Raw genomic sequence first — 166,248 nt, forward strand, 5'->3', positions numbered from 1 at the left:
CTGCTAGGCGATCCGGAGCGACTGGTTCACATTGGCGATCGAGAGAACGACATTTACGAGTTCTTCTGCGAAACACAGGCGCTCGGCACGCATTTCTTGGTCCGCACCTGTGTCGATCGTCTGGCTGGCGACGGTGGCCATACGATCGCCGACGAAATGAGCGAAACCACCGTGCAAGGCACGCATCGGATCACCATTGGCAAAGACGATCATGCCGACATCGAACTGCGCTATAGGCGCATCCAAGTTTTGCCGCCGATCGGAAAGCAAAAGCGCTATCCTTCACTCAGCCTGACCATCTTGCATGCCCGTGAGAGTGGAACGCCTGAAGGGCGCCCCCCAATCGACTGGCGGCTCATCACCGATCTGCCGGTAACGACGCCTGACGAAGCCATCGAAAAGCTCGACTGGTATGCTCAGCGTTGGAAGATCGAACTCTTCCACAAGATACTCAAATCTGGCTGCCGAGCCGAAGATGCGCGGCTGCGGACCGCCGAACGCCTCGCCAATCTGATCGCCATATTCTGCATTCTGTCATGGCGCCTGTTTTGGATGACCATGATCAATCGCGCTGCTCCTGACGCATCGCCTCGGCTGATCCTGACCGATGTCGAAATTACCCTGATCGACCACCTCGCAGCTTCCCGAAGGAATGAACCGCCAGGCAGAACCCTTTCCGACTATCTAACCCAAATCGCCCGGCTCGGAGGCTATCTTGCGCGAGCCCATGATCCGCCGCCTGGCAACATCGTCATCTGGAGAGGATGGTCTCGCCTGATGGACATCAAAATCGGTGCTAACGTCAGCCGCAACATTTGTGGGTAATTGAAAGGATTGCTGCACGCATAACGATCTCCTGTGCGGTTAGGCCGTCGGTCGTCCTGCCTTTGCCGGCGGCTCTGAAGCCTTGTCTGCGAAGCGGCACCAGAGTGCAATCGGGCAGCGCCAACATTCCGGCGCGCGGGCCTTGCACAGGTAGCGGCCGTGCAGGATCAGCAGGTGGTGCGCGTCTTTTGCCCAGCGCTGTGGCACCTGTGCCAGCAGGTCGCGCTCCACGGCATCGGGCGTCTTGCCGCTGGACAGGCCGATTCGGTGGCTTACGCGGAACACATGGGTGTCGACAGCCAGCGTCGCCTCGCCGAAAATCTCGTTCAGCACGACGTTCGCCGTCTTGCGGCCCACGCCTGCCAGCGCGACCAGTTCCTTTTCGGTGCGGGGAACCTGCCCGCCGTGCAGGCCGATCAGCTGTTCGGACAGGCGGATGACATTGGCCGCCTTGCTGTTGAACAGGCCGATGGTGCGGATATGGGATTTCAACCCGTCCAGCCCCAGATCGAGCATCTGCTGCGGGGTCTGCACCTGTTCGAACAGTTTCGCGGTGGCGCGGTTCACACCGACATCGGTGGCCTGCGCGGAGAGCACGACGGCAACGAGCAGCGTGTAGGGGTTGGAGTAGTTCAGTTCGGTTTTCGGCGAGGGGTTGGCGGTGCCCAGCGCGTCGAAGATCGCTTCCACGTCCGCCTTGGGCAGCTTGCGCCGGGTTTGCGGCCGGGGGCGTGGGGGTTTTGGCATGGTTGTGGCTACAGCAAAGGCTGTTGGTTGGTGCAAGTGGGGTTTGGTTGTGGGGGTTGTGATGGGAGTTGGTCAGGCCGACCGTTGACACCCCCTCTCCAACTCTCCCCCTTGCAGGGGGAGAGAGCTGCGTCGCGCCGCAGGCAATGGAATTCGATCACGTCCACGACGCTGGAGTTGGGCCACTCCGCCAATTTTGAGGGTGCAGGGCAAAGCCCTGCCCGCCGGAGGCAAAAAAAACCGCCCTTCAGTCCTTAAACACCGCCGCCCGCTTCTGCAGGTTCGCCATCACCGCTTCGATCTGATTGGGCGAGCCGATGAGGGCGGTTTGCTCCACCGATTCGGCCATCAGCACGTCGGCCACGGTGGCAGAGGCGGGGAGGTTCAGCAGCCGTTTTGCGCCGCGGATTGCGTCCGGGCTTTTGGCGGCGATGTCGGCGGCATAGGCGAGGGCTTCGGCGTGTGGGTCTGCGCTAAGGCGGGTGGCGATTCCCAGCGCCAGCGCCTCGGTTCCGTCGAAGATGCGGCCGGTGTAGGTGAGGTCGCGGAACACGTCGTCGCGCACCAGCGGGCGCAGCAGCACGATCCCGGCCATGTCGGGCACCAGCCCCCATTTGATCTCCATCACCGCCATGCGCGCGTCTGGGGTAGCGAAGCGGAGGTCTGCCGCCAGCGCCAGCTGGAAGCCGCCGCCGAAGGCGACGCCTTGCACGGCGGCGATTACGGGCACCGGCACTTCGCGCCACACCATCACCGCCTGCTGCGCCCGGTTCGCGCCGCCCGGCGTGCGTGGGGTATCCACCAGCGAATCGGCGCGGTTGCCGCCTGCCATGCCGGCGAAATTGGAGGTATCCAGCCCGGCGCAGAAGGCGCGACCTTCGCCGGAGAGCACCACGGCGCGCACCCCGGATTCGCGCTTCAGCTGCTCGCCGGTTTCGATGAGGGCGGAGAACATGGCGTCGTCCAGCGCGTTCATTTTGTCTGTGCGGATCATCCGCACATCGGCGACGCCGCCCTGAATGTTGACCCGGATGCGTTCCGTCATCTTGCCAGTTCCTTGCTTGTGCCGATCCCGCGCGGGCGGGGTTATGACAGACGTTAGGGCGGCGCGGCGGCGCTGCCCATCGGCCAATTCAACAGGGCGTCATCGGGCCTTACGGGCAGCCACTACGATGATTTCCACGCGATAATCGGGCGTGGCGAGCTTGCCTTCGCTGGTGGCACGCGCGGGCGGCGCGGTGGGCGAGACCCAGCCGTCCCACACGGCGTTCATCTCGGCAAAGTCGGCAATATCGGCCAGCCAGATGGTCGCCATCAGGATATGGTGCTTGTCGCTGCCGGTGCGGGCCAGCAGTTCGTCAATCTCGGCAAGCACGGCTTTTGTCTGCGCGGTGACGTTTTCGCCCGGCGCGCCGATCTGCCCGGCCAGATAGATGGTGTCGCCATGGATGACCGCCTCACTCATGCGGGGGCCGGGATCGATGCGGGTGATGCTCATTGGAAGCTCCTGTGCTGTCGGCGCTGCCGTGCACGAGAAGTTGGTTCCTGCGCAAGGCGGTGCGCATCGGAATTCGCGACGGGGGGTGAAATGGTGGGCGCGGCAAGGATTGAACTTGCGACCACTGCGATGTCAACACAGTGCTCTACCACTGAGCTACGCGCCCACTCGGGAAGCGGGCCAATACCGATACAAGGCGCAAAGGGCAAGCCCGCTTGCTGTTCCGTCAACGGCGGGCCAGAGCGGCCTTCAGCTGCGGTGGCGGAGTCATGCCCATGGTGAGATAGAGGCGGGCAATGTCGTCGAACTTCATGTCCGGCAGCACATGCACTTTCGTGGCCGCCACCAGCAGCAGCGCGCCGCCAATGGGGACGGGCGCGGTGGGGATCAGCACCAGCAGCGAGGGCACGCCCTCCACGTCGATCGGGTCCGGCGAGGCGAGGAAGGCGATTGTGTCCACCCCGCCGCCGAATTCCACCCGGCACACCGCCATCGCCGACATTTCCTCTGCCTTCTGCCCGGACACGCTGCGCACCAGTTGCGCGACGGGGCGATAGACATTGCCCAGCAGCGGGATGCTGCCGATGCTGCGGTCCACCCAATCTTCCAGCACCTTTTTCGCGCGATCCCGCACCAGCAGGCCCAGCGCGGTGATGAAGCCGAGCACCAGCGCCCAGCCGATGGCGAAGCTGATGAGGCCGCCTTCGGGATCGTCCACGAACAGGCGGCCGCCCGCGCTCAGGATATGGCCCACGAAACTGTCCGGCCCGACGAACGCCACAATCTGCGCGGCCACCCAGCTGAGCACGATCGCCGTGAGCAGCAGCGGCGCAAGGAAGGCGAGGCCGGTGAGGAACGCGCCGACCAGCCGCATCGGGCTTAGTCGGCTGCGCGCCGGCTGTTCGTTCATGCGCCCAGTTTCGCGAGGATGGCGTCGCCCATGCCGCGCGTGCTCAGCGTGCCGCCCAGATCGCGGGTGCGCGCCCCTGCGTTCAGCGCGGCTTCCACGGCGGCTTCCACCCGGTCTGCCGCTTCGGGCGCGCCCAGTGAATAGCGCAGCGCCATCGCGAGGCTGAGGATAGAGGCGCAGGGGTTCGCCAGCCCCTGCCCTGCGATATCCGGCGCGGAGCCATGGATCGGCTCATACAGGCCCGGCTTGCCCGCCTCCCCCAGCGCGGCCGAGGGCAGCATCCCCAGCGAGCCGGTGGACATGGCGGCAAGGTCCGACAGCAGATCGCCGAACAGATTGTCCGTCAGGATCACGTCGAACTGGCGCGGGGCCTTCACCAGCTGCATGGCGCAATTGTCCGCATACATGTGGCTGAGTTCGACCTCGGCATAGCGTTCGGCGTGCAGGCGGGTGACTTCCTCGCGCCAGAGCACGCCGGATTCCATCACATTGGCCTTCTCCACCGAGCAGACCCTGCCCGCGCGCAGCTTCGCCAGTTCGAAGGCGGTGACGCCCACGCGGCGGATTTCGCTGCTGGTGTAGCTTTGCGTGTTGAAGCCGCGCCGTTCGCCGTTCGGCAGGGTTTCGATGCCCCGCGGGGTGCCGAAATAGACGCCGCCCACCAGTTCGCGCACGAACAGCAGGTCCAGCCCTTCGATCACCTCGGGCTTCAGCGTGGAGGCGGAGGCGAGCGCCGCGAAGCAGCGCGCCGGGCGCAAATTGGCGAACACGTTCATCGCCGTGCGCAGCCGCAATAGCCCGGCTTCGGGGCGAATGTCATAGCTGACACCGGCCCATTTCGGCCCGCCCACCGCGCCCATCAGCACGGCGGTGCTGGCGAGCGCAGCCGCCTCTGCTTCGGCCGTGAGCGGAACGCCATGCGCGTCGATGGAGGCGCCGCCGAAGGGGGCTTCGGAAATGGCGAGGCCCGGCAGCGCCAGCGCATCCAGAATGCGGCGGCTTTCCGCCGTCACTTCGGGGCCGATCCCGTCGCCGGGGAGGAGGAGAAGGCTATTCATCGTTGCGCGGCTCCGGCGATCCAGGGCCGCTCGATCAGCAGCCGGTCTTCATAAGAGGCGACTTCGTGCGCCACCTGTTCCGTCAGGCCGATTTCGTCCAGCCCGTTCAGCAGGCAATGCTTGCGGAACGGGTCGATCGGGAATTCGAACCGGTCCTGATAGGGGGTCGTCACCGTCTGGCTGTCCAGATCGACGGTGATGGGCAGCCCTTCCGCCGCCACCTGCATCAGCCGGTCCACCGCGGCCTGCGGCAGCTGCACCAGCAGCAGGCCGTTCTTGAAGCTGTTGCCGGAAAAGATGTCGGCGAAGGTGGGGCCGATCACCACGCGGAAGCCCATGTCCATCAGCGCCCATGGCGCATGTTCGCGGCTGGAGCCGCAGCCGAAATTGTCGCCCGCGATCAGGATCGGCGCGCCCTTATTCTCAGGCTGATCGAAGATGTTATCCGGATTCTCCCGGATGGCGGCGAACGCACCCTTGCCAAGGCCGTGCCGCGTGATCGCCTTCAGGAAGCGTGCGGGGATGATCACATCGGTGTCGACATTGGCGGCGCCGAACGGCACGGCGCGGCCGGCGATTGTGGTGACTGGCTGCATGGGCATGTGCCCTAGGCCATGGCGATGACCGTTGAAAGGGGGTTGCGAGCATCGCAACTGAGGGGAGCCGAATTCCTGTGGACTCGGCGAGGGCTGAGCGGCAGGTTTGCCATTCTGTTGGGGGGCATCATGAAGGACAGTGTCGAACTCACCGTCAACCTGCTGACACTGCTTTCCATATTGGGCGGCGCGTTGCTGTTCCTGAAGCGTTCGGCGGGTCTCGCGATCGGGCAGTGGGAAGAAAACTTCATCGACGATATATTCGAAACAGCAAGTCGCAATCTCGTCGAGCTGCGGGCGCTCTCCGCACTTGATCCCGTAAGCCAGAACCCCGGTAAGGGGCAAATCTCCGCCAACGAGCTGCTGCTGCGCACCTGGCACGTGGAGCAGTCGATCGAGAATCTCCACTATCGGTCATTGGCCTATGGCAGCAATCCGAAGTTCCCGATCCTGCTCGAAAAAATCGTCGTCGAGATGAAGGACGCCTATCGGCAACTCGCGAATCGCGACGCCACCGGGCTCAACCGCATGAAATTCCAGATGGAGCATATGCGTCTGGATTTTCTGGAAGCTGTCGACCGGGGGGACGCCTATCTGCGGAACCGCCGCACGGATTTCGTTGCCCGCGAGCGTGAGCGCATCGCGAAGTCTTACACAGGCTATCTCGACTGATCAGACGAAAGCGGCGGGCGGCGCTCAGGCCGCCGCCTTAAGCTGCCGCGTCAGCCTCTTGCGCTTCGGCTTCAGCTGCCAGTTCTTCCTTGTGCGCCTGATAACGGGCCAGCGCGGCGAGAACCAGCGCTTCCGCCCCGGCCACGTCCACGAAGCGGCTGAACTTCGCCCATTTGCCCTTTTCGAGATCCTTGTAGTGCTCGAAGAAGTGGCCGATCTGCTCGATCAGCACGGTGGGCAGGTCCGTGTAATTCTTCACATTGGAATAGAAGGGGTGGAGCTTGTCCACCGGCACGGCGAGGATCTTCTCATCTCCGCCGGCTTCGTCTTCCATCAAAAGCGCGCCCACCGGGCGCACGCGGATCACCGCGCCGGGCACCACGGCGTGCGGGCCAACCACGATCACGTCGATCGGATCGCCATCTTCCGAAAGGGTATGCGGCACAAAGCCATAATTGCCGGGATAATACATCGCCGTGTGCAGGAACCTGTCCACGAACATCGCGCCCGACTTTTTGTCGAGCTCATACTTCACGGGCACGCCGCCCATCGGAATCTCGATGATGGCGTAAAGGTCCTTGGGCGGATTTTCCCCGACGGGAATCTGGCTGATGTCCATGGCGATGCGCCATGCTGCCCTCAGCACCGTGCGTCAAGCCGAACTAAGGTCATGGATGATGCCCGCAGGTTGCATGGCTGCCCCCTGCGGGCATAACATCAGAAGCGGAAGCGCCCCGTTACGCCGAAGGTGCGCGGCTCTCCGGGGAAGGTGAGGAACAGCTGGTTGGCCGTTGTGCTGATCCCCTGCGCCACCCCGCGGAAGGTGCCGGAGCCTTGCAGCGGCGCATCGGCGCTGATCTGGAAATATTGCTTGTTGAAGATGTTCTGGCCCCACAGTTCCAGCGACCATTTGCGGTCCGCGCTGGAAATGCCGACCCGACCGTTGAAGACGATGAACGCCTCCTGCACCTTTTCGATGTCGAGGTCCGAACCAGTGTTGTAACTGTCTGTGAAGCGGTAATCGAGATAGGCGAGGCCGCGCAGATTGTCGCCGATGGGCGGATTCCACGAGATTGAGCCGGACATCACATAGGCCGGCGCGTTGGAGAGCAGCCGCCCCGGAAGCTGGAACAGCACCGGGGACAGCGGCCGCCCACCCGTGCCCACCAGATCCCTGGCATAGCGGGTGTCGGTGTAAGTCAGGCCCGCCGTCACGTTGAAATAGGGCGCGGGCTGGGCGTTCAGTTCCAGCTCGATCCCCTTGGAGACCAGCCCCGGCTTCAGCCTGTCCGGCGAGCAGGCACCGGTGATGGCGGAACCGTCGCTGTCCGTGTTGCCCAGATCATCGCGGCAGCCCTGAATGTTGGTGACTTCGAAATTCACCCCGTTGAAGGTGTTCAGCTGGAAGTTGGAGAATTTCTGCTGGAACAGCGCGAGGTTGGCGCTGAAGCCGGGCCGCGAGAATTTCGCCCCCAGTTCCCAGGAATCCACCGTTTCCGCGCCGAACTGCAGGTCAACTGCTTCCGGGCGGGCGTTGCCGACCGTGTTGGCGGGCAGCGCCAGCTGGCCCGCGCAGGCCGCGCGCTGCGCCACCGTGCCCGCGTTCGGGTTGCAGACGATATCCAGCGCGGAGGTGTCGAGGTTGAAGCCGCCCGCCTTGTAACCGCGCGCCCAGCTTCCATAGACCATCAGATCGTCAACCGGCTTCCAGCTGAGCACCACGGTGCCAGTCCATCGGCTTTCGCTGACGCGCGCGCCTTCCGAGCCGGAGGGGATGCCCGCGCCCGCGGTGCCGTTGATGGCGCAGGGCACGGACGCCGCGGCCGACGCGATGTTGCGCAGCGCGGCGCACAATGTGTTGTTGTTGGCGAACACGCCGTCGATGGTCTTGCGCTCGTTGGTGTAGCGCGCGCCGACCGTCAGGATCAGCTTATCCGGGATGATGTCGAAGCTGTTGTGGGTGAAGAAAGCGTAGTTGCGGCTTTCATGGTTGAAATAGCCGCCCGCGCCGGTGCCGGGCATCCGCGCGGAGCCGGTGGCCGCCGCAAGCCCCGCATAGCCGGGCCATGACGTGGCCGGAAGCGTGGTGCAGCGCGGCAGCGACGGGTTGAGCGTGGTGGGCGCGAGCGAGGCGACGATCAGGCAATCCCCATAGCGTTCGGAATCCGCCCCGAAGGCGATATTGTCGCTGGTGAACAGTTTTTCGTCCGCGAAGTAAGCGCCGACGAGCCAATCGAGTCGGTCTTCAAACAGGGTGCCTTGCAGCCGCAATTCCTGGCTGAACGTCTTGAAGTGGCGGAACTGGTTGGATCGGCCCCAGAAATCGATATCGGTGAAATCCGAATCCTGCCCGGTGCGCACGCGGTAATCGCGCCATGCGGTGATGGAGGTGAGGCTGGCGGCGCCAAGATCCCAGTTCACTTCGCCCGACACGCCCCAGTCGTCGCTGTCCGAGCGGTAATCGCGGTTGGGCGAGATCGCCACCTTGAACAATTCGCCGCGCGGCGAGGTGACACCCAGCCCGCGCAGGATCGGCTCCAGCGTGTTGGGCAGGATGATCACATTGCCCTGCGCATCCCGCGCCAGCGAGCGCGATTCCAGGAACGAGGCGACGCAGCATTGTTCGCGGCGGCGGGAGTAATCGCCGATCAGGCGGATTTCCAGATTGTCGTTCGGGGTCAGCAGAAACTGGCCGCGCAGCATCCAGCGATCCCGATCGTTGAAGTCGCGATCCGAGCGGATGTCTTCCACGAAGCCGTCGCGCTTGAACCACAGCCCTTCCACCTTGGCGGCGGCGACATTGTCGGCCAGCACATAATTCACCCCGCCTTCAAGGCGGATGCTGTTGTAATTTCCGTAGCTTGCGGCCGCATAGCCGCCATTGTCGAAGCTGGGTTTCTTGGTGACGACATTGATAAGGCCGGCCGACGCATTGCGGCCGAACAGCGTGCCCTGCGGCCCGCGCAGCACTTCGATCCGCTCCACCTCGCCCAGTTCAGACAGGCCGGTGCCGGTGCGGCTGCGATAGACGCCATCGATGAACAGCGCGACCGAGCTTTCGATGCCGGGATTTTCCCCCACAGTGCCGACACCGCGAATCCGCGCGGAGAAGTTGGTTTCCGATGTCGCGCCAGAGACCAGCAACGACGGGGCCAACTGGTTCAGCGCGCGGATATCGCCGACGCCGCTTGCCTCCAGCTGTTGCGCGGAAATGGCGCTGACGGCAATTGGCACGTCTGACAGCGCTTGTGCGCGTCGCGTGGCTGTCACGATGATGTCGCCGGCGTTGTAGGGATCATCCCCCGCGCCTGATTGGGCCATCGCCCAGGTTGTCGGAATCATCGCCGATACAAACAGTGCACCGAGTGCACAGGACGCACGCAGTCCGTTCATCGATTTTCCTCCCCAATTGGGCTTTTGCCCTTTGGAGGAATATTGCGCACAATTTGCGCAGCATGCAACGCAACTGCGCGCTGACTATCCGGTTAGGGAGGGGTTGTTGCCCTCAGGGCACAGCAGGGGTTTCGCTCAGCGCCAGCCGAGCGCCTTGTATTCCACCAGTTCGTCCACGCTTTCGGCCCGGCCTTCCCGCCGGGCGCGGGCCGCGAACTCGGGCGAGATGCCCATGGCGCGCAGTTCTGACAGATCGTCCACGGAGATGTCGCCAAGGCCCGCCTGCCGCATCCCGGCGACATAGTCCGCCTTGATGCGCAGCACGGCCAGCTGCGTGGCATCGTCCACGCTGAGGCGGCGCAGACCCGCAGCGCGCCAGTCGCGCACCTGTTCCGGCGTGACACCCAGCGCTTTCAGCGACACGACCTCATCCTCGTCGATGCGGATGCCGAAGGCGGTGGCCATGGCTGTCACATAGGCCTCCGTCACGCCCATGGACTGCAGAAGCGATTCCCGCGTGATCTTCGGCATTTTCACCACACGCACATGCACGGGCGGAACGGGCGAAACCGGCGCGATGGGCGCTGCGGCGGCGACCGGCGACGCCGGGCCGGGCGGGGTGGGCGGGCTGAGCGGGGCGACAGGCGCAGGCGGAGGAGCCGGGGGCGCAGGCGGGTTGGCGACAGCCTCAGCAACCACAGCCCCCAGCGGATCCGGCATGGCGGCGCGTTCGGGCGCGGGGGCCGGTGCCGGGGCGGGCCATGCGGCAGCGTCAGCTGTGGAGACGGCCGCAACCTCAGTGGGCGTGCTGACGGCGGAGGCAGGCTCGACGGACGTGGGCAGTGAAACCGGCGACGGCACGATCGCGGCGACGCGCGGGCGCACTTCCACTGCAGCAATCGCCGCAGCAGAGGCCAGCACCGCCGCGCAGGCCAGCGCCGTGGCGATGGAAGCGGGGCGGCTTCGCGCCGCCCGATCCCGCGCGCCTTCATCCAGCACCGCCATGATGCGGCGGCTGATGTCGCTGTTGGCGACCATCGGGTTGGCGGGCAGCGCCAATGCGCCCGGCGCGGCGCAGTTCAGCAGCGTCTGCGCATAGGCGGCCGGATCGATGCGGCGGATGGCGTGCATGTCAGCCGCTTCCTCGGCCTGTTCCGACAATCTGCGATCCAGCAGCCAGACCAACGGGTTGAACCAGAACAGCGCCAGCGCCAAGCGAGAGGCAATCAGCGCCGGCCAGTCGCCACGCGCCACATGCGCCATTTCATGCGCCAGCACGGCTTCGGCCTGCTCGTCGCGCGCGGCCGTGGCCGGATCGATCAGGATCGCAGGGCGGCGCAGCCCCCAGCCCAGCGGCGACGGCGTCTGGCGGGAGAGCAGCAGCGCCACCTTCCGGCGGCGGACCCCGGCGCGCAGCAGCGCCCGATCATAGGCCGCGCCCCACAGCGGATGCACAAGCGGCCGCGCGGCCCGTGTCCAGCGGCGCAGGATCAGCACGCCCGCCACGAGGCGCGACAGCACGATGCCGACACCAAGGCCATAGGCGGCGATCAGAAGCGCCTGCCATGGCAGAGCCGGAGAGGTAGGGGCAATGGGCAGGACGGTGGCGGGTTCAGCGGCGGCGGGCCGGGGCATCGGTGCGGGCGCAGCTGCGGGTGCCAGATCGGCCATGATGCCCGGCTGCTCCACCGCGAGGCGCGGGCCGAACAGCGCCGCCACCGGCAGCAGCAACAGCAGCAGCACCGTCAGCCGCAGCACCAGCGAGCGCTCCGACGCCGGGCGGTGCCGCATCAGCAGCACCAGCGCCAGCCCGGTGAGGACCAGAAGCGCGGATTTCCACGCCATCTCCAGCAGGAAATCGGGGCTCATTTCTGCGTCTCCCGCGCGGAATCGATGGCGGATTGCAGCCTGTCCAGCTCGGCCGGGCTGAGATCGCGGCTGAGGCCCAGCAGCGCGGTGGCGGCGGACACGGCCGATCCGTCGAACAGGGTCCGCACCATCTGCCGCAGCGCCGATTCGCGCACATCGGCCCCCTGCGGCACCAGTTCATAGACATAGGCCCCATCGACTTCGCGGTGGCGCACCAGCCCGCGCCCCTCCAGCCGGGAGAGCAGCGTGCGCACGGCGGAATAGCCGGGCGCGTCTGACAAGCGCTCCCGCACGTCGGCCACGGTCGCCCCGTCTGCCCCGCATAGAATCTCGAAAATCTCGCGCTCCCGGCGCGGAAGGGCGGGAATCATCGGCCTGCTCCGTCTGCTACAGATGTAGCATGCCACATTTGTAGCAGCAGTGAAAGCCCCACCCTGTTCAGGCTTGAGGCGCGGGCTTCACAACCGCTTCCTGCGCGGCCGCTACCGCCCATGCCACGCCATGGAACACCAATGTCAGCGCGCCTTGCGCCGCCATCAATGCCGCCACCTCGATCGCCGCGTCTCCGGCAAGGCTCACGGCGATGGCGGCGAACAATATGTCCTTGTTGGGCACCGGCATGCGGCCGATCACCATGCGCAGTGCGCCCAGCAGGAACCATGTTTCCGCGTCGATCGCCGGCAGGGCAGCGGCCCAGCTGCCCACCAGCAGCGCCTGCGTCGCCAGCACGCGGAACATGTGCCAGCGGAAGGCGAACATATTCTCTTTCACCGGCAGGCTCATCACCTTGCCCCGGAACAGCACGATGCCGATATTCAGCAGGATCATCGCGCCGAAGCTCCACAACAGGATCTTGCGGGTTCGCAGGTCCAGCGCCTCGCCCAGCACCGAAGCCCCATCCAGAGACAGCGCCAGCAGCAGCATCACCAACGTGGCAAGATTGCCCGCAAGGCCCGAGGTGATGGCCATATCCTTCACGGCCGCAACCGGGCTGGTGGACGGATCCACCCCCGGCCCGTCGCCCCGGCCCAATATGCGCGGCGGCGGGGCGTTCGGATCATATTCGATCCCCAGCCGGTTCGCGGCCCACACCAGCAAATAGGTGTGGCCGGAATAGCTGAACAGCGCCTCGTTCATCACCCGCATCTTCAGGAACACGCCGATGGATTCCCAGCCGAAGTGCCACCAGCGACGATAGATCACCCATTCCACCAGCGGCGGCAGCAGGTAGGAGCCGATGAACAGCGCCCAGAACAGCCATGAAGGCGGCAGCACCGCCACCACCTGATCCCAGCCCACCTGCGCGATGGCGCGCACCAGCAGGCCGATAATGAGGATGGAGAGCGCCGCGTTGAACCATTTGCGCGCGGTTTTCCCGGCGGGAGAATCGCCCCAGATCTTTGCCGTGTCGGCAAGCTCTGCGAGACGGGCGGTGAGGGAGGATTGGGCCACGAATCGCGCCTAGCGGTTGCAGCGGGCCACGGCAACGCGCCATGTGGGTGCGGCGCTGCGAAAATGCGGGCGAAAATGCGGGCACCGTGCCTCGACAGAGACGGCCCCGCTGCGTAACGCTGCGCCGCACAATGCAAAGCAAGGACAGTCGGGCGCAGATGACGGGGTGGCGATTCTGGATCGACCGGGGCGGCACCTTCACCGACATCGTCGCCCGCGCGCCGGATGGCGGCTTGCAGACGCTGAAGCTGCTGTCTGAAAATCCCGAGCAATATGCCGATGCGGCGGTGGAGGGCGTTCGTCGCCTGCTGGGGGTTCCGAAAGGGCCGTTGGCCGCCGGATCGGCGGACGAAGTGCGCATGGGCACCACCGTTGCCACCAATGCCTTGCTGGAGCGCAAGGGCGAGCCGACCCTGCTGGCGATCACGCGCGGCTTTGGCGACGCGCTGCGGATCGGCTGGCAGGCCCGGCCCGAATTGTTCGTGCGGCATATCGTGCTGAACGGACAGCTGTATGCCGACGTGCTGGAGATCGGCGAGCGGGTGACGGCGGATGGCGAAATCGTGCAGCCGCTGGACGAAGCCGCCGCGCGCGCCGGGCTGGCGGCGGCCTATGCCAAAGGCTTGCGCGCCATCGCCATCGTGCTGGTGCACGGCTGGCGCTTTCCCGCGCACGAATTGCGGCTGGCCGAACTGGCGCGGGAGGCGGGCTTCACGCAGGTGTCCGTCAGCCATGAAGTCGGCGCGCTGATCAAGTTGGTGGGACGCGGCGACACCACGGTGGCAGACGCCTATCTGTCGCCGATCCTGAAGGCCTATGTGGATCGGGTGGCGGGCGAACTGGGGGCGGCGACTCGGCTGCAGTTCATGCAATCCTCCGGCGGGCTGACGGCGGCGGGGGCGTTCCGGGGCAAGGACGCGATCCTCTCCGGCCCGGCGGGCGGGGTGGTGGCGATGGCGGAAACCGCGAAAGCCGCCGGGTTCGACCGCGCCATCGGCTTCGACATGGGCGGAACCTCCACCGATGTGTCCCACTATGCGGGCGCGTATGAGCGTACGTCGGATTCGGTGGTGGCCGGCGTGCGGCTGCGCGCGCCGATGCTGTCCATCCACACCGTGGCGGCGGGCGGTGGCTCCGTCTGCCGCTTCGATGGCGGGCGGCTGCGCGTGGGGCCGGAATCCGCGGGCGCGGTGCCGGGGCCTGCCGCCTATCGGCGCGGCGGGCCGCTGACAGTGACGGACTCCAATGTGATGCTGGGCAAGCTAAGCCCGGCTTTCTTCCCGGCGCTGTTCGGCCCGGAGGCGAACCAGCCGCTGGATGCCGACACGGTGCGCGCGAAGTTCGAGGCGATGGCCGCCGATGTTGAGGCCGCGACCGGCCTTGCCATGACGCCCGGCGCACTGGCCGAGGGGTTCGTCACCATCGCCGTGCAGCATATGGCGGCTGCCATCCGCTCCATCTCCATCCAGCGCGGCTATGATGTGACGCGCTATGTGCTGAACTGCTTCGGCGGTGCGGGCGGGCAGCACGCCTGCCTTGTGGCGGACGCGCTGGGGATGACGCGGGTTTTGCTGCACCCCTTTGCGGGCGTACTCAGTGCCTATGGCATGGGGCTGGCCGATGTGCGCAGCATCCGGCAGGCGACCGTGGCGCGGCCGTTGGAGCCGGGCGCGGACGCGGCGCTGACCACGCAGGTGGCGGCGCTGGATGCCGCAGCGCGGGCCGATCTGGCGGCGCAGGGCTTTGCCGATGCCGCCATCGCCACGCTGGCGCGGGCGGACATCAAATTCGCCGGGTCTGACACGGTGCTGCCGGTGCCGTTCGGGCCAGCAGCCGAGATGGCGCGCGCGTTCGAGGCGCTGCACCGCCAGCGCTTCGGCTTCTTCGCGCATGGCAAGGCGCTGACGGTGGAAGCGCTGGAGGTGGAAGCCGTCGGGGCATCCGCGCAGGCCGCGACCGTGGCGGCGGCGGCGAGCGGCCCGCTGGAGCCCGTCGCCCGGTTGCAGGTGCGGATGGCGGGCGAGCTGCGCGACACCCCGTTGTTCCGCCGCGAGGCGCTGGGGCCGGAGGCCGCCATCGACGGCCCGGCGATCCTGCTGGAAGCCACCGGCACCACGGTGGTGGAACCGGGCTGGCAGGCCCGGGCCGATGCGGCAGGCAATCTGCTGCTGGAACGGGTGACGGCGCTGCCCGCCCGCGCGGCCATCGGCACCGCTGTCGATCCGATCCTGCTGGAGCTGTTCAACAGCCGCTTCATGGCCTGTGCGGAGCAGATGGGCGAAGCGCTGTGCGCGACGGCCTATTCCGTCAACATCAAGGAGCGGCTGGATTTTTCCTGCGCGCTGTTCGATGGCGCGGGGGCGCTGATCGCCAATGCGCCGCACATCCCGGTGCATCTGGGATCGATGGGGGAAAGCATCCGCACCGTGCTCGCCTCCCGCGCGGGGACGATGGCGGCGGGCGATGTTTACATGCTGAACGCGCCCTACAATGGCGGCACACATCTGCCCGATATCACCGTGATCATGCCGGTGTTCCTGCCGGGCGATGCGGTGCCGACCTTCTTCGTCGCCGCGCGCGGACATCATGCTGATGTGGGCGGGATCACCCCCGGCTCCATGCCCGCCTCCTCCCGCACGGTGGACGAGGAAGGGGTGCTGATCGACGATTTCCTGCTGGTGGAAGCGGGGCAATTGCGCGAGGCGGAGACGCGGGCGCTGTTCGGCTCCGGCCGCTGGCCCGCGCGCAACGTGGAGCAGAATCTCGCCGATCTGAAGGCGCAGGTGGCGGCTTGCGCGCGCGGCGCGGACGAACTGGCGCGCATGGTGGGCGAGTTCGGGCGCGACGTGGTGTCCGCCTATATGCGCCATGTGCAGGACAATGCCGAGGAGGCCGTGCGCCGCGCCATCGCCGCGCTGAAACCCGGCAGCTTCGCCTATGAGATGGACGATGGCGCGACCATCCGCGTGCGAATCGACGTGGACAGCAAAGCCCGTAGCGCCGTGGTCGATTTCAGCGGCACCAGCGCGCAGCGGCCCAACAATTTCAACGCCCCGCTCTCCATCACTCGCGCCGCGACGCTCTATGTGTTCCGCACGCTGGTGGACGATGCCATCCCACTGAACGAAGGCTGTTTGAAGCCCATTGAGCTGATCGTGCCGGAGGGGTCGATGCTGAACCCGCGCTATCCGGCCGCCGTGGTGGCGGGCAATGTGGAAACCAGCCAGGCCGTGGTGGACACGCTCTATGGCGCGCTGGAGGTGCTGGCGGCTGCACAGGGGACGATGAACAACTTCACCTTCGGCGACGAGACGCGGCAATATTATGAAACCATCGCCGGTGGATCGGGCGCGGGGCCAGGGTTTGACGGTGCCAGCGCGGTGCAGACGCACATGACCAACAGCCGCCTGACCGACCCGGAGGTGCTGGAAAGCCGCTTCCCGGTGCTGCTGGAGGAATTTTCCATCCGCCGCGGCTCGGGCGGGGCCGGGCGCTGGCATGGCGGTGACGGCACGGTGCGGCGGGTGCGTTTTCTGGAACCGATGGAAGCGGCGATCCTGTCCAACCATCGCCGGGTGCCACCATTCGGGCTGGCGGGTGGCGCGCCGGGTGCCGTTGGGGTGAATGCCGTGCAGCGCGCGGACGGGCAGCTTGAGCCGCTGGGGGCCACAGCCGAAGCGGCGATGCAGCCCGGCGACATCTTCATTATCGAGACGCCCGGCGGCGGCGGCTATGGCACAGGGGGCGACTGATAGGATGCTGGTGCTGCTGGGCGTTGTCGTGGTGGTGGTGGGCTTTGTCGCCCGCATCAACCCGTTGCTGGTGATCCTGCTGGCGGCGATCACCACCGGCGTGATGGCCGCCATCGGCCCCGGCGTTGGCCCTGCGGAGCTGGCAGCGGCGGGGGTGGACACCATCGCCCGCTTTGGCAAGGCCTTCAACGACAACCGTTATTTCCACATCACATGGCTGGTGCTGCCGGTGATCGGCCTGCTGGAACGCACCGGCCTGCAAGAGCGCGCGCGTATCCTGATCACGCAGGTAAAGGCGGCGACCACGGGGCGGCTGCTGCTGGTCTATCTGATGGTGCGGCAGGCGACATCCGCGCTCGGGCTGATTTCGCTGGGCGGGCATCCGCAGATGGTGCGGCCGCTGATCGCGCCGATGGCGGAAAGCGCGGCCGAAACCGAACATGGTCCGCTGACGGACAAGGCGCGTTTCCGCATCCGTTCCATGGCGGCGGCGACGGACAATATCGGCATGTTCTTCGGCGAGGATATCTTCATCGCCATCGGCTCCATCGTGCTGATCGTCGGCTTTCTGGAGCAGGCGGGAATCCGGGTGGAGGCGCTGCACGTCTCGCTTTGGGCGATCCCCACCGCCATCGCCGCGCTGCTGGTTCACGGCACGCGGCTGGCGCTGTTCGACAGGCAGGTGAAGCGGGACATGGCCGCCAAGGACGCGGCGGGTCAATGATCACGCTGGACCATGCCTATCTGGTGACCGGCCTGATGTTCGCGGCCTTCGCCATCCTCAGCCTTGGCGACATGCAGAACCCGGCACGCGCCCGCAACGCGCTGTTCTGGGGGCTGGTGGCGTGTTCGCTGCTGTTCGGCTCCTATCTGGGCGATTTCGGCAACGGGCTACTGGTGATCGCGCTGGTGGGGATCGGCGCGTTCGGGCGGCTTGGCGTGGGCAAGCCCGCCACCACCAGCACAGAGGAACGGCGGGCGGGTGCGCTGCACTTCGGCAACCGGCTGTTCGTGCCGGCTTTGATGGTGCCGCTGTTCGCGGTGGGCGGCACGCTGCTGGCGAAGCATACGGCGGCGGGCCGCTGGCTGATTTCCGATTTGCAGACGACGCTGATCGCGCTGGGCATCGGCTGCCTTGCGGCGCTGACGGCGGCGATGCTGTGGTTTCGCCCGCCCGCGCTCGCGCCGTTACAGGAAGGGCGGCGGCTGATGGATTCCATCGGCTGGGCGGCGCTGCTGCCGCAGATGCTCGCCTCGCTGGGCGCGGTGTTTCTGGCGGCCGACGTGGGGCAGGTGGTGGGCGATCTGATCGCCCGCGCGATCCCGATGACGTCCGCCTTCCTCGCGGTGTTCGCTTATTGCCTTGGCATGGCCTTGTTCACCATCGTGATGGGCAATGCCTTTGCCGCCTTCCCGGTGATGACAGCCGCCATCGGCCTGCCCTTTCTGGTGCACAAGTTCGGCGGAGACCCGGCCATCGTCTGCGCCATCGGCATGCTGGCGGGCTTCTGCGGCACGCTGATGACGCCGATGGCCGCCAACTTCAACGTGGTGCCCGCGAACCTGCTGGAATTGCCGGATCGCGACGCACCGCTGAACGGCGTCATCCGCGCACAAATTCCCACCGCCCTCATCATGCTGGTTGCCAACATGGTGCTGATGTACGTGCTGGCCTTCCGATGACGACCGCCCTCACCCCCGAACTCGCCGCCCGTTTTGCTGAGACAGCCCTTGGCCATGTGACGCGCGAATATCCCAACCATATCATGCACGCGCTGGGCGGACCGGACGACGCCCGCACCCCGCGCGAACTGCATCCCCTGTTCTTCGGCAGCTATGACTGGCACAGCTGCGTGCACAGCTGGTGGACTTTGTTCACGCTGGCACGGCTATTCCCCGGCACCTTGGAAGCCACACGCACCTATGCGCTGGCCACGGAGCTGTTCACGCCGGAAGCAATCGCAGGCGAGATCGCCTATTTCGAGCGGCCCGCCGCGCGCCTCTATCAGCGGCCCTATGGCTGGAGCTGGCTGCTGATGCAGGCCGCCGAACTGGCCCGGCATGAAACGCCGGAAGGCCGCCATCTGCACGCGATGGTGCAACCGCTGGCGGAATTTCTGGCCGCGCGCTTCAAAGCCTTCCTGCCGCTGGCGGATTATCCCGTGCGCGTGGGCACCCATTTCAACACCGCCTTCGCGCTGCGGCAGACTCTGGACTATGCCGACGCGCATGATGCCGATCTGGCGCGGGCCTGCCGCGACGCCGCGCTGCGCTGGCATGCGTCTGATCGGGATTGTCAGGCGTGGGAGCCTTGCCAGGATGATTTCCTCTCGCCCGCGCTGATGGTCGCCGAACTGATGCGCCGCGCCCTGCCCGTTTCGGAATTCCCCGGCTGGTTCGACGCCTTCCTGCCGCGCATCGGCGTGGGCGAGCCCGCCACGTTGCTCACGCCCGCGCGCATCAGCGACCGCAGCGACGGCAAGATCGCCCATCTGGATGGGCTGAACCTGAGCCGGGGCTGGTGCTGGCGCAGCATCGCCGCGGCCTTGCCCGCGAACCACCCCGCCCGCGCCATCGCCATGGACGCCGCCGAACGCCATCTGCAATCCGCGCTGGCGCATGTGACGGGCGATTATATGGGCGAGCATTGGCTGCAGACCTATGCCCTGCTGGCAGTGCGGGCGGGGCAGGATTAGGGCGGTTGCTGCACCGCACAACGCATGGTAACAGGCGTTGCGAAGGGGGGCATGGACAGGCAGCCGGCAACATGACGAACCCCGAACCCGATCCGCTCGACAGCTTCGCCGAAGCGGCTGACAGATCCGCCCATGCACTGATCGCACAGGCTTTCTTCGGCCTTTCGCCCCTCACCATCGCGCAATCCTTCACCGATTGGGGGCTGCACCTCGCCAGTTCGCCGGGCACGCAGGCGAAGCTGGCAGCCAAGGGCGCGCGCAAAACGGCGCGGCTGGTGCGTTATGCCGCCGAGCGCAGCACAGACCCGGCGGCCGGCCCGGCCATCGAGCCGCTGCCGCAGGATCATCGCTTCGACGATCCGGCGTGGAAACAGCATCCCTATGACCTGATCTCTCAGGCGTTCCTGCTGCAGCAACAATGGTGGCATGTGGCGACGACGGGCATGGCGGGGGTGAGCCGCCATCATGAGATGGTGGCGGAATTCGCCACCCGGCAATTGCTGGACATGGCGGCCCCCACCAATTTCATCGCCAGCAACCCGGTGCTGCAGCAGCGCATCGTCGAAACCGGCGGGCGCTGCCTGCTGGATGGCACAGCCCACTGGCTGGAGGATGTGGGGCGGCTGGTCTCCGGCGCGCCTCCCGCCGGAGTGGACGCCTATCAAGTGGGCAAGGACGTCGCCGTGACGCCCGGCGAAGTGGTGTTCCGCAACGAGCTGATCGAACTGATCCAATATGCGCCTGCCAGCGGGAACGTTCACCCAGAGCCGGTGCTGATCGTCCCGGCATGGATCATGAAATACTATATCCTTGATCTGTCACCGGAAAATTCGCTGGTGCGCTGGCTGGTGGGGCAGGGCTTCACCGTGTTCATGATCTCGTGGCGGAACCCGGATGCGGCCTTCCGCGACTTTGACATGGAGGATTATCGCAAGCTGGGGCCACAGGCCGCGCTGGACGCGGTGACGGCGATCACGGGTGCAGCAAAAATCCATGCTGCGGGCTATTGTCTCGGCGGAACCCTGCTTGCAATCGCCGCCGCCAGCCTCGCGCGCGACGGCGACGAACGGCTCGCTTCGCTCACCCTGTTCGCCGCGCAGACGGATTTCACCGAGCCGGGAGAACTGGGCCTGTTCATCGACGAGGCGCAGCTGAACCTGCTGGACAGCATGATGTGGAAAAAGGGCTATCTGGACAGCAGCAACATGGGCGGGGCCTTCCAGTTGCTGCGCTCCAATGATCTCGTCTGGTCGCACATCCTCTCCACCTACCTGATGGGTGAGCGGGAGCCGATGAACGACCTGATGGCGTGGAACGCGGACGGCACGCGAATGCCCTATGCCATGCACAGCCAATATCTGCGCCAGCTGTTCCTGAACAATGATCTGGCCGATGGCCGCTATTGCACCGATGGCCACCCGATCAGCCTGTCTGCGCTGCGGATGCCGATCTTCATGGTGGGGACGGAGCGGGACCATGTCGCGCCATGGCGCTCGGTTCACAAGCTGCACATGCTGACCGGCGCGGACATCCGCTTCCTGCTGGCGAGCGGCGGGCACAATGCGGGGATCGTATCGGAACCCGGCCATCCGCACCGCCATTACAGCGTTGCCACCCGCGCCGCCGATGCGCCCGCCCCCACGCCGGACGAGTGGCTGGCGGCGGCGGACCGGCAGGAGGGCAGCTGGTGGCCGGAATGGGGGCGCTGGCTTGCCGCGCATTCCTCCGCGCCCGCCGCGCCGCCGCCGATGGGCACGCCATCGCTGGGGGCTGCACCCGGCGAATATGTGCTACAGCGCTGAGCCATGACAAACCCGGACATGATCGAAAACCGCACGTTCGACGAGATCAGCGTCGGCGACAGCGCCAGCCTCACCCGCCCGTTGACGGCGGATGATATCCAGCTGTTCGCCGCGCTTTCGGGCGATGTGAACCCGGCGCATATGGACCCGGCCTTTGCCGAAAGCGGCATGTTCCACCGGGTGATCGCGCATGGCATGTGGGGCGCGGGGCTGATTTCCGCCGTGCTGGGCACGGAATTGCCGGGGCCCGGCGCGATCTATCTGGGGCAATCGCTGAAGTTCACCCGGCCGGTGGGCATCGGCGACCAGATCACCGCCACCGTCACCGTCGTCAGCAAGGATGCGGTGCACAAGCGGCTGCTGCTGGATTGCCTGTGCGCCAACCAGCATGGCGAAGCGGTGATTTCCGGGCAAGCCGAAGTGAAGGCGCCTGTGCAGAAAATCTGCCGCCCGCGCGTGGAAGCGCCCGAAGTGCTGATCCACCGCCGTGATCGCTATGGCCAGCTGATCGAGGCGGCCGCGAAGGGCACGCCGGTTGCCACCGCCGTGGTGCATCCGTGCAGCGCCGATGCGCTCTCCGCCGCGCTGGAAGCGGCGGCCGAGGGGCTGATCCGGCCGATTCTTGTCGGCCCCGCCGCGAAGATCGCGTCGGTGGCGGCGGAGGCCGGGCTTGATCTGGACGGGTTCGAGATTGTCGATGCGGCGCACAGCCATGCCGCTGCTTCGGCAGCGGTGGAGATGATCCGCAGCGGCAAGGCGGTGCTGCTGATGAAAGGCTCTCTGCACACCGACGAGCTGATGGGTGCCGTGGTGAAAGCCGACACCGGGCTGCGCACCGAACGCCGGATCAGCCATTGTTATGTGATGGACGTGCCCAGCTATCCGCGCCCGCTGGTGATCACCGATGGCGCGATCAACATCGCCCCCACGCTGGACGACAAGGCGGATATCCTGCGCAACGCCATCGATCTGGCGCATGTGATCGGCGTGGCGGAGCCGCGCGTGGCGATCCTTGCTGCGGTGGAGACGGTGAACTCGAAGATGCAGACGACGCTGGATGCGGCCGCGCTGTGCAAGATGGCGGATCGCGGGCAGATCACAGGCGCGCTGCTGGATGGCCCGCTGGCGTTCGACAATGCCATCAGCGAGGCAGCGGCGACGGAAAAGGGCATCAACTCCCCCGTGGCGGGCAAGGCTGATATCCTGCTGGTGCCGGACCTTGAGGCGGGCAATATGGTGGCGAAGCAGCTGACTTTCCTGGCGGGGGCGGATGCAGCAGCCGTGGTGCTGGGCGCGCGGGTGCCGATTATCCTGACGAGCCGGGCCGACAGCAAGCGGACGCGCGTCGCCTCCGCCGCGCTGGCGGTGCTGCTGGCGCGCGCGGCGACCAAGGCCGCGCCGGGGCTGCCGCACTGATGGCGGACACCTTGCTCTGCCTGAACTCCGGTTCCTCCAGCCTGAAATTCGGCTTGTATGAACGCGACGACGGGCTGGCACTGCGGGCGCGCGGCAAGATCGAGAAGATCGGCATTGAGCCTTATCTGCTGGCGAAAAGCGCGGATGGCGAGGTGATCGCCGAGCGGCGCTGGGCCAAGGCGGAGGATATGAGCCATGAAAGCCTGCTGGCGGAATTGCTGGCGGGGATCGAGGCGCGCATCGGCCATGATCTGGTGGGCGTGGGGCATCGCGTGGTGCATGGCGGCGCGAACCATGCCGAGCCGGTGCGGGTGACGCAGGCGCTGCTGACGGAACTGGCGCGCTACAATCCGCTGGCACCACTGCACCAGCCGCACAATCTTTCCGCCATTCACGCGGTGGCCGCGCTGCGACCCGGCATCGCGCAGGTGGCGGTGTTCGACACCGCCTTCCACCAGACGCAGCCGCCGGTTGCGACCCGCATCGCCCTGCCCCGCCACATCATAGACGAAGGCGTGCGCCGCTATGGCTTCCACGGCATTTCCTATGAATATGTTGCGCAGCAATTGGGCGGCCTTGACCCTGCCCTGCTGGGCGGGCGGGTGATCGCCGCGCATCTGGGCAATGGGGCCAGCCTGTGCGCAATGCAGGCCGGGCGCAGCATCGACACCACCATGGGCTTCACCGCGCTGGACGGGCTGGTGATGGGCAGCCGCTGTGGCAATATCGATCCGGGCGTGCTGCTCTACCTGTTCCAGCAGGACGGCATGGACGCGGCGCGCGTCGAAAATCTGCTCTATCGCGAATCCGGGCTGCTTGGCGTTTCCGGCCTCTCCAGCGACATGCGCACCCTGTTCGACAGCGATGCGCCCGCCGCGAAAGAGGCGATTGAATTGTTCGTCTATCGCGTGGCGCGGGAAAGCGGCGCGCTGATCGCCTCGCTCGGCGGGCTGGACGGCATCGTCTTTACCGCGGGCATCGGCGAGAACAGCCCGGAGATCCGCAGCCTGATCTGCGCCCGGCTGTCCTTCCTTGGCATCGAACTGGACGAGGCTGCGAACCGCGCCAACGCTGCGGTCATCAGCACCCCCGCCAGCCGCATCGCCGTGCGGGTAATCCCCACCGACGAGGAGCGGATGATCGCCCTGCACACCGACGCATTGCTCACAAGGGAGGCGGCATGACCCGCAAGACCGGCCTGCTGATCCTGCTGCTGTTGGCCGTGCTGGCCGTGGGCGCGGCCGTCTGGTGGCGCTATGGCCGCGATCCCGGCCTGCCGCAGGGCTTCGCGCAGGGCAATGGCCGGATGGAGATGACGCGCACCGATATCGCGGTGAAATATCCCGGCCGCCTGCTGGAGATCCGCGTGCGCGAAGGCGATTCCGTGCGCGCGGGTGACATCATCGCCGTGCAGGATGAAACCGATGTGCGGGCGCAGTTGCAAGGCGCGAACGCCGCGCGGGAGCGCGCCTCTGCCGCCGTGGGCCGGGTGCAGGGCGAGGCACTGGCGCGCAGCGCGCAGGAAAAGGCCGCCGCCATCGACCTGCGCGAGACGGTGAAACTGTATGACCAGAAAATGGTGTCGCCGGTGGAGGTCGAGCAGCGGCGGGTGGCGCTGGAAGGCGCGCGCGGTGGAGTGGCCGCCGCGACCGGCGGGCTGGCGGAGGCGCGAACCACCATCGCGCAGGCCAATGCGCAGATCGCGCAACTGAACGCCGCGCTGAACGACCTGATCATCCGCGCGCCGACGCCGGGCCGGATCGAATATCGCATCGTCGAGCCGGGCACCGTGCTGCCCGCCGGTGGGCGCATCGTTTCGCTGATCAACCCGGAGGATGTGTTCCTGAATATCTTCCTGCCCGGCCCCGTCGCCAGCAAGCTGAAGATCGGCGACGAGGCGCGCATCCTGCCGCAAGGCTTTGCCGAGCCGGTTCCGGCGCGAATCAGCTTCGTCTCCCCCGAAGCGCAGTTCACGCCGCGCTTCGTCGAAACCCAGTCAGAGCGGGAGACGCTGTCATTCCGGGTGCGGCTGACGGTTCAGCCCGAGGTCGCGCGGCGTTTCGCGGGGCAGCTGAAGGCGGGGATGACGGCGGACGGCTATGTCCGCACCGATCCGTCGCTGGGCTGGCCGAAGCTTCCCGCCGGGCGCTGAGATGCCGGATTTCGCTGTCCGGCTGGCAGGCATTTCCCACCATTATGGCGCGGTGGCGGCCCTGCGCGATGTCAGCCTGACGCTGCCAGCCGGCGGCGCGGTGGCGCTGGTGGGGCCGGATGGCGTGGGCAAATCCAGCCTGCTGGGGCTGATTTCCGGCGTGAAGAAATTGCAGACGGGCCAGTTGCAGGTTCTGGGCCATGATCTGGCCGGAAAGCAGGGGCGCAACGAATTTCTCGCCCGCGTCGCCTATATGCCGCAGGGCTTGGGGCGGAACCTTTATCCAACCCTTAGCGTGACCGAGAATATCGACTTTTTCGGCCGCCTGTTCGGCCTCTCCGCCGCCGAGCGCGCCGCCCGCATCCATCGCCTGCTGGAGGCAACCGGCCTTGCCCCCTTCCCGGATCGCCCGGCCGGTAAGCTGTCCGGCGGGATGAAGCAGAAGCTCAGCCTCTGCTGCTCGCTCGTGCATGAGCCGGACCTGCTGATTCTGGACGAGCCGACCACCGGGGTCGATCCGCTGTCGCGGCGGCAATTCTGGGATCTGGTGGACAGCATGCGCGCCGAGCGGCCTTCGATGACGGTGCTGGTCTCCACCGCTTATATGGAGGAGGCGGAGCGCTTCGAGCATCTGGTGGCGATGGACGATGGCCGCATCATCGCCGACGGCACCACCGCCGACATTCTGGCCAGCGCCGGGGCCGATACGCTGGAAGATGCCTATATCCGCCTGCTGCCGCCGGAACGCCGTCCGCCGCCGGAGCGGCTGAAAATCGCGCCATGGGTGGATGATGGCGGCGAACCGGCGATGGAGGCGCATGATCTGGTGCGCCGCTTCGGCGAGTTCGTGGCGGTGGATCATGTGAGCTTCCGCATCGGCCGGGGGGAGATTTTCGGCTTCCTCGGCTCCAACGGCTGCGGCAAGACCACGACGATGAAGATGCTGACGGGGCTGCTGGATATCAGCAGCGGCACCGCCCTGCTGTTCGGCAAGCAGGTGACGCCCGGCGACATGAAAACGCGGATGCGCGTGGGTTATATGTCGCAGGCCTTCTCGCTCTATTCCGAACTCAGCGTGCGCGACAATCTGATGCTGCACGCCCGGCTGTATCGCGTGCCCGCGCGCGATGCGCCCGCGCTGGTGGAGCAGGCGCTGACCGAATTCAGCCTGACGCCGCAGGCCGATTCCATGCCGGATGATCTGCCGCTGGGTATTCGCCAGCGGCTGCAACTGGCCGCCGCCTGCCTGCACAAGCCGGAAATCCTGATTCTGGACGAGCCGACCTCCGGCGTGGACCCGGCCGCGCGCGACATGTTCTGGCGGCACCTCGTCCGCCTCTCGCGCGAGGAGAAGGTGACGATTTTCGTTTCCACCCACTTCATGAACGAGGCGGAGCGCTGCGACCGTATTTCGCTGATGCACCGGGGGCGGGTGTTGGCGATGGACGCGCCCGCGGCCATCGTGAAAGCGCAGGGCGCGGCCTCGCTGGAGGATGCGTTCATCAAGGTTCTGGAAGCCGAAACCGACAGCGACACCGCCCCGCCCGCCGCTGCGCCCGCCATGGCGGACTCCGCCGCCCGCCCTCTCTCAGGCGGTATCGGCAACTGGCTTGGCCACACATGGGCCTTCGCCCGGCGCGAGGCGACCGAGCTGATGCGCGACCGCACCCGCATCGCCTTTGCCCTGCTGGGGCCGGTGCTGCTGCTCAGCGTCTGCGCGCTCGCCATTTCATTCGACGTGCAGCATCTGCGCACCGGCATCCTCGACCATGACGGCACGGCGGCCAGCCGCGACCTTGTCCGCGCCTTCGAAGGCACCGCCACCTTCGATATCCGCCCGCCGCTGGATACGGCGGACGCCGGGTTCGAAGGGCTGCGCGACGGCAGCCTGCAATTGCTGATCGACATCCCGCCCGGCTTCGGCCGCGACCTCTCCGCAGGCCGCCACCCCGAAGTGGGGCTGTTCATCGACGGCAGCAGCCCCTTCCCCGCCTCCAGCGCGCGGGCCTATGCGCAGGGCATCTTGCAGGCGCATGCGCTGGCGATCGCCGCCAATGCCAATACCGGGGCCGGGGCCGCCACCGCCATGCCCGTCAATGCGGACCCGCGCTTCATCTACAATCAGGAATTCCGCAGCATCTACGCCATCGTGCCGGGGCTGCTGATGCTGATCCTGATCCTGATCCCCTCCATGCTGACGGCGCTGGGCATCGTGCGCGAAAAGGAGATCGGCTCCATCACCAATCTCTATGCCTCGCCCGCGGCGGTGGGGGCGTTCCTGCTGGGCAAGCAGGCGCCTTATGTGGCGGTGGCGATGCTGAGCTTCCTCATCCTGTTGCTGCTGACGACGCTGGTGCTGGGGGTGCCGATCACCGGTTCGCCCTTGGCGCTGCTGCTGGGCGGGCTGCTGTTCGTGCTGGCCTCCACCGGGCTGGGGCTGCTGATTTCCACCGCCGTCAATTCGCAGGTGGCGGCGATCTTCGCCACGGCGCTGATCAGCCTGATCCCCTCCATCAACTTCTCCGGCTTCCTCTACCCCGTCTCCACGCTGGAAGGGCCGAGCCATCTGATCGGGCTGGGCTTTCCGTCCTCGTGGTTCCAGATCATCAGCCTTGGCACCATCACCAAGGGGCTGGGGGTGGAGAGCTTCCTCAAGCCCTATCTGGTATTGGCGGGGTTCGGCTTCGGCTATTTCATGGTGGCGCGGCTGCTGCTGAGGAAGCAGGAGACATGAGGCGCTGGTGGCTGAACGTCTGGCTGCTGGTGGTGAAGGAGCTGCACAGCCTCCGGCGCGACAAGGTGATGATGTTCCTGATCATCTTCGCCTTTTCGGCCGCCATCGTGGTGGTGGCGCACGGGGTGAAGGCGGAAGTCTCCAACGCCTCTGTCGCCTTTATCGATCATGACCGGTCAGAACTGTCGCGCGCGCTGCGGCAGGCGATACGCCGTCCCTATTTCCAGCCGCCGGTGGATATCGCGCCCGGCGAGGTCGCGCCGCGCATGGACAGCGGGCATTTCATCTTCGTGATCGAGATTCCGCCGCGCTTCCAATCCGACCTGCTGGCCGGCCGCCAGCCCACGGTGCAGCTGCTGGTGGATGCCACCGCGATGACGCAGGCCGGGCTGGGGGCCTCCTATCTGCAGCAGATTTTCACCGACGAGATTCTGGGCTTCCTGCATATGCGCGGGCTGATGGCGGAGCTGCCCTACCGCATTTCGCCAAGAATTCTGTATAATCCCAATGCCTTGTCGCCATGGTATATGTCTGTCATGCAGAATGTGATGAACGTGACGGTGCTGTCCATCGTCCTCGTCGGCGCGGCCGTCATCCGCGAGCGCGAGCATGGCACCATCGAGCATCTGCTGGTGATGCCGGTGCGTGCCAGCCAGATCGCCTTTGCCAAGATATTGGCGAACGGCTTCGTCATCCTCGTGGCCGCGATGCTGTCCCTCATCGTGGTGGTGCATCTGCTGATGGGGGTGCCGCTGGCCGGATCGCTGCTGCTGTTCGGCTTCGCGCTGTTCCTCTACCTGTTTTCCGCCACTTCGCTCGGCATGTGGATGGCGACGATGACGAGCAGCATGCCGCAGTTCGGCATGTTCGCGGTGCCGGTTTATGTCACGCTCTACATGCTCTCCGGCGCGGCGACGCCCTTGGAAAGCATGCCGGGGCTGATGCAGCCGATCGCCACCACGCTGCCCAGCACGCAATTCGTGATTCTGGCCAAGGCCGTGCTCTATCGCGACGCCAACCTGCGGATGGTGCTGCCGCAACTGGCGATAATCGCCGTCTGGGGAGCCATCTTCATGGCGCTGGCGATCGGGCGCTTCCGGCAGATGCTGGCGAAACAGGGGTGAAACAGATGCAAGCCAACCGCCTGAACATGGCCGCGCTGCTGCTGCTGGGCGGCTGCGTGACCGCCCCGCCGCCCGGCGAACGCACGGTGCCTGTGGCGCCCCCGCAGACGTTCGAGGCCGCCGCTGCCAACACGGCCGCCGCCACCGATATCAGCCGCTGGTGGGCTGCGTGGCAGGATCCGGGGCTGAACGCCCTTGTGGAACAGGCGCTGGCCGCCAGCCCCGGCTTGCGCGAAGCCCGCGCCCGGGTGGAGGCCGCGCGCGCCACCGTCACCACCGCCGAATCCGCGCTCTATCCCACCATCGCGGCGGGCGGGGCAGCCTGGCATGCCGCGATGGACGGCAGGTTGAGCAGCACGGCGGGCGACCTGCTGGCCCCCTATGAGCGCGGCCGCAGCGGCACAGGCCATATCGTCGGGCTGGGCGCGACATGGGAGCCGGACATCTTCGGCGGCGCGCGCGCCAACATCTCCGCTGCCAGCGCCATGGTGCAGGTGCAGGAAAATGCCGAACGCGGCGCGCGGCTGACGCTGGTGGCCGACATCGTGGAGAATTATCAGCAGGCGCAGGGCATCCGCCGCAGGCAGGCGCTGCTCACCCGCAGCATCGCCGAGGCCGATCACCTGACCGCCTATGCCGCCGCACGGATGCGCGCGGGCCAAGCGACCGCCGCCGATATCAGCCGCGCGGAAAATGCCGCCGCCGCGCTGAAGGCGGAGCAGGGAATGCTCGACGCGCTGCTGGATGGCCGCAAGCGCCGCCTCGCCGTGCTGGCCGGGGCCACGCCGGAAACGCCGGTTCAACTGTCAGACCCGTCGCTGCCGCTGGTGCCCGCCGCGCCCACGGGGCAGCTTCCCTCGGACGTGCTGGCGCGCCGCCCCGATGTGCTGGCCAGCGCCGCCGTGGCCGATATCCGCGCCGCACAACTGAAACGCGCGCGGGCCGATCTGCTGCCGCGTTTCAGCGTCAATTTCGTGGGGCAGACAGGCCATATCGCGCTGGGCGGCCTGCCCGGCTTCAACGGACAAAGCGCGCTTCTGGGCCTTTCCGCATGGATTCCGCTGTTCACCGCCAACCGGCTGCAAGCGGGAGTGCGCGCCGGGGATGCCGAACTTCGCGCCGCGCTCGCCGCGCAGGATGCCGCCGTGTTGCAGGCGCTGGGCGATGTGGAAACGGCTTACGCCTTCCGCGCGGGCCTCGAGTCCCGGCTGGAAGGCCTGCGCGCCGCCAACGCCATCTCCAGCCGCCGCGCAGACGAGCAGGCGCGGCTCTACCGTTCCGGCCGGGTCCGCCTGTCGGACGTGATCGAGGCGCGCCTGCAGGTGTTGAAAGACGAGGACTCCGCCGAACAGGCCCGCATCGCGCAGGCCAGCGCCACCGTGCAACTCTATCGCGCGCTGGGCGGCGGCTGGTAAGATTGCCGCCACTGAACGGAGACACGCCATGGCCCACGCAACCGCCCACATCGCCGAAACCGCCTATCGCACCGAGATCAGCACCGGGCGGCACAGCCTGATCGCAGACGAACCCCCCGCGCTGGGCGGGCAAGGTGCCGGACCCGCCCCCTATGACCTGCTGCTCGCCAGCCTTGGCGCCTGCACCGCGATCACGCTGCGAATGTACGCCGAACGCAAAGGCTGGCCGCTGCAATCGCTGGATGTGAAGCTGAAACTCTCCGGCACGGAGGACCGGCGGATCGAACGGGTTCTGCTGATCAGCGGGCTGGACGACGCGCAGAAAGCCCGCCTCTCCGAAATCGCCGAACGCACGCCGGTGACGCTGACGCTGAAATCCGGGCTGCCGATCGAGACGATGCTGGGGTAATCCGGGGGAACAGTCCGCCTTCGGCGCGGACCTCGAAACCCCGCCTTAGCCCAAAGATGCCATGAACCGCGAGATCGCAGCCGCAAGACGCGGGCGGACGGCGTCGTGGAACAGCCAGTGACCGACGCCGGCCCATTCCTCATAATCCACCCGCGTGCCCGCGCTGGACAGCAGGCGGGCTGTTTTGCGGGAAACGGCGGCGGGGAGGATATGATCGTCGAGGCCGGTGATGACGAGGGTGGGCATTTTCAGCTTGCTGTAATCCACCCGGCTGCCTTTGTCCGGATCGAGGAAGGGGGCGGCCAGCTGGGCGAGGACGGGGCCGGAATCCCATGTGAGTTCGTTCAGCGCCGGGCGGATTTCCGCTTCCGGCACGCCGTTGAACACGCCGAAGCGCGCGCCTTCCTCGTCCAGCAAGGTGGGGGCGCTCCACCAGCCCCAGCGGCTGCTGATGCCCCATGTCGCGCGCAGGGTGGAGAGGCTGGTGGCCGACCCTGACGCCTGCATGGACGGCGCGGTAGAGAGCAGGATGAGGCCTTTAGGCTGCAGCCGTTCCGCCAGCAGCTGGGCGAGGATGCCGCCCATGCTGTGGCCCATGATGACGGGGGTTTCGCCCATGTCGGCCGCATCGCGTTCCAGCGCGGAAAGGTAGTTGGCGATGCGCAGACTGCCGAGCGGCGTGGGCGCGGGGCTGCCGGGCGGAACGTCATGGTGGGGCAGGGTGACGGCGGCGCTGCGGATCCCGGCCGGCTCCAGCTCCGCGCGGAGTTGCGCGAAGGTGGAGGGCCGGCTCCACATGCCGTGGATCATCAGGATCGGCGGCAGCGCCATGCCGCGCTTTACTGGACGACGCCGGCGGCCGCGAGGGCTGCAAGCGTGACGAGGTCGGTGGCGCCGGAGGTCATCGGCGCAATCTGCACCGATTTTTCCATGTTGACGAGCACCGGGCCGATCACCCGGCCGCGGCCCAGTTCCTTCAGCAGCTTGGCGGCAATATTGGCCGATTGCAGGCCCGGCGCGACCAGCACATTGGCCGGGCCGGTGAGGCGGTTGAAGGGATAGACATCGGCCAGCGAGCGGTTGAGCGCGACGTCCACCGACATTTCGCCTTCATATTCGAAGCCGGGGCGGAGATCGTCCAGGATGGAGACGGCCTCGTGCAGGGCACCCAGATAGGAGCCGGGCGGGTTGCCGAAGTTGGAGTAGGACAGGAACGCGACGCGCGGTTCCATTCCCAGCCGCCGCGCCGCGCCCGCCATCTTGATCGCGGTATCGGCCAGCTGCGCCCCGCCGGGGCGTTCGTTCACCGTGGTGTCGCCGATGAGGATGGTGTGGGAGCGGCCCGCGAAGATGTGGAAACCGAAGGGCTGGTGCCCCTTCACCGGATCGGTGGCGAGGCGCACCTGCGACAGCACCTGATGGAAGTGACGCGTGACGCCCGACACCATCGCGTCGGCCTCGCCCATTTCCAGCATCAGCGCGCCGAACACATTGCGTTCGTTGTTCACCATGCGCTGCACGTCGCGCTTCAGATAGCCCTGCCGTTGCAGCCGGGCATAGAGGCGCTCCACCATTTCCGGCACCAGCGGCGAATTGGCGCTGTTGTGCACGGGGTAGTTTTCCGGGTCCGTCACGCCGATGCGGCGGAAGCCTTCCTGAATCGGCTCTTCCCGGCCGATCAGCAGCGGCGTTCCATAGCCCTGCGTGCGGAAGGTCACGGCTGCGCGCAGCACGACTTCCTGCTCGCCTTCTGCGAACACCACGCGGCTGTCGCGAGCGCGGGCGGCTTCGAAGCTGGCGGCGAGCGCGGAGGAGGTGGGATTCAGCCGGGCGCGCAGTTCCAGCTTGTAGGCGTCCATATCGAAGATGGGTTTCTTCGCCACGCCCGAATCCATCGCGGCCTGCGCCACGGCGGCGGGCACGCGCTCGATCAGGCGCGGATCGAACGGGGCGGGAATGATGTAATCCGCGCCGAACACTGATTGGCACCATAGGCGGCGGCCACTTCATCCGGCACGGCTTCGCGCGCAAGCCCGGCGATAGCCTGTGCAGCGGCGACTTTCATTTCCTCGTTGATCTTGGTGGCGCGCACGTCCAGCGCGCCGCGGAAGATGAACGGGAAGCCGATCACATTGTTGACCTGATTGGGATAATCGGATCGGCCCGTGGCGATGATGGCATCCGGCCGGGCGGCCTTGGCCACTTCCGGGCGGATTTCCGGTTCCGGATTGGCCATGGCGAAGATGATCGGCTTGGGCGCCATCGCCAGCACGTCGTCGCCCGTCAGCACCTTGGCGGCGGAAAGGCCGAGGAACACGTCCGCGCCGACCAGCGCCTCTTTCAGCGTTCGCGCCTTGGTGGTGGAGGCGTGGGCGGATTTCCACTGGTCCATGCCCTTTTCGCGGCCCTGCCAGATCACGCCCTCGCGGTCGCACATGATCACATTGTCGTGGCGGACGCCCAGCGCCTTGATCAGTTCGGTGCAGGCGATGGCCGCCGCGCCCGCGCCGTTCACCACCACCTTCACGTCTTTCAGTTCGCGCCCCGTCACATAGGCCGCGTTGATGAGGCCGGCGGCGGTGATGATGGCGGTGCCGTGCTGATCGTCGTGGAAAACGGGGATGTTCATCCGCTCGCGCAGGGTCTGCTCGATGATGAAGCATTCGGGGGCCTTGATATCCTCAAGGTTGATGCCGCCGAAGCTGGGCTCCATCAGCTCCACCGCATCGATGAAGCGGTCCAGATCCTCTGTTTTCAATTCCAGATCGATGGAATCGACATCGGCGAAGCGCTTGAACAGCACCGCCTTGCCTTCCATAACCGGCTTGGAGGCGAGCGCCCCCAGATTGCCCATGCCCAGAATGGCGGTGCCGTTGGAAATCACCGCGACCAGATTGCCCTTGGCGGTGTAATCATAGGCGGTGGCGGGATCGTCCGCGATGGCCTGCACGGGGATCGCCACGCCCGGGGAATAGGCGAGGCTCAGGTCGCGCTGGGTCTCCATCGGCTTCGATGCGATGATCTCGATCTTGCCGGGGCGTCCCTTGGAATGGAACAGCAGGGCCTCCCGGTCAGAGAAAACCAGCCTCTCGTTGGTGTCGTCGCTCACTATGCTGTTCCGTCTCTCTTGTCTCGCGCGTCTCCACGGCTGATAGGCTCTCGGGATGACGGCGGCAATTGCCACACACACATATCAGCCAGCGGGCACACCGATGATGCAGCAGTATCTGGCGCTGAAGGCCGAAGTGCCCTCTGCGCTGCTGCTGTTCCGCATGGGCGATTTCTATGAGCTGTTCCTGACCGACGCCGGAGTCGCGGCGGCTGCGCTGGACATCGCGCTGACGCACCGGGGGGAGCATCTGGGCCAGCCGCTGCCGATGTGCGGCGTGCCGGTGCATGCGCATGAAGCCTATGTGGCGCGGCTGGTGAAGGCGGGCCATGCAGTCGCCATCGCCGAACAGACGGAGGATCCGGCCGAGGCGAAGAAGCGGGGTTCCAAATCCATCGTCAACCGCGCCATCGTGCGGGTGATCACGCCCGGCACGCTGACGGAGGAGCGGCTGCTGGACGGCCGCCGCGCCAACTGGCTGCTGAGCCTGTTTCCCAGCACGGACGAAGTGGGGCTGGCGTGGGCCGATATTTCCACCGGGGATTTGTGGCTGGGCACCGCCCGGCCATCCGCGCTGGCCGACGAAATCGCGCGAATCGCCCCCGCCGAAGTGCTGGCCCCGGAAGGGGCGGGCTATGCCGAGCTTCCGCGCGCGGCGTTCGACAGCGCGGCAGCGGAAAAGCGGCTGGCGGCGCGGCTGGGCGTTTCCACGCTTGCGGGGTTCGGGCAATTCCCGCGCGCGGCGCTGGCGGCGGCAGGCGGGCTGCTGACGCATATCGAGATGACGGCGCGCGGGCAGGCGGTGCTGCTGAAGCCGCCGCGCCTGCACCTGCCCGGCCGGGTGATGGCGATCGACGGGGCCACGCGCCGCAGCCTTGAACTGACGGACGGGCCGACCAGCCTGCTGTCCGCCATAGACCTGACTGTGACGGCGGGCGGCGGGCGGCTGCTGGCCGCCGAACTGGCCGCGCCGTTGGCCGACTTGCCCGCAATCGAGGACCGGCTGGATCTGGTGCAATGGTTTGCGGCGGATTCCGGCCTGCGCGACGAAGCGCGGGCGCTGCTGAAGGGCGCGCCGGACGCCGCGCGGGCGCTCGGGCGGATTGCGGCGGGGCGGGGAAGCCCGCGCGATCTGGCCGCGCTGCGCGATGGGCTGGTAGCGGCGCAGCGGCTGGGCGGGCTGCTGGATTCGGCCTCTGCCGGGGGTGCGCCGCCCGCGCTCGATCCGCTGCGCCATGGCTTGCAACCGCCCGCTGACCTGCTGGCGCTGCTGGAGGCGGCGCTGGTGGAAAGCCCACCGTTGCAACCGAATGACGGTGGGGTGATCGCGCACGGCTATGACGCCGCGCTGGACGAGTTGCGGCTGCTGGCTGCCGACAGCCGCGCCGCGATTGCCGCGCTGGAGGGTGATTTGCGCGCGCGCACCGGCGTGCAGACGTTGCGGGTGAAGCACAACAATGTGATCGGCTATCATGTGGAGGTCGCGCCGAAGGCTGCCGATCCGCTGATGGCGGACCCGTCCTTCTTCCACCGGCAGACGCTGGGCAACGCCATGCGCTTCGATACGGAGGCGCTGCGCGGGCTGGCCAGCCGCATCGCGCAGGCGCAGGCCCATGCGCTGGCGGCGGAAGCGGCGCATCTGGAAACGATGCGCGAGGGCGCATTGGCGGCGGCCACACAGATCGGCCGGGTGGCGGATTCGCTGGCCGCGCTGGACCGCGCTTCGGCGCTGGGCGAACTGGCGGCGCGCGAGGGGCTGGTCAGGCCCCGGCTGACGCAGGGCATGGATTTCCACATCGCCGCCGGGCGGCATCCGGTGGTGGAGGCGGCGCTCAGGCGCAAAGGCGAGGCCTTCGTGCCGAACGACTGCGCGCTGGAGGGTGCTGCGCGGGTGTGGCTGGTGACGGGGCCGAACATGGGCGGCAAATCCACCTTCCTCAGGCAGAATGCGCTGATCGCGGTGCTGGCGCAGGCGGGCAGTTTCGTGCCTGCGGCCGAAGCCACCATCGGCCTTGTCGACCGGCTCTACAGTCGCGTCGGCGCGTCGGACAGTCTGGCCGAGGGGCGTTCCACCTTCATGGTGGAAATGGTGGAGACCGCCGCCATCCTGAACGGCGCGACCGACCGATCGCTGCTACTGCTGGACGAAGTGGGGCGCGGCACCGCCACATGGGACGGGCTGGCGCTGGCCTGGGCAATTCTGGAATCCATCCATGATCGCATCGGCGCGCGGGCCTTGTTCGCCAGCCATTATCACGAGCTGGCGGCGCTGAAATCGCGGCTGGACGGCCTTGCACTGCGCACCATGAAAGCCCGGCAATGGCAGGGCGATCTCGTGTTTCTGCACGAAGTGGGCGAGGGCGCGGCCCCCGGCAGCTTCGGGCTGGACGTGGCGCGGCTGGCGGGCGTTCCCGCCGATGTGCTGGCGCGCGCGGGCGAAATCCTGCTGCGGCTGGAACAGGGCGATGCCGGGCGCGGCGCGAAAGAGGCGCTGTCCGACCTGCCACTGTTCGCAGCAGCCCCCGCCGCGCCGCCGCCCGCCGATGCGCTACGCGCGCGGCTGGCCGACATCCTGCCCGACAGCCTGACGCCGCGCGCCGCGCTGGACCTGCTTTACGAATTGAAGGCACTGGCCGATGATTAGCCCGATGCGTGCGTTTATCCTGTCCCTGTTGATCAGTTCCCCGGCGCTGGCCCAGTCCGCATGGACGGATGCCGCCGCGCGTGAAACGCTCGCCGCCGTGCAGGCCGCAGGTGCCGAAGGGCTGATCCCGGCCGATTACGCGCCGGAGAAGCTGGAGGCCGCGCTCGCTAGCGGAGACGCCGCCGCCATCGCCGCCGCCGCCGAGGCCAGCTGGATGGCGCTGGCGAAGGATTATGCCGCAGGCCGCACCCCCGAATCCGCGCGCGTCGGCTGGAAATCGCCGCCGCCCCGCTCAGACGCGGACTGGCTGAAAGCGAAGCTGGCGGCGGGCCTCGAATCCGGTGCACCCGGCGCGGCGCTGACGGCGCTGCTGCCAAGCCACCCCTGGTATGGCAAGCTGAAGGAAGGCCTGCCCGCCGCCACCGATCCAGCCGCCCGCGCCCGGCTGCGCGCCAATCTGGACCGCTGGCGCTGGATGCCGCGCCAGATGGGCGACCGTTACCTGATGGCCAACATCCCCTCCTTCGAGGTGGACCTGTGGGACGGCGGCAAGCCCGTCGCCCGCCACAAGATCATCGTCGGCAAAACCAGCACCCCCACGCCGCAATTCTCCGCAGTGGCCACCGCCGTGATCATCAACCCGGACTGGACTCTGCCGCAAAGCATCGTGAAGGAATCCGTCGGCTCCCTCATCCGCCGCAGCCCCGGGGCGGCCCGCGCACGCGGCTATCGCTGGACCAGCGGGCCGGACGGCCAGCTGAACGTCACCCAGCTGCCGGGCGCGAACAACTCACTGGGCACGCTGAAGATCGAAATGCCCAACCCCTACGCCATCTATTTCCACGACACCCCCGCCAAGCAATTGTTCGCCAAGCCGGTTCGCGCCTTCTCGCACGGCTGCATGCGCACCCAAGGCATATTGGGCCTCGCCCTGCGCCTGCTGGAAGACCAGCCCGACTGGACCGCCACCCGAATCGACGAAACCGCCGCCCACAACGAAACCGTCCGCGTGCCGCTGACCACGCAAATCCCCGTGCACGTCGCCTATTTCACCGTGTTGCCAGATCGCAACGGCGTGCTGGCCACCCACCCCGACATCTATGGCCGCGACGCGCCGGTGATCGCGGCACTTGGGGGGTAGTGGGGCGCGGGGGTTCTTGCCTCCGGCGGCCGGGCTCTGCCCGGACCCGGCAGGGAAATGATATCCCTGCACCCTCAAAATTGGCGCTGTGCCCAACCTCCAGCGCCGTGTGGGTAAACAGATTCAATTGCCTGCGGCGCTACGCGGCTCTCTCCCCCTGCAAGGGGGAGAGTAGGAGAGGGGGTGTCACCGGTTGGCCTGATCCACCGACATCACAACAAGCACAGCAGAAGCGCCGCAGGCCAAAGCCCCCAACCTCAAATAAACCCACCCCCCAGCGAAAGCCGCACCAGCGCAATCGCGATCACCACAAGGTTCAGGATTTGCCCTTCCTTCCGGCGGGAAATCAGCCCCAGCACAAGGCCGAAACCAGCAATGGGAATCACAAACCAGTTGGCCCACCCCACGAAGGGAATGATGCCGAACGCCGCGATGATACCGCCGACGATGCCAATCAAAAGGGACAGGACGTTAAGCATGAGTGTGCAATCTTTCCGCTACTGAATGTCCCGCTCTCTCGATGGGGCGATATGGTGGGGTAAGGTGGAAATGCAATGGCTTGGCCTGTAGGGGGCGTTGCATGAACCGAATCCCCCCCGCTGAATGGGCCCCGCAGCGCGCGCTGTTCCTGGGCTTCCCGTCCGACCCTGAGTTGTGGGAGGATGATCTCGCCCCCGCGCAGGCCGAAGTCGCCGCACTGGCGCGGCAATTGTCCGAAACGGTCCCGGTGCGGCTGATCGCCAGCGGAGCCGAAGCCGCAGCCACCGCGCGCACCCTGCTGCCCGCCGCCGTTCAGGTGGACGATATCCCCTTCGGCGACATCTGGCTGAGGGACACCGGCCCCGTCTTCACCCGCGCGGAAACCGCCGTGCGCTTCCGCTTCAACGGCTGGGGCGGCAAATATGATCTTCCCGGGGATGATACAGTCGGCGCTGGCATGGCCGGGCTGATGTCAGCCGCCGTCGATCCGTTCGATTTCGTGCTGGAAGGCGGCGCCATCGAATATGATGGCGCAGGGCTGCTGCTCACCACCGAACAATGTTTGCTGAACCCCAACCGCAATCCGGGCTGGACGAAAGCCGCAGCTGAAGCGGCACTGGCAAAGGCCATCGGCGCGCGTCGCATCGTCTGGCTGGGGGACGGCCTGCTGAACGACCATACCGACGGCCATGTGGACAATCTCGCCCGCTTCGTCGCCCCCGGCACAGTGGCAGTGCCCGAAGGCGGCCCGGACGATCCGAACGCAGCCGTGTTCGCCGATGCCGCCGCCCGCATCCGCGCGGCCGGGCTGGTAGCCGTGACGATCCCCTCCGTCGGGGCCTATCACATGGATGACGAACTGGTCCCGGCTTCCTACATGAACTGGATCGTCGCCAACGGGCAGGTCGTCGTGCCGCTCTATGGTGCGGCGAACGATGCAGCGGCGGTGGCGGCGGTGGCGCGCTGCTTCCCCCGGCATAGGGTGACGGGCCTTCGCGCCGACCATATCCTGACGGGCGGCGGCAGCTTCCACTGCATCTCGCAACAGGTTCCGGAGGCGAAGTGATGCTGAACGTGGGCGCGGTGCAGATGGCGATGAGCGGTCGCCGCGATGACGATATCGCGAAAGCCATGCAGCTGGTGCGTCAGGCCGCCGCAAAGGGGGCGAAGGTGATCCTGCCGCCCGAACTGTTCGAAGGCCATTATTTCTGCACCTCGCAGGATGAATCGCTGTTCGCGACAGCCGCGCCGGTGGCAAGCCACCCGGCGGTGGAAGCCGCACGCGAAGTCGCCCGCGCGGAAAAAATCTTCATCCCCACCAGCTTCTATGAACGCGACGGCCATCATTATTACAACAGCATCGCCTTCGTGCGGGATGATGGCATGGTGGAGGGCGTCTACCGCAAAAGCCACATCCCCGATGGCCCGGGTTACATGGAAAAATTCTATTTCCGCCCCGGCAACACCGGCTTCAAGGTGTGGCCCACGCCTTATGGCACCATCGGCGTCGGCATCTGCTGGGATCAATGGTATCCGGAAACCGCCCGCTCCATGATGCTGATGGGAGCGGATGTGCTGTTTTTCCCCACCGCCATCGGCAACGAACCGCATGACCCTGAGCTGGACACCCGCCGCCTCTGGGTGCGGGCGATGATCGGCCATGCCGTCTCCAACGTCGTCCCCGTGGTCGCCGCCAACCGCGTGGGCACGGAACCCACGGCAGACGGCGCAGGCGCGCATTTCTACGGCAACAGCTTCATCAGCAACCAGCGCGGCGATAGGGTCGCGGAAATGGATACCGCCAGCGAAGGCGTCATCACCGCCGAATTCGATCTGGCCACCATCGCCCGCCACCGCGCCGCCTTCGGCTTCTTCCGCGATCGGCGGCCCAACCTCTATGGCCGCATTGCAGAGGATATCTGAACCTCAGGCCCGGGCGGCGATGGCAGCCTTCACGGCTTCACGGAACATCTCGCCCGTCAAACGGCCGGTATTCTGGTTGTAGCGCGAGCAATGATAGCTATCGACCAGCGTGTATCCCGTGTGCAGCCGGTGCACCGCGCCATGGCCGAAGGGGTGCTTGGGCAGCTTGCCGCCCAGCGCCTTCAAAGCGGATTGATGCGCCACCTGCCCCAGCGCCAGCACCACCTTCAGATGGGGCATGCCGCGCAACTGCTCCTTCAGGAACGGCCGGCACTGGTGGATTTCCGCACTGTCCGGCTTGTTCGCGGGCGGCAGGCAACGCACCGCATTCACGATCAGCGCGCCATTCAATGTCAGCCCGTCGTCCACGGTTCCGCCATAGCTGCCGCTGGACAGCCCAAGGTCGGACAACGTCCGGTACAACAACTCACCCGACGCATCGCCGGTAAACGGCCGCCCGGTGCGGTTCGCCCCGCGCTCGCCCGGTGCCAGCCCCACGATCGCCAGCCAGCCCTGCTCGTCGCCGAACGCGGGCACCGGCGTATTGAACCAGCCCGGCTCACGCGCACGAAGCACCTGCCGATGCGCGACAAGGCGCGGACAAAGCTGGCAATCGGCGTCAGGCTGCATGGCCATGGCGGCTAACAGCATGGCCCGGCAAACTCCAGCACCGCGATCAGCGACAGGCCCCGTCCTGATTGGGCCCGTCCTGATCGGATTGGGCGGCAACCGCTGCCACGGCCGCCACGGCCCGCCCCGCCGGGTGATCGCGGCCGCGCTCGCCGCGCTGGAGGCAGACGGCGTCAAACTGCTCAGCGTCTCCAGGATCGTGGAAACCCCGCCGCTCGGCCCATCCAACCGCCGATTCGCCAACGCCGCCGCAGAAATCCACTGGGCAGGCACGCCAGAGGCGCTGCTGACGCTGCTCCAGTCCATCGAACGGCAGTTCGGCCGCAAACGCTGGCGCCGCTGGGGTGCCCGCGTGCTGGATCTCGATCTCCTCGCCTTCGGACAGTTGCAGCTGGCGAAAAAGCGGCTGAAACTGCCCCACCCGGCCCTGCCCGAACGCCTGTTCGTGCTGCACCCGCTGGCAGAGATCGCACCCAATTGGCGGCACCCGCAACTCCGGCTCACGGTCCGCCAGATGACGGCACGATTGCAAAAACCGCGCCCCTTCATCTGACGCAGGCATTTGACGCGGACGAAAGCCCGCCTTACAGCCGCGCGACGCAAAGGCAGTGGGCTCGTAGCTCAGTCGGTAGAGCAACGGACTTTTAATCTGTAGGTCTCGGGTTCGAATCCCGACGAGCCCACCATCGCCTCGGCGTCAGCCGCTTATTGCGGCTGTTGTGCGGCGCGCTGCTGCATCATCTTCTGCATTGCCGCGCGGCCTTCCTCCTTCGTCACCTTGCCGTCCTTGTCGGCGTCCATCATGGCGAAGCCTTCGGGGCGGCGGCCTGCGGCTTCCCACTCCGCCTTCGACAGAACACCGTCCTTGTTGGTATCCGTCGCGTCGAAAAAGCGGCCGGGCTGATGCCCGGCAGGCGGCTGCTGTGCCAGCGCGGGGGCGGCGAGCAGGGCGGCAACGGCAAACATGGCTTGGCGGATCATCAAGTCTCTCCTTCTTGCGATGGCTGTTCTACGCAAACTGTGGCGCAATTCCCACGCGTCCCGCCGTCAGACGCCCGCATTCGCCGCGGATTGCTTGCCATTGGGCGCGCGGGCTTTACGGTCCCCTGAATGGCGGACGTCGGCGGAGATCATCGCATCGTGGCGGTCGAGCTGGATGAACGCACCGTTCTCTGGCGCAACGCGGATGTGGAACAGGAACGGCGGGTCGCCATCTTCGACTTGCTGGAAGGCAATCTGTTCCGCCCGCTGGACCTGCCCGGCACCGGCCCATGGCGGCTGACGCTGCGCGTGGAAGACGGCCGCCTCGCCATGGACGTCACGCAGGATGGCGGACAGCCGGCGGGCACCATCCTGCTGGGGCTGGCCCCGTTCCGCCGTGTGGTGCGCGAATATTTCGCCATCTGCGACAGCTACTACAAGGCGATTCGCAACGCCTCGCCCAGCGCCATCGAAACCATCGACATGGCCCGGCGCGGAATCCACAATTCCGCCGCAGACCTGCTGATGGAACGGCTGGACGGCAAGGTGGAAACCGATTTCGACACCGCCCGCCGCCTGTTCACGCTGATCTGCGTTCTGCATATCCGCCAGTGACGCCACACAGGGGTGGTGGACTTTCGGCGCAAAGCGCCGCAAGCGCGACCACCTCAACGAAAGGAACTTCTTGATGGGTGTGATGCCCGACAGCTGGATTCGGGAACGCGCCCTGCGCGACGGCATGATCGAGCCGTTCGTCGAAGCGCAGAAACGCGACGGCTGCATCTCCTACGGCCTCTCCAGCTATGGCTATGACGCCCGCGTGTCAGACGAATTCAAGATTTTCACCAACGTCGACAGCGCCGTGGTGGACCCGAAGCAATTCTCAGACGCCAGCTTCGTAGACCGCAAGACTGACGTCTGCGTCATCCCCCCCAACAGCTTCGCACTGGCCCGCACCGTCGAATATTTCCGCGTGCCGCGCGACGTGCTGGTGATCTGCCTCGGCAAAAGCACCTACGCCCGCTGCGGCATCATCGTGAACGTCACCCCGCTCGAGCCCGAATGGGAAGGCCATGTCACGCTGGAATTCTCCAACACGACCCCCCTGCCCGCCAAAATCTACGCCCATGAAGGCGCCTGCCAGTTCCTGTTCCTGAAAGGCGAAGGCCTCTGCGAAACCAGCTACGCAGACCGCGCCGGGAAATATATGGGCCAGCGCGGGGTGACACTGCCCCGGTTGTAAGGCGGGGTTTCGGGACGGGGTCGCGCTGCGGGCCTGCGCCCCGCCCCCTCAGACCACGAACGCAGCCGTCGTCCGTGCCTTCACATCCTCGGCCGTTACCCCCGGTGCCGTTTCCACCAGCCGGAACGGTGCGCCCTTGCGGTCCGCGCGTTCGAACACGGCGATATCGGTGATGATCACGTCCACCACGTTGCGGCCGGTCAGCGGCAGGGTGCAGGCCGGGATGAACTTCGGATTCCCGGCCTTGTCGCTATGCTCCATCATCACCACGATGCGGGGCGTTCCGGCCACAAGGTCCATCGCCCCGCCCATGCCCTTCACCATCTTGCCGGGCACCATCCAGTTGGCGAGATCGCCATTCTCCGCCACTTCCATCGCGCCCAAAATGCTCAGGTCCATATGCCCGCCACGGATCATGGCGAAGCTGTCGGCGCTGCTGAAATAACTGGTGCGCGGCAGTTCCGTCACCGTCTGCTTGCCGGCATTGATCAGGTCGGCGTCTTCCTCGCTCTCCCACGGGAATGGCCCCATCCCCAGCATGCCGTTTTCGGATTGCAGGGTGATATCCAGATCGCCCGCATGGTTCGCCACCAGCGTGGGCATGCCGATGCCGAGGTTCACATAGAAGCCATCTTTCAGCTCCCGCGCTGCGCGTTGGGCCATTTCATCACGAGTCCATGGCATCAGGCGTGTCCCTCCTCTGGCTCTTCGGCTCCACCAATTCTGGCGCGCTCTTCATCAAATCCTCGCCACAACTCGGCAAGTGCCCATTCGGCGCTGTATCCATCCATTGCCGCATAGCCAGCCGCCGCAGTGTGCAGGCTTTCAACTATCAGCGATCCAAGCAAATAGGGCGACGAGACGACACCCGGAGCGACAAGAACGAAACTGCGCTCTTGCGACACCCAAAAGCGCGCAATCTCACGAAAATCCGTGGTCAGGCTATCATGCCCCTTCAGCGGGATTTCATTTGGATGCTGCGCCTTGCGACCCAGTATCACGCGATTTCCCTTTTCCGCACGGTGCGCTGTTCAATGCGCTTTTCGAACGTGCCCACGAACACCCGCTGCACGAACACGCTGGGCGTGTGGATCAGGTCCGGGTCCAGTGCGCCGTCGGGCACGATTTCCTCCACTTCGGCCACCGTCACCTTGCCGGCGGTGGCAGCCATCGGGTTGAAATTGCGGGCCGTCTTGCGGAACACCAGATTGCCGAAACGGTCCGCCTTCCACGCCTTCACGATGGCGAGGTCGCCGACGATGCCGCGCTCCATCACGAAGGTCTCGCCGTCGAACTCCTTATGCTCCTTGCCCTCGGCCACCAGCGTGCCGACGCCGGTGCGGGTGTAGAATCCGGGGATGCCCGCGCCGCCTGCGCGCATGCGTTCAGCCAGCGTGCCCTGCGGGCAGAATTCCAGCTCCAGCTCGCCGCTCAGATACTGGCGCTCGAACTCCTTATTCTCACCCACATAGCTGGAGATCATCTTCTTCACCTGCCGGGTTTCCAGCAGCAGCCCCAGCCCGAAGCCGTCAACGCCCGCATTGTTGGACACCACCGTTAGCCCCTTCACGCCAGAGGCGCGAATGGCGGCGATGGAATTTTCCGGAATGCCGCACAGGCCGAAGCCGCCCGACACGATCGTCATGCCGTCGAACAACAGCCCTTCAAGGGCAGAGGCGGCATCGCTGTAGACCTTGTTGGCCACATATCCTCCCAGAAGTTGAAACCTGATTCGGTTCTCGAATTATTCGAGGCTCCCTAATCAATGTCTTGACCATGGTCTAGCGGCAAGCTTTGCCGCTTTCCATGTCCATCCTTGCTCCACAGCCGCTCTATCTCGCCCGCCATGCCGAAACGGTGTTCAACCGCCACCGCCGCATGCAGGGCAATGATGCGCACACCCCCCTCACGCGCGACGGAATTGCGCAGGCCGAAGCCATGGGGGAGGCGCTGGCGCGGCATTTCGGCGGCAGCGGTGAAGCGGTTCCGCAAATCTGGGCCTCGCCTGCGGGCCGCACCTTGCAGACGGCGTCCATCGTCGCCGAACATCTGGGCGTTCCCTTTTTCCAGATTCGCCCGGACACACGGCTGCGCGAGATCGAGGTGGGGCGCTGGACGGGGCGGGATTACGCGCAGATCATCGCCGAGGAAGGCGAGATTCTGGATCATGCGCACCGGCTGTTCCGCATGCCCATTCCGGGCGGCGAACATTATGCCGATATCGCCGAGCGGCTGGCGGGCTGGCTGGCCGACGCCGGGGCGGCTCCGGCGCTCGTGATCAGCCATGGCATCACCGCCCGCGTGCTGCGCGGCCTGCTGGCGGGCGGACAGGCTTATGAAGGAATCCCGATCGCGGCAGACGTGCCGCAGGGCACGATCATGCGCATCGCAGGCGGGGCGGAACAGGCGTTGCACATCGGCAGCGGCGCCTCCGGGCCGCGCGCGGCGTGAAGACCGGCAAAAGAGTCGGCAAAATTTACAGATTCCATTGCGCTGTAAAAATTAACCTCTGGAATCCACCGGACAACTAAAAAATTACTACGTGCTGGTTCCTGCCACAATTTATGTACACTTGATCGCAGGGAACATAAGTTTCAATATATATGCTTGGGGAAGGAGCGGCAGCTATGATCCGCTCTTTCTTGATTTTATGCGCCTTGTTCACGGCCACATCGGCTGGCGCGGTGATACCCGTCTAAGCTTCGATTCACCAGCCAACGGGCGGAGATGTCAGGATCGACAGCCCGATCAGGCTGGAGATGAACAGCAGTTTGAACATGGATGGTCGCCTTCCCGCGCCGGGTTGCACCTGCGCGCGGCGGAAGGCCAGTGAATCAGTGTAAAACCCACACAACAGGACCGGCTTCGCTTTTCCCCGCATTTGCGCTATGGGCGCGCTTCCATGGACACCAACCTGATGCCGATTGCGGGCGCGGCCGACCCTGTCGCCGTGCCGCGCACCCTTGTTCCCCGGGCCGATGGGCTGCGGGATCTCGTCGGGCTGACGAAAGCCGAGATCGCCGAAGCGCTGGTGGAGTCCGGCCTTGTGGAGCCGAAACCGGCGAAGATGCGCGCCAAGCAGATCTGGGGCTGGATCTACAATCGCGGGGCCACCGAATTCGCGCAGATGTCGGATTTGTCGAAGCCGCTGCGCGAGGGGCTGGCAACACAGTTCGTGGTGGGCCGCCCTGAAGTGGTGGAGGCGCATGTCTCCACCGACGGCACGCGCAAATGGCTGCTGCGTTCAGCGGGCGAAGAGTATGAGATGGTGTTCATCCCCGATGCTGATCGGGGCACCCTGTGCGTGTCCAGTCAGGTGGGCTGCACGCTGAACTGCCGCTTCTGCTTCACCGGCACGATGAAGCTGGTGCGCAACCTGACGGCGGCGGAAATCGTCGGGCAGGTGATGCTGGCGCGGGACAGCCTTGGTGAATGGCCAAGTCAGCCTGATGGCCGTCTGCTCACCAACATCGTGATGATGGGCATGGGCGAGCCGCTCTACAATTTCGACGCCGTGCGCGACGCGCTGAAGATCGTGATGGATGGGGACGGGCTGGCGCTTTCGAAGCGGCGAATCACGCTCTCCACCTCTGGCGTGGTGCCGATGATGGCGCGCGCGGGCGAGGAGATCGGCGTGAATCTGGCCGTGAGCCTGCACGCCGTGACGAAGGACGTCCGCGACGAGATCGTGCCGCTGAACCGCAAATATGGCATCGACGAGCTGCTGACCGCCTGCGCCGCCTATCCGGGCGCCAACAATGCCCGGCGCATCACCTTCGAATATGTGATGCTGAAGGGCAAGAATGACCGCGACGAGGACGCGCATGAGCTGGTGCGGCTGATCAAACAATATCGGCTGCCCGCCAAGGTGAACCTGATCCCGTGGAACCCATGGCCCGGCGCGGCCTATGAAACCAGCGACGAGGCTCAGGTGCAGCGCTTTTCCGACATCGTCTACCGCGCCGGGATTTCCGCCCCCGTCCGCCGCCCGCGCGGGCGCGACATCATGGCCGCCTGCGGCCAGCTGAAAAGCGACAGCGTAAAGCTGAGCCGGGCCGAGCTGGATCGGCTGGCAGAGGAGAAGCAGGCCGCACTATGAGGCCCGCGATTTTTATGGCGGCATTGCTTGCCGCCTGCACCCCCGCCTCTGCACCCTCAGCCGAAGATCTGGCCATCGCCATCGGCGTAGACGTGGGCATGCTGCGGCATGTGCGCTGCGAGCGGGTGCCCAATGACCCGACCGAATTCGTCTGCCGCTACCAGCAGCGCGCCGGTGCGGACTGGACACATATGGAAGCCGTGGCCGCGCGCAACGGCATGCGATGGGTGCTGATCGACACGCCGGGCAAACCGGACTGAGGCCTTCCGCAGACCGATCTCGTTCCCGGACAGGCCCTGATCTTGCGGATTGCGTCGCTTGCAAGCAGGTATCGCTTGCCTGTCCTACGTGCCGCAACCTCTCCCCCCGCTCAGGCTGAGCTTGTCGAAGCCCGTGGAGCGTGCCCCCCCCCGGCTCAGCCGTTAGGCTTTCGCGTCCGGGGCTTCGACAAGCTCAGCCTGAGCGGGGAGGGAAAGGGTGGCGGTAAAGGCTGCAAGGCTGGTGGCCTTGCAAAAAACGCCCTATCTCTTCGAAATCATCCGCCAGATCGCCAGCACGATCAGCGAGCCGATCACTGCGCCGAAGAAGCCGGCATATTCGCCCTGCCCGTACATGCCGGTGATCTGCCCGATCCATGTGAACAACGCCGCCCCCAAAATGCCAAGGAAGGTGGTGAGCAGGCACCCCTGCGGATCGCGCGGGTTGCTGGAAAATATCCGTGCCAGCAGCCCCGCGAAGAAGCCGATGACGATAACGCCGAGCCATGTTGAAGCCATGCGAGATACCCCTTGTTGACGAGAAGGGATTCTAGCGCAGGTCGGGCGGGGTGGGGAAGGGGCGGAGCGCGAGATTGTAAGCAGGGGGGGTGCCGAATTCAGCGCCGGGCCAGCCTGTCTGCCACGAGGCGAATGGCGTGGGGATTCCAGCCGAGGCCGCTGTGGGTGCCCGGCACGTGGAGATTTTCCACCTCCGGCCCCGGCCGGGCGTGGGCGGCTTTCGGGTGGACGATGCCGTCGCCCAGTGCGGCGATGGCCGTGAAGGGAACCATGGGCAAGGCCCCCGGCTGCCAATCCACCGGGGCGGATTGCAGGGCGTGGCCCGCCACCCGCTCATACAGTTTCCACGCATTGTTGGCGGTCAGCAGGCCGGATACCGGGGAGCCCATGGTGATCACCTGCCGCACCTCCTGCGGGTGGCGACGGGCGAGTTCCACCGCATAAAGGCCACCAAGGCTCCAGCCGATCAGCGCGACCGGTTCGCGCGCGCGGGCGCTGAAGGTGAGGAATCGGCTTTCCAGCTGTTCGAAGCGGCCGGGGCGCAGGCCCATGTTGCGGCCCAGCTGCCAGCCTTCCACCTTGTGGCCAATGGCGGAAAGCACGCCGCGCATCGGGGCCGTGGCCCAATCGCCGGAGAGGAGGCCCGGCAGCACCAGCACATGGCGCGAGGGCCATTGCGGCAGTTCGCGGATCAGTTGCAGACGCTGGCGGCGGAAGGCCTGCAACTCGCCCAATGATCGCAGTTCGGCCGCATAGGCCAGCCGCCCCGGCGGGCCGGGATCGGTGACGGGTGGCAGATCGCCGATGGCGGCCGGAAAGGGTGCGCCGGGGGCCTGTTCGATCCCGGCTTCGGCCTGCTGGCCGTGCGAAAGTCCGCCGTCTGCCGGTTCGATGCGCATCCGGCCCTTATATCGGCTGGATTGCGACGTTTTGAAGATGGCGGGATTTGAAGCGACCGGCGGCCGACCCTGCCGGCCGCCGGTCTGTGCCATCAATCGCCGAAGGTGCGCTGCCACCAGCCGCGCCGCGGTGCGGCTTCGGGTTCGGCGGCTTCGGCCGTTTCCAGTTCGGCGGCCGGAGCGGGCGTTTCCACGGCCGGAACTTCGGCGACCGTTTCCGCTGCCTCTGCCTTGGCGGCCTTCGGGGCGGCCTTGCGGCGGCCCTTCGGTTTGGTCGGGGCTTCAGCATCCGCCGGTTCGGCGGGCGCTTCGGCTGCCGAGGCTTCCACCACCGGGGCCTCGACAACGGGCGCGTCCACGGCGGCTTCGGCGTCCGCAACCTTCTTGCTGCTACGGCGACGCTTCGGTTTTTCCGCCGGGGCCTCGGACGCCTCGACTGCTTCCGGCGCTGCTTCGACGGGAACGGCTTCGACAACCGCTTCGACGACCGGCTCGGCAGCCTTCTTGCTGCCGCGGCGACGGCCCTTCGGTTTGGCGTCCGCTTCTGCCGGGGCTTCGGCGGCGATGTCCGGCTGCGCTTCGGCCGGAGCCTCCTCGCCGTCAAACGCCTCGCCCTCAAACGCGTCCGTCACGCCCTCTGCGGCACCTTCCTGCCCGTCGCGACGACCGCCGCGACGACGACGACGGCGCTTGCGACGACGCTCACCGCCCTCGCCCGCCTCATCGCCCTCGGCTGCATCGACAGGCCGCTCAGTCGGTTCGGCACCATCCGCCACGCCATTGCCATCGGCGGCCTCAAAGCCTGCTTCCGGCGCGTCGCCCCGATCCCCTTCCGCACGATCACGGCCACCCCGGCGGCGACGGCGGCGGCGACGACCGTTGCGGTCCTCGCGATCTTCGCGCGGCTCGCGGCGGCCATCGGACCGGGATTCGGAGACATCCTCCTCCTCGGCCTCGTCCTCCTCGTCTTCGATCTCGTCCGGCTCGTCGATGTCGGCATAGGCCTGCGGCGCGGCCAGCGCGGCCATGCGCGGGGCCTGTGCGGGCGGCGGGCCGCTGCTGTCGATGGCGAGGCGGCCGCCGATCAGCGACTCATCCGGCACCACTTCGATCAGCACGCCGTAGCGCGCTTCCAGCTCGGCCAGTTCGGCGCGCTTGCGGTTCAGCATGTAAACGGCGACCGAGCGGTCCGCACGCAGGCGGAACACGCTGGCGCGGCCCTTCACCGCTTCTTCTTCCAGCAGGCGCAGCGCGGCGAGCGCGGCGGAGCCATCGGTGCGGATCAAGCCGGAACCATCGCACATCGGGCAGACCTGTGTGGAGGCTTCCAGCACGCCGGTGCGCAGGCGCTGGCGGCTCATTTCCAGCAAGCCGAACGAGGAGATGCGGCCGACCTGAATGCGGGCGCGGTCCTGCCGCAGCGCTTCCTTCAGGGCGCGCTCCACCTTGCGGTTGTTGCCGTTCGATTCCATGTCGATGAAATCGACCACCACAAGGCCCGCGAGATCGCGCAGGCGCAGTTGGCGGGCGACTTCCTCGGCCGCTTCGATGTTGGTTTTAAGGGCAGTTTCCTCGATATTATACTCGCGCGTGGAGCGGCCCGAGTTCACGTCGATGGCGACCAGCGCTTCGGTGGGGTTGATGACGATATAGCCGCCCGAACGCAGGTTCACGACCGGGTTCAGCAGCGCCGCCAGCTGGCTTTCCACGCCCGCGCGGTGGAACAGCGGCACCGGATCGATATAGGGCTGCACCTTCTTCGCATGGCTGGGCATCAGCAGCTTCATGAAGCTCTTGGCCTGCGCATAGCTGTCCGGGCCGTCCACCAGCACTTCGTCGATCTCGCGGGTGTAGATGTCGCGGATGGCGCGCTTGATCAGGTCGCTGTCCTCGTAGATCAGCGCCGGGGCGCTGGAGGTGAGGGTTTTCTCGCGGATTTCGTCCCACAGGCGCGTGAGGTAATCGAAGTCGCGCTTGATCTCCGTCTTGGTGCGCTCAAGCCCGGCGGTGCGGACGATCGCGCCCATGGTGCTGGGCAGGTTCAGGTCCGCCATGATGGATTTCAGGCGCTTGCGATCAGACGCATTGGCGATCTTGCGGCTGATGCCGCCGCCCTGCGCCGTGTTGGGCATCAGCACCGAGTAGCGCCCGGCCAGCGAGATATAGGTGGTGAGCGCGGCACCCTTGTTGCCGCGTTCTTCCTTCACCACCTGCACCAGCATCACCTGACGGCGGCGGATGACTTCCTGAATCTTGTAGCGGCGGCGCAGCGCCATGCGGCGGCGGCGCAGCGCCTCGGCGCCGGCTTCTTCGGTGTTGCCATGTTCTTCCGGACGGGCACGGGGGGTTTCGCCCTCAGCTTCGCCCTCGGCATGGTCGTGCGCGTCTGTGCTGTCCTGCGCGTCGGCGTCGTCATCCTCATGGTCGTAGCCGCCATGGCCTTCTTCGGCCAGCGCCTGTTCCTCGCGCAGCAGGGCGTCGCGGTCTTCCTTGGGGATCTGGTAATAATCCGGGTGGATTTCCGAAAAGGCGAGGAAGCCGTGGCGGTTGCCGCCGTAATCGATGAAGGCCGCCTGCAGCGACGGCTCGACGCGCGTCACCTTCGCCAGATAGATATTGCCCTTGATCTGCTTGCGGGCGGCGGCCTCGAAATCAAACTCCTCGATCCGGCTTCCCTTGACGACGGCGACCCGGGTTTCCTCCGGGTGGCGGCCGTCGATGAGCATTCTTGTTGTCATTGAAAAGTCTCCCTGCGCCTTTGGCGCTGATTCTGGACGCGCTTGGCGCGTAGGTTGGGTCGGCGCGGGTGGCGCCGGAAAGGCTGGCGGCGGCGAAGGGCCGACGCCCGGAAAATGGGGCAGAAAAGGCGTGGTTCGTCAGGGCCCGGGACACCCGCGACGAGAGAAAGAGATGAGAGGCGGCAGGCGGGCATGGCAGACCGGAGACCGGCGCGGCGTGGTGCGCCCCCGGCCTTGTTCCAGATTCTGCGTGCCTGATCGCGTGCATTCAACCCCGACAGTCTGCCCGGGAACGACGGCCCGCGCACAGGATCGGCGCGGCTGCCCGGGCGGCATCAAACCGGAAGCTCGGCGGCGGTCTGCGGTCCCAGCGGTCCCGCCCCGGCTTCCAGGCCAACATGCCTGTGACGGTTCAGCTAGCAGGCGCTTGCGGCCTCGGCAAGGGCGGGTGGCTAAAGCACTGGCCGCGGCCGCCGTTTCCACCGGCATGAGCAGTGTGATCCAGTCTCTGAACGCCGGGTCCGGCATCGACGTGCAAGCGCTGACGACGAGCCTTGTCGCGGCCGAGAAAGAACCGCGCACCAAGTTGCTGGACGAGCGGCAGGCGCGGGTAGACGCGCGCATTTCCGCGCTGGGGCAATTCCGCACCGGGCTGGACGGCGTGGTGTCCGCGCTGGAAAGCCGGATCAGTTCGGGTGTGCTCTCCGCCATCGCCTCCGTGTCCGACGTGAGCGTGCTGGGGCTGAGCTTCTCGGCCGGCGCGGTGCTGCCTGCCCAGCAGATCGAGGTGTGGTCGCTGGCGCAGGGGCAGACTTTGTCGTCTGCCGCGGTGGCCGATGCGGGCGCGGCGGTGGGGCAGGGCACGCTGACCTTCAGCTTTGGCAGCGTGGGCGGCAGCGGCGCGGCCACGGGGTTCACGGCCGGAACGCTGAGCGATCTGGTGGTGACGATCGGCCCGGAGGATGATTCGCTGACGGGCCTGCGTGACGCCATCAACGATGCGGCAGCAAGCGCGGGCGTTGCCATCGAGGCGCGCATCCTCACCGATTCGTCGGGATCGCGGTTGCAGATTCGCGGCGCGACGGGGGAGGCGCAGGGCTTTACCATCGCGGCCGAAGGCGATGCGGCGCTGTCTGCCTATGCCTTCGGGGCGGGCGTGGAGAGCAGCCTGTCGCGCACGCAGGCGGCGTCTGACGCGCTGCTGGTCGTGGACGGGCTGGAGCTGAAGCGATCCTCCAACACAGTCAGCGATCTGCTGCCCGGCGCGACGCTGACACTGAAGAAGGCCAGCCCCGGCACGCTGGTGACGATCGAGGCGCAGCGCGACACGAGTGAACTGTCACAGGCGGTGCGCGATGTCGCGGAAACGCTGAATCAACTGGTAAGTTTCGGCCGCGAGCTTTCCGCCGGAGCGGGCAGCAGCGCGGCGACGGCGGGCGCGCTGGTGTCTGACAGCACGACGCGGCGGGTGGTGCAGATGCTGGGCAGCCTGTCCACCCGGCCATTGCTGGAAGCCGACGGCACGGCCCCCACCATGCTGGCCGATCTGGGAATCACGGTGGACCGCACCGGATCGTACAGCGTGGATGAAACCAGGCTGGCGAAGATCGTGGCGACGCAGCCGCAGGCGGTGGAGAAGCTGATCGTGGCGCTGAACGCCCCGGCTACCACCACGTCGGGCGTCACCACCGCCGCCGGGCCGCTTCGGCAGATGGCGGCGCTGTTCAAGCTGGCGGTGGACGGGGAGGCCGGGCAGCCCACGGCCCTTGCCACCGAAGCCGCCGCGATTGCCAGGGACCGCACCGCGCTGGATGAGCGGATGGAGCGGCTGACCGACAGCTACACCCTGCAATTCACCAAGCTGGACCTTGCCGTGGGGCAATCGAAACAATTGCTGACCTATCTGCAGCAGCAGATCGCGCTGTGGACCAAATCCGATAGCTGACAGGAGACGCCCATGCTGGACACCCTCGCAAGACCGAACACCGCCACCCGACCGACCGCCGTTTCACCAAATTCCGGCCTGCAAAGCTATGGCCTTATCGCGCTGGACGCGCGGGTGGCGGGCGCTTCGCCGCACCAGCTTGTCGCCATGCTGTATCAGCGGCTGGAATCGCTGCTGCGAGATGCGCATGAGGCCGCCCGTTTCGGCAATTCCGCCCGCCGCCTGCGCGCCACCGAACGGGCGCTGACCATCGTGGAGGGGCTGGACACCACGCTGGACACCGCGCGCGGCGGCGATGTCGCCGCGGCGCTGCACGATGTTTATGGCCTGCTGCGCAACCGCCTGCTGGATGGCCGCGCCGATGGGCTGGGCGAAGCGCTGGCTTCGGTGGGTGAAATCCGCGCGGCATGGGTGGAAATGGCGGCGCAGTTGCGGGGCGCGCCCGCGAACTGACGGGAACGCATTTCTCGATCATAGTCTTTGCTAACCCGTCAGCCTTTTAGCGGTTATCGCCGCCCCCGCCCTCTCCGCAGGCCCCCTCTCCGCCGCTCAGGCTGAGCTTGTCGAAGCCCCCGGCGTGAACGCGCAAGGGCTGAGCCGGGTGGGCCTGCTCCACGGGCTTCGACAAGCTCAGCCTGAGCGGCGGAGAGGGGGCCTGAGCGAGCGGGAGGGCTTGTTCGCAAAGAACAGGCTCGCCAATGATCGTCCCGCCGCGCGAGGGGGTTTCGCTTTTTCGCCCCAACCCCTATCACCCGGTTCCATGGCACGGGGCTTGCGAATTGCCGTCCAGATGGACGCGCTGAACCAGATCAATGTGGCGGGCGATTCCACCTTCGCCCTTATGCTGGAGGCGCAGGCACGCGGGCACCGCCTGTGGCATTATCTGGCGGATCAGCTGGATTGGGAGGAGGGCCGTGTGGTCGCCACCGCCCGCGCCGTGGAAGTGATGCGCCCCGGCAACGCAGGAGAGCCGCACTTCCGCTGGCTGGACGAGCCGCAGCGGCTGGATCTGGCGGCCGATATCGACGTGGTGCTGATGCGGCAGGATCCGCCGTTTGAGATGGCCTATATCACCGCCACCCACCTGCTGGAGCTGGCGCAGGCGCAAGGCGTGCTGGTGGTGAATGATCCGGCCAGCGTGCGCAACGCGCCGGAAAAGCTGTTCGTGCTGAACTTCGCCGAACTGATGCCGCCCACTCTGGTGACGCGCTCTCTGTCGGCGGCGCAGGCGTTCCGGGCGAAGCATGGCGAGATCGTGGTGAAGCCGCTTTATGGCAATGCGGGCACGGCGGTGTTCCATGTGGGGGCGGGTGATTCCAACCTGCCCGCGCTGGTGGAGCTGTTCGGGCAGGTGTGGCGTGAGCCCTTCATGGTGCAGGCCTTCCTCCCAGACGTTTCAAAGGGCGACAAGCGAATCGTGCTGATCGACGGCGAGCCTGCGGGCGCGATCAACCGCATGCCCAAGCATGGGGAAATCCGCTCCAACCTCGCCGCCGGCGGATCGGCGCACGCCACCGAGCTGACGCCCGACGAACAGCTGATCTGCGCCCGCATCGGGCCGGATCTGAAGCGGCTGGGCCTGTTGTTCGTGGGCATCGACGTGATCGCCGGGCGGCTGACGGAAATCAACGTGACCTCGCCCACCGGCATCGTCGCCATTGATCGCTTCAACGGAACCAACATACCCGCCCTGTTCTGGGACCGGGTGGCAATGCTGAAAGCCGCGCAATGAACGACTGGATCGGCCATCTGCTCGACAATTGGGGGTATTGGGGCGTCGCCTTCCTGATGTTCGTGGAAACGGTGTTTCCGCCCATTCCATCCGAAGTGATCATGCCGCTGGCGGGCGTGAATGTGGCGCAGCAGGGGGGATCGCTGGCGGGCGTGGTGCTGGCGGGCACGGCTGGCGCGATGGCGGGCAATATCTTCTGGTTCGCGCTGGCGTGGAAGCTGGGGCTGGACCGGTTCGAGGGCTTTCTGGTGCGCTATGGCCGCATCTTCACCATGGACGAGGAGGAGATCGCCAAGGGCCGCGCGCTGTTCGACCGTTATGGCGCGGGCTTCGTGGGGGTTGGGCGGATCATTCCCACCATCCGCTCGCTGATTTCGGTGCCCGCCGGGCTGGTTCGGATGAACGTGCGCACCTTCATGATCTATTCCACGCTGGGCACCTTCCTGTGGACGATGGGCCTCACACTGGCGGGCTATTATCTGGGCCGCAATTTCGACGAGATCGACCGGATTCTGGGGCCGCTCTCTACCGGTGTGATCCTGATCTGCTTCGGCATCTATCTGGTGCGGGTGATCATGTGGAATCGCTGGAAGCGCAAGAAGCCCGAGTAGGGGTTTTCATCGCCGCAATCTAACGATACTCTCGGTGCCAATAGATCGGGAGGAGACAAGGTATGTGGTGGCCGTTCGCAGGGGCGCTGGTGGCTTATTTGCTGTTCCGGCTGTGGTATGACGGCTGGCGCGGGCCGCTGACGGCGGCCGAGATCGACGAAGGGCTGGCCGCCATCGCCGCGCGCGGCGGCAGCGCGGGCACCGATACGGGGCAGTTCCGCCAGTTTCTGGAAGCGGATGACGGGCGCGAGTTCGTGATGCTGAACCTTGTGAAGGTGACCCCGGGGCTGGTGCCGCATCCCATCAGCGGGGAGCCCGTTGAGGGTCGCGCCATGCTGGATCATTACACCCGCCACTTCATCCGCCGGCTGGTGGCGCGCGGCGGGCATCCGGCCATCGTCGCGCGCAAGGTCGGGCCCTATGTGGATGCGTGGGGGGATGTGCCGGCCGATCCGGGCTGGTCCATCGTGGGATTCATGCGTTATCGCAGCCGCCGCGACCTGCTGGCGCTGGCCGCCGACCCGTCGTTCGGGCCGGTGCATGCCTATAAGTCGCTGGGCACGCGGGAGACCTTTTCCTTCCCCACGCAGCCGATGATGAAGCTGTTCGTCGGGCCGCGCCTGTGGGTGGCGTTGCTGCTGGCGCTGCTGGCGGCGCTGGCGTCACTCGGCCTGAAGTAGCGCGTCCGTCATCCGGTGCAGCAGTTGCGCGGCGGCGGCGGGGGACTGCCCCTGTTCCAGCCGCAGGCGCCGCCACATGTCGATGCTGAGGATCGCGTCCAGCGCTTCGCGTGAAGTCGGGTCCGGCGCGAGATCCTTGCCCAGTACATCGAACAGGATGGCGCGCAATTCCGTCTGAATCGCCAGATGATCGGCTTGCAGTTGCGGCGAATGGTGGCGGTGGATTCCCGCCGCCAGCGCCACGGGCATCACCTGCTCCAGAAACAGCACGCGGCGGTCGATCAGCGCGTGCAGCCTCTCAGTCGGCGTATCGCCCAGCAGAGGCAGCGCCCGCACCGGGGCGACCTGATCGCGCATGATCGCCTGCATTTCCGTGTAGATGCCCTCCATATCGGAAAACAGCCGGAACACAGTTCGGCGGCCGACGCCCGCGCGCGCGGCCACTTCATCCGCGCTGGGCGAGATGGAGCCTTCGCGCACCAGCTCCAGCATCGCTTCCACGATCCGGCGCTTGCTGTCGGCCGAGCGTCGGCGGCGGCCGTCGCGTTCGGGGGTTTCTCCCTGCATGCACCCTCCTTGGCCTGTGAATGGGCGCGCGTCGAGGCCCCATTGATCCGGATTGACCTGCACCCGCCGACCTGTCACTATTGGCCCTTCGAGTGCCATATAAAGGGCGCCGGAGCAAGCTGGGGAGAGGGAATGGCGCATCAAGGATGCCACGGACATGCGGAGGCAGCTTGAAAGCCGTGGCAGCGCGCTGGTTACCAGCACGCGGCTGCGCGACGGCTTGCGGCGCGTGCGCACCATACGGCGGCGGCTGATGGGCGAGCCACCCACGCTGCATTATTTTCATGGTGTGGCAGACCCTTATTCGCATCTCGCCGCGCAACTGCTGCCCGCGCTGGCGGCGGCCTATGGTTTGCGCGTGGTGCCGCATCTGGTGCCCGCGCCTGCGGCCGAAGTCGCGCCCGAGCCTGAGCGGTTGCTGGGATGGTCCATCCGCGATGCCGGGCAACTGGCGGCGGCGCATGGGCTGGCGTTTCCGGCGGATGCGCGCGCGCCTGCGGCCGATGCGGTGCGCGCCGCCGAAGGGGTGCTGGCCGGGCTGACCGATCCGGCCGCCTTTTCCGAAGCTGCCTTTCGGGTGGGAACAGCACTGTGGCGCGGGCAGCCGTTTGACGCCCCCACACGCGATGCGCAGGCCGCGCTGGCCGAGGGTGCGGCGGCGCTGGCGAAGGCGGGGCATTATCTGCCCGGCGTGTTCGCCTTCGAAGGTGAATGTTACTGGGGCGTGGACCGGCTGCCGCATCTGGAGGCGCGGCTGGCCGATCTGCGGCAGAGCCCGCCTATGGGCCCGCCGGTGGTGCGGCAATTGGAGGCGAGCGATCGGCGCGGCGATGTGCGGCGCGCGCCGCTGGAGTTCTTCCTGAGCTTCCGCAGCCCCTACACCCACATTGCCGCCGCCCGCGTGCGGGCGCTGGCAGACCGCTGGAATGCCGAACTGCTGCTGCGGCCGGTGTTGCCGATGGTGATGCGCGGCCTGCCGGTGCCGCTGGAAAAGCGCATGTATATCGTGCGCGACACGAAGCGCGAGGCGGATCGGCTGGGGCTGCCCTTCGGCCGCATCTGCGATCCCGTGGGCACAGGCGTGGAGCGCGGGCTGGCGGTGCTGCACCGGGCCATCGCGCTGGGGCGCGGGCCGGATTTCGTGGAAAGCTTCCTGCAAGGCGCGTTCGCCGAAGGGGTGGATGCCACCACCGACGCCGGGCTGCTGGGGCTGGCCGAACGCACCGGGCTGAGCGCCGCTGATGTGCAGGCGGCGCTGGCCGATGAAAGCTGGCGCGCCATCGCCGAGCAGAATCGCGAGCGGATGTTCGGCCTTGGCCTGTGGGGCGTCCCCGCCTTCCGGGTGGGGAACCTGCCCGCGCATTGGGGGCAGGACAGGCTTTGGGCGGTGGAGCAGGATCTCGGCCGCATCGCAGGAGGCATTGCATGAAGCGCTGGCTTGGGTTCGGGGCTCTGGCGCTGCTGCTGGCGGGGCTGGGCGGCTTTCTGGCCCGTGATCGCATCGCGCTCACCATCTATCAGCGGGGGGCCGCGCAGGCGATGGCCGCCGACACGCTGGCCAGCCTGCCCGACGGCCTGCACGCGGCCTTCTGCGGCACCGGCAGCCCTATGCCGGACCCTGAGCGCGCCGGGCCTTGCCTTGCCATCATCGCGGGCAAGCGGCTGATCGTGGTGGATGCGGGCGAAGGCGCGGCGCGCAACCTGCAACTGATGGGCCTGCCCGCCGCCCGGATCGACCGCGTGCTGCTCACGCATTTCCATTCCGATCATATCGACGGCCTCGGCCCGCTGGGGATGCAGCGCTGGGTGAACGCCCACGCCACCCAGCCGCTGATCCTGCAAGGGCCGGTGGGCGTGGGCGAAGTGGCAGCCGGGTTCAACGGGGCCTACCGTCAGGATTCCACCTATCGCACCGCCCATCATGGCGCGGCGCTGGTGCCGCCTTCGGGCTTCGGCTTTTCCCCGCGCGCCTTTGCCCTACAAGGCGGGCGCGGCGTGGTGCTGAACGAAGGCGGGCTGAAAATCACCGCCTTCGATGTCGATCACAGCCCGGTGCATCCGGCTGTCGGCTATCGCTTTGATTACAAAGGCCGCTGCATCACCGTTTCCGGCGACACCGCGCCCAGCGAAGCCGTGGCGCAGATGGCCAAGGACTGCGACCTGCTGGTGCATGAGGCACTGCAACCGCGCCTGACGCGGGTGCTGGTGCAGGCCGCCAAAGACGCGGGCAACACGGGGCTGGCGCAGTTGCTGAGCGATATCGAAACCTATCACACCACCCCCGAACAGGCCGCCGACATCGCGCAGAAGGCCGGGGTGAAGGCGCTGGCGCTGACCCATATCGTGCCGCCGCTCAGGCTGCGCGGCCTTGAAGGCGAATTTCTGGGCGACGCCCGCGGCCGCTTCCACGGCGAACTGTGGATCGCCAGCGACCGCGATCTGCTGAGCCTGCCCGCCACCGGCGGCATGACCCGTTCCACATTGGGAGGCCGATGATGAAGAAACGCTGGATCCTGCTGGGCACTGCCGTGGTGCTGGGCGCGGCGGCTTATGCCGGCTGGCAACGTTACTGGTATTACACCCCCGGCCTGATCGCGGCGGCGACAAACCCGGTCCAGCCCAACCAGCCCGTCAACTGGTCGCAAGGCCCGGCCACGGCCACCACTCCGGCTGTGAAACGCCCGCCCAACATCATCCTGATCGTGGCGGACGATCTGGGCATCAACGACATCTCCGCCTTCAGCGGCGGACTGGTGCCCACCCCCGCCATCGACCGGTTGATGACGGAAGGCGCGACGGTGGACAGTTTCTACACCGGCAACGCCACCTGCTCCCCCAGCCGCGCGGCGATGATGACGGGGCGCTACCCCACCCGCTTCGGCTTCGAATTCACCGCCGTGCCGCCGATCTTCGCAGAGAATCTGTCGCACGGGGATGGCATCGGCCCGCTGAAGGCGATTTTTCACAAGGACAAGGTGAAGGGCATCATGCCCTATGAGCAGATGGGCGTGCCCGCATCCGAAGTGATGCTGCCCGAAGTGCTGAGCCGAGCGGGCTATCACACGCTGCACATCGGCAAATGGCATCTGGGCGAGGCAGACGGGCTGCGGCCGGAAAATCAGGGCTTCGACGAATCGCTGGCGGTGCTGGCGGGCGCGGCCAAGTTCCTGCCGGACGATTCGCCCGACGTGGTGAATGCGAAACTGCCATGGGATCCGATCGACCGCTTCATCTGGGCCAATCTGCGCCATGCGGTGCGCTGGAACGGCGGCAAGAATTTCGCGCCGGACCGCTATATGACGGATTATTTCACCGATCAGGCCGTGAACGCCATCCATGCCAACCGCAACCGGCCCTTCTTTATGTATCTGGCGCATACCGCGCCGCACACGCCGTTGCAGGCGCTGAAATCCGATTATGACAAGCTGGGCCACATCAAGGATCACCGAGACCGGGTGTATGCGGCAATGCTGGTGGCACTGGACCGCTCCGTCGCCACCATTCTGGCGAAGCTGGAACAGGAGGGGCTGGCCGACAACACGCTGATCCTGTTCACCTCCGACAATGGCGGGGCCTGGTATGTGGGCATGCCCGATCTGAACCGGCCCTATCGCGGCTGGAAGGCGACCTTCTTCGAAGGCGGCATCCGCGCCCCGCTGTTCGCCCGCTGGCCCGCGCGCATCAAGCCCGGCACCCATGTTGCAGGCGTGGGCAGCCATCTGGACATGTTTGCAACGGCAGCCGCCGCCGCAGGCTCGCCCCTGCCGACAGACCGGGTGATGGACAGTATGAACCTGCTGCCGGAACTGGAAAGCGGCCAGCCGATTCCGCCGCGCACGCTATTCTGGCGCTCCGGCGATTATCGCGTGGTGCGCGACGGGGACTGGAAGCTGCAGGTCTCCGCCCGGCCGAACCGGGTGTGGCTCTATGATCTGAAGGCGGACCCGACCGAGCGGCACGATCTTTCCGCCGCCATGCCGGAGAAGGTGGCGGAGCTGCGCGCCAAGATCGTCGCGCAGGCCGCGCAGATGCCCAAGCCGCTGTGGCCCGCTCTGCTGGAGGGCCCCGTGCGGATCGACGTGCCGATGAACGCGCCGTGGAAGGAAGGGCAGGACTATGTCTATTGGGCCAACTGACGCGGGGCTTTACCAGCTGCATGGGGCATTGGGCTCACCCTATTCGATGAAGATGCGGGCGCTGATGCGCTATAGGCGGCTTCCCTTCATCTGGGTGCAGGATCATGACGCGCGCACCCGGCTGTTCGCGCAGGTGAAGGCCCCGGTGATCCCGCTGCTGCGCTTTCCCGACGGCGCGGTGGCCAATGATTCCACCCTTCTCACCCGCGAACTGGAAGCGTTGTACCCCGGGCGGGGGGTGTTGCCGGACGATCCGGCGCAGGCATTCCTGGCCTTCCTGATCGAGGATTTCGCCGACGAATGGCTGACGAAGGCGATGTTCGGCTATCGCTGGCTGTTCGAGCCGGACCAGCAGCAGATGAGCGCATGGCTGATGTATGATGCGATGCCCGGCGTGGGAGCGGCCGCGCAAGGGGCGATGGCGGCGCAGTTCCGCGACCGGCAGGTGGGGCGGATGCCGCTGGTGGGCTGCACGGCGGCCAATTTCGCGCTGATCGAGGCGAGCACGCGCCGGGTTCTGGCCGCGCTGGAGCGGCACACGCCGGACGGGCTGTTCCTGTTCGGCAGCCGCCCCAGCGAGGCGGAGTTCGCGCTCTATGGCCAGCTGCTGCAACTGGCGACCGATCCCACCCCCGCCGCCATACTGCGCAGCGACTATCCGCTCGCGCTGCGCTGGCTCTCGCATATCGACGATCTGTCCGGCGTAGACGGCGAATGGGGTGCGGCGGGCGCGCTGGTGGCCGAACTTCTGCCGGTGATCGGCGAGGTCTATCTGCCGTTTCTGGCTGCGAACGCAGCTGCGGTGGAACAGGGCGCAGCCGACATGCGCTTTGAAGCGATGGGCCACAGATTTGCCCAGCCGCCCTTCAGATATCAGGCGAAATGCCTGCACGCACTGCAGGCGGCATGGGCTGCGCTGGCGCCTGACGATGCGGCGCGCGTGCGCCCGCAACTGGCCGAATCCGGCTGCCTGCCCTTTCTGGAGACCCGCGCATGACCGACGAAGCGGATGATCGCCGCAGCAAGCTGGACCGCCGATCCCTGCTGGTGGGCGGCGCGGTGGGCGCGGGCGTGGCCGGGGCCGCGGCCGTGGGCGCGCGGGCGGTGGAGAAGCGCGCGAAGCAGTTTATCACCCCCGGTGCCGTGAAAGACGGCCCGGCCGAGATCGCCGAAAGCTTTCAGGACAGCCGCCCCATCGACGTGACGAAACATGGCTGGAAGCCGGGCGCGCCCAATGTGGTGGCGATCGTCATGGATGATGTGGGCTTCGCCGATCTGGGCTGCTTCGGCTCGGAAATCCCCACGCCGCATATCGACGCGCTGGCGGCGCGCGGCCTGCGCTATGCCAATTTCCGCACCACCGCCATGTGCAGCCCCACCCGCGCCGCCTTCCTGACCGGCCTGAACCACCACAATGCCGGGATGGGCTGGCTGGCCGACGTCGACGCGGGCTACCCCGGCTATCGCGGAGACCTGACGCACGAGGCCGCGACCATCGCCGAAATCCTGGGCGACGCGGGCTGGAACCGCATGCTGGTGGGCAAATGGCATGTGAACTCCGCCCATTCCAATGGCGCCAATGGCCCTTACACCAACTGGCCCACCAGCCGGGGGTTCGAACGCGCCTATTGGTTTCAGGGCCATTCCACCGACTTTTTCCGCCCCAGCGAATTGTTCGACGGCGTCGCCCCGGTGGAGCCACCCACCACGGACGATTATTATGTGATGGACGATCTGACGGACCGCGCCATCAGCTATGTCGGCACCCAGAAAGCGCTGGAGCCGGACCGGCCCTTCTACCTGCAACTGGCCTTTCCCGGCGTGCATTCCCCGCTGCAGGTGCGGGGCCGCGAACGCGACCGCTTCAAGGGCCAATATGACAACGGGTGGGATGCCATCCGCGCCGCCCGGCTGGACAAGCAGAAGGCGCTGGGCATCATGCCCGCCGACACGAAGCTGCCGCCGCTGAGTTCCAGCGCGAAGCCATGGGCGGACATCCCCGCCGCCGAACAGGCGCTTTATGCCCGCTACATGGAAATCTACGCGGCGATGCTCGCCAATCTGGACAGCAATGTCGGGCGGCTGATGCAGCGGCTGGAACAGCTGGGCATCGCCGACAACACGATGGTGCTGCTGTTTTCCGACAATGGCGGGTCGGCCGAAGGCACCGAAACCGGCACGCCCAACGTGTTCGCTGCCGCCTATGGCCGCCCGGTGCCGGTGGCCGAGGCGCAGAAGCTGATGGGCGTGATGGGCGAAGACCCGACCTTCCCGCACTATCCCATCGGCTGGACCAACGCCTCCAACACGCCCTATCGCCTCTATAAGCAATTCACCCATCTGGGCGGCGTGGCGGACCCGCTGATCGTCAGCTGGCCCAAGGGTCAGCCCGACGCCGGAGCGGTGCGGCAGCAGTTCGTGCATGTGATCGATCTGATGCCCACGATATTGGACGTAACCGGCGTGCCCGCCCCCACCACCCGCAACGGCGTGAAGCTGAAGCCGGTGCAGGGCAAATCCATCGCCCCCACCTTTAAGGCGGCGCAGGCCCCCACCCGCACCGAGCAATATTTCGAGCTGGGCGGCCACCGCGCCTATTATGCCGCGCCCTTCCGGCTGGTGACGCGCCACGAACGCGGCCGCCCCTTCACGGAGGACAAGTGGGAGCTGTATGACCTCTCGAAAGACCCGAACGAGCTGAACGACCTCTCCGCGCAACTGCCGGAGAAAGTGGCCGAACTGGCGGGCAAATGGCGCAGCGCGGCTGAAGCCAACAACGTGTTCCCGCTGGACGACCGGCAAATGGTGATCCGCATGGTGCAGGACAGGCAGGGGCGCGGCATCCGCGCCAAATGGGACCTGCGCCCGCCCATCGAGCGCCTCTCCCGCGAAGTCGCGCCGATCTGCTGCGGCCTGCCGCACGACATCATCGTCGATTGCACCGTGGAAGGCGACGGCGTGCTGGTGGCCCACGGCAGCCAGCCCGCCGGATATACCCTCTATGTGAAGAACGGCCACCTGTTTTACGAGCAATCGCTGCTGCCCTGGCGCGTGGTGATCGACGGCGGGCCGGTGCCGCAGGGCAAGGCCGAACTGCGCTACAGCCAGACGATGAAAAGCCGCCCCTTCATCGGCACCGGCGCGCTCTACGTAAACGGCCAGAAACGCGCCGAACAGGCGCTGGAGCACGCCCTCTTCTCCACCAGCTACGATGGCTTCTCGGTGGGCGCAGACCTCGGCAACCGCGTCTCCCCGGCCTACACCGCCCCCTTCCCCTTCGCCGGCTCCATCGAACGCGTGCGGATCGACGTGGACAACAGCGCACTCAGCCCGCTGGAGACAATGCGCTTTCTGAACGCAATGACGCTGCGGGTTTAAGAGCGGGCGCCGGCCGGCATTTGCCTCCGGCGGCCCGGGCTCTGCCCGGGACCCGGCAGGGGCGTGACGCCCCTGCACCCCCGATGTTTTTATAGCCCCTCCTCCTTTAGGGGAGGGGTTGGGGTGGGGGCTATCCGCTGGGCGCAAGGTTGGGGATTTGATTGCCTGCGGCGCTTTGGGACATGCCCCGCCCACCTCTTCCCACGTCGCCCCGGACTTGATCCGGGGCCCAGCTTTCCACCCGCAACGTTGCCGAAGAACAGCTGGACCCCGGATCAAGTCCGGGGTGACCGTGGTGGTTGGTGGAGAGGTTGGTGGGCTTCTCAGGGGCCTTCGACAAGCTCAGGCTGAGCGGGTGGTGAGGCGGTGGTGGATCAGCCCCAGCGTCGCTCCCCTCTCTCCAACTCTCTCCCCAACGGGGAGAGAGAGCCTCCGTAGCGCCGCAGGCAATGGAATCTGATCACCCGCACGGCGCTGGAGTTGGGCCGCGACACAAATGTTGAGGGTGCAGGGAAATCATTTCCCTGCCGGGTTCCAAGGGCAGAGCCCTTGGCCTTCCTGACTTGCTTCCTCCCTTCATCTCATCCCCAAATCCCCCCACCCGGCTTGCGCCAACAGCCCCGATCCGCGAAAGCTACCGGGCCATGCCGACCGCCCCTGCTCCCTTGCGCCTTCGGTTGAACGCCTCGGCGCTGGCGGCGAATTTCCGGGATCTGGCCACGCGGGCCGGGGTTCCGGCTTATGCGGCGGTGAAAGCGGACGCCTATGGGCTGGGCGCGCAAGAGGTTGTGCGGCGGCTGAAACCGCTGAACCCAGCCGGGTTCGCGGTGGCGACATGGCCCGAAGCGCTGGCGCTGGGCCGTGCCGATCTGGATATGCTGATTCTGCACGGCTTCACCACCGATTGCGCGGCAGCCGCTGCGGCCCTGCCCCGCGCCCGGCCCGTTCTCGCCACCACCGCGCAGATCGCGGCGTGGGCCACCGCCTTTCCCGGCCGCATGGCAGACCTGATGGTGGAAACCGGCATGAACCGGCTGGGGATCGACCCGGCCGACATCGCCGCCGCCATCGCCGCCATCCCCATCCACACGATCCACAGCCACCTCGCCTGCGCCGACGAGCAGGGCCACCCGCTGACGCTGCGCCAGCTGAACATCTTCCGCGCCATCGCCGCCGCCACGCCCGCACACAGCCACGCCCTCGCCAACAGCGCCGGGATTCACTGGGGCCGCGCCTTCAGCTTCTCCGCCGTGCGCCCCGGTCTCGGCCTCTATGGCGGCCAGGCCCACCCGGACGCCACGCCCCACCATGTGGTGACACCCGAAGCCCGCATCCTGCAAATCCGCACCGTGCCCGCCGGGCAAAGCGTCGGCTATGGCGCGACATGGACAGCCCCCACAGACAGCCGCATCGCCATCCTGAACATCGGCTACGCCGACGGCATCTGCCGCGCCACCGCCCCCAAATTGCAACTGCACGCCGGGCCGCAACCAATCCCCGCCGTCGGCCTCATCTCCATGGACATGATCGCCGCCAACGTCTCCAACCTCGACCTTAGCGAAGGCGACTGGCTCAGCCTCGACTGGCACCTCCCCACCCTCGGCCCCGCCACCGGCATCTCCCAGTACGAACTCCTCACCCGCCTCGGGCCCCGCTTCGAACGGGTGTGGGAGATATAAGGCAGGGGCTCTGCCCCTGCACCCCGGCAGGAGGGTGACCCTCCTGCACCTCCATAAGTTTTGGGAAGAGGCCCCCGTGAAGCAACATGCGGGCCAAACCGTTCTGTGACGGGGGCCTCTTCCCAAAACTTCGGGGGTCAAGGGGCGTCACGCCCCTTGTGGGGGTGCAGGGGGCAAAGCCCCCTGCCTTACGTCTCTCAGAACACCGGTTCGTGGTCGGCGTCCGGGGCTTTGTGGATTCCGCATTCGGATTTGTCCCAGCCGCGCCAGCGGCCTGCGCGCGGGTCTTCGCCGGGTTGCACGCGGGAGGTGCAGGGGGAGCAACCGATGGATGGGTATCCGTCTGCGACGAGGGGGTGTGGCGGCAGCTGGTGGGTGGCGGCGTAGTCGCGCAGCTTGTCGTTGGTCCAGTCGTGCAGCGGGTTCAGTTTCAGCCGTTTGTCCTGTGTTTCGAACAGGCTGAGCTGGGCGCGGGCGCGGTTCTGATGCGATTTCCGGCCGGAGACCCAGAGGTTGAATGGTTGCAGGCCGCGATCGAGCGGTTCGACTTTGCGGATTTCGCAGCAGCCGTCGGGGTCGTAGGACCAGCGCAGGCGCTTCGGGTCTTTCGCGTCCAGCGTGGCCTGATCCGGGTGCAGCCAGCGCACGTCTGAGAGGCGCAGGTGGGCGGAGAGGTCTTCGGCGTAGCGCAGGGTTTCCGGGAACAGCCAGCCGGTTTCCACGAACAGCACCGGCACGTCGCGGCGGATTTGCGAGACCATGTGCAGCAGCACCGCCGATTCGGCCCCGAAGGAGGACACGACGGCGACATCGCCGAAGGCCGGGTCCGTCAGGGCGTCGGCCAGCGCGCGGGCACTGTCCGCGCCATAGCGGGCGGAGAGGGCCGGAGCGTCTGCCGCGTGCCACAGGGGGCTTTCGGGGATTTGCGCGGCGAGGCTCATTCGGGCTTGTCCGCCGGGTGGCGCAGCGCCCATGCCGGTTGCGCTGCGTCTGTTGCGCGCTGATAGACGTAGGGGAAGCGCGCCAGCGTGGCAGCGGCGACTTGCACGTTCACCGGCCGTTCGGGCGCGAGCGACGAGAAGCCGGAGCGCTTGAGGGCGATCAGCTGATCCACCGTCAGGTCTCCGATGGCGCGGATATCGCCGGTGAAGCCCTGTTCGCGCAGGATGCGGGCCGACGAATAGCCCCGGCCGTCGCGCCATTTCGGGAAGCTGAGGCCGATCACCTTGTGGTTGCCGAGCCCCGCGTGGGTGCGGACATCGTCTTCCGGGGCCAGCACCACATCGGGTTCGGCGGCCAGAAGGGCGCGCTCGTCGATGGCGAAGAGATCAACCATAGACCGCCTCCTTGAAGGGGGCGACGCCGATGCGGCGATAGGTGTCGAGGAAGCGCTCGCCGGGTTCGCGGCGGCTGAGATAGGCGTTGGTCAGCTTCTCAACTGCGTCTGCGACACCGTTTTCATCGAAGCCGGGGCCGATGATCTGGCCAAGGCTGGTGTCTTCCGCGCCGGAGCCGCCGAGCAGGAGCTGGTAATTTTCCACCCCCTTCCGGTCCACGCCGAGGATGCCGATGTGCCCGGCATGGTGGTGGCCGCAGGCGTTGATGCAGCCGGAAATCTTGATCTTCAGCTCGCCGAGCTCCGCCTGCTTCGGCGCGAGCCGCTGCGCGATATCCTGCGCCACCGGGATGGAGCGGGCGTTGGCGAGGTTGCAATAATCAAGCCCGGGGCAGGCGATGATATCGGTTGCGAGATCGAGGTTGGCGTCCGCCAGCCCGATGCGGCGCAGCTCTTCCCACACCGCCTTCAGGTCGGTTTTGCGCACATGCGGCAGCACGAGGTTCTGCGCATGCGTCACGCGGATATCGTCGAGGCTGTAGCGCTCGGCGAGGTCGGCGATGGCCTCCATCTGCTCGGCGGAGGCGTCTCCGGCGATACCCTCCACCGGCTTCAGCGAGATGTTGGCGATGGCGTAGCCCGGCGCCTTGTGCGGGGCGACCTGCTGCTTCACCCACAAGGCGAAATCGGGATCGGAGAGGTCGATCTCGTCCGACAGGCCGGTTTCGAAGGCGGGTGGGGCGAAGAAGGCGCGGATGCGCTCCACCTCGGCCTGCGGCGCGTCGATGCCCAGCGTTTTCACATGCAGATGTTCGGCTTCCACCTGCCGCGTGAATTCGGCAGCGCCCAGCTCACTCACCAGAATCTTGATGCGCGCCTTGTAGATATTATCCCGCCGCCCATAGCGGTTGTAGACGCGCAGGATGGCCTCGCAGTAGCCGAGATAATCGCTGAGCGGCAGGAATTCGCGGATCACCGGCGCGATGATCGGCGTGCGGCCCATGCCGCCGCCCACATAGACGCGGAAGCCCGCTTCGCCCGCGTCGTTCCGCACCAGTTGCAGGCCGATATCGTGCAGCTTCATCGCCGCGCGGTCCGTTTCGGTGGCGATGATGGCGATCTTGAACTTGCGCGGCAGATAGCTGAATTCCGGGTGGAAGCTGGACCATTGCCGCAGCAGTTCCGCCCAGATGCGCGGATCGTCCACCTCCCCGGCAGCGGCACCGGCATATTGATCCGAACTGATGTTGCGGATGCAGTTGCCGCTGGTCTGGATGGCGTGCATCTCCACCGTGGCGAGGTCGGCGAGGATGTCTGGCGCTTCCTCCAGCCGAATCCAGTTGTACTGGATGTTCTGCCGGGTGGTGAAATGGCCATAGCCCTTGTCATACCGCCGCGCGACATGCCCCAGCATCCGCATTTGCGCGGACGACAGCGTGCCATAGGGAATCGCCACCCGCAGCATATAGGCGTGCAACTGCAGATAGAGGCCGTTCATCAGCCTGAGCGGCTTGAAATGATCCTCGTCCAGCTCGCCGGACAAGCGGCGCTGCACCTGATCGCGGAATTCGTCGACGCGCGCGTCGACGACCGCCTGATCGATCTCGTCATAACGATACATTTAGTGCCAGTCCTGTCCTTCTCGCGCGAGGTCGGCGCGGACTGTGGGGCCAAAGCTGCGGATACGCTCACGAATTTTCATCGGCCGCCAGCGGCCATCCACCTTGTCGGCATCGATCAGCGCCAGATCGCACACCCGTTCCGCCGGGGTTTCGCGCGCGATCAGCGCCTCGCCATCCTCCACCGCAACCGCGTCGTCGATGGAGAGGCTCCAGCCGCTGCCGTTCCACCACAGCACGTCGCCGCGCAGCAGCTCGTTCGCCGTCAGCAGTTTCACCACGGCACATACTCCTGCAATTCGCGCACGGCGTCGCGCGCCATCACATCCTCGGCATCGGCCAGCGCCGCCACCCGGCCCACCACCAGAACCGCCGGGCTGCGCACGGCTTCGCGCGCCACCACATCGCCCAGTTCCGCCAGCAGCGTGCGAACCGCCCGCGCACCTGGCAACGTCCCACGCTCCAGCACGGCCACCGGCATGTCCGGCGACACGCCGTCCGCCATCAGTTTCTCGGCAATCGCCCGCGCCGTGCTCACGCCCATATAGATCACAAGCGTGCGCCCCGGCCCGGCCAGACCGCGCCAGTCCTGCTCTTTCAAACCCTTGCAGGCCCCCGCCACGAACGTCACCGCGCTGGACAGCGCCCGGTGCGTCAACGGCAAGCCCGCCTCCGCCGCGCAGCCCAGCGCCGCCGACACACCCGGCACCACCTCGCAACGGATTCCCGCCGCGCGCGCCGCCTCCAGCTCCTCGCCGCCGCGCCCGAACACGAACGGATCACCGCCCTTCAGCCGCACAACCTTCAACCCCTCGCGCACCAGCCGCACCAGCAAGGCGTTGATTTCGCCCTGATCCATCGTGTGCCGCGCCCGGCTCTTCGCCACGCTGATCCGCCGCGCATCAGGGCGGGCCAGCGCGAAAATCCCCTCGCCCACCAGCCCGTCATGCACCAGCACATCCGCCGCGCCGATCAGACGCGCCGCCTTCAGCGTGAGCAAATCCGGATCCCCCGGACCGGCACCCACAAGCCACAATTGCCCTGACTGTTCCATGCCGCCGCTGATGCGCGCGTTGCACGCATCCCGCCAGATGCGAAATCTTGGGGAGGGACAAAAATCGCTATTGCGGCTGGGTTTGGGTGGGGTGGGGTTGTGTTGCCTCCGGCGGCCAAGGCCTTTGCCCTTGGAACCCAGCAGGGAAATGATTTCCCTGCACCCTCAATATTGGCGTTGCGGCTTATCTCAAGCGACGTTTGTGTGATCAGATTCGATTGCCTGCGGCGCTACAAAGCCCTCTCCCCCTGCAAGGGGGAGAGATGGAGAGGGGGTGTTACCGTCGGGCCTGATCCGCAACGGTTAAACTCGCAAAGCGAAAGCGCCGCAGGCAATAAACTCCACCCGCGCGCCCGCAACGCCCCCGCCCAACAGTCGCTATAAAAACATCGGGGGGTGCAGGGGCGTCACGCCCCTGCCGGGTCCCGGGCAGAGCCCGGGCCGCCGGAGGCCCCCAACCCCAACGCCCACACCACACCCAAAATCCACCCCGCATGCGATCAGGCGTGCATCCCGGCATTTGCGAAGCTCGCCTGCCGCGCTAAAGGCGGAGGATGGATGCCGTCACCCCAGAGGCTGACGCCCCCGTTCCCGGCCTGTTTGCCAAGGCCCGGGCGATGGTGGGGCGGGTGCCCCGGAAAGCCCTGATCGCTCTTGGTGTGTTGTTCGCGCTGGGGGTGGCAGGGCTGTTGCTGTTGTGGCTGCTGGTGGGGCGTGGGCTGCCGGATGCGGCCAGCCTTGCCAATTATCAGGCGCCGTTGCCCACCACCCTGCGCAGCACCGATGGCGCGCCGTTCCACAGTTTCACGCGGGAGAGGCGGGTTTATCTGCCTTATTCCGAGATTCCGCCCGCCGTGGTGCATGCGGTGATCTCGGCGGAGGATAAAACTTTCTTCAGCCACTCCGGTCTCGATTACGCCGGGATCCTGACTGCGGTGATCACCAACATCGAGTCACTGGCGAGTGACAAGCGCCCGGTGGGGGCCTCCACCATCACCCAGCAGCTGGCGAAGAACCTGCTGCTCACCAACGAAGTCACCATCGGCCGCAAGCTGCGTGAGGCGATTCTGGCCAAGCGGATCGAAAGCCAGTTCACCAAGGAGCAGATCCTTGAGCTGTATCTGAACGAAGTGTTTCTCGGCCGGAATGCCTATGGGGTGGAAGCAGCCTCGCAAAGCTGGTTCGGCAAGCCGGCGGCCGAACTTCGGCCCGAGGAAGCGGCGTTTCTGGCCGGGCTGCTGAAGGCCCCGTCCAACTATAACCCGCGCACCAACTACCAGCGCGCGCTGGAGCGGCGGAATTATGTGCTGGGCGAGATGGCCAACAACGGCTTTATCTCCCAGCAGCAGGCGGTGGTGCTGAAGGCGTCGCCCATCGTCACCACCACAGGCGGGGTGGCGAACCGGCAGTCTGCCATTGGCGGCTATTTCATCGAGGAAGTCCGCCGCCAGCTGATCGACAAGTTCGGCGAGGATGCCGAATCCGGGCCGAACAGCGTCTATGCGGGCGGGCTCTGGGTGCGCACCACCATCGATCCGGTGATTCAGGCGGCTGCCGAAAAGGCGCTTCGCAGCGGCCTGCTGCGCTATGATGCCGGGCGCGGCTGGCGCGGGCCTGCCGCCAGCATCGATCCGGGCGAGGGCTGGGAAAACCGCCTGCGCGCCGCGCCGGTGGGCGCGGGCGTGCCGGAATGGAAGATCGCTGTGGTGCTGGGCAAGGATGGCGCTGGCATGACGCTGGGCTTTGCCGATGGCTCCAAGGGTCGGCTGGCCAACGGCGACGCGATGCGGGCGCGCAACGGTGCGCCCGCATGGCAGCAATTGAAGGCAGGGGATGTGATCCCCGTCGCGCAGATTGCGGGCAGCAGCTATGGCTTGCGGCAGATTCCCGAAGTGTCCGGCGCGATGGTGGTGCAGGATCCGCAGACCGGCCGGGTGCTGGCGATGGTGGGCGGCTTCGACGTGAAGGGCTCCAGCTTCAACCGGGCGACGCAGGCGATGCGGCAGCCGGGGTCCAGCTTCAAGCCGTTCGTCTATGCGGCGGGGCTGGACAATGGGATGACGCCCGCCTCCATCGTCTCTGATGCGCCCTATTGCGTCTATCAGTCGCGCAGCCTTGGCACCAAATGCTTCCGCAACTTCTCCGGCGGCTATGCCGGGGCGCAGACGATGCGCTGGGGGCTGGAGCAATCCCGCAACCTGATGACGATCCGCATCGCCTATAACAGCGGTATGGACAATGTGGTGAAGCTGGCGAAGGATCTGGGCATCGGCGATTACCAGCCGGTGCTGGCAATTGCGCTGGGCGCGGGCGAAACCACGCCGATGCGACTGGTGAACGCCTATTCCATGCTGTTGAACAACGGCAAGGCGGTGGAGCCGGTGCTGTTCGATCTGGTGCAGGATAGAAACGGTAAGGTGCTTTATCGCGCCGATCCAAGGCCGTGCGAGAATTGCAATGCCGCCAACTGGCAGGGGCAGGCCATGCCCCGCCCGCGCGACACCCGGCGGCAGGTGATGGACGCCCGCACCGCCTATCAGACGACGCACATGATGGAGGGCGTGGTGCAGCGCGGCACGGCGGCCGTGCTTCGCTCTCTGGATGTGCCCATCGCCGGGAAAACCGGCACTACCACCGGGCCGAAGGATGTCTGGTTCGTGGGCGGCACGCCGACGATCGTGGCGGGCCTCTATATCGGCCATGACAAGCCCCGGAATCTGGGCGGGCTGCAGGGCGGCACCTTCGCCGCGCCGATCTGGAAGCAATTCTATACAGAGGCGTTCAAGGACAATCCGCAGGAGCCCATGCCCTTCCTCGCCCCGGCAGGTGTGCGCATGGTGCGGATCGACCGCCGCTCCGGCCGCCGCGTCTATGGCGCATGGCCGTCCGCCGATCCGAAATCGGCGGTGATCTGGGAAGCCTTCAAGGCCGAGAGCGAACCGCGCCGCATCTATCGCACCGCCGATGATCTGAAGGCGCTGCAACCCGCCACCCCCAAGGCAAGGGTGAAATCCGACAGCGACTTCCTGCGCCAGCAGGGCGGCATCTATTGAGCACGGACGACCGCGCCTTCCTCGGCCACCCCAAGGGGCTGGGCTATCTCTCGTTCACCGAGGCGTTCGAGCGCTTTTCCTATTATGGGATGCAGGCGCTGCTCGTGCTCTACATGGTGAAATATCTGCTGCTGCCCGGCAATTTCGAGCGGGTGTGGCTGCTGAAGCCGCTGCAATCGCTGTTGGGCGGGCTGGAAGGCCAGCCGCTGGCGAGCGCCATCTTCGGGCTTTACGCCAGCCTCGTCTATCTCACGCCGATTGCAGGTGGGATGATCGCAGACCGCTGGCTGGGCAAGCGGCTGACGGTGCTGGCGGGTGCGATCACAATGGCGGTCGGCCATTTTCTGATGGCGTTCGAACCGGCCTTTCTGCTGGCGCAGCTGTGCCTGATCGTGGGCACCGGGCTGTTCAAAGGCAATATCGCCAGCCAGGTGGGGGCGCTCTATGGACCGGAGGACAACCGCCGGGCGGACGCGTTCCAGATCTTCTATCTGGGCATCAACGCAGGCGTGATCGCCGCGCCGCTGATCGTGGGCACGCTGGGGGAAACCAAGGGCTGGCACTGGGGCTTTGGCGCGGCGGGCATCGGCATGGTGATCGGGCTGGCCATCTATGTGGCCGGGCAAAAGTATCTCGGCCCGGAACCGGCGCGGGTGAAGGGCGCGGCGCGGCCGAAGCTGACGCCCACGGAATGGCGGCAGACGCTGGGGCTGCTGATGCTGATCCCGGTGCTGGCGATTGCGGTGGTGCCCAACCAGCAGATTTTCAACGCCTATCTGCTGTGGGGCGATGGCGCCTTCGATCTGCAGTTCCGGGGCACGCAACTGCCCACCACATGGCTGATCACGCTGGACGCCATCGTCTCCGTCTCGTTTCTGGCCGGGGTGGCGCTGTTCTGGCGCTGGTGGGCCATCAACCACAAAGAGCCGGACGAAGTTGGCAAGCTGCTGATCGGCAGCCTGTTCAGCTTCGCAGGGATGATGGCGCTGGTGGCCGCCGCCGTGCAGGGCGAAAGCGGGAAGATCGGGCTGGCGCTGCCGGTGCTGTTCCATGTGCTGAACTCCATCGGCTTTGCGCATATGATGCCCGTATCGCTGGCGCTGTTCGCGCGGCGCGCACCCGCCAGCCTGAATTCCACGGTGATCGGGCTTTATTATCTGTGCCTTGTGGGCGGCAACGCGCTGGTCGGCTGGATCGGCGGCCTGTTCTCCACCATGTCGCCCGTCTCCTTCTGGCTGATGCACGCGGGCTTTGCCGTGGTGGGCGGCGTGGGCTTCCTCTTGTTCCGCCTGCTGGTGTGGAACCGCGGCGGCGCAGGAAAAGGCTTGCCCGAAGCCATCCCTGCCCCCTAAACGCCCCCCATCATGCGTGCAGAAGCCCAGAATTACGTCGACAAAATCGAGCAGGCGCTTGCCCTGCTGAGGAGGTTTCTTTGACTGGGATCGCGCCCTTCAGAAACTCGATCAGCTAAACCACCGCGCAGAGGATCCCACGCTGTGGAACGATCCCCGCGCCGCGCAGGAATTGATGCGCGAACGCCGCAAGCTGGATGAAGCGATCACCGCCACGAAGAAGATCGAATCGGAACTGCGGGGAACCGTGGAGCTGATCGAGCTTGCCGAAATGGAAGGCGATGAGGCTCTGGCGGACGAAGGGGTGAAAGCCCTGTCAGAGCTCGCCGAGAAGGCCGAGCATGACAAGGTGGAGGCGCTGCTCTCCGGAGAGGCGGACGGCCTGTCTGCCTTCATCGAAATCAACTCCGGCGCGGGCGGCACCGAAAGCCAGGACTGGGCCGAGATGTTGCAGCGCATGTATATGCGCTGGGGCGAGCGGCGCGGCTTCAAGGTGGAGCTGATCGACTATAACGCGGGCGAACAGGCCGGGATCAAATCCGCCACCATGCTGCTGAAAGGCGAAGGCGCGTTCGGCTGGGCCAAGACGGAATCGGGCGTGCACAGGCTCGTGCGGATCAGCCCCTATGATTCCTCGGCGCGGCGGCACACCAGCTTCTCCAGCGTCTGGGTCTATCCCGAAATCGACGATTCGATCGAGATCGAGATCAAGGAATCCGATTGCCGGATCGACACCTACCGGGCCTCCGGCGCGGGCGGGCAGCATATCAACACCACCGATTCGGCGGTGCGGATCACCCACCTGCCCAGCGGCATCGTGGTGGCCTGCCAGACGGAGCGGTCGCAGCACAAGAACCGTGCCACCGCGTGGAAGATGCTGCGCGCGCGCCTCTACGAAGCCGAACTGCAACGCCGCGAGGCGGAAGCGAACGCGGTGAACGCCACCAAGTCCGACATCGGCTGGGGCCACCAGATTCGCTCCTACGTGCTGCAACCCTATCAGCTGGTGAAAGACCTGCGCACCGGGGTGACGAGCACCTCCCCCGGAGACGTGCTGGACGGCGCGCTGGACCCGTTCATGGCCGCCGCGCTGAGCCAGCGGGTTACGGGGGAAAAGGCTGACGTCGAAGATGTCGATTAAGGGCGCTGGCGGTTTTTTTGCCTCCGGCGGGCAGGGAAATGATTTCCCTGCACCCTCTAAATTGGCGTTGTGCTCTCGCCCCACACACGCGCGCGTGGCGGAGTTTGATTGCCTGCGGCGCTGGGGCTTGCTCGCGCCGCAGGCAATAACCTCCTCTCTCAGCCCGACCTCCGATTGGGAACCCAATATCGAGGGTGCAGGGAAATCATTTCCCTACCAGGGGAGTTTGAGGGGGCGGCGCCCCCTCAATTCAGGTCGCCCCAATGCCCGCTGACAACTACGCCCGCCGGGTGGAGGCAGTCCTCTTCGCCGCCGCCGAACCGCTGACGCCTGCCGACATCCGCACCTATGCGGGCGAGGGCGATCTGGGCGCGGCGCTGGAAAGCCTGACGGCCGATTATGCGCCGCGCGGTGTGAATCTGGTGCAGCGCGGCGGTCGCTGGCTGTTCCAGACCGCGCCGGATTGCGCCACCGTGCTGGAGCGTGCGCGCGAGGTGCCGCGCAAGCTGGGCCGCGCCGCGCAGGAGGCGCTTGCGATCATCGCCTATCATGAGCCGGTCACCCGTGCCGAGATCGAGGAAATCCGTGGGGTGCAGACGGCGCGTGGCACGCTGGACACGCTGATGGAGGCGGGCTTTATCCGCCCCGCCGGCCGCCGCGAAACGCCGGGGCGGCCGATGCAATATGCGACCACGCCCGCCTTCCTCGCGCATTTCGGGCTGGAAACGCGGCGCGATCTGCCCGGCCTCGCCGAACTGAAGGCCGCCGGGCTGCTGGAACCGCTGCCCGATCCGGCGGAGGACGAAGATGAGGCCGCCGCACTGGCATCCGACGCATCAAGCGACTAGATAGGCAATTCCGCGCCTGCGCGCGCGACACCGGGAGTTTGAAACCATGGGTAGCATGAGCATCTGGCACTGGGTCATCGTGGCCATCGTCGTCATGCTCCTCTTCGGCAAGGGCCGCATCTCTGAGATGATGGGAGACCTGGCGAAGGGCATCAAGAGCTTCAAGAAGGGGCTGGCGGAGGAAGAAAACGCCATCAACGCCCCGCCGCCTGCGCAGGTGACGCAGAATCCGGCACCGCAGCCCACCACCGTTCAGGATCAGGCGCCCCGCTGAGGCGCCTGACCGGACCCATCCATGTTCGAGATCGGCGGAACCGAGCTGCTGTTGATCGCGGTCGTCGCGTTGATCGTGATCGGCCCGAAAGACCTGCCCAACGCGCTGCGCGTGGTGGGCCGCTACACCGGCAAGGCCCGCGCCATGACGCGCCACCTCCGCTCCGGCTTCGACGAGATGATGCGGCAGGCCGAGCTGGAGGAAATGGAAAAGCAATGGGCGGAGCATAACCGCAAGATCATGGCGGAAACGCCGACCATGCCGGATTACCAGCCCGCCCAGAGTCCGGCGGAAACGCCTGCGCCCGAAGCGCCCGCCGCCGAAGATTCCACCCCGCAAGACCAGCAGCCGCTGCCATGATCCCCGACATCGACGACAGCAAGGCCCCGCTGATCGATCATCTGATCGAGCTGCGCACGCGCCTGCTCTGGTCCGTCGGCGCGATCCTGATCGCCTTTTTCATCTGCTTCGCCTTCGCGGAACAGATTTTCGCCCTGCTGGTGCGCCCGCTCGCCGCCGCCGGGCAGGATCGGGTGATCTTCACGCAGGTGTTCGAAGCCTTTTTCGTGAAGGTGCGCGTGGCCTTTTTCGGCGCGCTGATGCTGAGCTTCCCCGTGGTCGCCACGCAGATGTGGCGCTTTGTGGCACCGGGGCTGTACCGGCAGGAAAAGACGGCGCTGCTGCCGTTTCTGGCCGCCACCCCCTTCCTGTTCGTGGCCGGGGCGAGCTTCGCCTATTTCGTCGCCATCCCCACCGCGCTGAAGTTCCTGCTGGGCTTTCAGGGCGATCTGGGCAACAGCGGCGTCAGTCAGGAGGCGCTGCCCTCCGTCGGACAATATCTCAGCTTTATCATGCAGTTCCTGTTCGCCTTCGGGGTGGCCTTCCTGCTGCCGGTGCTGCTGGTGCTGCTGAACCGCGCAGGCATCGTTTCCCGCGAGCAGCTGGTGGCGTTCCGCCGCTATTTCATCGTCGTCGCCGTGGTGATCGGGGCCATCTTCACCCCGCCGGATGTGGTGTCGCAGCTGCTCCTCGCGGTGCCGCTGGTGCTGCTCTATGAAATCAGCTTGATCACCATCCGCTTCACCGAACGCCGCAAAGCCAGCGACGAAACATTGCCCGCCACGCAGGACAAGCCCGCCGAATGAACCTCGCCCGTCCCGAACTGCTGCGCGGCGCAAACCTGATCGCAGGCCGCTGGATCGAGGGCGACGCGAACGGCATCGCCGTCACCAACCCGGCCACGGGCGAGACGCTGGCGCATGTGCCGAAACTGGGCCGCGCGGAAGCCGCCGAAGCCATCGCCGCCGCCGCTCAAGCTATGCCTGCGTGGGCCGCGCAGACGGCGAAAGCCCGCAGCATCATCCTGCGCCGCTGGTTCGACCTGATCATGACCAATCAGGAGGATCTGGCGAAGATCATGACAGCGGAACAGGGCAAGCCGCTGGCCGAAAGCCGGGGCGAAATCGCCTATGCCGCCAGCTTCATCGAATGGTTCGCCGAAGAAGGAAAGCGCGCCTATGGCGACGTGATCCCGCCGCACGCGGCCGACAAGCGCATCCTCGTGCTGAAGCAGCCGGTGGGCGTGGCGGCCGCAATCACGCCGTGGAATTTCCCCGCCGCGATGATCACCCGCAAGGCCGGTCCGGCGCTCGCCGCCGGCTGCCCGATGGTGGTGAAGCCGGCCAGCGCCACGCCGTTGTCCGCCGTCGCGCTCGCCATCCTCGCGGTGGAGGCCGGGCTGGATGCGCGCCTGCTCTCCGTCATCACCGGCAGCGCCTCGGCCATCGCCGCCGAATTCACCGCCAACGCCACCGTGCGCAAGCTCAGCTTCACCGGCAGCACGGAAATCGGCAAGCAACTCTATGCCGCCGCCGCGCAGCATGTGCAGAAAATCAGCCTGGAACTGGGCGGCAACGCTCCCTTCATCGTGCTGGATGACGCCGATCTGGACGCCGCCGTGGAAGGGGCGATCCAGTCCAAGTTCCGCAACGCCGGGCAGACCTGCGTCTGCAGCAACCGCATTTATGCGCAGGCCGGAATCCACGACGCCTTCGTCGCCCGCCTCGCCGAACGGGTGAAACAGCTGAAAGTGGGCGACGGCGCGGCACCCGGCACCGACATCGGCCCGATGATCGACATGGCGGCAGTCGAGAAGACCGAGGAGCATATCGCCGACGCCGTGGCGAAAGGCGCAACCCTGCTGACAGGCGGCACCCGCATGGGCGGCACCTTCCTTGCCCCCGCGCTGCTCTCGGGCGTCACCGCCGAAATGGCGGTCGCCCGTGAAGAAACCTTCGGCCCGCTCGCCCCGGTGTTCCGCTTCGAAACAGACGCAGACGCCATCGCCGCCGCCAACGCCACCGAATTCGGCCTCGCCGCCTATTTCTACGGCCAGAACCTCAGCCGCGTGTTCCGCCTCGCCGAAGCGCTGGATTACGGCATGGTGGGCATCAACACCGGCCTCATCAGCACCGAAGTCGCCCCCTTCGGCGGCGTGAAGGAATCGGGCGTGGGCCGCGAAGGCTCAAAATATGGGCTGGATGAGTATCTGGAGACGAAATATCTCTGCATCGGGGTTTGATGCTCCCGCCGCCGGATGGCGGCAAACGCGGGACTGTTGGCGGACGGCGGCTCGCATAGACTGAGGGGGCTCTGCCCCCTCAACCCCCGGCAGGAAGCCGTGCTCCCTGCACCCACATGAGTAGGTTAATCGTTGAGGTTGTGCTGGCGGGGGAGTGATTGCCTGCGGCGCTAGTTGGGGATTGTTCCACCCACGTCTTCACACGTCACCCCGGATCAAGTCCGGTGTGACGGTTGTGGGGGTTGGGAGGGTGTTGGGTTTGTTCAGGGGCCTTCGACAAGCTCAGGCTGAGCGGGTTGAGAGGTTGGGGGGGCGGGGAGGTTGGTGGGTCATACCTAGCGTTGCTCCCCCTCTCTCCAACGGGGGGAGAGAGAGTCTTCGTAGCACCGCAGGTATTTAAAGTGGATCGCCCGCACCGCGCTGGAATTCAGGCGCGACGCAAAGTTAGAGGGTACAGGGAAATCATTTCCCTGCCCGCCGGAGGCAAAACCCCCGGGGGGGCCGCGGTCCAACGCCAGAGCGCTGCGACTTCACGCTTGCCCCCCGCCGCACCCAGCCGCTAGCGTTCGGGCCATGAAAAAGATCGCTATTGCCGCCATGATCGCCGCCGCTTCGCCTGTGCTGGCTGCCGAGGACCCTCATCTCTGGCTGGAGGATGTGACGGGGGAGAAGCAGCTGGATTGGGTTCGCGCCCACAATGCGCGTTATCTGCCTGAGCTGGAATCGGTGCCGGGCTTTGCCGCCTGGCGGGCGAAGGCGGAGACGATTTTGCAGGATCCGCGCCGGATTGCCTACCCGACGGGGGCAAGCCCGAGCGGCGTGACGGCGACGGAGGTGTTCAACTTCTGGCGGGACAAGGATCATGTGCGCGGCATCTGGCGGGTGAGCCCGCGGGCGGCGTTCGATGCCGGGAAGCCGGTGTGGACCACCTTGCTGGACATGGATGCGCTGGAGGCGGCGGAGAAGAAGAATCTGCAGTTTTCCGGGGCCAGTTGCTTTGGCGCGGATTATGGGCGCTGCCTTGTGCGGTTGTCTGTTGGCGGCAAGGATGCGGTGGAAATCCGCGAGTTCGATACTAGGGCGCGGCGGTTCGTGCCGGCTTCGGAGGGTGGCTTTGCCGCGCCGGAGGCGAAGCAATCCACCGCATGGCTGGACAAGGACCGGCTGCTGATCGCGAGCGCCACCGGGCTGGTGAGCGCGTCTGGCTATGCGCGGGAGGCGCGGCTGTGGACTCGTGGCACGCCTTTGGCGGATGCGAAGCTGCTGCTGACGATTCCGGAAGGCGATATGGCGGTGAATCCGGCTGCTTATGGCAGCGGGGCTGGGCGGCGGGCGGTGCTGATGCAGGCGCTGACCTTCTGGACCGGCAAGCTGCACCATCTGTCGGCCGATGGGGGGCTGATCGCCTCTCCGTTGCCGGATGATGCGGATTTCCAGTTCATCGCCGATGTGGGCGACGGGCCGCGCGCCTTTGCCTTGCTGCGCACCGATTTCAACGGGATTCCGAAGGGCAGCCTTGTGTCCTATGCGGTGCCCGCCAGCGGGGCGATGGGTGCAGTGGAGCCGGTGTTCACGCCCACCGACACGCAGGCGCTCGACGGCGTGGATTCGACCGGCAAGGCCATCTATGTGAATTTGCTGGACAATGTTTCTGCCAAGCTGGTGCGCTTGCAGCGGCAGGGTGGCAAATGGGCCAGCCGGGAAGTCCCGTTGCCCGCCAACAGCTCATTGGGGCTGGTGGCGACGGATGACGGCGATACGCTTTACGCCAATGTGGTGGGCTTTACCGAGCCGTCGCGGCTGATGAAGGCCGTGGATGGCGGCACGCCGACCGTGCTGGCGACTGCGCCTGCCTTCTTCGACGGATCGAAGTTCGAAGTGGCGCAGCATTTCGCGACCTCGAAGGACGGCACGAAGGTGCCCTATTTCGTGATCCGGCCGAAGGGCGCGAAGGGGCCGCTGAAGACCTATTACTGGAGCTATGGCGGTTTCGAGATCGCGTTGACGCCCGCCTATCTGCAGCCCGAGGCGCAGATGTGGGTGGAAGCGGGCAACCAGTTTGTGATCGGCAACATCCGCGGCGGCGGCGAATATGGGCCGCGCTGGCACCAGGCGGCGCTGCTGGAGAAGCGGCAGAATAGTTATGACGATCTGCATGCGGTGGCCGAGGATCTGAAAAAGACGGGGCTTGCCAGCAAGATCGCCGTGCATGGGCGTTCGAACGGCGGGCTGATGTCCTCCGTCGCCTATACCCAGCGGCCGGACCTGTATGATGCGGCGCTGGTGGGCGTGCCGTTGGCCGATATGAAGCGGTATCACCTGCTGCTGGCGGGCGCTTCGTGGATGGCGGAATATGGCAATCCGGACACGAGCGACTGGGAGTTCATCAAGCTCTACAGCCCGTATCAGAACATCCGCAGGCAAGCGAAATATCCGCGCGTATTCTTCTATACCTCCACCAAGGATGACCGGGTGCACCCGGCGCATGCCCGCAAGATAGCGGCCGAAATGGAGGCGCAGGGCCACCCGATTTACTATTACGAGAATATCGACGGCGGCCATGCGGGCGTGGCGAATTTGAAAGAGGCGGCTTACCGCTATGCGCTGATGCTGGCCTATCTGAACAAGGAACTGAAGTGATTGACGGGTTCGACCTCGACCGGTTTGTCGAGGCGACGCTGGCCGAGGATCTGGGCGGCGTGGCGGATGCCGCGCGCGACCTGACGGCGACGGCCTGCCTTGGGCCTGACGCGCGGCTGGCGGCGGTGCTGGACAGCCGGGATGCCGTGGTGGTGGCGGGGCTGCCGCTGGCCGTGGCGTTCTTCCGGCGGCTGGACCCGGATTGCCGTGTGGAACTGCTGGTGGCGGATGGCGATGCGGTGGCGGCCGGAACCGATCTGATGCGGGTTGCGGGCAATGCGCGCGCGCTGCTGGCGGCAGAGCGGTCTGCGCTGAACACGTTGCAGCATCTGAGCGGGATCGCCACGCTGACGCGGCGCTTTGTGGAGGCGATTGCGGGCACCGGCGCGACCTTACTGGACACCCGCAAGACGCTGCCGGGGTTGCGGCTGCTGGAAAAATATGCCGTGCGCATGGGGGGCGGCACCAACCATCGCATGGGGCTGTGGGATGCACCCATGGTGAAGGATAATCATATCGCGGCGGCGGGCGGCGTGACGCAGGCGGTTTCCGCCTGCAAGGCCGCCGGGCTTTCCAACATCACCGTGGAAGTGGACCGGCTGGACCAGATCGAGCCTGCGATTCTGGCGGGCGCAGACCGGTTGCTGCTGGACAATATGCCGCCGCCGGAACTGCGCGAGGCGGTGGCGCTGGTGGCCGGGCGGGTGCCGACGGAGGCGTCTGGCGGGGTGAATCTGCAAACGATCCGCGCGATTGCCGAAACGGGGGTGACGTTCGTTTCGGTGGGGCGGATTACCCAAAGCGCGCCTGCGGCGGATGTGGGGATGGATTATTGGGCCGCCGATGTTTGACGCGCCCGATCCGCCTCCGGTGATTGTGGAAGCGCCGCGTCAGGCGGATACCATCACCGTGACGGCCCCGACGGTGAAGATTCGGGAGCAGGCGCGGGAGTTTGTGGGAGAGGTGATGCCCACCCCGGAAATGGGGCAGTTCGCGCGCTGGACCTCTCCGGTATGTGTGGGGGTGATGGGTTTGCAGCCCGATATGGAGGCGCGGGTGCGCCAGCGGGTGGCGGCGGTGGCGCGGGAGGCGGGCGCCAAGGTGGCGGACGCCCCGTGCCGCAGCAATCTGGTGATCGCCTTTGCCGCCAACGGGCAATCCTTCGTGCAGGCGATGCTGCGCCGCCGGTCCCGCTTGCTATCCCAGCTGGAGCCGCGCGAGGTGAAGGATATCCGCGATGTGCGGCGGCCTGTGGTGTGGTGGCGGGCGACCGCTGTGGGCGACGCGTCCGGAGTGGAGGCCGGCAGCGGATCGGCGGCGATCTTGGGGGCGCAGAGCGCCGGGTCCGGGGCGCTTGCCAGCCTGTCTCCCTCCACCGTGGCGACGTCGGGCTATAACAGCTCGCTGATCAGCACGAACCTGGGCATTTCGGTGACGCATGCCTTTGCGGTGGTGGATGTGGAACTGGCGGACGGCAAGCCGCTGGATGCGGTGGTGGATTATGTGGCGATGGTGACGCTTGCACCGGTGCGGCACCCGGCCGATCCGTCTGCCGCGCCGAGCATCCTGAACCTGTTTGCGGCTGATGGGCCGCAGGAACTCACCCGCTGGGACAAGGCGTTGATCTCTGCGGCGATGAAGTTCCGGCTGGATCGACCGGCGCGGACGCAGCGCACTGCGATCCGCAATGGGATTGCGGAGGAATTGGCCGCCGAAGAGGGTGAGAAGTGAGCCGCGACATTCGCGCCCTTCAACGCTGACGCATCCCGGTTTAAGGCAACATCATGCCGAGTCGTGCCGATATTTCGCCCGTTCCGCTTTCGTTGGTGGAGGAGAATCTCCCCGAGGCCGCTGCGCGGTTCGGGGACAGTTTCCGGCGCACCGGTTTTGCCGTGGTGGAGGGGCATGGGATTCCGGCCGACACCATCGGGGCCGCGTGGGAGGCGGCGAAGCGCTTTTTTGCGCTGCCGGACGAGGTGAAGCGGCGTTACCATCAGGCGGGCGGGGCCGGGCAGCGGGGTTATACGCCGTTCGGGATCGAGACGGCGAAGGGGGCGAGCCTCTCTGACCTGAAGGAGTTCTGGCATGTGGGGCTGGACCTGCCGCCGGGGCATCGGTTCGGCGGGATCATGGCCCCCAATATCTGGCCGGACGAGGAGCTGCCGGAGTTTCGCCCGGCGTTGCAGGCGCTGTTCGGGGCGTTGCAGCAGACGGGACTGCGGGTGCTGAAGGCGATTGCCGTGCATCTGGGACAGCCTGCGGATTTCTTCGAAAGCCCGGTTCAGGATGGCAATTCCATTCTGCGGCTGCTGCATTATCCGCCGGTTTCGCCACAGGCGGACGCGGTGCGCGCGGGCGCACATGAGGATATCAATGTGATCACCCTGCTGCTGGGGGCGGAGGAAGCGGGGCTTCAGCTGCTCTCCCGGCAAGGCGAGTGGCTGGAGGTGCCCGCGCCCGAGGGCAGCCTTGTGATCAATGTGGGCGACATGCTGCAGCGGCAGACGGGCGGGCAATTGCCTTCCACCACGCACCGTGTGGTGAACCCGCCGGCGGAGCGGCGGCACCTCTCGCGCTATTCCATGCCGTTTTTCCTGCATTACCGGCCGGACTGGCTGATCGAACCCTTTGTGGAGAATTCGGCGATGCCGCCGATCACCGCGCATGACTTTCTTTTGCAACGTCTGGCCGAGATAAAGCTTTCATGAAGAAAATCCTGATTCTCGCGGCGCTGGCCGCATCCCCGCTGGCCGCGCAGCCGATCAAGACCACTGCTTCCGAGGAGCCGAGCTGGAAGAAGGCGGAGGCCGAGATCGCGGCGCGTCGGCAGATTCCCGGCGGCGCGGCGCGGGCGAAGAATGTGATCATCTTCATTGGCGACGGCATGGGCGTTTCCACCATCGCCGCCGCGCGAATCTATGACGCGCAGAAGCGGGCGAAGGCGGCTGGCGGCAGCTATCCGGGCTTTGAGGGCGGCGAGGAAAATCTGCTGAGCTTTGAAAAGCTGCCGCAGCGGGCGCTGGTGAAGACCTACAACACCAACGCGCAGGTGCCGGACAGCGCCGGGACGGCGGCTGCGATCACCACGGGCACCAAGACGCGGATCGGCGTGCTGGGCATCCGCCCGGGGCAGGGGCCGGACACCTGCAAGACGCCGGACCTGTTCCCGAAGACGCTGGGCGAGATCGCCAACGATCGCGGGTTGGGGCTGGGGATCGTGACGACGACGCGCATCACCCATGCGACGCCGGCGGCGGTCTATTCTCATTCCCCCTCGCGGGACTGGGAAGCGACGGACCGCAATTACCCGGCCGAGGCGCGCAAATCCGGCTGCACGGACATTGCGGCGCAGCTGGTGCAGTTCAAGGGCGGCGCGGACGTGGTGCTGGGCGGCGGGCTGGCGAAGTTCCGCCCCACCGCCGCGGGCGGCAGCCGCGATGACGGCCGCGACCTGATCTCGGAATGGCAGAAAAGCTGGCCCACGGGCCGCTTCGTCGATTCGGCCGCGCCGTTCCGGGCGCTGGATCCGGCGGCGCCGGGCAAGGTGTTCGGCCTGTTCAACGCCGACCATCTGGATTTCAACGTGGACGCGGATCGAGCCAAAGAGCCATCTCTGGCGGAACTGGCGACGTTCGCGGTGAAGAAGTTGCAGGCCGGATCGAAGCGCTCTGGCAAGGGCTATGTGCTGATGGTGGAGGGCGGCCGGATCGACCATGGTCACCATATCTCCAACGCCTATCGCGCGCTGGACGAGGCATCCGAATTCTCTCGCGCGATCGAGGAGGTGCTGAAAACCGTGGACCTGCGCGATACGCTGGTGCTGGTGACGGCCGATCACAGCCATGTGTTCACCATGGCGGGCTACCCCCCGCGCGGGAATCCGATTTTGGGCTTCAATCGGCCCATCGAGGGCGGCGAGGGCGGCAGCCGCACCGATGCGAACGGCGCGGTGGTGGATCAGCTGGGGCGGCCGATGACGACTTTGGGCTATATGAACGGGCCGCTGGAAGTGAAATCGGGCGGCAAGACGCTGAACTCCACCTATCCGCCGACGGACCCGAACTTCTTGCAACCCAAGGCGTTCCTGACGAATTCGGAAACCCATGGCGGGGAGGATGTGGCGCTGTTCGCAGGGGGGCCGGGTAGCCCGCTGGCATCCGGCACCATCGAGCAGAACAGCATTTTCCACATCATCGCCTCAGCGCTCGGCTGGCGCTGATCCGTCATCTGGCTCGGCGGCGGGTGCGGGGGCATCCTGCGCCCGTTCCTGCGCCTTTCGCTTCCTGAGATTGTCGCGCAGCGCGGCCTTCAGCCGCGCCTCACGTTCTGTCTTACCACCTGTCATTAGTCCTGCCTTCCCCACCCCGGGCTTGCTTTCCCGGCCTGCCTTGGCGATATCCGTTCCCGCGCCACATTCAAGGGTCGGCGGCGACGGGGGATTTGAAGCCCTTCGAAGCCAGTGGAGCAATGGCGTCTCCCAAGCGTAAGCTGTCGGCATTTTTGCCGCACGGTGTAAAGAATCTTGACAGCGAAGGCGGAATCCCCCGCTGACCGCTGGCTCGGGAGGGGTGCGCGCGGTAAATGCCGGCCATGCTGGGAACGATCAGCCTGCTGAGCCATCTGGTGGCCACCATCGCCTTCGCGGTGCTGGGGCTGGCGCTGTCTGTGCGCCGAGCCCCCACGGGCGTGCGGCTGGCGGTGGCGCTGGCCTCGTTCGTAACCGCTTTCTGGGCGGCGGGGCATGTGCTGGCGGATATCTATGGGCCGGAACAGGTGCCGTGGCTGTCCCGCGCAGAGACGCTGCGCACGGCGAGCTGGATCGGCGTGCTGATCCTGCTGCAGCGCCGGTCCCTCGGGCTGGCGGAGCGGCCCTCACAATCCTTCGTGCTGGCGCTGGGGCTGGGCTTCATCATCGCGCTTCAGCTGGCGCTGGATATCATGTTCAACCTGGGCTCCAGCAGCGGATCGCTGACGGATGAGCCGTTCGGGGCGATGCTGTTCGTGGCCGGGCGGCTGATCCTCGCCATCTCCGGGCTGGTGCTGCTGCACAATCTGTATGTGAACAGCGGCGATGGCGGGGGGCTGTCGTTCCGCCTGTTCGCCGTGGGGCTGGGGGTGATCTTCGCCTATGATCTGAACCTGTATACGCTGCAGTTCCTGTTGGGGGACATCAACCAGTCGCTGCTGGGGATCCGGGGGGCGGTGAACGCACTGGCGGTGCCGCTGATCTATCTGGCGCTGAGGCAGGATGGCGACGGGCGGTTCCACCTTTCGCGGCAGGCGGCGTTCCAGACTGTCAGCTTCTCCATCATCGGCCTGTATCTGATCGTGATGTCGCTGCTGGCCTATGGGCTGAAGATCACCGGCGGCAGCTGGGGCCAGCTGCTGCAGGTGACCTTCCTGGCCGCGACGATGATCGCGGGCGTGCTGGTGATGCTGAGCCCGCGCTTCCGCGCGGAACTGCGCGTGCGCATTGCCCGCAACTTCTATCGTTATCGCTATGATTACCGGGTGGAGTGGCTGCGCTTCATCGACAAGATCGATTCCGCGGAAGCCACGCGCACCGAACTGCCGGTGGCCCCCGTGCGGGAGCGGTTGATCGAAGCCATCGCCACGGTGCTGGAATGCCCCGGCGGCGCGCTGTTCGAGCCGCTGGACGGCCATGGCTATCATCTGACGAGCCGCTGGCGCTGGCCCGATCTGGACGTGTCCACCGTGGCGGATTCGGCGGCGTTGACGCTGTATTTCTCCGAAGCCGGGCGGATTGCGGATTTCGACCAGCTGCGCGCCGATGCGGCCGCCGGGACCAGCGGCAGCCACGGGTCGCTCACGCTGCCCGCCTGGGCCGCTGGCGACAAATCCATCTGGCTGGGCGTGCCGCTGATCCACCGCGACACGCTGGCAGGCATCCTGCTGTTGCAGCGCAGCCTCGCCGCGCGCGACCTGAACTGGGAGGATTATGATCTGCTGCGCACGCTGGGGCGGCAATCGGCATCCTATCTGGCGGAAGCGGAAACGCAGACGCAGCTGGAGGAAGCGCGGCGCTTCGAGGAATATAACCGCCGCTTCGCCTTCGTGATGCACGATGTGAAGAATGTGGTGAGCCAGCTGGGCCTGCTGGCCCGCAACGCCGAACGCCATGCCGACAAGCCGGAGTTCCGCGCGGACATGATCGCCACGCTGAACGCCAGCGTTTCGAAGATGACGGACCTGTTGAAGCTGATGGCGCGCGAGCCGGAAGTGCGCGGCGCGGCCGGGGAGCAGCCGGGCGATTATGTGGATATCGCCCGCATCCTGACCATCGTTGCGGCGGCGCAGCGGCGGCAGCACAGCGCGCTGGAGCTGGAAGGCGCAGACGGGCAGATTGAAATTCCGGGCGATGGCGGCCGTTTGGAAGCCATGCTGACCCATCTTGTGCAGAACGCCATCGACGCCAGCGCGCCCGACGCGCCCATCCGCCTGCAGCTGGAGCTGCGCGCGGCAGACGTGAAGATCAGCATATCCGACAACGGGCATGGCATGTCGCCCGCCTTCGTGCGCGACGAACTGTTCAAGCCGTTCCGCTCCACCAAAGACGGCGGCTTCGGTATCGGTGCCTTCGAAGCGCGGGAAATCGCCCGCGCCCATGGCGGGCGGCTGGAAGTCGAAAGCAGGCCCGGTGAAGGCAGCACCTTCACCCTAACCCTTCCCCGCACCGGCAAGACACCGGGACAGACGCTGAAAAAGGTCGTTCGCTCATGAGTACCGCGCCGCAGGCCATCGAAAAGCCCATCCTTCTGGTGGTGGAGGACGACGCCGGGCTTCAGCGCCAGCTGCGCTGGGCCTATGAGGATTATGAGGTGGTGATCGCAGGCGACCGGGAAAGCGCGGTGGCGGCGATGCGCGCGCATCGCCCGGCCGTGGTGACGCTGGATCTGGGCCTGCCGCCGGACGCCGACGGCGCGACAGAGGGCTTTGCCACGCTGGAGGAGATCCTGCTGATGGCCCCACACACCAAGGTGATTGTGGCATCCGGCCATGGTGCGCGGGACAGCGCGCGCCGCGCCATCGCGCTGGGGGCGTTCGATTTCTATCAGAAGCCGATCGACATCGACGAACTGGGCTTTCTGGTGGGCCGCGCCTTCCATGTGGCGCAGATCGAGGCGGAAAACCGCCGTCTGGCCGCCAGCCAGCAGGATGCGCCGCTGGCGAATCTGATCACCGGTGCGCCGGAAATGCTGAAAGTCTCCACCATGGTGGAGAAAGTCGCGCCGACCGATGTGTCTGTGCTGCTGCTGGGGGCGTCCGGCACCGGCAAGGAAGTGCTGGCGCGCGGGGTGCATCTGTCCTCCCGACGGGCCGACGGGCCGTTCGTCGCCATCAATTGCGGGGCCATCCCAGACAATCTGCTGGAAGCCGAGCTGTTCGGTTACGAGCGCGGGGCCTTCACCGGCGCGGTGAAAACCACCGAGGGCAAGATCGAACTGGCGCAGGGCGGCACGCTGTTTCTGGACGAAGTGGGAGATATTCCGCTGCCGTTGCAGGTGAAGCTGCTGCGCTTCATTCAGGAACGGGTGATCGAGCGGATCGGCGGACGCAAGCCCATCGAGGTGGACACGCGCATCATCTGCGCGACCCACCGCAATCTGAAGCGGATGATCGCCGACGGCGGCTTCCGGGAAGATCTGTTCTATCGCATCGCCGAAGTGACGATCAGCATCCCGTTGCTGCGCGAGCGCGAGGGCGACGCCACGCTGCTGGCCAATCATTTCCTGCACAAGTTCAGCGCTGGGCGGCCGGGGCCTTCGCTGCGCTTCGGGCCGGACGCGCTGGCGGCGATCAGCCTGCACAGCTGGCCGGGCAATGTGCGCGAACTGGAAAACCGGGTGAAGCGATCGGTGATCATGGCGGACGGCACCCAGATCACCGCCGCCGACATGGATCTGGCCGATCAGCCCGAAGCGGCGATCCAGACGCTGCGTGACGCGCGGATGATTTCCGACAGGCGGACCATCGGCGCGGCGCTGACAGCGACCAGCGGCAGCATCAGCCGGGCGGCCAAGTTGCTGGGGATCAGCCGGCCGACGCTGTATGATCTGATCCGGGAGCTGGATATTCCGCAGCCGTGAGGCGCTGTGGAGTGTGGGGCTGTAAACGATGCCTCCCCGCCACCACAACGTCACCCCGGATCAAGTCCGGGGTGACGAGTGGAGGGGTGGGTGGGACACTCCGTCCCAAAGCGCCGCAGGCAATAAGTTCCAGCCTCGCGCCAGGCGGATGGCCCCCACCCCAACCCCTCCCCTGACAGGGAGGGGCTAAGTAAAAAGTCCGGGGGTGCAGGGGCGTCACGCCCCTGCCGGGGTGAAGGGGAGGAGCCCCTTCGAAAACCTCTCCGCTCGCGAAAGGCTACCCGTTGGGCAGGTTCAGTTCGCGTTCCGCTTCGGCGATGGCGGCTTCCACGCGGGCGATCAGCTGTTCCATTTCGGCTTCGTCGTCTGCGCTGTTGGTGGCGGCTGGTTCGGTAGTGGGTGTTGTGGCGCGGGTGGCGGCTTCGTCTTTCAGCCGTTGCCAGATGGTGATGAGGTTGCGGTCCAGCTCGGCCTTTTTGCGCTCGGTGGGGGATTTGCCCAGTTCGTCCATCAGATGGTCGATCAGCAGGGTGTCGATGGCTTCCAGCCGGGCGAGGTCCGTGGCGGCCCAGGAGGCGGCGAAGCTGTGGTTGTGCCGCCTGAGCGCCAGCACATCCTCCAGCTTCAGGCCCGAGCGGGAGAGGCCCGCGCCCAGCCCGGATTCGAGCAGGCCGTTCAGAAAATGTCCTTCGCGCGTGGGCCGTTGCCCGCGTCGGCGCGCGACTCGGAGCCGGGGGGAGGGATTGGCGAGGGGGAGCCTGTCCCGTTGGGAGCGGCGGCCGAGTTTCTGGCTGCAAGATTTTTTTGTCATGCCCGGGAACATAAGATGGGGTTGCGATGTAGGACAGGCTTGAGGTCCTCATCAGCTCGAATTCTAAGACGGAATTTCAAGCATGGCGTCGAAATGCTTTGAGACAAAGCCGGAAATCGAGTAGTTAATGGCAATGGATATGGCAACGAGTCCGAAAAACCTGCATCCTGCCAAGGTTGATGGCCGCCGGGAGCGCTCGGCTGCCAGCCGCCGTCAGATTCTGGCAGCGATGATCGACCTTGTGGAATCCGGCCAGCCTTCGCCCACGGCGGAGACGGTGGCGGCGCGGGCCGGTGTGTCGTTGCGGACGGTGTTTCGCCATTTCGAGGAGATGGAGAAGCTGCATCTGGAGCTTGCGGCCGTGGTGTTCGAGCGGGTCCGCCCGATTCTGGACCGGCCGATAGAACAGCGCGAATGGCCGGACAGCCTGACCGATGCCATCGCCCGTCGCGCCGAGTTTTTTGAGATGATGGCGCCGTTCAAGACGGCGATCGACGTGCACCGCCATCGCAGCCGCGCAATCGCCGCGCAGCACCGGCGGATAACGGTGATGAGCCGCGATCTGCTGGCGGCCTCCGTGCCGTCGCAACTTCTGGCGGACCGGGAGAAATTCGAGCTGCTGTCGCTGCTCTTGTCTCTGGAAGCGTGGCAGCGCCTGCGGGAGCAACAGGGGCTGACGGTGGAGGAAAGCCGACAGGCGGTTCTGCGGGCTGCGCGGGCGCTGATCGCCTCTGAAGGCTGATCTGCGGGCGAACACCCTTGACCGTCGCGAGGAAGCGGCACTGGTGATGCCGTTTGCCTATGCCGCCCGATTCGCCTAGCATCCGGTGCAGCAGGAGGGCGGCGCGAAGCAGATGGCGCGATACGTAGCGTTCCTGAGTTACAGCCACCGCAACAAGGCTGAGACCGAGTGGCTGCATAAGGCGCTCGAACGCTATGTGATTCCCAAAAAGCTGGTCGGGCGGGAAACGGCGAAGGGCAAGGTGCCCGCGCGGCTGATCCCGGTGTTCCGCGATCGGGACGAGCTGGCGGTTTCCGCCGATCTGGGCGGGGATCTGCATGGCGCGCTGGAGAATAGCGAGCATCTGATTGTGGTGGCGTCGCCCGCGTCGGCGCACTCCACCTATGTTCAGGAGGAAATCCGCTACTTCAAATCCCTGCATGGGGAGAACCGGGTGTTCGCGCTGATCGTGGGCGGCGAACCCTATGCCTCTGCCATGCCGGGGCGGGAGGAGGAGGAGGCGTTCTCAGTCTCGCTGAGATACCGGCTGGGGGCGGACGGGCAACTGACGGACACGCCCGCCGAGCCGATCGCGGCGGATATCCGCCCCGGCAAGGACGGGCGGCGGCTGGCGCTGATGAAGCTGATCGCCGGGATCACCGGGCTGAGGCTGGACGATCTGGTGCAGCGCGAGGCGCAGCGCCGGGCGCGGCGGCTGACATGGATTGCAACCGCAGCCTCCGTGGGGATGCTGCTGACGACGGGGCTGGCCTTTTACGCCAACCAGCAGCGGGCGGTGGCGGTGGAGCAGCGGGTGATTGCCGAGCGAGAGACGGCGGCGGCGCGGGCTGCGACCGATTACCTGATCGGCACCTTCGAGCTATCCGATCCGGCGACGGAAAATCCGCGCACTGTCAGCCTGGTGACGATCCTTTCGCGCGGGGCGGAGCGGGCACGGACGGAATTGCGCAACCAGCCGGAGATCGAGGCGCGGCTGGTGACGGCGGTGGGGCGCGCCTATACCAACCTTGGTCTGCTGGACGATTCCGAAGTGGCGCTGGCGCGCGCCATGCCCGCGATCAAGCGCGCCGGGCCGGATGGTGCGCCGGCGCTGATCGCGCTCGCCAACAATTATCTGCGAAAGGGCCAGCCGGAACGCGCCTTGCAGACGCTCAGCAATGCGGATTCGATGCTGGGGCAGGATCGCAAGGAACATGTCGCGCTGCGGGCGCAGCTGGCGGCGATGCGGGGCAATATCGCCTATATCAACGGCGAGGCCGATCAGGCGCTGGGCTTCTTCGACGAAGCCGTGCGCTTCGTGGCGGCGGAAAAGGATATCGATCCGAAGCTGAGGGCCGATGTGCTGGAAGGGCGCGGGCGCATCCTCATTGATCTGGGGCGGCTGGACGAGGCGGAGGCCTCTTTGCAGGAAGCCAACCGGCTGTTCCGCGCCTATCGCGGCGAGCAGCATCTGAACACCGGCTATAATTTCTTCTACCTGGCGCTGGCGGCCTATAATGGCGGCGAATATCAGTTGGCCGAACAGCGGATCAGCCGCTCGCTGGCGATCGTGTCGCGCGTGCTGGATAAAACCAACCCGATCCGCGCCGATGTGTTGTCTCTGCAAGGCTCCATCTATCAGGCGGAAGGCAAGCTGGACCTTGCAGATACGGCCTTGGCAGAGGCGATCGACGCCTATCGCGCGGTGTATAAAGGCCCACATTACAATATCGGAATCGCCGAATTCTATCGAGCGCAGGTCGCCGAGCAGCATGGTGACCTGCGCGGTGCAATCCGGCATCTGGATGAAGCACAGCGCAACTACGAGGCGAGCTATGGCAAGCGCCACGCCAATATCGGCGAAGTGCTGGTGACTCGGGCATCCTTGCTGGATCGCACGGGAAATCATGCGCGCGCAGTGGCGGAGTGTGCTGAGGGGATCGAAATGCTGAACGCGACAATGGGCGCGGACAGCGGCTTCACGAAGGGGCTGAAGGCGACATGCGACGCCATTGGAAAAAAGGGGGTTAACAGGGCGGGCTAACTCGACATTTCAGCTTATCCGTTATACTATTTCTCAATTCGGAGCATTGAATCGGGGGCAGTCATGCGGTTCGAAAAGGGCATTTTTCTTGCGACAGTCGCACTGTGGGCAACCTCTGCAGGTGCCTATAATGTCAGCGTAACACCTGATTACGGGCATGTCCTCGTGATCGAAAATACGTTGGATAGCCTCGGCACCACGCCGGAAGTGCTCTACAAGTCGGACAGTTCCGGCAAGGGCGCGGGCTATGCCGCCAATGTCACCACCACCGGCAGCAGCGTGTTCTTCTCGTCCAGCTCGATATCGGCTGGCGCGGGCAATGGCTCTGGCTCGCTTGTCGGCGTGACGCTGGACTTCAGTGATCTTGGTGCGGCGCAGATCAACAGCATGACGTCGACGATCTTCCAGTCGACCTTCGGCTTTTACATGGCCCCGTTCGGCAACAATGTGCCGGTCTGCACCGGCGCGACCTTGCCGACCTGCCTTGGTGCCACCACCGGCGCGGTCGATTTCGCTGCCATGATCGATGGCGGCTCGTCTGTCCTGCCGCCGGGGATGGCGGGCAGCTATTTTTCATTTGATGTGCTGGTGAACGGGACCACCCAATATTCGATTGGGGGCGGCCTGACCTTGTTCGACAATGGCACCAATCCGCCCGTTCTGCTCAGCTACAGCAACATCAACGGCGTTTTGGGCGCGCTCGACGATTTGTCGACAGTGCTGCCCGGCTTCCAGCTGCTGCAGAATGACGGCTACGGCCTGATCTATGGCTGGGACCAGAGCAATTTCACTGTCAACTTCGACACGCCGATTACCGATTCGGGCAGCATCACCTACCAGATCACCACCAGCACCTTCGGCGACTCGCTGACGGGGGACAATGAATCGAGCCGCTCGATCATCGCCTTCTCCTGCTTCGCCGATCCGGTGGGCCGGGGCAGCACGCGCGGCTCGCTGATCCCGCTGCTGAGCAATCTGGCAGACCCGACCTGCGACGATTTCCGTTCCGAAGGGGACCAGAAGCGCGATTATGTGCTGAAGCTGGGCACCATCGACGAGAATGGCAATTTCGGCTTCACCGCGCCGGGCGGGGCAATCCCTGAGCCGGACACCTGGGCGATGCTGATCATGGGCTTCGGCCTTGTCGGCCTGTCCATGCGCCGGGGCCGGAAGCCCGTGGAAAGCGCCTGAGCCGAAAAGCTGGTGGCTGATCGGCCAGTGCCGATCCTGAAATGAATCCGCGCCGCTGGTCTGACCGGCGGCGCGGTTTTCGTTTTGGGCGGATCAGCCCAATGCAGGCTGGTCAGAAGCGGACGGTGACGTCCGCCCCAACCATGTTCACGCTGCCACGATTTTCCGAACGCAGGGTGCTGGTGATCGCGGCGGGGGTGCCGCTGTAGAAGTCGTCCTCCCGGTCCAGCGCTTCGGTGGTTACGAACACATGGGCGTAGGAGAAGCGGGTTTCGATGTTGTCGTTCAGCTTCCAGCTTGCGCCCGCCGTCAGCCACACCCGGTCTCCGTCGGGCACGCGGCTGGTGCGATAGCGATCCACCGTGGGGGTGGAATCGGTGGCGACTCCGGTGCGGACCGTCCAGCGATCGGACACATCATATTCGCCGCCAAGGTGGAAGCTCATGCTGTCGCGATAATGTTGCGGCGAGCTGCTGATGGAGACCCCATCAACCGTTTCGATGCGGATGGCATCGAACACGGACCAGTTGGTCCATTCCGCGCTGGCAAGGATGCGGGCGCGTTCGCTGGCCCGGATGGCGGCGGAAAAAGCCAGGCTGTCCGGCAAGGTGATGGGTGCGCGGGCGTCTGTTTCGCCGTTGGACCCGGCGAGCGGGCCGAGCAGGCCGCTGACGGTGAAGCTGCCCTTCAGCTTGTGCTTCACCTGCGAGCGATAGTGCAGGCCGACAGCGATGGGGCCGGATTCGAAGCGGCCGCCGATATCCCAGCCGAAGGAGATGTCGTCACCCTTCACCCGCGCGCTGCCGTCTGCCAGCAGGGGCGAGAGGTTGGGCAGGGCGTTGTTCAGATCCGCTTCGATATATTGGATGCTGACGCCGCCGCCGATGGAGAAACGGTCATCCAGCTTCCACGCCAGCGAGGGCTGGACATTGTAGGTCTTCACGACGGAGCGGGTGCTGTCATAGCGGCCGAACCAGCCGTCGTCATAATCCACCACCAGCCCGAAGGGGGTGTTCACGCCCATTCCGGCCCACAGCCGGTCTGTCAGCTGCATGCTGGCATAGAGGGTGGGGACGATGATCACGGGGTGGAAAGGATTGCCGCCATCGCCGCCGCCGGTGGCGATCGCGGTGGCAAGGCCGGGCACGCTGCGGGTGGTGCCGCGGTCGCTCTGGCTGGATTGCACGAACAGCAGATGCGCGCCGCCGGTGGCGGTGAAGCCTTCCAGCTTCGTCATGCCGGCCGGGTTGTACCAGACCGTGGCGGCGCTGTCGGCGATGGCACCTTCCCCCGCAAAGGCGCGGCCAACGCCGCCCGGAGAGGCTTCGCGCAGGGCAAAGCCAGAGGCGAACGCCGGAGCGGCGAGGAGCGTGAGCGGCAGGGCAGCGGCAAGCGCGCGCGCAAAAAAGTTCGACATGTGAGGGGAGCTTTCCAGAAATCCGTTGGCGCGCCCGTTGCCGATCCACCCGTTCCCGGTCAAGCGAGTCGCGACTTTCGGAGGGGTCCCCAAATAGCATATGGCAGCCTGTCCGGCGAGGCTGACCCCGCCGGACAGGTCCGCAACCTACATCCGATGCAGCGCGCAGAGCTTGTTGCCGGACGGATCGCGCAGATAGGCGAGGTAGAGGTTGCCGGTGCTGCCGCTGCGAGCGCCCGGCGGATCTTCGCAGGCGGTGCCGCCCGCCTTCAGCCCGGCGGCGTGCCATGCGTCCGCTTCTTCCGGGGATTTCATCGCGATGCCGATGGTGGAGCCGTTGCCGCAGGAGGCGGGCTTGCCGTCCAGCGGCTTGGTGATGGCGAAAATGCCGGTGGGGGCCATCCAGAACACCCGGCCCTTATCGTCTGTGAAGCCGGGGTTCACCCCCAGCACGGCGAAGGTTGCATCGTAAAAGGCCTTGGACGCTTCGATATCGTCTGCGCCGAGCATGATGTGGCTGAACATCTCTCTCTCCCCATCTGGCTCCCCGGATGGGGTCGCCGCGCGCCCTGAATGCCCGCGAACGGCGGCAAAGTCGAACTCTCAAGGATGATGAGACGTGCGCGGGTGCCGGGCTGCTCGACACTGCCGCGCCCGGCGCTAATATCCGGTGATGCAAAGCGAGATTCAGCAGGACGGCCCGCCGCCGGGCATGTTGTGGGTGCCGGGCGGGCAGTTCCGCATGGGATCGGACGTGCATTACCCGGAAGAAGCTCCGGCGCATGCCGTAGAGGTGTCGGGTTTCTGGATGGATGAAACGCCGGTGACGAACCGGCAATTCGCCGCCTTCGTGGCGGAAACCGGCTATGTGACGGTGGCCGAAGTCGCGCCCAGCGCAGAGGATTATCCCGGCGCGGACCCCTCCCTGCTGGTGCCGTCCAGCCTTGTCTTCACCCCGCCGCCGGGGCCGGTGCGGCTGGACAACTGGATGATCTGGTGGGCCTTTGTGCCGGGCGCACACTGGCGGCAGCCGCTGGGGCCGGGCGGGCCGCAGGCTGAGGAGGATCACCCCGTGGTGCATGTGTGCCACGACGATGCCGCCGCCTATGCGCGCTGGGCGGGGAAATCGCTGCCGACAGAAGCCGAATGGGAATTCGCCGGCTGGGGCGGCAACAGCAGCCATGAATATGCCTGGGGCGACGAGCTGGAGCCGGACGGGCGGCATATGGCCAATGTGTTTCAGGGCCAGTTCCCGTGGCGAAACAGCGAAGCGGACGGGTTCGCCCGCACCTCTCCGGTGAAAAGCTTCCCGGCCAATGCGTTCGGGCTGTACGACATGATCGGCAATGTGTGGGAATGGACGGACGACTGGTATGCTGCCCGCCACGAAGGCCCGCCCGTCGGCAAAAGCTGCTGCGTGCCCGCCAATCCACGCGGCGCGGCAATGGACGGCAGTTTCGATCCGGCCATGCCGGGCATCCGCATTCCCCGGAAGGTGCTGAAAGGCGGCTCTCACCTGTGCACCCCGGATTACTGCCGCCGATACCGCCCTGCCGCGCGCCACGCGCAGATGCTGGACAGCGCGATGAGCCATCTGGGCTTCCGTTGCATCATCCGGCCGTCAAAACCGGCCTGACCTAGCTCTATTGCAGATGGCATAGCCCGCTCGCCCTTCGGCATGAGGGGCCCGAAAGGAATGCCGATGATCGAGAGCAACGCGCCCATGCTGGAGGGCATCCGGATTCTGGATTGCACCGGGGTGGTGTTCGGACCTTATGCAACGCAGATTCTGGCGGATCTGGGCGCAGACGTGATCAAGGTGGAAGCGCCCGGCATCGGCGACCAGTTCCGCTGGGCCGGCAAGCATGCGAAAACCCCGGGCATGAGCCCCGGCTTCATGGGGCTGAACCGGGGCAAGCGCTCGATCGAGCTGGACTTGAAGACGGACGAGGACCGCGCCGCGATGCGGCAGCTGGTGGAAACGGCCGACGTATTCATCCTGAACGTGCGGGGCAAGGCGGCGGAAACGCTGGGGCTGGATTATGACAGCATCCGCGCGGTGAAGCCGGATATCATCTACGCCCATTGCCTCGGCTTCGGGGAAGACGGCCCCTACGCCGGGCTTCAGGCCTATGACGATGTGATTCAGGCTATCACCGGCACCACCAGCCTGCTCTCCCGCGTGGATGGCAACCCGGCGGCGCGCTATCTGCCCAGCCTGATCGCCGACAAGGTGGCCGGGCTGCACGCCGCCTATGCGGTGCTGGCCGCCATCATCCATAAGCTGCGCACCGGTGAAGGGCAGAAGATCGACGTGCCGATGATGGAGAGCTTTGCCCACTTCATGCTGCTGGAGCATCTGGGCGGGCGTACCTTCGATCCGCCCACCGCGCCCATCTGCTATTCCCGGCAGATCGACCCGGATCGCCAGCCCTTCCGCACCGCAGACGGCTTCGTCAGCATCGTGCCCTACACAGACGAATCCTGGCCGCGCCTGTTCGAGGCGCTTGGCAACCCGGTCTTTCTGGAACAGCCGCAGCTATCCACCCGCGCCGGGCGGGCGCAGAATCTGCCGGCCCTCTATCGTGAAATCGCCCGTCTGACGGCCAGCCTCGGCAGCGCCGACGTGCTGGCCCGCTGCGAAGCCGCCCGCATCCCCGCCATGATCGCCCGCGACATGGCAGACGTGCCGGACGACCCGCACCTGAACGCGGTGGGCTTCTTCCGCCGCACCGAACACCCGACCGAAGGCGGATGGCTGCAGCTGAAGCCTCCGGTGACCTTCTCCGGCTGGGAAACACCGGGGCCGACACAGCCGCCGCTGCAAGGCGAGCATGGCGCGGAGATCCGGCGGGAGGTTGGGATCGGTTAGCGGGGCGGTGGGTTGGCCTCCGGCGGCCCGGGCTCTGCCCGGGACCCGGCAGGGGCGTGACGCCCCTGCACCCCCTGAGTTTTTCTGAGCCCCTCCCCTGCAGGGGAGGGGTTGGGGTGGGGGCCATCCGCTTGGCGCGAGGTTCGAGGTGATGGCCTGCGGCGCTTTGGAGCCTGTCCCACCCACCACCCCACCCGTCACCCCGGATCAGGCCCGGCGTTGCTCCCCTCTCTCCAACTCTCTCCCCAGCGGGGAGAGAGAGCCACGTGGCGCCGCAGGCAACCGAAGCGGATCACTCACACGGCGTTGGAGTTGGGGCGCGACGTGAATTTTGAGGGTGCAGGGAAATCATTTCCCTGCCCGCGCGGCGCGCAAAAAAAGCCCAAGGCCGGGTTCCAAGGGCAAAGCCCCGCCCGCCGGAGCCCCCACACCGCCCCAAAAAATCCCACCTTGTATCCCCCGCCCCGCACGTGCAGGTTCTTGGGCCATGCGAACCCTGCCCTTGCTCGCGGCCCTGCTTGCCGCCACCGCCGCCCCCGCTTTTGCCGCTGACGCCACGGAGCCCGCCTTCCGCGCGCTTTATAAGGAGTTGGTGGAGACCAACACCGTCGTGAACGAGGGCAGTTGTACCAAAGCGGCCGGGCAGATCGCCGCGCGGATGAAGGCGGCGGGCTTCACGGACGATCAGCTGGTGCAGTTCGCGGTTCCCGAGCATCCGCAGGATGGCGGCCTCGTCGCCATTCTTCCCGGCACAGACAAGCGCAGCAAGCCGATCCTGTTGCTGGCGCATATCGACGTGGTGGCGGCAAAGCGGGAGGATTGGCAGCAGGATCCCTTCACGCTGGTGGAGAAGGACGGCTATTTCATCGCGCGCGGCGTCGCGGATGACAAGGCGATGGCGGCGGTGTTCGCAGACAGCCTGATCCGCCTGAAACAATCCGGGCCGAAGCTGCGCCGCACGGTGAAGCTGGCGCTGACCTGCGGAGAGGAAACCTCTGGCGCGTTCAACGGCGCGGAGTGGCTGGCCAACAACCGCCGCGAGCTGATCGACGCCGAATTCGCCCTGAATGAAGGCGGCGGTGGCCGGCCGAAGCCCGATGGCACGCCCGAACTGCTGGCGCTGCAGGTGGGCGAGAAACATTATCAGGATTTCGAAGTCACCGCGACGAACCCGGGCGGCCACAGCAGCCGCCCCGTGCCGGATAACGCGATCTACGATCTGGCAACCGCGCTGAAGGCGGTGCAGGCGTATAAATTCCCGGCCCGGCTGAACGACACAACCCGCGCTTTCTTCACGGCCGTCGCGCCCACGCAGCCCGCCCCGGTCGGCGCGGCGATGCTCGCCATCGCGAAAAATGAAAAGGACGAAGCCGCCGCTGCGCTGCTGTCCGGCGATCCGATGATGAACGCCATGCTGCGCACCACCTGCGTCGCAACGCAGGTCAGCGCGGGCCACGCCCAGAACGCGCTGCCGCAACGCGCCACCGCGAATGTGAATTGCCGCATCATTCCCGGCGAAACGGTGGAAACGACCCTCGCTGCCTTGCAAACCGCTATCAACGACCCGGCGATCAAGGTTGCACCCAAAATCAGCCGCAACAAAATCGCGATCCAACCGCCGATGAGCGCCGCCGTGGTCGAACCTGCCAGGGCGGTGGCGAAAAAGCACTTCCCCGGCGTGCCCGTCCTTCCTACCATGGTGGTGGGCGCGACAGACGGCCCCTTCCTCTCCGCAGCGGGAATCCCGGTCTATGGCGTTCCGGGCATCCTCTACGAAGCTGACGGCGGCGGGGTTCACGGCCTGAACGAACGAATCCGCGTCTCGTCCGTGCTGAACGGCCGCGCCTATCTGCACGACCTGATCATCGCCTATGCGAAATAGCGGCGCGTGACGCCACCGCGCGCCTTCAGCCGATCGCCTTATACAGGCTGAAGAAGCTGGTTGCCGTCAGCACGATGCCGACGAGCAGCAGCAGGGTCTTGGCCGGGATTTTCTTTGCGAACCATGCGCCGAAGGGGGCGGCCGCCACGCCACCGATCAGCAGGCCGGCGGTGACCAGCGTGAAGGCGTGCAGGCCGACGGTGGCGATAAAGGTGATGGAGATGGCCAGCGTCAGCACGAATTCGGCGGTGTTGACGGTGCCGACGGTTTTGCGCGGATCCGATCCCTGAATCAGCAGGTTGGAGGTGACGACCGGCCCCCAGCCGCCGCCGCCAGAGGCATCGAGGAAGCCGCCGACGAGACCGAGCGGGGTGACGAGCCTCGGGTCTTTCACCGGCGGCTCGGACGGGTAGGTAAGGGCTTTGTAGAGCAGGTAGAAGCCGATGCCGGTGAGGTAGGTCATTACGAAGGGGCGCGCGACGGAGCTGTCAACCGAGCCGAGCACATAGGCGCCCAGCACGCCCCCGATCACGCCGGGGATGGCGATGCGGGCGAACAGCTTCCAATCCACATTGCGGTGCAGGATGTGGCTGATGCCCGATGCGCCGGTGGTGAACAGCTCCACCATATGCACGCTGGCCGAGGCCCGCGCCGGGGGCACGCCCATCACGCTGACGAGCAGGGTGGAGGTGATCACGCCGAAGGCCATGCCCAGCGCGCCGTCCACGATCTGGGCGGCGAAGCCGATGGCGATGAACGGCAGGATCGCCTGCCAGTCGATGCTTTGTAGAAACTCTGTCATTCCACCTCTCTCGCAGCCCCGAGTAGATGGGCTGGGGCCGGGATTGGCAACCGGGCCGGGCGAAAGCCTTTCTTTGGGGCGACACATTTCTCTTTTGTTGTGGTTGAGATTGGGAGTCGCGGCCCCCTTCGTTAAACGCCCGCCCTCAGGCCGCTCGGGAAAACCCCAGCCGCGCAATCCGCATCAGCAGCAACCCTGCCAGTCGTGCGCGTTCGCCAAGGCTTTCGACGATCAGATACTCGTCGGCCGAGTGGATCGCCCCGCCGCGCACGCCAAGCGTATCCACCACGGCAAGGCCCGTGGCGGCGAGGTTGTTGCCGTCGCAGACGCCGCCCGCGTCGCGCCAGCCGATGGGCAGGCCAAGGTCTGCGCCGGTGGATTTCACCAGTTCGAACAGGCGCAGCTGGTTGGCATCCAGTGGTTTGGGCGGGCGGGCGAAGTTGCCGTGGCGGTGGGCGGAGACGTCATGCGCGCGGGCGACCGCGGCGATTGCGCCTTCCAGCGCAGCGTGCGCGCGGGTTTCGGCTTCCGGGGTGGCGGGCCGCATGTTCACGCGCAGCACTGCGCTGTCTGGCACGACATTGTTGGGGCCGCCGCCTTCGATCTTCGCGACGTTCACCTTCAGATCCGGCGCGATCAGCGCGGACAGGCGCAGCGCGAGGTCAGCCGCGGCGATCACGGCGTTGCGGCCTTTTTCCGGTTCGCGGCCCGCATGCGCGGCGCGCCCGGCGATGTGGATGGCGAAATTGCCGCTGCCGGGGCGGGCACCGGCCAATGTGCCGTCCGGCAGGGCGGGTTCGAACGTCAGGCCTGCGTCCACCCGGCGCGCGGCTTCCAGCAGCAGCGGAGCGGAGCCGGGGGAGGAGACTTCCTCGTCGGAATTCAGCACCACTTCATAGCCGAGATCGTGCGCCCATGGGCTGGCTTCCAGCGCTGTCAGCGCGGCCAGCATCACGGCGATGCCGCCCTTCATGTCGGCCACTCCGGGGCCGTTCAGGATGCCCGGTTCGCGCCAGTCCAACGTCTGGAACGGGTGATCAACCGGGAAAACGGTGTCGTAATGGCCCGTCAGCAGCACGCGGGTGCGGGCCTGCGGGCGGACGATGAGGTGGAGGTTCTGCCCATGTGCCAGCGAGACGACGTCGCCGCTGGGCAGCATCTGGCTGGCGTCGGCCGGGTCAAGCGCCCGCACCTCGCCCAACGAGGCGAAGGCGTCGGCCAGCAGCCCGGCGGTGGCGGCGAGGCCAGGCAGGTTGCGGCTGCCGCTGTTCACCGCGCACCAGCGTTCGACTTGCGCCAGCATGGCGGCGGGATCGATGGTGGCGAGCGCGGCCTGTTCGGCGGAGGACAGGCTCACAAGTCTGCCGCAAGTCTGCGGCCGGGCGCGATCTCGTCCGGATCGACCAGCACATGGATCAACGCCGCCTTGCCCCGGCAGCGTTCCAGCGCCGGGGCAAATTCGGCGGTGCTGCGCACGGTTTCGCCATGCAGGCCGAAGCTCCATGCGAAGGTGGCGAAATCCGGGTTGGTCAGCCGCGTGGCAGAGGGGCGGCCGGGATAATCGCGCGCCTGATGCATGCGGATGGTGCCATACTGCCCATTGTCCATCACCACAAACAGCGGCGTGGCCCCTTCATGCGCCACCGTCGCCAGCTCCTGCGCAGACATCAGGAAATCGCCGTCGCCTGCCACCACCACCACCTGCCGATCCGGGTGCAGCAGCGAAGCCGCGATCCCGGCGGGAACGCCATAGCCCATCGCGCCGGACGTGGGGGCCAGCTGCGTGTGCGGCCGGCGGTGCAGGTGGAAGCGGTGCAGCCAGGAGGCGAAATTGCCCGCGCCGTTGCAGAAAATGGCGTCCGGCGGCAGCTGATCGGACAGGGTACGGATCACGTCGGCTGGGTTCACGCCGGACTGCACGGCTGTGGGGCGGCTCCAATCCCGGTGCAGCGCCGCCATCTCCGCCACCCAGCGCGTCCGTTCATGCGGCGGCAGCGTGGCAAGCGCCGCCAGCGCCTCCCCGGCGCTCGCCTGCACGGCAAGCCGGGGCTGCCATGTGCGGCGCAGAGCTTCGGGATCGGCGCAGACGTGCACCAGCGCGCGGGCGGCGAAATCCGGGTCGATCAGCGTATAGCCTTGTGTGGCGTTCTCGGTGAGGCGCGCGCCCACCACCAGCAGCAAGTCGGCCGATTTCACCGCCGCCAACAGCGCCGGGTTGGCGCCCAGTCCCAGCTCCCCGGCATAATGCGGGTGGGCATTGTCGAACCGGTCCTTGCGTCTCCAGCTGGTGACAACGGGCAGGCCAAGCCGGGTCGCGACCAGTTCCGCCATCCGGCTGTCGTCCGCCGACCACAACGGCCCGCCCAGCAGCAGTATGGGCCGTTCGGCGTGCTCCAGCAGGGCAGAGATGGCCTGGATGGCCCGCTGAGGCGGCGCGGGAGGCTCCAGCGGGGCGGGGGCGAGCGCCACGCCCGGTGGTGCCTCCAGCGCCAGCTTGTCGTCTGGCAACACCACCACCACGGGGCCGGGGCGACCGGACAGGGCGGTCGCCAGCGCAGAGGCCATTTGTTCGGCCACGCGCGCAGGTTCGCGCAGGGTGATCACCTGCTTGGCGATGCTGCCGAAGACGCGGTGATAATCCACCTCCTGAAAGGCCTCTCGGCCGATCATATCGTCCCCCACCTGCCCCACCAGCAACAGCAGCGGCGTGGAATCCTGCTGCGCGGTGTGCAAGGCGATGGCCGCGTGGGTGGCACCGGGTCCGCGTGTGACCATGGCGACTCCGGGCAGGCCGGTCAGCTTGGCGGCGGCTTCGGCCATGTTCCCGGCGGCGGCCTCGTGACGACAAGTGACAAGGCGGACGGGCACGTCACGCATGGCATCCAGCAAGGGCAAATAGGATTCGCCGGGCACGGCGAAGGCATGAGTGATTCCGGCAGCCGCGAGGCTTTCCGCGATCAATGTGGAGACCGTTCGGCCCATGCGAAAGGCAAAGCCGCGCAACAGCGCCTTGTCAAGCATACCCGCCCCCTGCTAGGGGCCGCCCCTCCAGAGCGCGGAGCGGTGGCCGAGTGGTCGAAGGCGCACGCCTGGAAAGTGTGTATAGGTCAAAAGCCTATCGTGGGTTCGAATCCCACCCGCTCCGCCAAACATCTGATATAATTGAATAATATATCACATATCACAAATTACCCCCGGATTTCCGGGGGTTTGCGGGCGCAGGCCAACCGGGGCCTGGCCGTGCGGCGGCGGAGGTTGACGGAAAGAGCCTGGATTCTCTGTGGCGGATTTTGGCGGTTGGGAGTGTGGTGAGGGGCTTCAGACGCGTTGCGCGACGACGCCCATGAGCCGACGCTGATCAGACCAGGATGGCGCGATGCGCTTCAGGTCCTTCGTGCTCTCGAGATTGAGGTCGGCGGGTGCTGTGCCGTCGAGTAGCGCTTCCACGATATCGGGTGCCAAGAACGTCAGGCGGAGGATGCGGTCGAGGTATGGGGGTGACAGGCCTTCGACCCTTGCGAGATCGGTGACCGTCAGATTGGTATCGGCCGTGAGGCGCTGCCACCAGCTATGACCCAGGGCAATGGCTGCAAGGAACTTAGCGTCGACCAGGCCTGGGGCGGCGCGCTGGCCATTGTCCAGAATGAACCGCACCGCGAGCCCGGAGCGCCGGATGCGAGCAGGGATGGTGATATGCATTGCATCCGAAGTGACCGTATCGGCGGGGAGTCCTAGCTCTTTGCCGAGAGTGGTTGGCTCGAAGGTGAGTTCGACGGCATCTTCCCGCACGGCGACGCGACGGACGATGCGGCCGAGTACAGCCTGCACCGCAAGACCTCGCTTGCCATCGAGTTTGGCGAGCAGCGCTTCTGACCGGCTCACGATAGATGCCAGGTGTTTGGGGTCAGCCGTCGATGCCCCAAGCTGTCGTGCAATGGCGATGGGGTCCTTGAGCTGTCCGACAATGGCCTGGAGCACCACCTGCTCCAACTCCCTGGCGGGGATGCGCAGACCATCCAGGCGCTTGTTCCCGTCCCCCTTTGCAAGCCCATGCTGGAGATGCCGACTGACATAGTAGCGGTAGCGGACCTTCCCCTTGCTGGCGTGGGTGGCAACCAGCGGCCGGCCCTGCTCGTCCACAACCTTCCCTGCGAGCAAGCTGGGGTCTTTTGCCGTCGGGCCGAGTTGTGCTCCTTGCATGTTGTCATTGAGTTGGGCCTGGAAGCCGAAGAACACTACTACGCTACCATCAACACACTGAATGTGGCAGCGTGACTCAAACCAACCAGCCTCCGCCAAACCCGGCGCGGTTCAGAACGGATAGAGGGTCATCTTCCTGGTCGGATTGATACACCGGGCCGCAGTGGGGTGGACAACCGGTTGTTTGTGGATGCGATCCTGTGGATGGCGGGTAATGCGGCCCGTTGGCGGGATTTGCCGGAGGTGTTTGGCAAGTGGAGCGGTGTTCATGCGCGGTTTCGGCGCTGGTCCCATGCGGGTGTGTGGGAGAGGCTTTTCCATACCATGGCCGATACGCCGGATTTTGAGTATGTCCTGATCGACAGCACCATATCGAAAGTCCACGCTGACGCGACGGGCGCAAAAGGGGGGCTGAAGCTGCCGCGGTCGGTCGGTTATATAGGGGGCTGACGACAAAGCTGCACGCCGCCGTCGATGCGATTGGCCTGCCGCCGCGCATCCACTCGACGCCGGGCCAATGGGGCGACAGCCCGCAGGCCAAGCACTTCTGTCCGGCTTGAAGGGTGTTGGCCACATCATCGCCGATACCGCCTACGATGCCGATCCGTTGCGCGCCTTCATCGCTCACGATGTGCGGGCAACCGCACAGATCAAGGCCGATCCCCGTCGCGCCAGCGCCCCTACCATCGATTGGAAACTCTACAAGGAGCGACACCAGATCGAACGCTTCTTCAACAAACTCAATCGCTTCTGAAGGATCGCCCTGCGATGCGAGAAAACACTCCAAGCCTTCATGGGCTTCGTCCACCTCGCTTGCACCATGAGCTGGATACGATGAATGCAGACAGCGCCTAGGGGAGGGGTTGAGGTGGGGGCCATCCGCTGGGCACCAGGGTGAGGTTATTGCCTGCGGCGCTTTGGGGCTGCCCACCGACCTCTTCGCACGTCACCCCGGACTTGATCCGGGGTCGAGCTTTCTTCTCCAGCGTTGCCGAAGAACAGCTGGACCCCGGATCAAGTCCGGGGCGACGGGTGTGGTTGGTGGGGAGGTTGGTGGGTTTCTCAGGGGCCTTCGACAGGCTCAGGCTGAGCGGGTCGTGGGGGTAGCGGATCAGGCCCGGCGTTGCTCCCCTCTCTCCACCTCTCTCCAGCGGGGAGACAGAGCCTCCGTAGCGCCGCAGGCAATCGAATCCTGATCACACCCACGGCGCTGAAGTTCAGGCACAACGCAAAGTTAGAGGGTGCAGGGAAATCATTTCCCTGCCCGCCGGAGGCAAAAACCTTCCCGAATAAACCCCAACCCACCCGCAAACGAAGGCGGGCGCGTCAGCCTCAGCTCTCCACCGTCTCCGCTTCAACCGTCTTGCGCGGGCGGCCGCGGCGGCGGGGCTTGGGCGCTTCGTCTGCGGCAGCGGCCTCTTCCACGACGGTTTCGCGCACCGGCGCGCCGCCGAAGGCGACGAGGGCGGCTTCGCCGTCTGACAGGGCCTGTTCGGTGGCCTCCGGCGCGACGCGGTCTTCGCGCACACGCTCCGGGCGGCGGTCCTGCCAGCGCTGGCGGTTGCCGCCGTCCTCGCTGCGGGGTTCATTGCGAGCCTCATTGCGGCCCTCGTTGCGCGACCCGCCGGAGTCGCCACGCTCGTCGCCGCGATCGCGGTTTTCATAGCGCGGGCGGCGCTCGCCGCGCTGTTCGCGGGGCTGCTGCTCGCGCGGCTGGCGCTGTTGCTGCTCGGCCTCGGGCTGTTCGTCGCCGTTCTGGCCTTCGGCTTCGTCGCCATCGGCACCCACGGGATCGTCTTCGAACGGATCGAACACGCCGCGGCGGGCGCGCATTTCTTCCTGGCGGATGCGGCTGTCATTCAAGACGCGGAAATAATGGTCGGCGTGTTGCAGATAATATTCCGAGGCCACCCGGTCTCCGGCCTGATGCGCATCGCGGGCGAGCTGTTTGTATTTTTCCAGCAGCTGGTGGGCGTTGCCGCGCACCCGCACTTCCAGCCGGTTGTTGGTCTGGCCGCCGCTGGCCATCCCCATCGGGCGCGGGTTGCTGCCGTTGTTCCCGCCCCCGCCGCGCCGCCTGCGACCATTCTGCCTGTTCTGCATGCCCGGATGCCGTCCTTCCAATGTGCAGCTTGATGCGGCGGCCTGATCCTTCGCCGCCGCCTCGTTTCTAGGCAGATTCCGCCTGATGTGCAGAGGCCCCATGCCTCATGCCGACGCGCCGGAATGTGCCAGCCGCCAAAGCGTCATGAACCCTAAGATATGCCCATGGGCATATCATCCAGCCTGCCCGTCACACTTGCTGCGTTGCAGCCAGATCGGGCGATCACTCGGCCCGTCTTTCAAGTATGAGGGAGCAGGCTGGCCGGCCCATGGCCCGGCTGCGCTGCACAATCTTCCTAGACGCTGCGATTCGCCGTGCCAAGCAAAAAGCGGCGGGCGTGCGATCAACAGCGAATGCGCAATACCCGTGCGCGGCCGCTGAGGTCGGGCACCGTCGTTGCGTGCAGGTGCAGCGCCGCCGCCATCTCCAGCAGGGCCGGGCCTTGCCCCAGCCCGAATTCGAACAGCGCCACGCCGCCGGGGGCCAGCAGGCGCGGCACTTCGGGCAGCAGGATGCGATAGGGGGCCAGCCCGTCCGGCCCGCCGAACAGCGCGCTTGCGGGCTCATAGTCCGCGACATCGGGCATCAGCTCTGCCGAATCCTCGATATAGGGCGGGTTGCACAGGATCAGGTCGAACGGCCCTTCCACGCCTGCCGCCCAGTCTCCGCTGCGGAACGCCGCCCGTGCCGCCAGCCCCAGCCGGGCCGCGTTGCCGCGCGCCACCGCCAGCGCCGCGTCTGAGCGGTCGATTCCGAACCCCAGCGCCTGCGGCCATTCGCTCAGCGCCGCCAGCAGCAACGCGCCCGAGCCGGTGCCAAGGTCCAGCACATTTGCGGGCGGGCGCGCGTCAAAATGCGCCAGCGCTTCGGCGATCAGCGTCTCGCTGTCCGGGCGGGGCACCAGCACGTCGCGTGTCACCCGAATCGGCAGGGACCAGAATTCCCGCTCGCCCGTCAGATGCGCCACCGGCTCATGGGCGCGCCGCCGCGCCAGCAGCGCCTCGAACGCAGCCTGCGCCGTTGCACCCACCGGCGCACGGCTCATCAGCATGGGCAAGCGTTCCTCGTCCAGCACATGCGCGAGCAGCAGTTCCGCATCCAGCCGGGGGGTATCACCGGGCAAAGTCGCTGCCGCCGCCCGCAACAGGGCGTGACGGTCTCCCGCCTCAGGCATCCAGCGCAGCCAGCCGCTCCGCCTCGTCCTCGGCGATCAGCGCGGTCACCAGCTCCTCCAGCCCGCTGCCTTCCATGATCTCCGGCAGCCGGTGCAGCGTCAGGTTGATGCGATGATCCGTCACCCGGCCTTGCGGGTAGTTATAGGTGCGAATCCGCTCGGAGCGATCCCCCGAGCCCACCATCGCCTTGCGGTCCGCCGAACGCGCGCGCGCCAGCTTCTCCCGCTCCATGTCGTACAACCGGCTGCGCAGCACCTTCAGCGCCTTGGCCTTGTTCTTGTGCTGGCTCTTTTCGTCCTGCTGAATCACCACCAGCCCGCTGGGCAAGTGGGTGATGCGCACCGCCGAATCGGTGGTGTTCACGCTCTGCCCGCCGGGGCCGGACGAGCGATAGACGTCGATGCGCAGATCCTTGTCGTCGATCTGCACATCCACTTCCTCGGCCTCGGGCAGCACCGCCACCGTCGCGGCGGAGGTGTGGATGCGCCCCTGCGCCTCGGTCGCGGGCACGCGCTGCACCCGGTGCACGCCGCTTTCGAACTTCAGCCGCGCGAACACGCCCTCGCCGTTCACGCCCATCACCACTTCCTTGAAGCCACCCAGTTCGGCGGCGGACGCGCTGATCGTTTCCACCCGCCAGCCGCGCAATTCGGCATAGCGTTGATACATACGCGCCAGATCGCCCGCGAACAGGGCGGCCTCGTCGCCGCCGGTGCCCGCGCGGATTTCCAGAATCGCAGGCTTCGCGTCGGCGGAGTCCTTGGGCAGCAGCTTCAGCGCCAGATTGCGCTCGGCATCAGGCAACTTTGCCTTCAGTTCGGGCAATTCCTCCACCGCCAGCGCCCGCATCTCCGCGTCGCCCGCCGCATCGGCGGCCAGCGCTTCCAGTTCCGCCAGTTCGCGCCGCATCGCCAACACCTCGCGCGCGGCGTCCGCCGCCGGAGTCAGTTCGGCATAATCCTTGGAGAGCGCGACGAACTTCGAAGGCTCCAGCGCCGGGTTCGACATCTCCGCCGAAAGCCCCTCATGGCGCTGGATCAGTTGCGCGAGGCGCTGGTCAGGCAGATGCACCATCAGGCCCGCGCCTTCAGCCAGCTCACCAGCCCGTCCCGCGACACCGCCTGCTGCTCGCCGCTGGCCATATCCTTCACCGAAACGCCGCCGCTCGCGATCTCGTCATCGCCCAGAATCAGCGCAAAGCGCGCGCCGGCTTTCGCCGCCCGCTCCATCCGCTTCTTCATATTGCCACGCCAGCCCTGCTCGGCCGACAGCCCCGCCGCGCGCAGCTCCGCCAGCAGGCCGTTGGCCGCCAGTTCGGCCGCCGCGCCCATCGGCACCACTGCCACATCCAGCGCATCCGCCGCCGGTTCCGAACACAGCATCATCAGCCGCTCGATGCCGCCAGCCCAGCCCACGGCGGGCGTGTGCGGCCCACCCATGCTCTCGATCAGCCCGTCGTAACGCCCGCCGCCGATCACGGTGGCCTGCGATCCCAGCGCGTCGCTGACGAACTCGAACGCCGTGTGCCGGTAATAATCGAACCCACGCACCAGCTGCGCGGCCCGCTGGAAGGCGATGCCACTCGCCTGCAACCCGGCCTGCACGCTTTCGAAGAACGCCCCGGCCTCGCTGCTCATATAGGCATCGATCGACGGCGCGGCGTCCACCAGCGGGCGATCCTGCGCTTCCTTGGTGTCCAGAATGCGAAGCGGGTTGGTCTCCAGCCGCCGCAAACTCTCCTCGCTCAAGGCGTCTTTGTGCGCGGAAAAGTGCGCGACCAGCGCTTCACGCCACTTGCCGCGCGTTTCCGCATCGCCCAGCGTGTTCAGCTGCAAGGTCACGCCGCCGACACCCAGTTCCTTCAACAGCAGATCGGCCAGCGCGATCAGCTCCACATCCGCCGCCGGTTCCGCCGACCCGATCACCTCGGCATCCAGCTGGTGGAACTGCCGATAGCGCCCCTTCTGCGGCCGCTCGTAACGGAACAGCGGCCCGTGCGTGACGAGCTTCAGCGGCGCAAACTGCTGCCAGCCTTCGGAGATATAGGCCCGGCAAATCCCCGCCGTGAACTCCGGCCTCAGCGTCAGCGATTCGCCGTTGCGATCCTCGAACGTGTACATTTCCTTGGAAACCACGTCGGTCGTCTCGCCCAGCGTGCGCGCGAACACGCTGGTGAACTCGACCACCGGCACTTCCACCCGGCGGAAGCCGAACCTGCGAGAAACATCGCGGAACGTCCCCACCACATGCTCGAAGCGGGCCGCCTGTTCGCCGATGAAATCCTGCATCCCGCGCACGGGCTGCGCCTTCTGCACCTTGGCCGGTTTCGTCTCGTCGCTCATGGGCCGCGCGCTTAGCAGCGGGAGGGGGTGGACGCAAAGATTGGGTGTTTGCGAAACGAAGGGGTTCGAGAACGAAGGGGTTCGAGAACGAAGGGGTTCCACCCCTTCACCGCGGCAGGGGCGTGACGCCGCTCGCACCCCCTTAGTTTTTAGCCCCTCCCCTGCAGGGGAGGGGTTGGGGTGGGGGCCATCCGCTTGGCGTGAGGTTGAGAGTTATTGCCTGCGGCGGTTTATGTCGGGGCCTGCGCCACCCACCTCCCCCCACGTCACCCCGGACTTGATCCGGGGTCCAGCTTGTTCTTCTCCAACGTTGCGGGTGAAAAGCTGGACCCCGGATTAAGTCCGGGGTGACGGTTGCGGATGTGGAGAGGGTGGTGGGTATCTCAGGGGCCTTCGACAAGCTCAGGCTGAGCGGGTTGAGAGATTTGTGGATCAGGCCAACCGGTGACACCCCCTCTCCATCTCTCCCCCTTGCAGGGGGAGAGTGCTTCGTTGCGCCGCAGGCAATCGAATCTGATCACTCACACGGTATTTGAGTTTTGACACGACGCCAATTTTGAGGGTGCAGGGACATCATGTCCCTGCCCGCCGGAGGCAAAAAACCCGAGTGGTGGCCGAGTTCAAACAACAAAACCGCCGGCCTTCTCACCTCCCCCTCAGCACCCCCCGGATCGCCGCCATTCGCTGCGGTCTTGAAACGGGTGCCCGTTCTCCAGCCCTTGCGCGTCTACGGTGAAGATGCCCTTGGCATCGCGGCGGATGCTTGTCCGCCCGGATCGGCCGCTGCTGCAGCGGTAGGTCACGGTGCCGCTGTCGGCGCTGTCGGCGATGATGGAAAAGCTGCATTGCGCGCCCGGCCGCCCGCCCATCAGCAGGGCGGCGCTGTCTTGCAGGCACTGGCTGCTGCTGGATTGGCCGCCGATGGCGGTCACCTGCCAGGCACCGGGGGCAAAGCCCTGCAGCGCCTTCAGATCGGGCGCGGGCTGGGCCTCCGCAGAGAAGGGCACCAGCATCAGGGGAATCGCAAATCTCAACCGCATCCGGCCAATCTGGCACAACAGTTGGACAAAAGCATGGCCCGTGCGACGGGATTGCGCCCGATCAGATCTCCAGCAGAAACTGTTTCGAGCAGAATTCGCAATCCACCGCGATCACGCCGTCGGCGTTGCGCATCTCGGCGCGCTCTTCCTCGGGGAATTGCCCCAGCACGTTGCGGATATGCTCGACGGAGCAGCGGCAGCCGCGCGAAATGGCGATTTCCGGCAGCACCCGCACTTCATCCTCGTTGAACAGCCGCCACAGCAGCGCGTCCAGCGACAGCCCGGCATCGGTCAGCTCATCCGGCGTCACCGTCGAGGCCAGCGCTTCCACATGCGCCCAATGCTCCTGCCCGGACTCCACATGCAGCCGCGCCGCGCCGTCTTCGGCGCGCGGCAGATGCTGCACGATCATCCCGCCCGCGCTCCAGCGCCCGTCGGCTCCGCGATGGGCTGCCAGCCGCACCAGCGTCGGCAGCTGCTCGCTGTTCTCGAAATAGCCCTGCGCGGCGGCTTCCAGCGTGTCACGCCCCAGTTCGACGATGCCCTGATAGCGCTCGGACGAGGCGGTCTGGTCCAGCGTGATCGCCAGATAACCCTTGCCCAGCAGCGCCTCGAGCGAGGCCGAACGCCCTTCGTCCAGCGGTGCGAAGCGGCGGTCCAGATCCTGGCTGGCATAGCCGCGCAACTCGCCCAGCCGCCAGTCCGCCACCAGCAGCTTCAGCTGGCCGCCCTCGCCCTTGGCCTGAACGGTCAGCTGGCCCTCGTCCTCGCGGAACAGCGCGCCCAGCAAGGCGGTAAGCACCAGCGTTTCCGCCACGATCCGCGCGACGGGTTCGGGATAGGCATGCGCCGCCAGAATTTCGTTCAGCGTGGAGTCCAGCCGAACCACCCGCCCGCGCGCCGCGCGGCCGGGAATGGTGAAGCCCAGAATCCGGTCTGCCATCAGCCCAGCCGCCCCAGCGCCCACAGCAGCAACGCCTTTTGCGCATGCACGCGGTTGGCGGCTTCTTCCCACACGGCGGATTGCGGGCCGTCGATCACCTCGTCGGTCACTTCCTCGCCGCGATGCGCGGGCAGGCAGTGCAGGAACAGCGCGCCGGGCGCGGCCAGCGCCATCAGCGCCGCGTTCACCTGATAATCGGCGAAGGCCGCCTGCCGCTCGGCAATGTCGGTGTCGCCCATGGAGACCCAGGTGTCCGTCACCACCACGTCCGCCCCGCGCACGGCTTCGGCCGGATCACGCACGATGTGGATGGTCGCGCCCCGGTCCGTAGCTTCCGCCACGAAGGCCGGGTCCGGCGAATAGCCGTCCGGGCAGGCGACCGTTACGGCAAAGCCCAGCAACCCGGCCGCTTCGATCACGGAACTGCACACATTGTTGCCGTCGCCGATCCACGCCCAATGCGTGCCATCGACATTGCGGCCCAACCGTTCCTCCACCGCCAGCAGATCGGCCACCACCTGGCAGGGGTGGGACACATCCGTCAGCCCGTTCAACAGCGGCACGTCGGCGGCGGCGGCAAAGGCCTCCACATCGGCATGGCGGTTGGCGCGGATCATCACCGCATCCACGAAGCCGGAGAGCACGCGCGCCGTGTCGCCGATGCTTTCGCCCCGGCCCAGCTGCATTTCGCCCGCGGACAGGGTGATCGTCGCCCCGCCCAGCTGGCGCATGGCGATGTCGAAGCTCAACCGGGTGCGGGTGGAGGGCTTTTCGAAGATCGCGGCCAGCACATGCCCGGCCAGCGGCGCATCGGCATCGGCCCGGCCCTGCGGCCAGCCCTTGCGCGCCGCCTTGCGGTCGCGGGCCTGATCCAGCACCAGCCGCAGCCCGCCGGGGCCAAGGTCTGACAGGTTCAGCACATGGCGCACGCCGCTCATGCGGAAGCCTTCGCCAGCACGGGCGCGCCAGAGCGCCGGGAAAGAAGGATCAGCTGGGACACGGCCATGGCAACCTCGTTCGGGAACAAGCAGCGGAAATAAAAAAGGCGGCGAAACGCCGCCTGACCTATTTCGAACCCACATAATGGCTCAGGCGCGTAATTTCCACCCCGACTTCAGCAGCGCGTAGGCGAGTGCCCACAGCAGCGCGCACAGCCCGCCGACGATCAGTGCCCCCAGCCACACCGGCGCTTCCGCCACACCGATGAACCCGGCGCGGAAACCGTCGATCATATAGAAGAAGGGATTGGCCCGGCTGACGGCCTGCATCGCCGGCGGCAGCCGATCGATCGCATAGAAGGTGCCGGAGAGCAGCGTCAGCGGCTGCACCACGAAGTTGGTGACGGCCGCGCCATGATCGAATTTGTCGGCCCAGATGCCCGTCAGCACCCCCAGCAGCCCCAGCAGCAGGCAACCCAACGTGCCAAACAGCAGCACTTGCAACGGGTTGGCGACACTCACCTGTACCCCCGGCCACAGCAGCATCGCCGCCCACACCGCCAGCCCGACGGCCCAGCCCCGCGTGACGGCACCCGCCACATAGCAGGCCAGCAACTCGCCATGGCTCAAGGGCGGCATCAGCACATCGACGATGGTGCCCTGCACCTTGGCAATGATCAGCGACGACATGCTGTTCTGAAAGGCGTTCTGCGTCATCCCCATGATAATCAGGCCGGGGGCGAGGAAGGTGGCATAGGGAAAGCCCAGCACTTCGCCCTTGGCGCTGCCCAGCGCGAGGGTGAAGATCGCCAGAAACATCAGCGTGGTGATGGCCGGGGCCCAGATCGTCTGCATCTGAACCTTGAAGAACCGGCGCACTTCCTTCACATAGAGGGTGCGTATTCCCAGCCAGTTGACGCCGTCGATCACCGGAACTCCGGGTTCCGGCAGTGTCGGCGCGACAGGTTGGGGAGGAATTTGCGCTTGCATCGTTGCCACGCCGTCTATCGGGGTCGGCCAACTCCCGCAAGCCAGCCGAAAGCAAAACCATGGCCTGGACAGACGAGCGCATCGCTCTCTTGAAGCAATATTGGGAAGAAGGCCGCTCCGCGAGCCAGATCGCGGAGATTCTGGGCGAAGGCCTGTCGCGCAACGCGGTGATCGGCAAGGCGCACCGCCTCGGCCTCGCGTCGCGCCCCTCTCCGTTGAAGACCGGCGAGGCGAAGGCCGAAAGCAAGGCCCCGAAAGCGGAGGCGAAACCGGCCGCGCCAAAACCGGCGCCACGCCCCGCGCCGCAACCGGTGGCGGCAGCCCCGGCTCCGCAACCGGCCCCGACCCCCGTTGTCGCCGCTCCGGTGGCCCCGCCCGTGGCTCCGGCCCCGGCGGCGCTGTCCCCGGGCCTGCAACCAGCCCCCCGCCCGGCAGCGCCGCGCGGCAAGGGGGAGCGTGTGACCCTGCTCGACCTGAACGACCGCATCTGCAAATGGCCGATCGGCCACCCGGACGAGCCGGATTTCCACTTCTGCGGCAAGCCGGTGAACCCGGGGTTCCCTTATTGCGGGGAGCATTGCCTGGTGGCGTATCAGGCGCAGATGCCGCGCCGGGATCGGCCGGGTGGGCCGCCGAGGCCGTTCGGGCCGAACTTGCCGCGCCCCCGTTAACGCAAGGCGTCAACGGGGTAGCCGGCTGTGATTAAGGCGAAGCCTTAACTCGCAGACTCGGCGAAAGCGCGGCCGGCTGAGTCGGGGGTCTCTACCCCCGGCCAGTCCGACGAGTCCGGCTTTGCCGGACCCTTTCTTTTCTCTTTTCCCCAGCCGGACTCGCGCGACTTGTCGCGCGGCCGGCCTATCCGCGCGCGCCAACGCCGGGGGAGCCTCCAACAACTCCAACAGCTCCTACACCCAAGCCGTTGATGTTGCAGTGTTGGATGATGTTCCACGTGGAACAACCGATGTGGTTATCCGGTGTTCCGGGTGGACGGGTCAGCGTTTGATCTCGGGCGCGGCCGCTGGCGAAGCCAGCGAGTCCGCTAGCGGCGAATCCCGTAGCCACGGGCCGCAGGCATGACCGCGCGCCCGAGCCTGCGCAGGAAACTTAGGCGAAGCGCCTAGCGTTTGAGGGGGCCAAGAAAAGTCCGGCAAAGCCGGATTCGTCGGACGGGTTCGTCGGACAAGCCCTCCGCCCCGCCGTCCGGGCCCGCGGCGAGTCGAGAGTTTGCGCTTTGCGCAAATCTTCGCCGCCTTCGGCCAAAAAAATCCCCCCGGTGTTACCACCGGGGGGAGGTTGGTTCCTTGGGGAGGAAATCATGGGCTGCGCCGGTTCACCCGGCGTCGCCGAACTCAGTAATTATAGGCACGCTCGCCATGCTCGCCGAGGTCGAGGCCTTCGCGCTCCACCTCTTCACTCACACGCAGCCCCGTCAGGGCCTTGGCGATGTAGAAGGCAATCGCAGCGCCGACCGCCGACCAGACGATGGCAACCGCCACAGACTTCAGCTGGATCCACACTTGCGGCCACAGGGTGTAGTCGTCCCCGGCAGGCCCGCCCAGCACCGTCAGCATGGTGAAGGCCGTGCCGATGGAGCCGATGATGCCGCCGATGCCGTGGATTCCGAACACGTCCAGCGAGTCGTCCAGGCCCAGCTTCAGCTTCACCTTCATCACAAAGATGCAGCAGGCGATGGCCGCAATCGCGCCCAGCAGGATCGCACCGAACGGGCCGGAGTTGCCGGCAGCCGGAGTCACCGCCACAAGGCCGGCGATCGCACCGGAGCAGGCACCCAGCAGCGAGCCGGAGTGGCCGAGCAGCTTCTCGGTCAGCATCCAGAACAGCACACCGGCAGCTGTCGCGGTGAAGGTGTTGATGAGCGCCAGACCGGCCGAGCCATTGGCTTCCAGCGCGGAACCCGCGTTGAAGCCGAACCAGCCAACCCACAGCAGGCCGGTGCCGATCAGCGTCATCGTCAGCGAGTGCGGGGCGATCAGTTCCTTCTGATAGCCGATCCGCTTGCCGAGAATGATCGCACCAACCAGAGCCGAGACACCCGCGTTGATGTGCACCACGGTGCCGCCCGCGAAGTCCAGCGCGCCCCAGCCGAAGATCAGGCCGGTGGAGGCGTCGTCACCGCCCGCATACCACACCATGTGCGCGATCGGGTAATAGACGATGGTCAGCCAGACGAGGGCGAACACCATGAGAGCGGAGAATTTCATCCGCTCCACAAGGCCACCGACGACCAGCGCCACGGTGATGGCGGAGAAGGTCATCTGGAAGGCGATGAAGACGAATTCCGGAATGACGACACCATCGGTGAAGGTGGCGACGTTGGAATCGGCCGTCAGGCCCGACAGGAAGAATTTGCCGCTGGAGATGAACTGGTTGGCGTCTCCGCCGAAGGCCAGACCATAGCCATAGATGACCCACATGATCATCGCGAGGCTGGCCACGCCGATGATCTGCGTCAGCACCGAGGCCATGTTCTTGGTGCGGACAAGGCCGCCATAGAACAGGGCGAGGCCGGGGACGATCATCATCATCACCAGCACGGTGGCGACCATCATCCAGGCGGTGTCGCCCTTGTTGGGAACGGGATCGGCAGCCGCCGTTTCAGCCACTGCAGCTGCAACCGGCGCGGCCACTTCGGCGGCCACGGTTGCAGCTTCGGTGGCGACAGCCGCCGCTTCCTGCGCGAACGCGGGATGTGCCGTGGCAATGCCCGCAATCCCCAGGCCCAGGGCGATCTTGCCCCAGGGCAGGTGTCGCAATTCCATATGAGACCCCTCCTTGAACAGGCCGGGCTTGCTGCCCGCCTTGAATATCGAGCCCGGCCGCATCAAAGCGCCGACTCGTTGGTTTCGCCGGTGCGGATCCGAACCGTTCCCGCCACGTCGAAGATGAAAATCTTGCCGTCGCCGATGGCACCGGTGTGCGCCGCCTGCTGGATGGCCTCGACAACGCGCGGAGCCAGCTCCGTCGGCACTGCCGCCTCGATCTTCACCTTCGGCACCAGGTTGGTGGTGTATTCGGCTCCCCGATAGATTTCGGTCTGGCCCTTCTGGCGCCCGAAACCCTTCACTTCAGTCACGGTCATTCCCGAAACGCCCAGCGCCGTCAGCGCTTCACGGACATCGTCGAGCTTGAACGGCTTGATCACGGCCACGATGAATTTCACAGCTGCCGAACCCCCTCTTTCTGACTGGCGAACGCAAATGCGCCCGCAGCAGGGGTCCCATGCACATCCCGTGCCAAGTGATTGTCACATTGAGTCGCACCCAATGCAGACTTTCAATTGCCCAAAATCGCGGCAAGCCGCTCCGGGCAAATTGCCTGATGCCTGATTTTCAGGCAGTTCCGCCGACGGTGAGCCCTTCTACCAACAAAGTCGGCTGCCCCACGCCCGCAGGCACCGATTGCCCGCCCTTGCCGCAGGTGCCGATGCCTTCGTCCAGCGCCATGTCGTTGCCGATGGCCGCGATCTTCTGCATCACCTCCGGGCCATTGCCGATCAGCGTTGCGCCTTTCACCGGCGCGCCGATTTTCCCATCCTCCACCAGATAGGCCTCGGTGCAGCTGAACACGAATTTGCCGGAGACGATATCCACCTGCCCGCCGCCGAAGCTTTTGGCATACAGACCCTTCTTCACGCTTCGCAGGATTTCGCCGGGGTCTTCGGACCCCGCCGCCATGAAGGTGTTGGTCATGCGCGGCATCGGCGGATGGCGGAAGCTTTCCCGCCGCCCGTTGCCCGTCGCCGCCACGCCCATCAGCCGGGCGTTCATGCGATCCTGCATGTAACCGCGCAGATAACCGTCCTCGATCAGCACCGTGCGCTCGGTGGGCGTGCCTTCATCGTCCACGCTCAGCGAACCGCGCCGGTCCGGCAGGGTGCCGTCGTCGATCACCGTCACGCCGGGGCTGGCAACCCGTTCGCCCACGCGGCCGGAAAAGGCCGAACTGCCCTTGCGGTTGAAATCGCCTTCCAGCCCATGGCCCACCGCCTCATGCAGCAGGATTCCGGGCCAGCCCGGCCCCAGCACCACCGGCATCACGCCAGCCGGCGCGGGCACGCTCTCCAGATTGGTCAGCGCCTGCGCCAGCGCGAGGTCGATCGCGCGTTCCCATTCGCCTTCCTGAAACAGCCGGTCATACAGCTGCCGCCCGCCAAAGCCCCAGCTGCCGGATTCGCGCCGCCCGTCCTTCTCGGCGACGATCCCCACATTCAGCCGCACCAGCGGCCGCACATCCTTCACCCGCACGCCATCGGCGCGGATGATCTCCACATGGCTCCAGCTGGCCGCGAGGCTCGCCGTCACCTGCGCCACGCGCGGGTCTTTCGCGCGCGCCACCGCGTCGATCCGCTCCAGCAGCTTCACCTTCTCCGCAAACGGCACCGCCGATAACGGATCGGCATCGGTATACAGCCGCCGATTGGTGCCGCGCGGCGCATCCGCTGCGGCGACGCCACCATGGCCGGACTTCACCACCGCCACCGTCTCCGCCGCGCGCCGGATCGCCGCCGCCGAAATCTCGTTCGCATGGGCATAGGCGCTCACCTCGCCCACCACGCCGCGCAAGCCGAAGCCCCGGCTCTGATCGAAACTCGCCGACTTCAGCCGCCCGTCGTCAAACGCGAAACTCTCGGACGTGGCGACCTGCAGATACAGCTCGCCATCCTCCATCCCGTCGAGCGCCTGCTTCGTCAGGCGCTCAGCCTCGTGCGGATCGAGTTCGGTGTAGAGAAGCGTGTCCATGGGGCGGAGATAGGGGGTTCGGGGGGAAAGGCCAATGGGGGTGGTGGGGCTGACGTTGGAGGCCTCCGGCGGCCCAGGCTCTGCCCGGGACCCGGCAGGGGCGTGACGCCGCTCGCACCCCCTTAGTTTTTCTGAGCCCCTCTCCTTCAGGGGAGGGGTTGGGGTGGGGGCCATCGGCTTGGCGCTAGGTTGGGGGTTTATGGCCTGCGGCGCTTTTTGTTGTGCGTGTTTTGCCGTTGTGGATCAGGCCCGGCGGTGACACCCCCTCTCGTACTCTCCCCCTTGCAGGGGGAGAGGGCTGCGGTGCGCCGCAGGCAATCGAAGTGGATCACGCGCGCGGCGCTGGAGTTTGGGCACGACGTAAATTTTGAGGGTGCAGGGAAATCATTTCCTTGGCACGGGTTCCAAGGGCAAAGCCCTTGGCCGCCGGAAGCCGGAGCCTTCCAGAGCGCTTAGTGGTGATCCCCCCCGCCGTCGCCTTCCAGTACGAAGCGGCGGTCGCAGTAGGGGCAGTCGGCGAAGTTGCGCTCGTCGATTTGCAGCCAGATGCGTGGGTGGCCCAGTGCGCCTTCGTCGCCGTCGCAGGCCACGCGGCGGCTGTGGACGGTGCGGGTTTCGGGCGGGGGCGGGGCGGTGACCATGGCTTTGCCTGTAACGGCTTCGGGTGCCCGCGAAAAGGGGGGAGACGCGTGTGGGGCAGGCGTGGCCGGGCTGCCACACCCCGGCGGCGTCACCGCAGTGCAACACGGGTGACACCGCACTGCAACATGACGGGCGCAGGGCCGCCCCCAACCTTACCAATCCCCGTTTGCGGAGCCTCTCCTCATGAAAAGCCTGTTCCTTCTGGCCGCCTCCACCATCGCCTTTGTCCCCGCCGTTGCGCAGGAGGCTGCCTCTGTCGATCTGGGCGAGGACATCATCGTCACGGCGCAGAAGCGCGACCAGAAGCTGGTGGATGTGCCGGTGAACGTGACGGCATGGTCTGGTGAGCAGATGCAGCGTCTGGGCGTGAGCCAGTTCAACGAGCTGTCGGCGTTCGTGCCGGGCCTGAACATTCAGGAGCAATCGGCGAACAATCCGGGCTTCGTGATCCGGGGGATCACCTCGGATTCCGGTTCCGCTCAGGAAGCGGCGCGGGTGACGATCTATTACAACGGCGTGGACGTCAGCCGGTCGCGCGGGTCTTACTTCGACCTGTTCGATATCCAGCGCGTGGAAGTGGTGAAGGGCCCGCAGGCGACTTTGTTCGGCACGGCGGCGGCGGTGGGGGCTGTCAGCGTGATCAGCAACCCGGTCGCCGACCATTTCGAGGCGGATGCGCGGGTGGCGCTGGGCAATTTCAACCAGCGGCAGATTTCCGGCATGTTGAACGTCGGCAACGAGGTTGTGGGCGCGCGGATCGCCTTTGCGTGGAAGAAGCGCGACGGCGTGGTGGAAAATATCGCCGGGGAGACGCCCAACGGCACCACCGAGCAGGACGATCTGAACGGGCAGGATCAGCGCGGGGTGCGCATCTCGCTGAAGTTCGATCCCGAAGGGCCGATCCGCACCGACCTGATCTACACCTATGATGGGCAGCGCAACCCCGGCACCTCGTTCAAATCCGGCACGCTGCCGCCTTATGGCGGCACCACCTCGCCCTACACCTTCGCCGAACTGGGCGGTTCGCCGGTGGCGGCCAGCGTGTTCGAGCATGACAAGCTGGGCCTGTGGCGCGACGTGCATGATGTGAACTTCACCGCGCGTTATCAGCCCGACGGCAGCGCCTGGTCCACCGTGCACATCTTCGGCTATCGCAAGTTCGACAGCTATGAAGTGTTCGACGCCGATGGCTCTGGCGCATGGTTCCTGGAATTCGCCGAGGATTCGAAGGGCGAGCAGTTGAGCCACGAAAGCCGGGTGAATTATGACGGCGGCCGCCTCCGCGCCTTTGCCGGCTTCAACTGGTTCTGGGAAACCGGCACGCAGGAAGTGCCGTTCAGCACCGAGGAAGGCACTTATCTACAGTGTGTGACGGCGCTTTCGGAACAACTTCCCGATCTAATTCCGGGGCTGGGCTGCGTGAACCCGGCGGGCGTGGTGACGGCGGCGCAGACGACGTCGCTGCTGACGGGCGGGCTGCTGAAGCAGATCCCCTACAGCTCCACCTTCCGCAACGGCGGCACCTTTGAGACGATCTCCCTGTTCGCCGATGTGAGCTTTGACGCGACGGACTGGCTGGAGCTGACGGCGGGCGGGCGGTATTTGTGGGAGGATCGCACCTCCACCTATTTCGCCTATCAGCCCAATTCGGTGCTGAGCCGTGCGCCGCTGCTGCCGTTCGCGGGCACCGGCGGGCAGACCTTCAGCGCCAGCGGCAGCAACAAGGCGTTCCTGCCGCGCTTCAACGCGCTGATCCGCATGACCGACGGCGTGAACGGCTATGTCACCGTGTCCAAGGGCCGCCGCAGCCCGGTGATCCAGCTGAACGCGAAAAACACCACGAGCGGGCCTGTCGCCGATCGTACCGACGTGCCCGCCGAAACGGTGTGGAACTACGAAGGCGGGGTGAAGGCCAGCACCGGCCTGTTCAGCGGCAGCCTGGGCGTGTTTTACCAGACTTACGAGAACTTCCAGGTCACCATCATCGAGAATGGCCAGTCGGTTTCGCGCAACGCCGGTTCGGCGAAGAATGTGGGCGTGGAAGGCGAAGCCAATGTGCGACCGATGAAGGGCCTGCTGATCTTCGGCAACTTCGGCTGGATCAACAGCAAGATCGACGACAAGCCGGAAAACGGCATCTTCGCCGGCAACCGCTTCCGCCTGCAACCCGAATGGCAGGCCGCCGGCGGCATCGACGCGCGCTTGCCCATGGGCGGCGACATGGAGGCCTTCATCACCCCCACCGTCACCTATCGCTCGAAAATCTATTTCGAAGTGCCCAACAAGGAGGCGATTTCCGAACGGCCCGTCACGCTGGTGAACCTGCGGGCGGGCTTCACCGGCAAGGATGGCCGCTGGCAGGTGGCGGGCTTCGTTTCGAACCTGTTGGACAAGGATTATATCATCGACGCGGGCAACACCGGCGGCGCGTTCGGAACCGCCACCTTCATCCGCGGCAATCCGCGGCTGGGCGGGGTGGAGTTCTCCACCCGCTTCTGATCCTGCGTGGAAATCATCCCCGCCACCTGCAGTTCGTCGAGCCGGTTATGGCGTTCGTCGAAGCAGGTGGCGACGGACGAAACTGAACCGCTATCGGTCGAGCCGCGAAGGACAGGCGAAACAGCCTCCTGCAAAAGGGACACATGGTGCTGCCGGGGCCGGTCATCCCCCCTCTCGACCGGGTTCGGCAGCACCCCCCGAACAGGAGAATCCCGATGTACGCCCCCTCCAAATCCCGCACCTTCATGCCGCTGGCGCTGATCGCCGCCGTTGCCATGACCTGCCTGCAAGGCGCTGCCTTTGCTGCCGAAGTTCCGATGCAGCCCGTTCAGAAGACGGTTGCCATTCCGGTGGCCGGGCTGAACCTTGCCAGCCCCGAAGCGCAGGCGAATGTGGACGCGCAGATCCGCCGCGCCGCCCGCGCCGTGTGCGGGCTGGACAATTACCGCGACCTCCGCGCGCTGGCCGAGCGGCCCGCTTGCGAGAAGGCGGCCATCGCCTCTGCGACGGCGAAGCGCGACGTGCTGGTCGCCCGCGCGCAGGCCGATCAACTGGCCGGCCGCGCCTCGCGGATTGCCGTGACCGCCGATTGATCAGTTACCCAGTCAGTCCTGACTGGCCCGCTCCCCTTGCCGGGGGGCGGGCCATTTCTGTTTTGGGGTTGCAGCTTTCGCAAACCCGTCGGCCTTTCGCCTTTATCGATGCCCCTCTCCACCCGTTCAGGCTCAGCCTGAGCGGAATTCAAGGACGGGCAGGCGATGCCTGTTTGCAAAGGATGGGGGATCAGCCCCGCGTGACGCTGGCGCGGACGCTGGCGAGATAGGTGCGGCCGATGCGCAATTGCTGCCCGCTGGCCAGTTCCGCCGTCCAATTGCCCTGCCCGTCATGGGCGAGGCGCATGATCCTGTCGCGGCGGACGATGGTGGAGCGGTGCAGGCGCAGAAATTGCGCCGGATCCAGCCGGGCTTCCAGCGCGCCGATGGTTTCGTGGATCAGCCAGCTGCGGCTGCCTGCGTGCAGGCGCATATAATCGCGCTCGGCCTCGATCCGCTCGATGTCTGACACGGCGACACGGGCCAGTTCGCCCCGGTTGGGAACCCAGAATTCCTGCGCATAGCGCGCGCTGGCAGCGGGCGGCGCATCGGCCGGGGCTTCCGCTGCCATCCGCGCACGCTCCGCCACGCGGGCCACGGCCTTTTCCAGCCGTTCCGGGGCCACCGGCTTCAGCAGGTAATCCACGGCCGCCGCATCGAAGGCGGCGATGGCATATTGATCGAAGGCCGTCACGAAGACGATGGCCGGGGCGTTGGTGCGGCCTTCCAGCATATTGGCGACATCGATTCCCGTCATGCCGGGCATGGCGATGTCCAGAAACACGAGGTCCGGCTGCAAAGCCTCGATCAGGCGTAGCGCGGCTTCGCCATCGGCGGCGGTGCCCACCAGTTGCACGCCGGGCAGGCGGGCGCAGAGAATCTGCATCCGCTCCACCGCGAGCGGCTCGTCATCGACGATCAGGGTCTTCAATTGCGTCATGGATGCCAAGGATTGCCCCGGCTGCGCGCATTGCGCAAGCCATGCCTGCCCGCCCTAGGCGCGCACCAGCGGCATCGTCAGCCGCACCAGCCAGCCCCCGGCGGAGGGGCGGCCGGACACGCAATCGGCGGCGTCGCCGAAGCTCGCCTTCAGCCGCGCCTCCACATTCGCCAGCCCCACGCCGGTGCCCGCTTCGGCGGCGGTGGCTGGGGCCTCGCCATCGTCGCGCACCCACAGTTCCAGCTTGTCGCCCACCTGATCGGCGGCGATCGTCACCGTCACGGGCCGCTGGCTGCGCGAGACGCCATATTTGATGGCGTTTTCCACCAGCGGTTGCAGGATCAGCGCGGGCACCAGCGCATCCTCCAGCCCGGCTGGCACCGCCACCTTCACCACCAGCCGCTCCGGGAAACGCACCTTCTCAATATCCAGATAGAGCAGCTGCAACCGCACTTCTTCGGACAAGGGCACATTCTCGCTCGCTTCGCGGGTGAGCGAGGCGCGGAAGAAGGTGGAGAGGTTCAGGATCATCTGCTCCGCCTCCTCCGTGCGCTGGCGCATCACGAGGGAACTGAGCGAATTCAGCGTGTTGAACAGGAAATGCGGGTTCACCTGATAGCGCAGCGCCTTCAGTTCGGCGGATTGCGCCGCCTGCCTGAGTTCAGCGGATTCCCGCTCCACCCGGCGCACTTTCGCCGCATAAGACAGCGCGACCCACATCACTGCCCATGAAGCGATGAAGAAATACCATTCGATCGCCGTGGAAGAGATCAGCGAAACCGGGTCCATCGGCGCGCCGCCGCTTTTCTCCATCTCCATGTCCAGATGCTCGGCGATGGGGAAGCCATAGAAGGCGATGTAGTTCACCGTGGCATAGGCGAAGGCGAGCGGCACCGAGGCGGCAAAGGCGATGGTGAGCAGCTTGCCGGTGCGCACATCGTCGAAGCGGCGCAGCAGCACATAGAGCAGGCCCGTCAGCGCCATCGCCGCCAGCGTGACAATGGCCCGGCGCAGCAGCATCTCGCCCTGCGCGGGCAGATCGTTCACCAGCGCCCGCGCGGTGGCGAGCACGAAATAGACCAGCCAGAAGCCGAGGATGGAGACAAACGCCATCTTCGCCGTGGGCCGGTCGGCTGCATCATCCGGGTCTTGGCCGGGCTGGCGCGCGGAGTGCCGCGCCGGGCCGGGCCGGAATAGCTGGTTCATGGCTGCCACATTAGGGGAAGCATGCCCGCTGCGCGACGTCCTTTGTCGAGCATGCACCGCCGTTCGTCGAAGCGGTTCATCCGCTGTTAACGACTTTGATCGTGCTTTTCGGGCATCTGCGGTGCGGGTAGGGCTTGGCCATGTCCTCCGAACCGCAAGCCGCAGGCCCGCTTTCCGGCCTTCTCGTCATTGATCTGACCCGTGTGCTGGCGGGGCCTTATGCCACCATGGTGCTGGCCGATCTGGGCGCGCGGGTGATCAAGGTGGAAGCGCCCGGCGTGGGGGACGATGCGCGGCAATTCCCCCCCTTCCTCGCCGCCGGAGACAGCGGCTATTTCGCCAGCATCAACTGCGGCAAGGAATCCATCGCGCTGAACCTGAAAGCCTCGGCGGACCTCGCCATTCTGGAGGCGCTGCTGGCCCGTGCCGACGTGCTGGTGGAAAATTTCCGCCCCGGCACCATGGAGAAGCTGGGGCTGAGCTATGAGGTGCTGAAAGAGCGCTTCCCCCGGCTGATCTATGCGGCGGCCTCCGGCTTTGGCCATACGGGGCCGGAAAGCAGCCGCCCCGCCTATGATCTGGTGGTGCAGGCGATGGGCGGGCTGATGTCCATGACGGGGCAGCCGGACAATCCGCCCACCCGCGTGGGCACCTCCATCGGCGATATCGCGGCGGGGATGTTCACGGTGATCGGGATTCAGGCCGCGCTGATCGACAGGCAGCGCACCGGGCTTGGGCAGAAGGTGGATGTGGCCATGCTGGATTGCCAGCTCGCCATATTGGAAAGCGCCATCGCCCGTTATCAGGTGACGGGGCAAAACCCCACGCCGCTGGGCAGCCGCCACCCCGCCATCACCCCGTTTCAGGCCTTCCGCTGCGCCGACCGCGCAATCGTCATCGCGGCAGGGAACGACAATCTGTGGGCCGCCTGCCGCGATGCGCTGGGGTTGCAATCCTTGTCTGCCGATCCGCGCTATGCCAGCGTGGACAGCCGCAACAGCAACCAGCCCGCGCTGGCCGAAGCGATCGAAACGCGGTTGCTGACGGCGCCTGCCGATCACTGGCTGGCGCTGCTGGCCGCCGCCGGGGTGCCCTCCGGCCCGATCAACGGCGTGGCAGAGGCGATCGCCCAGCCGCAGGTGCAGGCCCGCAACATGCTGGTTGAGACTGAGACGCCGGGTGGCGCGCCGCTGAAAATCGCCGGAAACCCGGTGAAGCTGAGCGGCCATGCAGACCCGGCCAGCCGCAGGCCCGCGCCGCGTCTGGATGCGGACCGGGCGAAAATCCTCGCCGAACTGGGTTCGGCAGACAAGATGAAAAGCCTTGCCGAACTGGATACACTCGCCGATTGAGGCGCTGTTCCCTTGGGGTGGAGCAGTTGTGAGTATCGAAGCGGACATCATCCTGATCCAGCGGCTGGCCGCCGCCGCAGATCGCGTGGTCGCGCCCTTTTTCCGGGCACAGCTGCCCGTGGAGCAGAAGGCGGATCAATCCCCCGTGACGGCGGCAGACCGTGCGGCGGAAGCCACCATTCGCTCCATCCTTGAAACCGACCGGCCGACGGATGGCATCTATGGCGAGGAATATGGCATCAGCCGGGGGCAATCCGGCAGGCTGTGGGTGATCGACCCGATCGACGGCACGCGTGGCTTCGTCGCGGGCCGCCCGCTCTATGGCACATTGGTGGCGCTGGTGGAGGATGGCCGCCCCGTGCTGGGGATCATTTCCGCAGGCGCGGCCGGGGACCGCTGGCTGGGCTGCACCGTGGGCAAGCCGCGCGCGGTGCTGAACGGCAAGCCCATCCGCACCCGGCCCTGCCCCGGCCTTTCGGCGGCGCGCGCGGGTTCCACCCATCCGCTCGCCTTTTCCGCATCCGGGCATGCGGCCTTTCAGCGTGTGGGCCGATCCGTGGCGGACATGATCTTCGGCGGGGATTGCCACAATTATGGCCTGCTCGCCGCCGGGCAGCTGGACCTTGTGATGGAAGAAAATCTGAAGCCCTATGACTGGGCCGCGCTGGTGCCGGTGATCGAGGGCGCGGGCGGCCTTATCACCGATTGGGCGGGCAAGCCGCTGACGCTGGCGAGCGAAGGCCGGGTGCTGGCCGCCGGAGACCGGCGCGCGCACGCGGAGGCGATTGAGCGGATTTAAACCAGCGTCTTGCTGGCCCACCATGCCGCACCGGCGGTGATCGCCAGCGCATAGGGCAGCGGCGCGCCGGGTTGCAGCGGGCCGGGCATGCGTTCGGATTCGAAACCGGCCAGGCGGAAGCCGCTGCGCGCCACCAACAGGATCGCCGCCAGCCCACCGCCCGCGATCATCGTGCCCAGCAGGAAGGGGATCAGCCCGGACAGGCCCGTCCACCCGGCGAAGGCCACCATCAGCTTGATGTCGCCGCCGCCCATCCAGCCCAGCGCGAACAGGCCAAGGCCGATGCCGAACATCAGCAGCACCGCGCCCCCGTGCGACAGCCAGCCGAAGCCGGGGGTGACAAGGCCGAACAGCACCGCCGTGATCAGCAGCACGATGGAGATGGTATCGGGAATTTCAAAACGGCGCAGGTCGCACACGCAAGAGGCCAGCAGCATCAGCGCGGCAATTCCGGCGAACAACAGGGGCCATGAAAAGACCAGAGGGGAAACGGAAAGGCTGTTCATGGCCGGGCGCGGTCGTCGTCTTTCAGTTCGGGGGCGATGGACTTCAGATAGGCGAGATTGTCGCTCGCCACCTTGTCATACCGGCTGTTCATGTCGATGGCGCGGGCAAAATAGCCTTCGGCGATACGGTGATCGCCGCGCAACATCGCCGCCACGCCCACGGTGTTCAGATCGCGCGCCAGCTCGTCGCGGCTGGTGCCGGTGAAGGCCTCGGCATAGCGGCCCTGCATCGCCTTGGCGAGTTGCAGGTTGGTGGCCGCCACCTTCAGGCCGGGTTGCTTCGCCAGCGCTGCGTTGAAATCAGCCTCTGCCTCTGCATACAGGCCGCGCAGCAGGCGGGAATAGCCGCGGTTGCTGAGGATATTGGCCGAGCCGGGCGCGGCCGCCAGCGCCTGCGCATAATGATGATCGGCCGCCGCCCAATCCTGCCGCTGATCGGCCAGCACGCCGCGCGCGGACCATGCGCGCGCCAGCGAGGGATCGCGCGCAACCGCATCGGCCAGCAGCGATTCGGCAGCCTCCGCATGCCCGGCACGGATCGCGGTGATGCCGCGCCCGGCCTGCGCGCGGGCACCGACGGCGGGGTCGCTTTCCAGCAGCTGGAAGGCGGTGGCGGCTTCGGCCAGCGATCCGGCGGCCAGCAGCAGTTCGGCTTCCCGCAGCGAGACTTCCGGGCCGCCGAAGCGGATGCGGGCGCGCGCCAGCAGATCGTGCGCGCTTTTATAGCGGCCCTCGGCGATGGCCTTGTCGATGAACTCCAGCGTCAGCGTCTCGCCATCGAGCTGGCTGACGGCGGCGGGTTCGGCGGCCTCGGCGCGCATCTCCACCGAGCCGCTGGCCAGAACGACGGCCGCGACCGTCGCCAGAAAACGCACGCTTCCGGCTTTCATGCCGCTTTCACCCTTTCGATCAATTGCTCCAGCAGGGCGACCTTTTCGGCGACGCTGAGTTCGGCGGGTTCTTCATCCGGCCGGTGCAGCCGCTCTGCGAAGCCGTTCAGCCGGTCGTTATCAGACGCGAAGGGCGATCCGAACTGGCGGCGCGGGGCGGCTTCGTCCAGCGCCTTGCGGGCTGCCGCGGCCAGCGCTTCGCGCCGGGCGTTGCGCGGGGGGGCCAGCCCGGCCGCGAGCATCGCCATCCCGGCGCTCGCGCGGTCCGCCTCGCGCCGGGCCTGCCCGGCGGATGCGGGGGCGATCACCAGAATCTGGTCGCGATACCAGTCCCGCTCAACCGGGGATTGCAGCAGCGGATCGGCCGGATCGCCCCAAGGCGAAGTGGCTTGTTCCTGCGTGGCCGGGGCATTGGCGGCAGCCTTGCGCGCGGCTTCCAGCAGCGCGGCGACCTGCATGTCGGCCGGGGTGGCGGCGCGCGCCTCCGCCAGCAGCCGGGCGGCCTCGCGCCGGGCTTCGGCGCGGGCGGCGGCTTCCTGCTCAGAGGCGATGGCCCCGGCTTCGCGGCTGGCGATGCGGGCATCGTCCCAATCGGACAGGCCGCCGATGGCGGCCATGGCGGCGGTGTCCTCGCCGGACAAGGCCGTGGTAGCCGCAAAGCGGACGGGGGCCGCGCCCTTCGGCGAACCCAGCACCAGCCGCTGCTCGTGCCCGCTGGTGCGGACGATGCGCGGGCCGGACTCGGCCGGGGAGGCCTGAACGGCGGCGGTCTGCACGGGCGCGCGGTTGCCGTTTTCGATCTTCGCCAGCGTGCGCAGCGCGGCGGCCTGCACCGCCGGGTCTCCGGCGGCAGCGGCCAGCCGCAGGAAGCGGGCGGACTCGTCGTAAGCGCCCTGCAGATAGAGCGAGAGGCCGTAATTGTTCAGCAGCACCGGCGACGTCGGGTCGATGCCGAGCGCCGCTTCATAATGGGTGCGCGCATCCTCGAACCGGCCCAGCCTGTCGAAGCAGACGGCCATGCCGTTCAGCGCCTCGACCGAATCCGGATCCTGCGCCAGCGCCTGCCGATAGGCCTGCAGCGCCTCCGGCACCTTGTTCAGCCCGAGCCACGCCTTGCCCATTTCCCGCGCGGCTTCGGCGCTGGCGCCCACCACCGGATCGGGGCCGGACGCACGGGGATTGGCAAGGTCCGCCGTCTTCGCATCCGCCGCGGCATGGCCGGCAAGCGCCGCCCCCAGCGCCAGCGGCGCGAGCGGGTGGAGGCGGGGGGTGGCGGGCTGTTTCATTCGCCGAGGCTCGAGTTGGAAATCTGTATCGCTGCCGGTAGACCAAGTGTCCCAACGACAACCGGCAGCAGGAATAGCACCATCGGCACAGACAATAGCACGGGCAGGCGGTGAGCTTTTTCCTCCGCGCGCATCCGTCGCGATTCGCGCATTTCGGCTGCGTAAATCTTCAGTGCCTGACCAATGCTGGCTCCCAGTTTGTCGGACTGGATTACCAAGGTGGCGAAGGACTGGATTTCCTGCACGCCGCTCTTGCGGGCCATGTTCTTCAGCGCCTCGGAACGCGGCCGACCGGCACGCAGTTCCAACGAGACGGTGGCGAACAGCTCGGCCAACCGGGGGTGCAGGTTGACGATTTCCTGCCCCACCCGGGCGAAGCAGGCGTCGATGCCGAGGCCCGCTTCCACACAGACCAGCATCAGGTCCAGCGCGTCGGGGAAGCCGTTCAGGATTTCCTGCTGGCGGCGATCAGCGCGGCCGCTGACGATGACGTTGGGCAGGTAGAGGCCCAACACCGCCGAACCCAACACGATCAGGTAGAATTTGCTGCCGGTAATGGTGCTGCCCGTCAGAATCAAATAGCCGTAGGTGATGGCCGGGAACACGATTGTCAGCACGCTACGGATCAGCACGTAAGCGCGGACAGCATAAGGCTGGCTGTAACCGGCCAGTGCCAGTTTCTCCTGCAACACTGGGGCCTTGTCGTCGTTCAGCGAGATGCCGCGCCGTTCGACTTCGGCGATTAACCTCGCCCACAAGCTAGCGCTGGAATCGTTGCGCAGCGATTGCGACGAGCCACCTGACATGACCGCACCGCCGGGGGCGGGGGTCGCCAGCCGCTTCGCTAAGTCAACCTTGCGGCCGAACATCGGCGCAACCGCGAGCACGCCCAGTACAACGGCACCGAACACCAGCCCGAGGATGAGATAGGTGGTCATATCCTGGCTCATGCGTCAGACCTTCAGCGTCACGAGCTTGCGGATCGTCAGCATGCCGACAGAATACCAGCCGATCAGGCCCAGCATACCCGGCATGAATTTTGGATCACCGGCGACACTCAGATAGAAATCTGGATTCGACATGAAAATGAAGCCGAACACGGCGATCGGCAGCACAGACAGCACCACCGCCGTCATCTTGCCTTCCGAGGCCAGCGCGCGGACCTTCAGCACCATCGAGTTGCGCTCGCGGATGACATTGGCGAGGCCTTCCAGAATGTCGGCGAGGTTGCCGCCGGTTTCCGCCTGAATGGCAACGCAGACGGCGAACATCTGCACGTCCGTCGTCTGCACGCGGACAGCGAGTGCTTCCAGCGCGTCACGCAGGTCCGCGCCATAGGCGACTTCGGCGATCACGGTCGCGAATTCGGAACCGCTGGGGTCAGGCATTTCCTCCACGAGCAGGTCCAGCGCACCGGTAACGGGGTGGCCGGCACGCAGGCCGCGCACGAAAATGTCCAGCGCGACCGGGAATTGTTCCTCGAACTTCTTGATCCGCTTGGTGGCCTTACGGTCCAGCAGCGCCAGCGGGATCACGCAGCCGACACCGACCGCAAACACCAGCACCAGCAGGATGGAGCCGCCGGAATTGAGCATGTTGGCGAAGCCCAGCAGCACCGGCGTGGCGATCGCCAGCGCCAGCGTGGCCACGCCCATCAGCATCACGAAACGCTCGGCCGTCATGCTGATCCCGGCCTGCGTCAGCTTGCCTTCCGTGCGCGTCATGAAGCCGGGCAGCAGCCCGTCGCCGCGATCCGAGCGGGACATCTTCAGCGAGCTTTCGACCTGCTCGCGCATGACCCCGGATTTCAGCGTTTCCAACCGCCGCCCGACGCGGGTGCGCGGGGCATAGACGTCCTGATAATAATACCATGCCCCCTCCACGAGGAGGACGACACCGAGGAACAGCACCCCGAACAGGATGATGGAACTGTCGAGCATCAGGCGGCCGAGTCCAGCTTGCGATAGGGATCGAACAGATGTGACGGCAGGTGGATGCCGCGTGCGCTGAGATATTCCATGAATTTCGGCCGGATGCCCGTGGGCTTCAGTTCGGCGATCACATTGCCCTGCGCATCGATGCCCTGACGATCGAAGCGGAAGATTTCCTGCAACAGCACGGTTTCGCCTTCCATGCCCGTCACTTCGGCGAGCGAGGTGAGGCGGCGCTTGCCGTCTGACAGACGTTCCAGCTGCAGCACGACATGGATGGCTGAGGCGATCTGCGAGCGCGCGGCCTTCGGGCTGACTTCCAGACCCGACATGCCGATCATCTGTTCAAGTCGCGACAGCGCGTCGCGCGGCGTGTTGGCGTGCGCCGTGGTCATGGAGCCGTCGTGGCCGGTGTTCATCGCCTGCAACATGTCGAACGCTTCGCCGCCCCGGCATTCCCCCAGCACGATGCGGTCAGGCCGCATCCGCAGGGCGTTCTTCACCAGGTCGCGCTGGTTGATTTCGCCGCGCCCTTCCATGTTGGCAGGGCGGGTTTCCAGCCGGATCACGTGGCGTTGCTGCAGCTGAAGTTCAGCCGAATCCTCGATCGTCACCACGCGCTCATGCGCACCGATGGAGGCCGACATGGCGTTCAGCATCGTCGTCTTGCCCGAACCGGTGCCGCCGGAAATAAGGACGTTGCGGCGGCCCATCACCACTGCTCGCAGCACTTCGGCGCAAGCCTGTGGCATGGCACCGAAGCTCACCAGCTTGTCCATATCCACCGGTGTTTTGGAGAATTTCCGGATCGTCAGGATCGGGCCGTCCACCGCCAGCGGCGGGATGATGGCGTTCACCCGGCTGCCGTCCGGCAGTCGGGCGTCGACCATTGGCGAACTTTCATCAATCCGCCGGCCCATGCCGGAGACGATCTTCTGAATGATCCGCTGCAAATGCTTGTTGTCGGCAAAGCGGGCCCGTGTTTCCTCGATCCGGCCGGCACGCTCCACGAAAACGATAGAAGCGGTGTTCACCATGATTTCGGTGATCGTCGCATCCTTCAGCAGCGGTTCCAGCGGCCCGAGGCCCAGCAGCTCGTCGAGGATATCCTCCACCAGCTGCTTGCGCTCTGCGAGGTTCAGCGCGTGGTTCAGCTCTTTCAGCATCTCGGCAACGATATCGCCGATGTCGCGGCCCACCTGTTCGCGGGTCATGCTTTCCAGCGCGGCGAGGTTGATCCGGTCCAGCAGCTTCTGGTGAAGCTCGACCTTCAGGTCGGTCTTCATGTCCATGCGAGACGGCTCGGGCGCAGCCGAAACCTTGGGTGCTTCCGCCCTCGGCACGGGGGCGGCCGCTGCCGGGCGGGCTTCCGCCACTGCGGGTCCGCCGGGCGCTGCCGCTCCGGGCTTGCGGTTCGGCCAGATCATTGCGGACTCGCTTCGGCCGCGAGGGATTCGGCAAGGCTGGCAGCCAGCAGCTGGACATCCTTCAGCAACCGGCTGGCCTTCAGCACCACGCCCTCGTCGTTCGCGCCACTCATCCCCGGATAATCATTGCCGACCGTGTAATCGACCTTGCGGCGCAGCACGGCTTCGGTTTCCTTGGTATCCGCCTTGCGGCCCAGCAGGTTGGTGGGCACCCGGTTGGCGACGATTTTCAGCTTGGAGGTCAGGCCGTTGGCTTCCAACACCTCCAACTGCCGCCGCGCCTGATAGACGCCGGAGACGGACAGGTTCGTCACCAGCACCACGGCGTCGGCGCGTTGCAGCACGCGGACGCTCCATTCCGTCCACGCTTGCGGCAGGTCCACCAGCACCACGTCATAGATCTGCACTGCCGTGCGCAGCAGCTGATCCACAAATTCCTGGGTGACGATGTCCAGCGGCATCACGTCGGGCGGGCTGGGCAGCACTTCCAGAGAGGAGGCGTGACGCACCGCAACCGATTGCAGCAATTCCGCATCCAGCCGCTCGGCGTCCTCGATCAGATTGCCGATGTGCAGGCTGGGGTGCAGGTTCAGGAACAGCGCGGCGCTGCCGAACTGCACGTCCAGATCGACCAGCCCCACCCGGCTGCTGGCGGCCAGCACCGCGCCGGTCTGCACGGCGATAGAGGTTGTGCCCACCCCGCCCAGCGCGCCCATGAAGGCGACGACCTTGCCTTGCCGGCGCTGCGGCGTGGCATGGCGAAGCGCCGGGCGAACCGGCCGCCGCGCAGGCTCCACCGCCTGCCGAAGTTCTTCGGCGGAAAAGGGAATCGGCAGCACGTCCAGCGCCCCGGCGCGCAGCAGCGTGCGGGTGTCGGCGACTGTCAGGCCCTCCACCGCGGCGACCACGGCCACGCCGCCCGCCGCCAGATGGATCAGCCTGTCGAACGCGTCCAGATTGGCGGCGTCGCCCGGCTGCACTTCCACGACGACGGCGTCCGCCTCGTTCAGCAGCGGGGAATTTTCCGCGAGCGTGGAGAGATCGGCGGGCTGCTGCTGCAGGGTGATGCCCGCTTGCGACAGCGCCTCGGCATCCGGCGCACGGCCTTCCCCGCGCGGCACGAAGACGACTTTCAGCGGCCCGGATCCGGGTGCCCGGCCGTCATTGCGACGCCAGGGTTCCACTCCATTCGGATCGCCCTGCCCGGTCATGTCGAGCCCCGTCTTGTCCAGCCCTGTCTGCTCGTAGCCCATCCTCAGTTCCCCCCAAGCACCACTTCAGAGCCGGTTGCCTTTGAATCGGCACCGCCCTGCGCGCCGACGGCGGCGCTGCCGTCCAGCTTGGTCAGCGGGCGGATTTTGTCCGTCATATAGCGGGCGACGGCCGCGGCGCTGCGCTTGCCGACGCCGCCTTCCATCAGCGTACCCGCATAGCGCGGGTTCATGTCGACGGTCTGCGTCTCGATGTTGCGGGTGACGGTGCAGCCGAAATCCTTGTCCTCACTGGCGACAGCGGGGGCGGAAAGGGCGACCGCCAGCACAAGACCGGAGGCGGCGAGCGGCAGGAGAGTGAGAAAGCGACGACCCATGATTCACCTCACGATATGTCCCGCTTCGCCGTCGATTCCGCCGGGCGTCGGGGTGTTCGCCCCTATTGACGACGGCTTGGCGACCGGTTTGCGGGATTCTGTCTTTCCAAGAAGGAACAGGTCCGTGGCGCTTGGCGCCTGGATTCGGTCTGTGGGAACGGCGATCTGGTCCGGCCGGACGGGGCGGACGATCCGCGGCGTCACGGTGATGACCAGTTCCGTTTCCTGCTTGTTGAAGGCGGTGGAGCGGAACAGCGCGCCGATGATCGGCAGCTTGCCCAGCAGCGGCACCGCACGTACCGAATCCGAAAAGTCTGACTGGATAAGCCCCGCCATGGCGAAGGATTGCCCATCGCGCAGCTCCAGCGAGGTGACGGCGCGGCGCACTTTCAGCCCCGGAATGGTGGTGCCGTCCAGCTCGACCGAGGCATCGCGATCCAGAGAGCTGACCTCCGGCGCGACGCGCAGGTTGACGAGGCCATCGCCCAGCACCGTTGGCGTGAAGGCCAGCGCGACGCCGAACTGTTTGAACTCGATCTGCACCCGGCCCTGCATGTCCACCCCGGTCGGCACCGGGAATTCCCCACCCGCCAGGAAGTTGGCGGTTTCGCCGGACAGGGCGACAAGGTTCGGATTGGCCAGCGTGCGGACGAGGCCCTGACGCTCCAGCGCTTCGAACTGGATGTCCAGCGTGGAGCCGAACAGGCTGGTGAGAACACCCGCGAACGGGCCTTGCGCCATGTCGGTCGCACGGCTGATGGAGCCGTCCTTCCAGCTCGCCTGCGAAATCCCCAGTTGCTTCACCGTGCCGCGCGACATTTCCGAGATGCGCACTTCCAGCAGAACCTGCTGCGGCGATCCCACCGACAGCATGTTGACGACCTTCTGCGGCGCATAGGTTTCCGCCAGCGCGACGATGCGTTCGGCAGCGATCGGGCTGGAAACCTGACCGCGCACCACGATCGAATCATTGGCGCTGTTGATCTGGATATCTTCGCCGGGGAAGGTGTCGGCGATCTGCCGCTTCAGCCCCTGCGTATCCGGGCCGACCACTACGTCTACCACGGCGATCAGGCCGCCGCTGCGATCATAGAGCGCGAGATTGGTGGAGCCGGTTGCGCGGCCCAGCACATAGACGCTGTTGGCCGAAAGCGGCATCACGTCGGCGATTTCCGGGTTGCCGATCATCGCCCGGGAAAAGGCGCGGTCCAGCTTCAGAACCTGCGACTTGTTCACCGGAACCGCCATCACCGCGCCGGACTTGCCGTCCGACTGGCTCATGCTCTGCGCGGCGGCCGGCGATGCAATAGGTCCGGCAAGGGCGATGAGGGCGGAAGCCGAGGCCGTGAGGAAGAGAAATGCGCCCACTCCGTTCAGGCTGCGCGCCATGTTGCGCAGGTCAGGCTTGCTGGACATGAAAGGGGTCCTCATTTTTGGCCACGTGGGTCCGACGTTGGGGGCGGTCACGGGGGCGCTCATTTCGGCACCTGATAGACAGAGGTTTCGGTTCCGCGGACGATCCGCACTTCGGTTCCGCCCGGGATGGGGCGCGGCTGGGCCGGGGCGGTTCCGCCCGAGCGCGCGGCCGCAGCGGCCGGGGCAGAGGCGGCAGCGCCGGCATTGGCTTCCGGCGGCGGGCGCATGTTGAAGGTGTCGAAGGCGTTCACCGTCTGCAGCGGCACCCGCGATTCGTCGCCGGTGGCGCGGAGCGCGACCTGCAGCGTGCCCACGGCCTGGGCCAGCGCGATCTTCTGCGCTTCGGCAGGGGTCACTTCGATGGTGGCCGATTTCACGATGGTGGGTTCGCTGGTGGAGGTGTCGGACACTTGTCCGACGGCGAGAACCCGCGCGCCCTGCACAACAACCCCGGCGAAGGCCTGATCGTTAAAAGTGCGGGTGAGGAATACGTCGACACGATCTCCGGGGGCGAGGAAGCCGCCCGCGCCGGAGGTTTCAGAGACGGGAAGGGAGACGGCCCGCATTTCGGGGCCGAGCAGGGTGGACGAGGCAAGCCGGCCCGCGCCGCCGGTGACGGCTGTGGCCAGAATGACTTCGCCTTCATTGATATCGCGCAGCGCGGTGCGGTTGCCGTCTCCGACGGCGTCCGGCGTCTTGCCGAAAGCGTCGGCCGGCAGCGCGCCCGGCCAGGGCTGCGTCTTCAGCATGTCGGGCGTCAGCTTATCACCGAACTTCAGCGGCTTGGCCGCGACGACGACGAAGGTCTTGGGCGCTTCGGCTTCAGGCGCGGCAGCCGGCCCTTTGTTCATGACCATGCGCGCCGCAAGCACGGCAAGCAGGCCCAGAAGGACCGCCCCCAGCAGCAGGAAAATGGATGAACGACGCATGGCCCGACACCTTGCAGTTGGCGCACGCGGAGCAATCTGGCCGAGGCGATGGTGTTGGCGCGGCCGCGCGTCTCCGTCAGAGCGCAGTTATTATTGTCATTATGGTTAACGGGCAGGGATGACTAAAATGCCAGCAATGCAGCCCGGTTCCAGTGTGTGATGACCAATATGGCCTCATTTCGGGGCCCGGGCCCTCGCGCCTCAGGGAGCGAGGACCCGGACTTACCCTGTCGCAGCTTAGCTGGCGTCAGCAGTGCTGATCTTGCTCGTGGCCGATTCCACCTTGCCCTTGATCGCGCCGCCGAGTTGGCCGAACGCAACCGCAACGCCCACGCCGATGACGGCGAGGATCAGGGCGTATTCAGCGGCCGAAGCACCAGCCTTATCGCCGAGCATTTTTTGCATGATCTTTTTCATAGCGACTACCCTCTATTTTTATCCGGACATTGCCGGACTTGTTTTTCCTGGCTGGCGTTATTGCCGCCAGGCATTTCCGAGCTCAGGTCCCCCGCGACGAGGGTGGCTTCCAGACTGTCTGCCTATTGGCAGCTTTCCGTCTGTCGGCCCGGACCGTGTCTCATCCACAGTGGTAACCATGACCCGCTTTGGATGCAATAGAAAAAAATGCCGGAACCCCCTTGGGAACCAAGGTTTTTTGCATTTCTTAACATTGTGACATCCGTGCCACGGCGCAAATCCCGGCGGCAGAATGATCCGAATCGGATATGCCGCACACCAGATCATGTGGTGCGAATCGCAGCCGGGCACCGCATTTGCGGCATGGAATCCACGAATGAGCGGCGGGGATCAGCATATGAAACGCGAACCATGCTTTACTCCACATTCTGTAGATTTCATGTTCGTCACATTCAAAATGCCATGAATCGAAGATATTCAACACAAACGAAGCATCAATCCGGCCAGTCACTGGAAAGATAATCGATTCGCCCCCGGATCGGGGCGCTAAGCACGATCAGCCAGCTGACCAAGGCTCAACCGGCACCGATGCTGCCGGCTGGCCATCCCCGCGAATCGGAAAGCCACAGCCTGATCACCACCCGCGTTGGCCCGGAAACGCGCATGGCTTTAGCCTCACTGGCCAGCAGCCCATAAGCGAAGGGCGGACAACCGATTCGGTTATCCGCCCTCGCTCGCTCCGGGATGGTCCGGCCCTGTTCGATTGTGCCCTGTCAGCTGACGAGTCGGGACATGCCGTCGCCCAGCGTGCCGGTCTTGGGGCAGCGCATCAGGATACGGATATCGTCATAGTCCCGGTCGCTGCCATGCGTCGGCGGGCGATCTTCCCATCCGAAATACATATATTTGCCGGGCAGGCAGGGCAGGCCGGACACCTGTGGCGTGCGGTTCTTGCCCTTCGGGATCACCGTGCCCGTCTTGTTTGGATCGCACAGATCCTTGGTGTCGCACCGCACCGTTTCCAGCACGGATTCGGTCAAGCCACCAAACGTCTCCACACCGCTTGCGATCGTGGTGTCGGTGTAGTGGTTGTACAATTTCGTCGACTTGTTGGCGTCATACGCAGCCCAGGCGTTCTTGGTCGTCGTGGTGTTGGAGATGGCCTGCTTCACTTCACGGATATTCTCCAGCCGGAAGCTCAGGCTTTCGCCCTTGGCGCACTCAGGCCAGACCAGCGGGCTTGGCACCTTGCCGAAGCCACGCTTGCCGGCCTCCGTCCAGAAGTTGCTGACGCCGGAGCCGCTCGTCGGGATGTTGTCCGCAATCAGCGACATCTGCGAGCGGCGAGATGCCGCTGTTCCCGTGCCGCTATATTTGTAGCAATAGGCATAGAGCCGGTTGTAATCCCACGCCTCGTTATCAAGGTCGGTCTTTTCCGGCGGTTCGTATTGCACGATCAGCTGGCGCGCGGCGACGGCCTGCGCCTGCATGTTCGGCGAACTCTGATCGAAATATTGCAGGAAGATGGTGGGCACGCCGTTGCGCCGCTGCACATTGCGCACCGCCGAGACTCGCACCGCGTTAATCTGCGTTGCATCGGCCGACACCGTGAAGCTGCGCGCCACCGGATCCCAGATGCCGATCTCCACGTCACTGCTCTGCGTCACGGTGCCAAAGCCCGTCGGCACGTTGCGACCGGCATAGTCCACGCCGGCGGCCTTCGCGTCGCTCGCCTTGTCAACCTTGGAGATCGCCGCCAGCGCCCCCGCATCGGCTGCCGACTGCAGCCGGCCCTGCACATAGCGGAAGTTGGCGATATCGATGCTGAGCGCCGCCGCGCCGATGAGCACGGGAAGAGACAGTGCCACCAGCATGGCCACCGCTGCGGATTTGTCGCGGCGCAGCCGCCGCAAATTTCTCGACAAGCCATTCATGAAAACAACCCCTGCCGTTATTGTTCTTGTCTGGTTTTCAGCCGCCACCACTCAGTTGGTAAACGGCAGCTCCTGCTTCATCTTGACTTCCGTTCGAAGCGACTCGCTTGTCGCCTTGGTGTAGAAGGCCAGCGGCGATGCTTTCGACATCGGCACCGACACCACCGTGGTATAGACATTCGTTGCCGCATTTCCGGCCGCGCTCTGCGAAACGGTGATCGTTGCGCTAGTGCGCATCCAACCGGGCAACCGGTTGCGGATCTCTGTAACAGCCGAGCCTGAGGCGACCGTGTTCACCGCCATCTGCCGCGTGACGTCACGCGCTGCCGTCTGCATGGAACTATAGGTGAACAGCGTCAGCCCATATTCGATGGTGCCGAACAGCAAGCCCATCAGGACCGGCAGAACCAGTGCGAATTCCACCGCGACCGCGCCATCGCGACGCCGCCGCAAACGCCGGAGAAGCCCATGCCCCCCCGCGTTCAATTGGCGCGGCTCCAGCCGCCCCGACTGTGCGCACACGGATTCTGCATATGCGCACATAAAGGGGTGCGCACCCCTGTTCATTTCAAGCGACATATCACGGCCCTTCTCGCCGCTGTTCTTATATGACTCGAAGCCATACATCAGTTGCGGCAATCAAACAACCGGTTAGCAGATTCCACCGCACACCGTTGTCAACCATTGTGACACGATATTTCAATACTGCAATATTTTAGTCAAGCAGAGATATGCTGCACGCGCGGCGCACGCCTGCGCATCGCCATTCCCATGAAGCCGAATCCGGCGACCAGCATCACCCAGGTATCCGGCTGCGGAACGCCCGGCACTGGCGGAGTCGGATCCGGCAACCCGCCGCCTCCGCTGCCGCCTCCGCCACCACCGCCGCCAAGGCCGCCGCCGCCGCCGAACGCGGACGGACCGGAGGGCGTGAAGCCGGTGAGCGCTTGCGTTGGCAGATCGAGAATCGGCGACAGTTCGGCACTGCCGACCGGCCCCACCGTGGGGCACTCCTGAATGGAAGCCGTCTGCACACGGCTCTGCGTCGTCTTCTGCACCTTCGGCTTCGACACCGGGCGCTGCTTGCTGATCACAGGCTTCGCCTTCTGCACCGCCACGACAGAACCGGCACCCATGCCTCCGGCGAGCAACAGTGCGCAGATTTCCTTCGTTCCAATCATCGCCATAACTTCCGACCGCTGAGAACCCGGTCGTGAGAGTGTCCGGACAGCTGCTGTGGGAATTTTCACAGAAGCCCTCCGCCGGACAGATCCCCTGCGGGTTCCGCATCCAACGTGAACAAAGTTGGCCCAGGCCATGCGGGCCTGATGCATTTGCGACGATTTGTTGTTGGCGCGCTCTGACGGCGCTGCGACCAGCACCAATATCGGCCTGTTGCACGCCAAATTCAAATGATTGAAAAGTTAACGTGAAGATTGTTTACAGTCGGGCAGCGAAATGGGGATAATCGCCGTTCAGAAACGCCCGCCGAACAGGGCGGAGCCCACGCGGATATGCGTCGCGCCCAGCCGCACGGCGATGTCATAATCATGGCTCATCCCCATGCTCAGCCCCGCCAGCCCGTGCCGGGCAGCCAGCTTTGCCAGCAGCGCGAAATAGGGGGCCGGATCGCGCTCGGCCGGGGGCACCGCCATCAGCCCGCCGATGCGCAGACCCGAGTCGGCACATTCCGCCAGCAGCGCCGGAAGGCCGGAAATCGCCACGCCGCCTTTCTGCAGCTCGTCGCCGATGTTCACCTGCACGAACAACTGCGGCACCCTGCCCTCCGAATCGATCGCCCGCGCCAGCGCCTGCACCAGCGAGCTGCGGTCCACCGAATGGATCGCCCCGAACAGCCGCACCGCGTCGGCCGCCTTGTTCGATTGCAGCTGCCCCACCAGATGCAGTTCGATATCCGGCCATTCCGCGATCAGCTCCGGCCATTTGGCCGCCGCCTCCTGCACCCGATTCTCCCCGAACAGCCGTTGCCCGGCGTGGATCAGCGGGCGAATCGCATCGGCCTCGAACGTCTTCGAAATCGCGACCAGCTTAGGCGCCGGATGGCCGCCCGCCCGCGCCTCGGCGGCCGCAACCGCCTGAATCTCGCGCAAACGTTCGGCGGCGGATCCCTCCGGCTGCGGGGCGGAAGCTGCAATGGCCTTCTTCATGGCGTTGCGGTAAGCCCTGCCCATGCGCCGGGCAAGAGTTCCGACCCTGTGGCTGTTCACCGACGAGCGGCTGGGCGGCCTGCACCCCGACGACCCGCTGTGGGCGGCACTGGACCGCCTGCCCCGCGGCAGCGGCATCGTCTTTCGCCACTATGGCTGGCCCGCCACCGAACGCCGCGCCCTGTTCGCCGCACTGCAAGCCCATGCCCGCCGCCGCCACCTCACCCTGATCGGCAGCGAAACCGCCCCCACACCGGGCGGACGCCACCTGCCCGCCCACGCCCGCCACCGCCACCGCCACCGTCACCCGCAATCGCGCGGACTGCTGACAGCCGCCGCCCACAACCGCCGCGAACTGCTGCAAGGCTTCCGATCCGGCGCGGACCTGATCTTCCTCTCCCCCGCCTTCCCTACCACCTCCCACCCCGGTGCACCCGCGCTGGGGCCTGCCCGATTCGGCCTGATGGCCCGCAACGCCCCCGGCCCGGTGATCGCACTTGGCGGGATGACGGCTTCCCGCGCGCGGCGGTTGAAACCGCTGGGCGCGGCGGGGTTCGCCGGGATCGATTGTTGGGTGATGCGCTGACGGTGGTGAACGAAGGGGCTCTGCCCCTTCATCCCGGCAGGGGCGTGACGCCGCTCGCACCCCCGATGTTCTAAGCCCCCCCTGCAGGGGAGGGGTTGGGGTGGGGGCCATCCGCTTGGCGCGAGATTGGGGGTTTAGTGCCTGCGGCGCTTTGGGGAGATTGTCTCGCCTACCTCTCCACCCGTCACCCCGGACTTGATCCGGGGTCCAGCTGTTCTTCTCCAACGTGTGGGCAAGACACCGGACCCCGGATCAAGTCCGGGTTGACGGGTGTGGGAGGTGGGGAAGTTGGTGGGTTCCTCAGGGGCCTTCGATAAGCTCAGGCTGAGCGGGTTGGGAGGTTCGTGGGCTTGGCCCACCGTTGCTCCCCTCTCTCCACCTCTCTCCCCAGCGGGGAGAGAGAGCCGCGTCACGCCGCAGGCAATCGAATCTGGTCACGTCCACGACGTTGGAGTTCGAGCGCAACGCCACTGTCGAGGGTGCAGGGAAATCATTTCCCTGCCGGGTTCCAAGGGCAGAGCCCTTGGCCGCGCGGCGCGCAAAAATCAGCAGTCCGGGCTCCAACGGCAGGGCCCCTGGCCTTTCGCCTGCCGCATATCGAACGATACCGGCGCAGCCCCCGCCCTAACGGCTCGCCTTCGCCCGCAGTTCCGGCGTTTCCGCGCCCACGTCGATGCAGTGCACGCCGTCTACCGCCGGGCGGAGGCGCCAGTCGCGCACGGAGAGCGCCTTGGCGGCGTCCCGGCGGCCTGCGGCGCGGTGGGCTTCCATGGTGGGGCGGCTGAATTCATAGCCGCGTGCCTTGCCGCTATAGGCTTTGTCGCGATAGATGATCTGGGCGATTTCGATATGCTGCTCGCAGGCGAATTGCCTCAGGGTTTCAAGTTCTTGTGCGTTCAGCAGGTCAAGGTCGGGGGAGCAGCTGTCGAGGATGCGGCGCACCACAAGCCGGGCCGGGCTCATCGCCATTTCCAAGTTGGTGCCAAGGCGGGTGCGGCTGGCGTAGCGGATGTCCTGCGCGCGGGTTTCCGCATCCAGCAAAGTCTGCGGGAACGGGCCTTCGGCGGGGAACAGGTCCACCTGAAACACATTCTTGTCATGCTCGACGGCTTCGTCCAGCACATGCTGCAGCGGCGCGTTGGAGGCGACGCCGCCGTCCCAATACCAGTCGTCGCCGATCTGCACCGGCGGGAAACCCGGCGGCAGCGCGCCGGACGAGATCACATGCTCTGCCGTCATCCGGCAATGATCCGGCCCGCCGCGCGAATCGAAAAAGTGCATCCGCCCGGTGGTGACGGAAACGGAACCGACGGAGAGGCGAATGGGGCTTTCGTCGTTCAGATAATCCCAATCGATCATCTCGTTCAGGGTCTGGCGCAGCGGCTCGGTGTCGTAGTAGCTGATGGCTCCAACGGTGCCGCTGGGCTGGAACTTGGCGGGCGGCAGACGTGGGCTGAAGAAGCCGGGCACGCCGGTTGCCGCGATCCACAGCGCCGCGCCTTCAGACCAGAGATCGCGCGCGGTGCCGTCCGGGATGCCCATCATCGGCACCAGCCCGGAGGAGATTTTTTCCCAGAACTGGATCAGCGCCGGGATGCGCTTGCTGGGCCGGTTTCCGGCGATCAGCGCGGCGTTGATCGCGCCGATGGAGATGCCGCAGACCCAGTCCGGCGCGACATCCATCAGCGCCAGTTCCTCGCACACGCCCAGGTGGTAGGCCCCCAGCGCGCCGCCGCCTTGCAGCACCAGCACGTTCAGATGCGGCGGGCGGGCGTCCACCGGGGTGACGCTGCAATCGATCAATGGCGATCGGGACTTGCTGCTCTTCGTCTCCGTCGCCATCCGTCACTCCTTCAACTCAACGCGGCCAGCTGCTCCATCGCGGGCCTGAGCGCCCGAACATCATAACCTGCAGTCAACGCCGAATCTATAATGGTTTCAACATCCTCGCCACGGCTTGCCGCAGCCAGCGCCCACAGGTTGGTGGAGCGCGTGCCGGAGCGGCAATAGGCAAGGATCGGCCGGGGGGAGACCATCAGCGCCGACAGCGCCGCGACCTGCTCCACCGTGAAGCCGGACTGATCGATGGGGATGGCGCAATAGCCAAGCCCGGCTTCCAGCGCGGCGGCCTCGATATCGTCGCCCGGCGTCTGGTCCGCCGATTCGCCGTCCGGCCGGTTGTTGACGATGAAGCCGAAACCCGCCGCCTTGATCCCGGCGATATCCGACGCCGTGATCTGCGGCGCGGCCGCGAAGCTGTCGGTCAGGCGGCGGATGTCGGCCATCAGTTCCCCCGTTTCAGGTCAGGCGCCAGCGCCTCGCCACGCAGCGTCTCCAGCATGTCGGCAAAGGGCAGCACCTGCTGCCGCTCCTCGCCCAGCCGCCGCACGGCAACCGTGCCTTCGTCCGCCTCGCGGCGGCCCACCACCAGCATCACCGGCACCTTGGCGAGGCTGTGCTCGCGCACCTTATAGTTGATCTTCTCGTTGCGAAGGTCCGCCTCGGCACGAATCCCCGCCGCCTTCAGCTGCTCGACAAGACCAACGGCATAGTCATCCGCGTCGGACACGATGGTCGCCACCACCACTTGCACCGGGGCCAGCCACAGCGGGAAGCGCCCGGCGTGATGCTCGATCAATATGCCGATGAAGCGTTCGAAGGTGCCAAGGATCGCCCGGTGCAACATCACCGGCCGGTGACGTTCGCCATCCTCGCCCACATAGCTCGCATCCAGCCGCTCGGGCAGCACACGGTCAGACTGGATCGTCCCCACCTGCCATGTTCGGCCGATGGCGTCCGTCAGGTGGAATTCCAGCTTCGGCGCATAGAATGCCCCTTCGCCCTCCAGCTCTTCGAACCCGGCCTTGATGTCCGCCGGCAGGTTCGATGCCATCACCGCCCGGCGCAGCTCGTCCTCGGAGGTGTCCCACATCTCGTCCGAGCCGAAGCGCTTTTCCGGCCGCAGCGCCAGCTTCACCGCGTAACTGTCGAAGCCCAGATCGTGATAGACGCTGTGCAGCAGATCGATGAAGGCGGCCACTTCGGCCACCAGCTGATCCTCGCGCACGAAGATATGCGCATCATCCTGCGTGAACTGCCGCACCCGCATGATGCCGTGCAGCGCGCCATGCGGCTCGTTGCGGTGGCAGCAGCCGAATTCGGCCATGCGCATCGGCAGGTCGCGGTAGGATTTGATGCCCTGCCGGAAGATCAGCACATGCGCCGGGCAGTTCATCGGCTTCAGCGCCATCCATTCGGCATCATCCGAAATGATCGGCCCTTCGTCCTCGGTATTCGGAACCTCATCGGGGATCACGAACATATTTTCGCGATACTTGCCCCAGTGGCCGCTCTGCTCCCACTGCCGCGCGTCCATCACCTGCGGGGTTTTCACCTCCACATAGCCCGCAGCATCCAGCCGACGGCGCATATAAGCCTCAAGGCTGCGCCAGATCAGATAGCCCTTCGGATGCCAGAAGACGCTGCCATGCGCCTCTTGCTGAAGGTGGAACAGGTCCATCTCCGCGCCCAGCTTGCGGTGGTCGCGCTTCGCCGCCTCCTCCAGCATCAGCAGATGCGCATCCAGCTGCTTCTTCGTCAGCCAGCCGGTGCCGTAAATGCGGGACAGCTGCGGATTCTTCTGATCGCCGCGCCAGTAAGCGCCAGACACCCGCGTCAGCTTGAACGCCGCCGGGTCCAGCTTACCGGTGGAGGGCAAATGCGGCCCCCGGCACATGTCCATCCACGCGCCCGCCTCGCCGGGCTTGCCCGACCAATAGACCGACAGTTCCTCGCCCTCGGGCAGCTCCACCGCCCACTCGGCCTTGAAGCTCTCGCCCTCGGCCGCCCACTTCCCGATCAGCGCATCGCGGCTCCAAACCTCACGCACCAGCGGCTTATCAGCGGCGATGATGCGGCGCATCTGCGCCTCGATCGCCGGAAGCTCCTCGTCCGTGAACGGCCCCCGGTTCGCCGGAGGCGCGAGGTCATAGTAAAAGCCGTCATCCGTCGCCGGGCCAAAGGTGATCTGCGTGCCGGGAAACAACCCCTGCACCGCCTCCGCCAGCACATGCGCGAAATCATGCCGCACCAGCTCCAGCGCGTCCGCCTCGTCCTTCGCCGTCACGATGGCGAGCTTCGAATCCCGCTCAATCGGCCGCTCCAGATCGACCACCTCGCCATCCAGCCGAGCCGCCAAAGCCGCCTTCGCCAGCCCCGGCCCAATGGAGCGCGCCACATCGCCAGCGGTCGTCCCGGCCGCGACTTCGCGAACCGAGCCATCCGGAAGGGTCAGGTGGATCAGGGCAGACACCGGGCAAGCACTCCTTTGAATTCAACGGCGCTCCCTAGGACGGCAGGGGTCAGACGGCAAGGGATGAGGCGGCAAGCCAAGGGCGCTGCCCTTGGAACCCGGCAGGGGCGTGACGCCCCTGCACCCCCCTGTTTGGCTATTTCGTTGAGGATTGTGTCAAACGGTTGTGGGGGGGGTGGCGGCGTGCGCGCGCTGTGGTTTAGCATCCGGCCATGACCATATACAGCGGTTCCTGCCATTGCGGTGCCATTCGCTTCACCCTCAACTGCGAGCTTGTCGAACTGACAACCTGTGATTGCTCTCTCTGCGTGAAGCGCAACGCCCTGATGACGAAAGTTCCGGAGGCCGCGCTCTCAATCGAGGAGGGCCACGATCTGCTCGCCACCTATGAGTGGAACAGCAGGACGGCGAAGCACCATTTCTGCAAACGCTGTGGAATCTATGTATTTCACCGCAAGCGCGCGGCTCCGGATCATTATGGCGTAAACATCTTCTGCCTGGATGGCTTCGACGTTGCATCGCTGCCCGTGCGGGCGACGGACGGCATCGACATGAGCCTAGTATGCGACTTACCACGGGAGGAATGGCACGGCCCCCGGATTCCGGCAGCCCTCGATTGAGGGGCCCAATCGGCACCCCGGGCTCGGAAGGCTCTTGAGCAACGCGCAGCCCAGTCCGGCTGAGGAAGGCGAGCGCCGCAGGCAACCAAACCTCGCACACACAACATTGCATTCGGACCGCAGCGCCAATTATGAAGGTGCAGGGAAATGATTTCCCTGCCGGGTTCCAAGGGCAGCGCCCTTGGCCGCCGGAGGCAGAAAGAAAGCTGGCCCCCGGATCCCCGGCTTTCGCCGGGGCAGGCAAGTCCGGGGTGACGAGCATGGCGGGCGGACTCAGTTGTCCAAAGCGCGGCGCAGTTGGTTGATGTCCCGATCCAGCTCATGGTCGGTGGCGCGCAGTTCTTCGATGCGCTTCACGGCGTGCATCACGGTGGTGTGATCGCGGCCGCCGAACCTGCGGCCGATTTCCGGCAGGGAGCGCGGGGTGAGCATCTTGGCCAGATACATCGCCACTTGCCGGGGGCGGGCGACTTCGCGGGCGCGGCGGGGGGAGATGAGGTCGTTGATTTTCAGCGCGTAGTGATCGGCCACGCGGCGCTGGATTTCGTCGATGGTGAGTTTGCGGCTGTGGGCGCGCAGCACGTCGGCGAGGACTTCGCGAGTGAAATCGAGGTCCAGCTTGCGGCCGACGAGGTTTCCGTAGGCGATGACGCGGTTCAGCGCGCCTTCCAGTTCGCGGACGTTGGCGACGATCTTGCGGGCGAGGAACTGCACCACATCGTCCGGCACCTGCGCGTCCGGCATGGCGGCGAGTTTGGTTTTCAGGATGTTGTAGCGCAGCTCGAAATCGGCCGGGTTGATATCGGCGACGAGGCCCCATGCGAGGCGCGAGAGGATTCGCGATTCGATGCCTTCGAGATTCTGCGGGCTACGGTCTGCGGAGATCACCAGCCAGCGCCCGGCGGAGATGATCTCGTTCATGGTGTGGAAGAATTCTTCCTGTGTACTGTCTTTGCCGGCGATGAACTGCACGTCATCCACCATCAGCAGGTCTGCGGAGCGCAGGCGTTGCTTGAAGGCGATGGTGTCTTTGGCGCGCAGCGCGGCGAGGAATTCCACCATGAACTTCTCGGCGGAGAGATAGACGACCTTCGCCTTGGGGTTGGCGGCCAGCACCTGCGAGCCGATGGCGTGCATCAGGTGGGTTTTGCCAAGGCCGGTGGGGCCGTGCAGGAACAGCGGGTTGAAGCCCGCCGCTTTGCCGGAGGTGACGGAGGAGGCCAGCGTGTGCGCGGCGTTGAAGGCGAGTTCGTTGGATTTGCCCACCACGAACGAATCGAAGCTGTAGCGCGGTTCGAAGCTGGGGATATCCGCGCTGGCCGGCTGGGCCGGGGCGGTTTCCGGTTCGGCTTCCACGATGGCCGCGGCGGAGACATCAATCGTCACTTGCCGGATGCCGGGGATATGCTGGGCGAAGGCGTGGCGCAGGCGATCGGCGAAGTGGTTCTTCACCCAGTCCGCCATGAAGCGCGACGGCACCGACAGTCGCACTTCTCCGTTCGACACGCCCGACAGTTGCAGCGGCTTCAGCCAGCTGTTGAAGGTTTTCTCGCCGAGGTCTGACAGGAGATGGGCGCGCACGAGGCCCCATGCGCGCAGCGCCTGGGCATCGAGGCTGCCACGGGCGGCATCGGGATCCAGCCCGCCGTCCAGCTGGCCGTCTTGCAGCCCGGCATCCGCGAAGGGCGAATCGCCAAGCGGGGCGGCCGACTCAGCAGAGGCGCGACGGGCCGCATTGGAGCGGGACACATTGGGAAGCGAACTGTGCATTTTTCAAAAGAACCTGCCGGCTGAAATGGTGCGGGGCCCGGCCCCGGCGAAGAAGCGGGGCCGAAAGCGGAACGGACCGGGAAAGGTCAGTTCAGCGGATGGCCCGACGGAACAGCGGCACGAAATGAAGGCGGGCAGCCAGCCGAGGCGTTTCGCAACCCGGATTCGCAATCCGGCAGGCCGCCCAGCGGAGACCAGCCCTGAAGAGCGGCCGCGAGACGGTTGAGGCCCGCGAATTTACCGAGGCTTGCCGATCGACCCATGTTGGTTGTGCCCTCCCCTAATTGTCTGCCCAAGATAGCCGACCAACTGGCCGTAACCGGCCATGTCCGCCTGAACGCGTCCCACCAGAGCCATTCCTGCGAACTTTTCCGCCCAAAGTCGGGCGATCAAAATTCCACCGCTCCCGAAAAGCATGCTTTTCAGGTTGCAGCGCACGAACAAACACGGGCAAATCCCGCCCCGTCGCGCCGAATGTCTGGTCTGCCGACCCTGGCCCCGGGAAGCGAATCGGGCTGCTGCCCTCTCCCTTCCCAAGTGCCGTCTGGTCGGCTTGGAGGGCGACTAGAACAGCCCCGACGGGCCGGCACAAGGGCGCAAAATGCATCCACGCACAAATAATTCGATTGACAGCGCAAGCAGCGGATTCTGCGCCACTTTTCTACAATTCATTGAAATTGCTGAATTATATTATGACGCTTTGATTGCACATTTGCGAATCGCGAGTCTCGCCCGGACCGAACCGGCTGTGCCCAAGCGCTTGCAGAACAACACAAAGCGGGCGACGTAGCCGTCACCCGCTGTTTCATTCCAGTTACAGGAAAGTGACGCCCCGGGCCTCAACGGCCGCCGGGGCATCCACCCGGATCAGGCCAGCGCCGCGACCTGCTTGGTCAGGCGCGACAGCTTGCGCGACGCCGTATTCTTGTGAAGCACGCCCTTCGCCACGCCACGCGCCAGCTCGGGCTGAGCCGCCTGCAGCGCCACCGAAGCCGCCGCCTTGTCTCCAGCCGCAATCGCCGACTCGACCTTCTTCACCTGGGTGCGAATCCGCGACAGCCGGGCCTTGTTGACCGCTGCGCGACGCTCGTTGCGACGAATGCGCTTTTCGGCCTGCGGAGTGTTCGCCATGTCGTCCTGTCACTTTCGAAGAATCAATAAATGCCACCGGCAAGGCATATTACCCGCCGGAAAGGCGGCGCTCATAGCGGCGAGGGGGTGCTGCGTCAAGATTGCAGCCGGTGGGGGGCGTTGGCGGGGAGGTTTACTTTGCCTCCGGCGGGCAGGGAAATGATTTCCCTGCACCCTCAACATTTGCGTTGTGCTCTATGCCGGGCGTCGCGCGTGTGACGGGATTTGACTGCCTGCGGCGCTGGAGCGCGCTCGCGCCGCAGGCAGTCAACCAAGCCATCAGCACAACCTCGCCGAGTGGCATAGTAATGTGGGTGCAGGGAGCACGGCTCCCTGCCGGGGTGAAGGGGCAGAGCCCCTTCCTGCTACCGCTGGCACAAAGGGCAATCGAAGGTAGACCGCCCGCCCTGCACGCGCCGCCGCACAGGCCCGCCGCACATGGGGCAGGGCTGGCCTTCACGGCCGTAGACCTGAAAGCTGTGCTGGAAATAGCCGAGGTCACCGGAGACTTGCGCGTGGTCGCGGAGCGTAGAGCCGCCGGCTTCGATAGCGCCGGCCAGCGTGGCTTTCAGCGCCTCCACCAGCGCGGCGAGCTGTTTGGGTTTCAGGGTTCCGGCGCTTTGGGTGGGATCGATTCGCGCCTGAAACAGCGCTTCGCAGGCGTAGATGTTGCCGATCCCCGCGACGGTCTGCTGATCGAGGATGAGCGCCTTGATGGAGGTGGCGCGGTTTTTGGCGCTGGCGGCGAGCGACTGGGGCGAGAACGCTTCTGATAGCGGCTCCGGGCCGAGGCGGGCGAGCAGCGGGTGGCGGGCTGCCTCTGGCGTGGGGGTGAGGTGCATGGAGCCGAAGCGGCGGTGATCATTGTAGGCGAGCGTCAGATCATCGAGCACGAACAACACATGATCGTGCGCGCCGGGTTCGGCGGCCAGCTGGTGGAATTTGCCGGACATGCCGAGGTGGAAGATCAGCGTGTCGCCACGGTCGGTTTCCATCAGGCCATATTTGGCGCGGCGGTGGAGCGCGGTGACGGTCGCGCCGGAGAGGCGCTGGGCGAGATCGTCGGGCAGGGGCCAGCGCAGATCGGGTCTCCGCGCGGTGACGCGGGTGAGGCGACGGTTCAGCAGCAGCGGCGAAAGGCCGCGGACGACGGTTTCGACTTCGGGCAGTTCGGGCATGGGTTGGATGTGGCAGCGCGGCCCGCTTCGCGCTAGGGGTGGGCGCATGGCAGACACCGAACAACTGGTTTCGCTGGGCTTCCGCGATGTGGCGCCCGAGGAAAAGACCAAGGCCGTGGGGGATATCTTCCGCCGGGTGGCCTCTCGATACGATCTGATGAACGATCTGATGTCGGGCGGGCTGCACCGGCTGTGGAAGGACGAGTTCGTGTCCCTGCTGAAGCCGCAGCCGCATGAGACGGTGCTGGATCTGGCGGGCGGCACCGGCGACATCGCCTTTCGGATTGCCAAGCGCGGCGCGAAGGTGACGGTGGCCGATATCAACCCCGGTATGCTGGAAGTCGGCCGCGAGCGGGCGGAGAAGAAGGGACTGGCGCTGGACTTTATGGAGGCCAATGCCGAGGCGATGCCCTTTGCCGATGCGAGCTTCGACGCGGTGACGATTGCATTTGGTATCCGCAACGTGACGGATATCCCCAAGGCGCTGCGCGATATCCGCCGGGTGCTGAAATGGGGCGGGCGATTCTATTGTCTGGAATTCTCCGCCAGCGAATGGCCGGGTTTCGCCAAGATTTATGACCAGTATACGCTGAAGCTGGTGCCCAAGGTGGGGGCCGTGGTGGCCGATGACGAGGAGGCCTATCGCTACCTCGCCGAATCGATCAAGCGCTTCCCGCCCATGCCCGCATTCGCGCAGATGATCGGGGAGGCCGGGTTCCGGCAGGTGAAGGCGCGGCCGATTCTGGGCGGCGCGGTGGCGATCCACAGCGGCTGGAAGCTCTGACCTGCCCGGCGTGACGCATGGCTGGCGCTTGCTGGGCGATGCCCGGCGGCTGGCGGCGCATGGGGTGTTGCGGCCATTCGAGCACAACCCGGATGTGCCGGGGCTGGCGCGATTCGGGGCGCGGTTGCTGCGCTTTGGCACCGGCGCGCCGATGCTGCCCGATTATGCGGGCGGGCTGAAAAGCTGCGGCCCGGCGGCCGTGAAGCTGGGGCAGGCGTTGGCGACCCGGCCCGATCTGGTGGGGCCGGAGGCGGCGGCGGACCTGCGGAAGTTGCAGGATGATCTGCCGCCCGCGCCATGGCCGCAGGTGGAGGCGGAGTTGAACGCGGCGTTGCCCGGCGGCTGGCGCGCCAATCTGGCCGATATCTCGCAAACGCCCGCAGGCGCAGCCTCCATCGCGCAGGTTCACCGGGCGGTGACAAAGGATGGGCGGACGATTGCGCTGAAGCTGCTGCGGCCCGGCGTTGAGGCGGAGTTCAGCAGCGCGCTCGCCAGCTATGCCTGGGCCGCCGCGCATGTGGAGCGGCTGGGCGGCGAGTTCGCCCGGCTGAAGCCGCGCGTGGTGATCGAGACCTTCCGGCAATGGACCCATGCCGAGCTGGACCTTCGGCGCGAGGCGGGCAACGCCAGCGAACTGGCCGAAGCCGTGCGCGGCGAACCGGGCATCCGCATCCCGGCCGTGCTGTGGGAATTGACCACCCGCCGCACGCTGGCGCTGGAGTGGGTGGACGGCATCAAGCTGACCGATCTGGCCGCCGTGAACGCCAGCGGCGTGGACAAGAGCCGGCTGGCGGCTTCCCTGGTGCGGGGTTTCCTGAAGCAGGCGATCGGCGGCGGCTTCTTCCATGCCGACATGCATCAAGGCAACATGCTGCTGACGCCCGGCGGCGAGCTGGTGCTGATCGATTTCGGCATCATGGGGCGGCTGGACCGGCGGGCGCGGGTGTATCTGGCCGAGATTCTCTATGGCCTGATCACCGGCAATTACCGGCGGGTGGCGGAAATCCATTTCGAGGCGGGCTATGTGCCGGCGCACCATGATATCGGCGCCTTTGCCACCGCGCTGCGCGCCGTGGGCGAGCCGATTCGCGGCCAGCGCACGCGCGACATCTCCGTCGCCAACCTGCTGGACGGGCTGTTTTCCATCACCCGCCAGTTCGACATGGCGGTGCAGCCGCACCTGTTGCTGCTGCAGAAAACCATGGTGATGGTGGAGGGCGTCGCCCTGTCGCTGGACCCGGATGTGAACATGTGGGACGTCGCCGCGCCCTATGTGAAGGGCTGGATTCGCGACGAACTGGGGCCGGAGGCGAAGGCTGCCGACGCGCTGATCGCCAATGTGCGGCTGCTGAAGAAGTTGCCGGGGCTGGCGCAGCGCTTCGTGCGCGCGCTGCCCGCCGAAAGCGCCGCCCCGCCGCTGCCGCCGCTGCCGCCCTTGCCCGAACGCGGCCCGGCGCGCTGGCCCTGGATTCTGCTGGGCGCGGCGCTGGGGGTGGGCGGCATGTTGCTGGGCGGGCTGTTCTGATCGGGCTCCGCTCAGCCCGGGTTCAGCCGCCGCCTGACTGAAAGGCCGCCTCAACCCGTTTCGGAGCCGAAACCCAAGCCATGACCGCGCCCAGCCCGCCAACAGCCGACGAGAACCGCCGCCGGCTTCTGCAATCCCTGCTCGTGGCCCCGGCCGCCGCGCTCGCACCGGGCAGCGCTGCCCGCGCCGCCGCCACACCGGATGCAAACCATCTTGCGGCCACGCTGGGGCTGATCTCCTCCAACGTCTGCTCGGTGATGCCCGCCACCACCGAAGGGCCCTATTATCTGGACCCGAAGCTGGTGCGCCGCGACATCAGCGAAGGCCGCCCCGGAATTCCGCTGCGCCTGCAATTGCAAGTGGTAACGGCCGATTGCCGCCCGCTTTCCGGCGCGCGGGTGGATATCTGGCATTGCGATGCGCAGGGGGATTATTCCGGCTTCGCAGGGCAAGGATCAGACGCCGTCTCCGATACTGCCGGGCAGACCTTCCTGCGCGGCACCCAGCCCACAGACGCCAATGGCATCGCCAGCTTCGAAACCATCTATCCCGGCTGGTATCGCGGCCGCACCACCCACATCCATTACAAAATCTTCCTGAACGACCGCACTGTTCTCACCAGCCAGATCTTCTTCCCCGACGCGCTGAGCGAACATATCTTCGAAAAAGCCCCCGCCTACCGCCGCAGCGGCCAGCGTGACACGCTGAACAGTATCGACGGTATCGCGGCCGAAGCCGGCGAAGGCGCCTATGCCGCCATCCGCGAACAGAAAGACCGCTATATCGCGGCGCTGGTCGTCGGCATCGACCCCGCCGCCCGCTGGACAGAAGGCGGCCCCGGCGGACGCGGGCCGGACGGCATGAGGCCGGGAGGCCCTCCGCCGGGCGGGCTAAAGGGCCGCCCGCCGGGGCCGCCGCCGGGGATGCGCGACGGACGGCCAGACGGCCCGCCCCCCGGCGGGCCGGGCGGACCTATGGGGCAGCGGACGGAAACGACGCCGATCTTTCCGGGCAGCGGCGGGGGGTGATCCTGAAGGGCGGGGGCGGTTGTTTGTGCGCCGTGCGGCCAAGGGCTTTGCCCTTGGAACCCGGACTCAGGTTTTCGCCTCCGGCGGGCAGGGAAATGATTTCCCTGCACCCTCTGACTTTGCGTTGTGCTGAAACTCCCACCTCGTGTGAGTGATCAGATTCGATTGCCTGCGGCGCACCGGAGCGCTCCCCCCCTGTAAGGGGGAGAGATGGAGAGGGGGGTGTCACCGCTTGGCCTGATCCACAGCCTCCCCACCCCCACAACCGTCACCCCGGATCAAGTCCGGGTTGACGCGTGGAGAGGTGGGCAGGGCGCGCCCCAAAGCGCCGCAGGCAATCAAACCCCAACCTCACGCGCAGCGGATGGCCCCAACCCCTCCCCTAAAGGAGGAGGGGCTAAAAAAATGTCGGGGGTGCAGGGGCGTCACGCCCCTGCCGGGTCCCGGGCAGAGCCCGGGCCGCCGGAGGCAAAACCACCGCCCCACGCTCACCCAACCTCATCCGCCAGCCATGCACGGAACCGCTCCAGCGCCGGGTTCGCGGCTCCACCGCGCGGGTGGACCAGCCAATAGGCCTCGTCGGTGGAGAGCGGGATGTGGAGAGGGCAGACCAGCGTTCCGGCGGCCAGTTCGGGTTCGATGAGGAAGCTGGGGATCAGCGCCGCTCCACTGCCCGCGGCTGCGGCCTGCGCCAGCATCAGGAAATGTTCGAACACGGGGCCGGGCGACACGGGCGGGGCGTCGACCCCCGCGTGGGCGAGCCAGCGGTCCCAGGCGCTGCGGCGGCTGCTCTGGAACAGCAGGGGGGTGTTCAGGAAATCCTCCGGTACGTGGATGGGGTGGGTTTGCAGCCAGCCCGGCGCGCAGACGGGCAGGGCCTGTTCGCGGAACAGGAAATCATGCGTGGCGTCTGGCCAGTCCGGCAGGCCGAAGTGGATGGCGGCGTCGAAGCCTTCGGTGGAGAGATCGAAGGGGATGGAACGGGCGGCGAAGTTGACGACGAGATCGGGGTGGCGGGCGCTGAGGCGGGGCAGGCGCGGGGCGAGCCAGCGCATGCCGAAGCTGGGCAGGGTGGCGATGTTGAGTTCGTTGGCCGGGCGGCGGCTGGCGAGGCGGGCGGTGGCGCGGCGGATACGGTCCAGCGCGGGGGCGATCTCGTCGGCGTAGCTCTGGCCGTCTGCGTTCAGGCTGATGCGGCGTCCGGCGCGATCGAACAGCGGGCGCTGCAGCGCATCCTCCAGCAGGGCGATCTGGCGGCTGACGGCACTTTGCGTGAGACCCACTTCCGCGCCTGCGGCGGAAAAGCTGCCCAGCCGGGCGGCGGCGGCGAAGCTGTTCAGCACGCCCATGGGCGGCAGGAAGCGGCGCGCGCCCTCAGTCCTGTTTGTCATAAGCGTATGAGCCTTTCCGATTTGTATCCGCACAAAGAAGGGCGCACGATTGCCCTTGATTGGCAAGATGGAGACTTTCATGCGCAGCATGAATGAAGGCATGGTGGAACATCTGGTGCGCTCGGTGTTGGGCGACACGGCTGCGTTGACAGCGCTAGACGTGCATGCGGACCTGCTGGCGGAGGCCGATGGCCCGGTCTCCCGCGCGGCCTTCGCCATGGCGCTGGCGGTTCTGCTGTCCGACGATCTGCTGAAGCGGGTGCCGAGCGGGGCGGACTATGCCCGGCGCGAAGCGGCTTCGGGGCGGCGCATCCTTTTCGATCATGGCGCGCTGCGCACGATATTGTTTGCCGATGGGGCAACCGGCGCGCTGCCCGCCGGGCAGCTGGCCTTCGCCCGCATTCTGGAACCGCTGGGCTATCAGAAGGCCAACACTTACCCGCTGCCCCGTCTGAAGATGACGGGCCACGCCTATGCCCATTCCGATCTGCCCGAGGCGATCCCGCAATATTTCGTGAGCGAACTGCATGTGGACCGCTTCGATGCGGATTTCGCCGAAGCCGCGGCCCGCGTGTTCGGCAGCTCGCGCGATCCGCTGGGGCAGACGGAGCAGGCGCTGCTCTCCGCCATGGCGCAGGCGGGCGAGGCGCCGCTGGAACTGGCGCTGGCAGCGCTGCCAGGCATTGCGGCAGCGTTCGCGCGCCAGCATGGGCCGGTGGCGCTCGGCGACTATGAAATCCTGCTGGCGCAATCGGCCGAGGCGGGCTGGATCGCCACCGAGGGCAACAGCTTCAACCATGTGACCGATCGCGTGGCGCATGTGGAATCGCTGGCCGATTCGCTGCGCGCGGAAGGCTTCCCCATCAAGGATCGGGTGGAAGTCGCGCGCGAGGGCCGGGTGCGGCAGACGGCGCTGAAGGCCGATAGGGTGGAGCGAAGCTTCACCACGGCGGAGGGTGAGATTTCGCGACGAGTCCCCGGCTCTTTCTATGAATTCATCAGCCGGGAGATTGACCCGGCGACCGGCTGCATCGATCTGTCGTTTGACAGCAGCAATGCGACTGGCATTTTCGCGATGACGCGGGCGGCCTGAGCGCCCCCGCCGCAGGAAAGGAATTGGGAATGACCGACGCACTTCTGGGCGTCTACAACCGGGCACCGCTGACGGTGTCGCATGGGCAGGGTTCGTGGCTGTTCGATGTGGACGGCCGCCGCTACCTCGATTGCGTGGCCGGAATCGCGACCGACGCGCTGGGCCATGCCAACCCCGTGCTGGTGAAGGCGCTGGCCGAACAGGCGGCGAAGCTGTGGCATGTCTCCAACATCTTCCGCATTCCGGGGCAGGAAGCGCTGGCCGAACGGCTGACGGGCGCGAGCTTCGCCGATGTGGTGTTCTTCGGCAACTCCGGTTCCGAAGCGGTGGAAGGCGCGCTGAAAACAGCGCGGCGCTATCATTTCGCGAACGGCCAGCCGGAGCGGATCGACGTGATCGGCTTTGCCGGATCGTTCCACGGCCGCACCTATGCCGCCATCAACGCGGCCGGGAACCCCAGCTATGTGGAGGGCTTCGGCCCGCGCCTGCCCGGCTATGTGCAGCTGACCATCGACGATGAAGCGGGAATCGCCGAAGCCATCGCCCGTCCCACCACCGCCGCGCTGATCGTGGAGCCGGTGCAGGGCGAAGGCGGCGCGCGGGCGCTGACCGGCGAATGGCTGAAGCGCGTGCGCGACCTGTGTACGCAGCATGGCGTGCTGCTGATCTATGACGAGGTGCAGTCCGGCATGGGCCGCACCGGCAAGCTGTTCGCGCACCAGTGGTTCGAAGGCGTGGAGCCGGACATCATGGCCATCGCCAAGGCGCTGGGCGGCGGTTTCCCCATCGGCGCGTTCCTTGCCACCCGCGAAGCCGCCAAGGGCATGGTCGCGGGCGTGCACGGCTCCACCTTTGGCGGCAACCCGCTGGCGATGGCGGTGGGCATCGCCGCCTTCGACGAAATCGCCAAGCTGGAAACGCTGAGCCATGTGCAGGCGATTGCCGCGCTGCTGAAAAGCGAATTGCAGGCGCTGGCCGCCCGCAACCCGGATATCGTCAGCGAAATTCGCGGCAAGGGCCTGCTGATCGGGCTGAAGCTGATCCCCAACAATCGGGATTTCATGGCGCTGGCCCGCGATCATGACCTGCTGGTGGCAGGCGGCGGCGAGAATTGCGTGCGGCTGCTGCCGTCGCTGCTGCTGTCTGAAGCGGAAGCGCTGGAAGCGGTGAAGCGGCTGGAACTGGCCTGCGGCACCGCGCGGGAGCGACTGGCGAAAGCGGCCTGAGCGCAGGCGGGGCAGAGTTTCACTTGCCCCGCCAGCCAGCCGCGTTATCGGCATCGGGGTATGAGCGCTGGCCCGATCCTGTTTCTTGATTCCGGTGTGGGGGGCCTCTCCGTCCTCCGCGCCGTGACCGCGAAGCTGCCGGACGCGCCCATCGTCTATTGCGCGGATTCGGCGGGCTATCCCTATGGCACCAAAGGCGAGGCGGAAGTCTCCGCCCGGGTGGCCGGGCTGCTGGGGCGGCTGGCCGAACGGCTGGATCCCGCGCTGATCGTGATCGCCTGCAACACCGCCTCCACCATCGCGCTGGGCTATGTGCGCCCCGTGCTGGACGTGGGGGTGGTGGGCACGGTGCCCGCCATCAAGCCCGCCGCCGAGCAGACCGCCACGCGGGTGATCGGCGTGTTGGGGACGGACGCCACCGTGCGCCAGCCCTATGTCGCGGATCTCTCCGCCCGGTTCGCGGGCGATTGCACCGTGCTGAAACATGGCTCCGCCGCGCTGGTGGCCGCGGCCGAGGCGAAGCTGCGCGGTGAAGCCGTGGACCCGGCCGTCTATCGCGGCGCGCTGGACGGCCTGCTGAACCAGCCCGGCGGCGAGCGGATGGACATGGTGGTGCTGGCCTGCACCCACTTCCCGCTGGTGGAGGCGGAGCTGGCCGCCGTTGCTCCGCGACCGTTGCGCTTCGTGCACGGCGCAGACGGAATCGCCCGGCGCTGCGCGCATCTGTTGCGCGAGACGGCGTGGGAGGGGCCGAAGCCCGAAGGCCGTGCGATCTTCACCGGCGGAATTGAAGGGGTTGCGCCGCTGGCACCCGCGCTTCAGGGCTTCGGCCTCACACGGATCGAGGGGCTTTGATGGCGGACGACACGCAATTGCTGGAGCGGATGCGGGCGAAGAAGGCTCCCACCACGGCGCTGCTGGGGATGGAACTGGAAGCGGTGGATCAGGCCGCGGGCACCACCCGTTACCGCATGTTGGCCACGCCGCAATTCTGCAACCCGATGGGCAATCTGCAAGGCGGCATCATCACCACCGCGCTGGATGACGCCGCGGCCACCGCCGTGATCGTGAAGGCCGGGCGGCGCGTGGGCGTGCCCACGATCGAGTTCAAGGTGAGCTTCTTCGGCCCCGCACGGCTGGGCGGCACCTATTTCTTCTCTGGCCGGGTGCTGAAGCTGGGGCGCACCATCAGCTTCGCCGAAGCCGATATGACAGACGAAACCGGCAAACTGCTGGCGCGGCTGACGACCAGTTGCGTGATCATGGAGTTGGAAGGGCCGGGGCTGTTCGCCGGGGCCGATGGAAAGATGGAGCCGCAATGACCGACGATATCCTGTTCGCAAAGCAGGGCCGGATCGGCCTGATCACCCTGAACCGGCCGCAGGCGCTGAACGCGCTGACCCGCGCCATGTGCGTGGCGCTGCACCGGCAGCTGATGGACTGGGCCATCGACGATGATGTGCAGGCCGTGGTGATCGAAGGCGCGGGCGGTAAGGCCTTCTGCGCGGGCGGCGACGTGGTGGCCATGCACCGCGACGGGCAGGCCGGCTCGCCGGATTTCGAAGGCTTCTTCCACGACGAATATCGCATGAATCAGGCCATCGCCCACTATCCCAAGCCCTATATCGCCCTGATCGACGGCATCAGCATGGGCGGCGGCGTGGGCATTTCCGTGCACGCCCCCTATCGCGTGGCAACCGAAAAAACCCTGTTCGCCATGCCCGAAACCGGCATCGGCCTGATCCCGGATGTGGGCGGCACCCACGCCCTTCCCCGCTTCCCCGGCGAATTCGGCACATGGGCGGGGCTGACCGGTGCGCGGGTGAAGGGCGGCGATTGCGTCGCCATCGGCTATTGCACCCATTATACGCCGTCCGCCGAAATTTCGGTGCTGAAGGAACGGCTCGCGATCAGCCACGAACCCTTCGCAGACGTGCTGGGCACGTTCCACACCGATCCCGGCCACCTCACCTTGCCCGCGTTGCGGGACGGCATCGATTATCTGTTCAGCCAGAACCAGGTGGAAGATATCCTCTCCCTGCTGGACGAAGGCGACGACTGGGCGATGGAGCAGGCCGCGATCATCCGCCGCATGAGCCCCACCTCGCTGAAACTCACGCTCTACGGCCTGCGCGCAGGCGAAGGCGCCAGCATCGAACAGGCGCTAAAGCTGGAGTATCGCATGGTCAACGCGATCAAGCAGGGCTACGACTTCTACGAAGGCGTTCGCGCGCAACTGATCGACAAGGACCGCAGCCCGAAATGGTCCCCCGCGAGGCTGGAGGACGTGGATATCGCGCCCTATCTGGTGGAACCGGCGGGCGGGGATCTGCGCTTCGATTGAGGGTGACGGGGGTTTTGAAGGGGCTCTGCCCCTTCACCCCGGCAGGGGCGTGACGCCCCTGCACCCCCGACGTTTTTTAAGCCCCTCCTCCTTTAGGGGAGGGGTTGGGGTGGGGGCTCGACACTTGGCGCGACGTTCGAGTTTATAGCCTGCGGCTCTCCAGTTCGGCGTGTTGTGATGTCAGCGGATCAGGCCCGGCGTTGACACCCCCTCTCCATCTCTCCCCCTTGGCACGGGGGAGAGCGCTCCGTAGCGCCGCAGGCAATCGAATCTGATCACACCCGCGACGCTGAAGTTGAGGTGCGACGCCAATTTTGAGGGTGCAGGGAAATCATTTCCCTGCCCGCCGGAGGCGAAAACCATAACCGGGTTCCAAGCGCAGACCCCTTGGCCACGCTGCGCGCAAACCAACGCCCCCCAATCAATGATTATGCCGCGGCACCTCGTCGCCCACCTGCCGGTATTTCAGCGCCATTTCCAGCACGGCACCTTCGGCCAGTTGCCCGGTTTTCTCGCGGTAGATTTCTTCCCACGGCGTCCGGCTGACGGGGATTGGCGGCGGGGCTTCGGCCAGTCGTCGGGCGATTTCGGCTGGTTCCACCAGAGCGTTGCACGCCCCGGCGTTCAGGTCGATGCGCAGCATGTCCCCGGTGCGCAGCCATGCCAGCCCGCCGCCGGCGGCGCTTTCGGGGGAGGCGTTCAGGATGGAGGGGCTGTCGGAGGTGCCCGATTGCCGCCCGTCGCCCAGCGTCGGAAGGCTGGAAATGCCCTGCCGGATCAGCGCGTCGGGCGGTTGCATGTTCACGACCTCGGCCGATCCGGGCCAGCCGATGGGGCCGGAACCGCGGATCACGAGGATGCAATTCTCGTCGATCGCCAGCGCCGGATCGTTGATGCGGTGGTGGTAATCGTCGGAGCCGTCGAACACCACGGCGCGGGCTTCGAACACGCCTTCGTGGCCGGGGCGGGAGAGGTAGCGGCTGCGGAAGGCGTCGGAAATCACGCTCGTCTTCATGATCGCGAAGTCGAACAGATTGCCTTTCAGCACGAGGAATCCGGCGTCCGGCAGCAGGGGATCGGCGTAGGGACGGATCACCTCCCGGTCTGTCGCGGTGCGGCCCGCGACATTTTCCGCCAGCGTGCGCCCGGTGATGGTGGAAACGTTGCCGTCGATGCGCCCGACGGCGAGCAGTTCGGTCAGCACGGCAGGGATGCCGCCCGCGCGGTGGAAGCGTTCAGACAGGTAGCGCCCGGCGGGCTGCATGTTCACCAGCAGCGGCAGGTCGTGCACGGCGCGCCAGTCGTCCGGGGTGATCTCCACCCCGGCATGACGGGCCATGGCGACGATGTGCGGCTGCGCGTTGGAGGAGCCGCCGATGGCAATCGTCAGCGCCATCGCGTTCAGGAAGGCCTGCCGGGTGAGGATGCACGAGGGGCGCAAATCCTCATAGGCGATCTCCACCGCGCGCGCGCCGGTTTCATAGGCGATCTGCCCGCGCTCGCGATAGGGCGCGGGGATCATCGCGCAGCCCGGCAAGGACATGCCCAACCCTTCGGCGATGCTGTTCATGGTGGAGGCTGTGCCCATGGAATTGCAGTGCCCGGCAGACGGCGCAGAGGCGCAGGCTTGGGCCAGAAACTCCGCCTCGTCGATCTCGCCGGCGGCCAGCTTGCGCCGCGCCCGCCAGATCACCGTGCCGGAGCCGACCAGCTCGCCCTCGTGCCAGCCGTCCAGCATCGGCCCACCGGACAGCACGATGGCGGGCAAATCCATGGTGGCCGCCGCCATCAGCTGCGAAGGCGTGGTCTTGTCGCAACCCGTCGTCAGCACCACGGCGTCGATGGGGTAGCCGTTCAGGATTTCGACCAGCCCCAGATAGGCGAGGTTGCGATCCAGCGCGGCGGTGGGGCGGCGGCAGTTTTCGAAGATGGGGTGCAGCGGGAATTCCATCGGAATCCCGCCCGCGTCCCGGATGCCGTCGCGCACGCGCGTGGCCAGTTCCACATGGATGCGGTTGCAGGGGCTGAGGTCTGATCCGGACTGGGCGATGCCGATGATGGGCCTGCCGGATTGCAGTTCGGCGGGGGTGATCCCGTAGTTCATGAAGCGCTCCAGATAGAGCGCCGTCATGTCCGCCCGTTCCGGGTTGGCGAACCAGTCCCGCGAACGGAACGGGCGGACAGGGGTTCGGGCCGTCATCTCAGCCCTGCATCGCTTCCAGTTCCTTGCCCTTGGTTTCCTTCACCACCGCGCGGACGAAGAAGAAGGAGATGAGGGCAGAGGCGGCGTAGAAGCCATAGGTGATCGGCAGGCCGATATGCTTGGCCGCCCAGGGGAAGCTCAGCACGATGGCGAAATTGGCCGCCCATTGCGCCAGCCCCGAAACCGCCAGCGCAGAGCCGCGAATCTGGTTGGGGAACATTTCGCCCAGCATCACCCACATCACCGGGCCCCAGCTGAGGTTGAAGAAGATCACATAGACATTCGCCGCGATCAGCGCGATCAGCCCGACCTGATCGGACAGCGTCAGATGCCCATCCACCATGGTCGCCTGCGCGAAGCAGACCACGAGGGTCGCCAGCGTCACCGCCATGCCCAGCGATCCGATCATCAGCAGCGGCTTGCGGCCGATGCGGTCGATCAGCAGCACCGTCGTCAGGCAGGCGAGGATGGAAACCGTGCCCGAGACGATGTTGATCAGCAGCGCGTCATTTTCCGAGAAACCGACGGACTGCCACAGCACCGAGCCGTAATAGAAAACGATGTTGATCCCCACCAACTGCTGGAACACGGCGATGCCGATCCCCGCCCAGACGATGGTGCGCAGCTTGCCGGTGGCCGGGTCTTTCAGGTCAGAGAGGCGCGGCTGATGGTCCGTCGCCAGCGTGTGGCGGATTTCCCCCACTTTCGCGTCGGCCGTTTCCGCGCCGAACAGCTTGGTCAGCACGCCGCGCGCTTCGGCGTCACGCCCCTTCAGCACCAGATAGCGCGGGCTTTCCGGGATCAGCGTCAGCGCCAGCAAATAGATGGCGGCCGGGATCATCTGCAGCCACAGCATCCAGCGCCACGCCGGGAAGCCCCACCAGAATTCGGCGGTGGAGCCGCCCGCCGTCTTCGCCAGAACATAGTTGGCGACAAAGGCCCCGGTCAGGCCGGTGATGATCATGATCTGCTGCACGGTGGACAACCGCCCCCGCACCGAGGCAGGCGTCACTTCCGAAATATAGACGGGCGTCGTCACCGAAGCCGCGCCCACGCCCAGCCCGCCGATGAAGCGCGCCAGCACGAAAACCCACGCTTCGGGCGCAGCGCCAGCGCCAAAGGCGGAGAACAGGAACAGTCCGGCGGCCAGCATCATCACGTTGCGGCGGCCGATCAGGTCAGACAGGCGGCCCGCCGTGAAGGCGCCCACGGCGCAGCCGATCAGCAACGCCCCCACCAGCACGCCGGTTCCCAATTCGGAAACCCCGAAGGCGCCTTCCAGCCCCTCCTGCGTGCCGTTGATCACGCCGCTGTCGTAACCGAACATGAAGCCACCGATGGTGGCGACCGCCACGATGATGGCGATGAAGCCGTAATTCACCCGGCTTGTGGCCTCGGTCATCCTGCACTCTCCCCAAATGGACCGGCAGCCCCTCGTTCAGGCTCTCGCGTCCCTTTTGCTCCCATGTCCGCATTCAATGTTAGCGGTAACTCCACTTCCATCCATGCCGCTCCGCGCCTGACTTGGCAAGAGGCGAGCGACCCTGCAATTCGCATTCGTATGCGGGGGAAACCCCTTTCAATTACCCACAAATGTTGCGGCTGACGTTAGCACCGATTTTGATGTCCATCAGGCGAGACCATCCTCTCCAGATGACGATGTTGCCAGGCGGCGGATCATGGGCTCGCGCAAGATAGCCTCCGAGCCGGGCGATTTGGGTTAGATAGTCGGAAAGGGTTCTGCCTGGCGGTTCATTCCTTCGGGAAGCTGCGAGGTGGTCGATCAGGGTAATTTCGACATCGGTCAGGATCAGCCGAGGCGATGCGTCAGGAGCAGCGCGATTGATCATGGTCATCCAAAACAGGCGCCATGACAGAATGCAGAATATGGCGATCAGATTGGCGAGGCGTTCGGCGGTCCGCAGCCGCGCATCTTCGGCTCGGCAGCCAGATTTGAGTATCTTGTGGAAGAGTTCGATCTTCCAACGCTGAGCATACCAGTCGAGCTTTTCGATGGCTTCGTCAGGCGTCGTTACCGGCAGATCGGTGATGAGCCGCCAGTCGATTGGGGGGCGCCCTTCAGGCGTTCCACTCTCACGGGCATGCAAGATGGTCAGGCTGAGTGAAGGATAGCGCTTTTGCTTTCCGATCGGCGGCAAAACTTGGATGCGCCTATAGCGCAGTTCGATGTCGGCATGATCGTCTTTGCCAATGGTGATCCGATGCGTGCCTTGCACGGTGGTTTCGCTCATTTCGTCGGCGATCGGAGGGCCACCGTCGCCCGCCAGGCGATCGACGCAGGAGCGGACCAAGAAATGCGTGCCGAGCGCCTGGGTTTCGCATAAGAACTCGTAAAGGTCGGTCACTCGATCGCCAATGTGAGCC

Annotated in this window: 145 protein-coding genes, 3 tRNA genes and 2 pseudogenes; 74 read left to right on the plus strand and 76 right to left on the minus strand. The window is 66.2% G+C overall.

Features of this window, described 5'->3' with window-relative positions:
• The coding region (locus tag FJQ54_RS07365; protein WP_181160031.1) for an IS4 family transposase at positions 1-825 on the plus strand (825 nt) is incomplete at its 5' end.
• Positions 826-864: 39 nt separating this feature from the next.
• On the opposite strand, the gene nth is transcribed toward FJQ54_RS07365, so the two are convergent.
• The 7 genes from nth to leuD all read right to left on the minus strand — a co-directional run bounded on the left by nth (position 865) and on the right by leuD (position 5,634).
• On the minus strand, positions 865-1,530 hold the full coding sequence (gene nth / locus FJQ54_RS07370; RefSeq protein WP_408006016.1) for an endonuclease III: 666 nt from the start codon (positions 1,528-1,530) through the stop codon (positions 865-867).
• Between the two features lie 289 nt (positions 1,531-1,819).
• Positions 1,820-2,617: a crotonase/enoyl-CoA hydratase family protein gene (locus tag FJQ54_RS07375; protein WP_140927778.1), complete on the minus strand. Its 798-nt coding sequence runs from the start codon at positions 2,615-2,617 to the stop codon at positions 1,820-1,822.
• 99 nt (positions 2,618-2,716) lie between these two features.
• On the minus strand, positions 2,717-3,070 hold the full coding sequence (locus FJQ54_RS07380) for a RidA family protein (protein ID WP_140927779.1): 354 nt from the start codon (positions 3,068-3,070) through the stop codon (positions 2,717-2,719).
• Between the two features lie 91 nt (positions 3,071-3,161).
• A tRNA-Val gene (locus FJQ54_RS07385) sits at positions 3,162-3,236 on the minus strand.
• A 60-nt stretch (positions 3,237-3,296) separates the two neighbouring features.
• A complete protein-coding gene (locus FJQ54_RS07390; RefSeq protein ID WP_140927780.1) occupies positions 3,297-3,980 on the minus strand; it encodes a DUF502 domain-containing protein in 684 nt (227 codons plus the stop codon).
• Positions 3,977-5,038 (minus strand): 3-isopropylmalate dehydrogenase, encoded by a 1,062-nt coding sequence (gene leuB, locus FJQ54_RS07395; protein WP_140927781.1) that lies wholly within the window; start codon positions 5,036-5,038, stop codon positions 3,977-3,979. The genes FJQ54_RS07390 and leuB overlap by 4 nt, the downstream gene beginning before the upstream one ends.
• Positions 5,035-5,634: a 3-isopropylmalate dehydratase small subunit gene (leuD, locus tag FJQ54_RS07400; RefSeq protein ID WP_140927782.1), complete on the minus strand. Its 600-nt coding sequence runs from the start codon at positions 5,632-5,634 to the stop codon at positions 5,035-5,037. Before leuD ends, leuB begins: the two co-directional genes overlap by 4 nt.
• An 18-nt stretch (positions 5,635-5,652) precedes the next feature.
• Between leuD and FJQ54_RS07405 the strand changes: the two genes are divergently transcribed.
• Positions 5,653-6,306, plus strand: a complete 654-nt coding sequence (locus FJQ54_RS07405) for a hypothetical protein (protein ID WP_140927783.1) — start codon at positions 5,653-5,655, stop codon at positions 6,304-6,306.
• A 37-nt stretch (positions 6,307-6,343) separates the two neighbouring features.
• Here the strand turns inward: FJQ54_RS07405 and ppa are convergent, their stop codons facing one another.
• From ppa to FJQ54_RS07430, 5 genes are all read right to left on the minus strand, one after another.
• Positions 6,344-6,925 carry an inorganic diphosphatase gene (ppa, locus tag FJQ54_RS07410; protein ID WP_140927784.1) on the minus strand — a complete coding sequence of 194 codons (582 nt, stop codon included), beginning with the start codon at positions 6,923-6,925 and terminating at the stop codon, positions 6,344-6,346.
• Between the two features lie 98 nt (positions 6,926-7,023).
• Positions 7,024-9,699, minus strand: coding sequence for a TonB-dependent receptor (locus FJQ54_RS07415; protein ID WP_140927785.1), 2,676 nt, complete (start codon positions 9,697-9,699; stop codon positions 7,024-7,026).
• Positions 9,700-9,834: 135 nt separating this feature from the next.
• Entirely contained in the window at positions 9,835-11,568 is a 1,734-nt protein-coding gene (locus FJQ54_RS07420) for a M56 family metallopeptidase (RefSeq protein ID WP_140927786.1), read from the minus strand.
• The gene (locus tag FJQ54_RS07425; protein WP_140927787.1) at positions 11,565-11,939 is read right to left on the minus strand and encodes a BlaI/MecI/CopY family transcriptional regulator; all 375 of its coding nucleotides are present in this window, start codon (positions 11,937-11,939) and stop codon (positions 11,565-11,567) included. Before FJQ54_RS07425 ends, FJQ54_RS07420 begins: the two co-directional genes overlap by 4 nt.
• Positions 11,940-12,006: 67 nt before the next feature.
• Positions 12,007-13,020, minus strand: a complete 1,014-nt coding sequence (locus tag FJQ54_RS07430) for a hypothetical protein (protein ID WP_140927788.1) — start codon at positions 13,018-13,020, stop codon at positions 12,007-12,009.
• Between the two features lie 158 nt (positions 13,021-13,178).
• Here FJQ54_RS07430 and FJQ54_RS07435 point away from each other — a divergent pair, with 158 nt between their 5' ends.
• The 12 genes from FJQ54_RS07435 to FJQ54_RS07490 all read left to right on the plus strand — a co-directional run bounded on the left by FJQ54_RS07435 (position 13,179) and on the right by FJQ54_RS07490 (position 30,520).
• Positions 13,179-16,772 carry a hydantoinase B/oxoprolinase family protein gene (locus tag FJQ54_RS07435; RefSeq protein WP_140927789.1) on the plus strand — a complete coding sequence of 1,198 codons (3,594 nt, stop codon included), beginning with the start codon at positions 13,179-13,181 and terminating at the stop codon, positions 16,770-16,772.
• Between the two features lie 4 nt (positions 16,773-16,776).
• Positions 16,777-17,496 (plus strand): DUF969 domain-containing protein, encoded by a 720-nt coding sequence (locus FJQ54_RS07440; RefSeq protein WP_140927790.1) that lies wholly within the window; start codon positions 16,777-16,779, stop codon positions 17,494-17,496.
• Positions 17,493-18,455 (plus strand): DUF979 domain-containing protein, encoded by a 963-nt coding sequence (locus tag FJQ54_RS07445; protein ID WP_140927791.1) that lies wholly within the window; start codon positions 17,493-17,495, stop codon positions 18,453-18,455. Before FJQ54_RS07440 ends, FJQ54_RS07445 begins: the two co-directional genes overlap by 4 nt.
• A complete protein-coding gene (locus FJQ54_RS07450) occupies positions 18,452-19,468 on the plus strand; it encodes a DUF2891 domain-containing protein (RefSeq protein WP_140927792.1) in 1,017 nt (338 codons plus the stop codon). The genes FJQ54_RS07445 and FJQ54_RS07450 overlap by 4 nt, the downstream gene beginning before the upstream one ends.
• A gap of 71 nt (positions 19,469-19,539) precedes the next feature.
• Positions 19,540-21,270: a PHA/PHB synthase family protein gene (locus FJQ54_RS07455; RefSeq protein ID WP_140927793.1), complete on the plus strand. Its 1,731-nt coding sequence runs from the start codon at positions 19,540-19,542 to the stop codon at positions 21,268-21,270.
• 3 nt (positions 21,271-21,273) lie between these two features.
• A complete protein-coding gene (locus FJQ54_RS07460; RefSeq protein ID WP_140927794.1) occupies positions 21,274-22,686 on the plus strand; it encodes a bifunctional enoyl-CoA hydratase/phosphate acetyltransferase in 1,413 nt (470 codons plus the stop codon).
• Positions 22,686-23,870 (plus strand): acetate/propionate family kinase, encoded by a 1,185-nt coding sequence (locus FJQ54_RS07465; protein ID WP_140927795.1) that lies wholly within the window; start codon positions 22,686-22,688, stop codon positions 23,868-23,870. Before FJQ54_RS07460 ends, FJQ54_RS07465 begins: the two co-directional genes overlap by 1 nt.
• Positions 23,867-24,838, plus strand: a complete 972-nt coding sequence (locus FJQ54_RS07470; RefSeq protein ID WP_140927796.1) for an HlyD family secretion protein — start codon at positions 23,867-23,869, stop codon at positions 24,836-24,838. The genes FJQ54_RS07465 and FJQ54_RS07470 overlap by 4 nt, the downstream gene beginning before the upstream one ends.
• Positions 24,786-27,572, plus strand: a complete 2,787-nt coding sequence (rbbA, locus tag FJQ54_RS07475) for a ribosome-associated ATPase/putative transporter RbbA (protein ID WP_235890354.1) — start codon at positions 24,786-24,788, stop codon at positions 27,570-27,572. Before FJQ54_RS07470 ends, rbbA begins: the two co-directional genes overlap by 53 nt.
• Positions 27,569-28,696 (plus strand): ABC transporter permease, encoded by a 1,128-nt coding sequence (locus tag FJQ54_RS07480; RefSeq protein WP_140927797.1) that lies wholly within the window; start codon positions 27,569-27,571, stop codon positions 28,694-28,696. The genes rbbA and FJQ54_RS07480 overlap by 4 nt, the downstream gene beginning before the upstream one ends.
• Before the next feature lie 5 nt (positions 28,697-28,701).
• Positions 28,702-30,111, plus strand: a complete 1,410-nt coding sequence (locus FJQ54_RS07485; protein WP_140927798.1) for an efflux transporter outer membrane subunit — start codon at positions 28,702-28,704, stop codon at positions 30,109-30,111.
• A 28-nt stretch (positions 30,112-30,139) separates the two neighbouring features.
• Positions 30,140-30,520 (plus strand): OsmC family protein, encoded by a 381-nt coding sequence (locus FJQ54_RS07490; RefSeq protein ID WP_140927799.1) that lies wholly within the window; start codon positions 30,140-30,142, stop codon positions 30,518-30,520.
• A 45-nt stretch (positions 30,521-30,565) separates the two neighbouring features.
• On the opposite strand, the gene FJQ54_RS07495 is transcribed toward FJQ54_RS07490, so the two are convergent.
• Positions 30,566-31,351, minus strand: a complete 786-nt coding sequence (locus tag FJQ54_RS07495; RefSeq protein ID WP_140927800.1) for an alpha/beta hydrolase — start codon at positions 31,349-31,351, stop codon at positions 30,566-30,568.
• Between the two features lie 8 nt (positions 31,352-31,359).
• Positions 31,360-33,629: pseudogene (locus FJQ54_RS07500) on the minus strand (NADP-dependent malic enzyme).
• Positions 33,630-33,732: 103 nt separating this feature from the next.
• Here FJQ54_RS07500 and mutS point away from each other — a divergent pair.
• Together mutS and FJQ54_RS07510 are read left to right on the plus strand one after the other, a co-directional pair.
• Positions 33,733-36,273, plus strand: coding sequence for a DNA mismatch repair protein MutS (gene mutS, locus FJQ54_RS07505; RefSeq protein ID WP_140927801.1), 2,541 nt, complete (start codon positions 33,733-33,735; stop codon positions 36,271-36,273).
• Positions 36,274-36,277: 4 nt separating this feature from the next.
• Complete coding sequence (locus FJQ54_RS07510) at positions 36,278-37,414, plus strand: L,D-transpeptidase family protein (protein WP_181160033.1); 1,137 nt, start codon at positions 36,278-36,280, stop codon at positions 37,412-37,414.
• Positions 37,415-37,671: 257 nt separating this feature from the next.
• Here FJQ54_RS07510 and FJQ54_RS07515 read toward each other — a convergent pair whose 3' ends face one another.
• Positions 37,672-37,893, minus strand: coding sequence for a hypothetical protein (locus FJQ54_RS07515; RefSeq protein WP_140927803.1), 222 nt, complete (start codon positions 37,891-37,893; stop codon positions 37,672-37,674).
• A 101-nt stretch (positions 37,894-37,994) separates the two neighbouring features.
• Between FJQ54_RS07515 and FJQ54_RS07520 the strand changes: the two genes are divergently transcribed.
• Positions 37,995-38,960: an agmatine deiminase family protein gene (locus tag FJQ54_RS07520; protein ID WP_140927804.1), complete on the plus strand. Its 966-nt coding sequence runs from the start codon at positions 37,995-37,997 to the stop codon at positions 38,958-38,960.
• Positions 38,960-39,817, plus strand: coding sequence for an N-carbamoylputrescine amidase (aguB, locus tag FJQ54_RS07525; protein ID WP_140927805.1), 858 nt, complete (start codon positions 38,960-38,962; stop codon positions 39,815-39,817). Before FJQ54_RS07520 ends, aguB begins: the two co-directional genes overlap by 1 nt.
• Before the next feature lie 3 nt (positions 39,818-39,820).
• Here the strand turns inward: aguB and FJQ54_RS07530 are convergent, their stop codons facing one another.
• Positions 39,821-40,453 carry a uracil-DNA glycosylase gene (locus FJQ54_RS07530; RefSeq protein WP_235890355.1) on the minus strand — a complete coding sequence of 211 codons (633 nt, stop codon included), beginning with the start codon at positions 40,451-40,453 and terminating at the stop codon, positions 39,821-39,823.
• On the opposite strand from FJQ54_RS07530, the gene folK reads away from it, so the two are divergent.
• Both folK and FJQ54_RS07540 read left to right on the plus strand, forming a co-directional pair.
• Complete coding sequence (folK, locus tag FJQ54_RS07535; protein WP_235890356.1) at positions 40,446-41,000, plus strand: 2-amino-4-hydroxy-6-hydroxymethyldihydropteridine diphosphokinase; 555 nt, start codon at positions 40,446-40,448, stop codon at positions 40,998-41,000. The two genes, FJQ54_RS07530 and folK, sit on opposite strands and share 8 nt — an antisense overlap.
• A 57-nt stretch (positions 41,001-41,057) precedes the next feature.
• Positions 41,058-41,133 (plus strand) — tRNA-Lys (locus FJQ54_RS07540).
• A gap of 19 nt (positions 41,134-41,152) precedes the next feature.
• On the opposite strand, the gene FJQ54_RS07545 is transcribed toward FJQ54_RS07540, so the two are convergent.
• Positions 41,153-41,428 carry an EF-hand domain-containing protein gene (locus FJQ54_RS07545; RefSeq protein WP_140927807.1) on the minus strand — a complete coding sequence of 92 codons (276 nt, stop codon included), beginning with the start codon at positions 41,426-41,428 and terminating at the stop codon, positions 41,153-41,155.
• Between the two features lie 129 nt (positions 41,429-41,557).
• On the opposite strand from FJQ54_RS07545, the gene FJQ54_RS07550 reads away from it, so the two are divergent.
• Together FJQ54_RS07550 and dcd are read left to right on the plus strand one after the other, a co-directional pair.
• Positions 41,558-42,043 carry a UPF0262 family protein gene (locus FJQ54_RS07550; RefSeq protein WP_140927808.1) on the plus strand — a complete coding sequence of 162 codons (486 nt, stop codon included), beginning with the start codon at positions 41,558-41,560 and terminating at the stop codon, positions 42,041-42,043.
• Positions 42,044-42,116: 73 nt separating this feature from the next.
• A complete protein-coding gene (gene dcd / locus FJQ54_RS07555) occupies positions 42,117-42,671 on the plus strand; it encodes a dCTP deaminase (RefSeq protein WP_140927809.1) in 555 nt (184 codons plus the stop codon).
• A gap of 48 nt (positions 42,672-42,719) precedes the next feature.
• On the opposite strand, the gene FJQ54_RS07560 is transcribed toward dcd, so the two are convergent.
• Genes FJQ54_RS07560 through FJQ54_RS07570 form a run of 3 tightly spaced genes read right to left on the minus strand, consistent with a single transcriptional unit; the run spans position 42,720 to position 44,376 of the window.
• On the minus strand, positions 42,720-43,355 hold the full coding sequence (locus tag FJQ54_RS07560; protein WP_140927810.1) for a 3-oxoacid CoA-transferase subunit B: 636 nt from the start codon (positions 43,353-43,355) through the stop codon (positions 42,720-42,722).
• Positions 43,355-43,672: a hypothetical protein gene (locus tag FJQ54_RS07565; protein WP_140927811.1), complete on the minus strand. Its 318-nt coding sequence runs from the start codon at positions 43,670-43,672 to the stop codon at positions 43,355-43,357. Before FJQ54_RS07565 ends, FJQ54_RS07560 begins: the two co-directional genes overlap by 1 nt.
• Entirely contained in the window at positions 43,669-44,376 is a 708-nt protein-coding gene (locus FJQ54_RS07570) for a CoA transferase subunit A (RefSeq protein ID WP_140927812.1), read from the minus strand. The genes FJQ54_RS07565 and FJQ54_RS07570 overlap by 4 nt, the downstream gene beginning before the upstream one ends.
• 101 nt (positions 44,377-44,477) lie before the next feature.
• On the opposite strand from FJQ54_RS07570, the gene FJQ54_RS07575 reads away from it, so the two are divergent.
• From FJQ54_RS07575 to FJQ54_RS07585, 3 genes are all read left to right on the plus strand, one after another.
• Positions 44,478-45,122 carry a histidine phosphatase family protein gene (locus tag FJQ54_RS07575; RefSeq protein ID WP_140927813.1) on the plus strand — a complete coding sequence of 215 codons (645 nt, stop codon included), beginning with the start codon at positions 44,478-44,480 and terminating at the stop codon, positions 45,120-45,122.
• Between the two features lie 451 nt (positions 45,123-45,573).
• Complete coding sequence (gene rlmN / locus FJQ54_RS07580; RefSeq protein ID WP_235890357.1) at positions 45,574-46,770, plus strand: 23S rRNA (adenine(2503)-C(2))-methyltransferase RlmN; 1,197 nt, start codon at positions 45,574-45,576, stop codon at positions 46,768-46,770.
• Between the two features lie 14 nt (positions 46,771-46,784).
• Positions 46,785-47,030 carry a hypothetical protein gene (locus tag FJQ54_RS07585; RefSeq protein ID WP_181160034.1) on the plus strand — a complete coding sequence of 82 codons (246 nt, stop codon included), beginning with the start codon at positions 46,785-46,787 and terminating at the stop codon, positions 47,028-47,030.
• Positions 47,031-47,291: 261 nt separating this feature from the next.
• Here FJQ54_RS07585 and FJQ54_RS07590 read toward each other — a convergent pair whose 3' ends face one another.
• From FJQ54_RS07590 to FJQ54_RS07600, 3 genes are all read right to left on the minus strand, one after another.
• A complete protein-coding gene (locus FJQ54_RS07590) occupies positions 47,292-47,546 on the minus strand; it encodes a GlsB/YeaQ/YmgE family stress response membrane protein (RefSeq protein WP_140927815.1) in 255 nt (84 codons plus the stop codon).
• 98 nt (positions 47,547-47,644) lie between these two features.
• Entirely contained in the window at positions 47,645-48,445 is an 801-nt protein-coding gene (locus FJQ54_RS07595) for an alpha/beta fold hydrolase (RefSeq protein ID WP_140927816.1), read from the minus strand.
• A 92-nt stretch (positions 48,446-48,537) separates the two neighbouring features.
• A complete protein-coding gene (locus FJQ54_RS07600) occupies positions 48,538-51,183 on the minus strand; it encodes an Rne/Rng family ribonuclease (protein WP_181160035.1) in 2,646 nt (881 codons plus the stop codon).
• Between the two features lie 448 nt (positions 51,184-51,631).
• On the opposite strand from FJQ54_RS07600, the gene fliD reads away from it, so the two are divergent.
• From fliD to FJQ54_RS07625, 5 genes are all read left to right on the plus strand, one after another.
• Positions 51,632-53,128, plus strand: a complete 1,497-nt coding sequence (fliD, locus tag FJQ54_RS07605) for a flagellar filament capping protein FliD (RefSeq protein WP_181160036.1) — start codon at positions 51,632-51,634, stop codon at positions 53,126-53,128.
• 12 nt (positions 53,129-53,140) lie between these two features.
• On the plus strand, positions 53,141-53,581 hold the full coding sequence (locus FJQ54_RS07610) for a flagellar export chaperone FliS (protein WP_140927818.1): 441 nt from the start codon (positions 53,141-53,143) through the stop codon (positions 53,579-53,581).
• A gap of 307 nt (positions 53,582-53,888) precedes the next feature.
• Positions 53,889-54,860, plus strand: coding sequence for a glutathione synthase (gene gshB, locus FJQ54_RS07615; protein WP_140927819.1), 972 nt, complete (start codon positions 53,889-53,891; stop codon positions 54,858-54,860).
• Positions 54,857-55,471, plus strand: coding sequence for a DedA family protein (locus FJQ54_RS07620; RefSeq protein ID WP_140927820.1), 615 nt, complete (start codon positions 54,857-54,859; stop codon positions 55,469-55,471). Before gshB ends, FJQ54_RS07620 begins: the two co-directional genes overlap by 4 nt.
• Before the next feature lie 62 nt (positions 55,472-55,533).
• Positions 55,534-56,151 carry a hypothetical protein gene (locus FJQ54_RS07625; RefSeq protein WP_140927821.1) on the plus strand — a complete coding sequence of 206 codons (618 nt, stop codon included), beginning with the start codon at positions 55,534-55,536 and terminating at the stop codon, positions 56,149-56,151.
• Here the strand turns inward: FJQ54_RS07625 and FJQ54_RS07630 are convergent.
• Positions 56,134-56,718 carry a TetR/AcrR family transcriptional regulator gene (locus FJQ54_RS07630; RefSeq protein WP_181160037.1) on the minus strand — a complete coding sequence of 195 codons (585 nt, stop codon included), beginning with the start codon at positions 56,716-56,718 and terminating at the stop codon, positions 56,134-56,136. The genes FJQ54_RS07625 and FJQ54_RS07630 overlap by 18 nt on opposite strands.
• Before the next feature lie 157 nt (positions 56,719-56,875).
• On the opposite strand from FJQ54_RS07630, the gene FJQ54_RS07635 reads away from it, so the two are divergent.
• From FJQ54_RS07635 to alr, 6 genes are all read left to right on the plus strand, one after another.
• The gene (locus FJQ54_RS07635) at positions 56,876-58,147 is read left to right on the plus strand and encodes a DsbA family protein (RefSeq protein ID WP_181160038.1); all 1,272 of its coding nucleotides are present in this window, start codon (positions 56,876-56,878) and stop codon (positions 58,145-58,147) included.
• Positions 58,144-59,214, plus strand: coding sequence for an MBL fold metallo-hydrolase (locus FJQ54_RS07640; protein WP_140927824.1), 1,071 nt, complete (start codon positions 58,144-58,146; stop codon positions 59,212-59,214). The genes FJQ54_RS07635 and FJQ54_RS07640 overlap by 4 nt, the downstream gene beginning before the upstream one ends.
• Positions 59,211-60,854: a sulfatase-like hydrolase/transferase gene (locus FJQ54_RS07645; protein ID WP_235890358.1), complete on the plus strand. Its 1,644-nt coding sequence runs from the start codon at positions 59,211-59,213 to the stop codon at positions 60,852-60,854. The genes FJQ54_RS07640 and FJQ54_RS07645 overlap by 4 nt, the downstream gene beginning before the upstream one ends.
• Positions 60,835-61,851, plus strand: coding sequence for a glutathione S-transferase (locus tag FJQ54_RS07650; protein ID WP_140927825.1), 1,017 nt, complete (start codon positions 60,835-60,837; stop codon positions 61,849-61,851). The genes FJQ54_RS07645 and FJQ54_RS07650 overlap by 20 nt, the downstream gene beginning before the upstream one ends.
• On the plus strand, positions 61,848-64,232 hold the full coding sequence (locus FJQ54_RS07655) for an arylsulfatase (protein WP_140927826.1): 2,385 nt from the start codon (positions 61,848-61,850) through the stop codon (positions 64,230-64,232). The genes FJQ54_RS07650 and FJQ54_RS07655 overlap by 4 nt, the downstream gene beginning before the upstream one ends.
• A 665-nt stretch (positions 64,233-64,897) precedes the next feature.
• The gene (alr, locus tag FJQ54_RS07660) at positions 64,898-65,911 is read left to right on the plus strand and encodes an alanine racemase (protein WP_235890359.1); all 1,014 of its coding nucleotides are present in this window, start codon (positions 64,898-64,900) and stop codon (positions 65,909-65,911) included.
• 197 nt (positions 65,912-66,108) lie between these two features.
• On the opposite strand, the gene FJQ54_RS07665 is transcribed toward alr, so the two are convergent.
• From FJQ54_RS07665 to cobA, 5 genes are read right to left on the minus strand one after another with little or no spacing between them, the layout of a single operon-like run.
• Positions 66,109-66,852: a phosphoadenylyl-sulfate reductase gene (locus FJQ54_RS07665; protein WP_140927828.1), complete on the minus strand. Its 744-nt coding sequence runs from the start codon at positions 66,850-66,852 to the stop codon at positions 66,109-66,111.
• Positions 66,849-67,247 (minus strand): DUF934 domain-containing protein, encoded by a 399-nt coding sequence (locus FJQ54_RS07670; RefSeq protein WP_140927829.1) that lies wholly within the window; start codon positions 67,245-67,247, stop codon positions 66,849-66,851. Before FJQ54_RS07670 ends, FJQ54_RS07665 begins: the two co-directional genes overlap by 4 nt.
• Positions 67,240-68,868: a nitrite/sulfite reductase gene (locus tag FJQ54_RS07675; protein WP_140927830.1), complete on the minus strand. Its 1,629-nt coding sequence runs from the start codon at positions 68,866-68,868 to the stop codon at positions 67,240-67,242. Before FJQ54_RS07675 ends, FJQ54_RS07670 begins: the two co-directional genes overlap by 8 nt.
• Positions 68,869-69,147, minus strand: coding sequence for a DUF2849 domain-containing protein (locus FJQ54_RS07680; protein WP_328592165.1), 279 nt, complete (start codon positions 69,145-69,147; stop codon positions 68,869-68,871).
• Complete coding sequence (gene cobA / locus FJQ54_RS07685; protein WP_140927831.1) at positions 69,141-69,920, minus strand: uroporphyrinogen-III C-methyltransferase; 780 nt, start codon at positions 69,918-69,920, stop codon at positions 69,141-69,143. The genes FJQ54_RS07680 and cobA overlap by 7 nt, the downstream gene beginning before the upstream one ends.
• A gap of 554 nt (positions 69,921-70,474) precedes the next feature.
• Here cobA and FJQ54_RS07690 point away from each other — a divergent pair.
• The 13 genes from FJQ54_RS07690 (at position 70,475) to FJQ54_RS07750 (ending at position 86,028) form a co-directional block, all read left to right on the plus strand.
• Positions 70,475-72,973 carry a penicillin-binding protein 1A gene (locus tag FJQ54_RS07690; protein WP_140927832.1) on the plus strand — a complete coding sequence of 833 codons (2,499 nt, stop codon included), beginning with the start codon at positions 70,475-70,477 and terminating at the stop codon, positions 72,971-72,973.
• On the plus strand, positions 72,970-74,325 hold the full coding sequence (locus tag FJQ54_RS07695) for a peptide MFS transporter (RefSeq protein WP_235890360.1): 1,356 nt from the start codon (positions 72,970-72,972) through the stop codon (positions 74,323-74,325). Before FJQ54_RS07690 ends, FJQ54_RS07695 begins: the two co-directional genes overlap by 4 nt.
• Before the next feature lie 12 nt (positions 74,326-74,337).
• A protein-coding gene (gene prfB / locus FJQ54_RS07700; RefSeq protein WP_140927834.1) for a peptide chain release factor 2 occupies positions 74,338-75,466 on the plus strand; the annotation gives its coding sequence in 2 pieces (ribosomal slippage) (positions 74,338-74,406 and positions 74,408-75,466; 1,128 coding nt in all).
• A gap of 263 nt (positions 75,467-75,729) precedes the next feature.
• Positions 75,730-76,314, plus strand: coding sequence for an SMC-Scp complex subunit ScpB (gene scpB / locus FJQ54_RS07705; protein ID WP_140927835.1), 585 nt, complete (start codon positions 75,730-75,732; stop codon positions 76,312-76,314).
• Between the two features lie 46 nt (positions 76,315-76,360).
• A complete protein-coding gene (locus FJQ54_RS07710; RefSeq protein ID WP_140927836.1) occupies positions 76,361-76,588 on the plus strand; it encodes a twin-arginine translocase TatA/TatE family subunit in 228 nt (75 codons plus the stop codon).
• A 21-nt stretch (positions 76,589-76,609) separates the two neighbouring features.
• A complete protein-coding gene (tatB, locus tag FJQ54_RS07715) occupies positions 76,610-76,948 on the plus strand; it encodes a Sec-independent protein translocase protein TatB (protein ID WP_140927837.1) in 339 nt (112 codons plus the stop codon).
• On the plus strand, positions 76,945-77,733 hold the full coding sequence (gene tatC, locus FJQ54_RS07720) for a twin-arginine translocase subunit TatC (protein ID WP_181160039.1): 789 nt from the start codon (positions 76,945-76,947) through the stop codon (positions 77,731-77,733). Before tatB ends, tatC begins: the two co-directional genes overlap by 4 nt.
• Entirely contained in the window at positions 77,730-79,169 is a 1,440-nt protein-coding gene (locus FJQ54_RS07725; protein WP_140927838.1) for an NAD-dependent succinate-semialdehyde dehydrogenase, read from the plus strand. The genes tatC and FJQ54_RS07725 overlap by 4 nt, the downstream gene beginning before the upstream one ends.
• Positions 79,170-79,742: 573 nt before the next feature.
• Positions 79,743-81,809 carry a prolyl oligopeptidase family serine peptidase gene (locus FJQ54_RS07730; RefSeq protein ID WP_140927839.1) on the plus strand — a complete coding sequence of 689 codons (2,067 nt, stop codon included), beginning with the start codon at positions 79,743-79,745 and terminating at the stop codon, positions 81,807-81,809.
• The gene (nadC, locus tag FJQ54_RS07735; RefSeq protein ID WP_140927840.1) at positions 81,806-82,660 is read left to right on the plus strand and encodes a carboxylating nicotinate-nucleotide diphosphorylase; all 855 of its coding nucleotides are present in this window, start codon (positions 81,806-81,808) and stop codon (positions 82,658-82,660) included. The genes FJQ54_RS07730 and nadC overlap by 4 nt, the downstream gene beginning before the upstream one ends.
• On the plus strand, positions 82,653-83,540 hold the full coding sequence (locus FJQ54_RS07740) for a hypothetical protein (RefSeq protein ID WP_140927841.1): 888 nt from the start codon (positions 82,653-82,655) through the stop codon (positions 83,538-83,540). The genes nadC and FJQ54_RS07740 overlap by 8 nt, the downstream gene beginning before the upstream one ends.
• 53 nt (positions 83,541-83,593) lie before the next feature.
• Complete coding sequence (locus tag FJQ54_RS07745) at positions 83,594-84,517, plus strand: isopenicillin N synthase family dioxygenase (protein ID WP_140927842.1); 924 nt, start codon at positions 83,594-83,596, stop codon at positions 84,515-84,517.
• Complete coding sequence (locus FJQ54_RS07750; protein WP_140927843.1) at positions 84,514-86,028, plus strand: alkaline phosphatase; 1,515 nt, start codon at positions 84,514-84,516, stop codon at positions 86,026-86,028. Before FJQ54_RS07745 ends, FJQ54_RS07750 begins: the two co-directional genes overlap by 4 nt.
• Here the strand turns inward: FJQ54_RS07750 and FJQ54_RS17450 are convergent.
• Positions 86,008-86,154 carry a hypothetical protein gene (locus FJQ54_RS17450; RefSeq protein ID WP_181160040.1) on the minus strand — a complete coding sequence of 49 codons (147 nt, stop codon included), beginning with the start codon at positions 86,152-86,154 and terminating at the stop codon, positions 86,008-86,010. The genes FJQ54_RS07750 and FJQ54_RS17450 overlap by 21 nt on opposite strands.
• 245 nt (positions 86,155-86,399) lie before the next feature.
• Between FJQ54_RS17450 and prsK the strand changes: the two genes are divergently transcribed.
• Positions 86,400-88,550, plus strand: a complete 2,151-nt coding sequence (gene prsK / locus FJQ54_RS07755; protein ID WP_181160041.1) for an XrtA/PEP-CTERM system histidine kinase PrsK — start codon at positions 86,400-86,402, stop codon at positions 88,548-88,550.
• Complete coding sequence (gene prsR / locus FJQ54_RS07760) at positions 88,547-89,917, plus strand: PEP-CTERM-box response regulator transcription factor (protein ID WP_140927845.1); 1,371 nt, start codon at positions 88,547-88,549, stop codon at positions 89,915-89,917. The genes prsK and prsR overlap by 4 nt, the downstream gene beginning before the upstream one ends.
• Positions 89,918-90,194: 277 nt before the next feature.
• On the opposite strand, the gene FJQ54_RS07765 is transcribed toward prsR, so the two are convergent.
• A complete protein-coding gene (locus FJQ54_RS07765) occupies positions 90,195-90,728 on the minus strand; it encodes a hypothetical protein (protein ID WP_140927846.1) in 534 nt (177 codons plus the stop codon).
• Between the two features lie 133 nt (positions 90,729-90,861).
• Here FJQ54_RS07765 and FJQ54_RS07770 point away from each other — a divergent pair, with 133 nt between their 5' ends.
• The 3 genes from FJQ54_RS07770 to FJQ54_RS17775 all read left to right on the plus strand — a co-directional run bounded on the left by FJQ54_RS07770 (position 90,862) and on the right by FJQ54_RS17775 (position 94,684).
• On the plus strand, positions 90,862-91,470 hold the full coding sequence (locus FJQ54_RS07770) for a TetR/AcrR family transcriptional regulator (RefSeq protein WP_140927847.1): 609 nt from the start codon (positions 90,862-90,864) through the stop codon (positions 91,468-91,470).
• 85 nt (positions 91,471-91,555) lie between these two features.
• Positions 91,556-93,493, plus strand: coding sequence for a toll/interleukin-1 receptor domain-containing protein (locus tag FJQ54_RS07775; RefSeq protein WP_140927848.1), 1,938 nt, complete (start codon positions 91,556-91,558; stop codon positions 93,491-93,493).
• A 63-nt stretch (positions 93,494-93,556) separates the two neighbouring features.
• Entirely contained in the window at positions 93,557-94,684 is a 1,128-nt protein-coding gene (locus tag FJQ54_RS17775) for a PEPxxWA-CTERM sorting domain-containing protein (protein ID WP_235890361.1), read from the plus strand.
• Between the two features lie 112 nt (positions 94,685-94,796).
• On the opposite strand, the gene FJQ54_RS07785 is transcribed toward FJQ54_RS17775, so the two are convergent.
• Positions 94,797-96,101: an OmpP1/FadL family transporter gene (locus FJQ54_RS07785; RefSeq protein WP_140927849.1), complete on the minus strand. Its 1,305-nt coding sequence runs from the start codon at positions 96,099-96,101 to the stop codon at positions 94,797-94,799.
• A gap of 147 nt (positions 96,102-96,248) precedes the next feature.
• Complete coding sequence (locus FJQ54_RS07790; protein WP_140927850.1) at positions 96,249-96,626, minus strand: VOC family protein; 378 nt, start codon at positions 96,624-96,626, stop codon at positions 96,249-96,251.
• Between the two features lie 148 nt (positions 96,627-96,774).
• Here FJQ54_RS07790 and FJQ54_RS07795 point away from each other — a divergent pair, with 148 nt between their 5' ends.
• The 3 genes from FJQ54_RS07795 to FJQ54_RS07805 all read left to right on the plus strand — a co-directional run bounded on the left by FJQ54_RS07795 (position 96,775) and on the right by FJQ54_RS07805 (position 100,855).
• Positions 96,775-97,737, plus strand: coding sequence for a formylglycine-generating enzyme family protein (locus FJQ54_RS07795; RefSeq protein WP_140927851.1), 963 nt, complete (start codon positions 96,775-96,777; stop codon positions 97,735-97,737).
• Positions 97,738-97,803: 66 nt separating this feature from the next.
• Positions 97,804-98,973, plus strand: coding sequence for a CaiB/BaiF CoA transferase family protein (locus tag FJQ54_RS07800; RefSeq protein WP_140927852.1), 1,170 nt, complete (start codon positions 97,804-97,806; stop codon positions 98,971-98,973).
• A 487-nt stretch (positions 98,974-99,460) separates the two neighbouring features.
• Positions 99,461-100,855: a M20/M25/M40 family metallo-hydrolase gene (locus FJQ54_RS07805; protein WP_140927853.1), complete on the plus strand. Its 1,395-nt coding sequence runs from the start codon at positions 99,461-99,463 to the stop codon at positions 100,853-100,855.
• A 25-nt stretch (positions 100,856-100,880) separates the two neighbouring features.
• On the opposite strand, the gene FJQ54_RS07810 is transcribed toward FJQ54_RS07805, so the two are convergent.
• From FJQ54_RS07810 to FJQ54_RS07820, 3 genes are all read right to left on the minus strand, one after another.
• Complete coding sequence (locus tag FJQ54_RS07810; RefSeq protein ID WP_140927854.1) at positions 100,881-101,657, minus strand: sulfite exporter TauE/SafE family protein; 777 nt, start codon at positions 101,655-101,657, stop codon at positions 100,881-100,883.
• A gap of 145 nt (positions 101,658-101,802) precedes the next feature.
• Entirely contained in the window at positions 101,803-102,960 is a 1,158-nt protein-coding gene (locus tag FJQ54_RS07815; protein WP_235890368.1) for a hydrolase, read from the minus strand.
• 50 nt (positions 102,961-103,010) lie between these two features.
• Entirely contained in the window at positions 103,011-104,678 is a 1,668-nt protein-coding gene (locus FJQ54_RS07820) for a thiamine pyrophosphate-dependent enzyme (RefSeq protein WP_140927855.1), read from the minus strand.
• 36 nt (positions 104,679-104,714) lie between these two features.
• Here FJQ54_RS07820 and FJQ54_RS07825 point away from each other — a divergent pair.
• Positions 104,715-104,805 (plus strand) — tRNA-Ser (locus FJQ54_RS07825).
• A gap of 170 nt (positions 104,806-104,975) precedes the next feature.
• Here FJQ54_RS07825 and FJQ54_RS07830 read toward each other — a convergent pair.
• Entirely contained in the window at positions 104,976-105,893 is a 918-nt protein-coding gene (locus FJQ54_RS07830; RefSeq protein WP_140927856.1) for a hypothetical protein, read from the minus strand.
• Positions 105,894-105,977: 84 nt separating this feature from the next.
• On the opposite strand from FJQ54_RS07830, the pseudogene FJQ54_RS07835 reads away from it, so the two are divergent.
• Positions 105,978-106,695 (plus strand): annotated as a pseudogene (locus FJQ54_RS07835) (IS5 family transposase).
• Positions 106,696-107,189: 494 nt separating this feature from the next.
• Here FJQ54_RS07835 and FJQ54_RS07840 read toward each other — a convergent pair.
• The 8 genes from FJQ54_RS07840 to FJQ54_RS07875 all read right to left on the minus strand — a co-directional run bounded on the left by FJQ54_RS07840 (position 107,190) and on the right by FJQ54_RS07875 (position 115,389).
• A complete protein-coding gene (locus tag FJQ54_RS07840; protein ID WP_235890362.1) occupies positions 107,190-107,960 on the minus strand; it encodes a DUF4167 domain-containing protein in 771 nt (256 codons plus the stop codon).
• 344 nt (positions 107,961-108,304) lie between these two features.
• Positions 108,305-109,135: a peptide chain release factor N(5)-glutamine methyltransferase gene (gene prmC / locus FJQ54_RS07845; RefSeq protein ID WP_140927858.1), complete on the minus strand. Its 831-nt coding sequence runs from the start codon at positions 109,133-109,135 to the stop codon at positions 108,305-108,307.
• Positions 109,128-110,210 (minus strand): peptide chain release factor 1, encoded by a 1,083-nt coding sequence (prfA, locus tag FJQ54_RS07850; protein ID WP_140927859.1) that lies wholly within the window; start codon positions 110,208-110,210, stop codon positions 109,128-109,130. Before prfA ends, prmC begins: the two co-directional genes overlap by 8 nt.
• Positions 110,210-111,478 carry a histidine--tRNA ligase gene (gene hisS / locus FJQ54_RS07855; protein ID WP_140927860.1) on the minus strand — a complete coding sequence of 423 codons (1,269 nt, stop codon included), beginning with the start codon at positions 111,476-111,478 and terminating at the stop codon, positions 110,210-110,212. Before hisS ends, prfA begins: the two co-directional genes overlap by 1 nt.
• Positions 111,479-112,134: 656 nt before the next feature.
• Complete coding sequence (locus FJQ54_RS07860) at positions 112,135-112,518, minus strand: DUF3617 domain-containing protein (protein ID WP_140927861.1); 384 nt, start codon at positions 112,516-112,518, stop codon at positions 112,135-112,137.
• A 61-nt stretch (positions 112,519-112,579) separates the two neighbouring features.
• Positions 112,580-113,461 carry an Hsp33 family molecular chaperone HslO gene (hslO, locus tag FJQ54_RS07865; protein WP_140927862.1) on the minus strand — a complete coding sequence of 294 codons (882 nt, stop codon included), beginning with the start codon at positions 113,459-113,461 and terminating at the stop codon, positions 112,580-112,582.
• A complete protein-coding gene (gene argF, locus FJQ54_RS07870; protein ID WP_140927863.1) occupies positions 113,461-114,399 on the minus strand; it encodes an ornithine carbamoyltransferase in 939 nt (312 codons plus the stop codon). The genes hslO and argF overlap by 1 nt, the downstream gene beginning before the upstream one ends.
• Positions 114,400-114,549: 150 nt before the next feature.
• A complete protein-coding gene (locus tag FJQ54_RS07875; RefSeq protein ID WP_140927915.1) occupies positions 114,550-115,389 on the minus strand; it encodes an ABC transporter permease in 840 nt (279 codons plus the stop codon).
• A gap of 59 nt (positions 115,390-115,448) precedes the next feature.
• Here FJQ54_RS07875 and FJQ54_RS07880 point away from each other — a divergent pair, with 59 nt between their 5' ends.
• On the plus strand, positions 115,449-116,060 hold the full coding sequence (locus FJQ54_RS07880) for a GcrA family cell cycle regulator (RefSeq protein WP_140927864.1): 612 nt from the start codon (positions 115,449-115,451) through the stop codon (positions 116,058-116,060).
• 678 nt (positions 116,061-116,738) lie between these two features.
• Here the strand turns inward: FJQ54_RS07880 and FJQ54_RS07885 are convergent.
• From FJQ54_RS07885 to FJQ54_RS07900, 4 genes are all read right to left on the minus strand, one after another.
• Positions 116,739-118,169, minus strand: a complete 1,431-nt coding sequence (locus FJQ54_RS07885; RefSeq protein WP_140927865.1) for an ammonium transporter — start codon at positions 118,167-118,169, stop codon at positions 116,739-116,741.
• 62 nt (positions 118,170-118,231) lie between these two features.
• A complete protein-coding gene (locus FJQ54_RS07890; RefSeq protein WP_140927866.1) occupies positions 118,232-118,570 on the minus strand; it encodes a P-II family nitrogen regulator in 339 nt (112 codons plus the stop codon).
• 169 nt (positions 118,571-118,739) lie between these two features.
• Positions 118,740-120,149 carry a metalloprotease TldD gene (tldD, locus tag FJQ54_RS07895; protein ID WP_140927867.1) on the minus strand — a complete coding sequence of 470 codons (1,410 nt, stop codon included), beginning with the start codon at positions 120,147-120,149 and terminating at the stop codon, positions 118,740-118,742.
• A gap of 452 nt (positions 120,150-120,601) precedes the next feature.
• Complete coding sequence (locus FJQ54_RS07900) at positions 120,602-120,790, minus strand: zinc-finger domain-containing protein (RefSeq protein WP_140927868.1); 189 nt, start codon at positions 120,788-120,790, stop codon at positions 120,602-120,604.
• A gap of 184 nt (positions 120,791-120,974) precedes the next feature.
• On the opposite strand from FJQ54_RS07900, the gene FJQ54_RS07905 reads away from it, so the two are divergent.
• Both FJQ54_RS07905 and FJQ54_RS07910 read left to right on the plus strand, forming a co-directional pair.
• A complete protein-coding gene (locus FJQ54_RS07905; RefSeq protein WP_140927869.1) occupies positions 120,975-123,290 on the plus strand; it encodes a TonB-dependent receptor in 2,316 nt (771 codons plus the stop codon).
• Positions 123,291-123,505: 215 nt separating this feature from the next.
• Entirely contained in the window at positions 123,506-123,883 is a 378-nt protein-coding gene (locus FJQ54_RS07910) for a UrcA family protein (protein ID WP_181160042.1), read from the plus strand.
• Positions 123,884-124,073: 190 nt separating this feature from the next.
• Here the strand turns inward: FJQ54_RS07910 and FJQ54_RS07915 are convergent, their stop codons facing one another.
• Both FJQ54_RS07915 and FJQ54_RS07920 read right to left on the minus strand, forming a co-directional pair.
• Positions 124,074-124,823, minus strand: a complete 750-nt coding sequence (locus FJQ54_RS07915) for a LytR/AlgR family response regulator transcription factor (RefSeq protein WP_140927871.1) — start codon at positions 124,821-124,823, stop codon at positions 124,074-124,076.
• Positions 124,824-124,877: 54 nt separating this feature from the next.
• Entirely contained in the window at positions 124,878-126,029 is a 1,152-nt protein-coding gene (locus tag FJQ54_RS07920) for a sensor histidine kinase (protein WP_328592166.1), read from the minus strand.
• A gap of 140 nt (positions 126,030-126,169) precedes the next feature.
• Here FJQ54_RS07920 and FJQ54_RS07925 point away from each other — a divergent pair, with 140 nt between their 5' ends.
• Together FJQ54_RS07925 and FJQ54_RS07930 are read left to right on the plus strand one after the other, a co-directional pair.
• Complete coding sequence (locus FJQ54_RS07925) at positions 126,170-127,381, plus strand: CaiB/BaiF CoA transferase family protein (RefSeq protein ID WP_140927872.1); 1,212 nt, start codon at positions 126,170-126,172, stop codon at positions 127,379-127,381.
• Positions 127,382-127,409: 28 nt separating this feature from the next.
• Positions 127,410-128,180, plus strand: a complete 771-nt coding sequence (locus FJQ54_RS07930; protein WP_140927873.1) for an inositol monophosphatase family protein — start codon at positions 127,410-127,412, stop codon at positions 128,178-128,180.
• On the opposite strand, the gene FJQ54_RS07935 is transcribed toward FJQ54_RS07930, so the two are convergent.
• The 15 genes from FJQ54_RS07935 to FJQ54_RS08005 form a co-directional block, all read right to left on the minus strand.
• Entirely contained in the window at positions 128,177-128,641 is a 465-nt protein-coding gene (locus tag FJQ54_RS07935) for an A24 family peptidase (RefSeq protein WP_181160043.1), read from the minus strand. The two genes, FJQ54_RS07930 and FJQ54_RS07935, sit on opposite strands and share 4 nt — an antisense overlap.
• A 41-nt stretch (positions 128,642-128,682) precedes the next feature.
• A complete protein-coding gene (locus tag FJQ54_RS07940) occupies positions 128,683-129,576 on the minus strand; it encodes a tetratricopeptide repeat protein (RefSeq protein WP_140927875.1) in 894 nt (297 codons plus the stop codon).
• A complete protein-coding gene (locus FJQ54_RS07945; RefSeq protein WP_140927876.1) occupies positions 129,573-130,862 on the minus strand; it encodes a tetratricopeptide repeat protein in 1,290 nt (429 codons plus the stop codon). Before FJQ54_RS07945 ends, FJQ54_RS07940 begins: the two co-directional genes overlap by 4 nt.
• Positions 130,859-131,812: a type II secretion system F family protein gene (locus tag FJQ54_RS07950; protein ID WP_140927877.1), complete on the minus strand. Its 954-nt coding sequence runs from the start codon at positions 131,810-131,812 to the stop codon at positions 130,859-130,861. Before FJQ54_RS07950 ends, FJQ54_RS07945 begins: the two co-directional genes overlap by 4 nt.
• 3 nt (positions 131,813-131,815) lie before the next feature.
• On the minus strand, positions 131,816-132,802 hold the full coding sequence (locus FJQ54_RS07955; RefSeq protein WP_140927878.1) for a type II secretion system F family protein: 987 nt from the start codon (positions 132,800-132,802) through the stop codon (positions 131,816-131,818).
• Positions 132,802-134,220, minus strand: coding sequence for a CpaF family protein (locus FJQ54_RS07960; RefSeq protein ID WP_235890363.1), 1,419 nt, complete (start codon positions 134,218-134,220; stop codon positions 132,802-132,804). The genes FJQ54_RS07955 and FJQ54_RS07960 overlap by 1 nt, the downstream gene beginning before the upstream one ends.
• Positions 134,217-135,473, minus strand: coding sequence for an AAA family ATPase (locus tag FJQ54_RS07965; protein WP_140927879.1), 1,257 nt, complete (start codon positions 135,471-135,473; stop codon positions 134,217-134,219). Before FJQ54_RS07965 ends, FJQ54_RS07960 begins: the two co-directional genes overlap by 4 nt.
• A gap of 2 nt (positions 135,474-135,475) precedes the next feature.
• A complete protein-coding gene (locus FJQ54_RS07970; protein ID WP_140927880.1) occupies positions 135,476-135,808 on the minus strand; it encodes a hypothetical protein in 333 nt (110 codons plus the stop codon).
• A 3-nt stretch (positions 135,809-135,811) separates the two neighbouring features.
• Positions 135,812-137,224, minus strand: coding sequence for a type II and III secretion system protein family protein (locus FJQ54_RS07975; protein ID WP_181160044.1), 1,413 nt, complete (start codon positions 137,222-137,224; stop codon positions 135,812-135,814).
• Positions 137,225-137,283: 59 nt separating this feature from the next.
• Positions 137,284-138,153, minus strand: coding sequence for a Flp pilus assembly protein CpaB (gene cpaB, locus FJQ54_RS07980; protein ID WP_140927882.1), 870 nt, complete (start codon positions 138,151-138,153; stop codon positions 137,284-137,286).
• A gap of 237 nt (positions 138,154-138,390) precedes the next feature.
• Positions 138,391-138,570, minus strand: a complete 180-nt coding sequence (locus tag FJQ54_RS07985; protein ID WP_235890364.1) for a Flp family type IVb pilin — start codon at positions 138,568-138,570, stop codon at positions 138,391-138,393.
• A gap of 773 nt (positions 138,571-139,343) precedes the next feature.
• Entirely contained in the window at positions 139,344-140,504 is a 1,161-nt protein-coding gene (locus tag FJQ54_RS07990; protein WP_140927883.1) for a TadG family pilus assembly protein, read from the minus strand.
• 51 nt (positions 140,505-140,555) lie between these two features.
• Complete coding sequence (locus FJQ54_RS07995; protein WP_140927884.1) at positions 140,556-141,131, minus strand: TadE/TadG family type IV pilus assembly protein; 576 nt, start codon at positions 141,129-141,131, stop codon at positions 140,556-140,558.
• Between the two features lie 92 nt (positions 141,132-141,223).
• A complete protein-coding gene (locus FJQ54_RS08000; RefSeq protein ID WP_181160045.1) occupies positions 141,224-141,685 on the minus strand; it encodes a PEP-CTERM sorting domain-containing protein in 462 nt (153 codons plus the stop codon).
• Positions 141,686-141,979: 294 nt separating this feature from the next.
• Positions 141,980-142,672: a YggS family pyridoxal phosphate-dependent enzyme gene (locus tag FJQ54_RS08005; RefSeq protein WP_235890365.1), complete on the minus strand. Its 693-nt coding sequence runs from the start codon at positions 142,670-142,672 to the stop codon at positions 141,980-141,982.
• 22 nt (positions 142,673-142,694) lie between these two features.
• Between FJQ54_RS08005 and FJQ54_RS08010 the strand changes: the two genes are divergently transcribed.
• Positions 142,695-143,258 (plus strand): thiamine phosphate synthase, encoded by a 564-nt coding sequence (locus FJQ54_RS08010; protein ID WP_140927887.1) that lies wholly within the window; start codon positions 142,695-142,697, stop codon positions 143,256-143,258.
• Between the two features lie 624 nt (positions 143,259-143,882).
• Here FJQ54_RS08010 and FJQ54_RS08015 read toward each other — a convergent pair.
• From FJQ54_RS08015 to thrS, 3 genes are read right to left on the minus strand one after another with little or no spacing between them, the layout of a single operon-like run.
• Positions 143,883-145,100 (minus strand): patatin-like phospholipase family protein, encoded by a 1,218-nt coding sequence (locus tag FJQ54_RS08015; RefSeq protein WP_140927888.1) that lies wholly within the window; start codon positions 145,098-145,100, stop codon positions 143,883-143,885.
• An 11-nt stretch (positions 145,101-145,111) separates the two neighbouring features.
• Positions 145,112-145,543 (minus strand): TIGR01244 family sulfur transferase, encoded by a 432-nt coding sequence (locus FJQ54_RS08020; RefSeq protein ID WP_140927889.1) that lies wholly within the window; start codon positions 145,541-145,543, stop codon positions 145,112-145,114.
• Positions 145,543-147,561 (minus strand): threonine--tRNA ligase, encoded by a 2,019-nt coding sequence (gene thrS, locus FJQ54_RS08025; RefSeq protein ID WP_140927919.1) that lies wholly within the window; start codon positions 147,559-147,561, stop codon positions 145,543-145,545. Before thrS ends, FJQ54_RS08020 begins: the two co-directional genes overlap by 1 nt.
• 221 nt (positions 147,562-147,782) lie before the next feature.
• Here thrS and FJQ54_RS08030 point away from each other — a divergent pair, with 221 nt between their 5' ends.
• Entirely contained in the window at positions 147,783-148,190 is a 408-nt protein-coding gene (locus FJQ54_RS08030; protein ID WP_140927890.1) for a GFA family protein, read from the plus strand.
• Positions 148,191-148,463: 273 nt separating this feature from the next.
• On the opposite strand, the gene dnaA is transcribed toward FJQ54_RS08030, so the two are convergent.
• The 3 genes from dnaA to mutM all read right to left on the minus strand — a co-directional run bounded on the left by dnaA (position 148,464) and on the right by mutM (position 152,269).
• On the minus strand, positions 148,464-149,960 hold the full coding sequence (gene dnaA, locus FJQ54_RS08035) for a chromosomal replication initiator protein DnaA (RefSeq protein WP_140927891.1): 1,497 nt from the start codon (positions 149,958-149,960) through the stop codon (positions 148,464-148,466).
• 867 nt (positions 149,961-150,827) lie between these two features.
• Positions 150,828-151,091, minus strand: coding sequence for a 30S ribosomal protein S20 (rpsT, locus tag FJQ54_RS08040; RefSeq protein ID WP_140927892.1), 264 nt, complete (start codon positions 151,089-151,091; stop codon positions 150,828-150,830).
• Positions 151,092-151,456: 365 nt separating this feature from the next.
• Positions 151,457-152,269, minus strand: coding sequence for a bifunctional DNA-formamidopyrimidine glycosylase/DNA-(apurinic or apyrimidinic site) lyase (mutM, locus tag FJQ54_RS08045; RefSeq protein ID WP_140927893.1), 813 nt, complete (start codon positions 152,267-152,269; stop codon positions 151,457-151,459).
• Between the two features lie 46 nt (positions 152,270-152,315).
• Between mutM and ubiE the strand changes: the two genes are divergently transcribed.
• The 3 genes from ubiE to FJQ54_RS08060 all read left to right on the plus strand — a co-directional run bounded on the left by ubiE (position 152,316) and on the right by FJQ54_RS08060 (position 155,606).
• A complete protein-coding gene (gene ubiE, locus FJQ54_RS08050) occupies positions 152,316-153,053 on the plus strand; it encodes a bifunctional demethylmenaquinone methyltransferase/2-methoxy-6-polyprenyl-1,4-benzoquinol methylase UbiE (RefSeq protein WP_140927894.1) in 738 nt (245 codons plus the stop codon).
• A 1-nt stretch (position 153,054) separates the two neighbouring features.
• Entirely contained in the window at positions 153,055-154,578 is a 1,524-nt protein-coding gene (locus FJQ54_RS08055) for an AarF/UbiB family protein (protein WP_140927895.1), read from the plus strand.
• Between the two features lie 80 nt (positions 154,579-154,658).
• Positions 154,659-155,606, plus strand: a complete 948-nt coding sequence (locus FJQ54_RS08060) for an intradiol ring-cleavage dioxygenase (protein ID WP_140927896.1) — start codon at positions 154,659-154,661, stop codon at positions 155,604-155,606.
• Positions 155,607-156,094: 488 nt separating this feature from the next.
• On the opposite strand, the gene FJQ54_RS08065 is transcribed toward FJQ54_RS08060, so the two are convergent.
• Entirely contained in the window at positions 156,095-156,997 is a 903-nt protein-coding gene (locus FJQ54_RS08065; RefSeq protein WP_140927897.1) for a LysR substrate-binding domain-containing protein, read from the minus strand.
• Positions 156,998-157,076: 79 nt separating this feature from the next.
• Between FJQ54_RS08065 and FJQ54_RS08070 the strand changes: the two genes are divergently transcribed.
• Genes FJQ54_RS08070 through FJQ54_RS08090 form a run of 5 tightly spaced genes read left to right on the plus strand, consistent with a single transcriptional unit; the run spans position 157,077 to position 161,660 of the window.
• Positions 157,077-158,090 carry a 2-oxoadipate dioxygenase/decarboxylase family protein gene (locus tag FJQ54_RS08070; RefSeq protein ID WP_140927898.1) on the plus strand — a complete coding sequence of 338 codons (1,014 nt, stop codon included), beginning with the start codon at positions 157,077-157,079 and terminating at the stop codon, positions 158,088-158,090.
• Between the two features lie 29 nt (positions 158,091-158,119).
• Positions 158,120-159,316, plus strand: coding sequence for an aspartate aminotransferase family protein (locus tag FJQ54_RS08075; RefSeq protein ID WP_140927899.1), 1,197 nt, complete (start codon positions 158,120-158,122; stop codon positions 159,314-159,316).
• Between the two features lie 60 nt (positions 159,317-159,376).
• Complete coding sequence (gene murI / locus FJQ54_RS08080) at positions 159,377-160,171, plus strand: glutamate racemase (RefSeq protein ID WP_140927900.1); 795 nt, start codon at positions 159,377-159,379, stop codon at positions 160,169-160,171.
• A complete protein-coding gene (locus tag FJQ54_RS08085) occupies positions 160,171-160,638 on the plus strand; it encodes a PaaI family thioesterase (protein ID WP_140927901.1) in 468 nt (155 codons plus the stop codon). Before murI ends, FJQ54_RS08085 begins: the two co-directional genes overlap by 1 nt.
• Complete coding sequence (locus FJQ54_RS08090) at positions 160,635-161,660, plus strand: enoyl-CoA hydratase/isomerase family protein (RefSeq protein WP_140927902.1); 1,026 nt, start codon at positions 160,635-160,637, stop codon at positions 161,658-161,660. The genes FJQ54_RS08085 and FJQ54_RS08090 overlap by 4 nt, the downstream gene beginning before the upstream one ends.
• Before the next feature lie 421 nt (positions 161,661-162,081).
• On the opposite strand, the gene FJQ54_RS08095 is transcribed toward FJQ54_RS08090, so the two are convergent.
• The 3 genes from FJQ54_RS08095 to FJQ54_RS08105 form a co-directional block, all read right to left on the minus strand.
• A complete protein-coding gene (locus FJQ54_RS08095; RefSeq protein WP_140927903.1) occupies positions 162,082-163,860 on the minus strand; it encodes an IlvD/Edd family dehydratase in 1,779 nt (592 codons plus the stop codon).
• A 1-nt stretch (position 163,861) separates the two neighbouring features.
• Positions 163,862-165,265, minus strand: coding sequence for a sugar porter family MFS transporter (locus tag FJQ54_RS08100; protein WP_140927904.1), 1,404 nt, complete (start codon positions 165,263-165,265; stop codon positions 163,862-163,864).
• A 181-nt stretch (positions 165,266-165,446) separates the two neighbouring features.
• Positions 165,447-166,248 (minus strand): IS4 family transposase (locus FJQ54_RS08105; protein ID WP_140927905.1); only part of this gene is annotated, 802 nt, incomplete at its 5' end.

This window comes from Sandaracinobacter neustonicus (genome assembly GCF_006385875.1).
Taxonomy (GTDB): Bacteria; Pseudomonadota; Alphaproteobacteria; order Sphingomonadales; family Sphingomonadaceae; genus Sandaracinobacteroides; species Sandaracinobacteroides neustonicus.

What these genes read in the sequence shown, in the direction of transcription:
- FJQ54_RS07785 (WP_140927849.1), bottom strand. Translation starts at nt 96,101, where the DNA reads ATGTCGAACTTTTTTGCGCGCGCGCTTGCCGCTGCCCTGCCGCTCACG.
- FJQ54_RS07970 (WP_140927880.1), bottom strand. Translation starts at nt 135,808, where the DNA reads ATGGGTCGTCGCTTTCTCACTCTCCTGCCGCTCGCCGCCTCCGGTCTT.
- FJQ54_RS07455 (WP_140927793.1), top strand. Translation starts at nt 19,540, where the DNA reads ATGACGAACCCCGAACCCGATCCGCTCGACAGCTTCGCCGAAGCGGCT.
- FJQ54_RS07640 (WP_140927824.1), top strand. Translation starts at nt 58,144, where the DNA reads ATGAAGCGCTGGCTTGGGTTCGGGGCTCTGGCGCTGCTGCTGGCGGGG.
- FJQ54_RS07810 (WP_140927854.1), bottom strand. Translation starts at nt 101,657, where the DNA reads ATGACAGAGTTTCTACAAAGCATCGACTGGCAGGCGATCCTGCCGTTC.
- FJQ54_RS07545 (WP_140927807.1), bottom strand. Translation starts at nt 41,428, where the DNA reads ATGATCCGCCAAGCCATGTTTGCCGTTGCCGCCCTGCTCGCCGCCCCC.
- FJQ54_RS08020 (WP_140927889.1), bottom strand. Translation starts at nt 145,543, where the DNA reads ATGGCCGACATCCGCCGCCTGACCGACAGCTTCGCGGCCGCGCCGCAG.
- FJQ54_RS08010 (WP_140927887.1), top strand. Translation starts at nt 142,695, where the DNA reads ATGCGCCGGGCAAGAGTTCCGACCCTGTGGCTGTTCACCGACGAGCGG.
- FJQ54_RS07955 (WP_140927878.1), bottom strand. Translation starts at nt 132,802, where the DNA reads ATGCTCGACAGTTCCATCATCCTGTTCGGGGTGCTGTTCCTCGGTGTC.
- FJQ54_RS07415 (WP_140927785.1), bottom strand. Translation starts at nt 9,699, where the DNA reads ATGAACGGACTGCGTGCGTCCTGTGCACTCGGTGCACTGTTTGTATCG.
- gshB (WP_140927819.1), top strand. Translation starts at nt 53,889, where the DNA reads ATGGCACGGGGCTTGCGAATTGCCGTCCAGATGGACGCGCTGAACCAG.
- FJQ54_RS07990 (WP_140927883.1), bottom strand. Translation starts at nt 140,504, where the DNA reads ATGAATGGCTTGTCGAGAAATTTGCGGCGGCTGCGCCGCGACAAATCC.
- FJQ54_RS07375 (WP_140927778.1), bottom strand. Translation starts at nt 2,617, where the DNA reads ATGACGGAACGCATCCGGGTCAACATTCAGGGCGGCGTCGCCGATGTG.
- FJQ54_RS08005 (WP_235890365.1), bottom strand. Translation starts at nt 142,672, where the DNA reads ATGAAGAAGGCCATTGCAGCTTCCGCCCCGCAGCCGGAGGGATCCGCC.
- dcd (WP_140927809.1), top strand. Translation starts at nt 42,117, where the DNA reads ATGGGTGTGATGCCCGACAGCTGGATTCGGGAACGCGCCCTGCGCGAC.
- FJQ54_RS07530 (WP_235890355.1), bottom strand. Translation starts at nt 40,453, where the DNA reads ATGGCCATGCAGCCTGACGCCGATTGCCAGCTTTGTCCGCGCCTTGTC.
- FJQ54_RS07480 (WP_140927797.1), top strand. Translation starts at nt 27,569, where the DNA reads ATGAGGCGCTGGTGGCTGAACGTCTGGCTGCTGGTGGTGAAGGAGCTG.
- FJQ54_RS07840 (WP_235890362.1), bottom strand. Translation starts at nt 107,960, where the DNA reads ATGCAGAACAGGCAGAATGGTCGCAGGCGGCGCGGCGGGGGCGGGAAC.
- FJQ54_RS07920 (WP_328592166.1), bottom strand. Translation starts at nt 126,029, where the DNA reads ATGAACCAGCTATTCCGGCCCGGCCCGGCGCGGCACTCCGCGCGCCAG.
- leuB (WP_140927781.1), bottom strand. Translation starts at nt 5,038, where the DNA reads ATGAATAGCCTTCTCCTCCTCCCCGGCGACGGGATCGGCCCCGAAGTG.
- FJQ54_RS07975 (WP_181160044.1), bottom strand. Translation starts at nt 137,224, where the DNA reads ATGTCCAGCAAGCCTGACCTGCGCAACATGGCGCGCAGCCTGAACGGA.
- FJQ54_RS07805 (WP_140927853.1), top strand. Translation starts at nt 99,461, where the DNA reads ATGCGAACCCTGCCCTTGCTCGCGGCCCTGCTTGCCGCCACCGCCGCC.
- FJQ54_RS07770 (WP_140927847.1), top strand. Translation starts at nt 90,862, where the DNA reads ATGGATATGGCAACGAGTCCGAAAAACCTGCATCCTGCCAAGGTTGAT.
- FJQ54_RS07635 (WP_181160038.1), top strand. Translation starts at nt 56,876, where the DNA reads ATGCGGAGGCAGCTTGAAAGCCGTGGCAGCGCGCTGGTTACCAGCACG.
- rbbA (WP_235890354.1), top strand. Translation starts at nt 24,786, where the DNA reads ATGTCCGCACCGATCCGTCGCTGGGCTGGCCGAAGCTTCCCGCCGGGC.
- FJQ54_RS07595 (WP_140927816.1), bottom strand. Translation starts at nt 48,445, where the DNA reads ATGCGCATCGAACCGGCAGACGGCGGACTTTCGCACGGCCAGCAGGCC.
- FJQ54_RS07485 (WP_140927798.1), top strand. Translation starts at nt 28,702, where the DNA reads ATGCAAGCCAACCGCCTGAACATGGCCGCGCTGCTGCTGCTGGGCGGC.
- FJQ54_RS17450 (WP_181160040.1), bottom strand. Translation starts at nt 86,154, where the DNA reads ATGACAGGTGGTAAGACAGAACGTGAGGCGCGGCTGAAGGCCGCGCTG.
- FJQ54_RS07585 (WP_181160034.1), top strand. Translation starts at nt 46,785, where the DNA reads ATGGCGGCATTGCTTGCCGCCTGCACCCCCGCCTCTGCACCCTCAGCC.
- FJQ54_RS07550 (WP_140927808.1), top strand. Translation starts at nt 41,558, where the DNA reads ATGGCGGACGTCGGCGGAGATCATCGCATCGTGGCGGTCGAGCTGGAT.
- FJQ54_RS07925 (WP_140927872.1), top strand. Translation starts at nt 126,170, where the DNA reads ATGTCCTCCGAACCGCAAGCCGCAGGCCCGCTTTCCGGCCTTCTCGTC.
- dnaA (WP_140927891.1), bottom strand. Translation starts at nt 149,960, where the DNA reads ATGCACAGTTCGCTTCCCAATGTGTCCCGCTCCAATGCGGCCCGTCGC.
- FJQ54_RS07405 (WP_140927783.1), top strand. Translation starts at nt 5,653, where the DNA reads ATGGCGATGACCGTTGAAAGGGGGTTGCGAGCATCGCAACTGAGGGGA.
- FJQ54_RS07985 (WP_235890364.1), bottom strand. Translation starts at nt 138,570, where the DNA reads ATGAAAAAGATCATGCAAAAAATGCTCGGCGATAAGGCTGGTGCTTCG.
- rlmN (WP_235890357.1), top strand. Translation starts at nt 45,574, where the DNA reads ATGGACACCAACCTGATGCCGATTGCGGGCGCGGCCGACCCTGTCGCC.
- FJQ54_RS07460 (WP_140927794.1), top strand. Translation starts at nt 21,274, where the DNA reads ATGACAAACCCGGACATGATCGAAAACCGCACGTTCGACGAGATCAGC.
- ubiE (WP_140927894.1), top strand. Translation starts at nt 152,316, where the DNA reads ATGGCAGACACCGAACAACTGGTTTCGCTGGGCTTCCGCGATGTGGCG.
- FJQ54_RS08090 (WP_140927902.1), top strand. Translation starts at nt 160,635, where the DNA reads ATGACCGACGATATCCTGTTCGCAAAGCAGGGCCGGATCGGCCTGATC.
- FJQ54_RS07790 (WP_140927850.1), bottom strand. Translation starts at nt 96,626, where the DNA reads ATGTTCAGCCACATCATGCTCGGCGCAGACGATATCGAAGCGTCCAAG.
- prsK (WP_181160041.1), top strand. Translation starts at nt 86,400, where the DNA reads ATGCTGGGAACGATCAGCCTGCTGAGCCATCTGGTGGCCACCATCGCC.
- FJQ54_RS07690 (WP_140927832.1), top strand. Translation starts at nt 70,475, where the DNA reads ATGGATGCCGTCACCCCAGAGGCTGACGCCCCCGTTCCCGGCCTGTTT.
- FJQ54_RS17775 (WP_235890361.1), top strand. Translation starts at nt 93,557, where the DNA reads ATGCGGTTCGAAAAGGGCATTTTTCTTGCGACAGTCGCACTGTGGGCA.
- FJQ54_RS08060 (WP_140927896.1), top strand. Translation starts at nt 154,659, where the DNA reads ATGACCGCGCCCAGCCCGCCAACAGCCGACGAGAACCGCCGCCGGCTT.
- tldD (WP_140927867.1), bottom strand. Translation starts at nt 120,149, where the DNA reads ATGGACACGCTTCTCTACACCGAACTCGATCCGCACGAGGCTGAGCGC.
- FJQ54_RS08015 (WP_140927888.1), bottom strand. Translation starts at nt 145,100, where the DNA reads ATGGCGACGGAGACGAAGAGCAGCAAGTCCCGATCGCCATTGATCGAT.
- prsR (WP_140927845.1), top strand. Translation starts at nt 88,547, where the DNA reads ATGAGTACCGCGCCGCAGGCCATCGAAAAGCCCATCCTTCTGGTGGTG.
- aguB (WP_140927805.1), top strand. Translation starts at nt 38,960, where the DNA reads ATGCTGAACGTGGGCGCGGTGCAGATGGCGATGAGCGGTCGCCGCGAT.
- FJQ54_RS07860 (WP_140927861.1), bottom strand. Translation starts at nt 112,518, where the DNA reads ATGCGGTTGAGATTTGCGATTCCCCTGATGCTGGTGCCCTTCTCTGCG.
- argF (WP_140927863.1), bottom strand. Translation starts at nt 114,399, where the DNA reads ATGAGCGGCGTGCGCCATGTGCTGAACCTGTCAGACCTTGGCCCCGGC.
- FJQ54_RS07665 (WP_140927828.1), bottom strand. Translation starts at nt 66,852, where the DNA reads ATGAGCCTCGCCGCGCAAATCCCCGAAAGCCCCCTGTGGCACGCGGCA.
- FJQ54_RS07730 (WP_140927839.1), top strand. Translation starts at nt 79,743, where the DNA reads ATGAAAAAGATCGCTATTGCCGCCATGATCGCCGCCGCTTCGCCTGTG.
- FJQ54_RS07960 (WP_235890363.1), bottom strand. Translation starts at nt 134,220, where the DNA reads ATGATCTGGCCGAACCGCAAGCCCGGAGCGGCAGCGCCCGGCGGACCC.
- FJQ54_RS07390 (WP_140927780.1), bottom strand. Translation starts at nt 3,980, where the DNA reads ATGAACGAACAGCCGGCGCGCAGCCGACTAAGCCCGATGCGGCTGGTC.
- FJQ54_RS07630 (WP_181160037.1), bottom strand. Translation starts at nt 56,718, where the DNA reads ATGCAGGGAGAAACCCCCGAACGCGACGGCCGCCGCCGACGCTCGGCC.
- rpsT (WP_140927892.1), bottom strand. Translation starts at nt 151,091, where the DNA reads ATGGCGAACACTCCGCAGGCCGAAAAGCGCATTCGTCGCAACGAGCGT.
- FJQ54_RS07645 (WP_235890358.1), top strand. Translation starts at nt 59,211, where the DNA reads ATGATGAAGAAACGCTGGATCCTGCTGGGCACTGCCGTGGTGCTGGGC.
- FJQ54_RS07560 (WP_140927810.1), bottom strand. Translation starts at nt 43,355, where the DNA reads ATGCCATGGACTCGTGATGAAATGGCCCAACGCGCAGCGCGGGAGCTG.
- mutS (WP_140927801.1), top strand. Translation starts at nt 33,733, where the DNA reads ATGATGCAGCAGTATCTGGCGCTGAAGGCCGAAGTGCCCTCTGCGCTG.
- FJQ54_RS07590 (WP_140927815.1), bottom strand. Translation starts at nt 47,546, where the DNA reads ATGGCTTCAACATGGCTCGGCGTTATCGTCATCGGCTTCTTCGCGGGG.
- FJQ54_RS07650 (WP_140927825.1), top strand. Translation starts at nt 60,835, where the DNA reads ATGTCTATTGGGCCAACTGACGCGGGGCTTTACCAGCTGCATGGGGCA.
- FJQ54_RS08065 (WP_140927897.1), bottom strand. Translation starts at nt 156,997, where the DNA reads ATGACAAACAGGACTGAGGGCGCGCGCCGCTTCCTGCCGCCCATGGGC.
- FJQ54_RS07915 (WP_140927871.1), bottom strand. Translation starts at nt 124,823, where the DNA reads ATGACGCAATTGAAGACCCTGATCGTCGATGACGAGCCGCTCGCGGTG.
- FJQ54_RS07625 (WP_140927821.1), top strand. Translation starts at nt 55,534, where the DNA reads ATGTGGTGGCCGTTCGCAGGGGCGCTGGTGGCTTATTTGCTGTTCCGG.
- FJQ54_RS07710 (WP_140927836.1), top strand. Translation starts at nt 76,361, where the DNA reads ATGGGTAGCATGAGCATCTGGCACTGGGTCATCGTGGCCATCGTCGTC.
- FJQ54_RS07740 (WP_140927841.1), top strand. Translation starts at nt 82,653, where the DNA reads ATGTTTGACGCGCCCGATCCGCCTCCGGTGATTGTGGAAGCGCCGCGT.
- FJQ54_RS07470 (WP_140927796.1), top strand. Translation starts at nt 23,867, where the DNA reads ATGACCCGCAAGACCGGCCTGCTGATCCTGCTGCTGTTGGCCGTGCTG.
- murI (WP_140927900.1), top strand. Translation starts at nt 159,377, where the DNA reads ATGAGCGCTGGCCCGATCCTGTTTCTTGATTCCGGTGTGGGGGGCCTC.
- FJQ54_RS07795 (WP_140927851.1), top strand. Translation starts at nt 96,775, where the DNA reads ATGCAAAGCGAGATTCAGCAGGACGGCCCGCCGCCGGGCATGTTGTGG.
- FJQ54_RS07380 (WP_140927779.1), bottom strand. Translation starts at nt 3,070, where the DNA reads ATGAGCATCACCCGCATCGATCCCGGCCCCCGCATGAGTGAGGCGGTC.
- scpB (WP_140927835.1), top strand. Translation starts at nt 75,730, where the DNA reads ATGCCCGCTGACAACTACGCCCGCCGGGTGGAGGCAGTCCTCTTCGCC.
- hisS (WP_140927860.1), bottom strand. Translation starts at nt 111,478, where the DNA reads ATGAGCGACGAGACGAAACCGGCCAAGGTGCAGAAGGCGCAGCCCGTG.
- FJQ54_RS07800 (WP_140927852.1), top strand. Translation starts at nt 97,804, where the DNA reads ATGATCGAGAGCAACGCGCCCATGCTGGAGGGCATCCGGATTCTGGAT.
- FJQ54_RS07750 (WP_140927843.1), top strand. Translation starts at nt 84,514, where the DNA reads ATGAAGAAAATCCTGATTCTCGCGGCGCTGGCCGCATCCCCGCTGGCC.
- FJQ54_RS07670 (WP_140927829.1), bottom strand. Translation starts at nt 67,247, where the DNA reads ATGGTTGATCTCTTCGCCATCGACGAGCGCGCCCTTCTGGCCGCCGAA.
- hslO (WP_140927862.1), bottom strand. Translation starts at nt 113,461, where the DNA reads ATGGCAGACCGGATTCTGGGCTTCACCATTCCCGGCCGCGCGGCGCGC.
- FJQ54_RS08000 (WP_181160045.1), bottom strand. Translation starts at nt 141,685, where the DNA reads ATGATTGGAACGAAGGAAATCTGCGCACTGTTGCTCGCCGGAGGCATG.
- FJQ54_RS08095 (WP_140927903.1), bottom strand. Translation starts at nt 163,860, where the DNA reads ATGACGGCCCGAACCCCTGTCCGCCCGTTCCGTTCGCGGGACTGGTTC.
- cobA (WP_140927831.1), bottom strand. Translation starts at nt 69,920, where the DNA reads ATGGAACAGTCAGGGCAATTGTGGCTTGTGGGTGCCGGTCCGGGGGAT.
- FJQ54_RS07600 (WP_181160035.1), bottom strand. Translation starts at nt 51,183, where the DNA reads ATGACAACAAGAATGCTCATCGACGGCCGCCACCCGGAGGAAACCCGG.
- FJQ54_RS07610 (WP_140927818.1), top strand. Translation starts at nt 53,141, where the DNA reads ATGCTGGACACCCTCGCAAGACCGAACACCGCCACCCGACCGACCGCC.
- cpaB (WP_140927882.1), bottom strand. Translation starts at nt 138,153, where the DNA reads ATGCGTCGTTCATCCATTTTCCTGCTGCTGGGGGCGGTCCTTCTGGGC.
- FJQ54_RS07725 (WP_140927838.1), top strand. Translation starts at nt 77,730, where the DNA reads ATGAACCTCGCCCGTCCCGAACTGCTGCGCGGCGCAAACCTGATCGCA.
- FJQ54_RS07745 (WP_140927842.1), top strand. Translation starts at nt 83,594, where the DNA reads ATGCCGAGTCGTGCCGATATTTCGCCCGTTCCGCTTTCGTTGGTGGAG.
- FJQ54_RS07815 (WP_235890368.1), bottom strand. Translation starts at nt 102,960, where the DNA reads ATGCTGGCGCAAGTCGAACGCTGGTGCGCGGTGAACAGCGGCAGCCGC.
- FJQ54_RS07940 (WP_140927875.1), bottom strand. Translation starts at nt 129,576, where the DNA reads ATGAAAGCCGGAAGCGTGCGTTTTCTGGCGACGGTCGCGGCCGTCGTT.
- prmC (WP_140927858.1), bottom strand. Translation starts at nt 109,135, where the DNA reads ATGCCTGAGGCGGGAGACCGTCACGCCCTGTTGCGGGCGGCGGCAGCG.
- FJQ54_RS07445 (WP_140927791.1), top strand. Translation starts at nt 17,493, where the DNA reads ATGATCACGCTGGACCATGCCTATCTGGTGACCGGCCTGATGTTCGCG.
- FJQ54_RS07820 (WP_140927855.1), bottom strand. Translation starts at nt 104,678, where the DNA reads ATGCTTGACAAGGCGCTGTTGCGCGGCTTTGCCTTTCGCATGGGCCGA.
- folK (WP_235890356.1), top strand. Translation starts at nt 40,446, where the DNA reads ATGGCCATGGCGGCTAACAGCATGGCCCGGCAAACTCCAGCACCGCGA.
- FJQ54_RS07880 (WP_140927864.1), top strand. Translation starts at nt 115,449, where the DNA reads ATGGCCTGGACAGACGAGCGCATCGCTCTCTTGAAGCAATATTGGGAA.
- FJQ54_RS07490 (WP_140927799.1), top strand. Translation starts at nt 30,140, where the DNA reads ATGGCCCACGCAACCGCCCACATCGCCGAAACCGCCTATCGCACCGAG.
- FJQ54_RS07910 (WP_181160042.1), top strand. Translation starts at nt 123,506, where the DNA reads ATGTACGCCCCCTCCAAATCCCGCACCTTCATGCCGCTGGCGCTGATC.
- FJQ54_RS07950 (WP_140927877.1), bottom strand. Translation starts at nt 131,812, where the DNA reads ATGAGCCAGGATATGACCACCTATCTCATCCTCGGGCTGGTGTTCGGT.
- ppa (WP_140927784.1), bottom strand. Translation starts at nt 6,925, where the DNA reads ATGGACATCAGCCAGATTCCCGTCGGGGAAAATCCGCCCAAGGACCTT.
- FJQ54_RS08085 (WP_140927901.1), top strand. Translation starts at nt 160,171, where the DNA reads ATGGCGGACGACACGCAATTGCTGGAGCGGATGCGGGCGAAGAAGGCT.
- prfA (WP_140927859.1), bottom strand. Translation starts at nt 110,210, where the DNA reads ATGGTGCATCTGCCTGACCAGCGCCTCGCGCAACTGATCCAGCGCCAT.
- leuD (WP_140927782.1), bottom strand. Translation starts at nt 5,634, where the DNA reads ATGCAGCCAGTCACCACAATCGCCGGCCGCGCCGTGCCGTTCGGCGCC.
- FJQ54_RS07655 (WP_140927826.1), top strand. Translation starts at nt 61,848, where the DNA reads ATGACCGACGAAGCGGATGATCGCCGCAGCAAGCTGGACCGCCGATCC.
- FJQ54_RS08100 (WP_140927904.1), bottom strand. Translation starts at nt 165,265, where the DNA reads ATGACCGAGGCCACAAGCCGGGTGAATTACGGCTTCATCGCCATCATC.
- FJQ54_RS07675 (WP_140927830.1), bottom strand. Translation starts at nt 68,868, where the DNA reads ATGTATCGTTATGACGAGATCGATCAGGCGGTCGTCGACGCGCGCGTC.
- FJQ54_RS07515 (WP_140927803.1), bottom strand. Translation starts at nt 37,893, where the DNA reads ATGCTTAACGTCCTGTCCCTTTTGATTGGCATCGTCGGCGGTATCATC.
- FJQ54_RS07620 (WP_140927820.1), top strand. Translation starts at nt 54,857, where the DNA reads ATGAACGACTGGATCGGCCATCTGCTCGACAATTGGGGGTATTGGGGC.
- FJQ54_RS07995 (WP_140927884.1), bottom strand. Translation starts at nt 141,131, where the DNA reads ATGTATGGCTTCGAGTCATATAAGAACAGCGGCGAGAAGGGCCGTGAT.
- FJQ54_RS07520 (WP_140927804.1), top strand. Translation starts at nt 37,995, where the DNA reads ATGAACCGAATCCCCCCCGCTGAATGGGCCCCGCAGCGCGCGCTGTTC.
- FJQ54_RS07965 (WP_140927879.1), bottom strand. Translation starts at nt 135,473, where the DNA reads ATGGGCTACGAGCAGACAGGGCTGGACAAGACGGGGCTCGACATGACC.
- FJQ54_RS08075 (WP_140927899.1), top strand. Translation starts at nt 158,120, where the DNA reads ATGACCGACGCACTTCTGGGCGTCTACAACCGGGCACCGCTGACGGTG.
- FJQ54_RS07450 (WP_140927792.1), top strand. Translation starts at nt 18,452, where the DNA reads ATGACGACCGCCCTCACCCCCGAACTCGCCGCCCGTTTTGCTGAGACA.
- tatC (WP_181160039.1), top strand. Translation starts at nt 76,945, where the DNA reads ATGATCCCCGACATCGACGACAGCAAGGCCCCGCTGATCGATCATCTG.
- FJQ54_RS07875 (WP_140927915.1), bottom strand. Translation starts at nt 115,389, where the DNA reads ATGCAAGCGCAAATTCCTCCCCAACCTGTCGCGCCGACACTGCCGGAA.
- FJQ54_RS07575 (WP_140927813.1), top strand. Translation starts at nt 44,478, where the DNA reads ATGTCCATCCTTGCTCCACAGCCGCTCTATCTCGCCCGCCATGCCGAA.
- FJQ54_RS07510 (WP_181160033.1), top strand. Translation starts at nt 36,278, where the DNA reads ATGCGTGCGTTTATCCTGTCCCTGTTGATCAGTTCCCCGGCGCTGGCC.
- FJQ54_RS07425 (WP_140927787.1), bottom strand. Translation starts at nt 11,939, where the DNA reads ATGATTCCCGCCCTTCCGCGCCGGGAGCGCGAGATTTTCGAGATTCTA.
- FJQ54_RS07440 (WP_140927790.1), top strand. Translation starts at nt 16,777, where the DNA reads ATGCTGGTGCTGCTGGGCGTTGTCGTGGTGGTGGTGGGCTTTGTCGCC.
- tatB (WP_140927837.1), top strand. Translation starts at nt 76,610, where the DNA reads ATGTTCGAGATCGGCGGAACCGAGCTGCTGTTGATCGCGGTCGTCGCG.
- FJQ54_RS07945 (WP_140927876.1), bottom strand. Translation starts at nt 130,862, where the DNA reads ATGAAACAGCCCGCCACCCCCCGCCTCCACCCGCTCGCGCCGCTGGCG.
- FJQ54_RS07420 (WP_140927786.1), bottom strand. Translation starts at nt 11,568, where the DNA reads ATGAGCCCCGATTTCCTGCTGGAGATGGCGTGGAAATCCGCGCTTCTG.
- FJQ54_RS07495 (WP_140927800.1), bottom strand. Translation starts at nt 31,351, where the DNA reads ATGGCGCTGCCGCCGATCCTGATGATCCACGGCATGTGGAGCCGGCCC.
- FJQ54_RS07885 (WP_140927865.1), bottom strand. Translation starts at nt 118,169, where the DNA reads ATGGAATTGCGACACCTGCCCTGGGGCAAGATCGCCCTGGGCCTGGGG.
- FJQ54_RS08030 (WP_140927890.1), top strand. Translation starts at nt 147,783, where the DNA reads ATGACCATATACAGCGGTTCCTGCCATTGCGGTGCCATTCGCTTCACC.
- FJQ54_RS07465 (WP_140927795.1), top strand. Translation starts at nt 22,686, where the DNA reads ATGGCGGACACCTTGCTCTGCCTGAACTCCGGTTCCTCCAGCCTGAAA.
- FJQ54_RS07435 (WP_140927789.1), top strand. Translation starts at nt 13,179, where the DNA reads ATGACGGGGTGGCGATTCTGGATCGACCGGGGCGGCACCTTCACCGAC.
- FJQ54_RS07900 (WP_140927868.1), bottom strand. Translation starts at nt 120,790, where the DNA reads ATGGTCACCGCCCCGCCCCCGCCCGAAACCCGCACCGTCCACAGCCGC.
- FJQ54_RS08070 (WP_140927898.1), top strand. Translation starts at nt 157,077, where the DNA reads ATGCGCAGCATGAATGAAGGCATGGTGGAACATCTGGTGCGCTCGGTG.
- FJQ54_RS07765 (WP_140927846.1), bottom strand. Translation starts at nt 90,728, where the DNA reads ATGACAAAAAAATCTTGCAGCCAGAAACTCGGCCGCCGCTCCCAACGG.
- FJQ54_RS07905 (WP_140927869.1), top strand. Translation starts at nt 120,975, where the DNA reads ATGAAAAGCCTGTTCCTTCTGGCCGCCTCCACCATCGCCTTTGTCCCC.
- mutM (WP_140927893.1), bottom strand. Translation starts at nt 152,269, where the DNA reads ATGCCCGAACTGCCCGAAGTCGAAACCGTCGTCCGCGGCCTTTCGCCG.